The organism is Pseudomonas sp. PSB18 (genome assembly GCF_014596565.1).
In the GTDB taxonomy this organism is placed as follows: domain Bacteria; phylum Pseudomonadota; class Gammaproteobacteria; order Pseudomonadales; family Pseudomonadaceae; genus Aquipseudomonas.
In genome coordinates this window covers 565,803-781,944 of record NZ_NOIN01000002.1, presented here as the reverse complement: position 1 = coordinate 781,944, position 216,142 = coordinate 565,803, and the positions used below count along the sequence as shown (strand labels likewise).

The following is a 216,142-nucleotide window of genomic DNA, read 5'->3' as shown; positions in this document are numbered from 1 at the left end:
ATGCTGATAATCTGTTGACTAGCAGTCTGACTCCACAAGCACCCACACGAATTGCTTGATTCAGTTGTTAAAGAGCGGTGGGTTGAGACTTTCGTCTCAACCGAGGCGCGCATTCTACAGCGCCTTGTGTATCTGTCAAGCGGTTATTTTGGAAGTTTTCAAAGTTTCCTTTTCAACTTCAACCACTTGCGCTTTCGATCTCTCGTTAGCGGGAGGCGAATTCTACAGCGTTAGTCGCTGCTGTCAATACCTCTTTTTCACCGCTTTCGACCGAGAAGATCGAACCGTCAACCGGGCCGAATAACGCGCCCTACTGACTCCTTCCGGACTTCGATGAACTGAAGTCCCTGCGCTGCCTTTAAACGTCTAACTCATTGAAACTCAAGGAGTTTTCCGTTTCGACTGCGCCGGAAGTGGGGCGAATTATAGAGACTCAGAATCTGCCGTCAACCCTTAATTTCGCTTTTCTATCAATAAGTTGGAAGACACCCGACAAACAGCGTCTGCACCTTCAAAAAGCTTCTTCTATATAGAAGAAACTTCAAATGACCCCCGCCTTCCTAAACGCAGCCACAGCCGCTTCATCCAACCCCAGCACACGCTGCAGCACCTCTAGTGTGTGCTCCCCCAACAAAGGCGGCGCGCGATGGTATTCCACGGGCGTCTTGGACAAGCGAATCGGGCTGGCTACCTGCGGCACCTTACCGGCCAAAGCATGGGGCAGCTCCATCGCCAACCCGCGAGCCCGTACCTGTGGATCGGCAAACACCTGCTCCAGATCATTGATTGGCCCGCACGGCACGCCGGCCTGCTCCAACCGAGCAACCCATTCGGCAGTGGTCCTGAACACCGTCGCCTGACGAATCAATGGGATCAGTACCGCTCGGTTCGCCACCCGCTGCTTGTTCGTCACGAAACGAGGATCATCCGCCCACTGCGGTTGACCGGCGACTTCAGCAAACTTGCGGAACTGGCCGTCATTACCCACGGTGAGGATGAAGTCACCGTCAGCCGTAGGAAAATCCTGATAAGGCACGATATTGGGGTGAGCGTTGCCCAATCGTTTCGGCGCATTGCCTGTCGTCAGGTAGTTCATCGCCTGGTTGGCCAGGCAAGCCACTTGAACGTCCAGCAGCGCCATGTCGATATGCTGACCGTCGCCCGCCTGGTCGCGGTGAGCCAGCGCCGCCAGGATTGCCGCAGTCGAGTAGAGCCCCGTGAGGATATCCGTCAGCGCCACCCCGACCTTCACCGGCCCGGCCCCCTCATCGCCTTCAGGCCGACCGGTGAGACTCATCAAGCCCCCCAGCCCCTGAATCATGAAGTCATAACCGGCGCGCTTTGCATAAGGACCGGTTTGGCCAAACCCGGTGATCGAGCAATAGATCAACCGCGGATTGATCGCCTTCAGCGAGTCGTAGTCCAGGCCATATGCCGCAAGCCCACCGACCTTGAAGTTCTCGATCAGGATGTCGGACTTGGCCGCCAACTCTCGCACCAGGTTCTGCCCCTCGGGCCGGGTGAAGTCGATGGTGACCGATTGCTTGTTGCGATTGGCCGAGAGGTAATAAGCCGCCTCGGTCGTATTTTCGCCACGGCCGTCCTTCAGGAAGGGCGGCCCCCAGGCACGTGTGTCGTCGCCATTGCCCGGACGCTCGACCTTGATGACCTCCGCTCCCAGGTCCGCCAGGATCTGACCGGCCCATGGCCCGGCCAGGACTCTCGATAAATCCAGTACCCGCAGGTGCGAAAGCGCGCCCATGGCCGTCCTCCTATTAATAGAACGCCTGGATACCGGTTTGCGCGCGACCGAGGATCAGCGCATGAACATCATGGGTCCCCTCATAAGTGTTCACCACTTCCAGGTTCACCAGGTGACGGGCAATGCCGAACTCATCGGAAATGCCATTGCCACCCAGCATGTCCCGCGCCATACGAGCGATATCCAGGGATTTGCCGCAGGAGTTGCGCTTCATGATCGACGTGATTTCCACCGCCGCCGTGCCCTCATCTTTCATACGCCCCAGACGCAGGCATCCTTGCAGGGCGAGGGTGATTTCAGTCTGCATATCGGCCAGTTTCTTCTGGATCAACTGATTGGCCGCCAGGGGACGACCAAACTGCTGGCGATCCAATGTGTATTGACGAGCGGTATGCCAGCAGAATTCGGCGGCACCCAAGGCGCCCCAGGAAATGCCGTAGCGTGCCGAGTTCAGGCAGGTAAACGGACCTTTCAGGCCACGCACATCCGGGAAGATGTTTTCTTCTGGAACAAACACGTTGTCCATGACGATCTCGCCGGTAATGGAAGCCCGCAGCCCGACCTTGCCATGGATGGCCGGCGCGCTCAGGCCCTTCCAGCCTTTCTCCAGGACAAAACCACGGATATCGCCGGCGTCGTCCTTGCCCCAGACGACAAACACATCGGCAATCGGACTGTTGGTAATCCACATCTTGCTGCCCGTCAGGCTATAGCCGCCTTCGACTTTGCGCGCACGAGTAATCATCGCGCCTGGATCGGAGCCATGGTTCGGCTCGGTCAGACCGAAGCAACCGATCCACTCACCGGAGGCCAGCTTCGGCAGGTATTTCTGCTTCTGGGCCTCGGTGCCAAACTCGTTGATAGGCACCATGACCAGCGAAGACTGCACACTCATCATCGAGCGGTAACCGGAATCGACCCGCTCCACTTCACGAGCGATCAGGCCATAACTGACATAGTTCAAACCACTGCCGCCGTACTGCTCGGGAATGGTGGCGCCCAGTAATCCCACTTCCCCCATCTCACGGAAGATCGCCGGATCGGTTTTTTCATGACGGAACGCTTCCAGCACCCGTGGCGCCAGCTTTTGCTGGGCGAACTGCTCGGCAGTGTCGCGGATCATGCGTTCTTCTTCGGTGAGTTGCTGGTCCAGCAACAATGGATCGATCCAGTTGAAGCTCGCTTTACCGGCCATGAAAAAATCCTCGCCAATCAAAATTAAAAATCGTGGATTGATCCTAGGCGCGCTTTCCTACAAGGGCAAACGACGATTACGCATGAGCTTGTGCTAATTTCTCACTCCGTAAACGCCAAAAGCCCTGTTTACGCTACCGATCAGTGAGGTCTCCGTACATGCGTAGAAAGATCCCCAGCACCGCCGCACTGGTCAGCTTCGAAGCCGCCGCGCGTCATGAGAGCTTCACCAAGGCCGCGCAGGAGCTGTCTCTCACCCAGGGTGCAATCTGCCGACAGATCGCCAGCCTGGAGGACTTTCTCAGCGTGGAGTTGTTCCGACGCTCGCGGCGTGGCGTCAAACTGACCGAAGCCGGCCTGTCCTATAGCCGCCGTGTCGCCACCCAGTTGGATGCCGTCGAGCGCGATACGCTTTCGGTGATGGGCCACACCGGCGCGAACGTGATCGAGCTGGCCGTGGTTCCCACGTTTGGGACCCAATGGCTATTACCACGCCTGAAGGATTTCCAGCAGCAACATCCGGAAGTCACCGTCAACCTGACCAACCGCACACGCCCCTTTCTGTTTGCGGATACGGACTTCGACGCCGCTATCTATTTTGGCGATGCCGACTGGTCCGGTACCGAATCCCACAAGCTCATGGGCGAAAACCCCATGCCAGTCTGCAGCCCCGCGCTGCTGGGCGACCGCAACAATCTGACACCGCAAGCCATTGCCGAGCTGCCCCTGCTCCAGCAGACCACCCGCCCCTATGCCTGGCGTCAGTGGTTCAACGCGCAGGACCTCAACGTTGCGCGCGACCTGACAGGCCCGCGTTATGAACTATTCTCCATGCTTGCCCAAGCCGCCATGCACGACATGGGAATAGCCTTGATTCCGCCCTTCCTGATTCAGCGGGAACTGGCAGAAAAACGCTTGGTGATTGCCAACAGCAATGCGCTATCGAGCATCAAGGCCTATTACCTGATGATTCCGGAACGAAAGGTCGAATCCGCATCTCTGCGCGCTTTTCGCGATTGGTTAGTAGGCCAGGCTAAAGGCTATGTACCTGATTCATAAGGAAATCGCTCATAACCTATTCTGGTAGTAAGCTAATAAAAAGCGCTACAGATATAAGTTTTTGTCGCAATCAGTCAATCTGTTCACAAATCGGTACAGTAGTCTCAGAAGCGTTCAAATACGTGGCTTTGAGCCATATCGCCCGACTCATTACGGCTCATTCATCTGGCCGATGGGAAAATTTATCAATTTGGGCCTGAATCCTTGAAAGGCACGGCCTACAAGGGGTACGGACCGGGTATTGCGACATTCGGTCACAGGGTGACTTGTAGTTAATTTTTCGTCACCCGTCATAATCCCTTGAAGGGCTGTATTTTCGCCTGCAAAATGCCGCGCCCCGCCTGATTCGGCGGGATCGTGCTGATCCGCCGCCCCAGCCGCACCATCCGAAGTGCATGGGTTTACTCAATAAGATCACGCAGGAGATTTGACGTGCACATTGGTGTTCCTCTCGAAACCCAGACGGGTGAAACACGGGTTGCTGCTACCCCGGAAACCATCAAGAAGCTGATCGGCCAAGGTCATAAAGTCACTGTCCAAAGCGGCGCGGGTCTCAAGGCCAGCGTTATCGACAGTGCCTATGAAGCCGCAGGCGCGACCATTGGTAGCGCCAGCGAAGCGTTCGGGGCCGAACTGATCCTCAAGGTGGTTGCTCCCAGCGACAGCGAACTGGCGCTGATCAAGAGCGGCACCGTTCTGGTGGGCATGCTCAATCCGTTCAACAACGAAACCATCGCCAAGCTGGCTGAATGCGGCATTACCGCGTTCGCCCTCGAGGCAGCGCCACGTACCTCCCGCGCCCAGAGCCTGGATGTGCTGTCGTCCCAAGCCAACATCGCCGGCTACAAGGCCGTGCTGCTGGCCGCGCACTACTACCCTCGCTTCATGCCGATGCTGATGACGGCGGCGGGCACCGTGAAAGCGGCGCGCGTGCTGATCCTCGGCGCGGGTGTGGCCGGGTTGCAGGCGATTGCCACGGCTAAACGCCTGGGCGCGGTGATCGAGGCTTCGGACGTGCGTCCGGCGGTGAAGGAACAGATCGAATCCCTCGGCGCCAAGTTCGTCGACGTGCCTTATGAAACCGACGAAGAGCGCGAATGCGCCGTCGGTGTCGGCGGCTACGCTCGCCCCATGCCCGCAAGCTGGATGCAGCGCCAGGCCCAGGCGGTGCACGAACGCGCCAAGCAAGCAGACATCGTCATCACCACCGCGCTGATCCCCGGCCGCAAGGCACCGACCTTGCTGAGCGCCGAAACCGTGGCACAGATGAAACCCGGCTCGGTGGTCATTGACCTCGCGGCAGCCCAGGGTGGCAACTGCCCGCTGACCGTGGCCGATCAGGTCGTTGTCGAGAACGGCGTGACCATCGTCGGCCCAACCAACCTGGCCGGCGAAGTCGCAGCCGATGCTTCGGCACTGTACGCCCGTAACCTGCTGGACTTCCTGAAGCTGGTCTTCACCAAGGAAGGTCAGTTCGACGTGAACCTGGAAGACGACATCGTCGCCGCGTGCCTGATGTGCCGCGACGGCCAAGTCATCCGCAAAAACGCCTAAGCAGGGATTCAGACAATGGAAGAGCTTATCTCCCCCGGTATCTACAACCTGATCATCTTCGTGCTGGCGATTTATGTCGGTTACCACGTGGTCTGGAACGTAACGCCTGCACTGCACACCCCCTTGATGGCCGTGACCAACGCCATTTCGGCGATCGTGATCGTCGGCGCGATGCTCGCCGCCGCGCTGACCGTGACCCCGCTGGGCAAGACCATGGGCACCCTGGCCGTGGCCCTGGCCGCGGTCAACGTGTTCGGTGGTTTCCTGGTGACGCGCCGCATGCTTGAGATGTTCAAGAAAAAAGCCCCGAAAGCCGTAAAAGAAGAGGCGCCCAAGTAATGAGCATGAACCTGGTAACGACGCTGTACCTGATCGCGTCGATCTGTTTCATCCAGGCCCTCAAGGGCCTGTCGCACCCCACCACCTCTCGCCGTGGCAACCTGTTCGGCATGCTCGGCATGGCGCTGGCGATCGCCACGACCGTGGGCCTCATCTATAAGCTGGGGGCAGAGCTTGCAACCGCGGGCATCGGTTATGTCATCGTCGGCCTGCTGATCGGTGGCACCACCGGCTCGATCATGGCCAAGCGCGTCGAGATGACCAAGATGCCGGAGCTGGTGGCGTTCATGCACAGCATGATCGGCCTGGCGGCGGTATTCATTGCCATCGCGGCTGTCGTCGAGCCGCAATCCCTGGGCATCGTCAAGCAACTGGGCGACTCGATTCCGGCCGGTAACCGCCTGGAACTGTTCCTCGGCGCGGCCATCGGCGCAATCACCTTCTCCGGTTCGGTGATCGCCTTCGGCAAACTGTCCGGCAAGTACAAGTTCCGCCTGTTCCAAGGCGCGCCGGTGCAGTTCGGCGGCCAGCACAAGCTCAACCTGATCCTGGGCCTGGCTACCCTCGGACTGGGCGTGATGTTCATGGTGACGGGCAACCTCGGCGCGTTCGCCCTGATGCTGGCCCTGGCCTTCGTGCTGGGCGTGCTGATCATCATCCCCATCGGCGGTGCGGACATGCCGGTGGTGGTGTCGATGCTCAACAGCTATTCGGGCTGGGCGGCGGCCGGTATCGGTTTCTCGCTGAACAACTCGATGCTGATCATCGCCGGCTCCCTGGTGGGCTCCAGCGGTGCGATCCTCTCGTACATCATGTGCAAGGCCATGAACCGTTCGTTCTTCAACGTGCTGCTGGGCGGCTTCGGCAACAGCGCCGATGCGGCAGGCCCGGCTGGTTCGAAGGAAGCGCGTCCGGTGAAGTCGGGCTCCGCGGATGACGCAACGTTCCTGCTGACCAACGCCGACACCGTGATCATCGTGCCGGGCTATGGCCTTGCAGTAGCGCGGGCACAACACGCGCTGAAAGAGCTGACCGAGAAGCTGACTCACCATGGTGTGACCGTGAAATACGCGATCCACCCGGTGGCCGGTCGCATGCCCGGACACATGAACGTGTTGCTGGCCGAGGCTGAAGTGCCTTACGACCAGGTGTTCGAGATGGAGGACATCAACTCCGAGTTCGGCCAGGCCGACGTAGTCCTGGTGCTCGGCGCCAACGACGTGGTCAACCCGGCGGCGAAGAACGATCCGAAATCGCCGATTGCCGGCATGCCGATCCTCGAAGCCTTCAAGGCCAAGACCATCATCGTCAACAAACGCTCGATGGCCAGCGGCTATGCCGGCCTGGACAACGAGCTGTTCTATCTGGACAAGACCATGATGGTGTTCGGTGACGCCAAGAAAGTCATCGAGGACATGGTCAAAGCGGTGGAATAACGTTCTCTGCTTCACTAAAACGCCCCGACATGTCGGGGCGTTTTGATTTGTATCAAGGCCAGATGTTACCGATCCGGTAATGATGTTTTGCCTGAAACCCCCGTAATAGACGCCTTAAATGCGACTTTTGTCGCGGGTCGGGTACGGCGCGAATTCACTAGACTGCGCATCCATGCTCCCAGCCCGAGAAAACACTCCATGTACCATGACCGCATTCGCCTGCCTTCGTTATTGAACAAAGTGATGAGCGCTGCCGACGCAGCCTTGTTGATCGAGGACGGCATGACCGTCGGCATGAGCGGCTTCACCCGCGCCGGTGAAGCGAAAGCGGTCCCCCACGCCCTGGCCGAGCGCGCCAAGGTCAGCCCGCTGAAAATCAGCCTGATGACCGGCGCAAGCCTGGGTAACGACCTCGACAAGGAGCTCACTCAAGCCGGTGTACTGGCGCGGCGCATGCCGTTTCAGGTCGACAGCACCCTGCGCAAGGCGATCAACGCAGGCGAGGTGATGTTCATCGACCAGCATCTTTCGGAAACCGTCGAGCAGTTGCGCAACGCCCAGCTCAAGCTGCCCGATATTGCCGTGATCGAAGCCGTCGCCATCACTGAGCAAGGCCACATCGTCCCGACCACATCGGTGGGTAACTCCGCCAGTTTCGCCATCTTCGCCCGGCAAGTGATCGTTGAAATCAACCTGGCCCACAACCCGGACTTGGAAGGGTTGCACGACATCTATATCCCAACCTATCGCCCAACTCGCACACCGATTCCCTTGATGAAGGTCGACGACCGTATCGGCAGTACTGCCATCCCGATCCCACCGGAGAAAATCGCCGCCATTGTCATCACCAACCAGGGCGACTCGCCGTCGACCGTCACACCACCGGACAGCGACACCCAGGCCATTGCCGATCACTTGATCGATTTCTTCAAGCGCGAAGTCGCGGCCGGGCGTATGACCAACAAGCTCGGCCCGCTGCAGGCCGGTATCGGCAACATTGCCAACGCCGTGATGTGCGGGTTGATCGATTCGCCCTTCGAAGAGCTGACCATGTACTCCGAAGTCCTGCAGGACTCCACGTTCGACCTGATCGACGCCGGCAAACTGAGCTTCGCCTCAGGCAGCTCCATTACGCTGTCGAGCCGGCGCAATGCCGATGTGTCCGCCAACCTGGAGATGTACAAGGACAAACTGGTCCTGCGACCACAGGAGATCTCCAACCACCCTGAAATCGTCCGCCGCCTGGGCATCATCGGCATCAATACCGCCCTGGAGTTCGACCTGTATGGCAACGTCAACTCTACCCATGTCTGCGGCACGCGGATGATGAACGGCATCGGCGGCTCGGGAGACTTCGCCCGCAACGCGCACCTGGCGATTTTCGTGACCAAGTCGATCGCCAAGGCAGGCGCTATCTCCAGCGTCGTGCCCATGGTCAGCCACGTGGACCACACCGAGCATGATGTCGACATCCTGGTCACCGAGATCGGCTTGGCCGACCTGCGAGGCCTGGCACCGCGGGAACGGGCGCGGGTGATCATCGACCATTGCGTGCATCCGACCTATCGCCAGGCCTTGAATGAGTATTTCGAAGCGGCGTGTGCCTTGGGTGGGCATACGCCTCACATCCTGCGCGACGCACTGAGCTGGCACCTGAACCTGGAAGAAACCGGGCGCATGATCGCTGTTTGATACAGCTTGATCGGCGCTGCAGCACACATACAGTTTTCGTCGGTCAACGGCCCATAGCGATTACCGACAAAAACTGTACTGCTGTACCGGTGTTTTTCTAGCCATTTTTATCCTCCAACACCCTGACTCGCTCAAAAACGCACCACCATAGTGCAGACAGGTACAGTTGCCTCAATATGGACCAGTACACCACCCTTTAACAGTTAACTGGTCGCGCACAATACTAGTGAACTGTATCTACAGAGTCTGGCCAAACGAGAGGATCATGGGCACCAGTTAAAGTTAAACCACTACCTAATCCCGCCATAAGCGGAAGGATGTCAACCATGGAACGTACACTCAGTTCCGAGCTGTTTTTCGAAGACAACGCTGCAAAAAACCAGGCTTCCCTGCCTCTTCGCGTTATCGCTAACCTGATGTTGTGGCAGCGCCGCATCGCCAGCCGCCATCAACTGGCTCGTCTGGATGCTCGCCTGCTGGCAGACGCCGGTATCAGCGAAGCACAACGCTACGAAGAGCTGAGCAAGCCGTTCTGGCGCTAATTCAGCGTCGCTGGCCCTGACCCACCGGGTCCACCGCCAGCACCGAATTGAATAAAACAAGACCCGTCGTGGGAAACCGCGACGGGTCTTGTTGTTTCAGGGCCCTGAAATCAGCGCCCAGCCACGAACAAGTACAGTTTTATAGAGATTAATTTAAACAGGTACAGTTTTGCTTTGGGCACTTCGAGAGTGGGCGCTCTATATCAGAGCTGTCCTGCGCCGCGATCTGACTTACTATCCAGGCGAACGTGGCGAAGCGAGTCGAACAGGCGTCTCCTCTTCCCGCTACAAAATCGGCATTCATCACTCAAGGAGTCTCATCATGATCCGTCTTCGTCTGCTCAGCGCTGCAGCCCTGCTGGCCGTAGCCGCCCATGCCAATGCCAGCAGCTTCATCGTCACCACCGACTCCATCGTCGGGGCGCTCAAGGCCACGTCCGATGCAACCTCCGATGCGACCTCGTCACTGCGAGACAATAAAATCGTCCAGGCGGCCCGTGACGATGCCGCCAGCTTCGTGGCCAGCGAAGGCGCTATCCGTGGTGTGAAACTGGAAAGTGCCCTGGATTTCATCCGCCAGCAGGCACCGCAATTGAATGCTACCGATACCCAGTTGGCCCAGGCGATCCTGGTGATCTGATCCAACATGAAACATCGGGCGGCCGAAGGTATCCCGATGTTTCAGCGCTGGCTCTGGCCCGGCGGTTTGCGCTAGCCTTCAGGTTCGCCATCAACCGTCGAGTGCCATGCGTTTTACCTCAGATCTGTCTGTTGTTTTGTTCCTGGTCGCTTCCTGCTGGTCCGTTTCGGCTCATGCCTTCGATGTATCCACCCAACAGGTGGTGGTCAGCGGCTATGCCACGAGCATGGTGACCTCTGCGCCCTTCGACCATAAACTGATCGCCGCCGCTCGCGACGACGCAGCGGCATTCGTTGCCAGTGATGGACAGTTGCGAGGCGCCCGATTGGAGTCGGCCTTGGCTTATCTACGCCAGACCCAGCCAAAACTTCATGTCGGCGACCTTGAACTGGCACAGGCAATTCTCGTCCAATAGTTATCCCTACTTTCCGGAGTCGTTCCATGCGTAGCCCGCTGATTGCTGCCGCCCTAGGCCTGCTGGTATTGGCCGATGTGGCCCAGGCCCATACCCTGGTAGCCACCAGTAACATCATCGTTCGCGCCTCGCAGCGCACGATCGATTTCACCTCCGATACCACCACTTCCATCCGTGATTCGAAGATCGTCCGCGAAGCCCATGACGATGCAGCCAGCTTCGTCGCCAGCAACGGTGAAATCCGTGGTGCTCACCTCGAGGCCGCCTTCGACACCTTGCGTACCCGCGTGCCGGAAGCCCGCGATGCCAGTGACCAGGTCCTCGCCGAAGCCATCCTCGCACTGTGAGGCGGCTCGCCGCCTGGCTGGCGGCCGGGGCCCTGCTGCTCATGGGCGGTACCGCCCAGGCCGGCCTGCGACTGCATCTCAACGGCGAAGGCCTGAGCCCCGCCCAGCAGCAGGCCAGCCAGGCGCTGCTCGATGAAGCCATGGCGGCCTTGCCGCCACGCTTCATCGAGCAATTGGACCGTCGTATCGATGTCGGCTGGACCGACCAGATGCCGACCAACGCGTATGGCCAAGCCTCGCTGGTGTCGCAGCTCGACCTCAATAGCAACCTGCTCGACAGCCTCACGGACGGCAGCGCCGCTACGCAAAAGACTCACCGCCCCCACGGCACCGTGCGCCGGGAAATGCTCGCCACCGTCCTGCATGAACTGACTCACATCTATGACCGTGCGCGTTTATGGCCGGATGCCGAGCGTGCGTTGATCCAGCGCTGCACGCGACGCCACAACAGCGCCGGGCTGATCGGCCTTCCGGATGAGTGCCGGGGCCAGAACGACCGCCGCTTCACCCTCAGTGATGACCCTCGCCTGCTGGACCTCGCTGGCTGGCCGCAGTACGTCGGCCGTCGCGGTGAACGGGAGCAGCACAACCGCCAGGTCGCCCGCAGCCCGGACCTCTACGAGACCAGCAGCCCCAAGGAGTTCGTCGCGGTCAACATGGAGTACTTTCTCCTCGACCCGAGCTACGCCTGCCGACGACCTGCGCTGTACCGCTATTACCAAGAGCACTTTGGTTGGGCCCCGCCCGCCAAGGACACCTGCGCCAAGTCGTTCGCCTTCCTCAATGCCGGCAACGACTTCGCCAGAACACCCCTGGGCAAGGTCGATCCAGAACGGGTCTATGCCATCGACTACCTGTTGGCCGAAGCCAACCAGAACTGGGTCAGCCGCTGGGGCCACAGCATGCTGCGGTTGGTGATCTGCGCCCCCGGCCGCCCACGTGGGCCGGATTGCCGGCTGGACCTGGATCAACACCTGGTGCTCTCGTACCGCGCCTTCGTCGGTGATGTGCAGTTGTCCAGTTGGGATGGCCTGGTGGGCAAATACCCGTCGCGGCTGTTCGTGTTGCCACTGGCTCAGGTGATCGATGAATACACCAAGACCGAACTGCGCAGCCTGGCCTCCGTGCCGCTGAACCTGTCACGGACCGAGATCGAGGAGACGGTTGAACACGCCGCCGAAATGCACTGGAGCTACGACGGCAGCTATTACTTCCTGTCCAATAACTGCGCGGTAGAGAGCCTGAAGCTGCTGCGCAGCGGCAGCAATAACGAGCAACTCAAGGGCCTGGACAGCATCATGCCCAACGGTTTGCTGGAAGTGCTCAAGGGGCGGGGCCTGGCGGACACCAGCGTGTTGGACGACCCCAAGGAAGCCCTGCGCCTGGGCTACCGCTTCGACTCCTTTCGCGATCGGTATCAGGCGATGTTCAATGTGCTGAAGAAGTATCTGCCGATCAAACAACAGTCGGTGGAAGACTGGCTGGCCCTGGACGCCGCCGAGCGCCGCGTCTGGTTTGAACAGGCTGATCTGCGCACCAGCGCGGCGTTGTTGTTGCTGGAACAGGCCAGTTATCGCCGGCAATTGCTACTGGCCCAGGATGAAGTCAAACAACGCTACCTCGGTGCCCGTGAACTGCAGAACGGCGGCATGGAAAGGGCCAACGCGACGCTGCAACAGATCCTCGCCAACAGCGGCTTCCTGAGCCGCCCCGCCGAGTTGCTGGGCAGCAGCGGCTACGGGCTGCCACAGCCCAGCGAGTGGCAGCGATTGGAATCGGAAAGCAGCCTGCGCCAGAAACAGCTTCAAACACTGACGGGCGATCTGGACAAGGAAGTCCGGGCTCTGCTGGAACCAAGCCGCGCCGCCGAAATCGCCGCGAGCGAGGCCAACGTCAAGGAGCTTGGTGAACATCTGCGCAAGCTGCACAAGGCGAGCGGTGGGTTGGAGTTGCCCTAGTGGCCCGGGCATAAAAAAAGGGTTCAGAACCTGGTTCTGAACCCTTTTTTTTGCAGCAATGAATCAGCTCACGCGCGCCTTACGCACACCATCAGCCAGGGCCGCGCACAAGCTCAGCACGCCGTCGACAGCCTGCTCCGATGTCTCGGCGCTGGCGATATGGTCGATCAACGCCGAGCCGACCACCACGCCATCGGCCAACCGAGCAATGGCAGCGGCCTGCTCCGGTGTGCGGATGCCGAAACCGATGCTGATCGGTAGATCGGTATGGCGACGCAGACGCGCCACGGCTTCTTCCACATGCTCCAGCGTCGCGGCACCGGCGCCGGTGACGCCCGCCACCGACACGTAGTACACAAAGCCCGAACTGCCATTGAGCACGGTCGGCAACCGCACATCATCGGTGGTCGGCGTGGTCAGGCGGATGAAATCCAGGCCCGCGGCCTGGGCCGGATCGCACAGTTCGCCGTTGTGCTCGGGCGGCATGTCCACCACGATCAGGCCATCAACGCCGGAATCCAGCGCCTCGCCAATAAAGCGTTGCACGCCATAACGATGGATCGGGTTGAAGTAACCCATCAGCACCAGGGGCGTCTCGCTGTTGTCCTTACGGAACTCACGAACCATCTGCAGGGTTTTTGCCAGGTTCTGTTGAGCGCCCAGCGCGCGGATATTCGCCAACTGGATCGCCGGGCCGTCGGCCATCGGATCGGTGAACGGCATGCCCAGCTCGATCACATCGGCACCGGCCGCCGGCAGGCCCTTGAGGATTGCCAGAGAGGTGTCGTAGTTCGGGTCGCCGGCGGTAACAAAGGTCACCAGGGCGGCGCGGTTCTGTTGCTTGAGTTCGGCAAAGCGGGTTTGCAGGCGGCTCATCAGTGTTTCTCCTGCTGGGACTGTTCCATGTGGTGCATCACGGTTTGCATGTCTTTGTCGCCACGGCCGGAGAGGTTGACCACCATCAGGTGGTCCTTGGGCAGGTTTGGTGCGCGCTTGAACACTTCAGCCAGGGCATGGGAGCTTTCCAGCGCAGGGATGATGCCTTCCAGGCGGCAGCACTTGTGGAAGGCGTCCAAGGCTTCGGCATCGGTGATCGAGGTGTACTGGACGCGACCAATGTCATGCAACCAGGCGTGTTCCGGGCCGATACCCGGATAGTCGAGACCTGCGGAAATCGAATGGGCATCAATGATCTGGCCGTCATCGTCCTGCAACAGGAAAGTGCGGTTGCCGTGCAATACACCGGGGACGCCACCGTTCAGGCTCGCCGCGTGCTTGCCGGTTTCGATGCCATAGCCTGCCGCTTCGACGCCGATGATGTCGACGCTCTTGTCGTCCAGGAACGGGTGGAACAGGCCCATCGCGTTGGAACCACCACCGATGCATGCCACCAGACTGTCCGGCAGGCGGCCTTCCTGCGCTTGCAGTTGATCGCGGGTTTCTTTACCGATCACCGCCTGGAAATCACGAACCATAGCCGGATACGGGTGCGGGCCGGCCACGGTGCCGATCAGGTAGAACGTGCTGTCGACGTTGGTGACCCAGTCGCGCAGGGCTTCGTTCATGGCGTCCTTCAGGGTCCCGGTACCGGCAACCACCGGGATCACTTCGGCACCGAGCAATTTCATGCGGAACACGTTGGCCTGTTGGCGCTCGATGTCGGTGGTGCCCATGTAGATCACGCAATCCAGGCCGAAACGTGCAGCTACGGTGGCGGTGGCCACGCCATGCATGCCGGCGCCCGTCTCGGCGATGATGCGTTTTTTGCCCATGCGCCGCGCCAGCAGGATCTGGCCGATGCAGTTGTTGATCTTGTGCGCGCCGGTGTGGTTCAGCTCTTCGCGCTTGAGATAGATCTTCGCGCCGCCGCAGTATTCGGTCAGGCGCTCAGCGAAATAGAGCGGACTCGGACGACCGACGTAGTCCCGCTGGAAGTAGGCCAGTTCCTCGATGAACGCAGGATCTTCCTTCGCCACTTCGTATTCGCGGGCCAGATCAAGGATCAACGGCATGAGGGTTTCGGCCACATAGCGGCCGCCAAACGCACCGAACAGGCCGTTGGCGTCGGGGCCGCTGCGCAGGTTGAAAGGGGTCGTAGGCTGGGTCATGGGAGAACGCTCCAGGCAAATGCGAAAGAAGACAATGAGGTCACTCTACCCCTGACATCCCGCTCTGAAAACCGATAAGATCGCCGCAACCTGTCAGGAAAACTCACAGATACCATGAGCCACGATCTGCCTCCGCTTAACGCCTTGCGCGCCTTCGAAGCCACCGCCCGCTTGAACAGCGTAAGCCAGGCGGCCGAACAGCTACACGTGACTCACGGCGCCGTCAGCCGACAGTTGAAGGCGCTGGAGGAGCATCTGGGCGTCAGCCTGTTCAGCAAGGACGGACGCGGCCTGAAACTCACAGATGCGGGCCTGCGTCTGCGCGATGCCAGCACCGAGGCTTTCGAGCGATTACGCACCGTCTGCGCCGAACTCACCCAAAGCACGGCGAATGCTCCGTTTGTGCTGGGCTGCTCGGGCAGTCTGCTGGCGCGCTGGTTCATTCCTCGCCTGGGCCGACTCAATGCCGATCTGCCGGACTTGCGCTTGCACCTCTCCGCCGGCGAAGGCGATCTGGACCCCAGACGTCCAGGGCTGGACGCTTTGCTGGTCTTTGCCGAGCCTCCCTGGCCGGCAGACATGCAAGTGTATGAGTTGGCCAGCGAGCGGATCGGCCCGGTCTTGAGCCCGCGTTACGCCGGCTTCATCGATCTGAACAGCGCCCCGGTCGATGCGCTGCTGGGTGAGGCGTTGCTGCATACCACGTCGCGCCCTCAAGCCTGGCCGACCTGGGCACGACAGAACAACCTCGATCCCCAGGCATTGAAGTTCGGCCAGGGTTTCGAGCATCTGTATTATTTGCTGGAGGCCGCTGTGGCAGGGCTGGGCGTGGCCATCGCTCCCGAACCGTTGGTAGCCGAGGATGTGCGCGCCGGACGCCTCGTCGCGCCATGGGGCTTCGATGAAACCCCGGCGCGACTGGCGTTATGGCTACCCAAGCGCGCCGCGGACGGCCGCGCCCGGCAGTTGGCTCAATGGCTCAGGCATGAGCTGAGCCAACCGGCTTAATCACCGCGCTTGCACAGCAGATAAGCCGCCAACAGACCGAGGGCGCCGACCGCGACACCGGCGGTGGTCCACGGGTGCTCTTGAGCGTAATCGCGTGTGGCGAGCCCGGTTTCGCGGGTTTTCACCTTGACCTCTTCATACGCATCGCTGAGCAGATGACGGGAATGCTTCAACGCATTTTCGGCGTTTGCCTTGAGCGATTTGAGGGTCTTGCGCGACTCGTCCGAAGCGTCGTCCTTCAGGCTTTCCAACGACTTGAGCAGATTCTCGATTTCCGCTTCCATGCTTTGCAACGAGGCTTTGCGTAACGAATTGCTGGCCATGGTGGCTCTCTCCTGCAGTGGTTGAGTGCGTGTGAAAGTTGGGACTCCCACCGTTTCTGAAAGTGCAGTAAATCTGAACTTCAGCGCGTGAACGGCACCACACGTAAGGCGAAAAATCGCTGCTAGGCTCTTGATAGCCAAGCGATGGTAACCAAGCGCTAGAGATAACCCAGGAGAACGTCATGACTGATCATCACACGTACAAAAAGGTCGAGCTGGTCGGCTCGTCTCCCACCAGCATCGAAGATGCCATCAACAATGCCCTGGCCGAAGCCAGCAAAAGCCTCAAGCACCTGGAATGGTTCGAAGTCACGGAAACCCGCGGGCATATCGAAAACGGTCGGGCCGCACACTTTCAGGTAACCCTGAAGGTCGGGTTCCGGATCGCAAATAGCTGAGGCGCTCGGAACTTGCACGCTGGCGGAGTGCCATAGGAATGGCGATGCGCTATCCGGCGAGCGCATCCTTCCTGTTTAATACCAGCCTGATTGATCCGACCAAGGAGTGCGAGCGATGAAAAAGTTGATGGTTGCTGTGGGTTTGCTGAGCCTTGCGGGTTCCGTGTTTGCCGCCGGTAAGCCCTGCGAGGAGCTGAAAAGCGAAATCGCAGCGAAGCTCGATGCCAAGAAGGTTTCAGGTTATTCGCTGGAAATCGTCGATAAAGGTGCGGCGGGTGATGCGAAAGTCGTCGGTACTTGTGAGGGCGGTACGAAGGAAATCGTCTACAAACGCTGATGCTGCTCGAATGTCAAAGCCGACGCATGCGTCGGCTTTTTCATGGGCACGATTCAGCCCTTCATGACCTGCGCCAACAATTCATATGAACGCAAGCGGTCGGCATGCTCATACAGGTCGCTGGTGAAAATCAGCTCATCGGCCTGGGTCTGCTCGATCAGCACCTCGAGGCGGGCGCGGATCTTCTGCGGACCACCCACCATCGCCAGGCCAAGGAAATCGCCCACCGCTTCCTTCTCATGGGGCAACCAGAGACCGTTCATGGTTTCGACGGGCGGACGCTGCACCAGGCTCTGGCCGCGCATCAGCGCAAGGATCCGCTGATACACCGAAGTCGCCAGATAATCGGCCTGCTCATCGGTATCCGCCGCCACCAACGGCACGCCGAGCATCACGTAGGGTTTGTCGAGTACCGCCGACGGTTTGAAATGGTTGCGGTAGATGCGAATCGCCTCATGCATATAGCGCGGTGCGAAATGGGAGGCAAAGGCGTAGGGCAACCCGCGCTCACCGGCCAGTTGCGCACTGAACAGGCTGGAGCCCAGCAACCACACCGGCACGTTGGTCCCGGTGCCGGGCATGGCGATGATGCGTTGATCGGGCGTGCGCGGGCCGAGATAGCGCATCAGCTCGGCCACATCCTCTGGGAAATCATCCGCACTACCGGAGCGCTCACGACGCAAGGCCCGGGCAGTCATCTGATCGGAGCCGGGCGCACGACCCAGTCCCAGATCGATCCGACCAGGGTAGAGGCTTTCCAGAGTGCCGAACTGTTCGGCGATGATCAAAGGCGCATGGTTGGGCAACATCACCCCGCCGGAGCCGACACGAATGGTCGAAGTACCACCCGCCAGATAACTCAGCAACACCGCCGTCGCGGAGCTGGCGATGCCATCCATGTTGTGGTGTTCGGCCACCCAGAAACGGGTATAGCCGAATTTTTCCACGTGCTGCGCCAGATCCAGCGAGTTACGCAAGGAGCGGGCGGCATTGCCATCCTCGCGAACAGGCACGAGGTCGAGGGTTGAGAATTTCACTTCGGACAGCTGTTTCATGGGCCGGCGTCTCCAACGGGGCTTTTCCTACGGGCAAAAGCCTGCCGTTTTCTGTAGGTGTGTTCCCTGCAATGTGGGCATATACCCGAGTTTCAATAGCTGCAACGAATTTTCCTACTAAATTAGTCGACTAATCGATGAAGTGAACTTTGTCAGGCGGTCTATCCTCACAAGCCTGGCAGTCAAAAAACACCCGGCGCAACCCGCGCGCCGGATCTTGAGGAGGCAGACATGGCTATCATTAAGAAAGCATCGGCTCATTGGGAAGGTGACCTGAAAACCGGCATCGGCTCCATCTCCACGGAAACCGGCGTGCTGCGTGAAGCACCCTATGGTTTCAAGGCCCGTTTCGAGGGCGGCCGCGGCACCAACCCCGAAGAGCTGATCGGCGCAGCCCATGCTGGCTGTTTCTCCATGGCGTTTTCGATGATCCTGGGGGATGCCGGGTTCAAGGCCGACAGCATCGATACCAATGCCGAAGTGACCCTCGACCAGGTCGACGGCGGCTTTGCCATCACGGCAGTGAAGCTGATTCTCAAGGCGAAGATTCCCGGCGCCAGCCAGCAGCAGTTTGAAGAGCTGAGCAACAAGGCCAAGGAAGGTTGCCCGGTTTCCAAGGTGTTGAACGCCAAGATCACTCTGGATGCCACGCTGGTGAACTGACGCCCGCATCAGGATCGCAGCCGCTGAAGGCTGCGATCTTTCCCTGTTACCCGTTGAGCAATGTGTGGTCGAATGCAGTAGGCAGTTTCAACGTACAAGCGGTACGTGCTGCAGCGAGGAGTTCGAGCATGAAACGGTTTGCCCTGGTCATCATCGGTTGCGCCTTGACCACGTCAGCCCTGGCGGCGCCAAAATCCTGTGAAGAACTGAAAGCGGAAATCGAGGCGAAGATCCAGGCGAACAAGGTATCGTCCTACACCCTGGAAATTGTCATGGAGAACGAAGTCCGCGATCAGAACATGGTGGTCGGCACCTGCGAAGGCGGTACGAAGAAAATCATCTACCAGAAGAACGACAATTAAGGAACGCAGTTGACCTGCCGCTCCTCGGCGACAATTTCACGCTTGGCATTATAGAGCCGGGCGCTTGGGGTAAACGCCATGTTGCGGGCTTCCAGACGATAACGCTGGCCGGCCTCGAAATGATCGTAGCGCACGATCATGTAGCACAACCGCTCCTGCGGTTCGGCCTGCATGCCCAACCCACCCCCACTCATGACCTCGAAGTCGAAGCGCACTTTCAGCTCATGGCTGCCCGGCGAAACCTGGAAGAACCGCCCATCCCGCAGACGTTGCCCATCCAGGCCCTCGGCCATGAGCATTTTGCCGCCCGGCATGGGGGTCGCAAAATCGACCCAGGCCATGTTCGGATCGACCGGGGGCAGCGGACTTGATGCACACCCGCTCACCGAGACAACGGCCAGTAACAGGATATGAAAGCGCATGATGGATTTCCTGAAGTCGGGCATTGAGCATAGCGCCGATCAACTCTGCTGGCAGCCCGCCGGCGTACCTTGGCCCACCACTTTGCGCTGCTGGTCATAGAGCTTGGCCCATGGCCGGAAACCGATGCTGCCGGCCTGCAACTGGTAACGCTGGCCTGCGTTGAAGTCCTTGAATTTCACATTCAACCGACAATCCCGCCACAGCGGCTCGGCATCCGGGCCAATATTCCCGGGCTCGACGGCAAATTGATAACGCACGGTCAACTCATGGGCGCCGGGCTGCACTTCGAAATAACGTTTGTCCACGGACGTCTTGTCATCGACTTCCAGCGCTTGCAGCGCCGTGTCCTGATGATTGCCAAGATCGATCCACGCTTGCGAAGGATCAGGGTCGGGCAAGCTGGCACAACCGGTCAGCAGCAACAGGCCACTCGTCAGCATCAACATGCGCATAGCGAAGCTCCGGGCAGGCGGGATAGTCTTGTGCGCAGACTTTTCCCAAGGTGATTCCAATTGATCAGGCCGCGTTCCAGCCATCGGTTACTCGACCGTGTTTTCAGGCTTTTGTTTCCGGGCCTCCTGCTTTTGTTACTCAACGGTTGTTCCAATGTCGGTTACTACGGCCAGCTCGTCAGCGGACAGCTGCGGCTGTTGCAGGCCCGGGAGCCCGTCGACCAGGTGATTGCCGACCCCACTCGCGACGCCCGGTTGCGGGAGCATCTGGCCAAGGCGCGTGAGGCGCGAACCTTCGCCAGCGCTCACCTGCATCTGCCGGACAACAAAAGTTACCGCCTGTATGCGGACATTGGCCGGCCTTACGTAGTCTGGAATGTCTTCGCCACGCCGGAATTTTCCCTGGCCCCACAAAACCACTGCTTCCCCATCGCCGGTTGCGTGGCGTATCGCGGCTTCTACAGCCAGAGTGCCGCCCGTGGCGAAGCGGCCTTGCAACGTTTGCGTGGCATGGATGTGGCGATTGGTGGGGTGGAGGCTTATTCGACGCTGGGCTGGTTCAACGACCCGATCCTGAGTTCGATGATGCACTGGGGCGACGAACGCCTGGCGACGCTGATCTTTCATGAGCTGGCGCACCAGCGGTTCTACATACAGGACGACACCGAGTTCAACGAGTCCTTCGCCACCTTCGTCGAGCAGGAAGGCACCCGGCAGTGGCGCGCCAGTCGCGGGCTGGCGCCGGACAACGGCCAGCAGGCACGTCAGCGCGATCAGTTCATCCAGTTGATCCTCGACACCCGTGAACGACTGGAAAAGCTCTATACCCAGCCCCTGCCAACCGAACAGATGCGCCAGCAAAAAGCGCAGGCATTCGAACGGCTGCGCGCCGAATATGCGCAGCTACGTGACAGCCAGTGGGCCGGCGACAAACGTTACGACGCCTGGGTCTATGCGCCGCTGAACAATGCACGGTTGCTGCCGTTCGGGCTCTACGACCAGTGGGTGCCGGCATTCGCGACGTTGTTCCGACAGGCGTCGGGCGACTGGGTGGCGTTTTATGCCGCAGTGGAGAAGTTGGGCAAGCTGCCGGTGAATGAGCGTAAGGCGGCGTTGAAGGCGTTAGCCGGATCATAGATATCCAGTGATTGAGCCGGCCTCATCGCGGGCAAGCCTTGCTCCCACAGAATCCATCCGGCATGAGAGAACTGTAGGTTCTGTGGGAGCAAGGCTTGCCCGCGACGACCATCGAACTACCCTCGCATAAATGCCTGATGCAGCTCATCCACCGTCTGGAAGTGGTACGCCGGACTCTCGGCCATGAGCTCCTCACGGCTGCCAAACCCATACCCTACCGCCGCTGCATCCAGGCCATTGCTGCGAGCGCCGATCAGGTCATGTTTACGGTCACCGATCATCAGCGTATTCGCCGGGTCGAGGCCTTCTTCAGCCAGCAGGTGGGCGATCAATTCGACTTTGTCAGTGCGGGTGCCGTCCAGCTCGCTGCCGTAGATCACCTTGAAGTGCCGCGCAAAATCGAAGTGGCGGGCGATTTCCCGGGCGAAGACCCAAGGCTTGGAGGTGGCGATATACAACTGCCGGCCCTGGCCGCCCAGGGTTTCCAGCAGCGGCATTACCCCTTCGAAAACGCGGTTTTCGTACAGGCCGGTGACTTTGAAGCGCTCGCGGTAGAAATTCACCGCCTCCCAGGCCTTCGCTTCGTCGAAGCCATAGAACTGCATGAAGGCCTGCAGCAGCGGCGGGCCGATGAAATGTTCGAGGCGGGTGAGGTCGGGCTCGTCGATACCCAGTTGGCTCAAGGCGAACTGGATCGAACGGGTGATGCCTTCACGTGGGTCGGTGAGGGTACCGTCGAGGTCGAACAGTACGGTTTGGTAGTGCATGAAAGCTCCCGGGGTGAATGAATCAGTAGCAAGAGGTTCATCTGTGGCGAGGGGATTCAACAGATGTTTCAGGGCTGGTCATAACCTTCGGCCAGATGCAAATCCTTGAGCTTCACGTAGTTCGCCGCGCTGTAGGTGAAGAAGGCGCGCTCCTTGTCTGTCAGCGGCCGGGCTTGCTTCACCGGGCTCCCCACGTACAGGAAACCACTCTCCAGGCGTTTACCCGGCGGGACGAGGCTGCCGGCACCAATGATCACCTCATCCTCGACCACCGCGCCATCCATGACGATGCTGCCCATGCCGATCAGCACCCGGCTGCCCACGGCACAGCCATGGAGCATGACCTTGTGGGCGATGGTCACGTCGTCGCCGATCAACAGTGGAAAGCCCTCGGGATTGAAAGGACCGGCGTGGGTGATGTGCAGCACGCAGCCGTCCTGGACACTGGTACGGGCGCCGATGCGGATGCGGTGCATATCGCCGCGAATGACCGTCAGTGGCCAGACGGAGCTGTCTTCGCCAATTTCAACGTCGCCGATCACCACCGCGGTGCTGTCGACGAAAGCGCCCCGGGCAAGCCGTGGGGTGTGATTCTGGTACGTGCGAAGGGTCACGATAGGCTCTCTCTTTTCTACTGATAGTCGCTGCTAGCTGCGGTGAAGGTCGATTGTAATTAAGATGGGCCGATGTTTCTTCCAGCCAAGGTGCCAACCGTGAGCGTGAACAACCCTCTTTTACAGCCCTATGACCTGCCGCCATTCTCGGCGATCCGTGCCGAGCACGTGCAACCGGCCATCGAGCAGATCCTGGCTGACAACCGCGCCGCCATCGCGCAGATCCTCAAGACCCAGGGCCAACAGCCAAGCTGGGCCGGCCTGGTGCTGGCGATGGACGAGCTCAACGATCGCCTGGGCGCCGCCTGGAGCCCGGTGAGCCACTTGAACGCGGTGCGCAACAGCCCTGAATTGCGTGAAGCCTATGAAGCCTGCCTGCCAGCCCTGAGCGCCTACTCCACCGAGTTGGGCCAGAACCGTGAGTTGTTCCAGGCCTTCGAAGCCCTGGCGAGCAGCCCTGAGGCCGCCGGTTTCGACGTGGCGCAAAAAACCATCCTGGAACATTCCCTGCGGGATTTCCGTCTGTCGGGTATCGACCTGCCGCCGGAGCAGCAGAAACGCTACGCCGAGGTGCAGAGCAAGTTGTCCGAGCTGGGCAGTCGGTTCTCCAACCAACTGCTGGACGCCACCCAGGCCTGGACCAAGCACGTCACCGACGAGGCCGCTCTCGCCGGCCTGACCGATTCGGCCAAGGCGCAAATGGCCGCGGCCGCCCAGGCCAAAGAGCTGGACGGCTGGCTGATCAACCTGGAATTCCCCAGCTACTACGCGGTGATGACCTACGCCGAAGACCGTGCCCTGCGTGAAGAAGTCTACGCGGCCTACTGCACCCGCGCCTCGGACCAGGGCCCGAATGCCGGTCAGAACGATAACGGCCCGGTGATGGAACAGATCCTCGACCTGCGCCAGGAACTGGCCCAATTGCTGGGTTTCGCCAATTTCGCCGAGTTGAGCCTGGCGACCAAGATGGCCGAGTCCAGCGATCAGGTCCTCAGCTTCCTGCGTGACCTGGCCAAGCGCAGCAAACCGTTCGCGGCCCAGGATCTGGAACAACTGAAAGCCTTCGCCGCCGAACAAGGCTGCCCCGACCTGCAAAGCTGGGACAGCGGTTTCTACGGTGAAAAACTGCGCCAGCAGCGCTACAGCGTCGCCCAGGAAGCCCTGCGCGCCTACTTCCCGATCGACAAGGTACTGAGCGGTCTGTTCGCCATCGTGCAACGCCTTTACGGCATCGAGATCGCCGAGCTGAAAGGTTTCGACGCCTGGCACCCGGACGTGCGCCTGTTCGAGATCAAGGAAAACGGCCAGCACGTCGGGCGGTTCTTCTTCGATCTCTATGCCCGCGCCAACAAGCGTGGTGGCGCCTGGATGGACGGTGCCCGGGACCGTCGTCGCACGATCGATGGCGTGCTGCAAAGCCCGGTCGCCAACCTGGTGTGCAACTTCACCCCGGCCGACAGTGGCAAACCGGCCCTCCTGACCCACGACGAAGTCACCACACTGTTCCACGAGTTCGGCCATGGCCTGCACCACTTGCTGACCCGCGTCGAGCACGCCGGCGTATCCGGCATCAACGGCGTGGCCTGGGATGCCGTGGAGCTGCCGAGCCAGTTCATGGAAAACTGGTGCTGGGAGCCTGAAGGCCTGGCGCTGATCTCCGGCCACTACGAAACCGGCGAACCACTGCCCCAGGATTTGCTGGAGAAGATGCTCGCGGCGAAAAACTTCCAGTCCGGCCTGATGATGGTCCGCCAGCTGGAATTCTCGCTGTTCGACTTCGAGCTGCACGCCACCCATGGCGACGGTCGCAGCGTGCTGCAAGTGCTCGAAGGCGTGCGTGACGAGGTGTCGGTGATGCGCCCACCGGCCTACAACCGTTTCCCCAACAGCTTTGCCCACATTTTCGCCGGTGGGTATGCGGCGGGCTACTACAGCTACAAGTGGGCGGAAGTGCTGTCGGCCGATGCGTTCTCGAAGTTCGAAGAAGACGGCGTGCTCAACGCCGACACCGGTCGCGCTTTCCGCGAAGCGATCCTGGCCCGTGGCGGTTCCCAGGAACCGATGGTGCTGTTCGTCGACTTCCGTGGCCGTGAGCCGTCGATTGACGCACTCTTGCGCCATAGCGGCCTGAGTGAGGACGCGGCAGCATGAGCGAGGGGCCTGTGATCACGAAAAAACGCTTTATCGCCGGGGCGGTCTGCCCGGCGTGCAGCGAGCCGGACAAATTGATGATGTGGAACGAAGACGGCGTACCGCATCGCGAGTGCGTCGCCTGCTGTTATTCCGACACGCTCAATGAACAAGGCCTGTCGGTGCCCAAGGAACTGGGCACCCGGGTCAATACGTCGGCGCTTAAAGCGCCGGACGCCAAGGTCCAGGCGGTGCAGTTCTTTCCCAACCCCAAGTTGAAGAAAAAAACCGACTGACATGTCCGGCATCACCTTCCGGGCCGCCCGGCCCGGGAGCGATACATATATACCGCCAGGCTTCATACCTTCCTGCCCAGACTGGTCACCCAGCCCAGACAGACAGGAAGGCCCTCCATGCCCCACGACGATAATCCGCTGCTGCAGGCGTATGACCTGCCGCCTTTTTCGCAGATTCAAGCCGAACATTTCTTACCCGCCCTCGACCGACTGCTTGCCGAAAGCAGCGCTCAGGTGGCCCACATCATCCAGACCCAGACGCCCTTTCCCACCTGGGACGACCTCGTGTTGGCCATGGATGAAATCCACACACGATTGGAAGGCTTCGGTTACCTGCTGCACCTTCTGACCACGACCCGGAAAGGGGACGCCTGGGCGCAGGCCTCCCTGGATTGCAGTGAACGGTTGTATGACTTCCAGGCTTCGTTGAAACAACACCCCACGCTGTTCGAGCTCTATCGGCGCTTGGCGGACAGCCAGATCGCCAGGCATTTCGCACCGACTCGTACACGGGTCCTGAATAAAATCCTGCGCCAATTTCACCAGAACATGCCGGCCGGCCTGAGCCTGCTGAAGTTGCGCATCAACGAGGTCCAGGGGTTATTCCTGGAAAACCTGCAAATGGCCAACCAGGCCTGGCGCAAAGCGATTGACGATGAAGCCCAACTGAGCGGCCTGCCGTCGCGGTTCAAGCAACAGATCGCCCGCCTGGCGCGGGAAGCCGGACGCACGGGATGGCTGCTGACGCTTAACGATGAATCGTTTGGCATCGTCACTCGCTACGCCGACAACCGTGCCCTACGTCAGCAAATGTACGAGGCCTATAGCACCCGCGCATCGGATCAAGGCCCCCAGGCGGGTCAGTTCGACAACGCCGACATACTCAGGCAATTACTCGATGACCGTCATCAGTACGCCACCTCCCTGGGCTATTCGAATTTTGCCCAGTTGGCGATCGAGCCGGAGCAAGCCGCCTCTACCGAAGAAGTCATGACGTTCCTGCGGGCACAGCTCGAACGACAGCAGCACCATTTCAAGCGGGACGCCGACCAGCTCAAGGCCTTTGCCGCGCAGCAAGGTCTCAGCGACCTGCAGCCCTGGGACTACCCCTACCTGGTGAATCAACTTCGCCAGCAAGCGGCAGGCGTTTCCAAGGAAGCGCTGAGTGTCTGGTTTGCATTGGAACCCACGTTTGCCCAGCTATTGCGGATGGCGACGGAGTTGTTCGGCGTCGACTTCGTCGAACGACGGGATGCGGCGACCTGGCACCCGGACGTGCGGTTGTTCGAAGTCAGCGAATGGGGCGCGGTCATTGGCTACATTTATTTCGATCCGTTTTCGGATGCGAACCGAGACAGTTTTCCCAATACCACCACCTTGCGAAACCGCCATATCACTGCTGAGGGCCGCCCCCGGCATCCCATTGCCACGCTGCATGGCTGGCTGCCGCGCAGCGAGGGTCCAGACCCGGTCCTGCTCGATCATCTGCAGCTACGAATCCTTTTCCATGAGTTCGGCCATTGTCTGCAGCATGTCCTGACCCGCGCCGACTATCGCGATCTGTCGGGCATCAATAGCCTGCCTCGCGATGCCGCCGAGTTCGCCGGGATACTGTTAGAGCAGTGGTGCTTCTCCAGGCAATGCCTGGTGCGGATCTCAAAGCACTACCAAACCGGAGAAAAGATGCCTGACGAGGTTGCCACTCAACTGTTGACCTTCGCCCATACCCAGACCAGTTGGGAAACCGCAGAGCTGTTGCGCAGCGCATTGTTCGACATGGAGTTACACCGCACTCATGGCGACGGGCGGACCGTCCAGCAGGTATTCGACCAAGCCAGCGCACAGGTGGGGCATCTGCCTGTGTCGCCGAACGAGCGCTGGCCCAATGGCCTGGACTACCTGGTGACCGGCTATGGGGCGACGCTCTACGCCTACGTCTGGTCGAAGGAGTTGGCCTTGACCGTGTTCCAGCGATTCAAACGCGACGGGGTGTTCAACCCGGCAACCGGTCGTGCGCTGCGTGAAACCGTTTTTGCGCCGGGCGACTCGCGACCGCTGTCCGTCTCCATCGCCGCCTTCTCAGGCACATCATCGATCAGCGCTCGGGAAGGGTGATCTGCGGCTCAAGGTGATGGGCAGTCGTGGTCGAATTGACCCAGCTCTTCAAGGAGCAAAGGGCAAACACGCTGGTGCTGCATTCGCCGTTCGCCAATGCAACACGGAGTTTTTCCACATCGGCCTGCATCATGTAACGAACCCCATCCTTGAAGTGATGGCTGTCACCGAAGCCGCCTTCGGTCATTTCGTTCAGCGCGTCCTCTTTGCTCCAGCCCTGCACGACCACCCTGTACATCGCCGCCACCAGCCCGGTGCGGTCCGAGCCGTGCTTACAGTGCATGAGCACGGGCCCCTTGGCTTCGGCGGCCTGGACGGCACGCAAGGCTCGGAGGATGTCGCTGTCATCGACATGGTTGGTGCGATACGGCAACTGCACCTGCTCAATGCCGGGATTGGAGAGCCAGCGTGCATCCGACTCCGGCAGGAAGGTGATGACCGTGCCGATCCTGAGCTTCGTCAGCAGCGGCAAGGCTCCACCATCCGGCAAGGAGCTGCGGTAAAGGGTGGGTGACATCTGGTAAAGGTTGTAATCCTTTTCCACAGGCTGGGCCCATTCAGCGGGCCTCGTCTGTACGACATCGGCGGCCTGGACGGAAGATCCAGCCAGCCCCATCAGCAAGGCCAGGCAACACAGTGAACAAGAGCGGAGCTTGAGCATGCACGGATGACCGTAAACAAGAGAGTTCGAAGTGGAGCAGTTTCGGCTCGGCCCGGTTAAAAACCCGTAACAAGGACGTCAAAGTGTTGTGAATTGTCATCGCAAATGTGCAAGCGCCCTCCAGGCGCCGAGTGGCACTGGTCCAATTCGAATGCAAGAGATACTGTATGTGCATACAGCATTGGAGTATTTCTCATGTCGGCCTCTCTTCCGCCTCGCGGTCGTGGCACCGCTGCCAACCCGCACAACCGCTTCGCCCCGAGCCGCTCGGTGCTCGAAGATGATGGTTGGTATCAGGAAGTACCACTGACCCAAGGCACCGAAGTGCGCTTCGAAACGGCGAAGACCATCATCACCCGCAATACCTCGCCGGATATCCCTTTCGATCGCTCGATCAACCCCTACCGGGGTTGTGAACATGGCTGTATCTACTGCTATGCCCGGCCAAGCCATGCGTATTGGGACATGTCGCCAGGGCTGGATTTCGAAACCCGATTGATTGCCAAGAGCAACGCCGCCGATGTGCTGGAGGAGCAGCTGTCCAAGCGCGGCTATCAATGCGCGCCAATCAACCTGGGCTCCAATACCGATCCTTACCAGCCCATCGAACGCGAACAGCGCATCACCCGCAGGATCCTGGAAGTGCTGCTGCGCTATCGCCACCCGGTGACCATCGTGACCAAGGGCTCGCTGATTCTGCGGGACCTGGACCTGCTCACCGAGCTCGCCCGGCAACGACTGGTGGCGGTGATGATCAGCCTCACCACCCTGGACGATGAGCTCAAGCGTATTCTCGAACCCCGCGCGGCGGCGCCCAAGGCGCGGCTGCGAGCGATCAGGGTGATGCGCGAAGCGGGCATTCCCGTGGGGGTGTTGTGCGCGCCGATGATTCCGATGATCAACGACAGCGAAATCGAAAGCCTGCTGAACGAAGCCCATGCCGCCGGCGCCCAAAGTGCCTCCTACATCATGTTGCGTCTGCCGCTGGAGGTCGCGCCGCTGTTCGAAGAATGGTTGCAGGCCCACTATCCGCAGCGCGCCGCCCATGTGTTGAGCCTAGTCCGCCAGAGCCGTGGTGGCGAGCTGTACGACAGCCAGTTCGGCAAACGCATGCGCGGCGAAGGCCCCTTTGCCGATCTGCTGGCCCAGCGCTTTGCCAAGGCGATCAAGCGCTTGGGGCTCGACCGGCGCCAAGGCTACAATCTCGACTGCGAGGCCTTTTGTCCGCCGGGCCGACAGATGTCATTGATTTGATTAAAGTTGCCCCAGCAGCACAGGCTGGACAGGATGGCACCTGCACTTTAGGTCATGCCTGTAATCATTGTCCTAGAGCCTCCGATTCAGTTTGAGTTAAGTTTCGACCGCTACCTTGTTCATCGAGTGACTGACGGGTCGAACCCTTTGACCTGGACGTTTTTTAACCAGCCACTGGCGTTATGAGGATGAATCATGAGTGACAAGGATAAACAGCCGTTGGCTGCGTCGGCTTCAGCCCAACCCGAGGCGGAAACCGCCGATGCAGCGCTGCAGCATATTGTTGACGGCTTTTTGCATTTCCATCACGAAGTCTTCCCGCAGCAGGAAGAACTCTTCAAGAAACTCGCCACCGCCCAATCGCCCCGGGCGATGTTTATCACCTGCGCCGATTCGCGCATCGTGCCCGAGCTGATTACCCATAGCTCTCCAGGCGATCTGTTCGTGACCCGCAACGTCGGCAACGTTGTTCCGCCTTATGGACAAATGAACGGCGGCGTCTCCACCGCCATCGAATACGCCGTACTGGCCCTAGGGGTGCAGCACATCATTGTGTGCGGTCATTCCGATTGCGGCGCCATGCGCGCGGTGCTCAACCCCGAGACCCTGGAAAGAATGCCCACGGTCAAAGCCTGGCTGCGCCACGCCGAAGTAGCCAAGACCATGGTTCACGACAACTGCCCGTGCGGCGACGAAAAACAGACCATGCCCATCCTCACCGAAGAAAACGTGATCGCGCAGTTGCAGCATTTGCGAACGCACCCTTCGGTGGCCTCGCGCATGGCCAGCGGTCAGTTGTTCATCCATGGCTGGGTGTACAACATCGAGACCAGCGAGATCAAAGCCTTCGATGCGGACCAGGGGCGTTTCCTGCCGCTCGATGGCAGCCATCCGATCCCGGTCGCGACGCCCAAAGCGCGCTTCTAATCGCTCCTAAATAAATCCTAGCGTGGTCAAGTCCTGTCTGCTCTTCGAGCGGCCGGGCCTTGCCATGCCTGAAGAATCTTCGGGAGAGTCGCCATGCGTGCTGCTCAATTAAAAGCTGTTCTGCCACGGGAGCTGCTGGCTTCGGTGGTTGTGTTTCTGGTGGCGCTGCCCTTGTGCATGGGCATTGCCATTGCGTCCGGCCTGCCGCCCGCCAAGGGCCTGATCACCGGTATCGTCGGTGGTCTGATCGTGGGCTTTTTCGCCGGTTCGAAGTTGCAAGTCAGCGGGCCGGCCGCCGGGTTGGCGGTACTGGTTTTCGAACTGGTGCGCCAACATGGCGTCGGCATGCTCGGGCCGATCCTGTTGCTGGCCGGGTTCCTGCAATTGCTGGCCGGGCGTTTTCGCCTGGGCTGCTGGTTCCGGGTCACCGCGCCGGCCGTGGTCTACGGCATGCTGGCGGGTATCGGTGTGCTGATCGTGCTGTCCCAGGTCCATGTAATGCTCGACGCGGCGCCCAAGCCGTCAGGGCTGGATAACCTGGCGGCGTTCCCCGGCGCAGTCGCCCAGGCGTTGCCGTCGTTCGGCTGGCAGGCCGGCCTGCTGGGCCTGTCGACGATTGCGGTGATGTGGCTGTGGGAAAAGTTTCGCCCCCATGGCCTGCGCTTCATACCCGGCGCCTTGCTCGGCGTGGGCCTGGCCACCGTGGCCAGCCTCTTGCTGGCCTTGCAGGTCAAGCGAGTCGAAGTGCCGGACAACCTCGCCGAAGCCATCGATTGGCTGCGCCCGGCGGACCTGCTGAACCTGGCTGATCCGATGTTGCTGGTCGCCGCCTTGACGGTCGCGTTCATCGCCAGCGCCGAAACCCTGCTGTCGGCAGCCGCCGTGGATCGGATGCACAGCGGCGAGCGTGCGGATTTCGACCGGGAACTGTCCGCCCAAGGTATCGGCAACATGCTCTGCGGCCTGCTCGGAGCCTTGCCGATGACCGGGGTGATCGTGCGCAGCTCGGCCAACGTCCAGGCCGGCGCCACCACGCGGATGTCGACGATTTTCCATGGCCTGTGGTTGCTGCTCTTTGTCCTGCTGCTGTCCAGCGTGCTGCAAAGCATTCCGGTGGCGAGCCTGGCGGGTGTGCTGGTCTACACCGGCTTCAAACTGGTGGACCTCAAGGCGTTTCGTGGCCTGGGCCGTTATGGCCGGATGCCGATGTTCACCTATGCCGCGACGGCGTTGGCGATCATCTTCACCGACCTGTTGACCGGCGTGCTGATCGGTTTCGGCCTGACCTTGGCGAAGCTGGCCTGGAAAGCCTCGCGACTGAAAATCAGCCTGGTGGATCTTCCCCAGGAAGGTGAGATGGAACTGCGCCTGGTCGGTGCGGCGACCTTCCTCAAGGTGCCGGCGCTGACCCAGGTGCTGGGCACCCTCCCCGAGGGCGTGACGGTGCATGTGCCGCTCAACAACCTGAGCTACATCGACCACTCGTGCCTGGAGTTGTTGGAAGAATGGAGCCGGGCGAACGCCAGCAAGGGATCGAAGCTACTGATCGAATCCCGCGGGCTCAAGCGCCGGTTGGAAGGACGGTTGCGCACGACGACAGGGGTGGGCGCTGCGGCATCCTGACCCTTGATGAACGAATGTGGGAGCGAGCCTGCTCGTGATCGCGGTGCATCAGACAACATTTTCGTTAGCTGATACACCGCGATCGCGAGCAGGCTCGCTCCCACAGGGTTTTTGTTGGTACTTAGGGACCGGGTGTACCCACGTACACCTGTCAGCTATGACAGTAGACGCATCCGTTGAGCGAGATTTAGTTTGTAGAGGAGGTATTTTCCCGGTCTCTCCATGGAGCATTCCATGAACTACGCACTGGTATACGAGTTCAACGACTCTAATGAAGATGGTGTTCCAGAAGCCATCATCTCTCGCTATAACAATGGGTATAAGCCTGGGCTCAAACCCGATCTCGTCGTCACGGTCTATGCCAATTCCATCACCGGCCTCTATGAAACCGCCGAAGGTGTGGACGATGTCGAGGGCGATGACGACATCGATGAAGATGACGCGTCCTACTACACCCTTGCCGCCGACCTGGCCAGCGCCATGGTCACGTTGAGTAGCATGGACGAGAGGCGGCTGTACAAGTGCATCATGGTTTCGTTTGGCAGCAATAGCCAAAACGCTGCACTGCCTGACGTCGATATTGGCCTCTACAAGAAAGATTCCGACATGACCGCCCCCGATCTAGTCGTGACGGTGACCGGCTACAACAAAGGGCTTTATCGAGAGGTCGTCAACGCCACTGACGCCGACAGCGATGGCGATACGGATCTGGACGATCACTTGATTTATCGGAAGATCGCGAATTCCTTTGCCTCGATGAAAGACTTCAAGGCCTGACAGCGAAGGGCATCCTTATGAACGAATGTGGGAGCGAGCCTGCTCGCGATAGCGGTGCATCAGACAACATTTTAGTCAGCTGATAGACCGCTATCGCGAGCAGGCTCGCTCCCACAGGGGTTGGTGAGAATCAGCTCTGGATCAAGCCGCCGGCTGATCCAGCTCCAACCCCACGCCCAGGCGCCGCGACATGCACGGCCAGCGCTTCCAGGCGGCGCCGGTGTGAGGGCTGCTGAGTTTCTCGCGGTAGGTTTCTACCGACTCCAAGGCGAACGTCTCATCGTTGAGCATCTCATCAAAGGCGTGATGCACCACTTCGTCGAGCTGGTTGGCAAAGGCTTCGCCGATCAACTGGTGGGCAATCAGATTGGCGACCGTCATGTCCAAGGGGATCAATGGCTGGCCGAAATGCTTGATGTACAGGTCGTTGACCTCTTCGACGAATCGATGCGCCAGGTAGGCCTCGTCCAACAGGCTGTCGAGCCCGACATGGCCGGCCATGATCGTTGGCGGCTGGAGGAAATACTGCTCGGCGATTTTCAGCACCGGTTTGATTTGCGGCTCGATGCCCGCCTCCTTGGCGACCTCGTTGGCCGCATCCAGCAGGTCAGGTACTTCATCGATGTAGGCGGCGACAAACCGCGCCAGGACGTCGTTGGCGTTCGCCTCTGGCAATTGGATAGCCCGGTGCAGGTGCGGTAACTGGCCTTCCAACTGACGGGCCAATTGGCCGGTCTCGGCTTCGTGTTGTTGGGCTTTTTGGATCTGCTCGCGCAATGCGGCGGTGTTCATGACAACTCCAGGAAAACAAAGGCAATGAAATAGGGAAGACATAACTTAGCTGGCGAATAAACACGCCTAAGACCTATTTGTCATAACTGCCTCTTCCTTGATGCGTCGCTGTTATATCGGTTTGCCATCATCTGGTTTCGCATCCTTCTCCATTCGCGGCCTCCAGCGCAAGTCCCGTCTGTTTCAAACGATTTACGCCATCGCGTTGCGAGGTTGCAGTCGCTGTCTATACTCGGTTCTGAATGGAGTTAGCTGATGAACCCGATGTACGGCAGCAAGGCATGGCGGTTCGAGTTCGTAGTCTGATGTAGCCGCTCTCCTTGCCGCAGGCTTTATGCCTACGGGATAACAAGAACGATAAGGGGAACCCGCAATGACGCGACATCCACATGTTTGGATGGGCCTCCTGTTGTGTTCGATTTTCAGCCAGGCACAAGCGGCCTGGACTGTGAATATGGCGCCTGGAGCGACACAGATCAGCAATGCAGTATTCGACCTGCACATGACCATCTTCTGGATCTGTGTAGTGATCGGCCTCATCGTCTTCGGTGCCATGTTCTGGTCGATGATGATGCACCGCCGCTCGACCGGCCAGAACGCGGCCCACTTCCACGAGAACACCCGCGTCGAGATCCTCTGGACCATCGTGCCCTTCCTGATCCTGGTGGCCATGGCGATTCCCGCCACCGCGACCCTGATCAAGATGTACGACTCCAGCGAGTCGGACATCGATATCCAGATCACCGGCTACCAATGGAAGTGGCACTACAAATACCTGGGCCAGGACGTCGAGTTCTTCAGCAACCTGGCGACACCCGCCGAACAGATCCATAACCAGAGCGCCAAGGGCGAACATTACCTGCTGGAAGTCGACAAGCCGCTGGTGCTGCCGGTCGACGCCAAGGTGCGCTTTCTGGTGACCTCCGCCGACGTGATCCACTCCTGGTGGGTGCCGGCCTTCGCGGTCAAGCGCGACGCTATTCCCGGCTTCGTCAACGAAGCCTGGACCCGGGTCGACAAGCCCGGCCTGTATCGCGGCCAATGTGCCGAGCTGTGCGGCAAGGACCACGGTTTCATGCCGATCGTGGTCGAGGTCAAGAGCAAGCCCGACTATGAAAAATGGCTGGGCGAACGCAAGGCCGAAGCCGCGCAGCTCAAAGAGCTGACCAGCAAGGAATGGACCCTCGAAGAACTCAAGGAACGTGGTGACAAGATCTACCACACCACCTGCGTGGCCTGCCACCAGGCCGAAGGCCAGGGCCTGCCGCCGATGTTCCCGGCACTCAAGGGCTCGAAGATTGCCACCGGGCCGAAGGCCGATCACCTGAGCCTGGTCTTCCACGGCAAACCGGGGACCGCCATGGCCGCGTTCGGCAAGCAATTGTCGGAAGTCGATATCGCCGCCGTCGTGACCTATGAACGTAACGCCTGGGGCAACAACAAGGGCGACATGGTTACGCCGAAAGAAGTGCTGGAACTCAAACAGGCGGAAAGCAAATGAGCCGGCCTGACGTGTGTTCCCGCAACCGGTCGGGGCTCATCGCCCCGCGCCGTCCAGCCCATTCGTTCGAAGGAGAAAGGACATGAGTGCTGTGATCGATGACCACGGTCATGCCGGCGCCGACCACGCCCATGGCCCCGCCAAGGGCCTGATGCGCTGGGTACTGACCACCAACCACAAGGATATCGGTACGCTGTACCTGTGGTTCGCCTTCTCCATGTTCCTGCTGGGCGGCTCGTTCGCCATGGTGATCCGCGCCGAACTGTTCCAGCCCGGCCTGCAGATCGTGGAACCGGCGTTCTTCAACCAGATGACCACCATGCATGGCCTGGTGATGGTCTTCGGCGCGGTGATGCCGGCCTTCGTCGGCCTCGCCAACTGGATGATCCCGTTGATGATCGGCGCGCCGGACATGGCCCTGCCGCGCATGAACAACTTCAGCTTCTGGCTGTTGCCGGCGGCGTTTCTGCTGCTGGTGTCGACATTGTTCACCGCGGGCGGCGGGCCGAACTTCGGCTGGACCTTCTACGCCCCGCTGTCCACCACCTATGCGCCGGAAAGCGTGACGTTCTTCATCTTCGCCATCCACCTGATGGGGATCAGTTCGATCATGGGCGCGATCAACGTGATCGCCACCATCCTCAACCTGCGCGCCCCCGGCATGACGCTGATGAAAATGCCGCTGTTCGTCTGGACCTGGCTGATCACCGCGTTCCTGCTGATCGCGGTGATGCCGGTGCTGGCCGGTTGCGTGACGATGATGCTGATGGACATCCACTTCGGCACCAGCTTCTTCAGCGCCGCCGGCGGCGGTGATCCGGTGCTGTTCCAGCATGTGTTCTGGTTCTTCGGGCACCCCGAGGTGTACATCATGATCCTGCCGGCCTTCGGTGCCGTCAGCTCGATCATCCCGGCGTTCTCGCGCAAGCCGCTGTTCGGCTACACCTCGATGGTCTACGCCACGGCGGCCATTGCGTTCCTGTCGTTCATCGTCTGGGCGCACCACATGTTCGTGGTGGGCATTCCGCTGGTGGGCGAGCTGTTCTTCATGTACGCCACCCTGCTGATCGCCGTGCCCACCGGGGTGAAGGTGTTCAACTGGGCCAGCACCATGTGGCAGGGCTCGCTGACCTTCGAGACGCCGATGCTGTTTGCCGTGGCGTTCGTGATCCTGTTCTCCATCGGTGGTTTCTCCGGGCTGATGCTGGCCATCGCCCCGGCGGACTTCCAGTACCAGGACACCTACTTCGTGGTCGCGCACTTCCACTACGTGCTGGTACCCGGCGCGATCTTCGGGATCTTCGCCTCGGCCTACTACTGGCTGCCGAAATGGACCGGCCACATGTACGACGAAACCCTCGGCAAGCTGCACTTCTGGCTGTCGTTCATCGGGATGAACATGGCGTTCTTCCCCATGCACTTCGTCGGCCTGGCGGGCATGCCCCGGCGGATTCCGGACTACAACCTGCAATTCGCCGACTTCAACATGGTTTCGTCCATCGGCGCGTTCATGTTCGGCACCACGCAGATCTTCTTCCTGTTCATCGTGATCAAGACCATCCGCGGCGGCCCACCAGCACCGGCCAAGCCGTGGGATGGCGCCGAAGGGCTGGAGTGGAGCGTGCCGTCACCGGCGCCGTATCACACCTTTACTACGCCGCCGGAAGTGAAATGAACACGGTTGCCCTTGTGGGAGCGAGCCTGCTCGCGATAGACGCGACTCGGTGTGCCAGATGCACCGCTATCGCGAGCAGGCTCGCTCCCACAGGGGTTCGTGGGGAGGTTGAGAGCCATGGCTGACTCGATTTCGCTGAAGAAACTGGTCACCCGCCTGATGATCGTGGTGGTGGCGATGTTCGTCTTCGGCTTTGCCCTGGTGCCGATCTACGACGTGATGTGCAAGGCGTTCGGCATCAATGGCAAGACCGCCGGGCAGTACGAGGGCGAGCAGGTGGCCGATGCGTCGCGGCAGGTGCGCGTGCAGTTCCTGTCGACCAATGCGGTGGACATGCCCTGGGACTTCTACCCCAAGGGCGATCAACTGGTGGTACAGCCGGGCGCGGTGAACGAGATGATCTTCGTGGCCCACAACCCCACCGACCGCCCCATGAGCGCCCAAGCCGTTCCAAGCATCGCGCCAAGCACCGCGGCGGCGTATTTCCACAAGACCGAGTGTTTTTGTTTTACCCAGCAAGTGCTGCAACCCGGTGAACGGATCGAAATGCCCATGCGCTTCATCGTCGACCGGGACATGCCCAAGGATGTGAAGCACCTGACGCTGTCCTACACGCTGTTCGATATCACCGCTCGTCATCCACCGGTGGCTCAAAACACTGAACGATAGCGTGCCCGATAAGGAGAACAATAAATGGCAACTCACGAACACTATTACGTTCCGGCCCAGAGCAAATGGCCGATCATCGCCACGGTCGGGATGTTCGTCACGGTGTATGGCCTGGCGACCTGGTTCAACGACCTGAAGGCCGCCCGACCGGAATCCCACGGCCCGCTGATCTTCTTCGTCGGCGGCCTGTTGGTGGCCTACATGCTGTTCGGCTGGTTCGGCGCGGTGGTCAAGGAAAGCCGCGCCGGGCTGTACAGCCCGCAGCTCGATCGCTCGTTTCGCTGGGGCATGAGCTGGTTCATCTTTTCCGAGGTGATGTTCTTCATCGCTTTCTTCGGTGCGCTGTTCTACGTGCGCCATGTGTCGGGACCGGCCCTGGGCGGCGAAGGCACCAAGGGCGTGGCCCATATGCTCTGGCCGAACTTCCAGTTCACCTGGCCCTTGCTGAACAACCCCGACCCGAAACTCTTCCCGGCGCCCAAGGAAGTCATCAGCCCCTGGGGCCTGCCGCTGCTCAATACCGTGTTGCTGGTCAGCTCCAGCGTCACGGTCACCATCGCCCACCATGCCTTGAAAAAAGGCCACCGTGGCGCGCTGAAGCTCTGGCTGGCGATCACCGTGCTACTGGGTTGCGCGTTCCTGGGCTTCCAGGCCGAAGAATACATGCACGCCTACAAGGAACTGGGCCTGACCCTGGGCTCCGGGGTCTACGGCGCGACGTTCTTCATGCTCACCGGTTTCCACGGCGCCCACGTCACCATCGGCACGATCATTTTGTTCGTCATGCTGATGCGGATCATGCGCGGGCACTTCGACAACGAGCATCAGTTCGGTTTCGAGGCGGCGAGCTGGTACTGGCACTTCGTCGATGTCGTGTGGATCGGGTTGTTCATCTTTGTCTACGTGCTCTAGCGCTCTTTACCAAGGCGCGTGAGACACCAACTGGCCGCTGAAGAAACCCCAGGCGATCAAGCCGACGGTGACAGCGGCCAGGCTGACCCGAATCGCCAGGGCGATCATCAGGCGATTGGAATCGCTTTCGTCCTTGACCAGAAAAAACAGGCCGCTGAACAGGCTGACAACCGTGGCGATCAGCATCAGGACGATGGCTGCTTTTAGCATCAGGGACACTCCGGGGGGACGCGATGCACGTGAGTATAGCTTTCCCGTTCGATGACTTTCGGGCGGCGCCATGAAAGGCTTCCGGCCGGGCCTCGTGCCGTCACTGGTGGTGGCCATCCTGGTGCCGGTCATGGTGTGCCTGGGCTTCTGGCAATTGAGCCGGGGCGAACAGAAGCGCGTGCTCATGGCGAACTACGCCGAGCGTCGCGTGGCGCCGCCGATGGACAGCGCCGAGCTTGCGCACACCAGCGATCCGGCCTTTCGAGCGGTCACGCTGCAGGGCCAGTTCGACGCCGAGCACAGCATCCTGCTGGATAACCGCCAGCACGACGGCAAGGTCGGCGTCGAGTTGCTGCAACCCTTTCTCGACCACCGCACCGGACTGTGGCTGCTGGTCAATCGCGGCTGGCTGCCCTGGCCTGACCGCCGCACCCCGCCGGTCTTCGACACCCCCGAACAGCCCCTGAGCCTGGAAGCCTGGGTCTACGTCGCGCCCGGCACCACGTTCCAGCTCCACGCCGACCCCAGCGGTGCACCATGGCCGCGCCTGGTCACCGCCATCGAGCCGGCCAAGCTCTGGGCCGAGCTGGATCGCAACGGTTTCGCCTACGAATTGCGTCAACAAAGCGGCCCCGGCGCCTACCGGACCGATTGGCCGGTGGTGAGCATGGGGCCGGAAAAACACCTCGGTTATGCCGTGCAGTGGTTCGCCATGGCGGCGGCACTGTTCGGCCTTTTTCTTTATCTCGGATGGCATAACGCAGGGAGACACCATGGGAACCGCCATGAATCCAACCAACACGTCTGAGGCACCCTCGACGCCTAGCCGTCGCAAGGGACGCCTGCAACTGCTGCTGATCGTATTCGGCGTCATCGGCCCGATGATCCTGGCCACCGGCATGTACAAATTCCAGTTCTGGGTCCCGGACAGCCGCAGCTATCACGGCGAACTGATCGGCACCGGCCAGACCCGCGCCGAGATCGGCGTACAGGCCGATGAACAGCGCTGGCAGATCCTCGTCACGGCGCCGAAGGAGTGCTCGGTGGACTGCCGGCAACTGGTGTACCTGGCCCGGCAGGTGCAGATCGGCCTCGGTCGCGACGCTTCCCGCGCCAGCCATGCCCTGGCCATCGCCCAACCGCTGGACGCCGAATACGACGCCCAGTTGCAGCGCGAATACCCGCAACTGCAACGCTACCCGCTGGACCTGCCGGTCTATCAGAAAGACGTCCAGAACACCGACGGCGCCCAGCTGTGGATCATCGATCCCCACAGCAACCTGGTGCTGCGCTACGACGCGCGGGTCAAGGGCAAGGACCTGCTCAACGACCTGCGGCACCTGCTGAAACTGTCGAACATCGGATGAGGGCATCGACATGGCCAAACCAGGATTTCGCCTTGCGCTGTTTGCCACCCTGCTGGCACTGATCGTCGTATTGCTGGGCGCCTACACCCGCCTGACCCACGCCGGCCTCGGCTGCCCGGACTGGCCCGGTTGCTACGGATTCATCAGCGTGCCCAAGAGCGAAGCCCAACTGGCCCATGCCGAACTGCACTTTCCCGATACCCCGGTGGAAGCCCACAAGGGCTGGAACGAGATGGTCCATCGCTACTTCGCCGGGACCCTGGGCTTGATGATCGTAGCGTTGGCGGCACGGTCCTGGATGAACCGCCACCGCCCGGGCCAGCCCTTGAAGTTGCCGTTGTTCCTGCTGGCGGTGGTCTTCGCGCAAGCGGCATTCGGCATGTGGACCGTAACCCTGAAGTTATGGCCGCAAGTGGTGACCGGACATTTGCTGGGCGGCTTCGCGACGTTGAGCCTGCTGTTCCTGCTCACCTTGCGATTGTCCGGGGTGCTGCCGGCGCTGACCGTGCCCAAACGCCTGCAACACTGGGCCACGGCCGGGCTGCTGTTGGTGATCGGACAGATCGCCCTCGGTGGCTGGGTCAGCTCCAACTACGCCGCGGTGGCCTGCATCGACTTCCCCACCTGCCACGGCCAATGGCTGCCAGCGGCGGATTTCGCCAACGGCTTCCACCTGACCCAACACATCGGCCCGAACTACCTGGGCGGCCAGCTAGACAGCGACGCCCGCACCGCCATTCACCTGACCCACCGAATCGGCGCATTGCTGGTGACGGTGGTGCTGCTGGGCCTGGCCTGGCAATTGAAAACGGTGGGCATGACCCGCCTCGCCGGCCTGGTGCTGGTCGCGCTGGCGGCGCAGATCACCCTGGGCATCAGTAACGTGTTGTTCCACCTGCCGCTGCCGGTGGCCGTCGCCCACAACGCCGGGGGCGCGGCGCTGCTGCTGACCCTGGTGCTGGTCAATTATCACGCCCGCACCAGCCTGGTCCGGGTCAAGCATCAAGTCCCGCTGCGCTGGCGGTTCAACCCGCATAAACACGGCACCAGCCCCATCACAATAAAAGGAGAGATGCCATGGCAACCCTGACCGGTGCACGCCGCAGCCAGGCGATCTGGCGCGACTATCTGGAGCTGACCAAGCCGAAAGTGGTGGTGCTGATGCTGATCACCTCACTGGTCGGCATGTTCCTCGCCACCCGCGCCGGCGTGCCGTGGACGGTGCTGGTGTTCGGCAACCTGGGGATCGCCCTGTGTGCCGGCGGCGCAGCGGCGGTCAACCACGTGGTGGACCGACGCATCGACGCCGTGATGGCCCGCACCCACAAACGCCCCTTGGCCGAAGGCCGGGTTTCGCCGGCCGCCGCACTGACCTTCGCCCTGGCCCTGGCGGTGATCGGCCAGGCCCTGCTGCTGGCCTTCACCAACCCGCTGACGGCCTGGCTGACCTTGGCCTCCTTACTGGGTTATGCAGTGGTCTACACCGGTTTCCTCAAGCGCGCGACGCCGCAGAACATCGTCATCGGCGGCCTGGCCGGTGCCGCACCGCCGCTGCTGGGTTGGGTCGCCGCCACCGGCCACGTCAGCGCCGAACCGCTGTTGCTGGTGCTGATCATCTTCGCCTGGACCCCGCCGCACTTCTGGGCCCTGGCGATCCATCGCAAGGAGGAATACGCCAAGGCCGACATCCCGATGCTGCCGGTGACCCACGGTGAGCACTACACCAAAATCCACATCCTGCTCTACACCCTGGTGCTGCTGGCGGTGAGCCTGATGCCGTTCGTGATCCAGATGAGCGGGCTGCTCTACCTGGTGTGTGCGCTGGTGCTCGGCGCGCGGTTCCTGCAATGGGCCGTGGTGTTGTACCGTGGCAGTCGGCCGCACGCGGCGATCAACACGTTCAAGTACTCTATCTACTACTTGTTCCTGCTGTTCATCGCCCTGCTTGTAGATCATTACTTACTGTTGAGCCTATGACCCGAACCCAGAAAACCGTCTTCGCCCTCGTGGCCGTGATCGCGCTGATCCTCGGCCTCACCGTCAACAAAGTGCTGTCCGGCAAGGGTGAAGGCGACCCGACGGCGCTGATCGACGCCGGCATCATCCTGCTGCCCCAGGCCCGCCCCCTGCCGGACGTGAAAATGACCGACCAGGACGGCCAGCCCGTGGCCGTGGACGGCTTGAAAGGCAAATGGAGCCTGCTGTTCTTCGGCTACACCTTCTGCCCGGACATCTGCCCGACCACCCTCGCCCAACTGCGCCAGATCAAGAGCGAGTTGCCGAAAGAGGCTGTGGATAAGTTGCAGATCGTACTGGTCAGCGTCGACCCGAACCGCGACACGCCCAAGCAGCTCAAGCAATACCTGGGCTACTTCGACCCACAGTTCATAGGCCTCACCGCCGCATCCATCGAAGACCTGCAAAAACTGGCGAATGCAGTGAGCATCCCGTTCATCCCGGCGGACACCAGCAAACCCAACTACACCGTCGACCACAGCGGCAACCTCGCCGTCATCGGCCCGGACGGCAGCCAACGTGGGTTCATCCGCGCGCCGTTGAATAATCAGAAACTGGTGGCGCAGTTGCCGGAGATGCTCAAGCGCAAATAGCACTGCGATGGGGCAACACCGTTCAGTTAAGCCATGCCAATTCAGTGTGGCTGCTGATTCATTGTGGCTACTGATTCATTGTGGCGAGGGAGCTTGCTCCCGCTGGGCTGCGCAGCAGCCCCCAAAAGGCTAACTGCAATCAACATTGGCTGGGGGAGGACAGGATCTTCCTGCCCCACCCCCTGTGGGAGCGAGCCTGCTCGCGATGAAATCAACCCAATCCCAAAGCCAAACAATCCCCCCGCATCACCAAAAAGCCACCCTCCTACAGCCCCCACCTACACCCCACCAGCAAGCCACGCATCCTTGCGCCTTTGCCTACAACTACGCCAGAATCCGCCCGCTTGTGCGCCTTGTTCCGGGGTTCTATTGTTTTCCTGCCACTGCCCATCAGTGGTCGGGTTTAGTAGCCCGGTTCACATCTTCGGTTGCACAAGCGTCTCATCAGCAGGCATTTGCCTGTTCTTGATGGTGGCTGTGCGCATGGCGCCTTCGGGCGCGCCGGGTTTGGTGTGATCACCGGTCTACTAACTTGCGCACAGCCGCCTCCATCCGTTTAGTAGCGAAATGGTGCGGCCCATTACAGGATCACACCAATGTTCAAAATAACGCCGAACCCACCAGAAGCAGACTCCACCTCCCCCTCCGCCGCCGGCATCAACGCCAAAAAGCTCGACGAAGCTGCCACGCGTGCGCTGGATTTTTATCTGAAACCGAAACCAACGAAGGCGGAAGAGGAACCCAAACCGGGGCAGATATTTACGGTTGTGAAAGACCTTGATGATGAATGCTTGCTTGCCAATCTCACGGAGACGCTGGCTTCGGCTGATGCCATGGTCAGTGACCTCGCCTTCGAGCTGGAAGGGTCACGGCGTCATGTTGCGCTGGGGATTCAGCAGTTGATTGAGTTGAGTTCGTTGTTGGCGAATCGGGTGTTGGATAATGTGGAGCCCGGGCAATAAGTAAGCGTTTCACAACGAAAAACCCGGCGTTCTGCGCCGGGTTTTCTTTTTGCCTTCGCCCTCCTCAAGTGACCGAAAACGGTCAATAGCACTCATCTCATTAGCAGATTTCAAGCCACTGAGATGAACGTCTAAGAACCAGAGCCGATTCCGCTGTTGGAGGTCGCGGAGGTCCGCCACCAGGCAAAAACAGCTTATGGATTGCCGTTGATGAATTTCAGTGGCACGTCGTCAAGTAAGATATAGATCTGCCCCTAGACGAGCGAAACGCAATGCTGATTGAAAGAAGCATAATCTTTAGGATGGATCATGCCGTGATGTCAAATGCTCAAGAGCAAATTCATAGAGAAAGCTTGCACTTACATAGGCAGCATAGTCATGGTAATCGTCAGCTTTTTTAGAATCGCCAAAATCACAGACAGCTTTCATGGAAAAACAACGCGGCTTCGGAGCAGAAGCGAATTCACATGCGGTGAACACTGAGTAGCTTTCCATCTCGATACCTATCAGGTTTTTGTGCCTCTCTCTAGCTTGCTCCATCATTTCAAGTGCTTGAAGTACTGAACCTCCGCTACCCATGGGACCAACTATTACCTCAGGATGATCCTTAGGTTTAGAATAATGAAAACCTTTCCAGATATTTTCTAATAGTAGTTTATTATCTCCCTGCAAGCTAATATTAGTTCGCAAAGTATCATCCAAGCGTCGCTGATAAAGAGCTGGCAAAAATTTTAACTCGCCATCTTTCTTGTCCAGCGTCCATTTTCCGCTTCCGAGATCAAAGCACGGATCGGCGACAAGTACGTCACCCATCTTCGATTTAGTATGAACTCCCGCACATATCCCCGCGATACCCAGATACTTTGGACGAAAAGTATGGATTAACTTAGCGGCAAATACTGCCGCAATTGGCATCCCCATCTCGGGTGATGCAACGACAACTACATCCAGGCTTGTCTTACCTCGTTTAAACTGCGTTTTATAGTAGCGTGCATCGTCATGAGCCACCTTTATTGGAACCCAATCGACCGGCAAATTTTTTATACTTGCCAGCTCCTCCTCAAGCGCAACGTATATACATAAGTCCGTATGGTAATTATTACCATCTGCAGTATACGGCGGCTTATTGTTATCATTAAGATATTCAACGGCATCTTTTATCGTCGACTGCCAACCCATCTGCTCATATGAAAAATCGACGAAACGCCAAAGAGGAAAATTGAAATCTTCTGCCGCGGCGTCAACCCCCTCGCGGTAAGCACTCATACCAATTACGTAGGTCGGCTTGATTGCTTTAAGATTGTTCTTAATGAAATCCAGCAACTCCAAACCGAGCCCAGTGGCAGCTGTCGATACCGAATCTGGAGGAATATTTATATCCAATATAACTAGCTGATACTTGTTTTTCTGCAACTTTCTTTTCGCCGCACTTAAATCGTGAGCATAATCAATATCAGAATAAACCATACCATCAGCGCTATTTACGGCCTCACTGATCAGCCTACGCTTTTCCTGCTCATCCTCAACGATCAAGACCTTCAAACTAATTCCCTCTGATATATTTCAATAAAACTTTTCAACTTGCTTTGCCATTCTAGGCTAGCCTGCCCAAAGTAAACACTTCCCAAAAATATTTCTGGAAACTCTTCAATACAAACCTCTGAAATTTCTCCAAAGGACATTTCCTCTACACCGTCACCAAACTCTGTTAGCTGAGTAACAACAATGGCCTTGACCGTTAGATTTTTAAGTGAAAATTTTCTAAGCAAATCGTAACCACCCAATGGACGCAATCTGCCTTCACGCTTATTTGGTTGCCGATCAAAAGTGGGGAGAGCCATGTCTAAAATAACGATATCAGGCGTATCGCTCTCGCAAGCCCTTAGTCCGCTATTAAAGCTCCCATAGTTATTCAAGTCAGAATGAGGCAATATAGACCTGAGGAAGGCCTGTATTTTTTCTAACTTAAGAAGGTCATCTTCGATAATATATATTTTCATATAAAATCAATATCCTCAATTGTCAATACGACTCTAAAGCTACGCCCATTCGTTTCAAGCTCTAGATGATGAGGCTTCTTAATTTCAAACTCCATGATGCGCCAAATTTTAGATAATCCAGAACCACCTTCAGTACTGGCTTTCGTTAGGCCCGCTCCGGCCCTGTACCTTTCAAGCGACTCAAAAATATTGGACTGCAACTGGGCAATATCAACTGAACACCCAATAGGATTCTCCAAAGTAATCAAGAGAGAATTATCTTTAAATCCAAATAATAACACTACACCCTTGAGATCGCGGGTCACTCCACCATGTATAATAATATTCTGTAAAAGTATAAACAGCGTCTCAACCAGGCCTGATAACAACCGTCCGTGGATCTTACGATTTATGGAGTAATCAACTGATGGAATGAGCTTGTCATTCGTGTAACAGTTAGCAATTTGTTTAAGCGCAACTACAACCACCATCTCCATATCGATTTCTTCTGGATGTGAGGTTTGAGGTCGATTAAACCATCCCGCCATATCTTCCAAAGTTCTCTGAATACGAAGCCTAGCTTCAACTACTTCCTTCTCGACTATGGCAAAGGCAATATTATTAAGCGCAGGCTTCAAGCCATCAAGAACTAGATCAAAAGCTTGGTAAATCTGCTTGCCCAGCGAGTTTGCCAGGTGATCTTTTATCATCTCGGTTGAGTTTTCCGTAAGGAGCCATGCTATCGAAAAAAACTCACTCATAAAGTCATCATAATCGGATATTGTACTCATCCGGACCATGGCTTCAGAACGCATCTCATCCGATAGAGAAAAACTAAATAGTCCTGACGGTGATACATCCGAGCAAATACGAAAGTAATCTGTCAAATATAGCTCTATGAGGGATTCAATCTTCTTGGTGAACCTACCAAATGCAGCTCGCATATTGTCAACTGCATCACCATGGCAGGCGATTTTTTGTTGAAGCAACTCCGCCAACACATACCCACTTTCATTCTTTGTACACAAAACATTAATAAGCGCTGTACGTATATGTCCTTCAAAGACGCCGTGCCTAACAGCTGTGGATAGATGAGTATCGAGACCATAGGCTGGATGAGTAGCAAACGCGCTCAAAAACTGGTAAATCATAGTATCGAATAACGACTCTGCTTCCGAAGCAGGTAACTTTATGTTCTTAAAGCCGGAATTGACGTCCTTTAGTATTTTCTCCAAGGCCTTTGCTAATTTTTCAGCTTGGGTGTTAAGCGAAGGTGAGTCCCTTAGAATGATATATCTATGAAACGTCTCCTTGAACGAAGGAGCAAGGAAATTTTTAAGACCATCCTCATCTACATAAACCTTACTCGATTGAAATTGATGCCAAACACTCGCTATATTTTCATTTCTGGTAATATCCTTAATTTCAGATGCATATGCAGCCTTACAATCTGGATCGATGACAGCCAGCCACTGACATATAGCGATTCGTTCCGCTTCAATTTCCTCTACAGAATCGTACGCGCTGCTATCATCCAGAATCCTTGATACACAAACATATCTTAGAAAGTATATAAGCATTACCAACTCATATCTTGACTGCACTTTAATAAGCTCAGAGGGCTTTTCTACACCTGCGACATAGAGTACATTCTCATGAATATCAGAAAGTTTTCTTTCCCACTTTGAATGAACATGACGTGCTGTTAAATGTATGAGTATTGCGGTGGTAATATCTGACCTGAGTTTTTTTATAGCTAAAGCAGCATTGGATAGCTTTGCCAATGGATATAAATCGACAACATTAGGATTGCACAAGCAGTGTTCCACTGCCAGCTTGACCGCCACTTCTATCTTTCCCTGAGCAAACACGGAGTCGAATAAGTATGATCTCACCCTATCTTTAGGAAAAGAAATAGGAGATGCTAATGCTAGTGCATAATACTTTTCCGCATCATTATATCTCTCTAACTTATACGCCAAATGCCCAGCATATGTATTAACCCGATAGTCCGGCAAATTTAGAGCTAGTATCCCTCGAGTACCTTCCTCAAAACCAAGCTCCATATAGTAAAATAATTTCACTGTATTGAACTCAAGCTGATCCGCTGTGAGATCTGCAACGAAGCCACGCGCAAACCTTCTATCCTTTAGCGAGCTCCAGCTTTTCGGATTAGCCAACGAACCGCAGATTAAAGACAGATTTGATTTCAGCGTTTTTTTATCAACCGCTGGTATATGCCCAGCATTCTCAAGAAAATTCGATATATTTATCGACAATGATAAGGATGGAGAAATCATCGCCAGCTTACCAAGTCTATTTTTTATTTTAATTTGCTCGCTTGCATAGGTTACAGTTTTGGCCATCAAGCTAATAGCTTCACTAATTATGCTTTTGCTGCCCTCATTTCCATGGTCATTACCATACGCTTTATCATAAGCTAAGACCTCAAGCATCTCCGCACTTTTAACATTCTTGATTCCGTACTGACCTAATGCATATCTCTCGTAAATGTTTAGCTCATTAGCATTAATAGGAGCTGGTTGTTTGGTAACCAAATGAACAATATTTTGAATTGAAGGATCAGGTATCCACGATGATAGCCTAACAATTTCATTCAGAGCGCGTTCGGTACCTTCATCTCGCGCAAAGTACAACTTAAGCATCGCAATGTGAGCTAATAGCCTATCGATCAAAGTTTGAGTTTCCTCGACTGACTGCACTATAGCTGTGTTCTCAATCCTATCTAGGTTCGCTGGCGTCAAATGATAAGTAAAATAATATGAAATATCGCCAGGAAATGCCTCTAGCTCACTTTCCACTTCCGCAAAAGTTACATTTTCTTCGCTGCGTAGACTTGTGTGATATGCGACTAATGCACCATGAATACTGAAAAACTCAGTACTCACTATCTCCTCCAAAAAATCCTTCTGTTCCTTCAACCCATAAGTTAGTTGCAGTACGCTAATTTTATTTTTCAACAACCAAATTGAAACACCATAAATCTTCTCGATTTGCACGAGCAAATCCAGCGCCTCTTGAAACTTCCCACTTAAAAATGCCTCATCAAATTCATTCTTAATTAGTAAAAAACCACTAAGTTTTTCTTTAAAAACCGATAACACGGCAGCTGTCCAGATCAGCTCCTCCTGCGACTCCAGCCTATAAATAGCCGGCACACCCTTCCTCATATCGGAGAGAGACTCCGGGAATTGGGTCGGCGCTATTAATTTTAAATAGAGAGGTGTTATTCGAATCTCATCAACAATTTTAGAAAACTGCAGGCTATCTGTGAGGGTCCTAGCGTTTCCTAAGCCAAGCCGCAAAGAAGGCGCTGAGTTCCTTCCTGCTTTAGAATAACTATGAATAGCTCTTACAAACTCTTTCGCGGACGTGATAACGAGCTTCTGACGTTTAGAGCTCATTCATGTACTCTCTTAATTCCATTTAGCTACTCTCCAAAGCTGAACAAGAAATAGAAGCTCATTGCCATTCGCATCAACATTCACGATATTGAAATGCCACCAGACTGTCCAGTCCAAGAGCCCATGAGCTTTCATACCTTGGCATCATTCGATTGGAATACGCCAATCCGAACTACGTTGATGTGGAAACCTAGCGGGCCCAACATATTGATTTTAAACAGTTAATTCTTCGCCTTGAAAACTGTCCACTGTAATAGTCCAAGAGTTCGAATCCCATCGCCTCCGCCATCTTTAGTACGACAAAGCCCCGATGGAGGTATCGGCGTGCAGGACGCTGGTGTAGGCCAGGAGTGTGACACCCGCGGCCTTGGCGGCATCGATCACGGCGCGGTGTTGGGCGGCGCGGTTACCCAGTTCGTTGGAGGAGATCAACAGCAGTTTATCGACACCTTTGAGCGCGGCGGTCAATGTAGCCGGTTGGTTGTAGTCGGCTGTGCGCACAACCACACCCTGTGCGGCGAGGTCCTGGACTTTGCCGGGGTCTCTGACCAGGGCGATGACTTGCTCGGCTGGCACGCGTTCAAGCAGGGACTGGATAACGAGACGGCCCAGTTGGCCGGAGGCTCCGGTGATGGCGATCGTGACAAATACCTTGATGGGGAAAGGACGAAAAGCCATCCTAGAGACCAAAGTAACTTTTTGTAAGTACGTACATAAAGGTAAGTATCGTGGACACACCCACCGGAAATTCCGAGCCGTTTACCGCCGCTGTTTGACGCGGCGATGTACTGAGCGCCGACAGCCCTTCTCGTGAAGTCCTTAAGCACATGACCAGCCGCTGGGGTGTGCTGGTGCTGGTCATCCTTCTGGGCGGAATGCACCGCTTCAGCGAGCTGCGCCGCAAGATTGGCGGGGTCAGTGAGAAGATGCTGTCGCAGACGTTGCAGGGGCTTGAATCGGACGGGTTGGTCAACCGCAAATCGCTGCCGGTGGTGCCGCCGCATGTGGAGTACAGCTTGACGCCGTTGGGGCGGGAGGCGGCGGAGCATCTTGAGGTGATGGTGAATTGGATTGAGGAGAAGATTCCGGAGATTATGGCGGTGCGGTGCGGCGGGGTCGGTTGGAGGGTGAGGTTGGGGACTAATCGGGCCCGCTCAGTAGAGAAGAGGCTAAAAAAACAAAAGCCCGCGTAAGCGGGCTTTTGTTTAGGAATTCGACCCTGATGAAGCACAACCTACGTCAGGGGAGCAGCAGCAGAAACCGTGAAGAGATTGTTGTGAACCACCAACACAGAGCCTGCGCGCACACGGATCGTACTGGAGGAACGTGCTTGCTGCAAAGGAAAACTAACAGGAAAGCAGCAATAGTGCGTCAGACAGACGTATTGACTGTATTGGGTCTGCTTCGCAGCCCAGCGGGGATGAATCCCCTCGCCACAAGGTAGTGGACTGACATGGGCGGCGTGGCGTTTTTTATGAGTGCTTCGCACTCAAGCGGGAGCAAGCTCCCTCGCCACGGGGCCATCTGCCTGCCCTTCAATCAACCTGCTCAAACCGCCGCCGCTTCATGAACAATCCCATCCCAATCGCCACGGCAAAAACCGCCCACAACCCCAGATCAAACCCCAACAAGCGGCTCTGGCCTGCCACAACGGAACCAACCGCACCCGTCGCCACCAACGCCACTCCCAGCCACTTGCGCAGCAGATACGGCTTGAGAAACCGATCGAGCAGAAAGGACACCACCAAGGCAATGACCACCTGAGTAATTACGGACATATAGGTCTCCAGTCAGGTCTTGATGATTAACGTCGAGAGGGTGCGTTGCGGGCCGATACCGCCGTTGACCTGTGCCTCGATGCTGACCAGTACGTCACCCGCATGGTAGGTGGGTAGGATTTCATTTGGATAGAACTCTGTAGCGACAAGGTGGCTGCTACGCTCAAACAGCGGCTAAAAGCAGTGCCGTTTCCTGGACTCCCACCGCCATCGCGCTTGGAACTCTCCCGCCATGAAACCACTGTATTTGGCCTTATCGCTTACCTGCCTCTCACACCCGGCCCTGGCTGAAACCCTCACCTTCGCAACATGGAACCTGGAATGGCAGCGGTCGGCTCCGCTCAGTCAGCGTCAGTTCGAGGAGTGCTCCCAAATCAAGGCCGCTGATCGCGAGCGACTTGAAGAAACACACCCCTACCGGTGGGAATGCAAATCGCCGGCGCAGATAGCGGACATGAAAGCCGTGGCGGCACAGCTGAATGCTGATGTGATTGCCGTGCAGGAAGTCGAGAGTCCTGAGGCGCTTCAGCAGATCTGGCCGCAGGATCAGTACGATTTCTATGTGAACATGCAGAGCCCTTGGATACAGCGCACGGGGTTTGTTGTCCGCAAATCCAGCAGGCTTGAGGTCGGGAGGCTCGGCGATGTTCGCCCGCTTGGAGAGGCCTTCAAGAGTCATGCTCGCCATGGCGCGGAGTTACCCGTGACGATCAAGGGCATGACCCTCAAGCTTTTATCCGTACACCTCAAAAGTGGCTGTTTTGACCAGGCATTGAACAGCGGCTATGCGACCGAGCGCGATAAAGCCAACGGGGTCGTCACCTGCGACGTGCTTAGAAGGCAAGCACCAGCCCTGGAAACCTGGCTCGATAAGGCAATCCAGTCTGGCGCTTCCGCAATGATTATCGGCGATTTCAATCGTCGATTTGACGCGGAGGTTGAACACGAAACAGCGCCAGAAGTGAGTCTTTTTGCTGAGCTTTCAGATGGCGAGCCGTCTGCTGCCAGATTGTTTCGCCCAACCGAAGGTTATGAGGCCCTTCCCGAATGCCGGGGCGGAGGCTCCAAATGGTTCATTGACCACGCATTGATGACTCGCGAGTTAAGAAAGCGCTATGTGGCCGGTTCGTTATCGGAGTTTCCTGTGCCGATGAAGGGCTCTGACCATTGCCCGCTTGTTTTCAGGATGAGGTTTTAAGCAGTTGATTGATTGGTCCATCACCTGTGGGGGCGAATCTGCTCGCGATAGTGCTCTGTCAGTGAACGGAGATGTCGGCTGACAGGGCCCCATCGCGAGCAGGCTCGCTCCCACAGGGGGAATGGGGTCTGATCTCTGATTGAGCGGCGCTTTTTGGGGCGCTTCGTAATAAAAAAACCGGCGTCCTGCGCCTGATGCCGATCAGTTAAGCCATAAACCTGTGGGAGCAAAGCTTGCTCGCGATTGCGGTAAGTAGTCAGCAACGATGTTGACTGATCTGTCGCTATCGCGAGCAAGCTTTGCTCCCACAGGGTTTGTGCCGTTTGATCCTTAACTGACTGGCATTAGCATCCTGCGCCGGGTTTTTTAGTCAGTACGCGATCATCATTTGGAACTGGCCTGCGCCGCTTCAACGATCAGATCCGCAACTTTCTCCGGGTTGGACGTCATCACCACGTGGGAGGCGCCTGGGACGGTGACGGTCTTTTTCGAGCCCGCACGGTCGGCCATGAACTTCAGGGCAGCCTCGGGGATGTTCTTGTCCGCCGAGCCGTAGATGAACCAGGACGGCAGTTTTTTCCAGGCCGGGTCGCCAGAGGCTTCCTTCAAGGCCGCCTCGCTGATGGGCCGTTGGGTGGCGGCCATCAGTGCGGACTCGGCGGCGGGAACGTCGGCGGCGAACTGTTGGCCGAATTTGTCCTGCTGGATGTAGAGGTCTTTATTGCCGTCGTCCAGTGGCACCGGTGCGGCCAGGGTCGGCCCGAGGGTGCCGCCCGGGTAACGGCCCGACAGTTCGATGGCGGTTTCACCTTTGTCCGGGGCGAAGGCCGCGACGTAGACCAGCGCTTTGACCCGCGGGTTGTCATGCACGGCGTTGGTGATCACCGCTCCACCGTAGGAGTGGCCTACCAGGATCACCGGGCCAGCGGTATGCTCGACGATGTCGGCGACATAGTCGGCGTCTTGCTTCACGCCGCGCAGCGGGTTGGCGGCTGCCACCACCGGGTAGCCCTGGCTCAGCAACCGGGTGGCGACGCCATTCCAGCTGGACGATTCGGCGAAGGCGCCATGCACCAGCACGACGGTGGGCTTGGCGGCGTCGGGTTGCGCGGCGGCTGTGCTCTGAAGGGAAGTCAGCGCCATTGCTGCGGTGATGGTGGCGGCCAAGAGCGATTTGATATTGAGCATGATCATTCCTTTTCATTTATGGGTAGGCGGTGCTCATGTGCGGCCCTGGGCGGCACATGAGCGGGGCAATCGGTTTACTGACCCAGGAAGTTCAACAGGTCCTGATTCAGGCGATCCTTGTGGGTGTCGGTCAGGCCGTGGGGCGCACCCGGGTAGACGATCAGCTCGGCGTTGCGTACCAGCCTGGCGGCGGCATGGGCGGAGGCGTCAATCGGGACGATCTGGTCGTCGTCGCCATGCACGATCAGGGTCGGCACGTCGAACTTGGCCAGGTCGGCGCGGAAGTCCGTCGCCGAGAACGCCGCGATGCAGTCGTAGGTGTTCTTGTGGCCCGCTTGCATGCCCTGCACCCAGAACGAATCGATCAGCCCCTGAGAGACCTTCGCCCCGTCGCGGTTGAAGCCGAAGAACGGGCCCGAGGCGATGTCGCGATACAGCTGCGAGCGGTTGTCCAGCGAGGCCTGGCGCAGGCCGTCGAACACTTCGATCGGCAGGCCGCCCGGGTAGTCTGCGGTCTTGAGCATCATTGGTGGCACGGCGCTGATCAATGCGGCCTTCTTCACCCGAGCGGTACCGTGGCGACCGATGTAGCGGGTGATTTCGCCGCCACCGGTGGAGAAGCCCACCAGGGTGACGTCTTTGAGATCCAGGGCGTTGATCACAGCGGCCAGGTCATCGGCGTAGTGATCCATGTCGTTGCCTTCCCACGGCTGGCTGGAGCGGCCATGGCCGCGGCGGTCGTGGGCGATCACCCGGTAGCCTTGGTCAGCCAGGAACAGCATCTGTGATTCCCAGCTATCCGAATTCAGCGGCCAGCCATGGCTGAAGGTGACGACTTGTCCATCCTTCGGGCCCCAGTCCTTGTAGTAGAGCTGTACGCCGTCCTGGGTGGTGATATAGCTGCCGTTCTGGGTAGGGGTGCTGGTGCTCATTTTTTGCTTCCTTGTTTTAGGCAGTCGGGATGACGGCCTCTGAAATGTATTGGAGAAATATGTCGTGTCTGAGAAGGCCAGCTTTGCTGGCTGCGAGCTCAGGAGATCACCGCCGCCCGGCGTATCGATGCCTGCCTGGCTTGGCTGCGTTTGTTGGCGATGGCCAGCTTGCCGACCAGGCGGATCGCCACGGCGGCGCAGGTGATGCCGAAGGGCAGCACGTACCAGTCACTCATCGGGATGCGCTTGAAGTTGGAGAGGGCGAATACGGCGGCGATGACCCACATGCCAGTGACATGCAAGGTCTTCCAAGCCTTGGGCCCCAGCAGCCGGGCAGGCGCTTTGAATGAGGTCAGCGCCATCAGCACGATGAAGGTGTAGGCGGTCCCGCCCGGGATGTTGTTTGCCACGGTGCGGGCCGGCCAGAACTCGGTGTTGAGCTGCCCGTAGGCGTAGATCAGCACGGCGTGCACCAGGTGCGAGAAGGCAAAGGCAAGGCCGATGAAACGCCGTTCCCGAACCAGTGCCTTGGCGAGCGGCGAAGGCACCAGTACGGCGAAAGCCGATGCGGTGAATGCGATCAGGAACAATGCGAAGGAGGAACGGGCGGTGGCGCGGATGGCGCTGCGCAGTCCCTCGACCAGGTCGGGTTGGACAGCGACCGCCGTGATGCTCATCGCCACCACCAGCGCACCGATCAGGCCGAACAGCTGCCAGCCCTGGGGGCGGTAGGATGGGTTATTCATGGCAAGATCTCCTGTCGTAAGGTTCGCCATTCAGGGAGGCCGATGGCGATTCGATGGGGAGAATTCTTGCAAGGGGATGTATACCGCCTATGTTCGACAACCGGCGGTTATACGTTCTTTTGAGTACGCGAATACGCTAGATACAATGGCTTACAAATGCACGTCTATGCATCCCGCCGGTAGCGGCTGCACTTCCTGTGCAGCCAGCATGGTCTACCGATTGAGGCCGAAGTCGAGGGTCACGCAAAGACCGCCGCCGTCGCGGTTGCGCACGCTCAGTGACCCACCAATTGCGGCAGTCAACTGCTGGGCGATGGCCAGGCCCAGGCCGGTGCCGCCGGTGCTGCGGTTGCGTGAGCTTTCCACTCGATAGAACGGCTTGACCACCTCGGCCAGGACCTCCTCGGGAATGCCCGGGCCTCGGTCGAGCACACTGATCGAAACGCCCGTGCTCGCGTCGCCGCTGATCTCCACTTCGGCGGTGCCGGCGTACTTCAGCGCGTTATCCACCAGATTCACCAGGATCCGACGCAGCGCATGGGGCCGTGTCTCGATGACCGCACCGTTATTGCCGCGCAGGCTGACCTCCCGGCCGGTGTCCTGGTAGTCGCATACCAGGCTGTCGAGAAAGGAGTCCAGGCTGATGCGGCAACTGGCCTCGGTCGCCCCATGGACGCTGCGGGCATAGGCGACACCTTCACGCACCAGGTGCTCGATTTCGTTCAGGTCGTTGCCCAGTTTGTCTTTCTCCAGCGAGTCGTCCATGAACTCGGCGCGCAGCTTCATCCGCGTGATGGGCGTCTGCAAGTCATGGGAAATGGCCGCCAGCAGTTGCATGCGTTCTTTCAGGTAAGCGGCGATTCGCGCCTGCATGCTGTTGAAGGCCCGGGCAGCGTAGGCCACTTCACGTGGGCCGCTTTCATCCAGCTGCACGGGGTGCGCGTTCGGGTCGAGGTTCTCCACGGCTTCGGCCAGGCGACTGAGTGGGCGTATCGCGATCCGCACGGCCAGCCAGGTGCAGCCGATCAGCAACACCAACTGACCCAACAGCACAAAGGGCAACCAGGGCGACAACGGCTTGACCGAGGGGCGCACGTCGATGGTGACCGGGCTGCCGTCAGCCAGTCGCACCTGGGCCTGGAAATGCTGCTGCGGCCCCGGGATCTGGACAAAGGTCAGGTCATAGTTGCTGCCCAGCGAGACCTGAAGTGATTGCGCCGCCGTCGCCGCGAGATCGTTCGAGGCCAGCGGAATGCCAGGGTCATGTTCGCGCAGCAGGTAGTCGTAGTTGCGCCGCTGCAGACGCTTGGTCCACGCCAGGCGCTCGTCGGCAGGCAAACGGTCGAGGATGGCGATGGAAGTCGCCGTGTCGTGTTCGAAGTTGCCCAGCATGGCGGTCTTGGTGCTTTGGTAGCGTTCGTAGTACTGGGCTGCGAACGTCAGGGACTGGGCAAGTATCAGACCGACCAGGAACACCAGCCACAATCGCGAGGCCAGCGTGCGGGGCCATTGCAACGCGAGCTTCATGCCTGCTCCTCGAGCATCTCGACGGCGAAGGTAAAGACGTAGCCTTCATTGCGCACCGTCTTCAAGTAGAGCGGTTCCCGTGCATCATCCAGCAAGCGCTGACGCACGCGGCTGACCAGCAGGTCGATGGAGCGGTCGAAGATGTCCGCGTCACGGCCCTGGGTCAGGTTGAGCAACTGGTCGCGACTCAACACCCGCTGGGGATGATCGAGGAACACCCGCAGCAACCTGTATTCGGCGCCGCTCAGCGAGACGAGGGTGTCGTCTTCATCGAGCAGATGGCGAGCGGTGGTGTCGAGGCGCCACCGGCCGAACTTGAGCAAGCGGCCGCTTTCGGTGACGACGAAGTTGGGCGGCAGCATGCGGGTACGCCGCAGCACGGCATTGATACGCGCGAGCAGTTCCCGGGCGGCGAAGGGTTTGGCCAGGTAGTCGTCAGCCCCCATTTCCAGGCCAATGATGCGGTCGGTCTCGTCGCTGCGAGCCGTCAGCATCAGCACAGGGGTCGCCTTATGCTTGCCCGCGCGCAGTTCGCGGCACAGCAGCAGCCCGTCATCCCCCGGCATCATGATGTCGAGCACGATCAGGTCCACCTGGTTGGTTTCGAGAAAGGCCCGCATCTGCCGACCATCTGCGACCACGGTGGTGCGCAGACCATTCTTCTTCAGGTAGTTGCCGACCAGCTCCCTGATCTCGCGATCATCATCCACGATCAATACGTGATCGACATGTTCCATGCCCTGCTCTCCGAAATGCGCGCATCGAGTGCGCAGTGTGGCGATGCCCGGTGCCGGTTGGCAGGGCAGCGCGGTTCTGCTTTTCCAGCCCGAGATTAAGCCAGAGCCCAACCAAAACAGCAGCGATTGTATCGCTCTGTATCGCAACCCACCTCAGATACGTAACGCATCCAACCGAGGTGTTTCTCGACACAGCCGAGATACCTCAGCGGCCTTTAATGAGCTCCATCGAGACAACATGAATCGCCTCGATGAAACCATCGAACTCATTGAAGGAAAACGACCATGAAACTGAAAACCATCGCTACCGCCTGCCTGATCACTGCCCTGAGCGCCGCCGCATTACCCGCCTTGGCCCAGGACAAAGCCGCCAGCGAGACCTACACCTACGGCACCCACCTGGACATCAAGCGAGTGGTCTCGCTGACTGAGGACGGCGGCCAGACCTGCGGCTTGGTGAATGCGCAGATCAACTACCTCGATTCGATGGGTGAGCAGCGGTCCCTGACGTACCTCAAGCAGGCAGACACCTGCAACAACGAAGGGAGCTGAGCTTCACGGCCCTCATTAAAGCCGTAATCATCGTGCAAACAGGAGTCACTATGAAGAAGCTCAAGACCTACCTGACCGCTTTTGCCCTCGCATTGGGCGGCATGGCTGCCCACGCCAATGCCGCCGGTGAGCACAACCGAGGCAACAGCGGCCTCTGCTACCAGCTCACACCGCTGAAGAAAACGCCCTCGCCGCGGGCGGTTGGCCTTTGAAGGCGTTGTGGGGTGTATCAGGAATGGCGGTCCAGTTTCTTGAGAAACACCGTCATTTCCTTTTCGGCCTGTTTGTCGCCATGGGCGCGGGCGGCTTCCAGGCCTTGTTCCCAGGCACGACGCGCGGCCGCTAAGTCGCCCTGGCCCTGGTGAGCCTTGCCCAACAGTTTCCAGGCAGCCGAATATTTGGGGTCGAGCTCGACGCAGCGTTGCAGGTGCTCGGCGGCGCGGGGGAATTCGTTGAGGTCAAGATAGCCCTTGCCCAGGCCGAAGCGCAGCAGTGGGTTATCCACACCCTTGGCGAGCATTTTTTCCAGGGATTCGAGCATGGGGGCTTCCTTGTTGGTTGGGTCAGGATCGTTCCCACGCTCTGCGTGGGAATGCAGCCAGGGACGCTTTGCGTCCCCTCAAGCGCCGAACGCGGAGCGTCCGTTGAGGCATTCCCACGCGGAGCGTGGGAACGATCGGCACATCCAGGGTCAGAAGAAGCTCAACCCCACATGGAACAGCTTCTCGACATCGCGAATGTGCTTCTTGTCCACCAGGAACAGGATCACATGGTCGCCCGTCTGGATCATGGTGTCGTCATGGGCGATCAGCACTTCTTCGTCGCGGATGATCGCGCCGATGGTGGTGCCCGGCGGCAAGCCGATGTCGCGGATGGCTCGGCCGATCACTTTGCTGGACTTGGCATCGCCGTGGGCAATGGCCTCGATGGCTTCGGCCGCGCCACGGCGCAGGGAGTGCACGCTGACGATGTCGCCGCGGCGCACGTGGGCCAGCAAGGTGCCGATGGTTGCCAGTTGCGGGCTGATGGCGATGTCGATGTCACCGCCCTGAATCAGGTCGACGTAGGCCGGGTTGTTGATGATGGTCATCACTTTCCGCGCCCCCAGGCGCTTGGCCAGTAGCGACGACATGATGTTGGCTTCGTCGTCGTTGGTCAGGGCCAGGAAGATGTCGGCGTCGGCGATGTTCTCTTCCAGCAGCAGGTCGCGGTCCGAAGCACTGCCCTGCAGCACCACAGTGCTGTCGAGGGTGTCCGAGAGGTAGCGGCAGCGGGCCGGGTTCATCTCGATGATCTTCACCTGGTAGCGGCTTTCGATGGCTTCGGCCAGGCGTTCGCCGATCTGCCCGCCACCGGCGATGACGATGCGCTTGTAGTTCTCGTCGAGACGGCGCATCTCGCTCATCACCGCACGAATATTCGCCTTGGCGGCGATGAAGAACACCTCGTCGTCCGCCTCGATCACCGTATCGCCCTGGGGCAGGATCGGTCGGTCACGGCGGAAGATCGCCGCGACCCGCATCTCCACGTTCGGCATGTGCTCGCGTAGCTGACGCAGTTGCTGCCCCACCAACGGCCCGCCGTAGTAAGCCTTGACCGCCACCAGTTGCGCCTTGCCTTCGGCAAAGTCGATCACCTGCAAGGCGCCCGGATGCTCGATCAGGCGCTTGATGTAGTTGGTCACCACCTGCTCGGGGCTGATCAGCACGTCCACCGGAATCGCTTCGTTATCGAACAGGTCGGCGCGGGTCAGGTAGGCCGCTTCCCGCACCCGGGCGATCTTGGTCGGGGTGTGGAACAGGGTGTGGGCGACCTGGCAGGCGACCATGTTGGTTTCGTCGCTGTTGGTGACCGCCACCAGCATGTCGGCATCGTCGGCGCCGGCTTGGCGCAGCACGGTCGGCAGGGAACCGCGTCCTTGCACGGTACGGATGTCGAGACGGTCACCGAGGTCGCGCAGGCGTTCGCCGTCAGTGTCGACCACGGTGATGTCGTTGGCCTCGCTGGCCAGATGCTCCGCCAGCGAACCGCCGACCTGTCCTGCGCCGAGGATGATGATTTTCATCCGTTCACTCCTATCGAATCGGTCTTAACCGCGTGCGGCGGCGATCTTGATCAGCTTGGCGTAGTAGAACCCGTCGTGCCCGCCCTCCTGGGCCAGCAACTGGCGCCCGTGGGGCTGTTTCAGGCCGGCCTGGGTGGCGATGTCCAGTTCCCGGGCACCGGGGGTGCGGGCGAGGAAGGCTTCGATCACCTCAGTGTTCTCGGTCGGCAAGGTCGAACAGGTGGCATAGAGCAGGATGCCGCCGACGTCGAGGGTCTGCCACAGGGCGTCGAGCAGCTCGCCTTGGAGCAGTGCCAAGGCAGCGATGTCGTCCGGTTGGCGGGTGAGCTTGATGTCCGGGTGACGACGGATCACGCCAGTGGCCGAGCACGGCGCGTCCAGCAGGATGCGCTGGAACGGCTTGCCGTCCCACCAGGCCGCGGTGTCGCGACCGTCGGCGGCGATCAGCTCGGCGTCCAGGCCCAGGCGCTCGAGGTTTTCCTGCACCCGCACCAGGCGCTTGGCTTCCAGGTCCACCGCCACTACGCTGGCCAGCTTCGGCTCGGCTTCGAGAATGTGGCAGGTCTTGCCCCCCGGCGCGCAGCAGGCGTCCAGCACCCGCTGCCCGGGCGCCAGCTCCAGCAGGTCGGCGGCCAGTTGCGCGGCTTCGTCCTGGACGCTGATCCAGCCGTCGGCGAAGCCCGGCAGGGCGCGCACATCGCCTGGGGTTTCCAGCAGGATGCCGTCGCGACTGTACACGCATGGCCGGGCCGGAATGCCGGCCTCGCCCAACAAGGTCAGGTAGGCATCGCGGCTATGGTGGCGACGGTTGACCCGCAGGATCATCGGCGGATGGGCATTGTTGGCCGCGCAGATGGCTTCCCATTGCTCGGGCCAGAACGCCTTCAAGGCTTTCTGCAACCAGCGCGGATGAGCAGTGCGTACCACCGGGTCATGCTCCAGTTCGGCCAGCAGGCTTTCGCTTTCCCGTTGGGCGCGGCGCAACACGGCATTGAGCAAGGCCTTGGCCCAGGGTTTCTTCAGTTTGTCGGCGCAGCCCACGGTTTCGCCGATGGCGGCGTGGGCGGGCACACGGGTGTAGAGCAATTGGTAAAGTCCCACCAACAGCAGCGCTTCGACGTCGGCGTCGGCGGCCTTGAATGGTTTCTGCAACAGCTTGGCCGCAAGCGCCGACAGCCGAGGCTGCCAGCGAGCAGTGCCGAACGCCAGGTCCTGGGTGAAACCGCGATCACGGTCCTCGACCTTGTCCAACTGGGTCGGCAAGGAACTGTTGAGCGACGCTTTGCCGCTGAGCACGGCGGCAAGCGCCTTGGCGGCGGCCAGACGCGGGTTCATGAAGCCTCCACCGCTTGGCCGAGGACGCTGCCGACGGCAAATTTCTCCCGCCGACTGTTGTACAGATCGCTGAAGTTCAACGCCTTGCCGCCGGGCAGTTGCAGACGGGTCAGGCACAGTGCCTGCTCGCCACAGGCCACGACGAGGCCGTCCTTGCTGGCTTCGAGGATCTGCCCCGGAGCGCCCTTCCCTTCGGCGCACTGGGCGGCCAGTACCTTCACCGCTTCGCCGTTCAAGGTGCTGTGGCAGATCGGCCACGGGTTAAAGGCGCGGACCAGCCGCTCCAGCTCGACCGCCGGACGGCTCCAGTCGATGCGGGCCTCGTCCTTGTTCAATTTGTGCGCGTAGGTGGCGAGGCTGTCATCCTGCACTTCGCCTTCCAGGGTACCGGCGGCCAGGCCGGCAATGGCCTCGACCACGGCCGGCGGGCCGATCAGTGCGAGGCGGTCGTGCAAGCTGCCACCGGTGTCTTCGGCGCTGATGGGGGTGGCGACCTTGAGCAGCATCGGCCCGGTGTCCAGGCCCGCCTCCATGCGCATCACGGTCACGCCGCTCTCGGCATCGCCCGCTTCCACGGCGCGCTGGATCGGCGCCGCACCGCGCCAGCGCGGCAGCAGCGAGGCGTGACTGTTGATGCAGCCCAGGCGCGGGATGTCCAGCACCACTTGGGGCAGGATCAGGCCATAGGCAACCACCACCATCAGGTCCGGCTTCAGCGCGGCCAGTTCGGCCTGGGCTTGCCCATCACGCAGGGTCGGCGGCTGCAACACCTGCAAACCGTTTTCCAGGGCCAGTTGCTTGACCGGGCTGGGCATCAGTTTCTGCCCGCGGCCGGCCGGCCGGTCCGGCTGGGTGTAGACCGCGATGATTTCATGGGGGCTGGCCAGCAGGGCCTTGAGGTGTTCGGCGGCAAACTCGGGAGTGCCGGCAAAGACGATGCGCAGTGGCTCAGTCATGGAAGCTCTCAATCAACAGCAGTCGCATAAAGAAAAAAGGCTTGCCGCGGCAAGCCTTTGAAGGGGGCATCAAGCATTCTGGCGATGGATCTTTTCCAGTTTCTTCTTGATCCGGTCACGCTTGAGGGTCGACAGGTAATCCACGAACAACTTGCCGTTGAGGTGGTCACACTCATGCTGGATGCACACCGCCAGCAACCCTTCGGCGACCAGTTCGTATGGCTGGCCGTCACGGTCCAAAGCCTTGATTCTGACTTTCTGTGGACGGTCGACGTTCTCGTAGAAGCCCGGTACCGAGAGGCAACCTTCCTGGTATTGGTCCATCTCGTCGGTGAGGGTTTCGAACTCGGGGTTGATGAACACCCGTGGCTCGCTGCGGTCTTCGGAGAGGTCCATGACGACGATACGCTTGTGCACGTTGACCTGGGTCGCGGCGAGGCCGATGCCTGGCGCTTCATACATTGTTTCAAACATGTCATCGACCAACTGACGCACTTCGTCGTCCACTACGGCCACCGGTTTGGCAATCGTGCGCAGGCGCGGGTCCGGAAATTCGAGAATGTTCAAAATGGCCATAAGCTTGATAAATGCACGTGTGAGGTAAAGTCGGGTGGCTGGCCTGGCGTGTATTGGGATGCAGGCTACCGTTGTAAAACGTTGCTCTTGATACGGAGCGAGCCACGGGGGCTCTGGCGTTTTACGCGAACGCACATGATAAAGGGATTCACCGCATGAGGAAATCACTACTCGCCCTGCTGCTCCTGGCCTCGGCCGGTATCGCGCACGGGCAAGTGCAACTTCGGGAAGGTTTCCCGCAGCAATACACCGTGGTCGCTGGCGACACGCTGTGGGACATTTCTGGCAAATACCTGCGCGAACCGTGGAAATGGCCCGAACTCTGGCAGGCCAACCCGCAGATCGAGAACCCGAACCTGATTTACCCCGGCGATACCCTGTCACTGGTCTACGTCAATGGCCAGCCACGGCTGACCCTCAATCGCGGCGCCTCCCGGGGCACCATCAAGCTGTCGCCGCGGATCCGCAGCTCGCCGGTGGCCGAGGCCATCCCGAGCATCCCATTGCAAGCCATCAACAGCTTCCTGCTGAGCAACCGCATCGTCGACACGGCGGCGAACTTCAACAAGGCGCCCTACGTCGTCGCCGGCAATGCCGAACGGGTGCTCAGCGGCGCCGGGGACCAGATCTTCGCTCGCGGCGCATTCGACACCGACCAATCGGCCTATGGCATCTTCCGCCAGGGCAAGGTCTACACCGACCCGCAGACCAAGGAACTGCTGGGCATCAACGCCGACGACATCGGCAGCGCCGAGGTCGTGGCCGCCGAAGGCGACGTCACCACCCTCACCCTGCAACGCACCACCCAGGAAGTACGCCTGGGTGATCGGCTGTTCAGCGGCGAAGAACGCTCGATCAACTCGACATTCATGCCCAGCGCGCCGAAAACGGACATCAACGGGCTGATCCTCGACGTGCCACGGGGCGTGACCCAGATCGGCGCGCTGGACGTGGTCACCCTGAACAAGGGCCGGCGCGACGGGCTGGCCGAGGGCAATGTGCTGGCGGTGATGAAGACCGGTGAAACCGTACGCGACCGCGTCACCGGGGAACCGGTGAAGATCCCCGACGAACGGGCCGGCCTGCTGATGGTGTTCCGCACCTACGACAAGCTCAGCTACGGCCTGGTGCTGTATGCCTCGCGCTCACTGGCGGTGCTCGACAAGGTGCGCAATCCATAACGGGTCTCACAACTTACCAACAGAGTTATCCACAGCTTGTTCCCGTTCGAACGGGGCCTATGACGATCAAGGATTGATCACATGACATTGCCTGAATGCCCTCCGGTTTCCCCCGCGGAACTGGAGGCCCGCCTGCGCCTGCACCGCTTGCCGGAGCTGGGGCCCAAACGTTTCATGACCCTGATGGAAGCCTTCGGCTCGGCCTCCAAGGCCCTCAGTGCGCCGGCCAGCGCATGGCGGGCGCTGGGGTTGCCCGTGGCGAGTGCCGAGGCCCGGCGCAACCCGGATGTGCGCGACGGCGCCGCCCACGCATTGGCCTGGCTGGAGGGTTCGGGCCAGCATTTGCTGATGTGGGACCAACCTGACTACCCGGCGCTGCTGGCGCAGATCAGCGATGCGCCACCCCTGCTGTTCGCCGCTGGCGACCCCGCCATCCTGGAAAAACCGCAGCTGGCGATGGTGGGCAGTCGCCGGGCCTCGCGTCCGGGGATGGACACGGCCGCAGCGTTTTCCCGCAGCCTGGCCAGCGCCGGTTTTGTCATCACCAGCGGCTTGGCCCTGGGCATCGACACAGCGGCTCATCAGGCGGCACTGGATGTCGGCGGGCAAACCGTCGGGGTGCTGGGTACCGGCCTGGAAAATTTTTATCCACAGCGCAATCGTCGCTTGGCGGACGCGATGATTGCCCAAGGCAGCGCGGTGCTCTCGGAGTTTCCGTTGGACGCACCGCCCCACGCCAGCCACTTTCCGCGCCGCAACCGGATCATCAGCGGTTTGTCCCTCGGTGTCCTGGTGGTCGAAGCCAGTGTCGCCAGCGGTTCGCTGATCACGGCGCGCCTGGCGGCGGAACAGGGACGCGAGGTGTACGCCATTCCGGGATCGATCCATCATCCGGGTGCCCGGGGTTGTCATCAATTGATCCGCGACGGTGCGGCACTGGTGGAAACCGTGGAGCACATCCTCGAAGCCTTGCGTGGCTGGCAACGGCTGCCGCTGCCCTTGGAACCAGCACCTGTCACCCATCCGCTGTTGCGCCTGCTCCATGCCGCGCCGCTCACCAGCGAGGCGTTGGCCGAGGCCAGTGGCTGGGGGTTGTCCAAAGTGCTGGCGGCGCTGACCGAACTGGAAATGGAGGGGCGCGCCACGTCTGACAATGGCCGCTGGTTTGCGCGCACGCGCTAGGTTTTATGGGGAAGATCGGTAAACTGCGCACAGCCTTATCTTGTGTTGCGGAGAATCTTTCATGGTCAACAGTTGGCGTGTGCAACAAGCCGCGCGAGAAATTCGCGCCGGGGCGGTGATTGCCTATCCAACCGAAGCGGTCTGGGGCCTGGGTTGCGATCCATGGAACGAAGAGGCGGTGGAGCGCCTGCTGGCGATCAAATCGCGGTTGCCCGACAAGGGGCTGATCCTGGTGGCGGACAACATCCATCAGTTCGATTTCCTGTTTGAAGACTTCCCCGACACCTGGATGGACCGCATGGCCAGCACCTGGCCGGGGCCCAACACCTGGCTGGTGCCGCACCAGAACCTGCTGCCGGAATGGATCACCGGGGTGCACGACACGGTGGCGCTGCGGGTCAGCGATCACCCCACCGTGCGGGACCTGTGCTCGCTGGTCGGGCCGCTGGTGTCCACCTCGGCCAACCCCCAAGGCCGCCCGGCAGCGCGCACGCGGATTCGCGTCGAGCAGTACTTCCGCGGGCAGATCGACCTGGTACTCGGCGGCAACCTGGGCGGGCGCAAGAACCCCAGCGTGATTCGCGACCTGGCCACCGGAAAAGTGGTTCGACCGGACTGAGCCCGGTCGCAACCTCCGGTTTCCATACCTATCCAATGTGGGAGCGAGCCTGCTCGCGATAGCGTCGGGTCAGACGAATGAGTGTTGTCTGATACACCGCCATCGCGAGCAGGCTCGCTCCCACAAGAGTTTTGTGTTGAACACAGAACTTATGCACACCACCGTTCAAAGGTGGGAGCGAGCCTGCTCGCGATAGCGTCGGGTCAGACGAACGGGTGTTGTCTGATATACCGCCATCGCGAGCAGGCTCGCTCCCACATTTGAATTGTGGTGCTCGTAAATGCTGTGCTCCCACAGGGTTTAGCGCAGGCTCAAGGCAGCAGAATGGTCGAGCCCGTCGTGCGCCGCGCCGACAATTCGGTCTGGGCCTTGGCCGCGTCCGCCAACGGATAGCGCTGATTGATATCCACCGTGAGCTTGCCGCTGCTGATCATCCCGAACAGTTCGTCGGCCATGCGCTGGAGATTTTCGGCGTTGTTGGCGTAAGTCGCCAGGGTCGGGCGGGTCACGTACAGCGAGCCTTTCGCTGACAGAATTCCCAGGTTCACGCCGTCCACCGCACCCGAGGCATTGCCGAAGCTCACCAGCAGGCCGCGGGGCGCGACACAATCGAGGGAGGTCAACCAGGTGTCCTTGCCGACCCCGTCGTACACCACCGGCACTTTTTTACCGTCCGTCAACTCCAGCACCCGTTGTGCGACGTTTTCCTTGCTGTAATCGATGGTTTCCCAGGCGCCATGGGCTTTGGCGACGGCCGCTTTCTCCGCCGAGCTCACGGTACCGATCAGCTTCACGCCCAGGGCCTTGGCCCATTGGCAGGCCAGGGAGCCCACGCCACCGGCAGCGGCATGGAACAGAATGGTTTCGCCACCCTTGAGCTCATAGGTCTGGCGCAGCAGATACTGCACCGTCAGGCCCTTGAGCATGACGCCGGCAGCCTGTTCGAAACTGATGGATTCAGGCAGGTGCACCAGGTTGGCCTCGGGCAACACATGCACATCGCTATAAGCCCCCAGCGGACCGCTGCCATAGGCCACCCGATCGCCCACCTTGAAGCGGGTAACGCCTGAGCCGACCGCCTCGACCACGCCCGCCCCCTCGGCGCCCAGGCCCGAGGGCAGGGCCGGCGGTGGATAAAGACCACTGCGGTAATAGGTGTCTATGAAATTCAGGCCGATGGCCCGGTTGCTCACGCGCACCTGCTGCGGGCCTGGTTCGGCAGGTTGATAGTCCACGTACTCAAGCACTTCGGGGCCGCCGTGGGAACTGAACTGGATACGTTTGGCCATCTTCATTCTCTCCTTGTCGCAGGACTTTTTACCAAGCCTGACATCGGACTCCTAAGCTTGACCTGCGTCAACTGTGGCGTGAGCAAGTGCGGTGGTATCCTGTGCGCCCATTGGCCACCGGCCCGCCGTACGCCGCGTAGCCCAGTCCTGATCAAAGGGGGTGTCATGACCACTCGCACCGAGGCCGTGAAAGCCTATCTGCTCGACCTGCAAGACCGCATCTGCGCTGCACTGGAAGCCGAAGACGGCGGTACTCGCTTCGTCGAAGACGCCTGGACCCGGCCTGCCGGCGGTGGCGGTCGCACCCGGGTGCTGGAGAACGGTACGGTCATTGAAAAGGGCGGCGTCAACTTTTCCCACGTCTTCGGCAGCGGTCTCCCACCGTCGGCCAGTGCCCATCGGCCGGAACTGGCCGGGCGCGGTTTCGAAGCCCTGGGCGTGTCGCTGGTGATCCACCCGCACAACCCCCACGTTCCGACCTCCCACGCCAACGTGCGCTTTTTCATCGCGGAAAAGGAAGGCGAAGAACCGGTCTGGTGGTTCGGCGGCGGCTTCGACCTGACGCCGTACTACGGCGTCGCGGAAGACTGCGTGCATTGGCACCGCATAGCCGAGCAGGCCTGTGCCCCGTTCGGCCCGGAGGTGTATTCGCGCTACAAGGCCTGGTGCGACAGCTATTTCCACCTCAAGCATCGAAACGAGCCCCGGGGTATCGGCGGCCTGTTTTTCGATGACCTGAACGAGTGGGGATTCGACACCTGCTTCGCCTTCGTCCGTGCGATCGGCGATGCCTACATCGAGGCCTACCTGCCCATCGTGCGCCGGCGCAAACATGAGCCGTTCACCGCGAAGCAACGGGAATTCCAGGAGTTCCGCCGTGGACGCTACGTGGAATTCAACCTGGTCTACGACCGCGGCACCCTGTTCGGGCTGCAATCGGGTGGACGGACCGAGTCGATCCTGATGTCCTTGCCGCCACAGGTGCGCTGGGGCTACGACTGGAAAGCCGAGCCGGGCAGCGAAGAAGCGCGCCTGACCGAGTATTTCCTGCAGGATCGCGATTGGCTGGCGAAGGCCTGACTCTATGACCATGGACCGCTACGTTGTAATGGGTAACCCCATCGGCCACAGCAAGTCGCCGTTGATCCATCGCCTGTTTGCCGAACAGACCGGGCAAACACTGGACTACAGCACCCTGCTGGCCCCTCTGGATGATTTTGCCGGTTGCGCACGGGAATTTTTCCGCGAGGGACGTGGGGCGAATGTCACCGTGCCGTTCAAGGAAGACGCTTTCCGACTGGCTGACAGCCTGACCGAACGGGCGCAGCGGGCCGGGGCGGTCAATACCTTGAGCAAGTTGGCCGATGGCCGCCTGTTGGGTGACAACACCGACGGTGCCGGGCTGGTGCGGGACCTGACCGTCAATGCCGGCTTCAGCCTCAAAGGCAAACGCATCCTGGTGCTGGGGGCCGGAGGCGCGGTGCGCGGCGCCCTGGAACCGCTGCTGGCGGAGGCACCGGCCTCGGTGATCATCGCCAACCGCACGGTGGAAAAAGCCGAGTTGCTGGCCGAGTTGTTCGCCGACCTGGGCCCGGTCTCGGCCAGCGGTTTCGATTGGCTGCGCGAGCCGGTGGACCTGATCATCAACGCCACGTCCGCGAGCCTGTCAGGGGATGTACCGCCGATTGCAGGCAGCCTGATCGAGCCCGGCAAGACCGTTTGCTACGACATGATGTATGGCAAGGAGCCGACTTCGTTCTGCCGCTGGGCCAGCGAACAGGGCGCCGCGGTGGCGATGGACGGCCTGGGCATGCTGGCGGAACAGGCGGGCGAAGCGTTCTACCTGTGGCGCGGCGTGCGGCCGGACACCGCGCCGGTGCTGGCCGAGTTGCGTCGCCAGCTGGCGCTGTAAACCACTGTGGGAGCAAAGCTTGCTCGCGAGACAGGCGCCTCGGTTTCCAACAGACCGGGTCGCTTTCATCGCGAGCAAGCTTTGCTCCCACAGCGCTGACCGTATCAATCCTCGAAGTGAATCGGGCACTTCTCCGGCCCTTCCAGCTTCTTCAACTCCTCCACCACATGGGGCCTGGCCCTGCGCAAGGTCAGGCTGCGCCCTTGGGCACCCAGGCGGCGGGCTTCCTGGTGCAGCATTTCCACCCCGGAATAGTCGATGAAGTTGATCTGCTGGGCATCGATCACCACCTGTTGCCTCTGCAAGCGTTGCAAGCGCACCTGCAGATAATGACTGGCTCCGAAGAAGATCGAACCGCCCACCCGCAGCACATCCGCCTCGCCTTCATGGGAATGTTGCACCCGCGGCTGTGACGTGCGCTTGAGGTAGAAAAACAGCGACGCCAGCACACCGGCGTAGATGGCCGTCTGCAGCTCCAGCAGCAACGTGGCCAGGCAAGTCAGGCTCATCACCACGAATTCGGCCCGGCTCACCCGGTACAACGCCCGGATGCCGCGATGATCCACCAGCCCCCAGGCAATCAAAAGAATACTGCCGGCCATTGCCGGAATCGGAATGTGCGAGATCAGTTTCGCACCGGCGACCGCAAACAAGGCCACCCACAATGCCGAGAACACCCCGGCCAGGGGGGAACAGGCCCCCGCGTCATAACTGAGGCCGGAACGGGTAAAGGACCCGGCTGACAGGGAGCCGGAGAAAAACCCGCCCACGATGTTGGAAAGCCCCTGCGCCCTGACTTCCTGATTGGCGTCGAGCAATTGCCCGGAGCGCACCGATAACGAACGGGCAATGGACAGACTGGTGACCAGCCCGAGCATGCCCACCGCGACGGCACCGGGGAGCAGGCGCAGTATCAGATCCAGGTCCAGTGGCAGCGCAGTGAACGGCGGCAGGCGCCCGGCAAAGGCGCTGACCAGCGCCACATGCCCGAACATGGCTGGCCACAACCAGACCACCAGGCTACTGATGACCAACGTTATCAACAGGCTCGGCCAGCGCGGCAGCAGCCGCTTGAGGAACACACCCAGGACCAGCGTCCCCAAGCCTAATAGCAACGAAGGCTTATCCACAGCGCCGAGGTGACTGAGCAACATCAGCACGCCTTTCAAGGCCGTGGCCTCGTTCGGCAGATCCAGACCCATCAGGTTCGGCAACTGCCCCAGTGCGATCACCACCGCCGCGCCCAAGGTGAAACCGAGCACCACCGAGTGCGAGACGAAGTTCACCAAGGCGCCGAAACGTAACAGGCCCAACAACCATTGGAAGATGCCCGCCAGTACCGTCAGCAACAGGATCAGGGTGATGTAGTCCTGGCTTGCGGGCACGGCCAGGGGACTGACGCTGGCGTACAGGACAATAGAGATCGCCGCCGTAGGACCGCAGATCAAATGCCATGACGAACCCCACAGGCAGGCGATCAGCACCGGCACGATCGCGGCGTACAAGCCGTACTCAGGGGGTAACCCGGCAATCAGGGCGTAGGCGATGGACTGCGGTAACGCCAGGATCGCGCCGCTCAAACCCACGATCAGGTCACGGCCGACACTGGCCCGGGTCTGCCGGGGCAGCCAGCTCAGGAAAGGGAACAGTGAATGGCGAGTGGGGATTGCCATGGGGCCTCAAGGATGGGGGGTGGCGCAAGAGTATCAGGTTGACCCTGTGGCGAGGGAGCTTGCTCCCTCGCCACAAGAGCCGTTCGCCAGGAGCCGAACCTTTACAGCTTGGCCTTCACCGCCGCCAACGCCTCCTGCCCATCCGCCGTCTTCACGCCATCCAGCCACTTGTCCAACACCGCCGGGTTGGCCTTGATCCAGGCCTTGGCCGCTTCGGCATTGCTGACCTTCTTGTTCACCACCTCGGCCATGATGCTGTTTTCCATTTCCTGGGTGAAGCTCAGGTTGGTCAATAGCTTGCCCACGTTCGGGCAGGCCTGTGCATAACCTTTGCGGGTCAGGGTATAAACGCTGCCCGTATCGCCGAAGTACTTCTCGCCGCCCTTGAGGTAGTGCATTTTCAGCTGCACGTTCATCGGGTGCGGCGTCCAGCCGAGGAAGGTCACGAACTTCTGTTTCTTCACGGCCCGGGACACTTCCGCCAGCATCGCCTGCTCGCTGGACTCCACCAGTTTCCAGTCGCCCATGCCGAAATCGTTGGTCTTGATGATTTCTTTCAGGGAGAGGTTCGCCGGGGCGCCGGAACCGATGCCGTAAATTTTCTTCTCGAACTTGTCGGCGAATTTGTTCAGATCGGCAAAGTTATGCACACCGGCGTCCCAGACGTAGTCCGGAACGGCCAGGGTGAATTCGGTGCCATCCAGGTTCTTGGCCAATTGCGTGACATCCCCGTTCGCCACGAATTTGTCATAGAACCCCTGCTGCGCCGGCATCCAGTTGCCCAGGAACACATCGACCTGGCCATCCTTGAGGCCACCAAACGTGATCGGCACCGCGAGGGTGTCGACCTTGGGCTTGTAGCCCATGCCTTCCAACAGGAAACCAGTGATGGCATTGGTCGCCGCGATATCGCTCCAACCCGGGTCAGCCATCTTCACCGTCTCGCAGCTCTGCTCGGCCCACGCCGAAGCACTGCTCAACGCCAACAGCCCAGCGGCCAGTACTGTGGATAACTTTTGCATGTGCTTCCCCTTACGTTCGTTATTGGTTTTGGCAGGGTTGTGGATAACGGGCCTTGCGCTCCAGATCGTCGAGGTCGATGTGGTTGCGCATGTATTGCTGACTGGCATCCACCAGCGGCTGGTGATCCCAGCTCTTGAGTTTGCCCAGGGTCAGCGCCTGGGCGACGAAACGACGGCGCCGCTGGCTGGCGAGCACCTGTCGATGAATGGTCGGGATGTCCCACTTGGCCCTGGCTTCGGCGAGAAAATCGGCGAACAGGGCTTGATGTTCAGGTGACTGGCTGAGATCTTCCAGTTCCTTGGGGTCGTTACGGACATCGAACAACAGGCACGGATCATCTTCGCTGTAGATGAATTTCCACTGGCCACGGCGGATCATCATCAACGGGCTGATGGTGCCCTCGGCCATGTATTCACCAAAGACCTCGTCGTGCCCGCCCTGCCCTTGCAAGTGCGGCACCAGCGAACGGCCGTCCAACGGCAAACCAGGCTCCAGCGTACCGCCGGCCAGTTCCACCAGAGTGGGCAACAAGTCGGCGGTGGACACCGCCGCGCTGACCCGGCCACTGGCGAATTGACCCGGGGCACTGACCAGCAGCGGCACCCGCGCGGACATCTCGAACCAATGCATTTTGTACCAGAGCCCTTTTTCGCCGAGCATATCGCCATGATCGCCGGAGAACACGATGATCGTGTCCTCGATCAAGCCGGTGTCCTCAAGGGTTTGCAGCAGCTTGCCCACATTGCTGTCGATGTAGCTGCAAGCACCGAAATAGGCACGGCGCGCATCGCGAATCTTATCCACAGGCAGCGGCTTGTCCCACAGATCATAGACCTTCAGCAGTCGCTGGGAGTGGGGGTCGAGCTCGGTTTGCGCCGGGGTTTGCGGCAGCGGAATGTCGTTGTCGTCATACAGATCCCAGAAAGCCTTGGGAATCGTGTACGGGTCGTGTGGGTGAGTCATCGACACGGTCAGGCAGAACGGTTGGTCGCCATCCTCCCGGATGTGGTCGAACAGGTACTGCTGCGCCTTGAACACCACTTCTTCGTCGAAATCCAACTGGTTGGTACGCACGCACGGCCCGGCCTGCAGCACCGAAGACATGTTGTGGTACCAGCTCGGCCGCACGTCCGGCTCATCCCAGTTCACTGCCCAGCCGTAGTCGGCCGGGTAGATGTCACTGGTCAGGCGTTCTTCGTAGCCATGCAGCTGGTCCGGCCCGCAAAAGTGCATCTTGCCGGACAGCGCCGTGCGGTAGCCGAGGCGCCGCAGGTAATGGGCATACGTCGGGACGTCGGCCGGAAAATCCGCGGCGTTGTCATAAGCGCCGATCTTGCTGGGCAACTGGCCGCTCACCAGGGTAAAGCGCGACGGTGCGCACAGCGGACTGTTGCAATACGCGGCGTCGAACACCACGCCTTGGTCGGCCAGGCGCGACAGATTCGGCAGCTTGATCGGCGAAGGACCGTAGATCGGCAACATTGGCGCGGCCATCTGATCGGCCATGATGAAAAGAATGTTCTTGCGCTTCATGTAATCGCGGCATTCCATAGTGAGCGGTTATGCGAAATTGCTGCGATTGAGCATGTCCCCCCAAGCTATTGGGGTAAAGCCCATGCAGGATAATGACTAGGATAAGCACAGCTTATGTATGACGCCTTGGGTGACCTGTCCCTGGATCTGTTTCGGGCCTTTGAAGCAGCGGCCAGGCAACGAAGCTTTACGGCCGCGGCGATTGAGCTGGGTACCACACAGCCGGCCATCAGCCAGCAGATCAAACGCCTGGAGGAACAACTCGGCACGCGGTTGTTCGATCGCATTTACCGTGGCATCGAATTGACCGAGGCCGGGGCGACGCTGTTCGAACAGGTGCAGGCCGGTTTGCAGAACATCGATGCAGGATTGAGCGCGATCACCGCTCAACATCAGCATGAGGTGTTGCAGGTCGCCACCGACTTCGCCTTCGCCGCCTACTGGCTGATGCCGCGGCTGCATCGTTTTCACGCTGCCAACCCGCAGGTGGACGTCAGCCTGGTGACCAGCGAGCGTAACCACAACATGTTGCGCACCGATATCGACGTTGCCGTGCTGTTCGGCGACGGTCGCTTCAAACAGGGCGAAAGTCGCTGGCTGTTCAGCGAAGAAGTCTTCCCGGTGTGCAGCCCGTTGCTGCTCAAGGAACGTCCCCTGCCCCTGCCCGCCCAGGCCTTGTTGGAGTTTCCACTGCTGCATCTGCGCGGCGGCAACAGCAGTCACTGGTTCGACTGGAATGGCGTGTTCCGCGAGCTGGGCATCACCTCGCCGCCAGCGCCGGGGCAACTGCGTTTCGACAATTACACCTTGCTGATCCAGGCGGCGATCGGCGGCCAAGGTGTTGCCATCGGCTGGCGCCACCTTGTGGATAACTTGTTGGCTCAGGGCCTGCTATGTCGCCCCATCGCCGAGACGGTGCTGTCGCGCCTGGGGTATTACGTGGTCCTGCCCCAGCGTAAACGGCGTGGAGCCTTGATCCGACAGTTTGTGGACTGGCTGATGGAAGAACAGGCCAACAGCGGCGAGTCGCTCACGGGGTTGCCGTTGCCATCCATTGCTGTTTGAGACTTGCAGGTGAAGGCACTTCCATAGCCAAAGAAAAACTACTGTGGCGAGGGGATTTAGCGAAACGTCGCACCGCCCCGCTGGGGCGCGAAGCGGCCCTGTTTTTTTTTGGGGCTGCTTCGCAGCCCAGCGGGGATAAATCCCCTCGCCACAAACAGCAATCCTCACCACAGGTTTTACACGGTCGTCAGGTAGCGGCTACAAAGCTGACATGCTGGCCCACATGCAGATTCAAGCGCAGCTCATCGGCAATGCCGACGGCCACCCGGTTGAGCCGCTCCAGGGATTCGGCCATGCCCGGTTCCAGGCTGGTGCTGACCTGGGTGAAATGCTCGATGCTCAACCCGGCAACAGCATAAGGCGAGTTGACGAGGGTCCATTGCAATGGGCTGTTGCGCAGGGCATCGAGGATTTCCTCGGCGGCATGACGCTGCAAGTCATCCTCACCTTCGTCTTCGTCGAGCACGGCGAAATCCCCCACAAGAAACAACCGGGGAATGTTCACCGCCTGCATGCCGGCAACCAGCGCATCCACCGCCAGGACCTGCTCCACGGGACCTGGAATCAGCGTGCGTTCCACATGCTCGCTGTTCATCGGTAATCCCGGTGCGTTCAGCAGGCAGATCACCGCATCGGCGCCGGCCACGCTTTGCTTGACCCGTTCAGGGTCATAAAGATCGCCGGTCTTGGTCCGCAGGCCCGGACGTGGCGCCAGGGCCGTGAGATCATCGAGAACGGCAATGACTTCATGCTGGCGCCGCAGCATTTCAGCCATCAACGCACTGCCGAGGCTGCTCATGGCACCATAGAGCACCACTTTGATCACCGGGGTTTCGGCGTTTTTCATGGCTGTTTTTCCCTTTTTTACCGCGTATAAGCCTCTGACCTGCGGGAAACGGCGAGGGTTCGCAAGGAGTGACAATGCAACGGATCAAGGGCTACCACGCCCATGTTTACTTCGATGCCAGCACCATCGACCAGGCGCGGGCACTGTGTGAGGAAGCCTCGCGTCTGTTCCCGCTGAAAATGGGCCGCGTCCACGAGCGCCCGGTCGGGCCCCATCCGGACTGGAGCTGCCAGCTGTCATTCGATCCGCAGTACATCGGGGTGGTGCTGCCGTGGCTGGCGCTCTATCGCAAAGGGCTGGTGATCTTTCTGCATCCGAACACCGGCGATGAGCTGGCAGACCATACCGACCATGCGATCTGGATGGGGGCGATGCGGCCGTTGGATCTTTCGGTGTTCTGAAATGTACTGAGGCAGGACGACCTGTGGGAGCAAAGCTTGCTCGCGACAGGGTTCACCCGGCATCCAGGACGACCGCGTCAGCTTCATCGCGGGCAAGCCTTGCTCCCACAGCCTTGCTCCACTGCCTTGTTCCTACAGCCTTGCTCCCCACAGACCCCGACCAGCGGAAAAACCATAGCCTGCAGCGAAAGCTGGCTGAAAGCTTGCGCGATTAGGATCGCCTCACTACCGGCAAAAGACCGGTGGCCAGAAACGGATTTCCGCGACCCGTTTGGCCTTTTTAACAACAACAATGGTGATTCTGATGTCCGCTGCTACCCGTCCTGCTGCACCCACTCCATCCGTCCGCCTCGTGTCTCACGTTCTGCGCTGACCTGTCCGGTCGCCTTAACCTCGCCGCGCCACGCCTGGAGTATTTCCCATGCTGACTTTCCTTGGCTTCGCCATGGTCATCACGTTCATGTTCCTGATCATGACCAAGCGCCTGTCCGCGCTGATCGCCCTGATCATCATCCCGATCCTGTTCGCCCTGTTCGGTGGTTTTGCGCCGAAGATCGGCCCGATGATGCTCGAAGGCATCACCAAGCTCGCCCCGACCGGGGTGATGCTGATGTTCGCGATTCTCTATTTTGCCCTGATGATCGACTCCGGCCTGTTCGACCCGGCCGTGCGCAAGATCCTCAAGCTGGTCAAGGGTGACCCGCTGAAAGTTTCGGTCGGTACCGCCGTTCTGGCGCTCGTCGTTTCCCTCGATGGTGACGGCGCGACCACTTACATGATCTGCGTGGCCGCGATGCTGCCGCTCTACAGCCGCATCGGCATGAGCCCTCGGATCATGGCCGGCCTGATCATCCTCGCCGGTGGCGTGATGAACATGACCCCCTGGGGCGGCCCGACGGCCCGTGCGGCCAGTGCGTTGCACGTGGATCCGTCCGACATTTTCGTACCGATGATTCCTGCGATGGCATTCGGTGTGGTGGCGATCCTGGCGATTGCCTACATGTACGGCAAACGCGAGCGTGCGCGCCTGGGTGAATTGCAGCTGGCCCACGATGAAATCGACCACAGCGAGATCAGCGTCTCCCAGTTCCCGGACGCTCGCCGTCCGAAGCTGATCTGGTTCAACGGCGCGTTGACCCTGGCCCTGATGTGCACCCTGATCGCCGGCCTGTTGCCGCTGCCGGTGCTGTTCATGGTGGCCTTCAGTATCGCGATGATCGTCAACTACCCATGCCTGCAACAGCAGAAAGACCGCGTTGCGGCGCACGCCGGCAGCGTACTGGCGGTGGTCGGGCTGATTTTCGCGGCGGGTATCTTCACCGGCATCCTGTCCGGTACCGGCATGGTCGACGCCATGTCCAAGAGCCTGCTGGCGGTGATCCCGGACTTCCTCGGCCCGTACCTGGCGGTGATTACCGCGCTGGCGAGCATGCCGTTCACGTTCTTCATGTCTAACGACGCATTTTATTACGGGGTGTTACCGGTTCTCGCCGAAGCTGCCAGCCATTACGGCATCACGGCGGTGGAAATGGCCCGTGCCTCGATCGTCGGCCAGCCCGTCCACCTGTTGAGCCCGCTGGTTCCGTCCACTTACCTGTTGGTGGCCCTGGCCGGGATCGAGTTCGGCGATCACCAGCGTTTCACCCTGAAGTGGGCAGTGCTGGTTTGCCTGTGCATAATGTTCGCCGCCTTGCTGATGGGGATCTTTCCGCTGTTCAGCACTCTATAAAAGCAATACCCGCGGCGCCGCGCTCCTGTTATTCCGAAGCGCGGCGCGGCCTAACACTCGTTCAAAGGAACTCACATGGAATGGCTGACCAACCCGGAAATCTGGGTTGCCTTCTTTACCCTGACCGCCCTGGAAATCGTCCTGGGCATCGATAACATCATCATGATCTCGATCCTGGTCAGCCGCATGCCCAAGCACATGCAGGCGCGTACCCGGATCTTCGGTCTGGCCCTGGCCATGATCACGCGGATCCTGTTGCTGCTGTCCATCACCTGGGTCATGCGCCTGACTGCCGATTTGTTCGAAGTGTTCGGCCAGGGCATCTCCGGTCGCGACCTGATCCTGTTCTTCGGTGGCCTGTTCCTGCTGTGGAAAAGCTCCCAGGAGATGTACCACGCACTGGAAGGCGACGACGAAAGCGACGATCAACCGTCGGGCAAGGGTGGCAACTTCCTCTACACCATCATCCAGATCGCGATCATCGACATCGTGTTCTCCCTGGACTCGGTCATCACCGCTGTCGGCATGGTCTCCCATGTGCCGGTGATGGTGGCGGCGATCATCGTGGCCGTGCTGGTGATGATGCTGGCCTCGGGCACCATCAGTGAGTTCATCGACAAGCATCCATCGCTGAAGATGCTCGCGCTATCGTTCCTGCTGGTGGTCGGTACCGTGCTGATCGCCGAGTCGTTCGACGTCCATGTACCTAAAGGCTATGTCTACTTCGCCATGGCCTTCTCCCTGGCCGTGGAGGCGATCAACATCAAGATGCGCACCGCGATTGCACGCAAGCGCAAGCAGCAGGATCCGGTGAAACTGCGCAAGGACGTTCCGGGTCAGTAACGGGATGGCGCAATGAACGAAGGGGCTCTTGGAGCCCCTTTTTCATGCCCGCAGGAAAGTGCCCTGGACACCGGACCTGTGGGAGCGAGCCTGCTCGCGATAGCGTCCTCTCAGTTACAACAGTGTCGATTGACCCACCGCTATCGCGAGCAAGCTCGCTCCCACAGGGGATCATTGTGGCCTTCGCCCGTTTTTATGACAGTTTTGTTTCAATCAATTCTTTAGCTGTGCAATGCTGGCGCTCGAACCGTTCGCCAACTACAGCTTAAGTACAAAGAAGAACGATGTGGCATCGTCAACTTGTCTCTTTGAGACGCTAACAGGGGGCCTCTCATGCTGACCCTGCTGAATCTACTCTCCGCCGTGGCCCTGCTGATCTGGGGTACGCATATCGTCCGTACCGGCATCCTGCGGGTCTATGGCTCCAACCTGCGCCACGTCATCGGCCAGAACATGTCTCGGCGCTGGCTGGCATTTGTCGCCGGCATCATGGTCACCGCCATGGTCCAGAGCAGCAACGCTACGGCCATGCTGGTCACCTCGTTTGTCGGCCAGGGCCTGATGGCGCTGACCCCTGCCCTGGCGACCATGCTGGGTGCCGACGTTGGTACGGCATTGATGGCCCGGGTGCTGACCCTCGACCTGTCGTGGTTGTCGCCGTTGCTGATTTTCCTCGGGGTGATCTTTTTCCTGTCGCGCAAACAGACCCGCGTCGGGCAAATGGGCCGCGTCTCCATCGGCCTGGGCCTGATCATCCTCGCGCTGCAATTGATCGTCGAAGCCGCCGCGCCCATCACCCAGGCCCAAGGCGTGAAGGTGATCTTTGCCTCGCTGACCGGCGACATCCTGCTCGATGCGTTGGTGGGTGCGCTGTTCGCCATGATTTCCTATTCGAGCCTGGCCGCCGTGCTACTGACCGCCACACTGGCCGGCGCGGCCGTGATCAGCCTGCCGGTGGCCATCGGCCTGGTGATCGGCGCCAACATCGGCAGCGGCGTGCTGGCGTTCCTCAGCACCAGCATGCAGAACGCTGCCGGACGGCAGGTCGCGCTGGGCAGCCTGCTGTACAAGCTGATTGGATTGCTGCTGATCATTCCAGCGCTCGACCCTCTGGTCGGGTGGTTGGACAGCCTGGATTTCAGTCCTCAGGAAACCGTCATCGGCTTTCACCTGCTCTACAACTCCGTGCGCTGCCTGGTGCTGCTGCCCAGCGTCGCGCCGATGGCCAGGTTATGCGCCTGGCTGCTGCCCGAGCGCGCGGAAACCAATGGCACCGCCAAGCCCCGGCACCTGGATCCCACGGCCCTCGCCACGCCGAGCCTGGCCCTGGCGAATGCGGCCCGGGAGACGTTGCGCATCGGCGACCTGATCGAAAACATGCTCGAAGCCATGCTCGACGTGCTGCGCGGCCAGCAGACGGCACTCACCCAGGAGGTGCGGCGCGTGAGCGATGATGTCGAGGTGCTGTGCAGTGCCATCAAGTTGTATATGGCCCAGATGCCCCGCGAAGACCTCAGTGAACAGGACAGTCGCCGATGGGCGGAGATCATCGAGCTGGCGATCAACCTGAAGCTCGGCAGCGACCTCATCGAGCGCATGCTGCGCAAGGTCCAGCAGCAGAAAACCTCGCAACGCCTGTCCTTTTCCGAGGTGGGCCTGGAAGAGTTGGCGGGGTTGCATAGCCACTTGATCGCCAACCTGCGGCTGGGCTTGTCGGTGTTTCTCAGTGGCGATCGGGAAAGCGCCCGCCAGTTGCTGCGTGAGAAACGTCGCTTTCGTGCCCAGGAAAGACGAATGGCCCATGCCCACGTCAGCCGCTTGCAACGCAAGATCGTACAAAGCCTGGAGACCAGTTCCCTGCACCTGGACCTGATCGCTGACATGCGGCGCCTCAATTCGCTGTTCTGCGGCAGCGCCTACGTGGTGCTGGAAACGGCCGAGATCGGTGCCCTGGCGGCAGATGAAATGTCCGACATTACCCACTCGCCTTGAACATCTGGCGCATTGTTCAGTCAGTAGGGTTGGACTGTCAGTCGCCGGGAAGCCGTTTATGCGTGGTCTGTTATTCGCTCTTTTCTTGTTCGGTTCGCTGCCTGCGGTGGCCCTCGACCGGTTCCAGGTCGAAGGCTACACGCTGCCCAATGGCATGCAGCTGCTGCTCAAGCCCGGCAGCGAACGCGGCCACGTCGCCATCCGGCTGGTGGTGGGTGTAGGCCTGGATGACTTCAGTTGCGCCGACAAGGAACTGCCGCACCTGCTCGAGCATGCGCTGTTCAGCGGGGTCGATGAAGGTGGCGAAGGCGCCTTGGAAGAGCGGATGCAAGCGCTGGGTGGCGAGTGGAACGCGTTCACCAGCAATGCCGACACCACATTTGTCATCGAGGCCCCGGCGAGCAATCAGCGCAAGATCCTCGACCTGCTGCTGGCGGTGCTGACCCGTACCCGCATCGACGAAAAGGCCCTGGAGGCAGCGAAACGGGTGGTCGAACGCGAGGACGGCGGCCACTACACCCACCTGCAACGCTGGCTCGACCGCCAGGACCTGGGACACAAGACCAGCAACCAGCTGGCGGTGGAGTTGGGCCTGCGCTGCGCGGAACGGGCCGAGGTCGAGCACCACACCCTCGCCCGGCTCGAACAGGTTCGCAAAGCCTGGTATGCGCCGAACAACATGACGCTGATCGTGGTCGGCGACCTCGATCGCTTGCTGCCGGCCTACCTGGAGCGAACCTACGGCAAACTCAAACCGGTCGAGCCCAGTGTCCATGAAGCATTACCGCAGATCCGCTACAGCGCCGTCACCAAGCGCAACCTGATCCGCAGCCTGGTGGGCGATGGCGCCAAGCTGCACTGGTTGTTCCCGGAGCCGGTGCTGGAACAGCAACACGACGAAACCTTCGACCTGCTGAAGAATTATCTGGACTGGGCCCTTTACCGCCAGCTGCGCCTGGCCCGCAGCCTGTCCTATGGCCCGTGGGTGGAGCGTGAAGTGTTCGGTGGCGTCGGCTTTCTCAGCCTGAACGCGGACCTGGCCCGCGAAGACCTGCCGCAAGCGGAACAGGCACTCGAAGAATTGCGCAGGACATTGCTCAAGGACGGGCTGGACCCCGACAGCTTCATGCGCATCAAACGGGCAGCCATTGCCCACCAGACCTGGGCAGTTCAAGGTAACAGTGCGCTGGCCGATTATTACTGGGGCGCCCTGGGCGACTATGAAGACGGCCGCTTCGCCAACCCGGCCGTGCGTTTGCAGGCGGTAAGCCTGGAACAGGCCAACCAGGCCCTGCGCGAACTGCTCAAGGACCCGGGCTACCTGCGCATCGAGAAGCCGTTGCTCGGTGACGATGAGCTGGTGTGGGGGGTGAGCGGCTTGCTGGGGTTGTTGCTGTTAGGGTTGGTGGCGTGGCGGTTGCGTCGCAAGACCTGACCCTCATGCACTGAGTTCTTGTGGCGAGGGGATTTATCCCCGCTGGGCTGCGAAGCGGCCCCAAATCAGACAACTCGATCCGTCAGACACACCGAGACGTCAGGTTTAAGGGCCGCTTCGCAGCCCAGCGGGGATAAATCCCCTCGCCACAAAAGCCTGCTCGTCACAACGATGCCTGGACGCTACTCTGTCAGGGATATTTCCTACGACTTACTGTGAAACCGCCTAATGCAGACCCTGACTCATTACATCCAGCGCATTCTTGAATTGATGAAGCGCTACCCAGGGGTCATTGCGCTCGGCGGTTTCATCTCCGGCGCCGGCAGTTTCATACTGGTGGACCGCCAGCAAAGCCTGGCAACCTGGATCGCCATCCTGATGCTGGTGAGCTGGCTCTGGCTGATGCTGGAAAACAGCCTGACCCGGCTGTTCGCGCGAATTTTCAAGCGGGAAATACCGCAGCCGTTGTTGCGTTACGCCACGCAGATGATTCACCAGGAAAGCCTGTTCTTTGTCCTGCCGTTCTTCCTGATCACCACCACCTGGAACAGCAGCCAGCTGATTTTCACCGGCTTGCTGGGGGCGTCAGGGCTGATTTCAATCACCGATCCGCTGTATTACAAATGGCTGGCGCCCCGACGCTGGGCGTTCCTGGCGTTGCACACGCTGACACTGTTCGCCGCCCTGCTCACCGCGCTGCCGATCATCATGCACCTGACCACCGACCAGAGCTTCAAGCTCGCGCTGGGCATCTCCATGCTGTTGTCGTTCCCGAGCCTGGCCTCGATCTTTCCGATTCGCACCGTGCGCAACGCCCTGGCGATTCTGTGCATCACCCTGGGGATTGGCGCCGCCGGATGGGTGCTGCGCTCCTGGGTACCGCCGGCCACGCTGTGGATGACCGAAGTGGCGATCAGCACGCAATTGGAAGACCGCACACCCGGCGACAGCCTCAAGGAAGTCAGCGCCGCGCAGATCCGCGGCAACGGCCTGTATGCCTATACCGCCATCAATGCGCCGCGGGGGTTGGATGAGCGGATCTATCACGTCTGGCAGTTCAACGGCAAAGAAGTGGACCGCATCGCCCTGGACATTCATGGCGGACGCAAGGAAGGCTATCGCGCCTGGACCCACAAGCAGAATTTCCCGGACAACCCGACAGGCAAATGGCAGGTACGGGTGCTGACGGAGAATGGGCAGATGATCGGGGTGCTGCGGTTCAACGTAACGGACTGAGACAGGGCAAGCCCGCTCCCACAAAATCTGTCTTCAGCCGAAGAACCAGTAGCAGACCCCGATGGCCCCCAGCACGCCGGCCAGCTCCGCCAGCAGCGCACAGCCCACCGCATGCCGCGCCCGCTGGATGCCCACGGCACCGAAGTACACCGCCAGCACATAGAACGTGGTCTCGGTGCTGCCCTGGATGGTTGCCGCCACCAGGGACGGGAAGCTGTCCACGCCGGACGTCTTCATGGTTTCGATCAGCATCGCCCGGGCGGCGCTGCCGGAGAACGGCTTGACCATGGCGGTCGGCAAGGCGTCGACGAAACGCGTGTCCCAGCCGGCCCACTGCACCAGGTGCCTGAGACCGTCCAGACCGAAATCCAGCGCTCCCGAAGCCCGTAGTACACCGACCGCGCACAGCATCGCCACCAGGTACGGCAACAGGCTCTTGGCAACGTCGAACCCCTCCTTGGCTCCCTCGACGAACGCTTCGTACACCTTGACCTTGCGCAGGGCGCCTACCACCAGGAACAGGATGATCAGGCCGAACAGTGTCAGGTTGCCGAGGATCGAGGACAGGCCCGCCAGAGCCGTGGCCGAGAGCGTCGCCAGCAATGCCATGAACCCGCCCAGCGCCAGCGCACCCGGGATCAGGTAAGCCAGCACCACCGGATCCCACAGGCGCAGGCGCTGCATGAAGGCCACCGACAGCAGCCCCACCAGGGTCGAGCAACTGGTGGCGAGCAGGATTGGCAGGAATACCAGGGTCGGGTCCGGCGCGCCTTGCTGGGCGCGGTACATGAAGATTGTCACCGGCAGCAGCGTCAGCGACGAGGCATTGAGCACCAGGAACAGGATCTGCGCATTGCTGGCGATGGTCGGACTGGGGTTCAGGTCCTGCAGGGCACGCATGGCCTTCAGGCCGATGGGGGTGGCGGCGTTGTCCAGGCCCAGGCCGTTGGCGGCGAAGTTGAGCGTGATCAGGCCAATGGCCGGATGACCCGGTGGCACCTCCGGCATCAGCCGCAGGAACAGCGGGCCGAGGGCCTTGGCCAGCCAGTCGACGATGCCGGCCTTTTCGGCAATCCGCAGGAATCCCAGCCACAGGGTCAAGGTGCCGAACAGCAGGACCATCACCTCCACCGACAGCTTGGCCATGGCGAAAATGCTTTCCACCATCGCCGCGAAGATGCCGGCGTTGCCACCCACCAGCCACTGCATCAGCGCCGAGACGGCCGCCACGATAAAGAAGCCAAGCCACAGGCCATTGAGCATCGGTTAAATCCCCCGGAAGATGCCGCGAATGATAGCGGGGCCGGCAGAAACGACAAACCCCGGATTTCTCCGGGGTTCAGACAGGGTACATAGAGCATTCCCTGTGGGAGCAAAGCTTGCTCGCGATCAGCGAAAGGTCTGCTGGCTCGATGTGGCTGACAGACTGCTATCGCGAGCAAGCTTTGCTCCCACAGGTATTTTTGCTCTCACAAACATTTCAGTTCCAGGCGGATCAGCGACTGGAAGGCTCACCGGCCGGCAGCGGCTCCTTGCTGCGCCAGTGCGGCAGGGAATTCCAGTAGCGCTGGCCCTTGGCGTCATCGTACATGCCTTCCCAGCGCGAGATTACCAGCACGGCCAGGGCGTTTCCGATCACGTTCAATGCGGTACGGGCCATGTCCATGACACGGTCGACACCGGCGATGAAGGCCAGACCTTCCAGCGGGATACCGACGCTGCCCAGGGTCGCCAGCAGGACCACGAAGGACACGCCCGGCACGCCGGCGATCCCCTTGGAGGTGACCATCAGCGTCAGCACCAGTAGCAATTGCTGGCTGATGGACAGATCGATGCCGTACAGCTGGGCGATGAAAATCGCCGCGATGCTCTGGTACAGCGTCGAACCATCGAGGTTGAACGAATAACCGGTCGGCACCACGAAGCTGCAGATGGCTTTCGGGGCTCCGTAGGCTTCCATCTTCTCGATCACACGCGGCAACACGGTCTCGGAGCTGGCGGTGGAGTAGGCCAGCACCAGTTCGTCCTTGAAGATGCGCATCAGCTTGAGCACCGAGAAACCGAACAGACGGGCGATCAGGCCCAGGACCACGAAAGCGAAGAAAGCGATGGCGACGTAAACCAGGATCACCAGTTTCGCCAGCGGCAGCAGAGAGGCGAAACCGAAGTTCGCCACAGTCACTGCGATCAGCGCGAACACGCCGATCGGGGCGTACTGCATGATCATATGGGTGACCTTGAACATGCTTTCGGACACGCCCTGGAACATCTTCACCAGCGGCTCGCGCAGGTCCGATTGCAGGCTGGAAAGACCCAGGCCGAACAGTACGGAGAAGAAAATGATCGGCAGCATCTCGCCACGAGTCAGCGCGGCGAAGATGTTCGACGGGATCAGATTGAGAATGGTCTGGACGAAGGCATGCTCATGCTGCACTTCGGCGGCCGTGGCCTGGTACTTGGAAATGTCCACCGTGCCCAGGGTGCTCATGTCGATGCCGGTGCCCGGATGGAAGAAGTTCGCTAGCAGCAGTCCGACGACAATGGCGATGGTGGTGACGATTTCAAAGTAGAGGATCGTCTTGAGGCCGATACGCCCGAGCTTCTTCGCGTCACCGACCCCGGCAATGCCGACGATCAGCGAGGAAATCACGATCGGGATCACGATCATCTTGATCAGACGGATAAAGATATCGCCCGCCGGTTGCAGCACGTTGCTGATCCACCAGGCCTTCTCGGCACTGAAATGGTTGAGCAGCGCGCCCAGTGCAATCCCGAGCACGAGACCGATGAGGATCTGCCAGGCGAGGCTTAATTTTGCCTTCTTCATATCGTTACCCTTACTTCGTTTGGACTCGGACAGAAGCGCAAATCGAACCGCCCCATGGCGATACGAGTCGTGCTCCTGCCCCCGTATAAGGTCACCCCGAGCGCGCACTGGCGGCTTACTGGCGGGCGAAAAAAGGCGCAACTATTGCGATGCGAGGTGGGCACGTCTAATGCCGTAAACGCCTACCCTATGCCGAATCGGCATGAGATTTTCAAAACGAAACTCGCATCCCAAGTGGACCGAATGCGCCATTTCATCAGGCATAAATGCCGTAACCGGCGGTTTCAGCGTAGCCGGGCTTTATTTCACTTGTCGGAAAAACCGATGAAACGGCTACCCGCTGACGAGCCGAGGGCAACGGCAAGCGCTGGAAAGCTCTCCGATATACGGTCAGACGTCAGGGAAAGGAGAGATGTGACGGGACAAAATGCCGCACAGTGTGGGCGGGTGTGAAGTTCGAATAACCAGCCGCTCTGGAACGGGCTTCTTACTGGTTAAGCTCTACGCAGGTTCGCCAAGCCGTTACGTTTGCACGAACCTGCGTCGCAGCTTTTTCCTGACCCGGCCCTTTCGCAGGCACCCCTTGTGCCCGTAGGTCACTCCGACCCTGAATGGTCAGAACGTCCCGGCCCCCTGGTCATGCATCGGCCCTCCTCGGGCTGTGCAGGGGAAAAGCGAGGCTGCTTTTCCCGTTATCCAGAACTTAGTACCAGTTGGGATCTTTCTTGAGTTGTTCCATTAACAGTTCTTGCATACCTTCATCGGGATTGCCGAGGAAGCGGTAGTTGGCATGACGGCTTGGCGACTTGTCGGCGGGCAACCCGGCGGGTACCTCCACCAGTAAGGCGTAGGCCTTGTCCTTGTCGAAACTGAAAGCCACGAACAAGCGCTCGTTGCGGCACGTCGCCTGGGTTTCACAGAGTGGACCCACCAGATATTTGTCGCCGTCTTCCTCGACAGCGTTCATCTGTTCCGAATCGCCTGACAGATTCATGACCCATTCCGGCAGGCGCTCTTCTTTCTTGACGACGTGCTGCCAGGTTTCACGGTACTGCGCGTCAGCCTCAAGCAATTGATTGACCCGCATTTGTCCGTCATTGGCAGCCATTGCCATGGCACTGCCGCCCATTAGCAGGGCGGCGGCCAGTCCTTTCAATGCAGCGTTCATGGTCAGCCTCGGCCGCGACGACCAAAGAAGAACGAGGCGATGAACATCACCAGGAACACGACAAAGAGAATCTTGGCGATGCCCGTGGCGGTGCCGGCGATACCACCGAAGCCCAGGACCGCAGCGATGATGGCAATGATCAGGAAGGTAATTGCCCAGCTCAACATGGTGATTCTCCTTACGCTTTTCTATTTAGTTAGGGACTGCTTGGAATGGTTCCGGACGCGTCGGACGCACGGTCATCGAGTTAAAACACCCAGCGCTCCTGACGGGGCATGTCGGTGATCGGCTGAGCCTGATCGACATCCATCATCCGCATCGAGGAGGACGCTTCCGAGACGCTGCTGACGGCGCTGAAGTGGGTTTGAGGAGCTCGATGAATCGACACCGGCGCTGGCTCGGGCTGCTGGCTGTAGTGCCAGAGGAGCAGTTGCTGGCCCACGACGAGGGTCACCAGCAATGCCAGAACAGCCCACAACCCCTGCTGGATGTGCAGGGAGGTAATGGGTAATCGGGCGGCACGTTGCAAATTCATCCTGGAATTCCTCCCCACCCCGGGTGGTGATCTGGTTGAGGCGCTCTAACGCCACGATGACCAGACTATTGCAGGCGGCATGCCAGAATTTTATCGAGAAAAACCCTTTAATAATCATACGGTTACATCTGATCCGTAAAATTGCAAAAGCGCATCCTGCACGATGGCCCTGGACGGAGTCGTGCGTATTGCACGAATGAAGGGGAGAAAGGCGATCGGATTCTTTTTGAATTGCCGACCGTAAATAGCGGTCGGAATGGGCAGGCCTGGTCACTCATCGCGGACGAACCCGAAAAAACATACACAAATCAGGTCTTTAGAACGCCACAGCTCACGGCGACCCTTTCTATAGGTAATATTCGCTCAGAATCGACCATGCAACTTGCCCGATTTTTCTGACACTAACCAACATCATTCATTAAAGGAGCGTAGGAAAAATGGAATCAGCCACTGAGCATCAAGGCCGCATTCTGCTGGTAGACGATGAGTCCGCCATCCTGCGTACGTTCCGCTATTGCCTGGAAGACGAAGGCTATACCGTCGCCACCGCCAACAGCGCCGCCCAGGCCGACACCTTGTTGCAGCGCCAGGTATTCGACCTGTGTTTTCTCGATCTTCGCCTGGGCGAAGACAACGGCCTCGATGTGCTGGCCCAGATGCGCATCCAGGCGCCGTGGATGCGCGTGGTGATCGTCACCGCTCATTCGGCAGTCGACACTGCAGTGGATGCTATCCAGGCCGGTGCGGCCGACTATCTGGTCAAGCCATGCAGCCCGGATCAGTTGCGCCTGGCGACCGCCAAGCAACTGGAAGTCCGCCAGCTGTCGGCAAGGCTGGAGGCACTGGAAGGCGAGATACGTAAACCCAAGGACGGCCTTGACTCCCACAGCCCGGCAATGAAGGTGGTGCTGGAGACTGCCCGCCAGGTGGCCAGCACCGACGCCAATATCCTGATTCTTGGTGAGTCCGGTACCGGTAAGGGAGAACTGGCCCGGGCGATCCACGGCTGGAGCAAACGCGCGAAAAAATCCTGTGTCATCATCAATTGTCCCTCGCTGACAACCGAGCTGATGGAAAGTGAATTGTTCGGTCACAGCCGTGGTGCGTTCACCGGTGCCAGCGAGAGCACGCTGGGGCGGGTCAACCAGGCGGACGGCGGAACGCTGTTTCTCGACGAAATCGGCGATTTTCCCCTCACACTGCAACCGAAATTGTTGCGTTTCATTCAGGACAAGGAGTACGAACGGGTCGGCGACCCGGTCACTCGCCGTGCGGACGTGCGAATCCTCGCGGCGACCAACCTGAACCTTGAAGACATGGTCCGTGACGGACGTTTTCGGGAGGACCTGCTGTACCGGTTGAATGTCATCACGCTGCATTTGCCGCCGCTGCGCGAGCGCGCCGAAGACATCCTGACCCTGGCGGACCGCTTCCTGGCCCGCTTCGTCAAGGAGTATGCCCGTCCGGCGCGAGGATTCAGCGATGAGGCCCGTGAAGCGCTGCTAGGCTACCGCTGGCCGGGCAACATCCGGGAACTGCGTAACGTGGTGGAGCGTGCCAGCATCATCTGTCCCCAGGAAAAAGTTGAGATCAGTCATTTGGGCATGGCCGAGCAACCGGTGAACAACGCACCGCGCATCGGCGCCGCGCTGAGCCTCGACGAACTGGAAAAGGCCCACATCGGTGCGGTGCTGGCCACGGCCGATACGCTGGACCAGGCGGCCAAGACCCTGGGCATCGATGCTTCCACGCTGTATCGCAAACGCAAGCAATACAACCTATGAGCGGTACCCTATGAAACTGGCGATGAAGCTGCGCACTCGACTGTTTCTCAGTATCTCGGCCTTGATAACGGTGGCTTTGCTGGGATTGCTGCTTGGCTTGGTCAGCGTGATGCAAATGGCCAATACCCAGGAACAATCGGTGCGTGACAACTTCATCCTGTTGGACCTGGGCCTCAAACTGCGCCAGACCCTGGGCGACCAGTTGATGATCATGCTCGATGACAAGCCCGACCTGGCTGCGCTCGAAGCGTCCAAGCAGCAATATTTCGGTCTGTTGGAAGAGGGCATCACGCACGAGCAGGGCCTGGAGGAGCCGATGACGAACTTCACCCAGGCCAAAGCCGACTACCTTGGGTTTCTCGAGGCCTTTGCGGCCACTCGCCAGCAGCCGCCGCAGCTCACGGGCATCCAGGACCTCACTGAGAAATTCAACGTGTTGCGTAACGGGCTGATCGAAGGGTATCGGCACGCCTTGAACAACATCAGCGACACCCAGACCCGCGCCCGTGACCGAGCGTTGCTGATTTCCAGCCTGCTGGGGTTGGTGGGGGTGGCGGTGCTGGTCATCGGTTTCATCACGGCCCATGGCATCGCCCGGCGTTTCGGGACACCGATCGAAGCACTGGTTTCGGCGGCGGACGACATCGGCCAGGGCAACTTCGAAGTGACGTTGCCGGTTTCCTCTTCCCCTGAACTGAACCTGCTGACACGTCGCTTCGGAATCATGGCCCAGGCCCTGCGTGAGCATCAGGCCACCAATGTCGATGAGCTGCTGGCCGGCCAGCAGCGCTTGCAAGCGGTGCTCGACAGCATCGACGATGGCTTGCTGATGATCGACCGCCAGGGCCGGCTGGAGCACCTGAACCCGGTCGCCCAACGACAATTGGGCTGGGACGAGGAACGCCTGGGGCAGGGATTGGGCGAGGCGCTTGGACGCCCGGATCTGGACAAGGAATTGCACCTGGTGCTGCGCGGCGGAACGCTGGAGCGGGCACCGGACGACCTGAGCATCGAGGTGGATGGCGAATCCCGCTTGTTGACCTACAGTCTCACGCCCGTCAGCCATACCCAGGGGCATATTCTCGGGGCGGTGATGGTGCTGCACGACGTCACCGAACAACGCGCCTTCGAACGGGTACGCAGTGAGTTCGTGTTACGGGCTTCCCACGAGCTGCGAACGCCGGTGACCGGCATGCACATGGCGTTCGGGCTGTTGCGCGAGCGCGTCCATTTTCCTGAAGAGTCCCGCGAGGCTGACCTGCTCGACACCGTCAATGAAGAAATGCAGCGGCTGATGCAGCTCATCAATGACCTGCTGAACTTCTCGCGCTACCAGAACGGCCTGCAAAAGCTGACCCTGGCCCCTTGCTCCATCGAAGACTTGCTGGAAGCGGCCCGCCTGCGATTTGCCGCCCAGGCCCAAGCCAAGGGCATCGAGTTGCTCGTGGCAATCCAGGGCCCGCTGCCGCGCCTGCATGCCGACGCGGCGCAGCTGGAGCGGGTGCTGGATAACCTGATCGACAACGCCATGCGGCACACCGGCGACAACGGCCAGATCCGCCTGCAGGGCCGGCGCCATGGCGAACGGGTGATCATCAGCGTCGAAGACAACGGCGAAGGCATTGCCTATGGTCAACAGGGGCGGATCTTCGAACCGTTTGTCCAGGTCGGACGCAAGAAAGGTGGCGCAGGCCTCGGGCTGGCGCTGTGCAAGGAGATCGTTCAGCTCCATGGTGGGCGCATGGGTGTCTACTCAAGGCCAGGGCAGGGCACCCAGTTCTACATGGCGCTGACGGTTTGAGGCCGTATTGTCTAAGCCTCGTCGTCCAGGCGCCGCCCAAGTCGTCGTCGACCGCGGGTAATCAGTTCAATGAACTGCACGGCACTGAGGGCGTGGGCAAACAGCCAACCCTGGCCAAACGTTACGCCTTCGCTACGCAGGTATGACGCCTGAGCCTCGTGCTCGATCCCTTCTGCAATCACCTTGAGTTGCAACGCGTGGGCCATGCGAATGATGTGCGGGGCCACGCCGCTGCTGGCGGCATCGTGGCCGAGGGCATCGATAAAGGCCTTGTCGATTTTCAAGCAGTCCACCGGCAGGGTCTGCAGGTAAGCCAGGCTGCAATAACCGGTGCCGAAGTCGTCGATCAGCACCTGATGACCCACATCGCGTAACGATTGTAGGTTATCCCTGGCAACCAATACATCGATCAGCCCGCGCTCCGTCACTTCAAAGGCAATCTGCCGCGCCGACACCCGATGCCGCGCCAGCAAGCGGGCGATCACTTCGCCGATGCGCGGCACCATCACATCGCATGCCGCCAGGTTCACCGAAATATAGAGCTGCGGATTGGCTCGCAAGAGCTGACCCAGCTGGTCAAACAGCCGCTGCAAGACGAAGTCGGTGATCTGGCGGATCTGCCCGGTATCTTCCGCCATCGGAATGAACAGCTCCGGGCTGGTCAAGGAGCCGTCCGGTCGCCGCCAGCGCAACAAGGCTTCAGCACCGACACAATTACGGCTGCGCAAGTCGAAAATCGGCTGATACAGCACCTGGAACTCACCTCGCCGGATGGCCCCATGCAGCTCGACATCCATGGATTGACGCTGGCGCGCCAGCAGAAACACCAGGAAACCGATCCCCAGGCCCAATATCAGGCTGGTGGGCAGCATCCACCAAGCGTTCGCCGGAATATGAAAGCCGTTGCGCTGGGCAATCAGCACCAGTTGATATTCCGGACTGTCGGTCTTCATGCGATAGATCAGCCGGGTCGCTGTCACCTGCAGGGCATTGCGGTTTTTCGGCGGCCAAGGCTCGGTGGGGGGCCAATATTGATCGCTCCCCAGCACGGGAACGGCACGCTCGCCATGGTCCAGGACCACCAGCAGGCTGCTGCCGGGCGGCAGATCAACCACGTCGGTCAGATGCCCTCTGGAGGTGGCGACCCGAAAGTTACCACGCCCCAACATCAGTGCAGCTCGGTTTTCATCGGGCTCAGTGGTGGTGTTTAGCCAATAACTGTAGGTCGGGCCCCGTAAGTCGGGCGCATGGGCAAGGGACAATCCACTCTGGCGTGGACGACTGGAGCAAGTACCGCGACTGTCGATATACACCGCCTCGTAGACGAAGCGGTAGTTGAAGCTGACCTGTTGCAAGGTCGCGATCATCTCGTCGTCGCACCCGCGCAGCGGTTGGTTTTGCAGGTCATCGAGGCTTTCGCGCAACTGCCCGAAAAGCTGTTCCAGCCTTTGCAGGAAACGTTCACCCTGGGCATTCATCAAGTCGCTTTCGCGCTGCTGGGTCTGCTGCATGACAACGAACAGGCTCCCCGCCAGCAGGAGCAGCGTACTCAGGGCAGCCGCTACCGTCGCCAGGAAGAGAGGGCGATGGAGCCAGCTTTGCAGGGTTTCTCGGGCAGCCTTCATCAATTGATAATCCGAAAGTTACCAATGAGTTATAGCCGCTGATTTGGATTTAGCCTTTATCGTCGGACAGGCGTCATTATTTTGTCTGGTTAAGTACCTGCAGGATCGCCGCACTTTGCGCGTCCGGCGTACCGTCGAACCGGGTCGGTCGATAACGCATCTGGAAGGCAGCCAGCACATGGCGGGTCGCCACGTCCCATTCGCCGGTGCGGGGCGTCGGGTAGCCGAGGCCGGCCAACTCGGTCTGGAACCAGGTGGCACTCGGCAGTTGCGTCAGGAAGAACGCCTGCTGGCGCGCCACGGCCTGTTCGTCCGGCCAGACGCCCAGGCCTGCCTCTGCCAGGCGCTTCCAAGGGAACAACGGCCCCGGATCAAGCTTGCGCAGGGGGGCGATGTCACTGTGGCCGATGATGTTGACCGGGTTGATCGCGTTGCGCCGGGTGATGTCCTTGAGCAACGTGATCAAGGATTGGACCTGGGCTTCGCTATAGGGGTACCAGAGACGCCCAGTGGGGCTGTCGACGTAGCCCGGATTGACGATCTCGATGCCGATGGAGCTGGAGTTGAGCCAGGTCCGCCCCTGCCATTCGCTTTCCCCGGCATGCCAGGCGCGCCGGCTTTCATCTACCAGCTTATAGATGGTCGCGTCCTTGTCGTCGCCAATCAGGTAATGGGCGCTGACCTCGCCATGGGTCAGCAGCGCGAGGGACCGCTCCAGGGAAGCCGAGGTGTAATGCACCACGACGAACTGGATACGGCTGTCATGGTTCACCGACGGGTGGCTGGTATCAAGCCGAGGACCGCTGGCACAACCGGCCAGGGTCAGTAAAAAGACAATGATCGAGACAATTTTCATGGCGCACATGCGTCTACGGATGACGAATAATGCAACAGTGTAACGTATCGCTGTGCAAGGATCCGGCTTGCCTTCCGATATTAAACAAAATGGAACAATTGACCTCAGCCCAGCTCCACTCGGTTACGCCCGGCAGATTTCGCCCGATATAGCGCCTGATCGGCTCTTTTGAGCACTAGATCGCTGTGTTCGCCCGCTTTGAATGCAGTCATGCCCACGGACACGGTAATCGTCACCGGCTCGCCCTTGAAGTGAAATGGACAAGCTTCGATGGCTGCCCGCAGGCCCTCAGCCAGTTTGGCACCCGACGCCAGGGGCGTATCGGGCACCAGCAGGACAAACTCCTCGCCACCAAAGCGAGCGATGAAGTCGCTGCCCCGTAGACGTTTGCGCAACACGGTGGCGATGATTTTCAACACCCGATCACCGGCCAGGTGACCGTAGTTGTCGTTGATCCGCTTGAAGTGATCGAGGTCGAGCATCGCCAGCAGCAAGCTGTTGCCGTGTCGCTGCCACTGGGTGACCTCGTGTTCAAGCCGCTCGGTCCAGGCAGCGCGGTTGGGCAACCCGGTGAGCGGGTCAATCAGTGCCTTTTGTCGCTGCTCCTCAAGGTTCTCACGCACGACCTGGGCTTCCTGCTCCATCACCGCGACGCGCTCGGCCAGGCTCTTGAGGCGGCTGGAAACCTCCTGCTCGCGCTGGTCACGCTGCTTCTGGTGCTGGTCCATCGTACCGAGCAGGCCTTCCAGATGGTTCTCCAGGACCTGCTTGAGTCCTTCCAGATCGTCGGCTTCCTGCATGCTGCTTTGCAGACCATCGACTTGCTCGCGGATCTGGGTGTCCATTTCCCTGGAGGCCGAGAGATTGTCTGCGTGGCCTTCACTGGCCGCGCGCAAGCTGCTCTGGAACGACTCCAACCGATCATTGAGACGTTGCAGATACGCTTCGAACTCAAGCTGGCCACTGTCGGTGATGGCCAGCATGAGCGTCGCGAAATCGTCGAGAATCGGCAGTAGTTCGTACCAATTCAAACCATTTCTAAGGCGTTCACCCATGGCCTCGGCTTGAGGGCGATGACGCTCGGGCAAGGTCAGGTCACCCAGCAGGCCCAGCAGGGTGTCTTCGATGTGCTTTGCCACCGAACTGTAGGAAGGTTCCGGAGAGTCGGGCAGGGCGTAATGGGCCTCATCCGGATCGACGGACAGTGGCTCGACGGTAGTCGAAGGCTCATCAGCTTTTGTATCAGGGGACCGAGCTTCCTCCGGCACGGGAGATGGCGCCTCGGGCACCAGCTCGTCGGGATTCTCCAGCGCGGCGGCAATCGCAGGCTCCGCGGCAGTCGGTACTGGACCGGTGGCTTGCTCCGGTTCGAGGGCCGGCGGGGCAATGTCGGTGGCAGGCTTCGGAACGGGGTCGACCATCGGCGGAATGAAGGCAACCGGTTCAGGGGCTTCATCGATGGGCCGGGCCTGCTCCACCGTCGGCATGACGAGGGCGGAAAGGGACGTCGGCACTGGCGGTGGCGCTTCGGTCGGTGGCACCAGAGCAACGTTGTCCGGAACGGGGGCCTGTGACTGAGGGGCCGTCTCTTCGTGACCATGACCACCAAACAGCCGTTGCAGCAGGCCGGGACGACTCGCTTCGGCAGGCATCTCCAATGCACTCAGCGCCTTGCCTTGCAAGCCGCTCAACTCGCTGAGCAACAGGGGAACTTCACGGGCCTGGTCGACTCGCGCCTCCAGGTGCTTGGCAAACTTTTTCAGCGACCGACGCACTTCTTTCGGCAGCGGCAGGGTCTGTAGCTGAGCGACCAACGCCGTCAATGCGGTGCTCATTTGTTCGGCCCGGGTCTCGCGGCGCTGCTCGGAATCCAGCACGGCTTTTTCCAGGCGTGGCAAAAGTGCGGCGAGGGCGGCGTCCATGTCATCGGTGCGCACCACCTCGCGCATCTCTTTCATGCATTGATCAACGGCCCGGTCCGTGCCCTCGGCGGCCAGGGTACTGCGCACCAGGCCACGACGCAGCAAGTCGAGCCGGGCATCCCAGCGGCGCTCGAGCTTTTCCTGCTGTTCAATGCTCTTGAGGTACTTCTCTCTCCAGCGTTCGGCGTCGTCGCTCATTCATCGGGTCCACAAGGGGCAGCACTCAGCGCAGGAAATGCGTCAGCCGTGAGCGAACCCGGTAGACGAATTTCGACTGCAACCGGCAGGTGATCGGAAATGGGCTGGGCCAGGACCTCGACACGCTCAAGGGTCAGGGTCGGACTCAGCAGAATATGGTCCAGGCAGCGCTGGGGGCGCCAGCTGGGGAATGTCGCTTCGAGTTGCGGCGCGAGCAGGCCGAGGTCGCGCAGGGGCGACGTCTGCAACAGGTCGTTGGCATGGGTGTTCATGTCGCCCATCAACACCTGGTGTTTATACCCACCGATCAACTCACGGATATAGGCCAGTTGCATCGTTCGGGTACGCGCCCCGAGGGCCAGGTGCATCATGACCACGACCAAGGCCTCCGGCCCTTCGCCGAAGCGCACCAGGATCGCTCCGCGCCCCTTCGGACCCGGCAGCGGGTGGTCTTCGATCGCCCAGGGCCGCAGGCGACTCAACACACCATTGCTGTGCTGGGCGAGACGGCCGAGGTTGCGATTGAGTTGCTGATACCAGTAGGGAAACGCACCCAGTTGGGCCAGGTGCTCCACCTGGTTGACGTAGCCTGACCTCAGGCTCCCGCCATCGGCCTCCTGCAAGGCCACCAGGTCGAAATCCTTCAGTAGGTCGCCGATTTTCTGCAGGTTACCGGCACGCCCGGTGTGGGGCAGCAGATGTTGCCAACCCCGGGTCAGGTAATGTCGGTAGCGTTCGGTGCTGATGCCCACCTGGATGTTGAAGCTGAGCAGCCGCAAACGACTGTCGGCGGGCAGGCCCGTGGACGCGACATGATGCTCGTTGACCCGCGGCTCATGCAGGCCAACGATGCGTTCGGAGCTCCAGCGAGCCATGACGAGGGCGGCGCTTAGTTGGCAACAGCCTTGGTCGTCGCTCGCTCTTTGGCGATCAGCTTGTCGGCCAATTGCAAGGCTTGGTCTGCGCCGCCGGCAGAGCCGATGTCAAAGCGGTATTTGCCGTTGACGATCATGGTCGGCACGCCGGTGATCTCGTACTTCTTCGCCAGCTCCTTGGCTTTGACGATTTGGCCCTTCACGGCGAAGGAGTCGAAGGTTGCCAGGAATTTCTCCTTGTCTACGCCCTGGGTTGCCAGGAAGTCTGCCATGTCATTTTTGTCGGTCAGCTTCTTATGTTCTTTCTGGATGGCGTTGAATACCGCCGCGTGAACCTTGTGCTCGACACCCATGGCCTCGAGGGTCAGGAACATCTGGCCGTGGGCATCCCATGGGCCGCCGAACATGGCAGGGATGCGGACGAAGTTCACGTCCGAAGGCAGCTTATCAACCCATGGATTGATCACCGGCTCGAAAGCGTAGCAATGCGGGCAGCCATACCAGAACAGCTCCACCACTTCGATCTTGCCGGGTGCGGCTACCGGAACCGGGTTGCTCAATTCGACGTAAGGGGCCTTCGACTCCTCGGCGTTGGCTTGAGCGCCGATGCCGAACAGGCTGGCGGCGACGAGCGCGGCGCTGATGATCAGATTACGCATGCTTTACTCCTGGACAAATAGGGGACCTCGCGAGGTGTGTCTTCAGACAGACCATGACGGGTTCAAGTTCTTAGTGTAACGGCAGCGGCCACAAAAAAGGGCGGCCAAAGCCACCCTTTTGATGCTTGCATCGACAGATTAATCGAGCGTTAACGTTACAAGCGGTGTACACCCCTCGCAACGTCGCTCAAAGACCTTAGTGCAGGCCCTGGATGTAGCTGGAGACGGCGGCGATGTCTTCGTCGCTCAACTTGCGAGCGATGGTGCGCATGGTCATGGCGTCGCCGTCGTTGGCACGACCGCCTTCTTCCTTGCGGAAATCGGTCAGTTGCTTGGCCACGTACTGGGCATGCTGGCCGCCCAAGTGCGGGAAGCCGGCAGCGGCGTTGCCGGCACCGTTCGGCGAATGGCAACCGGTGCAGGCCGGCAGGCCTTTGTCCAGGTCACCGCCACGGAACAGCTTCTCACCGCGTGCCACGAGTTTCTCGTCGGCGGCGCCGACGCTGCCTTTCTGGCTAGCGAAATAGGCCGCGATGTCCGATAGGTCCTGATCGCTCAGGTTGGTCAGCAGGCCAGTCATTTCCAGAACGGTGCGCTTGCCCGACTTGATGTCGTGCAATTGCTTGGTCAGGTAGCGTTCGCCCTGCCCCGCCAGTTTCGGAAAGTTTGGCGCTGCGCTGTTGCCATCCGGCCCATGGCAGGCCCCGCATACGGCGGCTTTCGCCTGGCCGGCGGCGGCATCGCCAGCGGCGTGGGCTACGCCGGATATCCCCAAGGTCAACAGCAGACTCACGATCAGTTTGTTCATCAGCTAATCCAACTACGGCTAAGGGTTAAAGAGTTATGGACCGGGTTCACTCGCTCATCCACTGGATGATGGCTTGGTAATCCTCGGCACTGCAGTCCATGCACAAACCACGCGGCGGCATCGCCTTGAAACCCTGGGTCACGTGTTGCACCAGCGTCCCCATACCTTTCGCCAACCTCGGCGTCCAAGCTTCCTGATCGCCCTTGCGGGGCGCCGTTGGGAGTTGGCCGGAATGACAGGCACCACAAACACGGTTGTACACAGCTTCCGGATCCTGTGTAGCCTGAGCGCTGTAAAGCGGTATCAGGACACCGGCAGCTAGCAGCCATTTCGTCATAAAACGACCTTTTCAGGGTTGAGAGCAAGCTGCGTTCTGATGCGCAATTTAGGTCGATCGCTCTCGTGAGCCTCATCCTTCGCTGGGACAAAGCGCACACAAAATCTGCGGCATTATATACTGGCGTCACTGAAACGGAAACGACACAGCTTGCCGCGTCCATTCCCGACGCCGCCCACATCGGAAATCCCATGCAACTGAAGAACCCCATCCTTGGCCTGTGCCAACAGTCCACCTTCATGCTCAGCGCCGCCAAAGTCGATCAATGCCCCGACGACGAAGGCTACGAAGTGGCGTTTGCCGGGCGTTCCAACGCCGGCAAATCCAGCGCACTGAACACCTTGACCCATGCAAGCCTGGCACGCACCTCGAAAACCCCGGGTCGCACGCAGCTGTTGAACTTCTTCAAGCTAGACGATGAACGCCGTTTGGTCGACCTGCCCGGCTACGGTTACGCCAAGGTGCCGATTCCGCTCAAGCAACACTGGCAGCGTCACCTGGAAGCCTACCTGGGCAGCCGCGAGAGTTTGAAGGGTTTGATTCTGATGATGGACATCCGCCATCCGATGACCGACTTCGACACGCTGATGCTCGACTGGGCGGTCGCCAGCGGCATGCCCATGCACATCCTGCTGACCAAAGCGGACAAGCTCACCTACGGTGCGGCCAAGAACACGCTGCTCAAAGTGCAGTCGGAGATTCGCAAAGGCTGGGGCGATGCAATCACCATCCAGCTGTTCTCGGCACCCAAGCGCATGGGCCTGGAAGAAGCCTATACCGTGCTGGCCGATTGGATGGAGCTCGCGGACAAGGGCAGCGAAGAGGCCGAATAAGCCGAATCGCAGGCAAAAAAAACCCCGGACTTCGTATGGGGAGGGGGAAGTTCGGGGTCCAAGTTCCGGACCGCTAGGGCGGGGTCCAGATATCTGCCAACACTTAACACAACATAGGAGCATTGAAGGGCTTCACCAGCCATTCAGAATCTCTGAGTGGCATTTCATGGGTTTAGTTCAGATTATTTTTTGAAATGCCCTTAGGAAATTTCTTACCCGCCCCTCGCAGGCAATGACATTCAATTGTGGCGAGGGGATTTATCCCCGCTGGGCTGCAAAGCAGCCCCCCAGAAGTTCGTCACGCCTCAGTGCGCTTCATCCCAGTTGTTGCCCACGCCCACTTCCACCAGCAGCGGCACGTCCAGCGTGGCGGCGGCACTCATGTGCTGGCGAATGTCCTTGCTGACCTGTTCGACCAGGTCTTCCCGTACTTCCAGCACCAGTTCGTCGTGCACCTGCAGGATGACCCGGGCATCCAGCCCTGAAGTCGACAACCAGCGATCCACGGCCACCATCGCTTTCTTGATGATGTCGGCCGCAGTGCCTTGCATCGGTGCGTTGATGGCCGTGCGCTCCGCCCCCTTGCGCAGTGCCGGGTTCTTCGCATTGATGTCCGGCAGGTACAACCGGCGGCCGAAAATGGTTTCGACAAAACCCTGTTCGGCGGCCTGGGCACGGGTGCGCTCCATGTACTCCAGCACACCCGGGTAGCGGGCGAAGTAGCGGTCGATGTAGGCCTGGGACTGCTTGCGATCGACCCCGATCTGCTTGGCGAGACCGAAGGCGCTCATACCGTAGATCAAGCCGAAGTTGATCGCCTTGGCGCTACGGCGCTGATCATGGCTGACGGCCTCCAGCTCGACGCCGAATACCTCGGCGGCAGTGGCCCGGTGCACGTCCAGGTCATTGCGGAACGCGTGGAGCAGACCTTCATCCTTGGCCAGGTGCGCCATGATCCTCAATTCGATCTGCGAATAGTCCGCCGCCAGCAGTTTGTAGCCTTTCGGTGCCACAAACGCCTGTCGGATCCGCCGACCTTCGGCGGTACGGATCGGAATGTTCTGCAGGTTCGGATCGATGGACGACAGTCGTCCGGTCGCGGCAACGGCTTGTTGATAATTGGTGTGGACGCGGCCGGTGCGGCTATTGATCTGCTCCGGCAGGCGATCGGTGTAGGTACTCTTGAGCTTGCTCAGCGAGCGGTACTGCATCAGCACCTTGGGCAGCGGGTAATCCTGCTCGGCCAGTTCGGCGAGCACCGCTTCGGCCGTGGATGCCTGGCCCTTGGCGGTTTTGCTGAGCACCGGCAAGCCGAGCTTTTCGTACAGGATCACACCCAATTGCTTCGGCGAGCCGAGGTTGAATTCCTCGCCAGCGATGGCAAACGCCTCACGCTCCAAGGCCACCAGCTTCTCACCCAGTTCGACGCTCTGCACGCCCAGCAGGTTGGCATCTACCAGCGCACCCTGACGCTCGATACGCGCCAGCACCGGCATCAGCGGCATTTCGATCTCGTTGAGCACTTTGCCCAGGCTTGGGATCGCCGCGAGTTTTTCCTGCAGGGCCTGGTGCAGACGGAAGGCCACGTCGGCATCTTCGGCGGCGTACGGGCCGGCCAGTTCCAGGGAGATCTGGTCGAAAGTCAGCTGTTTGACTCCTTTGCCGGCGATAGCCTGGAAATCGGTCTTGCTCTGCCCCAGGTATTTGAGTGCCAGGCTGTCCATGTCGTGACGGGTCGCGGTGGAGTCCAGCACGTAGGATTCGAGCATGGTGTCGAAGGCAATGCCCTGGACCAGGATGCCGTTGTTCTGATCACCACCGATGGCGCAGTTGGCCAGGATGTTGGTTTCGAACTTGGCGTGCTGGCCGACCTTGGGCTTGTCGGGGTTTTCCAGCAGGGGCTTGAGGGCCTTGAGCACCGTGTCGCGATCAAGCTGCTCCGGCACGCCCATGTAGGAGTGGGTCAGCGGAATGTAGGCCGCTTCATGGGCCGCCACGGCAAACGACAACCCGACCAATTGCGCATGCTGGGGATCGTCACCGTTGGTTTCCGTGACGAATGCAAACAGTGGCGCTTGCTCAAGCTTGGCCAGCCAGGCGTCGAAGCGCGCCTGATCGAGAATGACTTCGTACTTCGCTTCGTCACCGCCGGGTTGTTCGTCGGCCACTTCGACGATCTCCTGGCCGGCACGCTTGGCGTCCCGCTGGTTTTCTTCGAACCAGCTCTTGAACTCCAGGAGGGTGTACAGCTCGGCAAGTTTTTCGTGGTCCGGTGAGCCCATTTGCAGATCGTCGAGACCGACATCCAGCGGCACGTCAGTCTTGATGGTCGCCAGCTCGTAGGAAAGAAACGCCATTTCCTTGTGTTCTTCGAGCTTGGCGGGCAGGGCCTTGGCGCCGCGAATCGGCAGCGTGGGAACGATGTCCAGTTGCGCATACAGCTCGGTCAGGCCGCCGTTGACCCCTACCAGCAAGCCGGAGGCAGTCTTTGGCCCGATCCCCGGAACGCCCGGGATGTTGTCGGAAGAATCGCCCATCAATGCCAGATAATCGATGATCTGCTCCGGAGCGACACCAAATTTCTCCTTTACGCCAGCCACGTCCAGCGAGCTACCGGTCATGGTATTGACCAAGGTAATGTGCCCGTCGACCAACTGCGCCATGTCCTTGTCACCGGTGGAGATCACCACCGGGCGGTCGGCCGCGGCGCTGCTGCGGGCCAGGGTGCCGATCACGTCGTCGGCTTCGACGTTGTCCACGCACAGCAGCGGGAAGCCCAAGGCCTTGACGCTGGCATGCAGCGGCTCGATCTGCACGCGCATGTCGTCGGGCATGCTCGGACGGTTGGCCTTGTACTCGGCGTACAGGGCATCGCGAAACGTCCCACCCTTGGCGTCGAACACCACGGCAAACGGGCTGTCCGGGTACTGCTTGCGCAGGCTCTTGAGCATGTTCAGCACGCCCTTGACCGCACCGGTCGGCAGGCCTTTGGACGTGGTCAGCGGTGGCAGCGCGTGAAACGCGCGGTACAGATAAGAAGAACCGTCCACCAGGACGAGGGGGGCTTGGCTCATGAGCAGGATCAACCTTTTCGGCGGGTCCGGGGCTAGAATAGCGGGACCGTTGACGACAAAGGGACAAGGTTATCATGCGTACACTAAATCGCCTGTTACTGGCTGGCTTGTTTGCGATCACTCCGCTTACTGTCATGGCGGCGGACGACGCACCTTCGGCGGACCCGGACGTCACCATTCGCACGGAAGGCGATAAAACCATCCAGGAGTACCGGCAAAACGGTTTCCTGTATGCGATCAAGGTCACGCCCAAGCATGGCAAGCCTTATTTCCTGGTGCGCGCCGACGGCACTGATGCAAACTTCATCCGTTCGGACCAACCGGATATGCTGATCCCGTCATGGAAGATCTTTGAGTGGAAATAGTTTCCTAATTTCAACCGGCGCCCGCTGAAGGGCGCCCGTACTGGCAGTTCTAACCATGTCTGTGTTCACCCCCCTGGCTCGGCCCGAGCTGGAAACCTTTCTTGCCCCTTACGGGCTCGGCCGCCTGCTTGATTTCCAGGGGATCGCCGCTGGCAGCGAAAACACCAATTTCTTTATCAGCCTGGAGCAGGGCGAATTCGTCCTGACCCTGGTGGAACGCGGCCCGGTTCAGGAAATGCCGTTTTTCATCGAGCTGCTGGATGTACTGCATGAGGCCGACCTGCCGGTGCCTTATGCGTTGCGCACCACCGACGGCGTTGCGCTCAGGGAACTGGCCGGCAAACCTGCGCTGCTGCAACCGCGCCTGGCCGGCAAGCATATCAAGCAGGCCAATGCGCAGCATTGCGCTCAGGTCGGCGAGTTGTTGGCGCATCTGCACCTGGCCACCCGGGACAACATGATCAAGCGCAAGACCGATCGTGGCCTGGACTGGATGCAAGAGGAGGGCGCAAAGCTGCTGTCACACCTCGAGACCGAGCCTCGTCGGCTGCTGCAAACGGCGCTGGACGAAATCTCGCTGCAGAAGACCGGCATCCTGGCGCTGCCCCGCGCCAACATCCATGCCGACCTGTTCCGTGATAACGCCATGTTCGAAGGCACGCACCTGACTGGCTTGATCGACTTCTACAACGCCTGCTCCGGGCCGATGCTGTATGACGTCGCCATTGCCCTGAACGACTGGTGTTCGGATGACGACGGTGTGCTCGATGGCCCGAGGGCGCGGGCGTTGCTGGGCGCTTATGCGGCCCTGCGACCCTTCACTGCCACCGAAGCCGAGCTATGGCCGACCCTGCTGCGGGTGGCGTGCGTGCGGTTCTGGCTGTCGCGCTTGATCGCGGCCGAATCCTTTGCCGGGCAGGATGTGTTGATTCACGATCCGATGGAATTTCAACAGCGGTTGGCCCAGCGGCAGGACGTTCATACACCGCTGCCTTTTGCCCTGTAAAAGCATCGCGGGCAAGCCTTGCTCCCACAGGTCTGTGTTTACTCTGTGGGAGCAAGGCTTGCCCGCGATCGGTATCGTCGCCAATCAAGCGTTACAACGACTCCAGGCACCCCGCCAAATCATTCCCCAGCTTTTCCAACAACTGCTCATACCCCTGCGCCGTCGCCGGGGTGTAGCCGCCCAGCGCATCCAGCTCCGCCAGCTTGACCGGCAGCCCGGTCACCAGGGTTTCGGCCAGGCGCGGGCGCAGGGGCGGTTCGCTGAACACGCACGTCTTGCCCACCGCCTGCAAACGCGTGCGCATCGCCGCCACATGCTGGGCACCAGGCTGGACCTCGGCGGCCACGGCGAACACCCCGGCGTGCTTGAGGCCGTAGGTGTCTTCGAAATAGTCGAACGCTTCGTGGAACACGAAGTAGGGCTTGCCGGCAATCCCGGCCAGACGAGACTTGAGGCGCGTATCCAAGGCATCGAGCCGCTGGTTGAAACCCTTGAGGTTGCTTTGATAACGCTCGGCATTGGCCGGGTCGGCAGCGCTCAGGTCAGCGGCCATTCTGGCGGCGATCACCCGCGCATTGATCGGTGAAAGCCACAAATGAGCATCGATCGTGCCAGGACGATGGTCATGATCATGCTCATCGCCATCCTCGTCGGTATGGGATTGGCTGTCCTCGGTAAAATGCCGCAACTTGAGCCCCGGCAGATCCTGTACCGCGACGGAAGGCAACGTGCGACCGTTCAACACCCTCGGCAGGAAACCTTCCATGTCCGGGCCGATCCAGTACAGCAGGTCCACCGACTGCACCTTGCGTACGTCGGATGGGCGCAAGGCGTAGTGGTGAGGTGAAGCCCCAGGCGGCAGCAGCACCTCGGGAACGGCCACGCCGTCCTGCACCGCAGCGGCAATCAACTGCAACGGCTTGATGCTGGTGAGGACCTTGACCTCGGCCCGGGCCGGACCGATCAGCAGAAAAGTTGCGACAAAAGCGACAAAGAGCGAAAAAAATCGGGACACGATGACCACTCGAAGAGGCGAGAACGGGTAACATAATAACGTCTCTCACTGAACTCGTCGCTGCCCATGCCTATTACACCCCTCGCCAGTCGTCCCCACGATCACTCTCACTGCGTGCACAGCGCGCTGTCCGAGGCCGATGCCATCTGTGCGCGGCAGGGGCTGCGCCTGACCGCCTTGCGGCGGCGCGTGCTGGAACTGGTCTGGCAAAGCCACAAGCCGTTGGGTGCCTACGACATCCTGGCGGTGCTCAGCGAACAGGATGGCCGCCGCGCCGCGCCGCCGACGGTCTATCGGGCGCTGGACTTCCTGCTGGAAAACGGCTTGGTGCATCGCATTTCCTCCCTGAACGCCTTCGTTGGCTGCAATCATCCCGAACATGCCCATCAAGGCCAGTTCCTGATTTGCCGTGAATGCCACGCCGCTATCGAGCTGGAGCAGAAATCCATCAGCGATGCCATCGTCGCCAGCGCCAAAGAGGTCGGCTTCGTGGTCGACAGCCAGACCGTCGAAGTGGTCGGTCTCTGCTCCGGTTGTCAGGGGGCCTGATGAGCAATGCCTTGATCCGCCTCGAGCAGGTGGCCGTGACGTTCGCCGGGCAGAACGTGCTGGACAACATCCACCTGAGCGTCGAGCCGGGGCAGATCGTCACCCTGATCGGCCCCAACGGCGCCGGCAAGACCACCCTGGTGCGCGCCGTGCTGGGTTTGCTCAAGCCGGACAGCGGCAGCGTCTGGCGCAAACCGAAGCTGCGGGTCGGCTACATGCCACAAAAACTCCATGTCGACCCGACGCTGCCCCTGTCGGTCCTGCGTTTCCTGCGCCTGGTGCCCGGCGTGGATCGTGGGCGGGCCCTGGCGGCACTCAACGAAGTCGGCGCCGAACACGTGATCGACAGTCCGGTGCAAAGTATCTCCGGCGGTGAAATGCAGCGCGTGCTGCTGGCCCGTGCCTTGCTGCGCGAGCCTGAGCTGCTGGTGCTCGACGAGCCGGTACAAGGGGTCGACGTGGCGGGACAGGCCGAGCTGTACAGCCTGATCACCCGCCTGCGCGACCGTCACGGCTGCGGCGTGCTGATGGTTTCCCATGATCTTCACCTGGTCATGAGCACCACCGACCAGGTGGTCTGCCTCAATCGGCATGTCTGCTGTTCCGGGCATCCCGAGCAGGTCAGCGGCGACCCGGCGTTCGTCGAGCTGTTCGGCAAGAACGCCCCCAGCCTGGCGATCTATCACCACCACCATGACCACGCCCACGACCTGCACGGTTCGGTGGTCATCGGTGCACCTGTTACCCCCCATGTTCATGGAGATGGCTGCAAGCATGGCTGATTTTCTGATGTACGCCCTGCTTGCAGGCCTGGCCCTCGCGCTGGTGGCCGGCCCCCTGGGTTCGTTCGTGGTCTGGCGGCGCATGGCCTATTTCGGCGATACCTTGTCCCACGCGGCATTGCTCGGTGTGGCGCTGGGGTTCTTGCTGGACGTCAGCCCGACGGTGGCGGTGACCGTCGGCTGCCTATTGCTGGCGGTAGTACTGGTGACCTTGCAACAGCGCCAGCCGCTGGCGTCCGACACACTGCTGGGTATCCTGGCGCCCAGTACCCTGTCCCTTGGGCTGGTGGTCCTGAGCTTCATGCGTGAAGTGCGGATCGACTTGATGGCTTACCTGTTCGGAGACCTGCTGGCCATCAGTCCGACGGACCTGGCCTGGATCCTGGGTGGCAGCGCCGCCGTGCTGCTGTTGCTGGTAGCGCTCTGGCGACCCTTGCTGGCCGTCACCGTCCATGAAGAACTGGCCCGGGTCGAAGGCCTGCCCGTGACGGGGCTGCGACTGGCGCTGATGCTGCTGATTGCCGTGGTGATTGCGGTGGCGATGAAAATCGTCGGTGTGTTGCTGATTACGTCATTGCTGATCATTCCGGCGGCCGCGGCACAACGTCACGCCCGCTCGCCGGAGCAGATGGCCCTGGGCGCGAGCCTGCTGGGCATGCTTGCGGTGTGTGGCGGGCTGGCCTTGTCGTGGTTCAAGGACACCCCGGCCGGCCCGTCGATCGTGGTCAGCGCCGCGGCATTGTTTCTGCTGAGTTTTGTCCTGCCCCGTCGAGGGGTGTAGACTTGCTCGCTTTTTGCGCAAATAGAGAGTCGCAGGAATGAAGCCGTTCGCCTCCCGTTATCTGCTCCTTGTCGCATTTTCCTTGCTGCTGGGGGCTTGCACGAGTTCGCCGCCCGTGACCGAAGCGCCCGATACCCGGGGCCCGGCCATTGCGCAGCTGGAACAAAGCCTGGCCAGCAATGAGCTGGCCACCGCTGAAGATCAATTGGCCGCACTGCAGGCCCAGACGCCGAATGATCCGGCGCTGGAGCCTTATCAGCGGCAACTGGCCGAGGCGTATCTGCGCCGCAGCCAGATCGATCTGCAAAAAGGCGATGTAAACGCCGCCGCCACCGCCCTGAGCCGTGCCCGCGCCCTGATGCCCAAGGCCCCGGCACTGACCGGTGAAGTCAACGGCGCGATAGCCCAGGCCCGTAAGGTCGAGCTGGATAAAGCCGAGGCGGCCCTCCAGGCTGCCGAAACCAAACCAGTCGCCAAGCTGATCGATCCGAGCGCCGAGAGCACTACGATTCAGCTCAATATCAACGATATCCAGCAAATGCGTCGGCAACTGGATGCCATTGCCGCTGATGTGGTGAATTTTCAGTGTGATGTCACCGTCCAGGCGCCGCGTACCGACGATTATCCGTGGCTGGCGAACCTGCTGACCAAGCGGGTTAAAAAGCTGGATCAAGGGTTTGATCTGAAGCTTCGCAAACAGATCCTGCGCAGCGTGCCGGCACAGCTGGTGCTGACTCCGCGTAGAGCTTAAGAGCATCGCGAGCAGGCTCGCTCCCACAGGGTTTGGTGTCGGATACAACATTCGTATTCACAACAAAGCCCATGTGGGAGCGAGCCTGCTCGCGATAGCGTCCTTACAGGCAGACGAGCATCAAGCCGGAATCCCCTTGGCCTTGGGCTCCCGCGCCCAAACCCGATGCTGGGCAATCGCCGCAAAGAAATCCGCGAACTTGCCGGCATCCGCATCCGGAATCAGCCCCGCGTCCGCGTCCAGTTTCAACAGCGTCAGTAATTGCCGGGCTTCACCATGGAGGGCGATAGCCTTCAGGTGTTTGTAGGCTTCCAGCAGGTAATGCAACGCAACGCCATCGCCGCTCAGGGCCTGGATCGACTGCGCGCCGCCCGGTACGAACACCGCGTCAAACGCAATGGATGGCAACCCCTCCATGGACGCATCCACCGCCAGCGTCTGCCCAGCGGCGGTCACGACCGGCGCGGAGGTCGGCCCGAGGACTTTTGCGTGGGCACCTTCGGCCTTCAGCGCCTGCTTGAGCGCATCGATGATCGCCCCATCGACGCCGTTCGCCACCAGCACCGCGACTTTGCGTGTCTTGATATCTCCGGACAGCAAGTTCGCCTGGCTCAAGGCCGGGGAGGTCTCCAACGAAGGCGTCGGGACATCCACGGTGCCCGCAGCGGGCGCCGGCAACCCCAGGTTTTTCGCCACCCGCGCCGCCAGTTCCAGATCGATGTTGGCAAGGATCTCGTTAACCTGCCGCGCCCTGATGTACTCGCGCTCGACCTTGCCCAATTCGAAACTGTAGGCCGCGATGATGTGCTCCTGCTCATGGGCACTCATGCTCTTGTAGAACAGCCGCGCTTGGGAAAAATGGTCACCGAACGAGTCACTGCGCTGGCGGATCTTGTAAGCGTCGATACGCTCTGGATAGCTTTCAAAGCCACCGTCTTGCGGACCGGGCGGGGTTTCCTTCGGCCAACCACCATCGATTGAGTTCGGCTCGTAGGAAGTCCGCCCCTTATCGATGGTGGTGCGGTGCATGGCGTCACGCTGGCCGTTGTGCACCGGGGTGATCGCACGGTTGATCGGTAGCTCATGAAAATTCGGTCCACCGAGTCGGCTGATTTGCGTATCGGTGTAGGAAAAGAGCCGGCCTTGCAGCAAAGGGTCGTTGGAAAAGTCAATGCCCGGCACGATATGCCCGGGGCAGAAGGCGACTTGCTCGACTTCGGCGAAGAAATTGTCCGGGTTGCGGTTCAGCACCATCTTGCCCAGTGGCGTGATGGGCACGAGTTCTTCAGGGATGATCTTGGTCGGGTCGAGCAGGTCGAAGTCGAATTTGTGCTCGTCTTCCTCGGCGACGACCTGCACACCGAACTCCCATTCCGGGTAATCCCCCATCTCGATCGCTTCCCACAGATCGCGCCGGTGGTAGTCCGTATCTTTACCGGCCAGCTTCTGGGCTTCGTCCCACACCAATGAACACGTGCCGACCTTGGGTCGCCAATGGAATTTGACGAAACTGCTGCGGCCTTCAGCGTTGATCATGCGGAAGGTATGGACACCAAAGCCTTGCATGCTTCGCAGGCTTTTTGGAATGGCCCGGTCGGACATCGCCCAGATCACCATATGAGCCGACTCCGGCACCAGCGAGACAAAATCCCAGAAGGTGTCGTGAGCCGAGCCGCCGGTAGGAATCTCGTTATGAGGTTCGGGTTTTACCGCGTGAACGAAGTCAGGAAACTTCACCGCATCCTGTATGAAAAAGACCGGCATGTTGTTGCCAACCAAGTCGAAGTTGCCTTCGTCGGTGAAGAACTTCACCGCAAAACCCCGCACGTCACGCACCGTGTCACCCGAACCCCGCGGCCCCTGCACGGTGGAAAAACGCACGAACACCGGCGTCTTTTTGCTCGGGTCCTGTAGGAAACCGGCCTTGGTCAGTGCCGAATGCGCTTCATAGCTCTGAAAGTAACCATGGGCCCCGGTACCGCGGGCGTGAACGATGCGCTCAGGAATGCGCTCATGGTCAAAATGCGTGATCTTTTCACGCATGATGAAATCTTCCAGCAGCGAAGGCCCACGGGCGCCGGCGCGGAGGGTGTTCTGGTTGTCGGCGATCTTCACTCCCTGATTGGTGCGCAAGGCCTGCTCGGTGGCATCGGAGCGAAACGGCTCCAGGCTCTCAAGCTTGGCATTGGTGTTGCCGCGATCCAGGGTGTCGGTCCCGGCCAGTTGGCTCTTGGTGGTTGAAGGCTGCTTGGTATTCATCAGACATAAACTCCTCGTTTCGATCCCTTTCCACAGAGGGCTTGCGGACAAGCGCCGGGCAGTAGCGCCCAGGCATTCGGGAGTGGCTTATGTAGTGACTGATGACGGTTCGAGCCGTTCCCTCGAAACACGTCGGGATTTTCCCGACCAGCGCCCACCCAACGGTGATGAACATCATCGTTGGGTGGGCAGAGCTCCAGCGGTCAGATGCCATCGCGCAGGATCTCGATTCTCCACCTCTGGCGCGTATCCACGCCTTGATAGCGGTCGACCCATTCCGGGCTGATCTGGGGCGATGGGCCCAGGTGGTTGGGCATCACATCATGGATGGACGGTGCCCGCGGATAGCTGGCCCAAGGAATGTTCAGCGGGTTGAACACGTTCTTGGGCGTGTCCTGGAAGTGCATGGAGTCATCCGGAATGGCTTTCAGTCGGCTGTTGTCGGCATAAAGGCGCCAGTCGCGGTTGTACAGCGAATGGATCCGGTCCGCTTGCCACTCCCACTGCTGCCGGTTATCCAAGGCGCAGCTATCGGTGATCAGCGCTCCATCCGTTTCGCGCACGCTCAGGCAGCGGTTCGACGCCCGGTTGACGTACCGATTCTCCGAATCCAGGCCCCACAGTTGATTGGCGTTCGAGGCCGCACAGGATTCAAGGGAAACGCCCGAGTTGGCATTTTCAGCCATGCACTTGCCGACGCCGTCGGCGGAGCGAATCAGCACGGTCATCTCGCGTGTCAGGAACGGACTGTTCAAGTCCAGCGTGTATTGCTCGGCGGCATCGTAGACATCGGTGACATGCAGGGATTTGACCTGGGTCCGGTCCCACCACCACTCACGACGATTCAAGTCATAGCCGCCTCCAATGCTCACGGTTGCGGCACCGGTGTAGTTGCCGGGCAACTCCCACAAGGTATAAGACTCAAGCGACGCCGAGCGCATCATCGGGGTCATTCGCGCCTCGGTTAAAATAGGCATGCCGGCCGTGAGCCTGTCGACCAATACAGCCTTCAGCTTGGGATCTATGGGTGCGTTCCACGTCAACTTCGAACCGTTCTGCGCTGCGATCAACGAGTAGTCCTGAAACGCGTAACTCATGGTCTTGGAATGTGAATAACTCAGGCCGAAATTCACATTGAACGGCGATTTGGCGGCATAGGTAATGTTTTCGGCTTTCGTTCCGCCAAACTCGCTGCCCAATGTTCCGCCAATGGAAAATCCATTGGTTTTCGTCTCGCTGTAATTGAAATCCGTCCTCGAATCGCTGGCAGGCGCCGAATTGACCAACACCGGAACAACCTGTTCAGCAGTCAGTTGGTGAGTGAACCGGTATGCATGCGGCAGATAGGCACCCCAGAGATTTTCCCCACTGCCACCCGGTCCGAATCCACCGATGGTGATGCCGTTCTTTGTGGACCGCGTTGTCGTGGGCGACGTCTTGATGGAAACGAACTTCTTGTCCTGGCTTCGCTCTGCACTCCGGATGACATCGATATTCACCACGGACGTCATTTCCTGGTTCGGGCTCTGAAGATTGATGTTGTAGGTCAGTTTCGGCAGGCCAATGAACTCGCCTTCCTCCCGGGGGTACCCGGCCTGTGCCTGCAGTTCCGTGACCAGCAACCCCACCGCATCCAGGACGGCTTCATCCTGGTAACCTTCCAGGCGATAGACATTGATCTCCGAATTGCTCACCCGATGAAACAAGACATAATCAAACGCGCTGGAAATTCCGAATATGCTACTTACTGTTTCCGTCAGTTCCGTCGTCTGGTAGCCCATCTTCAACAACACCGGCTTCCCCGAACGGAAAATCGCCGTTACTTTCTCGATGGCTGCTTCATCATCCTTTACTGCGGCGATGTCCAAATAGGCCAGAGAAGAAAACTTGTCGTCGGCGAGTCGCTTCCTGAACTCTTCCTCGGGCATTGCCGCGACTGACAGCGCTTGGTATTGGGGTAGAGCCACCTGCGCATCGGGAAGTTCACCGAAGATCATTAAAGTGTCCGAGGTCGTCGAACTTGCAGCTACTGCGTTCGCCATTACGCTCAACGCAAACAGCCCTGCAAAAATAGCGTTATGCTTTTTCACATCCAATTCCTTTTAAATATTTCCCCGCCGTTGCGTGACGGGCTTTACTTCGCTGTAGTGAGCGACGACCGGTAACTTACCAGAGACTTACCCATGGCCAACCGAAAGGACTTATTCGAAATGAAACCGAGTATGTGGATATATTTAAAAGTTAACTTTGAATGTTCTTGAGCAGGACGGATGAACAGTCCTTTGCCTGTCAGGCCTGGCGACCGCTGCATGGCGTCCAGGCCCCGACAGTGGCGCCGATGGGTGACCAACGACTGACAGCCAGGCTTGCCGGCCTTCGATCGCGTTATTGCCAAATGGCAGCTAGATTGCGAAATAAATGCTAATGACCTCTATACAGACAGGCTAAAATGCGCCCCCGGCTAACCGCTGCCCTTTTCCAACGCGCCCCACAAGGTTCGCTACGTGATCGAGTTTCAAAACGTCCATAAAACCTACCGCGTCGCCGGTAAGGATATCCCCGCTCTGCACCCGACCAGTCTGACGATCGAGAACGGTCAGGTCTTCGGCCTGATCGGCCACTCCGGTGCAGGAAAAAGTACCCTGCTGCGTCTGATCAATCGCCTGGAAGACGCCAGCGGCGGCAAGATCATCGTCGACGGTGAAGAAATCACCGCCCTGGACGCCAACGGTCTGCGACGCTTCCGTCAACAGGTCGGGATGATTTTCCAGCACTTCAACCTGCTGGCCTCCAAGACCGTGGCCGACAACGTGGCCCTGCCACTGACCTTGGCGGGCGAGCTGTCCCGTAGCGACATTGACCGGCGAGTGACCGAGTTGCTGGCCCGCGTAGGCTTGTCCGACCATGCCAGGAAGTACCCGGCGCAGCTGTCCGGCGGCCAGAAGCAACGCGTCGGCATCGCCCGCGCCCTGGCGACCAAGCCCAAGATCCTGCTGTGCGACGAGGCCACCAGTGCACTGGACCCGCAGACCACCGCATCGGTGTTGCAACTGCTGGCCGAAATCAACCGCGAGCTGAAGCTGACCATCGTGCTGATCACCCATGAAATGGACGTCATCCGCCGGGTCTGCGATGAAGTGGCGGTGATGGACGCCGGCGTCATCGTCGAGCAAGGTCCGGTGGCCGATGTGTTCCTGCATCCCAAGCACCCGACCACCAAGCGTTTCGTCCAGGAGGACGAGCAGATCGACGAAAGCGAACAACGCGACGACTTCGCCCACGTGCCCGGGCGCATCGTGCGTCTGACGTTCCAGGGCGACGCGACCTACGCGCCATTGCTCGGCACCGTCGCCCGGGAAACCGGTGTGGACTACAGCATCCTGGCCGGTCGCATCGACCGCATCAAAGACACCCCCTACGGGCAACTGACCCTCGCCATCACCGGCGGTGACATGGAGGCGGCGTTCGCCCGCTTCACCGCGGCCGATGTCCACATGGAGGTGCTGCGCTAATGGAACTGTTGACGAATTTCTTTGCAAATATCGACTGGCTGGAAATCTGGCTGGCGACCGGCGATACCTTCCTGATGCTGTTCGGTTCGCTGTTGTTCACCGTGCTGCTCGGCCTGCCGCTGGGCGTGCTGCTGTTCCTGTGCAGCCCACGCCAGTTGCTCGAAGCCCGGGGCGTTTATGCGCTGCTGTCGCTGATCGTCAATATCCTGCGCTCGCTGCCGTTCATCATTCTGTTGATCGTGATGATTCCGTTCACGGTATTGATTACCGGCACCTCGTTGGGCGTGGCCGGCGCAATTCCACCACTGGTGGTCGGCGCCACACCGTTCTTCGCCCGCCTGGTGGAAACCGCCCTGCGCGAAGTCGACCGCGGCATCATCGAAGCGACCCAGGCCATGGGCGCAACCACCCGACAGATCATCGTCAACGCCTTGCTGCCGGAAGCCCGTCCGGGCATCTTTGCAGCGATTACGGTGACGGCGATTACGCTGGTGTCCTACACGGCCATGGCCGGTGTGGTGGGCGCCGGTGGCTTGGGCGACCTGGCGATCCGGTTCGGTTACCAGCGTTTCCAGACCGATGTCATGGTGGTCACGGTGGTACTGCTGCTGGTGCTGGTCCAGGTCCTGCAAACCGTGGGCGACAAGCTGGTTGTGCATTTCTCTAGAAAATAAGGCCTCGAGCCCATAAACCATGAGCCAGCCATTCGCTGGCAGGCGCCGAGAGCGGGCGCCCCACAAGGAGTTAGCTGAATGAAGAAGTTACTGGTTGCCTTCGCTGCCGCCGCAGCATTTTCCGCCCACGCCGACACCCTGACCGTTGCGGCAACGCCGGTGCCCCACGCGGAAATCCTCGAATTCGTCAAACCGGCACTGGCCAAAGAAGGCGTCGACCTGAAGGTCAAGGTCTTCACCGACTACATCCAGCCGAACGTACAGGTCGCCGAGAAGCGCCTGGACGCCAACTTCTTCCAGCACCAGCCGTACCTGGATGAGTTCAACAAGGCCAAGGGCACGCACCTGGTAAGCGTGACGGGTGTGCACCTGGAACCCCTGGGTGCGTATTCCAATAAGTACAAGAAGCTCGAAGAACTGCCAGGCGGCGCCAACGTGGTGATCCCGAACGACGCCACCAACGGCGGCCGTGCGCTGTTGCTGTTGGCGAAGGCCGGGGTGATCAAGCTGAAGGATCCGGCCAACATCCTGTCGACTACCAAGGACATCAGCGATAACCCGAAAGACCTGAAATTCCGCGAACTGGAAGCTGCGACCATTCCCCGCGTGCTGACTCAGGTCGACCTGGCGCTGATCAATACCAACTACGCGCTGGAAGCCAAGCTGGATCCGTCCAAGGATGCGCTGGTGATCGAAGGCAACGACTCGCCTTACGTGAACATCCTGGTGGCGCGTGAGGATGACAAGGACAGTGAGGCGATGAAGAAGCTGGCGGCTGCGTTGCATAGCCCGGAAGTGAAGGCGTTCATTCTGGAGAAGTACAAAGGCGCGGTATTGCCGGCGTTCTGATCTGATCGGTGATGAAAAAAACGGGGCTGCGTGGGAATGCAGGCCCGTTTTTTTTGCACTCATGATAAATTCCACGCCACGACCTCTAATGAATAGAGGGCATTCAGGGAGAGAAGTAAGTGATCAAGTCTTTGTTGGTTGGGGCACTGCTGGCAATGGCATCCGCATCGGCATCCGCGATGAGTTGCGATAACCCTAGAAACGCCTATGACAGAACCTATTGCGCGTCGCTGAAAATGGTTCAGTCGGATCAGGAAATCAACGATCAATACAAGAAGACGATGAGTGCTCTGAATCCGGATCAAAAGAAAAAGGTGAAAGCCGCCCAGATCCAGTGGATCAAAATTCGTGATAACGCCTGCTCCAACGATGGCCTGCTCTACCTGGACTGTGCCAATGAGAAGACCGAAGCGCGTATCGTCATACTCAAGGCTGTCGAGCGCGAGTGCCGTGCTGCCGGTTGCGACGACGCCAAGCTGTCGCAAGTCGAGTAACCCGTAAACCACGAGCACATCGGGCTTGCAGTCGTACCCAAAGAAAAACCCGACGTAAAGCGTCGGGTTTTTCTTTGGCGGTTCACCTGCTATCACGGCTCAACGCTACACAGCGCCACGCTCGACCATGGCACGCCATGCCTGGACGCTGGAGCGCTCCTGCATCCTGGCGTGCCATGCTCGAAGCGCCACGCACTCTTCAGGCACCGGGAGCTGCACCAGCGAGGCGAAGATCATGCCGCCCAGTACCGCAATATCGGCCATCGAAAACTTGTCGCCCGCCACGAAGGGCTGGTCTTTGAGAAGGTTGTCGAAATAACGCATGCCCCGGATCGCCTTGTCACGCATCCGGCCGCCCCATTCAGCATTCTGGTATAGCTCGACCTCTGGGCCGAGGCCCGGCGTGGCATGGTGGAAGTACGTGCTGACGGCATCGAGAAACTCGATTTCGGCACGCTTGGTCATCATATGAATGATGCCTTTTTCAACAGGCGTTTCGCCCGTCAACGTCGGATGGCCGTCCAGGCTATCCAGGTATTGGGTAATCGCCGTGCACTCTGCGATCCGCGTCCCATCGCTCAGTTCCAGCACGGGCAGTGTCCCGGAGTAATTGATGGCCAGGAACTCGGGTTTCTTGTGCTCGCCCGTCCAGAGATTGACCGACACGAACTCGACGTTTGGCAGCAAGCCCTTTTCCGCCAGTGCGATGCGCACTCGGGCGGGATAAGGGCCATTGAACCAATCGTAGATTTTCAGCTTGGAAGTCGTTGGCGATGCGTCACTGCGTTGCTGTGGAAAAGTCATGATTTATTCCCTGCCTGTCAGTTGGTAGGCAAAGACTGAACCGAACTTTCTACGTCGTCAATCCCCTACCTGACAATTGGCAGGTAAGCGGATCTGCGCGTAGAATCCCTCGCAACTAACGAACTTGAGTCTCGATGCGAGGTGGCAACGTGAACGAAAATGCTCGAGAAGCCATATTGGCGGCGGCCAAATCCGCCGCCCAGCTGCACGGTTACAGCGGTATCAATTTCCGCAGCATTGCCGAAGAAGTCGGCATCAAGAATGCGAGCATCTACTACCACTTCCCCAGCAAGGCCGGCCTGGGCGCTGCGGTCGCTGAACGCTACTGGCAGGATGTGCAGCGGGCGCTTGAAGAGATCCGCGCCACCAATGCCGATCCGAATCGGTGCCTGCAGCTCTACCCCTCCATTTTTCGCACGTCTCTTCAGAACGGTAACAGGCTCTGCCTGTCCAGCTTCATGGCAGCCGAATCCGAGGACCTGCCCGAAGAAGTGATGCGAGAGGTCAAGGCGTTTGCAGACGTTAACGTGAAGTGGCTGGCCCAGGTACTGGCCGATCTCGGGACAGGCGACACGCCAACCAGCGAGCGTCGAGCTCTTGCCATCTACACAGCCATAGCGGGCGCTCAGTTGATTGCGCGGACCCGGGGGGATATCGGCCTGTTCGACGACCTGATATCGAGCTATCAGGAGGCGGGGCTGATTCCAACCTGATTGCCGTCGCAAAAACGCTGCAGGATCAGGGCAACATTTTGCCGACCACCGAGAATGCCGAGGTTTTTGCCATGCCTAGAGTGCGTTCGAGGGCAGGGTAATGCTTCAAGGGCCCTACACTGGGCGTAATTCGGTTGTTTGCGTTGCTGGCAAGGTGCCACAATCGTTTTTTTAAGTTGCGTCACGATCAGGTGGATCATATGGGTTGCCTAGGATCTCGGGATGACCAGGGGTTGTTCATCGCCGAGCAGGTGCGAACTGACCGGTTACAGCAACTTTTTCGCCAATCGGTTTCCGCGGTTTTTGGCAGTTACCTCGCGGCCATCATGCTGTGTTGGCTGTGCTGGGATCGCTTTGAACACAGCGTTATCTTCTGGTGGCTGGCCATCCTGACCGGGTCGACGCTGTTGCGCGTCTCGTTGTTCATTGCCTATGTCCGCAGCGACGAAAGCAAACGCACACCTCAACACTGGGAACGCAAATACTGGATCACGCTCGTGCTGTCTGCCAGCATCTGGGGAGGAGGCGCTTTGGCGGTCATGCCGGCAGATGATCTCTTGGCGCAGGCATTGGTCATGCTCTTTACGGTCGGCATGTCCGTCAGCGCGGTGTCCTGCTACTCCGCCTACCGCGATATGACGCTCGTCTCCATTGGCCTGGTTCTGTTGCCATGCACCGCCTGGCTGCTGTTTCAACCCTTTCCGATCCAAGTCGGCATGGCGCTTTCGATTGTGGTGTTCGCGGCATTTGCCGCCCGCGCTACACACAAAATGTCCCAGGCACTGGAAACCGCTTTTCGATTGACCCGTGAGATGGAGCAGGCGAACAGCATTTCAACCCGCGCCGCCCAAACCGATGAACTGACCGGCCTGAAAAGCCGACGGGCTTTCTTCGAGCATGCCCAACGGCTCTACAACGACTGTAAAACCAACCGGCTGGGGTTATGTGCGGTGATGCTGGACATGGACCATTTCAAGCAGATCAACGACACCTACGGCCATCAGGTCGGGGATCAGGTGTTGCGCCAGATGGGTGTGGTCATCAGCTCGTCCTTTCGTGCGACAGACATTCACGGTCGACTGGGCGGAGAAGAGTTCGCGATTTTGCTTCCGGACACTTCCATCGAGGTCGCCATCAAGATTGCAGAGGAACTGATCCAGACCATTGGCGGGTTGATGATCGACCCCGTCCACGGGATAACGGCCAGCCTCGGCGTCGCGTCGACGGAGTCTGGGCATAAGGATCTGCATAGCTTGATGAATAACGCGGATAAGGCGCTGTATCGGGCGAAGGCGCTGGGGCGCAATCAGGTGGCGGTGGCGCAGTAGGGGTGGATTTGCCCGGCGCAGGAACCGAAAGACATCCCCGATCCCATGGCGAGGGAGCTTGCTCCCGCTCGGCGGCGTGGAAGTAGCACCTTCGTCACATGAATCAAACCAAGCGGGGCCGCATATGAATGCAGCCCCGTTTTTGTAGGCTCGGAATGTCGATGCCCCTGCTAAACGATGCTATCCACCACACCCCCATCGACACGCAGCGCCGCCCCCGTGGTCGCCGAGGCCTGCTCCGAGCTGGCATAGATGATCATGTTGGCGACTTCCTCGACCCGTGCCGCGCGCTGGATGATCGAGGTGCTACGGTGCTCGTTGACGAAATCCGCCGCCACCTTTTCCAGGCTTTCGCCGGTGCGTTCGACATCGGCCTGGAGCATTTGGGCAACACCTTCGGACAGCGTCGGCCCAGGCAGCACCGAGTTCACCGTAACGCCCGTGCCGGCAAGGCGCTTGGCCAGGCCGCGGGCAATGGAGAGTTGGGCGGTCTTGGTGAAACCGTAGTGGATCATGTCGGCAGGAATATTCACGCCAGACTCCGACGAGACAAACACAATCCGCCCCCAACCACGCTCGACCATGCCCTGCGCATAAGCCCTGGACACACGCACGCCGGACATCACATTGGTTTCGAAGAAGCGTTGCCATTCGCTGTCTGGCGTGTCGAAGAAATCTTCCAGCTTGAAGATGCCCAGGTTGTTGATGACCACATCAAAACGCGGGTACTTGGCGACCAAGGCCTGGCAGCCTGATGCGTTGCTGAGGTCGCCCACAAAACCTTCGGCTTTGGAAGCAAGAGCGCCCAAGCGCTGCAATGCGTCCTGCACACTGCTCTCGCTGCGTCCGTTGAGGACCACATTGGCCCCGGCTGCGAGGAAGCCTTTGGCGGTGGCAAAACCGATGCCGCTGGTGGAACCGGTGACTAGGACGTGACGGCCGGTGAAGTCGATTTTCATGGGAGGGACTCCTTGAGTTAATGGACCAGGGGCTGTGCGATATTTGGCGAGGCGATATTTACGAATTCTTCGTACAACGATTGAAGATAGCGACAATCCAGCAAAGTGATGCAAACCCGACATGCGGTATCGGGTTCGCTTTATTGATTGCGCGAATATTTACCTGCTATCGCGCCTCAACGTTATCCAGCACCCGATTCGCCAGCAACGAACCCAGCTCGATCAGTTGCTGAATACCGAGCGCCACATGACGGCGTGAACCTTCCAGTTCGAAGGCGAGGTCGTTGACCATGGCGTCAGCCGAGGCCAGGGTTTCGGTGAGGTTGGCGAGCAGGGATTCGTTGTCGATGTCTTTTACGATTGTGAATATCTGGCCCGGCTGGGGATCGTCGGGTTTCGTCTCTTTGGGTGAGAGATAGAAATCCAGGGCGCGCTCTGCGGCTTCTTCGAGCTTTTTGGTCCTGGATTTTGTGCGCGGGGAGGCTTGCTCCGTTTCCGGAGGGTTTGGAGTTACTTTGAACATAAGCTGGAATCCTCAGTGAGGCCGCGACCTCTTCCCTACTAAAAGAAGGGTGGCGGCTGTACGCAGGTTAGTAGACCGGGGATTCCAGCATTGCCGGCGCGCCGAAGCGCCCTGCGCACAGCCACCATCAAGAACAGGGATGGAAATACCTGCCTGAATGGAGCTCATGCATCTTGCGGGAAACCACGGGCTACTAAACCCGACCACTGATGAGCAGTGGCAGGAAGACGATAGAACCCGGGGGCAAGGCGCACAAGCGGGCGGATTCTGGCGTAGTTGTAGGCAAAGGCGCAAGGATGAGTGGGTGGGTGGAAGATTAACGACGAAGAAATAAACAAAGCGGCTGGGAGGACTGGAATTCGGCGTTGTAGCGCTGTTTTTGCTGAGCATCCATCGCGAGCAGGCTCGCTCCCACATGGGTTTTCAAGCGCTCACAGATTTTTGTGTTCGCTATAGATCGCCTGTGGGAGCTGCCTGTCCCCGCCCGATAGAGAAGCGCTCGCCAGGGAACTTGCGGCGCTGCTTATCAGGCCTGCGCGGTAAATCGCTGCGCAGCACGCCGTTCAAGCATCGCGGCTTCCGTCTCTTCGGTCGCCAGTTCGCCTTTGTATGCCAGTTGGTTGAAAAACAGCCCGTCCGAAAACTCCTGGGGCGGCACCGAGCCGGGGCGCTTGAGCAGCGGTGCCAGGTCGATGGTGTTCGCGAAGTTTTCCTTGGTCAGGTTGTAGCGGCCCAGGTAGCTGCCAGACCAGGGCGAGTCGGCATCCACCATGTCGATGGAAGCATCGCGGAAGGCGCTGGCTGCGGCTTTCAAGTCCGTGGATTCATTGAGCAGATCGGTGAGGCGCTGGGTCTCCGAAGTGCTGAGCTGACCGGCGGTGTTGAGCACTTTCAGCTTGCCATCGGCCTCGACGGTGAAGCCGTATTTCTTGCTGGCCAAATCCGGGTGGGTCGCCGACAGCTGTGACTGGAATGCCTCGAAGGAGGTTTTCAAGGTGTTTTTCGCGCTCTCGGTGATCGCGACATAGCGAGGAAAATCCGGCGATTGGGAGCGACCGACCCAGGTGGTAATGGCCACCAGCGGTTGCTCCACGGTCTGAGTTTCTTCACTGGGATGGTAGATGGCCGCTGGGCCAGCGCTTGCCAGTTCCTTCACGGAGCCCGTTGGAGGTTGGGTGACCAACTTCTGATCGGAGCGGGTGAGGTGGATATTGGCGGGTGCGATAGAGGCAGCGCTAAGGGAGAGTTCCATTTCATCGGTCCATGATTGGCGGATACATCGGGTTATCGACAGCCAGGGACCGAGCTTTAGGATGAGAGATGGCGTGGGGTGAGGTCAGTTAGTTATGTGGCGGCTGTCAGGGCGCTATCGCGAGCAAGCTCGGCTCCCACATAGGTACTCCCACATAGGGGACTTGGGTGCTCACAGATCCTGCATTCACCACAAATCCCCCGCTCATATGAAGCAACAGATCTTCAGTACCACCGCGCCTCGCCTGGCGGGCGTTTCTTGAAGCGTTTCATGCTCCACATGTATTGGCTCGGGTACGCCCGCACGTAACGCTCCACCACCTGGCTCATGGCGGCGCAGGCGGTTTCGGTGTCGGTGCTGTACATGGCCTCTGGCGCGGCTTCGAGGATGACTTTGTAGCCGGAGCCATCCGGCAGGCGCAGGGCGTGGAGGAAGACGCCGACGGCCTTGCCGCCGGCGAGCATGTTGGGGACGAACTTGCTGGTCAGGGCCTGGGTCGCGAAGAAGGGCACGAAGATGCCGGCGGATTCGGCCGGTTCCGGGTCGGCGGGGATGCCCACCTGGCCGCCCTTGCGCACTTCCTTGATGACGCTGAGGATGCCTTCCTTGGTGGACGCCGCGACCTTGTTGCCCAGTTGCACCCGCTGCTTTTGCAGCAGTTCGTCCACCGCCTTGAGCTTCGGCGGGCGGTAGAAAATGATCGGTTTGCACTGGCTGCAATAGAAGTGGTTGAGCACTTCCCAGTTGCCCAGGTGGCTGGTGATGCCCACCACGCCTTTGCCGGACGCCAGGGCTTCCTTCAATACTTCCAGGCCCTCGACTTCACGCACCAGTTCGATGGAGCGCTGCGCCGGCCAGATCCAGGCGCAGGCGCTTTCGGTCAGGGATTTGCCGATGTCCTTCAGGCTCTGGCCCACCAGGCGTTCGCGCTCGGCCGGGTCCATCTCGGGAAAGCACTTGGCGAGGTTGATCCGCACCACGTCGCGGGAGCGGTTGGGCAGTTTCCACATCAGCCAGCCGATGGCCGACCCCACCGCCTGCACTGCCCGCCAGGGCAGCAGCGCAAACAACCGCAGAGCGCCGACCAGCAAGGCGCCTTTCAACTTATCCACAGGTCACTCCTGAATTCATGGGCCGTATCGCGAGCCGGCTATTCTAACCGCCGTTTGCCAGCTCGGCGTAGCGGTCGCAATCCTGGGTGTGGTCCATGACCATGCCCGAGGCCTGCATGAAGGCGTAGCAAATGGTCGGGCCGACGAAGGTGAAGCCGGCCTTTTTCAGGCCTTTGCTCATCTGCACGGCTTCGGGGGTAATGGCCGGTACTTCGGTGCGGTCCTTGAAATGGTTGACGATGGGTCTGTCGCCGACGAACGACCAGAGGAACGCCACCGGGTCTTCCAGGGCCAGCCAGGCCTGGGCATTGCGGCGCGCAGCCTTGAGCTTGAGGCGGTTGCGGATGATGCCGGGGTCCTGCATCAGGTCCTCGATTTCGGCATCGCTCATCTGCGCCACCCGCTGTACGTCGAAGTTGTACAGCACCTCGCGGTAATGGGCGCGTTTGCGCAACACGGTGATCCAGGACAGCCCGGCCTGGAACCCTTCGAGCAAAAGCAACTCGAACAAACCCTGCGCATCGCGCAGCGGCGTCCCCCACTCCTGATCGTGATAGGCCATGTACAACGGATCTTCGGAACACCAAAAGCAGCGTGGCATAAGGCTCCAGGGGGCGTGCGCACGAACGAATCGGGTATACTCCCGCTCTTTAAATCGCAGCCCAAGAAACAGGTGAATTTCGTGAGCCAGCCTACGCCAGCCGTGCGTACCTTCCAAGACTTGATCCTCGCCCTCCAGCAATACTGGGCCGAGCAAGGTTGCGTGGTACTTCAGCCCTACGATATGGAAGTAGGCGCCGGCACTTTCCACACTGCCACGTTTCTGCGTGCCATCGGCCCGGAAACCTGGAACGCCGCCTACGTGCAGCCCAGCCGCCGCCCGACTGACGGCCGCTACGGCGAAAACCCGAACCGTCTGCAGCACTACTACCAGTTCCAGGTGGTCCTGAAGCCGAACCCGGAAAACTTCCAGGAACTGTACCTGGGCTCCCTCAAGCGCGTGGGCCTCGACCCGCTGGTGCATGACATCCGCTTCGTCGAAGACAACTGGGAATCGCCAACCCTGGGTGCCTGGGGCCTGGGCTGGGAAGTCTGGCTCAACGGCATGGAAGTGACTCAGTTCACTTACTTCCAGCAAGCGGGCGGCATCGAGTGCTACCCGGTCACCGGCGAGATCACCTACGGCCTCGAACGCCTAGCCATGTACCTGCAAGGCGTGGATTCGGTCTACGACCTGGTGTGGGCCGACGGCCCGTTCGGCAAAGTGACTTATGGCGACGTGTTCCACCAGAACGAAGTGGAACAGTCGACCTACAACTTCGAACACGCCAACGTCGACAAGCTGTTCGAACTGTTCGACTTCTATGAAAGCGAAGCCAAGCGCCTGATCGAGCTGGACCAGCCGCTGCCGTTGCCGAGCTATGAAATGGTGTTGAAGGCGTCCCATACCTTCAACCTGCTGGACGCACGCCGGGCGATTTCCGTGACGGCGCGCCAGCAGTACATCCTGCGTGTGCGCACCCTGGCGCGTTCCGTCGCGCAAGCCTACCTGATGGCCCGTGCCAAGCTGGGCTTCCCGATGGCGACCCCGGACCTGCGTGATGAAGTGTTGGCTAAGCTGGAGGCTGCACAATGAGTGCTCAAGATTTTCTGGTTGAACTGGGCACCGAAGAATTGCCACCCAAAGCCCTGAATACCCTGGCCGATGCGTTCCTGGCCGGGATCGAAAAAGGCCTGCAGACCGCCGGCCTGAACTTCGAAACCAAGCACGTCTACGCCGCGCCGCGCCGCCTGGCCGTGTTGATCACCGGCCTGGCGACCCAGCAGCCGGACCGCAGCATCAACCTCGACGGCCCGCCACGCCAGGCCGCGTTCGACGTCGATGGCAATCCGACCCAGGCCGCCCTGGGCTTTGCCAAGAAGTGTGGCGTGGACCTGAGCGAAATCGACCAGAGCGGCCCGAAGCTGCGCTATAGCCAGAGCATCAAGGGCAAGCCGACCGCCAGCCTGCTGCCGACCATCGTCGAAGACTCCCTCAATGACTTGCCGATTCCCAAGCGCATGCGCTGGGCCGCGCGCAAGGAAGAGTTCGTCCGTCCGACCCAATGGCTGGTCATGCTGCTCGGCGACCAGGTCATCGACTGCACGATCCTGGCCCAGAAGGCCGGTCGCGATTCCCGCGGTCACCGCTTCCATCATCCGGAAAGCGTGCGCATCACCTCGCCAGCCAACTACCTGGCCGACCTGCGTGCCGCCTACGTGCTGGCCGACGCCAACGAGCGCCGCGAGCTGATCAGCAAGCGCACCGAAGAGCTGGCCACCCGTCAGGAAGGCACCGCCATCGTGCCGCCAAGCCTGCTGGACGAAGTGACCGCGCTGGTGGAATGGCCGGTGCCGCTGGTGTGCTCGTTCGAGGAACGTTTCCTTGAAGTGCCGCAGGAAGCGCTGATCACCACCATGCAGGACAACCAGAAGTATTTCTGCCTGTTGGACGCCGAAGGCAAGTTGCTGCCGCGCTTCATCACGGTTGCCAACATCGAAAGCAAGGACCCGCAGCAGATCATCGCCGGTAACGAAAAAGTCGTTCGCCCGCGCCTGACCGATGCCGAGTTCTTCTTCAAGCAAGACAAGAAGCAAGCGCTGGAAAGCTTCAACGAACGCCTGAAAAACGTGGTGTTCCAGGAAAAACTCGGCAGCGTCTACGACAAGGCCGAGCGCGTTTCGAAACTGGCGGCCTTCATTGCCCCACGCATCGGCGGCGACGCCCAGCGCGCGGCCCGTGCCGGCATCCTGTCCAAGTGCGACCTGTCCACCGAGATGGTCGGTGAGTTCCCGGAGATGCAAGGTATCGCCGGTTACTACTACGCCCTCAACGACGGTGAGCCGCAGGACGTCGCCCTGGCGCTGAACGAGCAGTACATGCCCCGTGGTGCGGGTGCCGAATTGCCGACCACCCTGACCGGTGCAGCCGTAGCAATCGCCGACAAGCTCGACACCCTGGTCGGCATCTTCGGCATCGGCATGCTGCCCACCGGCAGCAAGGACCCCTATGCCCTGCGTCGCGCGGCACTGGGTGTGTTGCGGATCCTGATCGACAAGCAACTGGACCTGGACCTGAACGATGCGGTGGCCTTCGCCGTCAACGCGTTCGGCAGCAAGGTCAAGGCCGCCGGCCTGGCCGATGCGGTGCTGGAATTCATCTTCGACCGCCTGCGTGCGCGTTATGAGGATGAAGGCGTCGACGTCGCGACCTACCTGTCGGTGCGTGCCCTGAAGCCGGGTTCGGCCCTGGACTTCGACCAGCGCGTGCAAGCCGTTCAGGCGTTCCGCAAACTGCCGGAAGCGGCAGCCTTGGCGGCGGTGAACAAGCGTGTGTCGAACCTGTTGAGCAAGGCCGAGGGCAATATCGCGGCCACCGTCGAAGCCAAGTACTTCGATAACGCCAATGAGTTCTCCCTGTATTCGGCGATCCAGCAGGCAGATCAGGCCGTCCAGCCGATGGCCGCGGCACGTCAGTACAGCGAAACCCTGGCACGCCTGGCCGCACTGCGCGAACCAGTGGATGCGTTCTTCGAAGCGGTGATGGTCAATGCCGAAGACGCCAGCGTACGGGCCAACCGTTATGCACTGCTGGCGCGCTTGCGTGGCCTGTTCCTCGGCGTCGCCGACATTTCGCTGCTGGGGTAAACCTTGAAACTGCTGATTCTCGATCGGGACGGGGTGATCAATTACGACTCCGACGCTTACATCAAATCGGTGGAGGAGTGGTTGCCGCTCCCCGGCTCGATCAAAGCCATTGCGCAGTTGAGCAAGGCCGGCTGGACGGTGGCGGTTGCCACCAACCAGTCGGGTATTGCTCGCGGTTACTATGACCTCGCGGTCCTCGACGCCATGCATGAGCGCTTGCGCGCCCTGGTGGCCGAGCAGGGCGGCGAAGTCGGGCTGATCGTCTATTGCCCCCATGGGCCGGATGAAGGTTGCGATTGCCGCAAACCCAAGCCGGGCATGTTGAAGGCCATTGCCGAGCATTATGCTGTGCCGCTGGCGGGCGTCTGGTTCGTCGGCGACAGCCTCGGTGACCTGGAGGCGGCCAAGGCCGTCGATTGTCAGCCAGTTTTGGTAAAGACCGGGAAAGGCGAGAAGACTCTGGGCAAGACCCTACCGGTAGGCACCCTGATTTTTGACGACCTGGCGGCGATTGCCGCTGAACTTATCCACAATTAGAGCTCCCAAGACATCCTGATCAAGGATTGTTCGGGAAGCGCTTGAACAGGCGGGCATTGCCCGCAACGGTAAATGCCGCTATGTCGATATTGCAGGCCATCAGATCTTTTCTCTTTTACCTGCTGTTGGGCACCAGTTCCTTGTTGTGGTGCTCCCTGAGTTTCTTTGTCGCGCCTTTCCTGCCGTTCAAGGCGCGCTACCGCTTCATCAACGTGTACTGGTGCCGTTGCGCACTGTGGTTGAGCAAAGTGTTCCTGGGCATCCGCTACGAAGTGAAGGGTGCCGAAAACGTGCCTGAGCGGCCCTGCGTGATCCAGTCCAACCACCAGAGCACCTGGGAGACGTTCTTCCTGTCGGCCTATTTCGAGCCGTTGAGCCAGGTGCTCAAGCGTGAATTGTTGTTCGTGCCATTCTTCGGCTGGGCCATGGCGATGCTGCGCCCGATCGCCATTGATCGCGACAATCCCAAGGCTGCGCTCAAGCAAGTGGCGAAGAAGGGCGATGAGCTGCTCAAGGACAACGTCTGGGTGCTGATCTTCCCGGAAGGTACCCGTGTGCCGTATGGCACGGTCGGCAAGTTTTCCCGCAGCGGTTCGGCATTGGCCGTGAATGCCGATCTACCTGTATTGCCGATTGCACACAATGCCGGCAAATTCTGGCCCAAGGCTGGCTGGATCAGGACGCCAGGGATCATCACCGTGGTCATCGGCGAACCAATGTATGCCCAAGGCAGCGGACCCCGCGCCATTGCCGACCTCAACGACCGGGTCCAGGCCTGGAACGAACAGACCCAGCGGGACATGGGCTCGCTTCCTCCGTCCCCCACCAAACCGACGGCAACGGATCAACTCGCTGTCTGAGATCTGTGGATAAGCTGTGTACCGTTTATTCGACAAACACAGCTTTTATCTTGTAACTAGTTGTTTTTAATACATATTTCTTAAAAACATAAAACCAGTCTTGAGGTGCATAAGTTTTTTATAGCACCTGAGCGGTTCGTTGCTCGGAACCGTTTCTATAGAAGGTTGCGATCTTTCGCTTCGTCCCCCAGCAAGGGAAACCGCAAGCTGAACGTCGTACCTTCACCGACCACGCTGTGACATTCAATCTGCCCGCCATGGCGGTCCACCACGGCTTTGACCATCGACAACCCCAAGCCAATCCCATCCACGCCATGGGCCGACGAGAACCGCCGGTACTGACTGAACAGATCGGGAAGCTCCTCGACACCGATGCCTTTGCCCTGGTCGCTGATTTCGCAGATCAACCAGCCCTCCGCGCAACGAACCGCCAACGAAATCCAGCTGTCGGGCGCGCTGTACTTGATGGCGTTTTCCAGCAGGTTGAACAGCGCACGGGTCAGTAGGGATTGATCCGAGCTCACCATCGCGTCTTCATCATCCACGGCATGAATCAGTTGGATACGCTTGGCCTGGGCTATGGGTAAAGCCTGGTCCAGCACATCCAGAATCAGCATGGCGAACAGGGTCGGCTGGAATTGGTACGCCTCGGATTCCGCCTTGGCCAATTGCACGAAGCCATCGGTCAGATCCAGGGCTCGGCGAACCTGACGCTCGATCTGATCGAACAGCAGAGTACTTCCTCCCGTCTGATGCCGCTGCACGTCGAGCAATGCCAGGATCGCCGAGTGGGGCGCACGCAAGTCATGGGAGAGAAAACGCAACATCACGCTGCGCTGCTCTTCGGCTTCTCGTTCGGCGCTCAGGTCGATAAGGCTCAGCAACCAGCCAATGGGCGTATCGCCGTCCACCGGCATGAGCGGGGCACGTTCGAGGCGCAGGCTGCGTTCGCGAGTGTCGCGAAACTCCACCAAGGGCAGTGTGGATAACCGGTGATGGGGTTCACGCTCCAGCGCCGGGTACCCGAGCTGCACAAGCTGTTCCAACACATCGCCGCCTGCCAGGACATGGCCGAAAAGATCCCGGGCCTTGCGGTTACCGAGCAATATCCGGCCTTGCGGATCGCTGATCATGGTCGCGACGGGCAGGTATTCCAGGCCATCCGCAATGAAGCGGCGGGTGTCGCGGGTCCGGCCCATGGCTTGTTCCAGGGCCATGATCTGGCCCTGCAGGCGGTCACTGCCGGTGTAGGGGGTACGTCGGCGCTCCGGAAACACCTTTGGCTCCGCGTCCAGGCGCGCCAGCTCCCAGCCGAAATAGGCCAGCACCACGCTCAGGCGTCGCCAGTTCCAGATCAGGTAGCCGAACAGCATGCCTATCACACTCGCCAGCGGCGACCACCACCAGCCTTCCAACGCGAGCACAGCGCTGATCGACAACGCCAGCGCCATGCCACCGACCATGGTCCATAGGGCCAGGTGAGGGCGCAGCAACAACAATCCCAGCACGCAGGCCACCAGGCACACTGACAAGACGGCGCTCGATCCATGACGGGCCGATTGGGCACTGAACGACAACAGCGCCGTCACCGGCAACAGCAGCAGACTTATCCACAACCACTCCCGCACCAACTGTCGAAACAATCGCTGGGCCTGGGTGGGTTCACGGCTTTCACTGCGACGCGGATGACTCATGGATGACCTGACTGAACATAGAGAGAAGTGGCTTCATGGTTGATGCAAAGCCCAAGACTATAGCGGACTCGATGGGTGGCGCGCGGCTGCCTTTCCCTCTGCGCCGTGAGCCGGTATTGTCGCAGCCTGCGACAGGGGAACGGCAATAAAGATGGCAGATTGCGTACCCCCCTGATGATGTCCGTTACCTTCGAGATCAAGGAATCGCGCCCATGCGTGTCGCCATACTGGATGACGAACCGGCCGAATTGCGCCGGGTGGAACAGACACTCCAACAGATCCCCGGCAGGGGCGAGCAGACCTGGACCCTGCACAGTTTCGAACGCGGTGAGGACTTGTTGCGGCAACTGCGTCGGGAGACCTTCGACCTGCTGATCCTCGACTGGCAGCTGCCCGATATCAGCGGCCTTTCACTGCTGCGCTGGACCCGCGAGCACATGGACGCGCCTCCGGCCGCCATCATGCTCACCAGCCGGGACGGTGAACACGACATCGTCCAGGCGCTCAATGCCGGGGCCGACGATTACGTGAGCAAACCTTTCCGGCCCAACGAGCTCAAGGCCAGGGTCACTGCGGTGTTGCGGCGCCATAACCTGCAACGCGCTCCGACCAGCGACGTGCTGGTGTTCAACGACCTGGCCTTCGACGACGCCGAGCTGACCGTAACCCGAGCCGGTAACCCGATCAGCCTGACCGAACGGGAATACCGCCTGGCCCGTTGCCTGTTCGCTAACCTGGGCCGCCCATTGTCCCGGGAATATTTCTACGAACGATTCTGGACCCACGAAGAAATGACGTCGTCCCGTCCGCTCGACACCCATATCTATCGTCTACGCAACAAGCTTGGCCTGACGGCAGACCGAGGTTGGCAGTTATTGACGATTTACGGGTATGGGTATCGGTTGGAGAGTGTGACGGCGGGAAGCGAGGCGTCGGTGGCGAGCTAGGCTGATCGTTTGATCGTTCCCACGCTCTGCGTGGGAATGCAGCCAGAGACGCTCGGCGTCTCAAAGAGCCGAACGCAGAGCGTCCGTTGAGGCGTTCCCACGCAGAGCGTGGGAACGATCCAATCAGCCGTGCGCCTGTACCAGGCTTCCTGCTTTTGCAATCCGACGGCGCTGCACCAACAGTCCGGACACCACCACCAGCAGGCTCAACAGCCCAGTCGCGAGGATCTCCACACGGTGGGCCTCCTGGAACAGCATGATGGTCAGGGCCGCGACGATAAAAATGATCACCGCGTAGGTCAGGCCTGGGAACAACCACATGCTGAAAGCGATTTTTTCCCCACAGGCCATGCGTTGCTTGCGCATGCGCAGTTGCGAGAACGCGATCACCAGATACACCAGCAGTGCGATAGCGCCGGAGCTGGCCAACAGAAATTCGAACACCGCCGCCGGTGCCACGTAGTTGGCGAACACCGCCAGGAACGCGGCAGCAGTCGAGAGCATCACTGCCCAGTAAGGTGTGCCGCTCTTGTTGGTGCGCTGGGAAACGGCCGGCGCATCGCCGCGCTTGCCCAACGAAAACATCATGCGCGACGCCGTGTACAGTGCCGAGTTCAGGCAACTGGTCACCGCAACCAGCACCACGATATCGACGATCAGCTTGGCATTCGGAATGCCCATGCGCTCCAGCACGGTCTGGTAGGAGCCTACGCTGGCGAGCAGCGGGTCATTCCATGGGACCAGGGAGACGACCATGAAAATCGACACGAGATAGAACAAGCCGATCCGCCAGATGACCGAGTTGGTGGCCTTGGAAATCTGCTGCCCCGGGTTCTTCGATTCGGCTGCGGCAATGGTCACGATCTCGGTGCCCATGAACGAAAACATGGTGGTCAGAATCGCCCCCAACACCGCACCCATGCCGTTTGGCAGGAAGCCCTGAGTATCAAACAAGTGCGAAACACCGCTGACTTGGCTGGTGGGTAAGAGGCCGAAGATCGCCAATGTGCCCAGGACAACGAAGCCGATGATCGCTATGACCTTGACCAGGGCAAACCAGAACTCGAACTCTCCGTAGTTCTTCACACTGAACAGGTTGGTGATCGTCAGCAGCAAGGTGATGACCAGGGTGAACACCCAGATGGCCACATTCGGAAACCAGGCATGCAGGATGGTCGCAGCGGCGTTGGCCTCCAGGGGAATTACCAGCACCCAGAACCACCAGTAGAGCCAACCGATGGTGAAGCCGGCCCAATGACCAATCGCTCGATCAGCGTAAGTCGAAAACGAACCGGTGTCCGGCGAAGCCACCGCCATTTCCCCCAGCATCCGCATCACCAACACCACCAATGCACCGGCAGCGGCGTAGGCCAACAGCACAGCCGGACCGGCCGCAGCGATAGCGTGACCGGAGCCTACGAAAAGCCCGGCACCAATCACGCCGGCGATGGAGAGCATCGTCACATGACGGGGTTTGAGCCCTTGCTCCAGATTGTTGGAAGTTTGCGTACCACTCATTGAGACTACCCTTGGTCTTGAATTTATTCGTACCGCCTCGTACCACCGCCTCTTTGTAAATTTAAAGAAACGAGGTGTTGTTTATTTAACACGCAAGTTTTACGCCAGAAAACCTGGGGCCTCCGGGTTCCGGGGCTCTCAGCCAATATTCAAGTCATTGAGAATGAAGAGTTTGTTCCGAAGTGTTACCGGGTTACCCGATTTATGACCACCCGGTCCATCAGGAGAATCATTGTTTTCAAGCGTAAAAAAAAGCCAACGCATGAGCGTTGGCTTTTTTGTAGCGGCACTGCCGAAGGATCAGAAATCCAGGTTAGACACTGCCAGGGCGTTGCTCTCGATGAAGTCACGACGAGGCTCGACCGCATCACCCATCAAGGTGTTGAAGATCTGGTCCGCGCCAATGGCGTCTTCGATGGTCACTTTCAGCATCCGGCGCGAGCCTGGGTCCATGGTGGTTTCCCACAGCTGATCCGGGTTCATCTCACCCAGCCCTTTGTATCGCTGGATGGTGTGGCGCTTGGTGCTTTCAGCCATCAGCCATTCAAGGGCTTCCTTGAACTCGGTGACGGCTTTCTTGCGCTCGCCACGCTGGATGTAGGCGCCTTCGTCCAGCAGCGTGCTCAGTTGCGCGCCGAGGGATACGACAGTCTTGTAGTCATTGCTGCTGAAGAAGTCGCGGTTGAAGGTGACGTAGTTCGACAGGCCGTGGGAGATCAGCTCGACCTCCGGCAACCAGACGTTACGCTCGCGGTCTTCACGCAGGCTGGCCTTGTAGACCAGGCCGGACTTCTCGACGGTGCGCAGGCGGACTTCGTACTGGGCCAGCCAATCCTGCATGGCAGCATGATCGGACAGTTGCTCCATGCTGACGGCCGGCAGGTAGATGAAGTGCTCGGTCAGTTCCTGTGGGTACAGGCGCGACAGGCGCTTGAGGGTCTTCATCACCAGGCGGAAGTCATTGACCAGGCGCTCGAGAGCCTCACCGGAAATCCCCGGGGCGTCTTCGTTCAGGTGCAGGCTCGCATCTTCCAGGGCCGACTGCGTCATGTACTCTTCCATGGCGTCGTCGTCCTTGATGTACTGCTCCTGCTTGCCTTTCTTGACCTTGTACAGCGGCGGCTGGGCGATGTAGATGTAGCCGCGCTCGATCAGCTCCGGCAACTGACGGAAGAAGAACGTCAGCAGCAGGGTACGGATGTGCGATCCGTCGACGTCGGCGTCGGTCATGATGATGATGTTGTGATAGCGCAGCTTGTCGATGTTGTACTCTTCGCGGCCGATGCCACAGCCCAGCGCGGTGATGAGCGTGCCGACTTCCTGCGAGGAGATCATCTTGTCGAAGCGCGCCTTCTCGACGTTCAGGATCTTGCCCTTGAGAGGCAGGATGGCCTGGGTCCGGCGGTTGCGTCCCTGCTTGGCGGAGCCGCCAGCAGAGTCACCTTCCACGAGGTACAGTTCGGACAGGGCAGGGTCTTTTTCCTGGCAGTCAGCCAGCTTGCCCGGCAGGCCGGCGATGTCCAGCGCGCCTTTGCGGCGGGTCATCTCACGGGCCTTGCGTGCCGCTTCACGGGCACGCGCGGCGTCGATCATCTTGCCGACCACCAGCTTGGCTTCGTTCGGGTTTTCCAACAGGAAGTCGGAGAAGTACTTGCCCATTTCCTGCTCGACCGCGGTCTTCACTTCGGAAGACACCAGCTTGTCCTTGGTTTGGGAGCTGAACTTCGGATCCGGCACTTTCACCGAAATGATCGCCGTCAGGCCTTCGCGTGCATCGTCACCGGTGGTGGCGACTTTATGCTTCTTCGCCAGGCCTTCCTGTTCGATGTAGTTGTTCAGGTTACGCGTCAACGCCGAACGGAAACCCACCAGGTGGGTACCGCCATCGCGCTGCGGGATGTTGTTGGTGAAGCACAACAGATTCTCGTTGAAGCTGTCGTTCCACTGCAGGGCGATTTCCACGCCGATGCCGTCTTCACGCTGGACGTTGAAGTGGAACACCTGGTTGACCGCGGTCTTGTTGGTGTTCAGGTATTCAACGAATGCACGCAGGCCACCTTCATACTTGAACAGCTCTTCCTTGCCGCTGCGCTCGTCCTTGAGGACGATGCCGACACCGGAGTTGAGGAAGGACAGCTCACGAATCCGCTTGGCCAGGATGTCCCAGCTGAAGTGGATGTTCTTGAAGGTTTCGCTGGAAGCCTTGAAGTGGATCTGGGTGCCGGTGGTTTCGCTATCGCCAACGATGGCCATCGGCGCCTGGGGCACGCCATGGACATAAGTCTGCTCCCAGATCTTGCCACTGCGGCGCACGGTGAGCACCAGCTCCTCGGACAGCGCGTTCACCACAGAGACACCTACGCCGTGCAGCCCGCCGGAAACCTTGTAGGAGTTGTCATCGAACTTACCGCCGGCGTGCAGCACGGTCATGATGACCTCGGCTGCCGAAACGCCTTCTTCCTTGTGCACGTCTACCGGGATGCCTCGACCGTTGTCACGAACGGTGATGGACTCATCCGGGTGGATGATGATGCTGATGTCGTCGCAATAGCCCGCGAGGGCTTCGTCGATGGAGTTATCGACCACCTCGAACACCATGTGGTGCAGACCGCTGCCATCGTCGGTGTCACCAATGTACATACCGGGACGTTTGCGTACGGCATCCAGGCCTTTCAGCACTTTAATGCTCGTTGAGTCGTACGTATTTTCTTCGCTCAATGCCTTCACTCCCGATGGTCGTGGGTCTGGGTGATACGGCCCTGTTCCACGTGGAACAGAGCGACTGGCGTTTCCGTCTGCCAGCCTTCCCTCAATAATTCGTGATCTACACAGGTGATGAAAACCTGGCAGCGTAAGTCTTCCAGCAAACGGCAAAGCGCTCGGCGGTGGGCCTCGTCCAGCTCGGACGGCAAGTCATCCACCAGATAAATACACTGACCGCGACGGGCCTGGCTGACCAGGTGCCCCTGGGCAATACGCAAGGCACACACCACCAACTTCTGCTGCCCCCGGGACAAAATGTCCGCGGCGTTATGAGCGCCCAATCTGAGGCGCAAGTCAGCGCGTTGAGGTCCAGCCTGGGTGTGGCCCATCTGCTGATCCCGTTGCAGCGAGCCCGCCAGTACGGCGCTCAGTTCCCGGTCCTTGTCCCAGCCTCGGTAATAGCTGAGCGTCAGGCCCTCGAGCTCAACCAGTTCGCTCAAGGTCTGTTCGAAGACCGGTTTCAAGGCTTTGATGTAAGCGCGGCGGTATTCATCGATTTCAGCGCTGGCCTGACACAGTTCCCTGTCCCAAACCGCTTGCGAAACGGCGTCAAGTGTACCATGTCGCAGCCAAGAGTTTCTCTGGCGCAGCGCCTTCTGCAAGCGCTGCCAGGTAGCCATGAACCGCGGCTCCACGTGAAACACGCCCCAGTCCAGGAATTGCCGGCGAATCTTCGGAGCCCCTTCCAGCAAACGGAAACTGTCCGGGTTGATCAACTGCAACGGCAGGATCTCCGCCAGTTGCGCGGCGCTGCGAGCATTCTGACCGTCGATGCGAATCTGGAATTCGCCTTGCCGGTCCCGTGAAATGCCCAACGCGCTGTGACCACCTTCCGCCAGCTCCACCTGCCCGAACACCGTACAGGCCAGTTGGTCGTACTGGATGACCGGTAAAAGGCGGGTGCTGCGAAACGAACGGGCAAGCCCCAGCAGGTGTACGGCTTCCAATACACTGGTTTTGCCGCTGCCGTTGGCGCCGTAAAGAATATTGATTCGGGGGGAGGGGGAGAAGGTCACCGGGTGCAGATTGCGCACCGCGGTGACCGAGACGCGACTTAAGGACATCTAGCTTCTGCTGATTTACAGACGCATCGGCATGACAACGTAGGCCGAATCGTCGTTATCGGATTCCTGCACCAACGCACTGCTGTTGGAATCCGACAGGATCAGGCGTACTTGCTCGGTGGTCATCACGCCCAGCACGTCGAGCAGGTAGCTGACGTTGAAGCCGATCTCCAGGGAGCCGCCGTTGTAATCAACGCCCACTTCTTCTTCCGCTTCTTCCTGTTCGGGGTTGTTCGCCTGGATCTTCAACTGACCGCTGGCCAGTTGCAGACGGATGCCGCGGTACTTCTCGTTGGACAGAATCGCGGTACGGCTGAAGGCCTCGCGCAGCGCCTGACGATCACCCAGCACCAGTTTGTCGCCACCTTTAGGCAACACACGCTCGTAGTCAGGGAACTTGCCGTCTACCAGCTTCGAGGTGAAGGTGAATTCCCCAGTGGTAGCGCGGATGTGGTGTTGGCCCAATACGATACTGACGTTGCCGTCCGGCTCGGTCAGCAGGCGTGCCAATTCCAGGATACCTTTGCGGGGCACGATCACCTGGTGGCGATCCGGCTGACCGATATCTGCCTGCATCGAGCACATCGCCAGGCGGTGACCGTCAGTGGCAACGGCGCGGATAACACCGGCGGACACTTCCAGCAGCATGCCATTGAGGTAGTAACGCACGTCCTGCTGGGCCATGGCGAAGCTGGTGCGCTCGATCAAGCGGCGCAGCCTGCTTTGCTCGAGGCTGCAGGTCAGCGATCCCGGGCCTTCTTCCACGGTCGGGAAGTCGTTGGCAGGCAGGGTCGACAGAGTGAAACGGCTGCGCCCGGCCTTGACCACGAGCTTCTGCTCATCGACCTTGATATCGATCAGCGCATCGTTGGGCAGGCTCTTGCAGATGTCCATCAGCTTGCGCGCAGGCACGGTGATGGAACCCGGATCTGCAGGCTCTTCAAGCTGCACACGACCGACCAGCTCGACTTCCAGGTCGGTACCGGTCAGCGACAGTTGCTGGCCTTCGACAACCAGCAGCACGTTGGAAAGTACCGGCAAGGTCTGGCGGCGTTCGACGACGCCTGCGACCAGTTGCAGGGGTTTCAACAGGGCTTCGCGTTGAATGGTGAAATGCATGGTCTAGTCCCTTGCCTTAATAAGCTGCGCTGGTGGTCATCAAGTGGTCAGTGTACGCAGCAGGTTCTTGTAGTCCTCGCGGATGTCCGCGTCGGATTCCTTAAGTTCGTTGATCTTGCGGCAGGCGTGCAACACCGTGGTGTGGTCGCGTCCGCCAAACACATCGCCGATTTCCGGCAGACTGTGGTTGGTCAGCTCCTTGGACAAGGCCATGGCCACCTGGCGCGGCCGGGCCACCGAACGCGAACGGCGTTTGGAGAGCAGGTCGGATATCTTGATTTTGTAGTATTCAGCAACAGTTCGCTGAATGTTATCCACAGAAACAAGCTTGTCCTGAAGCGCCAGGAGATCCTTCAAGGACTCACGAATCAGCTCGATGGTGATGTCGCGCCCCATGAAGTGGGAATGCGCGATCACCCGCTTGAGCGCGCCTTCGAGCTCACGCACGTTCGAACGGATGCGCTGAGCGATGAAGAACGCGGCATCGTGAGGCAACTCGACCTTGGCCTGATCGGCCTTTTTCATCAGGATCGCCACCCGGGTTTCAAGCTCCGGCGGCTCGACGGCTACCGTCAGGCCCCAGCCGAAACGCGATTTCAGGCGCTCTTCCAGGCCTTCGATTTCCTTCGGATAACGGTCACTGGTGAGAATGACCTGCTGTCCGCCTTCAAGCAACGCGTTGAAGGTGTGGAAAAACTCTTCCTGGGAGCGTTCCTTGCGGGCAAAGAACTGAATATCGTCGATCAGCAGCGCATCCACCGAACGGTAGAAACGCTTGAATTCATTGATGGCGTTCAGTTGCAGCGCCTTGACCATATCGGCCACGAAACGCTCGGAATGCAGGTACACGACCTTGGCATTCGGGTTCTTCTTTAATAAGTGGTTACCCACAGCGTGCATCAAGTGGGTTTTACCCAGGCCCACACCGCCATATAGGAACAGCGGGTTGTAGCCATGCTTGGGGTTGTCCGCCACCTGCCAGGCTGCCGCCCGGGCCAGTTGGTTGGACTTGCCTTCGACGAAGTTCTCGAAGGTAAAGGTGCGGTTCAGGTAGCTGGTGTGCTTGAGCGCACCTTCGACCTGCACGGTGCGCTGCTCGGCGCGTACCGGTGCCTGTTGGGTACTGGCGCCCGCCATGGGGTCGAAGCTGTCCCGGGAAGGCTCTTCGCTGGCTTCGGGCACCTTGTGTGAATTTCTTTTGCTCGGCGCGGGAGCCGGGACGACCGGGCTTGCCGGCGCCTGGGCAGCCTGGGCCTGGGAGGCCGCGGCAGCCAGCGGTGCATTCGGAGCCGCGCGCGGGGCCGAGCTGCGCTTGCTGCCTATTAACAAGGACAGCGCAGGCGCCATGCCATTGCCATGCTCGTCGAGCAGTTCCATGACCCGACCCAGGTACTTTTCGTTGACCCAGTCGAGGACGAAACGGTTCGGTGCGTAGACGCGCAACTCGTCGCCTTCGGCTTCGACCTGTAGTGGACGGATCCAAGTGTTGAATTGTTGGGCAGGCAGCTCATCGCGCAAAAGCTCCACGCACTGCTGCCAAAGTTCCACTGACACGGACATCCCCTAAGTTGAAAGCCGGTGAGGCAAAAACAAGCGGCCATTGTAGCGAGCAGACGTCCACTTATCCACACGCAGGTTCATCCTCACCCACGATTTATCAATGCGTTAACTCCTAAAAAGACGACAGGCGGTCAGCGGATAAGCTCTGTGGATAACCAGGCCTGAGGCCGTTGTACAAGTGGGGGCAAAACCCGGTGGATAAGCGCCCTGTGGATAACTGGCCTTTCCACACACAGCTTATCCGCCCCCGCAGCACAGCCTGGGCACTGCTTTCCCCTGTAGTTGTCATTCTCTGTACATGGCGATCTATAAGGGCTCAATGAGGTTATCCACAGACAGATGGCTGCCTAGTCTTTATAAGCTTCACAGAAAAGCTTTAAATAATTCCCTTCTTTATTTCTATATCTGGCGCAGCGTGATCAATGGCCACAGGCCTGAACATCTATTTAAAGGAAACGTTGGTTGGAAATTGACCTATGGGCTTGCTTTCTCTAGAATCCCCGGTCTCTTAAAACGGGGGCCATTCCGGCCCGTTGTGGACGAACCAGGTAACACGACATGAAACGTACTTTCCAACCAAGCACTATCAAACGCGCTCGTACCCACGGTTTCCGTGCTCGCATGGCTACCAAGAACGGTCGTGCCGTCCTGTCGCGTCGTCGCGCCAAAGGTCGTGCGCGTCTGGCAGTTTGATAATCCGGCACTGGAGGTGAGTCAGGACTTCAGTCGGGAAAAGCGTCTGCTTACACCCCGGCATTTCAAGGCAGTCTTTGACTCCCCTACCGGCAAGGTTCCGGGGAAAAATCTCCTGCTCCTTGCGCGCAGCAACGATCTCGATCACCCCCGCCTAGGGCTGGTTATCGGGAAAAAGAGCGTCAAGCTCTCCGTGCAGCGCAATCGCCTCAAACGTCTGATGCGCGAATCGTTCCGCTTGAACCAGGATTCACTGGTCGGATGGGACATTGTTATCGTCGCGCGCAAAGGTTTGGGGGACGTAGAAAACCCTGAACTGATTCAGCATTTCGGCAAACTCTGGAAACGTCTGGCCCGCAACAAGCCAGCATCCCCAGTCAACACCGAAACTGCAGGGGTAGACAGTCCCGATGCGTAAACTGGCACTCGTTCCGATCCAGTTTTACCGCTATGCCATTAGTCCCCTGATGGCCAGTCACTGTCGTTTCTACCCCAGCTGCTCCTGCTACGCGTATGAAGCCATAGAAAATCATGGCCTTCTGCGCGGTGGCTGGCTGACCTTTCGTCGTTTAGGTCGCTGTCATCCGTGGAATCCCGGCGGTTATGACCCGGTTCCGCCTATCCCTACCTCCCGTTCTTCTTCGATGGCCGAGTAATCATGGATATCAAACGCACGATCCTGATCGTCGCCCTGGCAATCGTGTCTTACGTCATGGTTCTTAAATGGAACCAGGACTATGGCCAGGCTGCCCTGCCGACTCAGAATGTTGCAGCCAGCAATACCGCACCGAGCCTGCCGGATACTGCTTCCGGCAACAACGCTGCCAGCAGTGATGACATTCCACGCGCGGCAAGCGATACCAGTGCTCCTGCCGAAGCCCCTGTGGCTGCAAGCAAGGATCTGATCCAGATCAAGACCGACGTGCTCCAGCTGGCAATCGATCCACAGGGTGGTGATATCGCCCAACTGACGCTGCCGCTTTATCCGCGTCGCCAGGATCATCCGGACATTCCGTTCCAGCTGTTCGATAACGGTAACGAACGGACCTATCTGGCCCAGAGCGGCCTGATCGGCACCAATGGCCCGGATGCCAGTCCGGCCGGTCGCCCGGTCTACGCCTCGGAGAAGAAGAGTTATCAACTGGCTGACGGTCAGGACCAGTTGGTCGTGGACCTGAAGTTCAGCAAGGATGGCGTCAACTACATCAAGCGTTTCACGCTGAAACGTGGCCTGTATGACGTGGTCGTGTCCTATCTGATCGACAACCAGAGCGCCCAACCCTGGTCCGGTGCGATGTTCGCGCAGTTGAAACGTGATGCCAGCGCCGATCCTTCCTCCAGCACCGCCACCGGCACCGCGACTTACCTGGGCGCAGCCCTGTGGACAAGTTCCGAGCCGTACAAGAAAGTGTCCATGAAAGACATGGACAAGGCACAGCTCAAGGAAACCGTTCAAGGTGGCTGGGTTGCCTGGCTGCAGCACTATTTTGTAACCGCCTGGATCCCGCAGAAGGGCGAAAGCAACATCGTCCAGACCCGCAAGGACAGCAAAGGCAACTACATCATTGGCTACACCGGTCCTGCATTGACCGCTGCGCCGGGTGCCAAGGCTGAAACCAGCGCTACGTTGTATGCCGGTCCAAAAAGCCAGGCCGTACTGAAACAATTGTCCCCAGGTCTGGAATTGACCGTGGACTATGGTTTCCTGTGGTTCATTGCCCAGCCGATCTTCTGGCTGCTGCAACATATCCACAGCATCGTCGGTAACTGGGGCTGGTCGATCATTTTCCTGACCATGCTGATCAAGGGGTTGTTCTTCCCATTGTCGGCCGCCAGCTACAAGTCCATGGCTCGCATGCGCGCCGTGGCCCCGAAACTGGCCGCTCTGAAAGAGCAACATGGCGATGACCGGCAGAAAATGTCCCAGGCCATGATGGAGCTGTACAAGAAAGAGAAAATCAACCCGCTGGGTGGTTGCTTGCCGATTCTCGTACAGATGCCTGTGTTCCTGTCGCTGTACTGGGTTCTGCTGGAAAGCGTGGAGATGCGCCAGGCGCCGTTCATGCTGTGGATTACCGACCTGTCGATCAAGGATCCGTTCTTCATCCTGCCGATCATCATGGGCGCCACCATGTTCATCCAGCAGCAGCTGAACCCGACGCCTCCGGACCCTATGCAAGCGAAGGTCATGAAGATGATGCCGATCATCTTCACCTTCTTCTTCCTGTGGTTCCCGGCCGGTCTGGTGCTGTACTGGGTTGTGAACAACGTGTTGTCCATTACTCAACAGTGGTACATCACGCGTAAGATCGAATCGGCTACGAAGAAAGCCGAGGCGTAACTTGCACTGTGGATAACCACACAAAACGCCCCCTAGTGGGGCGTTTTGCTATCTGTCACTTTTGTCTGGATACCGGTTTATGAGCACACCTCGTGAAACCATCGCCGCCGTTGCTACTGCCCAAGGTCGCGGCGGTGTCGGCATCGTCCGCATTTCAGGACCACTGGCCAGTATCGCGGCCAAGGCCATCAGCGGTCGTGAGCTCAAGCCACGGTTTGCTCATTACGGCCCATTCTTCAGTGATGATCAGCAGGTGCTCGACGAAGGCCTCGCTCTATATTTCCCGGGGCCGAATTCATTCACCGGTGAAGACGTGCTGGAATTACAGGGCCACGGCGGCCCTATCGTGCTGGACATGCTGCTCAAGCGTTGCCTTGAACTGGGTTGTCGCCTGGCCCGCCCGGGCGAATTCAGTGAACGGGCCTTCCTCAACGACAAACTCGACCTGGCCCAAGCCGAAGCGATTGCCGACCTCATCGAAGCCAGTTCGGCGCAGGCTGCCCGCAATGCCCTGCGTTCCTTGCAAGGCGCGTTCTCCCAGCGGGTGCATGGCCTGACCGAACAACTGATCGGCCTGCGCATCTACGTCGAGGCCGCTATCGACTTTCCCGAAGAAGAAATCGACTTCCTCGCCGATGGCCATGTACTGGGCCTGCTCGACAAAGTGCGTGATGAGTTATCCACAGTAATGCGGGAAGCAGGACAAGGGGCTTTGTTGCGCGACGGTATGACCGTAGTGATCGCCGGACGGCCGAACGCAGGAAAATCCAGCCTCCTCAATGCTCTTGCAGGCCGTGAGGCCGCGATTGTCACAGAGATCGCCGGCACGACCCGGGACATCTTGCGTGAACATATCCACATCGACGGCATGCCGTTGCACGTTGTGGATACCGCCGGGTTGCGCGACACCGATGACCAGGTGGAAAAGATCGGCGTCGAGCGAGCGCTGAAGGCCATTGGCGAGGCCGATCGCGTGTTGCTGGTGGTCGATGCGACGGCACCTGAAGCGGATGATCCTTTCGCGTTGTGGCCTGAGTTCCTCGAAGTGCGCCCGGATCCGGCGAAAGTCACGTTGATCCGTAACAAAGCCGACCTGACCGGCGAAGCGATCGCCCTCGAGGTCAGCGCCGACGGCCATGTGACCATCAGCCTGAGCGCGAAAGCCGCGGGAGAGGGCCTCGAACTGCTGCGTGAACACCTCAAGGCCTGCATGGGCTACGAGCAAACCTCTGAAAGCAGCTTCAGCGCCCGGCGGCGTCACCTCGAAGCCTTGCGTCATGCCAGCGCCGCGCTGGAACACGGTCGCGCACAGCTGACGCTGGCGGGCGCTGGCGAATTACTAGCCGAAGATTTGCGCCAAGCCCAGCAATACCTGGGAGAAATCACCGGCGCCTTCAGCTCCGATGACTTGCTGGGGCGGATTTTCTCCAGCTTCTGCATCGGTAAGTAAGTCCTTCCCTCAAAACGGGCTGCACCTCGCGTTCCCTGCCTGCAGCCCGGCTTCCCTTTTTTCCCTTCTCTCGATTGCCTTCATGGCGGCTCGTCCGCGGGCGAATCCGTGTTCAGCTGTGGATTAAGCCCTGTGGGTAACTGACGTTGAGTTCAGTTGATAAACCCCCTTGAAAAGTGAAGATAACCCGGTCTGTGGATAACCATTCACTTAATCCACAGGCTTACACCGGTTATCCAAGCCCCTCAGCGCCAGATGACCACAGGGTTCAAGATCTCTGTACATATTGAAAATAAAGGCCTTCAGAACGTTATCCACAGAATGGCAGGGCAGTAAGAATAAACATAAAAACAAAGGTTTTATAAATTTCTTTCTTTTTTATTTTTTTAACCGCGAGTTCTCCACAGCTGGTTAAATTTTGTGCAAAGGGTTCTTTAGGAAAGGGGAAGTCCCTATACTTGCCGACCTGGTCCAGAAAACGTTCGGTCCAGACTCATAACCTATTTCCGAATTACCTGAATTAAGCAGGCACGAGGTGCGTGGTGGATTTCCCTTCCCGTTTTGAAGTGATCGTCATCGGCGGCGGTCATGCCGGTACCGAGGCAGCACTTGCATCAGCACGCATGGGTGTAAAGACCCTGCTGTTGACGCATAACGTGGAAACCCTCGGCGCCATGAGCTGCAACCCAGCCATCGGTGGTATCGGCAAAAGCCATCTGGTCAAGGAAATCGACGCCCTTGGCGGTGCGATGGCGATGGCTACCGATAAGGGTGGTATCCAGTTTCGCGTATTGAACAGCCGTAAAGGCCCAGCGGTACGGGCCACCCGTGCCCAGGCCGACCGGGTCCTGTACAAGGCGGCTGTGCGCGAAATCCTCGAGAACCAGCCGAACCTGTGGATATTTCAACAAGCGGCCGATGACCTGATCGTCGAACAGGACCAGGTCCGCGGTGTCGTCACCCAGATGGGCCTGCGTTTCTTCTCCGACTCCGTGGTGTTGACCACCGGGACCTTCCTCGGTGGACTTATCCACATCGGCATGCAGAACTATTCCGGCGGCCGCGCGGGCGATCCGCCGTCAATCGCCTTGGCTCAACGTCTGCGTGAACTGCCGCTGCGTGTAGGTCGCCTGAAAACCGGTACGCCGCCGCGAATTGACGGTCGGTCTGTGGATTTCTCGGTCATGACCGAACAACCGGGTGATACGCCAATCCCGGTGATGTCGTTCATGGGCTCGAAAGAACAGCATCCGCAACAGGTGAGCTGCTGGATTACCCACACCAATGCCCGCACCCACGAGATCATTGCCGCCAACCTGGATCGCTCGCCGATGTATTCAGGAGTGATCGAAGGCGTCGGCCCACGTTATTGCCCGTCGATCGAAGACAAGATCCATCGCTTTGCCGACAAGGAAAGCCACCAGGTCTTCATCGAACCGGAAGGCCTGACCACCCACGAGCTTTACCCCAACGGGATCTCGACGTCCCTGCCGTTCGACGTGCAACTGCAGATCGTGCAGTCGATCCGCGGCATGGAAAACGCGCACATCGTTCGTCCGGGCTACGCCATCGAATACGACTACTTCGATCCCCGTGACCTGAAGTACAGCCTGGAAACCAAGGTCATCGGCGGCCTGTTCTTTGCCGGGCAGATCAACGGCACCACCGGCTACGAAGAAGCCGGAGCCCAGGGTTTGCTGGCCGGGACCAACGCGGCGTTGCGTGCCCAGGGCAAGGACAGCTGGTGCCCGCGTCGCGACGAAGCGTACATCGGTGTGTTGGTGGACGATCTGATCACCCTGGGCACCCAGGAACCGTATCGGATGTTTACCTCCCGCGCGGAATATCGCCTGATCCTGCGTGAAGACAACGCCGATCTGCGCCTGACCGAGAAAGGCCGCGAGCTGGGACTGGTTGATGACGCGCGTTGGGCCGCGTTCTGCAAGAAACGCGAAGGTATCGAACTGGAAGAACAACGGCTGAAAAGCACCTGGGTTCGTCCCGGTACCGAGCAGGGCGATGCCATCGCGGCGAAGTTCGGCACGCCGCTGACACACGAATACAACCTGCTCAACCTCTTGAGTCGGCCGGAAATCGATTACGCCGGGCTGGTGGAAGTGACGGGCCAGGGCGCGGACGATCCACAGGTCGCCGAACAAGTCGAGATCAAGACCAAGTACGCCGGGTACATCGACCGCCAGCAGGATGAAATCGCTCGTCTGCGCGCCAGCGAGGACACCAAGCTGCCTGTGGATATCGATTACACGGTCATTTCCGGCCTGTCGAAGGAAATCCAGAGCAAGCTCGGCACAACCCGGCCGGAAACCCTGGGCCAGGCGTCGCGCATCCCTGGCGTGACCCCGGCGGCGATTTCCCTGTTGATGATTCATTTGAAAAAACGCGGCGCGGGCCGTCAGTTGGAGCAAAGCGCTTGAGTTCGATGGTCACCTCGCAACACGCCGAAGAGTTATCCACAGGCGCCCGCCAACTCGGGGTCAGCCTGAGCGAAGCCCAGCATGAGCAACTGCTGGGTTACCTGGCGTTATTGATCAAATGGAACAAGGCCTACAACCTGACTGCCGTGCGCGATCCGGACGAAATGGTCTCGAGGCATCTGCTCGACAGTCTCAGCGTGATGTCTTTCATCGAAAACGGTCGCTGGCTCGATGTGGGCAGCGGCGGTGGCATGCCCGGCATCCCGCTGGCGATCCTGTTTCCGGACTCGCAAGTGACCTGCCTGGACAGCAACGGCAAGAAAACCCGCTTCCTGACTCAGGTCAAACTCGAGCTCAAACTGGACAACCTGCAAGTTATCCACAGCCGGGTCGAAGCGTTCCAACCTGCACAGCCATTCAACGGGATCATCTCCCGGGCATTCAGCAGCATGGAGAATTTCAGCAATTGGACTCGCCACCTGGGCGATGTCGAAACACGCTGGCTGGCAATGAAGGGCGTCCATCCGGCCGATGAGCTGGTAGCATTGCCGTCGGATTTCCACCTCGATAGCGAACACGCCCTGGCCGTACCCGGTTGCCAAGGCCAACGCCATCTGCTGATACTGCGCCGCACGGCATGATTGGGAACACAAGCAAGAATGGCTAAGGTATTCGCGATAGCGAACCAGAAGGGTGGTGTGGGCAAGACCACCACCTGCATCAACCTCGCAGCATCCCTGGTCGCGACCAAGCGCCGGGTGCTGTTGATCGACCTTGATCCACAGGGCAACGCCACCATGGGCAGCGGTGTGGATAAACATGGCCTGGAAAACTCCATCTACGACGTCCTGATCGGTGAATGCGATCTGGGCCAGGCCATGCATTTCTCCGAACACGGCGGTTATCAACTGCTGCCGGCCAACCGTGACCTGACGGCAGCCGAAGTGGTGCTGCTGGAAATGCAGATGAAGGAAAGCCGTCTGCGCAGCGCATTGGCGCCGATCCGGGAGAACTACGATTACATCCTGATCGACTGTCCGCCGTCGCTGTCGATGCTGACCCTCAACGCCCTGGTGGCCGCCGATGGGGTCATTATCCCCATGCAGTGCGAGTACTTCGCCCTGGAAGGGTTGAGCGACCTTGTGGATAACATCAAGCGCATCTCCGAACTGCTGAATCCGGACCTGAAAGTCGAAGGCCTGTTGCGGACCATGTACGACCCGCGTTTGAGCCTGATGAACGACGTATCGGTCCAGCTCAAGGAGCATTTCGGCGAGCAGCTCTACGACACGGTCATTCCACGTAACGTCCGGTTGGCTGAAGCACCGAGCTACGGCATGCCGGCCCTGGCCTACGACAAACAATCCCGTGGTGCGCTGGCTTACCTGGCCCTGGCGGGCGAAATGGTTCGCCGTCAGCGCCGCAACCCACGCACCGCTGCCGCCCAGCCAACTTAAGGAAACCCCATGGCCGTCAAGAAACGTGGTCTCGGACGTGGACTGGACGCGCTGCTCAGCGGTCCCACGGTCAGCGCGCTGGAAGAGCAGGCCGTACAGGCCGACCAGCGAGAGCTGCAACACCTGCCGCTGGACCTGATCCAGCGCGGCAAGTACCAGCCGCGCCGGGACATGGACCCGCAGGCGCTGGAAGAACTGGCCCAGTCGATCAAGGCCCAGGGCGTGATGCAGCCGATCGTGGTTCGTTCGATCGGCAGTGGGCGCTTCGAGATCATTGCCGGCGAACGCCGCTGGCGCGCCAGTCAGCAGGCCGGCCAGGAAACCATTCCGGCGATGGTGCGCGACGTATCGGATGAAACCGCCATCGCCATGGCGCTGATCGAGAACATCCAGCGCGAAGACCTCAACCCGATCGAGGAAGCGGTCGCCCTACAGCGTCTGCAACAGGAATTCCAGCTGACTCAGCAACAGGTTGCCGAAGCGGTGGGCAAGTCCCGCGTCACCGTGGCCAACCTGTTGCGCTTGATTGCATTGCCCGAAGTCATCAAGACCATGCTGTCCCATGGCGACCTGGAAATGGGTCATGCCCGGGCCTTGCTCGGATTGCCGGAAAATCAACAGGTTGAAGGGGCGCGACATGTTGTCGCACGAGGCCTGACCGTGCGCCAAACCGAGGCACTGGTTCGCCAGTGGCTGAGCGGTAAACCAGCCCCTGTCGAAGCGCCCAAAGCGGACCCGGATATCGCCCGCCTGGAACAGCGCCTGGCCGAGCGGCTGGGCTCTAGGGTGCAGATTCGCCATGGCAAGAAGGGCAAGGGACAATTGGTGATCGGCTACAACTCCCTCGATGAGCTGCAGGGCGTCCTTGCGCACATCCGCTGAAACAATTGCTCTTGTAGCGCGCAGTCGGAAATCACTACCCGGCAGTTGAATAGGGGCAGAACCGCCCCTATACTCTGCGCGCATTTTGTCGGCACAAATTATGCCAAGTTATTGATTTCAGGCAGCCGACCATTGGAGAGCAAAAGCGATGGAAACCCGCACGCCAAACCGCCTGCCATTCCATCGTCTGGCTGTTTTCCCGGTGTTGATGACCCAGCTGGTCGTTGTACTGATCGCCTCGTTGGCGCTCTGGCAATGGAAAGGAGTCGTCGCCGGATACTCGGGCCTTTGCGGAGGTCTGATAGCCTTGCTTCCCAATATTTACTTCGCTCACAGGGCATTTCGGTTTTCCGGCGCCCGAGCAGCCCAAGCCATCGTCCGGTCTTTTTATGCCGGCGAGGCGGGGAAACTGATTTTGACGGCAGTGCTGTTTGCACTGACGTTCGCAGGTGTGAAGCCGTTGGCACCACTGGCTGTATTCGGTGTCTTCCTGTTGACCCAAATGGTCAGCTGGTTCGCTCCCCTGCTAATGAGAACAAGACTTTCGAGACCTTAGGGCGTTTGAGGCAACCATGGCAGAGACAACCGCTTCGGGCTATATCCAGCACCACTTGCAGAACCTGACCTTCGGTCAGCTACCCAACGGCGGCTGGGGCTTTGCCCACTCCGCAGCAGAAGCCAAGGAAATGGGTTTCTGGGCTTTCCACGTCGATACCCTCGGCTGGTCGGTCGCGCTGGGTCTGATCTTCGTTTTCCTTTTCCGCATGGCGGCCAAGAAGGCGACTTCGGGCCAGCCGGGTGCCTTGCAGAACTTCGTTGAAGTCCTGGTCGAGTTCGTCGACGGCAGCGTGAAGGACAGCTTCCATGGTCGTAGCCCGGTGATCGCACCGCTGGCGCTGACCATTTTCGTCTGGGTGTTCCTGATGAACGCCGTCGACCTGGTACCGGTCGACTGGATTCCTCAACTGGCCATCCTGATCTCCGGTGACCACCACATCCCGTTCCGCGCCGTGTCGACCACCGACCCGAACGCGACCCTGGGCATGGCGTTCTCGGTTTTCGCACTGATCATTTTCTATAGCATCAAGGTCAAGGGCATCGGCGGCTTCATCGGCGAACTGACCCTGCACCCGTTCGGCAGCAAGAACATCCTCGTTCAGGCCCTGCTGATCCCGGTGAACTTCCTGCTGGAATTCGTGACCCTGATCGCCAAGCCTATCTCTCTGGCTCTGCGTCTGTTCGGCAACATGTATGCCGGCGAGCTGGTGTTCATCCTGATCGCTGTGATGTTCGGCAGCGGCCTGCTCTGGCTCAGTGGCCTGGGCGTCGTACTGCAGTGGGCGTGGGCTGTATTCCACATCCTGATCATTACCCTGCAGGCGTTCATCTTCATGATGCTGACCATCGTCTACCTGTCGATGGCGCACGAAGAAAACCATTAAGGCCAGTCTCGACTAGTCTGATGTCCTTCCCGGTCAAACGGGAAGGGGCCCGAACAGGCCATGACGAAACGATTTGTTTTACCGCTTTAAATTAAAAAAACCTAAACCATACGACGTAAAAGTCGGGAGGAAAGATGGAAACTGTAGTTGGTCTAACCGCTATCGCTGTTGCACTGTTGATCGGCCTGGGCGCACTGGGTACCGCAATTGGTTTCGGCCTGTTGGGCGGCAAGTTCCTGGAAGGCGCTGCGCGTCAGCCAGAAATGGTTCCAATGCTGCAAGTCAAGATGTTCATCGTTGCCGGTCTGCTCGACGCCGTAACCATGATCGGTGTTGGTATCGCTCTGTTCTTCACCTTTGCGAACCCGTTCGTTGGTCAGATCGCTGGCTAATTACTCGGATCTCTCGAGTAGTTTGGTGTGATGGACAACGTAACTGCGAGGTGTTGGCGTGAACATTAATGCGACCCTGATTGGCCAGTCCGTTGCGTTCCTGATTTTTGTACTGTTCTGCATGAAGTTCGTATGGCCTCCGGTCATCGCGGCACTGCACGAACGTCAAAAGAAGATCGCTGATGGTCTGGACGCTGCCAGCCGAGCAGCTCGCGACCTGGAGTTGGCCCATGAGAAAGTGGGTCAGCAACTGCGCGAAGCGAAAGCTCAGGCAGCTGAAATCATCGAGCAAGCCAAGAAACGCGGTACCCAGATTGTCGACGAAGCCCGTGAACAGGCTCGTGTCGAAGCTGACCGTGTGAAGGCTCAGGCTCAAGCCGAGATCGAACAGGAACTGAACAGTGTCAAAGACGCGCTGCGTGCCCAAGTGGGTAGCCTGGCCGTTGGCGGTGCTTCGAAGATCCTGGGTGCCACAATCGATCAAAACGCGCACGCAGAGCTGGTTAACCAACTGGCTGCTGAAATCTAAGCGAGGGCGATCATGGCAGAACTGACCACGTTGGCCCGACCTTACGCTAAGGCGGCCTTCGAGCACGCTCAGGCCCACCAGCAACTGGCCAATTGGTCAGCCATGCTCGGCCTGGCAGCAGCGGTGTCGCAAGACGACACCATGCAGCGCGTGCTCAAGGCCCCGCGACTGACGAGCGCAGAAAAGGCCGCCACGTTCATTGACGTGTGCGGCGACAAGTTCGATGCCAAGGCACAGAATTTCATTCACGTCGTTGCTGAAAACGACCGTCTCCCGCTTCTGCCGGAGATCGCCGCCCTGTTCGACCTGTACAAGGCCGAGCAGGAGAAATCGGTAGACGTGGAAGTCACCAGTGCTTTTGCATTGAACCAAGAACAGCAAGACAAACTCGCCAAGGTTCTCAGTGCACGACTCAACCGGGAAGTGCGCCTGCAAGTCGAGGAAGACAAGTCCCTTATAGGGGGCGTTGTAATCCGCGCCGGCGACCTGGTTATCGATGGCTCGATTCGCGGCAAAATCGCGAAACTTGCCGAAGCATTGAAATCTTGAGTTTGAAGGGGCAGCAGAGCAATGCAGCAACTCAATCCTTCCGAAATAAGTGAAATTATCAAGGGCCGCATCGAAAAGCTCGATGTGACCTCCCAAGCCCGTAACGAAGGCACTGTCGTCAGCGTATCTGACGGCATCGTGCGGATTCACGGTCTGGCCGACGTCATGTACGGCGAGATGATCGAGTTTCCGGGCGGCGTCTACGGTATGGCCCTCAACCTGGAGCAAGACTCCGTAGGTGCTGTTGTACTGGGCGCCTACACGACTCTGGCTGAAGGCATGAGCGCCAAGTGCACCGGCCGCATCCTCGAAGTTCCGGTAGGTAAGGAACTGCTGGGTCGCGTAGTCGACGCACTGGGTAACCCTGTTGACGGCAAAGGTCCGCTGAACAACACCGAGACCGACGCGGTCGAGAAAGTTGCTCCAGGCGTGATCTGGCGTAAGTCGGTAGACCAGCCTGTACAGACTGGCTACAAGGCTGTCGATGCCATGATCCCTGTCGGCCGTGGCCAGCGTGAGCTGATCATCGGTGACCGTCAGATCGGTAAGACCGCTCTGGCGATCGACGCGATCATCAACCAGAAAAACAGCGGCATCTTCTGCGTATACGTGGCAATCGGTCAGAAGCAATCGACCATCGCCAACGTGGTTCGCAAACTGGAAGAGAACGGTGCACTGGCTAACACCATCATCGTTGCTGCCAGTGCCTCCGAATCGGCCGCACTGCAGTTCCTGGCACCGTACTCCGGTTGCACCATGGGCGAATACTTCCGCGACCGCGGTGAAGACGCGCTGATCGTTTATGACGATCTGTCCAAGCAAGCAGTGGCTTACCGCCAGATTTCCCTGCTGCTGCGCCGTCCACCAGGCCGTGAAGCCTACCCAGGCGACGTGTTCTATCTCCACTCCCGTCTGCTGGAGCGCGCATCCCGCGTTTCGGAAGAGTACGTCGAGAAGTTCACCAACGGCGCCGTGACTGGCAAGACCGGTTCCCTGACTGCTCTGCCGATCATCGAAACCCAGGCTGGCGACGTTTCCGCGTTCGTTCCGACCAACGTGATCTCCATCACCGACGGTCAGATCTTCCTGGAATCGGCCATGTTCAACTCGGGCATCCGTCCTGCTGTGAACGCCGGTGTTTCGGTATCCCGTGTAGGTGGTGCCGCTCAGACCAAGATCATCAAGAAGCTGTCCGGTGGTATCCGTACCGCTCTGGCTCAGTACCGTGAACTGGCGGCATTCGCCCAGTTCGCATCTGACCTGGACGAAGCGACCCGTAAGCAACTTGAGCATGGTCAGCGCGTTACCGAGCTGATGAAGCAGAAGCAATACGCACCGATGTCGATCGCTGACATGGCGCTGTCGCTGTATGCCGCTGAGCGTGGGTTCCTGACTGACATTGAAATCGCCAAGATCGGCAGCTTCGAACAAGCGCTGATTGCTTTCTTCAACCGCGATCACGCCGATTTGATGGCCAAGATCAACGTGAAGGGTGACTTCAATGACGAAATCGACGCTGGCCTCAAAGCCGGTATCGAGAAGTTCAAGGCCACCCAAACCTGGTAAGCCGCAGCGGGAGCCGCAAGGCTCCCGCTTGCTAACCTGATAGGTGTTACATGGCAGGCGCAAAAGAGATTCGCAGTAAGATTGCGAGCATCAAAAGCACGCAAAAGATTACCAGCGCCATGGAAAAAGTGGCGGTCAGCAAAATGCGCAAGGCACAAATGCGCATGGCTGCTAGCCGTCCTTATGCGGAGCGCATCCGCCAGGTGATTGGTCATCTGGCCAACGCCAACCCGGAATATCGCCACCCGTTCATGATCGACCGCGCCATCAAGCGCGTCGGTTACGTTGTGGTGAGCAGTGACCGTGGTCTGTGCGGTGGCTTGAACACCAACCTGTTCAAGGCCCTGGTCAAGGACATGGCGGTAAACCGCGAACAAGGCGTCGAGATCGATCTGTGCGTGGTAGGTAGCAAGGGTGCGGCTTTCTTCCGCAACTTCGGCGGTAACGTCGTCGCCGCTATCAGCCACCTGGGTGAAGAACCGTCGATCAATGACCTGATCGGCAGTGTCAAGGTGATGCTGGATGCTTACCTGGAAGGCCGGATCGACCGCCTGTCCGTGGTATCCAACAAGTTCATCAACACCATGACGCAACAGCCGACCGTGGAGCAGTTGATTCCATTGGTTGCGACCCCGGAACAGGAACTCAAGCACCACTGGGACTACCTCTACGAACCGGATGCCAAGGAGCTGCTCGACGGCTTGATGGTCCGCTACGTGGAGTCGCAGGTGTACCAGGCGGTGGTCGAGAACAACGCAGCTGAACAAGCCGCGCGGATGATCGCGATGAAGAACGCTACCGACAACGCCGGTGATTTGATCAGCGATTTGCAGCTGATCTACAACAAGGCGCGTCAGGCTGCGATCACCCAAGAGATCTCGGAAATCGTCGGCGGCGCTGCCGCGGTTTAACGGTTCAAATATTCAGAGGATCCAGCTATGAGTAGCGGACGTATCGTTCAAATCATCGGCGCCGTTATCGACGTGGAATTCCCACGCGACAACGTACCGAGCATCTACGACGCCTTGAAGGTTCAAGGCGCCGAAACCACCCTCGAAGTTCAGCAGCAGCTGGGCGACGGCGTGGTTCGTACCATTGCGATGGGCTCCACCGAAGGCTTGAAGCGCGGTCTGGACGTCAACAACACTGGCGCAGCCATCTCCGTACCGGTCGGTAAAGCGACCCTGGGCCGGATCATGGACGTACTGGGCAACCCGATCGACGAAGCTGGTCCGATTGACACCGAAGAGCGCTGGGGCATTCACCGTCCTGCGCCAACCTTCGCTGAACAAGCGGGTGGCAACGAACTGCTGGAAACAGGCATCAAGGTTATCGACCTGGTTTGCCCGTTCGCCAAGGGCGGTAAAGTCGGTCTGTTCGGTGGTGCCGGTGTAGGCAAGACCGTAAACATGATGGAACTGATCCGTAACATCGCCATCGAGCACAGCGGTTATTCCGTGTTCGCCGGTGTGGGTGAGCGTACTCGTGAGGGTAACGACTTCTACCACGAGATGAAGGATTCCAACGTTCTGGACAAAGTGGCACTGGTCTACGGCCAGATGAACGAGCCGCCGGGAAACCGTCTGCGCGTAGCCCTGACCGGCCTGACCATGGCCGAGAAGTTCCGTGACGAAGGTAACGACGTTCTGCTGTTCGTCGACAACATCTACCGTTACACCCTGGCCGGTACCGAAGTATCCGCACTGCTGGGCCGTATGCCTTCGGCAGTAGGTTACCAGCCGACCCTGGCTGAAGAGATGGGCGTGCTGCAAGAGCGCATCACTTCGACCAAGCAAGGTTCGATCACCTCGATCCAGGCGGTATACGTACCAGCGGACGACTTGACCGACCCGTCGCCAGCGACCACCTTCGCCCACTTGGACGCCACCGTCGTTCTGTCCCGTGACATCGCTTCCCTGGGTATCTACCCAGCGGTTGACCCACTGGACTCGACTTCTCGCCAGCTGGACCCGAACGTGATCGGCAACGACCACTACGAAACCGCTCGCGGCGTTCAGTACGTGCTGCAGCGTTACAAAGAACTGAAGGACATCATCGCGATCCTGGGTATGGACGAGCTGTCGGAAGCCGACAAGCAGTTGGTAAACCGTGCTCGTAAGATCCAGCGTTTCTTGTCGCAGCCGTTCTTCGTGGCTGAAGTCTTCACCGGTGCCTCGGGTAAATACGTTTCCCTGAAAGACACCATTGCTGGCTTCAAAGGCATCCTCAACGGTGACTACGACCACCTGCCAGAACAAGCGTTCTACATGGTCGGCGGCATCGAAGAAGCGATCGAGAAAGCCAAGAAACTGTAATCCCGGCGCCCGGAAACGGGCGCTAATTTAGGTTGAGGCAATCAGATGGCTATGACAGTCCATTGCGATATCGTCAGTGCGGAAGGGGAAATTTTCTCCGGTCTGGTCGAGTTTGTGGTTGCGCATGGTGAACTGGGGGATCTTGGTATCGCTCTGGGGCACGCACCGCTGATCACCAGCTTGAAGCCAGGTCCGATTAGTCTGACCAAGCAGGGCGGGGAAAAAGAGGTGTTCTACATCTCTGGTGGTTTCCTCGAGGTTCAGCCGAGCATGGTCAAGGTCCTTGCCGACACCGTGCAACGTGCTGCCGACCTGGACGAAGCCTCCGCTCAGGAAGCCGTCAAGGCTGCCGAGAAGGCCCTGCACGAAAAAGGCGCAGACTTCGACTACGGTTCTGCTGCTGCACGTCTGGCCGAGGCCGCAGCCCAGCTGCGCACCGTCCAGCAGATCCGCAAGAAGTTCGGCGGCTAAGCCGTCTGCTTTCTGTGCGATTGATTAAAAAGGGTAGCCTCGGCTACCCTTTTTTCTTTTTGCGACTCTCATCATCCGGTCGTAGTCATTGACCACCCAGGATTGGTACCCGTCATGTCTCTTGAAATCGTTATCCTCGCGGCCGGCCAAGGCACTCGCATGCGTTCGGCGCTGCCCAAGGTACTGCATCCGATCGCTGGCAACTCCATGCTCGGTCATGTTATCCACAGCGCTCGCCAACTCGATCCACAGCGCATTCACGTGGTGATCGGTCATGGTGCCGATGCCGTGCGTGAACGGCTGGCCGCCGATGACCTGAATTTTGTCCTGCAGGATAAACAACTCGGGACAGGCCACGCGGTGGCCCAGGCAGTGCCGTTCATTACCGCTGACACGGTGCTGGTTCTTTATGGTGATGTGCCGCTGATCGAAGTGGACACGTTGCAGCGCCTGCTCAAGCATGTTGGCCCGCAACAACTGGGCCTGTTGACCGTCGAGCTGGATGACCCTACCGGCTACGGACGCATCGTGCGCGACGCCGACGGCCAGGTCACCGCCATCGTCGAGCAGAAGGATGCCAACGAAGCCCAACGCGCCATCACCGAGGGCAACACCGGGATCCTGGCGCTGCCGGCCGGGCGTCTGGGCGACTGGATGAGTCGCCTGTCGAACAACAATGCCCAAGGCGAGTACTACCTGACTGATGTGATTGCCATGGCGGTGGCTGACGGTCTGGTGGTTGCCACCGAACAGCCCCTGGACGCGATGGAAGTGCAGGGTGCCAATGATCGTCGGCAACTGGCCGAGCTGGAACGCCACTATCAGCTGCGTGCCGCCCGCCGCCTGATGGCCCAAGGCGTAACCCTGCGTGACCCGGCCCGCTTCGATGTTCGAGGTGACGTCAGCGTAGGCCGCGACGTAGTCATCGACATCAACGTCATCCTCGAGGGCAAGGTGGTCATCGAGGACGACGTGGTCATCGGTCCGAACTGCGTGATCAAGGACAGCACCCTGCGCAAAGGCGTGGTGATCAAGGCCAACAGTCACCTGGACGGTGCGGTGATGGGTGAAGGCAGCGATGCCGGCCCGTTTGCCCGTTTGCGTCCTGGCTCCGTGCTAGAGGCCCACGCCCATGTGGGTAACTTCGTCGAGTTGAAGAACGCCCACCTGGGTGAGGGTGCCAAGGCCGGTCACCTGACCTATCTGGGTGACGCTGAAGTCGGCGCCCGCACCAATATCGGTGCCGGCACCATCACCTGTAACTATGACGGCGCGAACAAGTGGAAGACGGTGTTGGGGGAGGACGTATTCATCGGTTCCAACAACTCCCTGGTGGCGCCTGTGGATATCTCCAGTGGTGCAACCACGGCAGCTGGGTCAACCATTACCCAGAATGTGGATAACCGACAGCTGGCGGTGGGTCGTGCACGCCAGAAGAATATCGACGGCTGGAAGCGTCCGGAAAAAATCAAGAAGCCGTAAAGTTATCCACAGTCCACTCTGTGGGAGCGAGCCCTGCTCGCGATAGCGTTGTGTCAGTCGATGACTACTTGGCTGATATACCGCCATCGCGAGCAGGCTCGCTCCCACAGGACCTCATTCATTCTGAATTTTTCTCCCTCTGCCTTGACGATCGCCGCGCAATAGGTTTTGATTGCTTACGTTATCTTTCGAATCGAAACTTAAGCCGCCATGTCAAAGCGCAACACCCCCCAACGCCGCCACAACATCCTTGCCTTGCTCCAAGAGCAGGGTGAAGTCAGTGTGGACGAGTTGGCCAAGCGCTTCGAAACCTCGGAAGTTACGATTCGCAAGGATCTTGCCGCCTTGGAGACGAATGGCCTGCTATTGCGTCGTTACGGTGGTGCGGTCCCGATGCCGCAGGAGTTGGTGGCTGATAACGCGCAAACCGTTTCCAAGTACAAGCAAGCCATTGCCCGGGCTGCGGTGAAGCGGATTCGCGAGCATGCACGAATCATCATCGACAGCGGCAGCACCACCGCCGCCATGATCCCTGAACTCGGCCTGCAACCGGGGTTGGTGGTCATGACCAACTCGTTGCATGTCGCCAGTGCCTTGAACGAACTGGAGCACGAGCCGGTGTTGTTGATGACCGGCGGCACCTGGGACCCCCATTCCGAATCCTTCCAGGGTCAGGTGGCCGAACAAGTCCTCCGTTCCTACGACTTCGACCAGCTGTTCATCGGTGCCGACGGCATCGACCTGGTTCGTGGTACCACCACCTTCAACGAGTTGCTGGGGCTGAGCCGTGTCATGGCTGAGGTGGCCCGCGAAGTCATCGTGATGGTGGAGGCCGACAAGATCGGTCGCAAGATCCCCAACCTGGAACTGCCGTGGAGCAGCGTCCATACCCTCATTACCGATGATCGCCTGCCCGTAGAGGCCCGTGATCAGATTCAGGCGCGTGGCATCCAGGTGATCTGCGCGTCTGTCAGCCAGGAGAAATAATATGTGTGGAATTGTCGGCGCCGTTGCTGAACGCAACATCACAGCCATCCTGCTCGAAGGCCTCAAGCGCCTGGAATACCGTGGCTATGACAGCGCGGGTGTGGCAGTGCTCACCCACGATGGGCAACTTGAGCGCATGCGTCGGCCGGGCAAGGTCAGTGAGCTGGAGCAGGCCCTGGAAAGCGAGCCGCTGGTCGGTCGCCTGGGCATCGCCCACACCCGTTGGGCCACCCATGGTGCGCCGTGCGAGCGTAATGCCCACCCGCATTTCTCCGGCGACCTGGCGGTGGTGCACAACGGCATCATCGAGAACCACGAAGCGTTGCGTGAACAACTCAAGGCCCTGGGCTACGTGTTCACCTCGGACACCGACACTGAAGTCATCGCGCACCTGATCAATCACAAGCTCAAGGACCTGATGGACCTGACCGTGGCCCTCAAGGCCACCGTCAAGGAGCTTCATGGCGCCTATGGCCTGGCAGTCATCAGTGCTAAGCAGCCGGACCGCCTGGTGGCGGCCCGCAGTGGCAGCCCGCTGGTGATCGGCCTGGGCCTGGGGGAAAACTTCCTGGCGTCGGACCAGTTGGCACTGCGTCAGGTCACCGACCGTTTCATGTATCTGGAGGAAGGCGATATCGCTGAAATCCGTCGGGACAGCGTGCAGATCTGGGATCTCGATGGCCAAGCGGTGGAGCGCGAGACCGTGCAGTACCGCGACGGTGCCGAGGCCGCCGACAAGGGCGAATTCCGCCACTTCATGCTCAAGGAAATCCACGAGCAACCGGCTGTTGTGCAACGTACTCTGGAAGGGCGCATGAGCCAGAGCCAGGTATTGGTCCAGGCTTTCGGCCCACAGGCCGCCGAATTGTTCGCCAAGGTCCGCAATGTGCAGATCGTCGCCTGCGGCACCAGCTATCACGCCGGCATGGTCGCCCGTTACTGGCTGGAGGAATTGGCCGGCATTCCGTGCCAGGTGGAAGTTGCCAGTGAGTTCCGTTACCGCAAGGTGGTGGTGCAACCGGACACGCTGTTCGTCACCATCTCCCAGTCCGGTGAAACCGCCGATACCCTGGCGGCGCTACGCAATGCCAAGGCCTTGGGTTTCCTTGCCAGCCTGGCGATCTGCAACGTCGGCATCAGCTCGCTGGTGCGCGAATCCGACCTGACCCTGCTGACCCAGGCCGGCCGCGAAATCGGCGTGGCGTCGACCAAGGCCTTCACCACCCAGTTGGTCGGCCTGTTGTTGTTGACCCTGTCGTTGGGTCAGGTACGCGGGACCTTGGCCGAGGGCGTAGAGGCGAAACTGGTGGAAGAGCTGCGTCGCCTGCCGGCCCGTCTGGGTGAAGCCCTGGCGATGGACAGCACCGTGGAAAAAATCGCCGAACTGTTCGCCGAGAAGAACCACACCCTGTTCCTGGGCCGTGGTGCGCAATTCCCGGTGGCGATGGAAGGAGCCTTGAAGCTCAAGGAAATCTCCTACATCCACGCCGAAGCCTACCCGGCCGGTGAGCTCAAGCACGGCCCGCTGGCCCTGGTGGACAACGACATGCCGGTGGTCACCGTGGCGCCGAACAACGAGCTGTTGGAAAAGCTCAAGTCCAACCTCCAGGAAGTGCGCGCCCGTGGCGGCCAGTTGATCGTCTTCGCTGACGAAAAGGCCGGCATGACCAATGGTGAAGGGAATCACGTGGTGCACATGCCGCACATCCACGACAGCCTGGCGCCGATCCTCTATACCATCCCGCTGCAGCTGCTGTCGTACTACGTGGCCGTGCTCAAGGGGACGGATGTCGACCAGCCGCGGAATCTGGCGAAGTCTGTGACGGTGGAGTGAGGGCGCGTCTGCCGAGCGGGTTCTGGAACATCACCTTCAGATCTTGAAGGTGTTCACCATCTGCTGCAGGCGGATCGACTGCTTCTCCAGTTCATTGCACGCCTGCAAAGTGGATTGCAGATTGCCGACGGTTTTCTGGTTCAGGTCATTGATGTGGCTGATGTCGCGATCCAGATTGTCCACCACCGAGGTTTGTTCTTCGGTGGCGGTGGCCATGGATAGGTTGATTTCGTCGATCTCGCCAATGCCCTGCAGCACCTGAGTGAGTCGTTCACCGGCAAGCCTGGCGGTACTGACGTTGGTATCGCTGTGGCGCTGGCTTTCCAGCATGGCGTTGACGGCGTTGCCGGCACCGGCTTGCAACTCCTCGATCATATTGTGAATTTCCTGCGCCGATTGTTGAGTGCGGTGGGCGAGGGTGCGCACCTCGTCCGAAACCACCGCAAAGCCACGTCCTGCATCCCCGGCACGGGCGGCTTCGATAGCGGCATTCAGGGCCAGCAGGTTGGTCTGGTCGGAAATGCCCTTAATCACGTCGAGGATCCGGCCGATTTTCAAGGTTTTTTCATTCAGGCTTTCGATGTCCTGACGGGTATTGATCACTTGTGATGAGAGCTGTGCCATGGCGCTGATGCTGCGCTCCACCACCTGCTGGCCTTCCTGGGTCTGGTTCTTGGTATCCGAGGCGCGGTTTGACGCATGGGCGGCGCTACGGGCGATCTCCTGGGCGGCGGCGCCCAGCTCGTTGATGGCTGTAGCGATGTTGTGGGTCAACGCCGCTTGGGTGTCGGAGCTTTTCAGCGACGAGTGCGATGCCTGGCTGACCTGCGCGGCCAATTGGGTGAGTTGGGTACTGGAGGTCAGCACTTCGCGTATCGAGTGCTGAATGCGTTCGACGAAGCGGTTGAACCCGCCGGCCATCACGCCAAATTCGTCCTGGGACAGGCTCTGCAGGCGTTGGGTCAGATCGCCTTCGCCCTCGGCAATCGATTGCATGGCCAAGCCCATACAGCGTAAAGGCCGCATCAGGGTGTTGATCAGCAGACCAAGCAAGGCGATGGTGATCAGCACCGCAATCAGCGTGGCGATCAGGGCCGAGGTACGAAACTCATGGAGCGCGGCGTAGGCTTTGTCCTTGTCCACCGACAGCCCAATGGACCAGTGCAATGACGGTAAACCGTTGATCGGTGTAAATGTGACGATCCGGGTACTGCCGTTTTCCCGCACTTCATTCAGATTGTCGTTGATACCCGGAGCGCCTTCGGGGAACGCTTGGGCCAGAGTCTTGGTGACCAAGGCGCTGTCGGGATGGACCAGGATCTTGCCGTCGTCACTGACCAGGAAGGCATAGCCGATGCCGTTGAGATCGACGGAGTTGACGATGCTGGCGAGCTTTTCCAGGCTCAGGCTCGCGCCGAATACGCCGGCTGCCTTGCCGTTGATCTTGATCGGCACCGCCTCGGTCATGATCAGATAATCGATGCCCGCTCCGATGTAGGGTTCGGTCAGCACCGGGTTGAGAGAGGCGGCCGCCTCTTTGTACCACTGGCGTTGACGAACGTCGTAACCATCGGGCATCACCCGCTCGGGGTAAATAAAGAAACGACTGTCTTGGAGCCCGACATAGCTGGCAATAAAAGTCTTGGTGATGATGTCTTGAGAGAGCATTTTGCTGATGGTGGTCGGAGTGGGGTCGGCAGCAATGGTTTCGGCCGCCCCTTCGATCAACAGGAGCCGGCCAGCCAACCAATTGTCGAGGTTGGCACCGAGTAACTTGCCCGTGGTTTGCAAGCTGTTGTGCAGCGCTTCGCGGGTACTGGCTTGTTGTCGATGGTCATTGAACAATGAGAACGACAGGAATACTGCCACCGAGATGACACAGGCACCGAGAAGGATCTTGTGGCCGAATTTCATACTGATGCCCATGAAGCACGCTCGTCAGGTCTTGTTTTTATGAGTCCCCGCCAGGGTTGGGCGAAGATTTGACGAGTGGGCGGGTTTTGTCGAACTAGAAAAGATGATGGGCAATCGTAGGAATTTTTATGGCATCGAGTGACGTGGATGCGCGCTTGCCGAGCGCCCAGATTCCGGGCTGAGCATCACTCCAGAAAACACCGGTCAAACAGGTAGACGCTGCCCGGCTTGAGGTTTTCCACCGTGCGCTGCGGGCGGCCGCCGTCGCCGCTTTTCTTGCGGCCGGTTTCCTGCAGATAGCCCGCTTCGGTCATCTTCAACAGGCGCTGGCGCATGCTGGTCTTGAGCACCGGACGCTCGAGTACCAGGGAAAAAATTCCCACGGCTTCCGGCGCGCTGAATTCGGGGCCCAGGAACATCAGCGGCAGGCTGCTGTAGAGCGCTTTGGACAACAGCCGTTCCTGCACGGCAGCCACCAGGCTGTTGTGGTCGAAAGGGAGTTTTATCGTGGCGTCAGCGACGTCCTTGAGCGTAAAGAACCCCTGGTGTTCGGCGAGCGGGGGCGTGTCGCTGACAATGGCCAGGTAGAACGTCGACGATGACCAGCAACGTGGATCGCGGAACGCGTCGCCGACGGTGCCGACCTGTTCGATCCAGGCCAGCGGCATGCCCACTTTGTTCGAGTTGCGCAGGCGCTCCACGGCGTCGTTGAGCGTGAGATCTTCGACCCCTCCATTCACCACGATCCCAGGCAGCGCCCAATGGCCGGCGAACGGCTCGGCTTCCCGGCGGTTCAGGAGGATTTCAAGGGCCTGGGCTTCCCGGTTGAAGCGCAGCACACACAGGTCGATGGTGTGCAGATAATCGCGCGCAGCGGCTGTGCGGTTCGGCATGTCAGTTTCCGTGGGTAGCGTAAAGGTCGTAGTTTACCGGGTCCATGCCGGGTGCCATCCAGTGGTTGGGCAACAGTTCGCCTAATGCCAGTCGCTCGCGAACCAGCGTACTGCGCACAGGGATCCTTTCTTCCACACAGAGGATGGAAAAGCGCTCCAGTAATTCCTCGCCGCGATAGAAGGTCGGTAGCTGATCCGCGACGTCCTGACCCACCACTAACGCTATTCGTTTGCCGTCCAAGGCCAGGCTGTCGGCAAGGTGAGCAAGCAGGGTGTAGCTATAGATGGCGCCTTCGACGCCACGCGCGACGACCTGCTCGACCCGGCTTACGTGCACTGGCGCGCAGCACTGCGGCTGAACGTGCTCGACGATCGACTCCAGCCATTTCAGGCGAACTTCATAGTCAACCATCCGCTTGCCGTAGGGATGCCGGAAGCTTGGGGTGACCAGCACGCGCCTGGCCTGGCATGACGCCTGGATCATCACCTGGGCGTGACCGGCATGAGGGGGATTGAAGGCGCCGCCATACAGGGCCAGTTCGAACATGGTTTATCCTCTTTGGGTACACGACATGTACCGTATCATCAAAATCGTGTTCGACGAAATAGTCTGATTACGTTTGCCTACCAGTTGGCATTTACAAAGCTTCAGTGGAAATTCTTTTTCACGGTGACTTGTCATTAAAGTACACGTTATGTACTCTCGTTGCCGTGAACAGGAGAAACCAGTATGAATAGCCTGAACCGTAAGACGGCTTCCTTCGATGTCGATGCGCAAAAGAGCTTTACACCGCTTTGCCCTGATGAGCTGCCAGTGCCTGGTGGTGAGCAGATTGGCGATGAACTGAATTTCATCGCTTCCCTGGCCAGCCTGCGCGTCGGTAGTAAGGATGCCCACTCGCCTCAGGCGCCATGGGTGGTCGCCGATCATTCACAGATGCTCACACCGACCGGGCTCGAGCACGCCGACGTCACTTGGGTGAGTCACTGTGTCCCCGGCACCGAAGGTTTCACCTTGCTGGACGAATTGCCGACCCCCTACGACTACGACTATTTCGTCTGGAAGGGCGTCGAGCCGGATTTTCACCCGTATGGCGCCTGTTACCACGACCTGCACGGCAAGCTGTCCACCGGGGTGATCGAATATCTGAAGGGGCTGGGTGTGGAGCAAGTCCTTGTCGGCGGGCTGGCGCTGGATTTCTGCGTCAAGACCACCGCCCTGCAACTGGCTGCCGCCGGCTTCAACGTGATCGTTCACCTTCCGGCCTGCCGGGCCATCAGTGAGGAGGGCGCCACGCAAACCCTTCAGGATCTGCAGCAAGCGGGGATCCGGTTGGCCAGGACCCGCGAAGAAACCATCCGTCTGGCAAGCGAGTAAGGAGCAAACATGGACAGCGCATTCGACTCAAACAGTGGCGTCATCCAGAGCCTGCTGGATACCGACTACTACACCTTCACTATGATGCAGGCGGTCTTGCACCAGCACCCGAACGTGGAGGTGGAGTATCAGTTCATCGTGCGTTCCAAAGAGCGGCTCGGTCACCTGATCCCGGACATTCGTGTGGAACTGGAAAAGCTTGCCGGATTGCAGTTGCGCGAGGGCGAGCAAAGGTTTCTGTTCAACAAGCGTTTCCGCGAGTACCTGACACCGGACTTCGAACAGTTCCTCGGTCTGTTTCGCTTCAATCTGCGCTACATCCATGTATCGGAGGTCGACGGCCAACTGCATATCCGCGTCCGCGGTCCGATGTTGCACTGCATCATGTTCGAGCAGCCGGTACTGGCGATGGTCAGCGAGCTGCGCAACCGCGAGAAGTACCCCGAAGTCGAACTGGCCGACGTTACCCGCAAGCTGTACCAGAAGTTCGAATGGCTGGAGAAAAACGCCAGTCGTGAAGAACTCGCCGAGTTCCGTGTTTCCGACTTTTCCACCCGCCGTCGGCTGTCCTTCCGGGCGCAACGTGAGGTGGTGAATATCATGCGCAGTGATTTCCCTGGCGTGTTTGTCGGCACCAGTAACGCTCACTTGGCGTATGAGTTCGATCTCCCGCTGATCGGCACGATGGCTCACCAGTGGCTGATGGTCCACCAGCAACTCGGGCGCCTGCGCGAAAGTCAGAACGCGGCCTTGGAGAACTGGGTGCGCGAGTACCGTGGTCGGCTCGGTATCGCGCTGACGGACTGCATCAGCACCGACTTTTTCCTCAAGGATTTCGACCTGTACTTCGCCAAGTTGTATGACGGGCTGCGCCAGGATTCAGGTGACCCTATTGTCTGGGCTGACAAGGTGCTGGGGCGTTACCACGAATTGGGTGTCGACCCGCGGACCAAGGACCTGATGTTCTCCGATGGCCTCAATTTCGAAAAATGCTTGCCGATCCTGCGACATGTTCGCGGCAAGGCCAAGTTCGGTTTCGGCATGGGTACCAGTCTGGCCTGCGATGTGGAAGGGGTCGAACCGCTGAGCATTGTCATGAAACTGGTGCGCGTCCATGGCGAGCCGGTGGTGAAGTTCTCCGATGACCCGATCAAGAACGTCTGTGAAGATGTTTCGTTCCTTCGCTATGCCGCCCAAGTGTTCAACGTTGCCCTGATCAATCCACAACTGGGAGCCTGATATGACTTCACTTCAGCAAGAGCGCATTGCCCGGGAACTGGGCATCGATCGCCAACTCAAACAGGGCGGTGAGCACATCGAGATTGCCCGTCGCGTTGGGTTTATCAAGCAGGTTTTGCGTGAGTCGGGTTGCATGTCCCTGGTACTCGGTATCAGCGGCGGCGTCGACTCGCTCACAGCCGGGCGTCTATGCCAGTTGGCGGTGGAACAATTGAGAGGCGAGGACTACGAGGCGCGTTTTATCGCCGTGCGATTGCCTTACAAGACCCAGGCAGATGAGCAGGACGCTCAAGCATCCCTGGACTTCATTCGGCCGGACTTGATCACCACGAGCAACATTGCCGCGTGTGTGGACGGCCTGATGGCCGCTATCGCGATCGACGGCTTGCAGCCTTCGGCCGAGCTCACCGACTTTGCCAAAGGCAATGTCAAGGCCCGGGCACGGATGCTGGCACAATATGCCATTGCCAATATGAGCGACGGGCTGGTGGTCGGTACCGACCATGGCGCGGAGGCGGTGATGGGGTTTTTCACTAAATTCGGCGACGGTGCATGCGACTTGGCGCCGCTGTCCGGGCTGACGAAGACTCAGGTGCGCTGGTTGGCCGACGCCATGGGGGCTCCCGCATATCTGGTGCGCAAGGCACCGACCGCCGATCTGGAAGACCTGGCACCCGGTCGGTTGGATGAGGCGGCGTATGGCTGCAGTTACGAGGAAATCGATGCGTACCTGATGGGCGAACAGGTGTCTGCTCAGGCGCAACAGATCATCGAACGCGCCTACCTCAAGACCGCCCACAAACGAGCCCTGCCGCGGGTCCCGGCATTTTGAACGAACAACCCCTGAATGGAGTGGATGAATGACCCGGACAACCAGCATCAAAGATCGTGTGCGCATCAAGAATGTCGAAGTCCTCTCGGATAACTGGTATGTGCTGCGCAAGACCACCTATGACTACCTCGGTCGCAACGGCCAGTGGCAGGAGTCGACGCGCGAGACCTACGACCGTGGCAACGGAGCCACGATCCTGCTGTACAGCAAGGCCAAGCAGACCGTGGTGCTGACCCGGCAATTCCGCTTCCCGGCCTTCGTCAATGGGCACGATGACCTGCTGATCGAAACCTGCGCCGGCCTGCTGGACAACGACGATCCGTACACTTGCATCCGCAAGGAAACTCAGGAGGAAACCGGCTACGTCATCCAGGACGTGCGCAAGGTCTTCGAAGCCTTCATGAGCCCGGGTTCGGTAACGGAACGGCTGCACTTTTTCGTCGGCGAGTATTTCGACGAAGACAAGCAGCATGAAGGCGGTGGGCTGGAAGCGGAGGGCGAGGAGATCGAGGTGCTGGAGATGCCGCTCGATCAGGCCTTGGACATGATCGAGACGGGAGACATTTGCGACGGCAAGACCATCATGCTGTTGCAGTACGCCAAGTTACATCGGTTATTGGATTAGCTCAGGGTCGGACCTCGGTGATCATGAGTCAGCAGTTGGCTCTCCAGGCTGCCTGTTGACTGACTTCCCCGCTGCCGAATCTTTCACGGTAGGCAGACGGTGGCAAACCGACGGCATTCCTGAACGCCGCTCGAAAACTTTCCACTGACCGATACCCGCAGGCCTGGGCGATGCCGGCGGTGCTTTGGTCAGTGGTTTCCAGCAGCTCCCTGGCCCGGTTCAGTCGTTCCTGTTGCAACCAGGCCTTGGGCGACAGGCCTGTGGTTTCGATGAATCGCCGCAGGAAGGTGCGTTCACTCATGGCGACGCGGGCAGCCATGTCGGCAATACCCAGGGGTTGATCGAGGTTTTCGCGAATCCATTGCATGACACGGGTCAACTCGTTGCGCGGCGATTTGCAGACTGGCGCGACGATGAATTGTGACTGACCGCCAGTCCTTTGCGGCGCCATGACCAGGCGACGGGCCACCGAATTGGCAATGTGCGTGCCGAAATCCCGTGCGATCAAGTGCAAGCAGGCGTCGATACCAGCCGCACTGCCAGCCGAGGTAATCACTTGCCCCGCATCGACATACAGCACATTCGGATCGACCTTGATGAGGGGAAACCGCTCGGCCAGTTCACGGGAAAACTGCCAATGCGTGGTGACCGTCTCGCCATCAAGCAGCCCCGTGGCGGCAAGTACGAATACACCCGAGCAGATCGACAGCAAACGTGCTCCCCGGGCATGGGCGCGTCTGAGGGCTTGCAGCAACGCTTCTGGAGGCGGTTCCTGACGGTTGCGCCAACCGGGAACGATGATGGTGCGCGCCGTTTCAAGGACTTCCAGCCCGGCATCGACGGAGATTTGAAGACCGCCCAACGCATGCATCGGCCCCGGGTCGACGGCGACGATCCGAGGGGTGTACCAAGGGATGTCCAATTCTGGGCGAGGCAGGCCGAATATCTCTAGGGCGATACCAAACTCGAATACGCAAAGGCCCTCATAGACGAGGATTGCCACGGTTCCAGGATGAGCATGCATTTGGCGTAAATTCACCGCTAATTGTCGATTGCTGCACTGTAGCGGACTGGCCCATCCCCCTACAATCGCTGGCAGACAATCAGGAAAATCAAGACGGCTGCGCCCTACAACGGTGCAGTTGCATCACCGGCACAGGCCCACATACACCGGTACACGATTGTCGCCTTCCAGGTTTATTTCTGCTCTTCACCTTCGTCGATAGATCGAGTCGGTGAGGTGCGCGTGAGCCAACCATTGATTCATATAAGGGAGCTTGTTGAAGGTCGAGACGCTGATGTTGGATTAGATGAACAGCGAATTAACGGACGTCGTGAAGGAATGGACTATGTTGCTGATCCAGATATTGTTCGTCATGTTGTCAGCAAAACTTCTGGGTGCGGTATTCAACCGTTTGGGACAGCCCCAAGTCGTGGGGGAAATGGTTGCCGGCTTCCTGTTGGGCCCGGTGATCCTGGGGCAGTTGGTTCCGGCCTTCCATCAACAGTTATTTGATAGTAACGCCATCACTCAGCTCAAGGTATTAAGCGAGCTGGGTATCTTGTTGTTCATGTTTGTCATAGGCGCCGAGTTCCGGTTTCCGCTGAAGCAGAGCAAGACCGGCGTCAAGGCCCTCTTCATCGGCGCTTTCAGTATCGTCATTCCTTTCTCGCTCGGTGCCGCAATCGCTCCCTGGCTGTTCGAGCATTTCGCAATGCCTGGCACCTCTCGGCTGGGCTTCATCCTGTTCATAGGCACCGTATTTTCGGTCACGGCGTTTCCCGTACTGGCGCGGATTCTCAAGGAACGCGGCATGCTCACGACCCAAGTCGGGGCAATTGCCCTGTTGGCTGCGGCCATGAGCGATGTTGTGGCCTGGATGCTGATCGCCGCCGTGGCGATGGTGAACGGTCACGACAGCAACTGGATCGCCCTAGTGGTTCGCGGAGCCTGCCTGGTGTTGTTGGTGGCGTTTACTTTCCTGATCCTCAGACCCCTGTTGGCCCGCTGGCTAGCCGCAGAAGGGCGACTCGCCCAACCGATGGTACTGGTGTTGCTGCTGGCTGGAGTACTGATCTACGGCAGCGTGACCCATGCGCTGCAAGTACATGCGGTGTTTGGCGCCTTCCTTTTCGGACTGTGCCTGCCCCGAGAGCAGCGCTTGCTGGACATGATCATCGAACGCTTGGAACACGTGTCGCTGATCATTCTGATGCCGTGTTTTTTCACTCTGGCCGGGTTGAGCACCACTTCATCGGCGTTTACCGGCCTGGGCATCTGGGTACTGGTGGTGATTCTGCTGGTCGCGGTGTTCGCCAAGGTCGCTGGCAGCGCGCTGGGAGCCCGGCTGGTGGGCTGTTCCTGGCCGACCTCATTGACCGTCGGCGCGTTAATGAATACCCGCGGACTGATGGAACTGGTGGTTCTGAAAATCGGCCTGGACATGGGAATCATCGGCGCTGAATTGTTCACGGCCCTGGTGATTATGACCATCGTCACGACGTTGATGACCGGGCCACTGATGAGCTTGCAGAACAGGAAGTTTTCCCCCCGTGGGCACTTGGTGAGCCTTGAGCATGCAGTGCCCAATGGGTTTGTAGCACCGACCGATAACAATGGAATGGAGCGATAAATGAGCGAACAAACATCTAGCTTGGTCATTGATGTAATGGAGCAGCAACTCTCCAAGCACTTCCAGGCTATTTTGCAAGATGAAAACCGTATGAAGCAGATTCGTAATGAATTTCGCCGCGATGGGTATTTCAACTTCAAAAACTTTTCGTTTCTACCGAAGCGAATCCTGGAGAATGTTCATACCGAAGTGCATGCATTGTTGGATGAATATTCCGTACGCCGTGATGTCACTGTTCCATCGACCGGTAATACTTATCGCAAGATGTATAACGTTAATCAGCCGGAAATCGCCGAAGGTGGGACTTTTATTCCGGCGCTTTACAAGTCCGAGTCGCTGCGCAATTTCCTTGGCAACATCGCAGGCGACGATCTGGCGTCCTGCTGGGAGCAGGAGCAATACCTGATCACCAAACTGAGCCATCCAGGCGACACCCACGGCTGGCACTGGGGTGACTACCCCTACACCATGATCTGGATCATCGAGGCCCCTGAGGACCCCGCGATCGGCGGCGTACTGCAATGCGTACCGCACAGCGAGTGGGACAAGGAGAACCCACAGATCTGGCAATACATCCTGAACAATCCGATCAAGTCCTATCACCACCTCAAGGGTGACGTGTATTTCCTGAAGTCCGATACCACCTTGCACCACGTGGTGCCGATCCAACAGGAAACCACCCGCATCATTCTCAACACCTGCTGGGCCAGTGCCCACGACCGGCGAACCGATGTCGCCCATGAAAGTATCGAAGTGATCTGGGACACCAAAGCCAGGACCACCGAAGAGGCCTGACCGGCGCGGGGCCGGACGGACGGGTGTCCGTCCGGTTTCTTATGTGAATCAACATTGCCCCCAGGGCTCAAGGAAGCAAGCCATGTCCATTACTCAAGAAACTTTCCAATCCGAAACCGCCTACGTCGTACGCAACGAGGGTGTCGACCTGGAACTCAAGCTGTTCATGGATGAGCAGATCGACTACATCCTCAAGCACCGCGCTACCGAACACCCGTTCCTCAATGCCTATGCCCAGCATGGCTTGCCGCCAGAGCAAAGCAAGGTGCTGTACCTGGAGACGCTGCATTACTTCAAGTACCTGCCGTTCTACGTGTGCGGGATTTCCACCATCACCCGCGACGAAGCGGTGTTGCGTACCATCGCGTTCAACGCCCGTGATGAATTGGGTGAAACCCAATCCCACTCGGACCTGTACCGCAAGTTCCTGCTCGACAAGGGCATCAGCGAAGAACAGATCGACGCCTACAAATGCCTGCCTAGCACTCAAGCCTTGAATGACGGCATCTGCGCGCTTTACAGCAAGCCGCCCTTGCAGAAAGCCCTGGGGGGCCTGTTCGCTGATGAGGCGATGTCTGCGTCGATGGTTTCCAAGTACAACGACGGTCTGATCAAGGAAGGCGTGAGCGAACGCGGACGCTTCTTCTGGACGCTGCACATGGAAGTCGAAGTCGGTCACTCCAACGCCGTATTCAACGTCATGGAAAAACACCTGCAAACGCCACAAGAACGTCGTCTGTTCGCCGAGGGTATTGAACAGTACCTGCACCTGATGGAAGTGTACTGGGATGGTATCGAGCGCAAACTCAACGCTGAGGGACGCCAATGAGCGTAAAAAACGAATCCGGACAAGGCGTGGCCTTCGGGCTCGGTGCCACGTTGCTATGGGGGTCCTACCCGCTCTGGTACAAACCGCTGGTGGGCCTGGATGCCTACCATCTGCTGTCCTGGCGGGTGGTGTTTGCCGAGTTGTTTCTCGTCGCGCTGGTGTTGCTGACCGCGCGGGTGGGAACCCTACGGACCACGCTCAAGACTGTTCGTCCAGTCAATGTACTCACCGTGTCCGCAGTGCTGGGGCTGTGGTGGCTGATGTACATCTACGGGATCATGACCGGGCGGGTGCTGGAAGTGGCCTTCGGTTATTTCCTTAGCCCGATCATGAGCATGGTGGTGTCTCGGGTCATCTTCAAGGAGCGTCTGACGACGCTACAGACCTGGGCCATCTTTCTCGCCGTGACGGGCGTGACGCTGATGGCTTTCGAGCTGCTGAACCTGCATTCCTTTCCGTGGATCGCACTGGTCATCGGTTTCTGCTATTCCTTCTACGGGCTCTTCAAGAAGAAGGTTCCAGGCGACCCGGTGGTTATCCAGACCCTGGAAATTGCTGTGCTGCTGCCGTTTGCTGCGCTGTTCCTGCTGCTGGCGCAATCACAGGGGGTGGGTCACCAGTTCATGCAGTCGGGCACCCGTGACTTGTTGCTCGTTGCGACGGGGCTGATCACTGTGCTGCCGTTGTGGTGGTACAGTCTGGCTGCCAAGCAATTGTCGATGATCACGCTGGGCTTCTTGCAGTTTGTTCCGCCAATCTGCAACTTCTTGTTGGCGGCGTTCGTTTATGGTGAACCGGTCTCGTCGTTGAAGCTGGCGGCGTTTTCATTTATCTGGCTGGCGCTTGCGTTGTTTACGTTGAATTCGATCCGGGTCCAGCGTGCAGCGGCAGCTGCCAGGTTATCCGTGCAAATGCGCACGGCGTAATAGACCGCCCGCGCCGTCTCCAGGCAGCGCGGGCTTTTTGGATAAGGAATCGAAATGAAGAAAGTCGCCGTAGTGGGTTGCACCGGTGCAGTGGGTTTGACCATGCTGCAATTGCTTGAAAACACCGATTACGAGGTGGTCTGCATGGCCTCCGAGCGCTCGGCTGGCAAGCGCTTGAAGGCGGGTAACACCGAGCACCTGATCGAACCCTTTTCGGTCGAAGGCTGTGCTTCGTGCGATATCGTGTTTTTGTGTGTTTCCGGGTCCTTCGCCCTGGAGTATGGGGAGCGTCTGGCTGAGAACTCCTATGTCATCGATAACTCTTCGGCTTTCCGTTATCACCAGGATATTCCACTGCTTGTACCGCCGATCAATGGTCAGCGTTACAAGGGTGAAAAACTGATCGCCAACCCCAACTGCTCCTCAGCCATTGCGTTGATGGTGCTGGGGCCATTGCATGACGCCTTCGGGCTGGAAAGTGCGATCATCTCTACCTACCAGGCGGCCAGTGGCGCCGGGCAGCCTGCAATGCTGGAACTGCGGGAAAAGGCCAAGGCCTTCAGTGACTATGGCGACCAGGATGGAAGTGAAAACTTCGCTCATAACCTGGCATTCAACGTGATTCCCCAGGTCGATTCGTTTGAAGAGAATGGCTATACCCGCGAGGAAATGAAAGTGGTCTGGGAGTTGCGCAAGGTCTTGGGCGAGCCGGAGTTGGCCATCAGCACCACGGCTGTTCGGGTTCCCACCTTGCGTTCTCACGCCGAGAGCCTGAGTCTGCGCTTCAAGAAACCGATCAAGTCGCTGGAGCAGGTGCGTGAGCTGTTGCGTGCCGCGCCAGGTGTCGAAGTGGTGGACGAACCTGCGCAGAGCGTATATCCGATGCCCATGACGTCGACCTATAAGCACGCGGTGGAGGTTGGGCGGATTCGCTACAACCTGATCTACGGTGAACACGGGCTTGATCTGTTCATCAGCGGTGACCAGCTGCTACGTGGCGCCGCGCTGAATGCATTCGAGATCATGCAACTGGTCAATGATTGACCCCGTCTGGGGCTGAATAAAAACGCGCAGGGCTGTTCAACAGCTGCGCGTTTTTTATTTAACTGGATTGGAGCTCCTGGTCTGCCTGCATATCATCCAGGTATTCAGGTTGGTCCGTCTGGTCCGGCAGTTCGGTCACGACGCTGAAATCGCTGATCTCGATCGCGCCCACGCCATGACCGAGCAGATGGAAGGAAAATGCCTTTCGCTGTTGCGGGTTATCAAAACTGATATTCATCACCAGCGGTTGCTCGGGTGTCACTGCTACCTCAGTGGGCAGGTCCATCGGCACATCCCGCTCGAATTCCTTGGCCTTGAGAGAAATGTAAGCGGCATGATCGGCCTCCAGGGCGCGGATGGTCAGGCTGACGCGGGTCTGCGAACCCTTGGGCATTTCCAGGTATTGGGCGCCGATCAGGTTGTCGGTCCAGTCGTTAGTGACTTGGGCCGGCAGCGCGATCTTGTCCGCGCTGCCAAATTGATAGTGCTGGTTGAACGGCGTCGGTGAGAGGGTCTGACCCAGGGCCGTGGCGCGGGCGTCGATCAAACGGGCACGCTGGCCGCTGTACTGCCCGGTGTACGTGGCGCGATTGGCGATGAAACCTTCGCTGGCGTAGTCACGGCAATGTTGCTGGAAATCGCACTCGGTAAACGTGCCCTTGCCGTCGTGATAGCGCAACTTGCCGTTGGTGAATGACATGATTTCCCGACCTGTCGCGTAGTCCCGGAACATCGAGCGGCCGGACAACGAGCTGGGCACCACAAAGCCGAAGTAATCGAGGATCGAGGCGCTCAGGTCGACATGGCCGTAGACGCCGGTCTTGATCCTGGGCAATGGCTCGGGGGCCAGGGTCAGGTTGAAGCCCCAGGACGAGGCCAGGCGCACGTCGTCGATGCCATGGGATTCGTCTGAGGTGACGACCACCAGGGTATTTTCCAGGATGCCCTGGCGTTCCAGGCCGTCGAGGAAGCTGTGCAGCGCGTCGTCCAGGTAACCGACGGCGGCCTGCTTGGCAGTGTCATAGCGTTGCAGATAGTCATCCGGCGCTGAGTACGGCTGGTGGGTGCCCACGGTCAGCAGGGTGAGCATCCAGGGCTTGTCCGCCTGTTGCAGCTGCCCGACGTAGTCCAGCGCGCCCTCGAAGAATGTCTTGTCATCCACACCCCAGGGGAATTCCAGGTAGGCCGGTCGGGTGAACCATTCCATACCCAGGGTCGTGTCGAAGCCGATGTGGGGCATGATCCGGTCCTTGGCCATGAACCGCAGGCCCGCACCCTGCAGGAAATGCGTGGCAAAGCCATGCTGGCGCAACTGGGCCGGCAGGCAGGCCTGGTTGCGCTGGGTCTGGTTGAGCATTTCGACGCCCTTGGGCGTGCCGTCGTCCAGCTTGTCGTAGTCGCCACATAGCATGGCGTACAGGCCGCGGATGGTCTGGTGGCTGTGCAGGACATAATCGGGTGTGTTCATGCCTCGCTCGGCCCAGGCACTGAGGCGCGGCATGGGATTTTCCTGATAGCCGGATTTCAGGGCCTGGCGGTTGGCATTGATATAGGCACCGGGGATGCCTTCCAGGGTGATGACCAACACGTTGCGCGCCTGGCCTGGCGCGGGCAGTAGTTTATTTCCATCGAGGTCCAGCCGGGTAAGGCCTTCCATCGGCGGGACCTGGACGCCTGCATCGCCGTCAACCCAGTGCTGGATCCGGTCCTGCCCGGCGGCGACCGTCGCCGTGGCGAGTTGATGGGGTAGATTGAACACATTCCACTGGTCCGCCTCGGTGGGACGCCAGGACTGTACGGTACCGTGGACCAGCAGGAGCAGCGCCGGCAATGCCCACGCGTGGGATGGCAGGGACGGTGCGCGGCGTGAGCGGCCTGGCCACTGGACCATCAGCCAGAGCCCCAGCGCTGTCAGTTGCAGCGTGGCCAACCAGGGATGGGCGAAGCCGCCGCTGCTGGAGTTTTCGACGAATTGCGGATCGGTCAGGTAATGCAGGTCCGTAGGATTGGGCATGCGTCCGACCGCGCTGATCAACTCGATGTTGGCCAATGTCAGCAGGGTCCAGGCCAGCAGCACAGGCAAGGTCAGCCAGAGGGGGCGGCAGTAAAGCAGCGTGAGTAACAATCCGCCAATGCCCAGGTCGGACAGGTAGCCCAACGGATCGGACCAACCCAGTGCGAGACGCAGGGCGAGGGGAACGATCAGGACCAGGCCGGCCAAGGTGATCAAAGGGGCGAGGGGACGGGTCAATCCACGGAATAAAACGTTCACGAAAATGGCCTTGTACTGAGTCTGCAACGGCACAAACCCTTGTGGGAGCGAGCCTGCTCGCGATAGCTATCGGTCAGTGATATGGATGGCGACTGATTCACCGCTATCGCGAGCAGGCTCGCTCCCACAGGGTTCTGTGCTGTTTATTAGTCATAAAACGGTAATGATGGGCGCGATGGTAACAAGACTGATCAGTTGCAACCGGGGCGCCACGCTACGGTTCGTTTGCTCAGGCCCTACAATGGCCGTGCGGCGCTGCTTTGCGGCGTTTGGAAAACTTGTATCAGGATTTCTCATCGGGGGATGGATGGACAGGTTTCAGGAGATGCAGGTGTTTATTGCCGTTGCCCAGGAGTCGGGTTTTTCGGCGGCGTCGCGGCGCTTGGGGCTGTCGGCGGCCAGCGTGACCCGCGCGGTGGCGGCGCTGGAGCAACGCATCGGCACGCCTTTGCTGGTTCGCACTACCCGCAGCGTGTACCTGAGCGAAGCCGGCCAGCGCTTTCTGGACGACTGTCGCCGGATCCTGGGTGATTTGCAGGAAGCCGAGGATTCGGCGGCCGGCAGCCATGCCCAGCCCAGGGGGCAACTGACGATCACCGCGCCGGTGCTGTTCGGTCAGTTGTTCGTCACGCCCCTGCTGGTGGAGTACCTGCAACAGTATCCGGAAGTCAGCATCAACGCGCTGCTGCTGGACCGTAACGTCAGCATGGTCGAAGAGGGCATGGACGTAGCCGTGCGCATCGGCGAGCTGCCCGACAGTAACCAGCACGCCGTCCGCGTCGGCGAAGTGCGGCGGGTCGTCTGTGGCTCTCCCACGTTCTTCGCTCAGCATGGTCGACCCCAGCATCCTCAAGCGCTGGAGCGGCTGCCGGTAGTGGCCTCTTCGGCCATCGGCCAAGTCAGAAGCTGGACCTTCCTCGACGCCGGGCAAGCGTTGGCGGTCCGGCCGGTACCTCGGTTGGTGGTCACCGCTAATCAGGCCGCCATCACGGCCGCCTGCCAGGGCCTGGGAATGACCCGTGTGTTGTCTTATCAAGTGGCGGGAGAGATCGCCAGCGGAGAGCTGGAAATCGTCCTGGCCGATTTCGAACTGCCGCCGCTGCCGATTCATGTGCTGTATCAGGGAGGGCGCAATGCGCCGGCGCGGGTTCGTAGTTTTGTTGATTTCACGGTCAGCGCCCTGCGTAGACACCCGGCCTTGGGACGTTGATGCATTGTTTCGCTGAAGGAAATAATGGATTGCGTTTACGGGTGATTCTCTAGTTTTTAACTGAGGGGGAAGATGACGCCATCGATGCCGTTCTGCTGACGGCGTCATTTCCAGCGGAGTCGACCATGAACCCCATCAAGCTTTATCACTTCCCGCTTTCCGGACATGCCCACCGTGTTCAACTGATGCTTTCGCTGCTCGAGCTGCCGGTCGAGGTGATTTTCGTCGATCTGGCCAAGGGCGCGCACAAACAGGCGGACTTCCTGGCCCTGAACCCATTTGGTCAGGTACCGGTGATTGACGATGACGGCGTGGTACTGGCCGACTCCAACGCCATCCTGGTGTACCTGGCGCAGAAATATGGCAAGGGTCGCTGGCTTCCGAGCGACCCGGTGGGTGCCGCCCGGGTACAGCGCTGGTTGTCGGTGGCGGCTGGCGCGATCCATACGGGGCCGGCCACAGCGCGACTGATCACGGTGTTCGGTGCGCCTTATAACGCCGAGGATGTGATCGCCCGGTCTCACGGTCTGTTGAAAATCATCGATCAACATTTGAGCAGCAGCACTTGGCTGGCGGGTGATACACCCACCATCGCCGATGTCGCCGGCTACACCTATATCGCCCATGTGCCGGAGGGCAACGTGTCGCTGGACGACTACGCCCATGTCCGCGGTTGGCTGGCGCGGATCGAGGCCCTGCCCGGGTTCGTGGGCATGCCGCGGACGGCTGCCGGTTTGCAGAAACACGTCTGAGCGTAGCTGTAGCGCGTGGGAGGGGCCGTTCGGCATACGGCGGCCCTGACCTGGTTGTGGCACATGAAAACTTCGGCGCAATGTCTTGGCCCTATGCCCGTCCAGCGCAAGACACGGTAATCTGCCGGGTTTTAGCGGGTGATGAAGGTTCATGACTTTTCTTTTCCGGACATCGCTGGCACTCGTTGCGCTGCTTTTGCAGGGCTGCGAGCAACCCCCCGCCGCGCCTCTCGATCAACAACTCTATATCTGGCAACGCCAGTGGACGCCGGCCCACGCGTCGGCGCTGCGCCAGAGCCATCAGGACTTCTCGAGCTTGCGGGTGTTGGCCTTGCAGGCGTTTCCCCGTGCAGGCTGGAGCCGTGCGCGGATCGATCCAGCCTTGCTCAAGGCCGATGGCCGGCCGCTGATCGCGGTGATCCGCCTGGACGGCCAGCTCGGAACGCTGGATCGGGACGAGGTCATTGCGCAGATCCAGCAAGTGTTGAGTGACTGGCAAACCCAGGGCCTGACCCCGGTGGGCGTGGAGATCGACCATGACGCCGGTAATGCACGGTTGCCGGCCTATGGGACTTTCCTGAGCCAGTTACGCCAAACCCTGCCCTCCGCATTGCGGTTGAGTATCACGGCCTTGCCGGCCTGGCTCGACAGCCCCGCGCTGCCCGGGCTGCTGGAAACCGTGGACAGCAGCGTGCTACAGGTCCATGCGGTGAGCGACCCACGGCAGGGGTTGTTCGATCCGAAACAGGCCCGGCATTGGGCCGAGCGCTGGAGCAAGGTCACCCGGCGGCCGTTCTACCTGGCTCTGCCGGCTTATGGCGTGGCGCTGTTGACCCAGGAGAGCGGCGCGCCGGTGGTTGAAAGCGAAGTGCCCATCGACAGGGGAGGCGAGCGGCTGGAACTGCTGGCAGAACCGCAACAAGTGGCCGGGCTGGCCGCGGATCTGCGCGCCGAACCGCCGGCCCACCTGGCTGGCTTGATCTGGTTTCGCTTGCCGCTGACGGGCGACCGCCGTGTCTGGAGCCTGACCACCCTCGGCGCGGTGGCTCGTGGAGACAAACTCGACAGCCGCCTGACCCTGGCGATAGAGGAAAAGGACGGTTTGTACGATATCCGGTTGGTCAATCGGGGCAATCTCGACAGCCCCTGGCCCCAGCGGGTGACGCTTGCCGTCGGGGCATGTGATGGGGTCGATGCCTTGGCGGGTTATACGTTGCAACAAACCCCCGGACTGCTTACCTTCACCCGCATTCAGGAAGGTCGCCTCGCTGCTGGTGCCCATCGGGCCATGGGTTGGGCGCGCTGTACAAAAATTGAACAAGGAGCTTTCAATGTCTACCCGTAAATGGCCTCGTCGTTTGCTCTGCCCGGTGTTTTGTATAAGCCTCGGTTTGCCGTTGGGCCAGGCGCTGGCCTGTGGTCCGGAGTTCCCGATGCGCTTGCTGGATAACCGCGGCCAATCCTTGGCCGAATTACCCGAAGGCAGCTTTCGCTTCGAGATCAAGCGTCTTGGCCATGCCATTGCTGGACTCAAGCCGGCCAGCGAGGCGACGCGCAACCCGGATTACAACTACGACGACATGTCTGCTTACGTGGCCCAGCGCAGCGAGGCCGAACGGATTGGCCTGACCCCGCCGCAGCAAGCGCTGGTGGAGCGGTTGCGGGCGTTGACTGATATCGACGAGGTCGCGGCGCAAGCGGCGAACCTGCCGGCCGAGCTACAGTTGTACGCCATCGGCGCGGCCGCCTTTGGTGCCGGTGAAAACCAGAAGGCTGCCCAGGCGTTTCAGGCGTTGCTGGCATTGCCGGCGGACCAGCGCCCGTTGCGCAGTACCTGGGCGGCTTATTCCCTGGGGCGGGCTTTGTTTGCCGTGAGTACCGAGGCGGGCAATGAAGATCCGGCGGCATCGCGGGATCAGGCCCGAGCGGCGTTTCGCCAGGTCCGTGACCTGAGCGTTGCCGGTTTCAGTGATCCACTGGAGCTGGCTATCGCCAGTCTCGGCGAAGAAGCCAGGGTGGCCTATACCGCTGACGACTGGGACAGTGCTATCAAGCTCTATGCGACCCAGTCGCTGCACGGTTCCGAGGTCGGTTACAGCTCGTTGCTGTACCTGGCGGCGGACCTTAATGGCCAGCCGGATGATCGCCTGAGCGAGTTGCTCAAGACCGATGCCGTGCAACGATTGCTGACGAGTTACTTGCTCAGCCATATCAGTTGGTGGGATGGGGAGGAGCCATCCGGTGAGAAGAGACTGGTCAAGCTGCTGCAAGCCAGCAGTCAGGGCAACCTGAATGATGCCGATCGGCTGGCGGCGGTAAGCTACCAGCATGGCGATTACGTCAGCGCCAAAGCCTTTGTGGACAAAGCTGGCGACAGTGGATTGGCCTGGTGGCTGCGGGCCAAACTGGCCGTGCGTGACGGTGACAAGACGGCGGCGGCTGCGGCCTATGCCAAGGCGGCCCAGGCGTTTCCGAAGGATGAGTCCTGGGGCAGTCGGCGCACGCCGGATTGGGATTACGAGACGGTTCAGCCCAAGTGCCGGGTCGAAGGCGAGAGCGCGATCCTGGCCCTGCAACGGGGCGATTACCTGCAAGCCTTCGATCAGCTTTACCGTGGCCAGGGCAACTATTGGTACGACGCCGCTGCAGTCGCCGAGCGGGTACTGACCGTCGAGGAATTGAAACAGTACGTCGACGCCCAGGTTCCGGCGCCACCCCCATTGAGCCAGCAGGATCGCGACAACTACGTGCAACTGCCGGTCGCCGCGCAACTGCGTAACCTGCTGGGTCGCCGCTTGTTGCGGGAAGGACGCTATGACGAGGCGCCGGCTTACTTCGATAACCCCGATCTGCAGAACAAGGCACGTGCCTATGGGCAGTTGCGTCAGGAAGCCGAGACCAAGTGGTGGCCTACCCGGCGCGCCGAGGCGTATTTCTATGCGTCCAGGATGGCACGCGATTGGGGCATGGAGATACTCGGCTACGAGATGGCGCCGGACTACGCCGTCATGGGGGGCGGTTACAGCCTGGAGCCGGTTGAGTTGAAGGTCGGGCCGTTGGTGGCGGAAGGGGAGGTGCAGCGCCAGCAGGCCAGCGCCGCGCAACCGAACGAGCGCTATCACTATCGTTTCGTCGCCACCGCCCTGGCGAGCAAGGCGGCGGACAATGTGCCCCATACCAGCCAGGCATTTGCGGCGGTGTTGTGCAGGGCAGTGGGGTACAACTCGAGCCTGGAAGAACAAAGCGCGTTGTATCAGCGTTACGTGAAAGAAGGTCCTTATGTGACTTGGGCGGGGGATTTCGGTCATCAGTGCCAGGAGCCGGATTTCCGTGCGGCTGATAAGCGCTACGTCACCCAGGCCCTCGACCCGATGCGTTCCGTCCTGCGTCCCTACAAGCGCTGGTTGCAGATCGGTGGCGTGGTACTGGTGGTCGTAGGCGCGCTGGCGTTGATCAGTCGACGTCGCAAGGCGCAGAGGTCGGCTGGCTGACTTCGATCCAGTTCACCGGATTTGCCGTCCGACATGAAGAATTAAAAACACAAATTTCACAGCTATCGTTATAAGGTAACGCCATATAACGAAAAGGCTGTGGAGTCTGTCCACATGCCCGGTTTTGATCGCCAAATGCTGGGGTGGTATGCAAGTCGATCTTGATGTCGAGGGGGCACAGGTGGCCGAACGGCCACGCTTTCAGCAGGCACAGTCCCAGGGGCGGCGCCTGAAGCGGATCGCTTTTGCGTTGGCCGTCCTGGCGGGCGTGGGGTTGGTGGCGGGGTTCTTTGTCGGACTGTTTTCGCCGCAATCCATGTGGCCGGCCTTGCTGGCGAGTCAAAGTGCGGCATTGCTGGTGTTGGTGGCGGGTCTGCAATCCGCCTGGTGGGTGACGCAATGGCGCAGCAGGGCGTTGCTGCCGACGGCGGTTATCCCGGCTGTCGAGCGCGAACCGGTTGATCAATCCGGCTGGTATGAGCGACTGCTGGAACGCATCAGCGCGCGGTGGATCGGTCTGCTGAAACAGATCGGTGCGCCAACGTTGTGGCTGGCCAGTTGGGCAGGGTTGGCGCTGCTGAGTCTGGAGCAAGCCTGGAATCTGGCGTTGCCGGCGACCACGCTTGGCGCATCGGCCAGCGTGGGGGCAGTGCTGTCCTTGTTGATAGCGTTCGGTTTATTGGTGTTTGAACGTCAACTGGCTCAGCAACCTACCCTTGAATGGCCGGAAGCGCTGCCGCTGGCGCAACTGACCCGCCTGGCGATTATCGTGCTGGTGCTCGGCGCGCTGTGCCTGTTGTTCGCGAGTGAATCGTCCCTCTGGCCGGTGCGCCTGGCGGTGCTGATGGGGTTGTTGCCGGGGCTGGCGGCGACGGAGCTGTTGCTGCGAGCCCTGCTGTCATTGTTCAGCCCACGCCGGGATTCCCTGGAACCGACCTTGCTGGGCCGCAGTGTCATTGCCGACCTGCTGCGCTGGCCGCCGCAACCTTTGCTGGCCCTGCAGCACGAGCTGCACAACCGTTTCGGTATCGATCTGCGTCAGATCTGGGCGTTCAGCTACATGCGCCGTGCCTTTTTCCCAGTGCTGGCGCTGGTGTCGCTGGTGGGTTGGCTGCTCACGGGCGTGCATGAAGTACCGCTGCAAGGGCGCGGCATCTATGAGCGTTTTGGCAAGCCAGTGGAAGTGTTCGGCCCTGGTTTGCAGTTCGGCTTGCCCTGGCCGTTGGGGCGGGTGCTGAGCGTCGAAAACGGCATCGTCCATGAACTGGCCACCAGCGCGGGCGAAAGTCGGGCGAGTACTGAGGCCGAATCGGCGGAAGGTCCGGCGCCGGCGATTGCCAACCGTTTGTGGGACGCCAGCCATGTGAACGATAAATCCCAAGTGATTGCCAGCCGTCGTGCCGATCAGCAGAGTTTCCAGATCGTCAACATGGATGTGCGTTTTGTCTATCGCATTGGCCTGACCGATGCGGCGGCCCTGGCCGCTACCTACAACAGCGCCGACATCCCCACACTGATTCGCAGCACCGCCAGCCGCGTGCTGGTGCATGAGTTCGCCTCGCGCACGCTGGACGGTTTGTTGGGCGCAGATCGTGTCAGCCTGGCCGATGAAATCGGTCGGGCTGTGCAAACCGATTTGCAGGCGCTCGACAGTGGCGTGGAAATCCTGGCGACCGTGGTCGAAGCGATCCATCCGCCAGCGGGGGCGGCCAATGCCTACCACGGCGTACAAGCAGCGCAAATCGGTGCCCAGGCCTTGATTGCACGAGAGCGCGGTGCGGCGGCGGAGCAGACCAACCAGGCACAACTGCAAGCCAGTATTGCCCACGACCAGGCCCAGGCCACCGCCCGGGAAATCAACGCGACCGCCCAGGCTTCCGACTTGCGCTTCAGCGCCGAACGCAAGGCCTATGCCACGGCCGGCCACGCCTTTGTGCTGGAACAGTACCTCAGCCAACTGAGCCGGGGTCTTGGCAGTGCCAAGTTGCTGATTCTCGATCACCGTCTGGGCGGCAGCGGCAACGCGCCGACCATTGACCTGCGCACTTTCACGCTTCCGGCAGATCCCGCATCGCCGCGTAACCTTGTCCAGCCAGGAGCTGCCCATTGAGCCAGTCTTCTTCCCACGATCATCACGATCACACCCATCATGATCACGGCCATGCCGGCCATCATCATGGGCATCACCACCATCATCACGGTGATCCGCAGGAAGCCGGGCCATTTCCCTGGCGGCGCATGGGTTGGGCGGCGCTGCTGGTAGCCTTTGCCGTCGCGGCCGCGAGCCTGGTCCAGGTGCGCTCGGGGGAGGCGACCGTCATCACCCGCTTCGGCAATCCGGCACGAGTGCTGCTGCAGCCCGGCCTGGGTTGGCGCTGGCCGGCACCGTTCGAGGCGGCGATTCCGGTGGACTTGCGGCTACGCACAACGTCCAGCGGTCTGCAGGACGTTGGTACCCGTGATGGGTTGCGCATCATTGTTCAAGCCTATGTGGCGTGGCAGGTGCAGGGTGACCCAGACAACGTTCAGCGCTTCATGCGCGCCGTGCAGAACCAACCGGATGAGGCCGCCCGGCAGATTCGCACGTTCGTTGGGTCGGCTCTAGAAACCACGGCTGCCAGTTTTGACCTGGCGAATCTGGTCAATACCGACGCCAGCCAGGTTCGCATCGGCGATTTCGAAGCGCAGTTGCGCCAGCAGATCGAACAGCAATTGCTCGCCACCTATGGCGTGCGGGTCCTGCAAGTGGGCATCGAGCGTCTGACCTTGCCTTCGGTAACGTTGACCGCGACGGTGGATCGCATGCGTGCCGAGCGGGAAACCATCGCCACCGAACGCACCGCTATCGGTAAACGCGAAGCGGCGCAAATTCGCTCAGCCGCCGAGCGCGATGCGCGGATCGTGCAGGCGGATGCCACGGTGAAGGCCGCCGATATCGAGGCTCAGTCCCGGGTCGAGGCTGCTGAAATTTATGGCAAGGCCTACGCCGGTTCGCCCCAGCTCTACAACCTGCTGCGTTCACTGGACACCTTGGGCACCATTGTCAGCCCTGGCACTAAACTGATCCTGCGCACCGATGCGGCACCTTTCCGAGTGTTGGTTGACGGTCCGCCGTCAGTGGAACTCAAAGGTGGAACACAACCATGAGTGTGGTTCCACGTGGAACAAATGACTTATCCAGCCCCTGGATTCAGGCTGGACGCGTGGCGTTTCTGGCTCTGTACGCAGTCACAATCCTGGCTGCGTTGGCTTGGGTCTTTTCCAACGTTCGACAGATCGACCCTCAAAACCGCGCCGTGGTGCTGCACTTTGGCGCGCTGGATCGCATTCAGAATGCCGGCCTGCTGTTGGCGTGGCCACGTCCGGTGGAACAAGTAATCCTGCTCCCGGCAGCGGATCGGGTTCTGGAGCGGCGCGTGGAAAACCTGCTGCGCTCGGATGCGGCTTTGCAGGCTGATCGGGTCGCCAGTTTTGCCTCGCCGGTCAGTGATGCCCTGGCCGGATCTGGCTATTTATTGACCGGTGACGCCGGAGTGGTGCAACTGGATGTGCGGGTGTTCTACAAAGTTACCGAGCCCTATGCGTTCGTTTTGCAGGGTGAGCATGTACTGCCAGCGCTGGATCGCCTGGTCACCCGCAGCGCCGTTACCCTTGCAGCGGCTCGGGACTTGGACACGATTCTGGTCGCCCGTCCCGAACTGATCGGCAGTGACAACCAGGCCGCCGAACGCCGCGAGCGCCTGCGCGGTGATCTCGTACAAGGCATCAACCGACGGCTGGCCGATCTTGTCGCTACGGGGCAGGGGCTGGGGATCGAAGTGGTACGGGTCGATGTCCAGTCAAGCCTGCCGGGACCGGCGGTGAGCGCATTCAATGCGGTGCTGACGGCCAGTCAGCAGGCCGACAAAGCCGTTGCCAATGCTCGCACCGAAGCCGAGAAACTGACCCAGACCGCTCGCCAGGATTCCGACCGCGCCCTGCAAGTGGCGCATGCCCAGGCAAGCGAACGGCTCGCCAAGGCCTCGGCCGACACCGCTACGGTGCTCAGCCTGGCGAAGAGCAAAGACGCCGATCCGCAAATGCTGCTTCGCCTATACCGCGAACGTATGCCCGGCATTCTCCGTCAGGCGGGGTCTGTGACCACCGTCGACCCGAAAGACGATTCCCGCCTGATTATTCAGGGAGCTGAGCAATGAGCGCGCAAACCGCCGCAGTACCGATGTTGTCCAGCGCCGAACAACGCACCGCCGCCCGACAGTTGACCCTGGCGATGCTTGCCCTCGGTCTGCTCGCGCTGGGTCTGGTATGGCGCGCCTGGTCACCGGAGCAGACCGGGGTCAGCCAGTTGCTGTTGGGGGTCGCTTCGCTGTTGGTCGCAGTGCCGGTGATGCGTTCGGCGTGGTACAGCCTGCGGTATCCGAGTTTGCATGGCATCACCGACCAGTTGATCGCCCTGGCGATGCTGGGGGCCTGGGCCACCGGGGATCTGCTGACGGCTGCACTGCTGCCGATCATCATGATTTTCGGCCATGTGCTGGAGGAGCGCAGTGTTATCGGTTCCCAGGAAGCCATCCACGCCTTGGGCCAACTGACGCGCAGCCTGGGGCGCAAGGTGTTGGCCGATGGTTCGATCATTGAAGTCGATAACGCCACGCTACGGCCTGGGGATACGGTAGAGGTGCGTGCCGGTGATCGGGTGCCGGCCGATGGCCGGGTATTGTCCGGCCAGGCCAGCCTCGACACTGCGCCTATTACCGGTGAGTCGGTGCCGCTGGAAGCGGTGACGGGCACCGAGGTGTTTGGGGGGGCGATCAATCTCGATGGATTGCTGCGTCTGGAAGTGACCCGCACAGGCCAGGAGTCGACACTGGGCAAGGTCATTGCCCTGATGCAAAACGCCGAACGTTCGAAGCCGCCCATCACCCGGTTGCTGGAGCGTTACGCCGGTAGCTATCTGGTGTTGGTGTTGTTGCTGGCGGCGGTGACCTGGTTCATTACCAACGATGCCCAGGCGATGCTGGCGGTGCTGGTGGCGGCCTGTCCTTGCGCGCTGGTGTTATCGGCGCCGGCGACCGCCATCGCGGGGATCGCGGTGGCGGCACGCCATGGCATCCTGATCCGTAGTTCGGCGTTCCTGGAGGAACTGGCGGACCTGACGTCACTGGTTGTCGATAAGACCGGAACCCTGACTTACGGCACTTTGCGCCTGCAATCCATCGAAAGCGCGGAGCGCGATCAGCCGTCCCTGTTGCCATTGGCCGCGAGCCTCGGTTCGGCCAGCAGCCATCCGGTCAGCCGGGCGTTGGCAGGGCTGGTGGAGTCGGAAAAATATCTGCAATTGACGGACATTCATGAGCGGCAGGGCCTGGGTGTGGTGGCGATGACCAGCCAGGGTGAAGCCGCCCTTGGTCGACCTGAGTTGTTCGTTCAGCTGGGCATCGATACGTCAACGGTACCTGATCATGACGGCCCGATTGCCGGCCTGGCCCTGGATGGACGGTTCCTCGCCTGGTTGCTGCTGGCCGATAGCGTCAAGCCGGAAGCACAGATCGCCATGGCTGAGCTGCGGACGCTGGGCCTGGGGCGGCAGCTGTTGCTGACCGGTGACCGCCAAAGTGTGGCTAGCACGCTCGCCCGGGAAGTCGGCATCGCCGATGTACAGGCCCAGGCGTTGCCGGAGGACAAGCTCAAGCGGGTCATGACGGAAATCGACAATGGTTTCCGCCCCATGGTCGTCGGCGACGGCATCAATGACTCGCTGGCGCTCAAGGCCGGGGTGGTGGGTGTGGCCATGGGGGCAGGTGGTGCGGACATTGCCCTGGCGTCCGCGGACATCGTCCTGATCGGCAGCGACCTGAGGCGCCTCGGTACCTGCGTGCGGCTCAGCCGCCAATGCCGGCATACGCTTCAGGTCAACGTGATCATCGGTCTGGGCTGGACGCTGGCGATTGTCGCCTTTGCTGCGTTCGGCTGGCTTGGCGCGGCGGGGGCCATGATTGCAGCGCTGTTGCATAACCTGAGCACGTTGCTGGTATTGGGCAATGCCGGAAGACTGCTACGCTTTCAGGAACCGTTGCTGAAAGTCCAGGACGAGGGGTAGAACTTGTGCGTCGGACTTGCAGTCCATGGTGGAAGAGGGTGAAACAGTTGGGAGTACCGGCTCAGGGAGCGAATACGGACGACGATAGAAAAAGGCTATAAATTCGATAGCCTGCTATTTTTCTACAATGGTCTACCCTCATTTCAGACGTCTGAAACAAGGGGGATATTTCATGCTCGCGCAACTTCCACCGGCCTTACAGAATCTCCAACTGTCGCTTCGGCTGCGACTCTGGGACGGCCATGAATTCACGCTGGGTGCCGATCCCAGCGTCACGATCGTGGTCAAGGACCCACAGATGGTCGCGCAACTCACCCATCCCAGCCTGGACGCGCTGGGGGCGGCGTTTGTCGAAGGCAAGCTCGAACTCGAAGGCTCGATCAGCGAAGTGATCCGGGTCTGCGATGAATGGAGCCAGGCCCTGGTGGACGAAGAGGGCGATAGCCTGCCGGTACGTTCAGTCCACGACAAGGAAACCGACGCCAAGGCGATTTCCTATCACTACGACCTTTCCAACGCGTTTTATCAACTGTGGCTCGACAGCGACATGGCCTACTCCTGCGCCTATTTCGAGACGGGCAGCGAAACCATCGAGCAGGCCCAACAAGCCAAGTTCCGTCACCTGTGCCGGAAACTGCGTCTCCAGCCCGGTGAATACCTGTTGGATGTCGGTTGCGGATGGGGTGGATTGGCGCGTTATGCGGCACGGGAGTTCGGCGTCAGGGTGTTCGGCATTACCTTGAGCAAAGCGCAACTCGCCCTGGCCCGGGAGCGGGTCAAAGCGGAGGGCCTCGAGGGTCAAGTGGAGTTGCAGTTGCTGGATTACCGGGACCTTCCGCAGGACGGTCGCTTCGACAAGGTGGTCAGCGTCGGCATGTTCGAGCACGTGGGCCACGCCAATCTGGAGCAGTACTGCAAGACGCTGTTTGGCGCGGTCCGCGAGGGTGGGCTGGTGATGAACCATGGCATCACGGCCAAACACACCGATGGCCGTCCGGTCGGCCGTGGTGCGGGGGACTTCATCGAGAAGTACGTGTTCCCCAATGGCGAGCTGCCGCACCTGTCGATGATTTCAGCCCAGATCAGCGAGGCCGGGTTGGAGATTGTCGATGTGGAGAGTTTGCGCCTGCACTACGCGCGAACCCTGGATCACTGGAGCGAGCGGCTCGAAGACAATCTGGAAGCCGCGTCGAAAGAGGTGCCGGAACAGGCGCTGCGAATCTGGCGCTTGTACCTGGCCGGCTGCGCCTATGCGTTCGCCAAGGGGTGGATCAATCTGCATCAGATCCTGGCAGTGAAGGCTTACGCCGATGGCAGCCATGATTTGCCCTGGACCCGCGACGATATCTACACACCTTAAAGAATCGGCGAAATAAGCCGGGCGACCCGCATGCCGACCTTCTGCAGGCGGTGGGTTTCCCGGCTTTCCTCTTTGGCGATTTCGTGGGCTTGAGCGAAGTCTTTTTCAAGCATCTGTTCCACCTCGGTGGCGAACGGAATATCCACCGTCAGCAACATCACTTCGAAATTCAACCGGAACGAACGGTTGTCCAGGTTAGCGCTGCCGATGGCGCTGATTTCCCGATCGATCAGCACCACTTTCTGATGCAGGAACCCCGGCTCGTAGCGGAAGACGCGCACACCGGCGCGTACCGCTTCGAACGCGTACAGGCTGGAGGCGGCATAGACGATCTTATGATCCGGTCGTGAGGGCAGGAGGATGCGCACGTCCACCCCGCGCAGCACCGCCAGGCGCAATGCAGCGAATACCGACTCGTCAGGAATGAAGTAGGGCGTGGTGATCCAGACCCGTTCGCTGGCCGCATGGATAGCCTCGACGAAAAAAAGCGAACAGGTTTCCTGGGCATCGGCCGGCCCGCTGGCCAGCAACTGGCAGAGCACGCCGTCATCGGGGTAGGTGTCCGGCAGGATCAAGGGGGGCAATGAACGGGCAGCCCAGAACCAGTCTTCGGCAAATGACTCCTGCATGCTCGCCACCACGGGGCCGCGTACTTCGACATGGGTGTCGCGCCACGGCGACAATGGCGGCATTTCCCCCATGTATTCGTCGCCCACGTTGTGCCCGCCGACGAACCCCAGCACACCGTCCACCGTGACGATTTTGCGGTGGTTGCGAAAGTTGACCTGGAAACGATTGAGCCAGCCGCTGCGGGTGGCGAACGCCTTGACGTGGACACCCCCATCGCGCAATGCCTGGACATAGCGGTGGGGCAGGGAATGGCTGCCTATCCGGTCATACAACAGATATACCGCTACACCTTCGGCGGCTTTCTTCAAAAGCAGCGACTGCAGGCGTTGGCCAAGTCGGTCGTCATGGATGATGAAGAACTGGATCAGCACCGCTTCCCGGGCGCTTTCGATGGCCTGGAAAATGGCCTCGAAGGTGGCGTGACCGTTGACGAGCAAGCGCACTTCGTTGTTCGCCAGGCACGGTGTGCGACCCAGTTTGGGCATGGCGCGTAGCGAGTCATAGGCCTGGGAGGCGCGGGCGGTCAGGGCCTCTTCGACCCACGGACGCCAGTTCAACTCGGACACGGCCTTGCGCATTTCTTCATTGGCTTGCCGGCGTGCCTTGATGTAGCCATCGAAGGTGCTGCGACCGAACACCAGGTAAGGGATCAACGTCAGGTAGGGAATAAACACCAGTGACAGGGCCCAGGCGATCGAGCCTTGGGCGGTGCGTACCGTCAGTACTGCATGCACCGCGGCGATGGAACCCAGGGTATGAAGCAACGCGATCAGGTAACCGAAAATATGCGGTCCGAAATAATCCATGGGGCAGCCTTGCTCCTGAAGTTTCAATGCCTAACAGACCATGTTCCATGACGAAAGTCGCTATTTAATTCACTGCTGCCGAGCCTGAACCGAAGCCCGTGGGCGGCGTCTAACGGCCACTTGTCCTCTGGAGTTCTTGCAATGAATGTTCGTCTGCTGGGTTTGGCCTTGACGGTTGGCTTGTCAGTACCTGTGGCGGCTCAGGCACAGATGCTTCAGCCAGGTTTGTGGGAACTGACTTCAAGCAATATGAAAGTCGATAACCAGAACCTGCCAGACCTGCAACTTATCCTCGGTCAGTTGCAAAACCAGATCACCCCGGAGCAGCGGGCGATGCTGGAAAAGCAGGGCATTACCATGGGCGGGAAGGGGATCCGGGTATGCCTGACGCCGGCTCAGGTCCAGACCAATGACATCCCGCTGCAAGATCCGCAGTCGGGATGCAAACAGCAGATCACCGAGCGCACTGGCAATCAGTGGAAGTTTCGCTTCAGTTGCCCGAAAGCCCAGGGCAATGGTATCGCGACCTTCCAGAGCGATCGGGAATTTACCACCAAGGTCAACGGTACCTTCAATGCCACCGGCATCCAGCAAAATGGCAGCCTCGATACCCGGGCCGTGTGGTTGGGGCAGGATTGCGGAACGGTCAAGCCGAGGGCTTGACCGTTGTGCAGATGAAACTGAAGGTTACGGTTTGGACAGCGCGTCGTAGAGCGTGTTGAGGTTGTATTCGAACAGACCGGTGAAGGTACTGGCCGGTCCGCTGGCGGCGAGGGCATCGGAGTACAGTGTGCCGCCGATGTGCGCGCCGCTTTCGTCAGCGATCTGCTTGAGCAGGCGTGCGTCCTTGATGTTTTCCATGAACACCGCTTTGACGTGCGCCTGACGAATCTGGGTAATCAGCGCTGCGACTTCGGCGGCTGATGGTTCGCGTTCGGTGGACAGTCCCTGGGGTGCCATGAAGTCGATGCCATAGGCTTGGCCCAGATAACCGAACGCATCGTGAGACGTCACGATCTTGCGGTTGCCAGGCGGCAGGGAGCCGAGCTTGGCCTTGGCATCGGCGAGCAGCGCGTAGATCTTCTTCAGGTACGCCTGGCTGTTGCGCTCATAGTCGGCTTTGTTGGCTGGGTCGGCGGCTTCCAGTGCCTTGGTGATGTTGTGCACGTACAGTTCGGCATTCGCCAGGTTGTGCCAGGCGTGAGGGTCGGGGATGGTCTCACCGTCTTCATCCAGCGAACGCGGAATCACGCCGCGACTGGCACTGACGACCGGAGCGTGGGTTTCCGTGCTGGTGACCAGGCGATCCAACCACGGCTCGAAGCCTAATCCATTCTTGATAATCAATTTTGCACCGAGCAGTGCCTTGGCATCGTCCGGTGTTGGTTCATACGTGTGCGCGTCGGCATCCGGCCCGACCATGTTGGTGATCCGGATATGCTCGCCACCGACCTGTCGAGTCATGTCGGCGAGAATGCTGAAGCTGGTGACCACCTGAAGTTTTTCGGCGGCGGACAGGGACATCGACAGCATCAAACTGAACAGCACGAGCAGAACGCGCATCGGGAAATACCTCATGGGGATGTGAGCAGGGGCGGGCGGTGCAGCAGACCGTGCACCGGACCGACTATCACAGACAGCAGATAAAACATCCCCGCAACCAGTACGATGGCCGGGCCGCTGGGCAGCGAGAAATAGAAGGACAGCAACAGGCCGAACCAGACCGAGAGGCAACCGAGCAGCGCACCGATGGCCATCAGGGCCGGCAAGCGACGACTCCAGAACCGCGAGGCAGCGGCCGGCAACATCATCAGGCCGACCACCATGAGCGCGCCAATGGCCTGGAAGCCGATCACCAGGTTCAGCACCACCAGGGTCAGGAACACACCATGGGCCAACGGGCCGAGACGGCTGACGGTTTGCAGGAACAGCGGGTCCAGAGTGTCGAGCAACAAAGGGCGGTAAATCAGCGCCATCGCAATCAGGCTGGCCGCCGACACCCAAAGCATGCCCGTCAGTGTCGGCCCGTCCACCGCCAATGCCGAACCGAACAACAGGTGCAGCAGATCCAGGCGTTTACCCGCCACGCCGAGGATCAACACGCCGGCCGCCAGGGAGATGGGATAGATCGCCGCAAGGCTCGCATCCTCGCGCAGGCCGGTTTGGCGGGTGACCCAAGCGGCGAGTCCGGCCATGCCGAGGCCCGCGCCGAGACCGCCCAATGTCAAGGCCGGCAGGCTCAGTCCAGCGAACCAGAAGCCCAGTGCCGCCCCCGGTAGAATGCCGTGGGCCACGGCGTCGCCGATCAGGCTCATGCGTCGCAGGATCAGAAACACCCCTAACGGCGCTGTGCTGCAGGCCAACACCAGGCCGCCAAGCAACGCCCGGCGCATGAAGACGAACTCTTGAAAGGGCTGCCAGAGGTGGGTGGCCGTGAGCATCAAGCCACCTTCATATGAGGTTGCTGAGTGATCACTTCAACGCTGCGACCCAACGTGCAGCCTGTGGGGCTGACCAATAGGGTGTGGGGAATATGCTGGCGTACAGCAGCAAGGTCATGACACACCACCACGAGGGTGCGGCCCTCGGCATGCCAGCCGTGAATGTGTTTCCACAACAGCGCCTGACCCTCTTCATCGAGCGCCGCATGAGGTTCATCAAGTAAGAGCAAGGGCGCTTCAGCCAGACTCAGGCGAGCGAGCAGGGCACGCTGTAACTCCCCTCCAGACAAGGCCATGAGTGGACGATTTTCCAGGCCCGTCAGCGCCCAGTTCTCCAGCACCGTTCCGAGTCGCTGGCTTCGCTGGGCCGGGGTCTGTCGATTGCCCCAGGCCCCTGCGGCCACCAGCTCTTGCAAGCTGATGGGAAATTGTCGATCCAGATGTTGCTGTTGCGGCAGGAACGAGACGCCGCCCCGATGTGGAACCGCCAGCGTGATCTTTCCGCAGAGGGGCTTCTGCAGCCCTGCGAGGACTTTCAGCAGGCTGCTTTTGCCCGAGCCGTTGGCGCCGATGATCGCCGTCAGGCTACCAGCGGGGCGTTCCAGATACAGCTCAGGTGTAAGAGGCCGTCCCGGCGGACCCCAGCGCAATGCCTGGCAGTTGATCATGCTGCCTCCCGGGTCCAGCGGCTTTGCGCCACGGCGTCATGGGCATGCAGACTTTCCGCGTGAACGACACGCACATTGAGTGCCATGACGTCGGGAGACTGCCTCAAGGCCAGGCTCAATCGTCGAGCGGCGTCCTCACAAAACATCAGGTTCTGGCCGTTGGCAAGGGCGAATGCTTATTCATCGGCGCGCTTGACTGCGGTTTGTACCGCGGTGCCCAAGGCTGCTTCGGCTTGGTTGATGAACGCCGACAGCGGCAAATGGTGGGTATCCGCGCTCAACCGAACGCTCAGGGATGCGATGCTGCGTTGACTGTGGGGAGTGGCCACGATGCCTTTTGAGGAACCCAGCCAGGCCAGAATCTCTCCGTGCTCCAGGGATCTATTCGCGAAATCATCGACGAACTGCTGTTGGATCAGTTGCCTGGCCAGGGCCGCCGAACACGGGCAGGTGGATGAATAGGGAATTTGGATGTTCAGTTCCACGTGGAACATCGCATGTTTCAGGTGAGCTTCGATACTCACCGGGTAGCGCTTCCAGCCTGATAACGGGCTGACGAGTGCGGGGCGTTTGAGCATCAGTTCAGTGTGAATGGTCAGGGAAGCAGCGTGGGACAGGCCCTCATGGCTGTCCAGGAATTGCGACAAGATACGCTGCAACAGCGGAGGAGAAAGTGCCGACTTTTCGAGCAGCTCCAATGCCAGGTACAGACGGGACATATGAATACCGCGAGCTTCCCCATCGTCGAGGCTGACACCAAGGTCGGCGGTGGCGCTCAGTTGTTGCCCATCTATCAACACAGGCAAGGCCACGCCACACATGCCCACCCAATCGAGAGGCAAGGCTTGGCGCGAAGCTTGGGCAGCAATGTCCGGAAGCGTAAACGCGTTCATGGTCAAGATCCGTCATGGGGTCGAAGTTGATGTTATAGTGTAACAATAAATTCGACCAGATCTTTTTCATGAACAGGGTTTCATGCTGCCCCTCTCACCGTTCCACGTGAAACATCAGCCTGACTCTTGGCAACCATTCACGCGCCCGCAAATAAACTTACCAGCGCTACCGCCCGAACTGGAGAAGCGATTTAGCGTGGTCCAACCGACGCGTCGGCTATAGCCGACCCAGGCTTCACCATCGGAGGCCAAGCCCGTGAAGAACGTCAACTGACCATAACGGCTGGTCGTTTGCGCCCAATGCCGGCTGCCCTTCACCTCAAAACCGCGCAGATAAACCGTGCTTCCGGCCGTCATAACGCTGTAGGCATTCCCTTGCTCATCGGAACAGGCCAATAAGTTCGCGCTGCGTGTGCAATTTGCCAGTAACGAGACCTGGGCAGACGCCTCCACGGCGCCAGACAACAGCAGGCCCGCGAATACGAATTTCAAAAGAATGCGCATCAATATCTCTCAAAGAGTTGAAATCTCGGGCTAGCGAATATTTATCGTTATACTATAACATAAAATAAGCCGCGCTGACCGAGGCGACAGCCTGACAACACGCGCCGCATCACACACCTTCAACACCGGCCGCCCGATGAGGATATACCTGATGCCCAATCGTCTTCCTGTAACTGTGCTCTCCGGGTTTCTTGGTGCCGGTAAGAGCACGCTGCTCAATTACGTCCTACGAAACCGTGACAACCTACGTGTCGCGGTGATCGTTAACGATATGAGCGAGATCAATATCGATGGCAGCGAAGTCCAGCGCGATGTCAGCCTGAATCGAGCCGAGGAAAAGCTGGTGGAGATGAGCAACGGTTGCATCTGCTGCACCCTGCGTGAGGATCTGCTGGAAGAGGTCGGGCAACTCGCCAGGGAGGGGCGCTTCGATTACCTGTTGATCGAGTCCACTGGCATTTCCGAACCTTTGCCGGTGGCTGAAACTTTCACATTCTGCGATGAAGAGGGCCGGAGCCTGGCCGATGTCGCTCGACTCGATACCATGGTGACGGTGGTCGACGGCGTGAACTTCCTGCCGGACTTCCAGGCCGCCGAGAACCTGGCATCCCGAGGTGAAACACTGGGCGAGGAAGATGAGCGTTCGATCACGGATCTGCTGATTGAACAGATCGAGTTTGCCGACGTGATTCTGATCAGCAAGATCGACCTGATCAGCCGCCACGAACGGGAAGAGTTGGTGGCCATCCTCAAGCGTCTCAACGCTCACGCGAAAATTATGCCCATGGTCATGGGGCAGGTGCCCCTGGGGGAAATCCTCGACACCGGTCGCTTTGACTTCGAGCGTGCGGCCCAAGCGCCCGGCTGGCTGCAGGAATTGCGTGGAGAGCATCCACCGGAAACCGAGGAATATGGCATTGCTTCGACAGTCTATCGGGCGCGCGGGCCTTTCCATCCCCAGCGCTTCTTCGACCTGATCCAGCGCCCCTGGATCAACGGCAAGCTGCTGCGCTCCAAAGGCTTCTTCTGGCTGGCCAGCAAACCCGAAGAGGCGGGTAGTTGGTCCCAGGCAGGCGGGCTGATGCGGCATGGTTTTGCCGGGCGCTGGTGGCGGTTCGTACCCAAGAACCAATGGCCCCAGGACGCGGAAAGCACCGCAGCGATCATGAAAAACTGGCTGCCTGGCACTGGGGATTGCCGCCAGGAATTGGTTTTCATCGGGCAGAACATCGACTTCGATCAGCTCGCTGAAGCGCTGGACGGATGTCTCCTCACGGATGCGGAAATGGCCCTGGGTATGGAGGGTTGGCGCTTGCTGCCAGACCCATTCGGCTCCTGGCATGACGAGGTTGCGGCCTGATGCTGGCGCCTACGCTGAAGCAGCGACGCCAGGTTCGGCAGGTTCAGGGCGATACCCCGCGGACCCTGACGCAGATCCTGGAGGACGACACCAACCTGGCGGTCTGGCAGCGTCAGCTTCCGGCGCATATCAGTGATTTTGCGGCGTTGGTGCTTTCGATGGATCAACCGCTGGCTGAGTCCCTGGTACTCGATATGCCTGAAGAGGACACTCAACCTGAGCTGAAGGGGCTTGCCACCGGTTTCAGCGACCTGCACGGCTACGAAGGCTTCGTTGCCGATGTCGCCTGGCTGGTCAGCGCGTTTGCCTGCCTGCTGGGCGCCAAGCGGGTCGGCCTGCGCCTGCGGACGTTGGACAAGGCCATGTGCCCACGCTTTCACGTCGATCATGTGCCGGTGCGGCTGATCACAACGTATGCCGGAGCTGGCAGCGAATGGCTCGAGGAGGGAGCCATGGATCGCCGGCGGCTGGCTCAACCTGACGCCGAGCCCCGTGATCGGCAAGTGATCCAGCAGCTGTGCGGTGGCGAAGTGGCGTTGCTAAAAGGTGAAAAGTGGCTGGGCAATGAAGGCTTCGGCCTGATTCATCGCTCGCCGGAGCCGGCCCCGGGAGAACGCCGCTTGATCCTCACGCTGGACTGGCTGGCCTAAGGCTTGAGCCAGGTACCCTGGCTTTTCCCTTCACAAAACGGCTTGAGATAAGCGGTATCGGTGGCGACGCCGTAATAGTGAATATCCTGGCGGTAAGGCATATTGGCGACTTGGGCGTTGCTGCAGATGCCAAAGGCGCCGCCGGGACACTGGTCGACGTATTGCACCTCGACTTTCTGTCCGGCAAGGTTCGGTTGGCAGAAGCCGTCAGCGAACAGTTTGGGCGGGATATTGCGGTTCTGCTGGCAGACTTTCACATCGAGCCGCTCCGCTTGACTGTGAACCACGCAAGCCTGGGCCAGTGCCTGGTTCGACATCAGCGCCAACAAACACCAAGCGATTATCCGCATCGTCTACCTCCATCAAAAGTCGCCGATTATGTTGCAGAACATCCCCACCCATGTCATTGCCGGTTCCTTGGGCGCCGGCAAGACCAGCCTGATCAGGCATCTGCTGGCCCAGCGCCCGGCCGATGAGCGCTGGGCAGTGCTGATCAATGAGTTCGGCCAGATCGGCCTGGATGCCGCATTGCTGACTCAGGCGGCCGATGGTATCGCACTGGGGGAGGTGGCCGGGGGCTGCTTGTGCTGCGTCAACGGCGCGCCGTTTCAGATCGGCCTCGGCCGTCTGCTGCGCAAGGCACGACCGGACCGGCTGTTTATCGAGCCCTCCGGCCTGGGCCATCCTGCGCAACTGCTGCTGCAGCTCCAACAGCCGCCGTGGCTCGGCGTGCTGGCGGTCCAGCCCTGCGTGATGGTCCTGGATGCCCAGGCGCTGGCCCAAGGCAAACCTTTGCCCGAGGCGCAGCAGCAAGCGCTGGCCGATGCCGGGCTGCTGGTGCTGAACAAGTCCGAAGGCCTCAGTGAAACCGACCGCGCCCGCATCGCCGCCCAGCTACCGCCCCTTGCGCAGCACTGGACGCAACAGGCCGCATTGCCCCTCGGCAGGCTGCCGGGGTGGGGTGTGCGGGGGAGTGGGGCTGTGGATAACTCGAACCTGCCCAGGGATGTGGGTCAGATGCCGGCGATCTGGAGTGATCCAACGTTGCCGATCTGCCTGTATCAGGAGCGAGAAGAGGGTTGGAGCATCGGTTGGCGTTGGCATCCAAGTCAACGTTTCGACACTGCGGCCGTGACGGGATGGCTGCGAGGCGGGAACTGGAAACGGGCGAAGCTGGTTATCCACAGTCACGACGGCTGGGTGTCAGCCAATGCATTGGATGGGGGGGTGCTGACTTGGCAAGCCAGCGAATGGCGCCAGGATTCACGGCTCGAACTGATTTTCGGCCAGCCGCAAGACGTTGAAGCGTTGCAAGCCGGCCTGGCGAACTGTCGGCGCTTCTGAGTCAGAGCTGTTTCAAGGCTTCCACTTGTTGTGTTCCTGGCGCCACTGGCTCAACTCGATGACCTCGGCCCGAGGTCTGGTCTGGATCGGCTCAATCGGTGCTTCGGGTGTTTCTTCGAAAGGCATCGGATACGGCGCGAGTTCGATCTGCGCGCTGTGGGCACCAAACTGGGTAATGGTGCCGGCATGACGGGACTCGCCGGTGACGGTGAATTCGAAATTGTAGACACGGGCCAGCCTGCGCCGCCCGCTGCCATCCTTCACGAAGCCGATCTTCTTCAGCGCTACGTTGCCGTCCAACAGCTCGATCTTGAGGTTGGTGCAATGCTGCACGACCCTCGCCAGGGCCCGTTCGCGCAAGCCATGATTGTGCCACAACCAGGCGCCGCCGGTGGCCAGCAGCATCAGCACGAAAATGTTTCCAAGAGTCAGCATGAACGAAGTGCTCCCACAAGTTGCTATCAGCTTAACTGTGTCGCCGGTCTGTCGTACAGGCTGCGTTTAGTCGCATACTGCGCGGCTTGAATTTCAATCGTTTTACGGAAAACCTCCCGCCATGAAACGGACGCCTCATCTGCTTGCCATCCAGTCCCACGTGGTATTCGGTCACGCGGGCAACAGCGCTGCGGTATTTCCCATGCAGCGTGTCGGCGTGAATGTCTGGCCGCTCAATACCGTGCAGTTCTCCAATCACACCCAGTACGGCCAATGGGCCGGCGAAGTGCTTGCGCCGCAGCAGATACCGGCATTGGTCGAGGGCATCGCCGCGATTGGTGAGTTGGGCAATTGCGACGGGGTGCTGTCCGGTTATCTGGGCAGTGCCGCTCAGGGGCGGGCGATTCTGGCGGGTGTGGCTCGGATCAAGGCCGCTAACCCCAAGGCGCTGTACCTGTGCGATCCGGTCATGGGACACCCGGAGAAGGGTTGTATCGTGGCGCCCGAGGTCAGTGAGTTCCTGTTGGATGAAGCGGCGGCCGTGGCTGACCTCATGTGCCCGAATCAACTGGAGCTGGACAGCTTCTCGGGGCGCAAGGCGCAGTCGCTGTTCGACTGCCTCGCCATGGCGCGCGCACTCATGGCTCGTGGGCCGAGGGCTGTCCTGGTCAAGCACCTGGCCTACCCCGGCAAGCCCGAGGACCGTTTCGAGATGCTGCTGGTGACCGCCGATGGCAGTTGGCACCTGAGCCGTCCTCTACTGGCTTTTCCTCGCCAGCCGGTGGGCGTGGGTGACCTGACGTCGGGGCTGTTCCTCGCGCGGATCCTGTTGGGAGACACCCTGGTGGCAGCCTTCGAGTTCACCGCTGCGGCAGTGCATGAAGTGTTGCTGGAAACCCAGGCTTGCGCCAGCTATGAGCTGGAGCTGGTCCGCGCCCAGGACCGGATCGCCCATCCGCGGGTCCGGTTCGAGGCGGTGCCGATCAGCCTTTGATCAATGCTGGCTCCTTCGCGAGCAGGCTCGCTCCCACCGTTGACCGAGTAGGTTCAGATACCGTGGGAGCGAGCCTGCTCGCGAAGGGCGCAACTCGGTCCCACAGGCTAATGGTTAAGGCCCGTCCGCCTTGATCTCCTGGTAACGCTTCTCCAGCTCCTGACGGATCTGCCGACGTTGCTGTGCTTGCTCGTAGCGACGTTTTTCTTCGCTGTTCTGCGGTTGCAAGGGCGGGACTGCCGCGGGTTTACGCTGGTCATCCACCGCCACCATGGTGAAGAAGCAGCTGTTGGTGTGGCGCACCGAGCGTTCGCGAATGTTTTCGGTCACGACCTTGATGCCCACTTCCATCGATGTGTTGCCGGTGTAGTTCACCGACGCCAGGAAGGTCACCAATTCGCCGACATGAATCGGCTCGCGAAAGATCACCTGGTCCACTGACAAGGTCACCACGTAACGTCCCGCATAACGGCTGGCACAGGCATAGGCGACTTCGTCGAGGTATTTGAGCAAGGTGCCGCCATGGACATTGCCAGAGAAGTTGGCCATATCGGGGGTCATCAACACCGTCATCGACAGTTGGGCGTTTCCGGGTTCCATAACGTACTCACGGTTCAAGGCAGCAATTCAGGGAGTGCACCTCTGCGGGCGCTGGTCGCTGGCCCATAGGCCATCAGGTTTATCAAAACCATCGATATCGGGACGTTGCGCCTGTGGTTGCCGTCACGCGCCGATGGATCTGTTTCCATATATTGCACCGTCTTTTTGTCGGAAGTCGCGGTGTTAACCTGCAAAAGCCCGCCGCAAGGGCATTTCCTACAAAGGAAGCGGACTTATCCAGCCTGTCGATGAGTCATTTTGATCAGGAGCCCGACCCGATGCATGCCATCAATTTCATTCAAGACCTGGCAATCATCATGATGGCGGCGGGGTTGGTGACCGTGCTCTTCCATCGCTTCAAGCAACCGGTGGTGCTGGGCTACATCGTTGCCGGTTTCCTCATCGGCCCCCATACGCCGCCGTTCGGTTTCATCCATGACGAAGACACCATCAAGACCCTCGCCGAGCTGGGTGTGATCTTCCTCATGTTCTGCCTGGGCCTGGAGTTCAGCCTGCGCAAGCTGTTCAAAGTCGGCGCCACGGCGTTTATCGCGGCCTTCCTCGAAATCGTGCTGATGATCTGGATCGGTTATGAAATCGGTCGCTGGTTCGACTGGAATACCATGGACTCACTGTTCCTGGGCGCGATCCTGGCCATTTCCTCGACCACGATCATCGTCAAGGCGCTCAACGACTTGAAGATGAAGAACGAACGCTTCGCGCAGCTGATTTTCGGCGTACTCATCGTCGAAGACATCCTGGGCATCGGCATCATCGCCTTGTTATCGAGCATCGCTGTCAGCGGGACGGTGAGTTCCGGCGAAGTATTCTCCACCGTCGGCAAGCTGTCTTTGTTCATGATCGTTGCGCTGGTCGTCGGCATCCTGCTGGTGCCGAGACTGCTGGCCTACGTGGCGAAATTCGACAGTAACGAGATGCTGCTGATCACCGTGCTGGGCCTGTGTTTCGGCTTCTGCCTGCTGGTGGTGAAGCTGGAATACAGCATGGTGCTCGGGGCGTTCCTGATCGGGGCGATCTTGGCCGAGTCCCGGCAGTTGCTGAAAATCGAGCGGCTGGTAGAGCCGGTGCGTGATCTGTTCAGTGCGATCTTTTTCGTGGCCATAGGCCTGATGCTCGACCCGACCATCTTGCTGCAATACGCCTGGCCGATTGCGGTGATCACGGCGGCCGTGGTGCTGGGCAAGATGTTGTCCTGCGGCCTTGGCGCCTTTATCGCCGGCAACGATGGACGTACCTCACTGCGGGTCGGGATGGGGCTTTCACAGATTGGCGAGTTCTCCTTCATCATCGCCTCGTTGGGGATGACGCTGCAGGTCACCAGTGACTTCCTCTACCCGGTGGCGGTTGCCGTCTCGGTGCTGACCACGTTGCTGACACCGTACCTGATCCGTGCCGCCGATCCGTTGTCCCTCAAGCTGGCGACGGTGATGCCGCGACGGCTGACACGGGTGCTGGGCATGTACGGTGAATGGCTGCGCAGCATCCAGCCTCGCGGCGAAGGGGCGCTGGTTGCTTCGATGATCAGGCGGATCCTGTTGCAGGTGGGCATCAACCTGGCACTGGTCATCGCGATTTTCGTGTCGGGCGGGTATTTCGCCGAGCGGATGTCGCTCTACCTGCAAGACTGGATCAGCGACCCGAGCTGGCAGAAAGCGTTGATTTGGGGCGGGGCGCTGTTGTTGTCGCTGCCCTTCCTGATCGCGGCCTATCGCAAGCTCAAGGCGCTGTCGATGCTGTTGGCGGAGATGGGTGTGAAGGCCGAGATGGCCGGTCGTCATACCCAGCGGGTGCGGCGGGTGATCGCCGAAGTGATCCCCATCCTCTCGCTGCTGGTGATTTTCCTGCTGTTGGCAGCCTTGTCGGCCAGTATCCTGCCGACCAACAAGCTGCTGGTGTTGATTGCCGTGGTGGCGACTGCCGTGGCGGCATTGCTCTGGCGCTGGTTTGTCCGCCTGCATACAAGGATGCAGGTGGCCTTGATGGAAACCCTGGACAACCACAAGGAGTCGTCCGGGTCTTGATCGCTGATCAGCTTTCCAGCCAGACGTCCCGCGCCCAGTGCCAGACGGACTCCCAGGTTTCTTCGGCAATCAGTTCTTCTTCGGCTTGCCAGAGCACCACGGTTCCGTCTTCCTCGACGCAATAATAATCGTCGCCGTCCTGGCAGATCGGAATCAGGCTGCGGTCGACACCTGCATCCCAGGCAGTGGCGGCCACTTCCGGCAGGTAGGTATGGGAGTTGGGGTCTGTAACGGTGACTGGCTCCAGGCTGCCATAGATGACATCACTGACGGTCAGCAAAAACTCCCTGAAGACGAATGGGATATCGATGAACAGCTGCTCTTCGATCTCTACCAGCAAGTCTTCGTCGGGCAATTCCAGTGGAACCGGTACCGGTTCGTTGGCTTCACGCAATTGTTCGATGATTTCTTCCACGTCCGGGTGTCCTCTTTCTCGATGGCGCGGTTTTACATGAGGCGGTTTATACAGTAGCGCGCCATAGATGCAACCGCGAAATAGAAAACCCCGGCTTGAGCCGGGGTTCTCTTATTTCAACAGGCGAAACGAGCAAAGGTTCAACTGTTCTGGCGAATACCTGCCACCAGCCAAGGCTGGTTTTCGCCTTGGGCACGTTCCATGTTCCAGCTTTCGCTGAATGCTTCGCCCTGATCGAAGCGAGAGTCCTTCGACACACCGCTAAAGGTCAGGGTGGCGATGGTCTTGTCGGCGCGATCATCGACACCGTCCAGTTGCACCTGAAGATTGTCGATGTAGGTGGACTGGTAGCCATCACCCAGGTCGGCACGCTCGCGCTTGAGGAACTCCAGCAGTTGCGGGGTGACGAACTCGGCGATCTTGTCCATTTCGTTCGCGTCCCAATGTTGCTGCAGGGAGTGGAAGTGGGTGCGCGCGGCCTCGACGAAGTTCCGTTCGTTGAACCAGGCAGGAGCGTTGATGACCGGGCGGGCGGCCACGGGTGCCGAACCGCCGAAGATCGAGCCACCGGCAGGCTGCTGGTTGAACGTTTCACGCTGCATCGGCGCATGACCGGCCGGAGCGTACTGCTCCTGCTGCTTGCGACGACGGGCGGCAATGAAGCGGAACACCAGGAAGGCGATGACCGCCAGGATCAGGATGTCGAAGATCTGCATGCCCTGGAAGCCGCCGCCCATGAACATGGAGGCCAGCAGGCCACCGGCGGCGATGCCGGCCAGGGGGCCGAGCCAGCGCGAAGCACCGCCGGCCTTGGTGGCTGCGCCCGCGGCACCGGCCGCGCCCGCGGTGGCGGCAGTTGGACCGGCTGCGGAGGACGGTGCCATCTGGCTGGTCTGGTGAGTCGGGGCCGCGCCCGCACTTTTACCACCGCCAAAGCGCTTGGCGGCATTGGCGTCGATGGCCATCGTCAGGCCGATGCACAACGCCATGGCGATGCTCAGAAAACGTTTCATATAAAGGCATTCCCATTTGTGAGTAGCACGCGCGCCATGTTGCACAGGTGAACTGTTGCTGGCTAGCGGCAGAGTGTTTCGGGCTTTTGCGTGACAGCTTAGGTTCAGCTTCAGAAGCGCAAGAGGGCCTGTTCGCTTTGGGCTGTAGGAAAGATGGACAAGTTCTATCGGAAAGCAGCCAGATGCCGAAAGGTCACTGTGGGAACGAGCCTGCTCGCGATAGCGGTGAATCAGACAACCTTGGGGTTGACTGACACTATGCCATCGCGAGCAGGCTCGCTCCCACATGAAGTGTCGAGAAACCTTCTAGATTGCCTCGAGCTTGGCGTACCCCAGCATCAGCCATTTACTGCCTTCGCTGAAGTTCACCTGCACCCGGGCCTGGGCGCCGGCGCCTTCGAAATTGAGGATCACGCCATCGCCGAACACCGAGTGCCGCACGGCCTGGCCGAGGCTGAAGCCGGTCTCCGGGATGTCGCTGCCGCCGAACAGGCTGCTGGTGCCGTGCTGTTGGCTGCCACCGAACGGACGGCTGACACTGTTGGACAGGCGCACTTCCTGAATCAGACCTTTCGGCACTTCACGCACGAAGCGCGACACCTTGTTGTAGGTCTCACTGCCATACAAGCGTCGGGTCTCGGCGTAGGTCAGCACCAGGTTTTGCATCGCCCGGGTAATGCCGACATAGGCCAGGCGGCGTTCCTCTTCCAAGCGTCCCGGCTCTTCCAGACTCATTTTGTGAGGGAACAGGCCTTCTTCCATGCCCACCAGGAACACATAGGGGAATTCCAGGCCCTTGGCGCTGTGCAGGGTCATCAACTGGATGCTGTCTTCATGCTCCTCGGCCTGGGTGTCGCCGGCCTCCAGGGAGGCGTGGCCGAGGAAGGCCGCCAGGGGCGACAGGTCCGCGTCTTCTTCGGTGTTCTCGAAGTTACGGGCGGCGCTGACCAGTTCCTCGAGGTTTTCTACCCGGGCCTGGCCTTTCTCGCCTTTTTCCGCTTCGTGATAAGCAATCAGGCCGGACTGCTCGATGACGGTCTGGGTCATCAAGTGCAGTGGCATTTCTGCACATTTGGCGGCCAGGTCCTCGATGAGGTCCATAAAGGCCTTCAGTGCGCCGGCGGCACGACCGGTCACGCCTTTGTTGTCGACCAGCAGGCGCATGGATTCCCACATGGACACATGGCTGTGGCGTGCATGATCGCGGATCGCTTCGACGGTCTTCTCGCCAATGCCCCGCGTCGGTACGTTGATCACTCGCTCCAGGGCTGCGTCGTTGCCGCGGCCTTCGAGCAGGCGCAGGTACGCCATGGCGTTCTTGATTTCGGCGCGTTCGAAAAAGCGCTGGCCGCCGTAGATGCGGTAAGGGATCCGCTCGCGCAACAACGCTTCTTCCAATACCCGCGACTGGGCGTTGGAGCGATACAGGATGGCGATGTCACTGCGGGCCAGGCCGGTTTTCAGCGCGCTCTCAATGGTTTCCACCACATAGCGGGCTTCATCGTGTTCGTTGAAGGCGGCATAGAGGTTGATGGCTTCGCCTTCGCCGCCGTCGGTCCACAACTCCTTGCCCAGACGCCCGGTGTTGTTGGCGATCAGGGCGTTGGCAGCCTTGAGGATACCCGCCGTGGAACGGTAATTCTGTTCCAGGCGGATAACTTCAGCGTCAGGAAAATCCGCCGAGTACTGATGAATGTTCTCGATTTTGGCGCCGCGCCAGCCGTAGATCGACTGATCGTCGTCACCCACCACCATCAGGCTGTCGCCGCCTTTGGCCAGCAGGCGCAACCAGGCGTATTGCACGGCGTTGGTGTCCTGGAACTCGTCCACCAACACATGTCGGAAGCGCTTCTGATAGTGCGCCAGCAGCCCTGGATGATCACGCCAAAGGTCGAGTGCCCGCAGCAGCAGTTCGGAAAAGTCGATGACCCCGGCGCGCTGGCACGCGGCCTCGTAGGCTTCGTAGATGCTGCGCATGGTCGCCAGGAACAGGTCGCCACTGGCCTGGATGTGCTGTGGGCGCAGGCCTTCGTCTTTCTGGCCGTTGATGAACCATTGGGCCTGGCGGGCTGGCCAGCGCTGCTCGTCCAGCCCCAGCTCGCGGATCACCCGCTTGACCAGTCGTTGCTGGTCGTCGCTGTCCAGGATCTGGAAGGTCTGGCTCAGGCCGGCTTCCTGCCAATGGGCCCGCAACAGGCGGTGCGCCAGGCCGTGGAACGTACCGACCCACATGCCGGCCGGGTTGATGCCCATCAGCTGTTCGATGCGGTGGCGCATCTCGGCAGCGGCCTTGTTGGTGAAGGTCACCGACAGGATCGAATGGGGCGAGGCGTTCTCGACCTGGATCAACCAGGCGATACGGTGCACCAGCACCCGGGTTTTACCGGAACCGGCACCGGCCAGGACCAACTGTCGACCCACGGAGGCCGCTACGGCCTGGCGTTGGGCATCGTTGAGGGAGTTCAGCAGAAGAGAGAGATCATCGCGCATCGGCGCATTCTAGGGTGCGGCGGCACCCCGGGCAAACCAAGCTTTACCTCAGCCGATAAAAGACCGATTGGGATGACCGGTCAGTCACGGGTGCAAGCGGCGGCAAAACACGCTTGAAGGGGCTGTCGTCCAATGAAATAGCGACATTTTTAGACATTTTTGTGAGCGGGAGCAGTGTGGGATGGCCTCTGGCTTGTGTATGCTCGGTGCTCGTTTCGGGTTCTCCGTGCCCCTAAGAACAAGAACAGTGCCTATGACCCTCAATTCCGATCTGGCGGGCCCCTCTGTGGAACCGCGGGTCATCTGCAAGCAGTACGCCACGGAGATGGCTGTAGAGCGTACACGGTTGCTGTACCAGGGCTCGCTGCTGCCCACGTTATTCATGCTGGTCAACGGCCTGGTCTGCGCCGCCCTGTTGTGGGGGCCGTCGCACTATTTCCTGGTCAGTGTATGGCTGATCTGGCTGTTGTCGCTGGTGGCCCTACGGGTGATACAGGTCGCGGCCTTCGATTCGGCGATTCCCAGCCGTCAGGCGCACCCGATCTGGTTGCGTATGTTCCTGCTCGGGTCGGCGATGACTGGCCTGACGCTGGCCGGGGCCGGCATCGCGCTGGTTCCGGCCGACAGCTTCCAGCAACAGGCCTGGGTGTTCGGCCTGATCGGCGCAGCCACCCTGTCGGCCAGTGTCGCCTATGCCGTGAGCCTTCCGGCATTTCTATCCTTCACCTTGCCCTGCCTGTTGCCAGCCATCGGTTACCTCTTCTGGGGCGGTGACGAACAGCAGCGCGGATGGGGCTGGCTCGGTCTGGTGGTGCTGGTGTCTCTGAGCGTGGTGGCCTGGCAGGTCAATCGATTGATGCAGCGGGGCATGCTGCGTCGGTTCCAGAATCAGGCGCTGATCGAGCATCTGCAACAGACGCAAATCCGCGGCGCCCAGCTTAACGAGGCCCTGGCCCGGGAGGTCGAGCAACGTCGTCTCGCCGAGGAACAACTGCGTGCGGCCCAGGTGGGCCTCGAGGTGCGGGTCGCCCAGCGCAGCCTCGAACTGCAGGTAGCCAGTCAGGCCTTGAGCAAGAGCGAGGCGCGTCTGGCTCTGGCCCTCAAGGCCAGTGAGCTGGGCCTGTGGGACTGGAACCTGCAGACCGATGAGGTCCATCACACCCAGCTCAAGGAACTGCTGGGCCTGGAGCCGGAATACATCACGGCGATGCTCAGCCACCTCACGCCACGCCTGCACCCCCAAGACCTGCCGGCGCTCAAGCGAGCCCTGGTCGAACACCTCAAGGGCCGTAGCGAGGATTATCAGATCGAATACCGCATCCGTCACGGTGATGGCCATTGGGTCTGGATTGAAGACCGTGGCCGGGCCGTGGAGCGCAGCGTCAGCGGTCGGGTGCTGCGCATGGTCGGCACCCGAAGAAACATCAGCGTCAGTAAAGAGCTGGAACAACAGCGGCAACTGGCGGCCACGGTGTTCGAGGCCGCCAGCGAAGGCATCGTGATCTTCGACCCCCACTATGCGCTGCTCGCCGCCAACCAGGCGTTCACCCGGATTACCGGTTTCAATGTCGAGGACATGCTGGGGCGTAACGTCGTCGACCTGCCGTGCAGCCGCGATGCGCGCCGTCACTATCCGGTGATTCGCCAGGCACTCAAGCTGCAGGGCACCTGGCAGGGTGAACTGGTGGAAGCGCGGGCCAATGGCGAGTTGTATCCCCAGTGGCTGCAACTGAGCATTGTCCGGGATTCCCGGGGAAGCGTCAGTCATATCGTTGGCTTTTTCGCCGATCTGTCGGCCAGGCGCGAATCCGAAGAGCGGATGCGCTATCTCACCCATTACGACGAGTTGACCGGACTGGCGAATCGCTCGTTGTTCCGCGAGCGCCTGCAGGAAGCGCAGCAGCGGGTGCGCCAAGGCGGGCGTCGCAGCCTGGCCTTGCTGCACATCGATCTGGACCGCTTCAAGCTGCTCAACGACAGCCTCGGCCACGACATCGCCGACCAGTTGTTGCAGAAGATGGCCCGGCGCCTGATCAATGCGCTGCCGGAAGCCAATACCATCGCCCGGTTGTCCGGCGATGAGTTCGCGGTGCTGTTCGATGCCTATGGCAATCTCTCAAGCCTGGCGCGCATGGCAACGCGCTTGTCCGCCAAGTTGCGCTTGCCACAGACCATCGAAGGACACGAGCTGGTGGTCAGCGCCTCCATCGGGATCAGTCTGCTGCCCGACAACGCGCGGGATGTTGCCACCCTGGTCAGTCAGGCGAACATGGCCATGCAACATGCCAAGCACTTGGGTGGCAACAACTTCCAGTTCTACACCGACAGCCTCCAGGCCAGTACGCTGGAGCGCCTGCAACTGGAGAATCAATTGCGCAAGGCTCTTGAAGAGCAGCAGTTGAAGGTCTTCTACCAGCCCAAGTTGTGCCTGGCGAGCGGTCGTCTGAAGGCGGCGGAAGCACTGGTACGCTGGGACCATCCGGCCATGGGCAGGGTGCCGCCGGGGCATTTCATCGGCCTCGCCGAGGAGACCGGATTGATCGGACCCATTGGCGAGTTCGTATTGCGCCAGGCCTGTTGGCAGGCATGTGAATGGCAGCGCCAGGGGCTTGCACCGATCCGGGTGTCCGTGAATCTGTCTGTGCATCAGTTGCGCCAGGGCAAGGTCGTCAGCCTCGTGCGCCAAGTGCTGGAAGAAACCGGCCTGGCTCCCGAATACCTGGAGTTGGAGTTGACCGAGAGCCAGTTGCTCGACAGCGTTGAACACATCATCGCCACCTTCCAACAGTTGCGCGACCTTGGGGTCAAGCTGGCGATCGACGACTTTGGCACCGGCTATTCGTCCCTGAGTTACCTCAAGCGTATCCCGGTGGATTACGTGAAGATCGACCAGGCGTTCATCCGTGGGCTGGAGGAGGGTGGCGAGGACGCGGCCATCACCCGGGCGATCATCGCCATGGCTCACGGTCTATCGCTCAAGGTGGTGGCCGAAGGTGTCGAGCGGCCGGGACAGCTCGAATTCCTGAAGGCCGAGCGTTGCGACGAAGTCCAGGGCTACCTCATCAGCCGTCCTGTCGAGGCCGAGGGCCTGGCTGCCTTGCTGCGGGCCAATGAAGACGGTTTATAGCGCCTGACTGCTACATGGCGTGCATGCGGCATGAAATCGGGATATCGAGTTACGTATTGGGCGGGCAAAAAGGCAATTCCTGTAGTATAACTACAAACTTGCTACATCCCGGCCACTGCCAATAACAAGAGTCCATCCCCTTGAACCTGTTGCAACACATCGCCCAGTCACGCCACCTGCTGCGCAAATCGGAACTGAAAGTCGCCGATCACGTACTGCTTGATCCTGCGGCCGTGATGCACAGTTCCATGGCCGATCTTGCCCACAGTGTCGGCATCAGCGAACCGACCATCGTGCGCTTCTGTCGCGCCATCGGTTGCTCCGGTTTCCAGGACCTGAAACTCAAGCTGGCGCAGAGCCTGGCGGCCGGTGCGAGTTTCGGCCAGTTTGCGATCCATGAAGACGATTCGGTCGCCGACTACAGCCTGAAGATCTTCGACACCACCCTGCACACGCTCATGGAGGTTCGCGAGAAGCTCGACCCGGTGGCACTGCAGAAAGCGGTCACGGCCATGTCCCAGGCCCAGCGTGTCGAGTTCTACGGCTTTGGCGCGTCGGGCGCGGTGGCGGCGGATGCGCAGCACAAGTTCTTTCGGCTGTTGCTCACGGCGGCCGCCTATTCCGATCCGCACATGCAGGCCATGTCGGCGGTCACCCTGAAGCCCACCGATGTGGCGATCTGCATTTCCCAGTCGGGGCGCTCCAAGGATCTGTTGATCACCGCCAACCTGGTTCGCGAGAGCGGCGCCTCGCTGATTACCCTGTGTCCGAGCCAGACGCCATTGGCCGAACTCTCGACGGTAAACCTGGCCATCGACGTGCACGAAGACACCGAGATCTACACGCCGCTGACCTCGCGCATCGCTCACCTGGTGGTGATCGATGTGCTGGCGATGGGCGTTGCCATGGCCCGCGGGCCAAGCCTGGTCAACCACCTCAAGAGCGTCAAGCGCAGCCTTCGCAGCCTGCGGCTGTCGCCCAAGTCAGTGAAGGCGTTGGATGATTAGAAGCTGCAAGAGGCCACTCATAGCAACATTCATCGTTCTGTAACCCGCGCGCCGCCAAATCGTCATCCCGTATTGTCATCGTGAAACTCCCGTATACGTCTTGGGAGTCTCGACATGACCCAGTCCTACGAAGAACGCAGCGCCGTCAAAACCCGCCGTCAACAGGAAGACCAGCGCCGCATGGCGTTTCGTCGCGCGATCGAAGACCGTTATGAGCAGCGCCAGCTCCTGGCGGAAATCAGCGAATATCCCGACGTCACAGAATTCAATTACTGGCAGGCAACGCCGGCGGCTTCCCGTCGAAACGCTCAACCAGGCCAATGATCTGAGCGCGCTCGCCACGCACAAATGCCAGGAAGGCGTGGGCCACCGGTGACAGTCGTTTCGCCCTGGCTTGTACCAGGCACCAACTGCGGTACAGCGGCAGTTCCTCGACCGGCAACTCGATGAGCGCGCCGGACGACAGCTCCCGACTCACGGCGTGGCGCGTCAACAACGCCACGCCCAGGCCCGCCACCACGCATTCGCGTTGGGCTTCCGCTGACGCCACCTCCAGCGTCTGGGTGAAATGCACCCGTTTCTCCTTGAAGTATTCCTCGCAGGCCAGTCGCGTGCCTGATCCCGGCTCGCGCAGCAGCAACGTATAGGGCTCCAGATCCTGCAAGCGCAGCGGGCCCATGTGACACAACGGATGATCCGGCGGCGCCACGGCCACGATCGGATTGTTGAGGAACGGCAGGAACTCCAGCCCCATGTCCTGAGGCACCATGGACATGATCACCAGGTCGTCCCGGTTGTCCGAGAGGCGACGGATGACTTGCCCGCGATTGACCACCGTAAGGCTCAAGTTGACCTCCGGGTGCTGGCGCTTGAACGCGGCAAACAGGTGCGGCACGAAATATTTGGCGCTGGACTCCACCGCCAGCTTCAGCTGACCTTGCAGCGAACCCTGCATGTCCGAGAGTTGCATGTCGAGGTTTTCCAGGCGTCCGAAGATGTCCCGGCTGGCGCGTTGCAGGGCTTCGGCGGCTTCGGTCATGTAGAGCTTTTTGCCAACGTACTCAAACAGCGGTTGCCCAATCAGCTCTTCCAGGGATCGAATCTGTAGGCTGACGGCCGGCTGAGTGAGAGACATTTCATCGGCTGCGCGGCTGTAGGACCTCAGGTCGCACACCTCGTTGAAAATCTGCAATTGACGCAATGTCATACGCATCAATGACTTACGCATTTTCTAGCCACTCTGGTTCACCACGGGTAGATCAACTATAAGTCTTCCCTTATGCCTGACCCAATAAATATTCATTTTTGTTAATCAACGGCCGGGACTAGTGTGGTGCTGCGACCGATTGTTACATCTGGTCACGCGTCGGCCTGAACCTCAGGCCGTGGTATCACCGGCTCAAGGGAACCTCCAATTGATAAAAAAGATCCTGATCGCCAACCGTGGTGAGATTGCCGTCCGCATCGTGCGCGCTTGCGCCGAGATGGGCATTCGCTCGGTCGCGGTCTATTCCGACGCTGATCGCCATGCCCTGCATGTCAAGCGCGCGGACGAGGCCCACAGCATCGGCGCTGACCCGCTGGCCGGCTACCTCAACCCGCGCAAACTGGTGAACCTCGCCGTGGAGACCGGCTGCGATGCCCTGCATCCCGGTTATGGTTTCCTCTCGGAAAATGCCGAATTGGCGGACATCTGCGCCGAACGCGGAATCAAATTCATTGGTCCTGCGGCGGAAGTCATTCGCCGCATGGGCGACAAGACCGAAGCGCGCCGCAGCATGATCAAGGCCGGTGTGCCGGTTACGCCGGGCACCGAAGGCAACGTGTCAGGGATCGAAGAGGCCTTGGCCGAGGGTGACCGGATCGGTTACCCGGTGATGCTCAAGGCCACGTCCGGCGGCGGCGGTCGGGGTATTCGACGCTGCAACAGCCGGGAAGAGCTGGAACAGGCTTTCCCTAGGGTCATTTCCGAAGCCACCAAGGCATTCGGTTCGGCGGAAGTGTTCCTGGAAAAATGCATCGTCAACCCCAAGCACATCGAGGCGCAGATCCTGGGTGACAGTTTCGGCAACGTGGTGCATCTGTTCGAACGGGATTGCTCGATCCAGCGCCGCAACCAGAAGCTGATCGAAATCGCCCCCAGCCCGCAACTGACGCCCGAGCAGCGCGCCTACATCGGCGACCTGTCGGTGCGCGCCGCCAAGGCCGTGGGCTACGAGAATGCCGGCACCGTGGAGTTCCTGCTCGCCGAGGGCGAGGTGTACTTCATGGAAATGAACACCCGGGTGCAGGTGGAACACACCATCACCGAGGAAATCACCGGTATCGACATCGTTCGCGAACAGATCCGCATTGCGTCCGGGCTGCCGCTGTCGGTCAAGCAGGAAGATATCCAGCACCGTGGCTTTGCCTTGCAGTTCCGGATCAACGCCGAGGACCCGAAGAACAACTTCCTGCCCAGCTTCGGCAAGATCACCCGCTACTACGCCCCTGGCGGCCCCGGCGTGCGCACCGATACGGCGATCTATACCGGCTACACCATTCCACCGTTCTACGACTCGATGTGCCTGAAACTGGTGGTCTGGGCGTTGACCTGGGAAGAAGCCATGGACCGAGGCCTGCGCGCCCTGGATGACATGCGCTTGCAGGGGGTCAAGACCACTGCCGCGTACTACCAGGAAATCCTGCGCAACCCGGAATTCCGGAGCGGCCAGTTCAACACCAGCTTCGTCGAAAGCCACCCTGAACTGACCAACTATTCGATCAAGCGCAAACCCGAAGAGCTGGCCCTGGCCATCGCCGCCGCCATTGCCGCCCACGCAGGCCTGTAAGGAATCATGACCATGTCCAAGAAGATCCACGTTACCGACACAATCCTGCGCGACGCCCACCAATCGCTGCTCGCCACCCGCATGCGCACCGAAGACATGCTGCCCATCTGCGACAAGCTCGACAAAGTCGGCTATTGGTCGCTGGAAGTCTGGGGCGGCGCGACGTTCGACGCCTGCGTGCGTTTCCTGAAAGAAGACCCGTGGGAGCGCCTGCGCCAACTGCGCGCCGCGCTGCCCAATACCCGTCTGCAAATGTTGCTGCGCGGCCAGAACCTGTTGGGCTATCGCCATTACAGCGATGACGTGGTCAAGGCGTTCGTGGCCAAGGCCGCGGTCAACGGCATCGATGTGTTCCGTATCTTCGATGCGATGAACGATGTGCGTAACTTGCGCGTCGCCATCGAGGCGGTGAAGGCTGCCGGCAAACATGCCCAGGGCACCATCGCCTACACCACCAGTCCGGTGCACACCATCGACGCTTTCGTGGCCCAGGCCAAACAGATGGAAGCCATGGGTTGCGACTCGGTGGCGATCAAGGACATGGCCGGTTTGCTGACCCCGTACGCCACTGGTGAATTGGTGAAAGCCTTGAAGGCCGAGCAATCGTTGCCGGTGTTCATCCACTCCCATGACACCGCCGGCCTGGCCGCGATGTGCCAGCTCAAGGCTGTCGAGAACGGCGCCGACCATATCGACACCGCCATCTCCAGCTTTGCCTGGGGCACCAGTCACCCTGGCACCGAATCGATGGTCGCGGCCCTCAAGGGCAGCGAGTTCGATACCGGCCTGGACCTGGAATTGCTGCAAGAAATCGGCCTGTACTTCTATGCAGTACGCAAGAAGTATCACCAGTTCGAAAGCCAGTTCACCGCAGTGGATACCCGTGTCCAGGTCAACCAGGTACCCGGCGGGATGATTTCCAACCTGGCCAACCAGCTGAAAGAGCAGGGCGCGCTGAACCGCATGAACGAAGTGCTGGCGGAAATCCCGCGAGTACGCGAAGACCTCGGCTTCCCGCCATTGGTTACGCCGACCTCGCAGATCGTCGGTACCCAGGCCTTCTTCAACGTGCTGGCCGGCGAGCGCTACAAGACCATCACCAACGAAGTGAAGCTCTACCTGCAAGGCGGATACGGCAAGGCGCCGGGCGAGGTGAACGAGAAGCTGCGTCGCCAGGCTATCGGTAGCGAGGACGTGATCGACGTGCGTCCGGCCGATCTGCTCAAGCCGGAAATGACCAAGCTGCGCGGCGAAATCGGTGCACTGGCCAAGTCCGAAGAAGACGTGCTGACCTATGCCATGTTCCCGGATATCGGGCGCAAATTCCTTGAAGAGCGTGAAGCCGGCACCCTGACTCCGGAAGTGCTGTTGCCGATCCCTGAGGCGGGCAGCGTGAGTTCGGCGGGCGGCGAAGGCGTACCGACCGAGTTCGTCATCGACGTTCACGGCGAAACCTACCGCGTCGACATCACTGGCGTCGGCGTCAAGGCCGAAGGCAAGCGTCACTTCTACCTGTCCATCGATGGCATGCCGGAAGAAGTGGTATTCGAACCGCTCAATGAATTCGTCAGCGGCGGCAGCAGCAAGCGCAAGCAAGCCTCTGCACCTGGCCACGTCAGCACCACCATGCCAGGCAACATCGTCGATGTGCTGGTCAAGGAAGGCGACGTGGTGAAGGCCGGCCAAGCCGTGCTGATCACCGAGGCCATGAAAATGGAGACCGAAGTACAGGCGGCCATCGCCGGCAAGGTCACCGCCATTCATGTGGCCAAGGGCGACCGGGTCAATCCGGGCGAGATCCTGATCGAGATCGAAGGCTGAGCTAACAGCCTCGATACATCGCTTTAACCTCGGGGGGGCATGTGCTCCCCTTTTTTTTTGTGCAAATGCCTGCCCCACACACCGAACCCCTGTGGGAGCGAGCCTGCTCGCGATAGCGTCAGGTCAGCCAGTATCGATGGCGGCTGTTACACCGCTATCGCGAGCAGGCTCGCTCCCACAGGGTGTGCTCCCTTATCGGTCAGAACATCATCCGCCAGTGGCCCATCAACGCCTGGCTACGGTTGTCGTTGCCCGTTTCCCCGCTATAGCCCAGCCCCAGCGTATGCCAGGGTGACACCGCCAGGTCCAGTCCCGCTTCGAGGAGCAGGCTGTCGCGGTCCAGCTCGGTGCCTTCCACCCGATAGGTACTGCCGCCGCTTACCAGGCCCTGGCGAGAACGGCCGGTGACGTCGCCGTAGAGGTGTTTCCAGCCGACATTCAGACGAGGCGTCCACTGCATGCCGCGATCCAGGGCAAAAGGTCGGGCGAGGCGCAGGCCGAGGTTACTGCTGTAAGCGTCCTGGGTCTGGCTGTGGACCTTCAACGCCGCGTCCCCGCCTTTTTCCTGATAGCGGTCACGTTGATAACGTTGATAGCCCAGGTGGGCATAGGGTTCGACCTCGACATGAGCGAGGTCGAAGCGGTAGCCCATCTGCCCAAAGACTTGCTGCGTATTGGCGTCGTAACGACCCTTGAGGCGATCACTGAAACCATTGAAGGTCACATGACGTTTGGTACTGCCGTCATGGTCGCCATAAACGGCGCCCAGCCGCAGCGCCAGCGGGCCGTCCTGGCGCAGGGCGTATGCCCCCAGGTACCAACTGTCGAGTCCGCCGTCGAAGCGGTGGCCGTCCAGCCGTGTCTGGGTCTTGCTGCCGATGATGCCCAGGCGCCATTCAGGGCTGACCGCCCAATCGGTCCCCAGCATGAGCCCCGTTGTCGAATGTTTGAGGGCATCGCTTCCCCATTGCCTACCGACAACCCCGCTGTTGCCGATGGCCTGGACCCAGACCTGGCCGTCGACGTGCGCATCTTCGGGATGTCTTCGGCCCATGGCCGAGAGCATCCCGGTGCTGATCGGAGCACTGCTGCTCAGGGTGGCGTTGGCGAGGTTCGCGGTGTCATAACCCGTGAGCTGGTCGATAGCGTCGGCAGCTGTGAATATGTTGGTGCCCAGCAAGGCGTTGATGGCGGCGTTGGGTTTTGCGGCGGGTTGGGCGGCTGGCGCCGGAGCGGTAGGTGTTTGCGCAACGGCCACAGTTCTCGCTGGCTCGGCAGGCCTGGGTGGTGGGGCTATGGTAGGCGCTTGCACATCGGGCGACGCAACCGATTCAACCGGCTGTGGCTCTTCGATGTGGACTGCGAATTCGCGCCCGTTTTTGGAAGCTGCTAGCGACTCAACCGGAACATCGTTGCGTGCATAGGTCAGATTGACCTGCGTCTCCAGGTAGTGGGGCGTCGCTATCATGAATGCCAGGTCGCTGGTGACCTGTCCGAATTCGCCTTCGACCTTGGATGCGTTGATAACGGTATGATCGCGTGTGCCGACATACTCGCCCGGTGCGGAACTGATTGTCAGCGCCGCGTTGTTCAGGGTCGCGATGCCCCCGACCGTGATCGTGGCGCTGTTTCCACGGGCATCGACGCCATAGACAAGCTCTGCGCCTTGCGACAGCTTGAAGTCCTTTGCAATGGAAGGCGCGCCCATTGCCGGACCGACCTCCAACAGCCCCGCCACGTCGAGACTCTCCACCGCTCCGCTACCGCTGAATCTTCCAGTTTCTGCCACAACGACAGCCCCAGCGATGCCCGAGTTTGTCATGTGGGCGCTGGGTGCTATGAATACGCTTCTGGCGACAGTGCCCTGATTGTCGAAGCCGCCCAGAACGTGCACTTCGCCACCGAGATGCCCAGTGTTGATCAGCTTGGCTTTCGGCTCAATCAGGCTTCGGCCATCGAAGCCCAGGACGTTTGACCATTCCCCTCGCTTGACATGCAGGTCCTGGAAATTGCGTACCTCATCCAGCTTGCCGCCTGACACGGTGTCCAACTGCAGGGCGTTGATTCCGCCTCCGCCGTCGACAAGGCCCATGAGCTTGCCACGTCCGCTCACCGTCACCAGATCGTCGTCGCTGCCCGTTTCCAGCGCGAGCCCCTTGGGGCCGTTGAGGGTCTTGGTGACCTTGGTGTGTTTTGTCTGCGGTGCGCTGGCGAACGTCTTGAGGCGGGCTTGCATCTGGGCGGTCGTTTCCGGGGGCGAGGCCGGACCGTCATCGACCATTGGTTGAGCCATTGAAACGTCGGCGCAACCGAGCACCAGGGCAATCGCCAAGGCGAGGTATTGGGGTGGGAATACGTGTTGGATTGGCATTGAATGCGGCCTCTCGTAAGGGAGTCCGCACTTTAAAAATTCATCCTTGGAGCGCGATGCCAGCCATCGCTGCGCCTGCGGCGAGAGATCACGACGAAAGCCGTAGGCCGGTTGCACGCGAAACAGCGCCTCGTCGCGTCAGCGTTCACGGTACGTGGCGTTGCCCTACATCACTCTCGGAACGGTCCGTTTGACAGCGATAGGGCTGTCAACTGCGCTTGAGGTACGCCTTCCCATAATGCCGCTCCATCCGCGCCTGGATCAGCTCCAGTGCGATGGACATCAGCCAATAGATGATCGCCGCCGTGGTGAGCATTTCGATGTAGCGATAGCTGGAGCGACCATAGGACTGCGCCAGGAACATCACCTCCCAGACGCCCATTACCGAGATCAGGGAGGAGTCCTTGAGCATGGAGATGAACTGGTTGGTGGTCGGCGGGATGATGGTGCGCATGGCCTGGGGCAGGGTGACGCGCCAGAAGATCACGGTTTCGCTCAAGCCCAGCGCCAGCGAGGCTTCGCGTTGGCCGTGGGGGACGCCGAGGATGCCGGCGCGGAAAATTTCGCTCAGGTAGGCGCCGTAGTTCAGCGACAGGGCAATGATCCCGGCGGTGACGGCGCCTGGGACCACGCCCAGTTGCGGCAGGCCCAGGTAGATCAGCAGGATCTGGATCAGCAGTGGCGTGCCACGGAAGAACGACGCATAGAAACTGGCAATGCCGAACGCCACCGCACTGCTGGACAGTCGTGCCAGGGCTGTGATGAAGCCCAGCAATGACGACGCGACGATCGAACACAGGCACAGGAACAGCGTCAGCACCGCGCCTTGCAGAAAGCCGTTGGGGGCCAGGTGCAGGCCGATCAGGTTCGGCAACTTGTCCAGGATGATCGAGAACTTCAGGTCGAAGCCCAGGAAAAAACTCGCGAACAGCACCAGCATGGCCGCCCAGGTCAGGTACAGCCGTGTGCGAAAACCGAAGATTTTCTTCAGGCGCGACTCAGCCACCGCTTGCGGTGGCTGAGAAGGGGGCGGGAAAGAGGTCATTGAGTGATGTCGGCGCCGATCCATTTCTGCGAGAGTTTGCTCAAGGTGCCGTCCTGTTTCAACTGGGCGAAGACTTCACGCACCTTGCTGTCCCACTGGGCATCGCCCTTTTCGATGGCCACCGAATTCGGTTCGGAGTACAGCGGCTCGCCGGCCAGTTTGAAGCGCTTGTCTTCGGTCAGGCGTGGCTGTGCAGTCACCAAGTTGGTCAGCACCGCGTCCAGGCGTACCCCGGCGCCCAGGCCCAGGTCCTGGAAGGCCACGTTGTCGGTGTCGTACGGGGCGATCTGCACATTCTCGAACGGATAGCTCAGTTGGGTATCCTCGGCGCCTTCGATCACCAGGTTCTTGTTCAGGTAGCTCTCGTAACTGGAGGCACTGGTGAGGCCGACTTTCTTGTCGCTCAGGTCCTTGGCGCCGTGGATACGGTCGTCCTTGGCGTTGACCACGATCACCGCCGGCGAGGCGTAATACTGCACCGGGAAATCGAACACTTCGGCGCGGGCCTTGCTCGGTGTCATGGAGCAGATGCAGATGTCGTAGCGCCCGCTCCAGTGTCCGGCGGCGATCACGTCCCAGGACGGCGTTTCCAGGCGCAGCTTTACGCCCAGCTTCTGCGCCACGGCTTTGGCCACGTCGACGTCAAACCCGTCGAGCTGGTTCTGATCGTTGAGAAACGAGAAGGGCGGGTAGCTTTCCATCAATACGCCGACCAGTTCTTTTTTCTGCTCGATACGGT

Annotated in this window: 199 protein-coding genes and 4 pseudogenes (1 of these 203 running past the window's edge); 119 read left to right on the top strand and 84 right to left on the bottom strand. The window is 59.9% G+C overall.

All coding sequences use genetic code 11. The annotated features are described in order from the left end of the window. Nucleotides 1-541: 541 nt before the first annotated feature. Both CGA22_RS07650 and CGA22_RS07645 read right to left on the bottom strand, forming a co-directional pair. Complete coding sequence (locus tag CGA22_RS07650; protein WP_041021849.1) at nt 542-1,762, bottom strand: CaiB/BaiF CoA transferase family protein; 1,221 nt, start codon at nt 1,760-1,762, stop codon at nt 542-544. Nucleotides 1,763-1,775: 13 nt separating this feature from the next. Next, nucleotides 1,776-2,957 (bottom strand): acyl-CoA dehydrogenase, encoded by a 1,182-nt coding sequence (locus tag CGA22_RS07645; protein WP_014335919.1) that lies wholly within the window; start codon nt 2,955-2,957, stop codon nt 1,776-1,778. A 158-nt stretch (nt 2,958-3,115) separates the two neighbouring features. Here CGA22_RS07645 and CGA22_RS07640 point away from each other — a divergent pair, with 158 nt between their 5' ends. From CGA22_RS07640 to CGA22_RS07595, 10 genes are all read left to right on the top strand, one after another. Further along, nucleotides 3,116-4,015, top strand: a complete 900-nt coding sequence (locus tag CGA22_RS07640) for a LysR family transcriptional regulator (protein WP_041021848.1) — start codon at nt 3,116-3,118, stop codon at nt 4,013-4,015. Nucleotides 4,016-4,447: 432 nt separating this feature from the next. After that, the gene (locus tag CGA22_RS07635) at nt 4,448-5,569 is read left to right on the top strand and encodes a Re/Si-specific NAD(P)(+) transhydrogenase subunit alpha (protein WP_041021847.1); all 1,122 of its coding nucleotides are present in this window, start codon (nt 4,448-4,450) and stop codon (nt 5,567-5,569) included. Nucleotides 5,570-5,584: 15 nt separating this feature from the next. Next, entirely contained in the window at nt 5,585-5,908 is a 324-nt protein-coding gene (locus tag CGA22_RS07630) for an NAD(P) transhydrogenase subunit alpha (RefSeq protein WP_003187010.1), read from the top strand. Further along, nucleotides 5,908-7,344 (top strand): NAD(P)(+) transhydrogenase (Re/Si-specific) subunit beta, encoded by a 1,437-nt coding sequence (locus CGA22_RS07625; protein WP_041021846.1) that lies wholly within the window; start codon nt 5,908-5,910, stop codon nt 7,342-7,344. The genes CGA22_RS07630 and CGA22_RS07625 overlap by 1 nt, the downstream gene beginning before the upstream one ends. Nucleotides 7,345-7,542: 198 nt before the next feature. Further along, nucleotides 7,543-9,036 carry an acetyl-CoA hydrolase/transferase family protein gene (locus tag CGA22_RS07620; RefSeq protein ID WP_041021845.1) on the top strand — a complete coding sequence of 498 codons (1,494 nt, stop codon included), beginning with the start codon at nt 7,543-7,545 and terminating at the stop codon, nt 9,034-9,036. 326 nt (nt 9,037-9,362) lie between these two features. Continuing rightward, nucleotides 9,363-9,578, top strand: coding sequence for a DUF1127 domain-containing protein (locus CGA22_RS07615; protein WP_024778486.1), 216 nt, complete (start codon nt 9,363-9,365; stop codon nt 9,576-9,578). Nucleotides 9,579-9,900: 322 nt separating this feature from the next. Beyond that, a complete protein-coding gene (locus CGA22_RS07610) occupies nt 9,901-10,218 on the top strand; it encodes a DUF2388 domain-containing protein (RefSeq protein WP_041021844.1) in 318 nt (105 codons plus the stop codon). A 106-nt stretch (nt 10,219-10,324) separates the two neighbouring features. Continuing rightward, complete coding sequence (locus CGA22_RS07605; RefSeq protein WP_041021843.1) at nt 10,325-10,633, top strand: DUF2388 domain-containing protein; 309 nt, start codon at nt 10,325-10,327, stop codon at nt 10,631-10,633. 26 nt (nt 10,634-10,659) lie between these two features. Next, a complete protein-coding gene (locus CGA22_RS07600) occupies nt 10,660-10,980 on the top strand; it encodes a DUF2388 domain-containing protein (protein WP_003187020.1) in 321 nt (106 codons plus the stop codon). Beyond that, nucleotides 10,977-12,938, top strand: coding sequence for a DUF4105 domain-containing protein (locus CGA22_RS07595; protein ID WP_188258529.1), 1,962 nt, complete (start codon nt 10,977-10,979; stop codon nt 12,936-12,938). The genes CGA22_RS07600 and CGA22_RS07595 overlap by 4 nt, the downstream gene beginning before the upstream one ends. Before the next feature lie 63 nt (nt 12,939-13,001). Here the strand turns inward: CGA22_RS07595 and trpA are convergent, their stop codons facing one another. Next, nucleotides 13,002-13,814 (bottom strand): tryptophan synthase subunit alpha, encoded by an 813-nt coding sequence (trpA, locus tag CGA22_RS07590; protein ID WP_041024239.1) that lies wholly within the window; start codon nt 13,812-13,814, stop codon nt 13,002-13,004. After that, a complete protein-coding gene (gene trpB / locus CGA22_RS07585) occupies nt 13,814-15,046 on the bottom strand; it encodes a tryptophan synthase subunit beta (RefSeq protein WP_041024238.1) in 1,233 nt (410 codons plus the stop codon). The genes trpA and trpB overlap by 1 nt, the downstream gene beginning before the upstream one ends. Before the next feature lie 114 nt (nt 15,047-15,160). On the opposite strand from trpB, the gene CGA22_RS07580 reads away from it, so the two are divergent. After that, nucleotides 15,161-16,054: a LysR family transcriptional regulator gene (locus tag CGA22_RS07580; protein WP_041024237.1), complete on the top strand. Its 894-nt coding sequence runs from the start codon at nt 15,161-15,163 to the stop codon at nt 16,052-16,054. Here the strand turns inward: CGA22_RS07580 and CGA22_RS07575 are convergent. Continuing rightward, complete coding sequence (locus tag CGA22_RS07575) at nt 16,051-16,377, bottom strand: YqjD family protein (protein WP_024778479.1); 327 nt, start codon at nt 16,375-16,377, stop codon at nt 16,051-16,053. The genes CGA22_RS07580 and CGA22_RS07575 overlap by 4 nt on opposite strands. Before the next feature lie 182 nt (nt 16,378-16,559). Here CGA22_RS07575 and CGA22_RS07570 point away from each other — a divergent pair, with 182 nt between their 5' ends. Next, complete coding sequence (locus tag CGA22_RS07570) at nt 16,560-16,775, top strand: dodecin (protein ID WP_041024236.1); 216 nt, start codon at nt 16,560-16,562, stop codon at nt 16,773-16,775. A gap of 115 nt (nt 16,776-16,890) precedes the next feature. Continuing rightward, a complete protein-coding gene (locus tag CGA22_RS07565; RefSeq protein ID WP_041024235.1) occupies nt 16,891-17,112 on the top strand; it encodes a DUF1161 domain-containing protein in 222 nt (73 codons plus the stop codon). A 53-nt stretch (nt 17,113-17,165) separates the two neighbouring features. On the opposite strand, the gene CGA22_RS07560 is transcribed toward CGA22_RS07565, so the two are convergent. Then, nucleotides 17,166-18,167: an LLM class flavin-dependent oxidoreductase gene (locus CGA22_RS07560; RefSeq protein WP_041024234.1), complete on the bottom strand. Its 1,002-nt coding sequence runs from the start codon at nt 18,165-18,167 to the stop codon at nt 17,166-17,168. Nucleotides 18,168-18,398: 231 nt separating this feature from the next. On the opposite strand from CGA22_RS07560, the gene CGA22_RS07555 reads away from it, so the two are divergent. Together CGA22_RS07555 and CGA22_RS07550 are read left to right on the top strand one after the other, a co-directional pair. Then, entirely contained in the window at nt 18,399-18,830 is a 432-nt protein-coding gene (locus CGA22_RS07555) for an OsmC family protein (protein WP_041024233.1), read from the top strand. A gap of 128 nt (nt 18,831-18,958) precedes the next feature. After that, nucleotides 18,959-19,192: a DUF1161 domain-containing protein gene (locus tag CGA22_RS07550; RefSeq protein WP_041024232.1), complete on the top strand. Its 234-nt coding sequence runs from the start codon at nt 18,959-18,961 to the stop codon at nt 19,190-19,192. Here CGA22_RS07550 and CGA22_RS07545 read toward each other — a convergent pair. Both CGA22_RS07545 and CGA22_RS07540 read right to left on the bottom strand, forming a co-directional pair. Further along, nucleotides 19,189-19,614 carry a lipoprotein gene (locus CGA22_RS07545; RefSeq protein ID WP_041024231.1) on the bottom strand — a complete coding sequence of 142 codons (426 nt, stop codon included), beginning with the start codon at nt 19,612-19,614 and terminating at the stop codon, nt 19,189-19,191. The two genes, CGA22_RS07550 and CGA22_RS07545, sit on opposite strands and share 4 nt — an antisense overlap. 39 nt (nt 19,615-19,653) lie before the next feature. Continuing rightward, entirely contained in the window at nt 19,654-20,067 is a 414-nt protein-coding gene (locus CGA22_RS07540) for a hypothetical protein (protein WP_175385346.1), read from the bottom strand. 60 nt (nt 20,068-20,127) lie between these two features. On the opposite strand from CGA22_RS07540, the gene CGA22_RS07535 reads away from it, so the two are divergent. Beyond that, entirely contained in the window at nt 20,128-21,204 is a 1,077-nt protein-coding gene (locus CGA22_RS07535) for an aminopeptidase (protein ID WP_041022245.1), read from the top strand. Nucleotides 21,205-21,320: 116 nt separating this feature from the next. Here CGA22_RS07535 and CGA22_RS07530 read toward each other — a convergent pair whose 3' ends face one another. Both CGA22_RS07530 and CGA22_RS07525 read right to left on the bottom strand, forming a co-directional pair. After that, nucleotides 21,321-21,971, bottom strand: a complete 651-nt coding sequence (locus tag CGA22_RS07530) for an HAD family hydrolase (protein WP_041022244.1) — start codon at nt 21,969-21,971, stop codon at nt 21,321-21,323. A gap of 68 nt (nt 21,972-22,039) precedes the next feature. Then, nucleotides 22,040-22,585, bottom strand: coding sequence for a gamma carbonic anhydrase family protein (locus CGA22_RS07525; protein WP_041022243.1), 546 nt, complete (start codon nt 22,583-22,585; stop codon nt 22,040-22,042). Between the two features lie 99 nt (nt 22,586-22,684). Here CGA22_RS07525 and prlC point away from each other — a divergent pair, with 99 nt between their 5' ends. The 3 genes from prlC (at nt 22,685) to CGA22_RS07510 (ending at nt 27,126) form a co-directional block, all read left to right on the top strand. After that, nucleotides 22,685-24,736, top strand: coding sequence for an oligopeptidase A (prlC, locus tag CGA22_RS07520; RefSeq protein WP_041022247.1), 2,052 nt, complete (start codon nt 22,685-22,687; stop codon nt 24,734-24,736). Next, a complete protein-coding gene (locus CGA22_RS07515; protein ID WP_041022242.1) occupies nt 24,733-25,011 on the top strand; it encodes a YheV family putative zinc ribbon protein in 279 nt (92 codons plus the stop codon). Before prlC ends, CGA22_RS07515 begins: the two co-directional genes overlap by 4 nt. Nucleotides 25,012-25,128: 117 nt before the next feature. Next, a complete protein-coding gene (locus tag CGA22_RS07510) occupies nt 25,129-27,126 on the top strand; it encodes a M3 family metallopeptidase (protein WP_041020155.1) in 1,998 nt (665 codons plus the stop codon). Here the strand turns inward: CGA22_RS07510 and CGA22_RS07505 are convergent. After that, nucleotides 27,107-27,787, bottom strand: a complete 681-nt coding sequence (locus CGA22_RS07505) for a tyrosine-protein phosphatase (protein WP_041020154.1) — start codon at nt 27,785-27,787, stop codon at nt 27,107-27,109. The genes CGA22_RS07510 and CGA22_RS07505 overlap by 20 nt on opposite strands. Before the next feature lie 195 nt (nt 27,788-27,982). Between CGA22_RS07505 and CGA22_RS07500 the strand changes: the two genes are divergently transcribed. From CGA22_RS07500 to CGA22_RS07485, 4 genes are all read left to right on the top strand, one after another. Beyond that, on the top strand, nt 27,983-29,041 hold the full coding sequence (locus CGA22_RS07500; protein ID WP_041020153.1) for a PA0069 family radical SAM protein: 1,059 nt from the start codon (nt 27,983-27,985) through the stop codon (nt 29,039-29,041). 195 nt (nt 29,042-29,236) lie between these two features. Continuing rightward, on the top strand, nt 29,237-29,968 hold the full coding sequence (locus CGA22_RS07495; protein ID WP_041020152.1) for a carbonic anhydrase: 732 nt from the start codon (nt 29,237-29,239) through the stop codon (nt 29,966-29,968). Nucleotides 29,969-30,061: 93 nt separating this feature from the next. After that, nucleotides 30,062-31,591, top strand: coding sequence for a SulP family inorganic anion transporter (locus CGA22_RS07490; protein WP_041020151.1), 1,530 nt, complete (start codon nt 30,062-30,064; stop codon nt 31,589-31,591). A 234-nt stretch (nt 31,592-31,825) separates the two neighbouring features. Then, nucleotides 31,826-32,368: a hypothetical protein gene (locus CGA22_RS07485; protein WP_041020150.1), complete on the top strand. Its 543-nt coding sequence runs from the start codon at nt 31,826-31,828 to the stop codon at nt 32,366-32,368. A 141-nt stretch (nt 32,369-32,509) separates the two neighbouring features. On the opposite strand, the gene CGA22_RS07480 is transcribed toward CGA22_RS07485, so the two are convergent. Beyond that, a complete protein-coding gene (locus CGA22_RS07480) occupies nt 32,510-33,160 on the bottom strand; it encodes a hypothetical protein (protein ID WP_041020149.1) in 651 nt (216 codons plus the stop codon). 373 nt (nt 33,161-33,533) lie between these two features. Between CGA22_RS07480 and coxB the strand changes: the two genes are divergently transcribed. The 4 genes from coxB (at nt 33,534) to CGA22_RS07460 (ending at nt 37,917) form a co-directional block, all read left to right on the top strand. Further along, nucleotides 33,534-34,661: a cytochrome c oxidase subunit II gene (gene coxB, locus CGA22_RS07475; protein ID WP_041020148.1), complete on the top strand. Its 1,128-nt coding sequence runs from the start codon at nt 33,534-33,536 to the stop codon at nt 34,659-34,661. 82 nt (nt 34,662-34,743) lie between these two features. After that, nucleotides 34,744-36,336, top strand: coding sequence for a cytochrome c oxidase subunit I (ctaD, locus tag CGA22_RS07470; RefSeq protein WP_024778458.1), 1,593 nt, complete (start codon nt 34,744-34,746; stop codon nt 36,334-36,336). A gap of 117 nt (nt 36,337-36,453) precedes the next feature. Continuing rightward, complete coding sequence (locus CGA22_RS07465; protein WP_041020147.1) at nt 36,454-37,005, top strand: cytochrome c oxidase assembly protein; 552 nt, start codon at nt 36,454-36,456, stop codon at nt 37,003-37,005. 24 nt (nt 37,006-37,029) lie between these two features. Further along, the gene (locus CGA22_RS07460; protein ID WP_041020146.1) at nt 37,030-37,917 is read left to right on the top strand and encodes a cytochrome c oxidase subunit 3; all 888 of its coding nucleotides are present in this window, start codon (nt 37,030-37,032) and stop codon (nt 37,915-37,917) included. A 6-nt stretch (nt 37,918-37,923) separates the two neighbouring features. Here the strand turns inward: CGA22_RS07460 and CGA22_RS07455 are convergent, their stop codons facing one another. After that, entirely contained in the window at nt 37,924-38,127 is a 204-nt protein-coding gene (locus CGA22_RS07455; protein WP_024778455.1) for a twin transmembrane helix small protein, read from the bottom strand. A 70-nt stretch (nt 38,128-38,197) separates the two neighbouring features. Here CGA22_RS07455 and CGA22_RS07450 point away from each other — a divergent pair, with 70 nt between their 5' ends. The 6 genes from CGA22_RS07450 (at nt 38,198) to CGA22_RS07425 (ending at nt 43,065) form a co-directional block, all read left to right on the top strand. Continuing rightward, entirely contained in the window at nt 38,198-38,935 is a 738-nt protein-coding gene (locus tag CGA22_RS07450) for an SURF1 family protein (protein ID WP_041020145.1), read from the top strand. Beyond that, the gene (locus CGA22_RS07445; protein WP_041020144.1) at nt 38,901-39,494 is read left to right on the top strand and encodes a hypothetical protein; all 594 of its coding nucleotides are present in this window, start codon (nt 38,901-38,903) and stop codon (nt 39,492-39,494) included. Before CGA22_RS07450 ends, CGA22_RS07445 begins: the two co-directional genes overlap by 35 nt. Before the next feature lie 10 nt (nt 39,495-39,504). Beyond that, nucleotides 39,505-40,584: a COX15/CtaA family protein gene (locus tag CGA22_RS07440; protein WP_188258528.1), complete on the top strand. Its 1,080-nt coding sequence runs from the start codon at nt 39,505-39,507 to the stop codon at nt 40,582-40,584. Then, nucleotides 40,572-41,471, top strand: coding sequence for a heme o synthase (gene cyoE / locus CGA22_RS07435; RefSeq protein ID WP_139641563.1), 900 nt, complete (start codon nt 40,572-40,574; stop codon nt 41,469-41,471). The genes CGA22_RS07440 and cyoE overlap by 13 nt, the downstream gene beginning before the upstream one ends. Beyond that, entirely contained in the window at nt 41,468-42,103 is a 636-nt protein-coding gene (locus CGA22_RS07430; RefSeq protein ID WP_041022352.1) for an SCO family protein, read from the top strand. The genes cyoE and CGA22_RS07430 overlap by 4 nt, the downstream gene beginning before the upstream one ends. 596 nt (nt 42,104-42,699) lie before the next feature. Beyond that, on the top strand, nt 42,700-43,065 hold the full coding sequence (locus tag CGA22_RS07425) for a DUF6124 family protein (RefSeq protein ID WP_041022351.1): 366 nt from the start codon (nt 42,700-42,702) through the stop codon (nt 43,063-43,065). 297 nt (nt 43,066-43,362) lie between these two features. Here the strand turns inward: CGA22_RS07425 and CGA22_RS07420 are convergent, their stop codons facing one another. From CGA22_RS07420 to CGA22_RS07405, 4 genes and pseudogenes are all read right to left on the bottom strand, one after another. After that, nucleotides 43,363-44,607, bottom strand: a complete 1,245-nt coding sequence (locus CGA22_RS07420; protein ID WP_188258527.1) for a response regulator — start codon at nt 44,605-44,607, stop codon at nt 43,363-43,365. Continuing rightward, nucleotides 44,604-45,065 carry a hypothetical protein gene (locus tag CGA22_RS07415; RefSeq protein WP_041021884.1) on the bottom strand — a complete coding sequence of 154 codons (462 nt, stop codon included), beginning with the start codon at nt 45,063-45,065 and terminating at the stop codon, nt 44,604-44,606. Before CGA22_RS07415 ends, CGA22_RS07420 begins: the two co-directional genes overlap by 4 nt. Continuing rightward, nucleotides 45,062-48,469: a hypothetical protein gene (locus CGA22_RS07410; RefSeq protein ID WP_188258526.1), complete on the bottom strand. Its 3,408-nt coding sequence runs from the start codon at nt 48,467-48,469 to the stop codon at nt 45,062-45,064. The genes CGA22_RS07415 and CGA22_RS07410 overlap by 4 nt, the downstream gene beginning before the upstream one ends. Before the next feature lie 312 nt (nt 48,470-48,781). After that, nucleotides 48,782-49,147, bottom strand: a pseudogene (locus CGA22_RS07405) (NAD(P)H-binding protein); the annotation flags it as partial. A gap of 110 nt (nt 49,148-49,257) precedes the next feature. Here CGA22_RS07405 and CGA22_RS07400 point away from each other — a divergent pair. Next, complete coding sequence (locus CGA22_RS07400; protein ID WP_223194711.1) at nt 49,258-49,662, top strand: winged helix-turn-helix transcriptional regulator; 405 nt, start codon at nt 49,258-49,260, stop codon at nt 49,660-49,662. 342 nt (nt 49,663-50,004) lie between these two features. On the opposite strand, the gene CGA22_RS07395 is transcribed toward CGA22_RS07400, so the two are convergent. Further along, a complete protein-coding gene (locus CGA22_RS07395) occupies nt 50,005-50,247 on the bottom strand; it encodes a hypothetical protein (protein WP_041023920.1) in 243 nt (80 codons plus the stop codon). 232 nt (nt 50,248-50,479) lie between these two features. On the opposite strand from CGA22_RS07395, the gene CGA22_RS07390 reads away from it, so the two are divergent. Then, complete coding sequence (locus CGA22_RS07390; RefSeq protein WP_041023919.1) at nt 50,480-51,445, top strand: endonuclease/exonuclease/phosphatase family protein; 966 nt, start codon at nt 50,480-50,482, stop codon at nt 51,443-51,445. 384 nt (nt 51,446-51,829) lie between these two features. On the opposite strand, the gene CGA22_RS07385 is transcribed toward CGA22_RS07390, so the two are convergent. From CGA22_RS07385 to CGA22_RS07365, 5 genes are all read right to left on the bottom strand, one after another. Continuing rightward, on the bottom strand, nt 51,830-52,639 hold the full coding sequence (locus CGA22_RS07385; RefSeq protein ID WP_041023918.1) for an alpha/beta fold hydrolase: 810 nt from the start codon (nt 52,637-52,639) through the stop codon (nt 51,830-51,832). A gap of 68 nt (nt 52,640-52,707) precedes the next feature. Beyond that, on the bottom strand, nt 52,708-53,565 hold the full coding sequence (locus CGA22_RS07380; RefSeq protein WP_041023917.1) for an alpha/beta fold hydrolase: 858 nt from the start codon (nt 53,563-53,565) through the stop codon (nt 52,708-52,710). Nucleotides 53,566-53,663: 98 nt separating this feature from the next. After that, nucleotides 53,664-54,311, bottom strand: coding sequence for a ferric reductase-like transmembrane domain-containing protein (locus tag CGA22_RS07375; protein ID WP_041023916.1), 648 nt, complete (start codon nt 54,309-54,311; stop codon nt 53,664-53,666). Between the two features lie 213 nt (nt 54,312-54,524). Next, nucleotides 54,525-55,838, bottom strand: coding sequence for an ATP-binding protein (locus CGA22_RS07370; protein WP_041023915.1), 1,314 nt, complete (start codon nt 55,836-55,838; stop codon nt 54,525-54,527). Continuing rightward, nucleotides 55,835-56,575: a response regulator gene (locus CGA22_RS07365; RefSeq protein ID WP_041023914.1), complete on the bottom strand. Its 741-nt coding sequence runs from the start codon at nt 56,573-56,575 to the stop codon at nt 55,835-55,837. Before CGA22_RS07365 ends, CGA22_RS07370 begins: the two co-directional genes overlap by 4 nt. A gap of 285 nt (nt 56,576-56,860) precedes the next feature. On the opposite strand from CGA22_RS07365, the gene CGA22_RS07360 reads away from it, so the two are divergent. Together CGA22_RS07360 and CGA22_RS07355 are read left to right on the top strand one after the other, a co-directional pair. Then, entirely contained in the window at nt 56,861-57,127 is a 267-nt protein-coding gene (locus CGA22_RS07360) for a DUF2790 domain-containing protein (RefSeq protein ID WP_041023913.1), read from the top strand. Nucleotides 57,128-57,177: 50 nt separating this feature from the next. Next, the gene (locus CGA22_RS07355; RefSeq protein ID WP_154673559.1) at nt 57,178-57,339 is read left to right on the top strand and encodes a hypothetical protein; all 162 of its coding nucleotides are present in this window, start codon (nt 57,178-57,180) and stop codon (nt 57,337-57,339) included. 17 nt (nt 57,340-57,356) lie between these two features. On the opposite strand, the gene CGA22_RS07350 is transcribed toward CGA22_RS07355, so the two are convergent. The 5 genes from CGA22_RS07350 to def all read right to left on the bottom strand — a co-directional run bounded on the left by CGA22_RS07350 (nt 57,357) and on the right by def (nt 62,059). Continuing rightward, on the bottom strand, nt 57,357-57,668 hold the full coding sequence (locus tag CGA22_RS07350; RefSeq protein ID WP_041023912.1) for a tetratricopeptide repeat protein: 312 nt from the start codon (nt 57,666-57,668) through the stop codon (nt 57,357-57,359). A 150-nt stretch (nt 57,669-57,818) separates the two neighbouring features. Beyond that, nucleotides 57,819-59,192 (bottom strand): Trk system potassium transporter TrkA, encoded by a 1,374-nt coding sequence (trkA, locus tag CGA22_RS07345; protein WP_041023911.1) that lies wholly within the window; start codon nt 59,190-59,192, stop codon nt 57,819-57,821. A 24-nt stretch (nt 59,193-59,216) separates the two neighbouring features. Further along, nucleotides 59,217-60,527, bottom strand: a complete 1,311-nt coding sequence (gene rsmB, locus CGA22_RS07340; protein ID WP_041023910.1) for a 16S rRNA (cytosine(967)-C(5))-methyltransferase RsmB — start codon at nt 60,525-60,527, stop codon at nt 59,217-59,219. After that, a complete protein-coding gene (gene fmt, locus CGA22_RS07335) occupies nt 60,524-61,483 on the bottom strand; it encodes a methionyl-tRNA formyltransferase (RefSeq protein WP_041023909.1) in 960 nt (319 codons plus the stop codon). Before fmt ends, rsmB begins: the two co-directional genes overlap by 4 nt. 69 nt (nt 61,484-61,552) lie before the next feature. Next, entirely contained in the window at nt 61,553-62,059 is a 507-nt protein-coding gene (gene def, locus CGA22_RS07330) for a peptide deformylase (protein WP_041023908.1), read from the bottom strand. Nucleotides 62,060-62,214: 155 nt separating this feature from the next. Here def and CGA22_RS07325 point away from each other — a divergent pair, with 155 nt between their 5' ends. The 3 genes from CGA22_RS07325 to CGA22_RS07315 all read left to right on the top strand — a co-directional run bounded on the left by CGA22_RS07325 (nt 62,215) and on the right by CGA22_RS07315 (nt 65,041). Continuing rightward, complete coding sequence (locus tag CGA22_RS07325) at nt 62,215-63,240, top strand: LysM peptidoglycan-binding domain-containing protein (RefSeq protein WP_041023907.1); 1,026 nt, start codon at nt 62,215-62,217, stop codon at nt 63,238-63,240. An 81-nt stretch (nt 63,241-63,321) separates the two neighbouring features. Then, the gene (dprA, locus tag CGA22_RS07320) at nt 63,322-64,422 is read left to right on the top strand and encodes a DNA-processing protein DprA (protein WP_041023906.1); all 1,101 of its coding nucleotides are present in this window, start codon (nt 63,322-63,324) and stop codon (nt 64,420-64,422) included. A 61-nt stretch (nt 64,423-64,483) separates the two neighbouring features. Further along, nucleotides 64,484-65,041 (top strand): L-threonylcarbamoyladenylate synthase, encoded by a 558-nt coding sequence (locus tag CGA22_RS07315; RefSeq protein WP_003196294.1) that lies wholly within the window; start codon nt 64,484-64,486, stop codon nt 65,039-65,041. A gap of 311 nt (nt 65,042-65,352) precedes the next feature. On the opposite strand, the gene CGA22_RS07310 is transcribed toward CGA22_RS07315, so the two are convergent. Beyond that, nucleotides 65,353-66,330 (bottom strand): NADPH:quinone reductase, encoded by a 978-nt coding sequence (locus CGA22_RS07310; RefSeq protein ID WP_041023176.1) that lies wholly within the window; start codon nt 66,328-66,330, stop codon nt 65,353-65,355. A 165-nt stretch (nt 66,331-66,495) separates the two neighbouring features. Between CGA22_RS07310 and hemF the strand changes: the two genes are divergently transcribed. Both hemF and aroE read left to right on the top strand, forming a co-directional pair. After that, nucleotides 66,496-67,410 carry an oxygen-dependent coproporphyrinogen oxidase gene (gene hemF, locus CGA22_RS07305; RefSeq protein ID WP_041023174.1) on the top strand — a complete coding sequence of 305 codons (915 nt, stop codon included), beginning with the start codon at nt 66,496-66,498 and terminating at the stop codon, nt 67,408-67,410. A 10-nt stretch (nt 67,411-67,420) separates the two neighbouring features. Continuing rightward, the gene (aroE, locus tag CGA22_RS07300) at nt 67,421-68,242 is read left to right on the top strand and encodes a shikimate dehydrogenase (RefSeq protein ID WP_041023175.1); all 822 of its coding nucleotides are present in this window, start codon (nt 67,421-67,423) and stop codon (nt 68,240-68,242) included. A 104-nt stretch (nt 68,243-68,346) separates the two neighbouring features. On the opposite strand, the gene CGA22_RS07295 is transcribed toward aroE, so the two are convergent. The 3 genes from CGA22_RS07295 to betC all read right to left on the bottom strand — a co-directional run bounded on the left by CGA22_RS07295 (nt 68,347) and on the right by betC (nt 72,471). Beyond that, entirely contained in the window at nt 68,347-69,915 is a 1,569-nt protein-coding gene (locus tag CGA22_RS07295; protein ID WP_041023173.1) for a SulP family inorganic anion transporter, read from the bottom strand. 101 nt (nt 69,916-70,016) lie between these two features. After that, nucleotides 70,017-70,937 carry a choline ABC transporter substrate-binding protein gene (choX, locus tag CGA22_RS07290; RefSeq protein ID WP_041023172.1) on the bottom strand — a complete coding sequence of 307 codons (921 nt, stop codon included), beginning with the start codon at nt 70,935-70,937 and terminating at the stop codon, nt 70,017-70,019. A 19-nt stretch (nt 70,938-70,956) separates the two neighbouring features. Then, entirely contained in the window at nt 70,957-72,471 is a 1,515-nt protein-coding gene (betC, locus tag CGA22_RS07285; protein WP_041023171.1) for a choline-sulfatase, read from the bottom strand. Between the two features lie 114 nt (nt 72,472-72,585). Here betC and CGA22_RS07280 point away from each other — a divergent pair, with 114 nt between their 5' ends. After that, a complete protein-coding gene (locus tag CGA22_RS07280; RefSeq protein WP_041023170.1) occupies nt 72,586-73,536 on the top strand; it encodes a choline sulfate utilization transcriptional regulator in 951 nt (316 codons plus the stop codon). A gap of 187 nt (nt 73,537-73,723) precedes the next feature. Here CGA22_RS07280 and CGA22_RS07275 read toward each other — a convergent pair whose 3' ends face one another. Then, nucleotides 73,724-74,383 (bottom strand): NAD(P)-dependent oxidoreductase, encoded by a 660-nt coding sequence (locus CGA22_RS07275; RefSeq protein ID WP_041023169.1) that lies wholly within the window; start codon nt 74,381-74,383, stop codon nt 73,724-73,726. A 74-nt stretch (nt 74,384-74,457) separates the two neighbouring features. Here CGA22_RS07275 and CGA22_RS07270 point away from each other — a divergent pair, with 74 nt between their 5' ends. The 6 genes from CGA22_RS07270 to CGA22_RS07245 all read left to right on the top strand — a co-directional run bounded on the left by CGA22_RS07270 (nt 74,458) and on the right by CGA22_RS07245 (nt 82,019). Next, nucleotides 74,458-74,784: a DOPA 4,5-dioxygenase family protein gene (locus tag CGA22_RS07270; RefSeq protein WP_024778428.1), complete on the top strand. Its 327-nt coding sequence runs from the start codon at nt 74,458-74,460 to the stop codon at nt 74,782-74,784. Nucleotides 74,785-75,205: 421 nt separating this feature from the next. Beyond that, complete coding sequence (locus tag CGA22_RS07265) at nt 75,206-76,513, top strand: CitMHS family transporter (protein ID WP_041023168.1); 1,308 nt, start codon at nt 75,206-75,208, stop codon at nt 76,511-76,513. 75 nt (nt 76,514-76,588) lie between these two features. Next, on the top strand, nt 76,589-77,356 hold the full coding sequence (locus CGA22_RS07260; RefSeq protein WP_024778426.1) for a TerC family protein: 768 nt from the start codon (nt 76,589-76,591) through the stop codon (nt 77,354-77,356). Nucleotides 77,357-77,689: 333 nt separating this feature from the next. Continuing rightward, nucleotides 77,690-79,348 (top strand): Na/Pi cotransporter family protein, encoded by a 1,659-nt coding sequence (locus CGA22_RS07255; RefSeq protein WP_041023167.1) that lies wholly within the window; start codon nt 77,690-77,692, stop codon nt 79,346-79,348. 58 nt (nt 79,349-79,406) lie between these two features. After that, nucleotides 79,407-80,783, top strand: coding sequence for a M16 family metallopeptidase (locus tag CGA22_RS07250; RefSeq protein ID WP_041023166.1), 1,377 nt, complete (start codon nt 79,407-79,409; stop codon nt 80,781-80,783). A 228-nt stretch (nt 80,784-81,011) separates the two neighbouring features. Beyond that, complete coding sequence (locus CGA22_RS07245; RefSeq protein WP_041020755.1) at nt 81,012-82,019, top strand: DUF5924 family protein; 1,008 nt, start codon at nt 81,012-81,014, stop codon at nt 82,017-82,019. A 33-nt stretch (nt 82,020-82,052) separates the two neighbouring features. Here the strand turns inward: CGA22_RS07245 and CGA22_RS07240 are convergent, their stop codons facing one another. The 5 genes from CGA22_RS07240 to CGA22_RS07220 form a co-directional block, all read right to left on the bottom strand. Beyond that, nucleotides 82,053-83,282 (bottom strand): nucleoside recognition domain-containing protein, encoded by a 1,230-nt coding sequence (locus CGA22_RS07240; protein WP_041020754.1) that lies wholly within the window; start codon nt 83,280-83,282, stop codon nt 82,053-82,055. A gap of 232 nt (nt 83,283-83,514) precedes the next feature. Next, a complete protein-coding gene (gene gltP, locus CGA22_RS07235) occupies nt 83,515-84,846 on the bottom strand; it encodes a glutamate/aspartate:proton symporter GltP (protein ID WP_041020753.1) in 1,332 nt (443 codons plus the stop codon). Nucleotides 84,847-85,549: 703 nt separating this feature from the next. Then, nucleotides 85,550-86,014: an inhibitor of vertebrate lysozyme family protein gene (locus CGA22_RS07230; RefSeq protein WP_041020752.1), complete on the bottom strand. Its 465-nt coding sequence runs from the start codon at nt 86,012-86,014 to the stop codon at nt 85,550-85,552. 2 nt (nt 86,015-86,016) lie between these two features. Next, the gene (locus tag CGA22_RS07225) at nt 86,017-86,181 is read right to left on the bottom strand and encodes a DUF1328 domain-containing protein (RefSeq protein WP_003177151.1); all 165 of its coding nucleotides are present in this window, start codon (nt 86,179-86,181) and stop codon (nt 86,017-86,019) included. 80 nt (nt 86,182-86,261) lie between these two features. After that, a complete protein-coding gene (locus tag CGA22_RS07220; RefSeq protein WP_041020751.1) occupies nt 86,262-86,549 on the bottom strand; it encodes a hypothetical protein in 288 nt (95 codons plus the stop codon). A gap of 437 nt (nt 86,550-86,986) precedes the next feature. On the opposite strand from CGA22_RS07220, the gene algB reads away from it, so the two are divergent. After that, nucleotides 86,987-88,333, top strand: coding sequence for a sigma-54-dependent response regulator transcription factor AlgB (algB, locus tag CGA22_RS07215; RefSeq protein WP_041020750.1), 1,347 nt, complete (start codon nt 86,987-86,989; stop codon nt 88,331-88,333). A gap of 10 nt (nt 88,334-88,343) precedes the next feature. Further along, the gene (locus CGA22_RS07210; protein WP_041020749.1) at nt 88,344-90,134 is read left to right on the top strand and encodes an ATP-binding protein; all 1,791 of its coding nucleotides are present in this window, start codon (nt 88,344-88,346) and stop codon (nt 90,132-90,134) included. A gap of 11 nt (nt 90,135-90,145) precedes the next feature. Here the strand turns inward: CGA22_RS07210 and CGA22_RS07205 are convergent, their stop codons facing one another. The 7 genes from CGA22_RS07205 to CGA22_RS07175 form a co-directional block, all read right to left on the bottom strand. Beyond that, nucleotides 90,146-91,759: an EAL domain-containing protein gene (locus CGA22_RS07205; RefSeq protein ID WP_041020748.1), complete on the bottom strand. Its 1,614-nt coding sequence runs from the start codon at nt 91,757-91,759 to the stop codon at nt 90,146-90,148. A gap of 76 nt (nt 91,760-91,835) precedes the next feature. Then, the gene (locus tag CGA22_RS07200; RefSeq protein WP_041020747.1) at nt 91,836-92,615 is read right to left on the bottom strand and encodes an N-acetylmuramoyl-L-alanine amidase; all 780 of its coding nucleotides are present in this window, start codon (nt 92,613-92,615) and stop codon (nt 91,836-91,838) included. A gap of 104 nt (nt 92,616-92,719) precedes the next feature. Then, nucleotides 92,720-94,735 carry a GGDEF domain-containing protein gene (locus CGA22_RS07195; protein WP_041020746.1) on the bottom strand — a complete coding sequence of 672 codons (2,016 nt, stop codon included), beginning with the start codon at nt 94,733-94,735 and terminating at the stop codon, nt 92,720-92,722. Further along, complete coding sequence (locus tag CGA22_RS07190; protein ID WP_041020745.1) at nt 94,732-95,610, bottom strand: endonuclease/exonuclease/phosphatase family protein; 879 nt, start codon at nt 95,608-95,610, stop codon at nt 94,732-94,734. Before CGA22_RS07190 ends, CGA22_RS07195 begins: the two co-directional genes overlap by 4 nt. 14 nt (nt 95,611-95,624) lie before the next feature. Then, nucleotides 95,625-96,269, bottom strand: a complete 645-nt coding sequence (locus CGA22_RS07185; protein WP_041020744.1) for a thiol:disulfide interchange protein DsbA/DsbL — start codon at nt 96,267-96,269, stop codon at nt 95,625-95,627. A gap of 196 nt (nt 96,270-96,465) precedes the next feature. Then, nucleotides 96,466-97,077, bottom strand: a complete 612-nt coding sequence (locus CGA22_RS07180; protein WP_041020743.1) for a c-type cytochrome — start codon at nt 97,075-97,077, stop codon at nt 96,466-96,468. A gap of 46 nt (nt 97,078-97,123) precedes the next feature. Then, nucleotides 97,124-97,414 carry a c-type cytochrome gene (locus CGA22_RS07175; RefSeq protein WP_041020742.1) on the bottom strand — a complete coding sequence of 97 codons (291 nt, stop codon included), beginning with the start codon at nt 97,412-97,414 and terminating at the stop codon, nt 97,124-97,126. Between the two features lie 191 nt (nt 97,415-97,605). Here CGA22_RS07175 and yihA point away from each other — a divergent pair, with 191 nt between their 5' ends. Next, entirely contained in the window at nt 97,606-98,247 is a 642-nt protein-coding gene (gene yihA, locus CGA22_RS07170; protein WP_041020741.1) for a ribosome biogenesis GTP-binding protein YihA/YsxC, read from the top strand. A 305-nt stretch (nt 98,248-98,552) separates the two neighbouring features. On the opposite strand, the gene polA is transcribed toward yihA, so the two are convergent. Continuing rightward, nucleotides 98,553-101,321: a DNA polymerase I gene (gene polA / locus CGA22_RS07165; protein ID WP_041024688.1), complete on the bottom strand. Its 2,769-nt coding sequence runs from the start codon at nt 101,319-101,321 to the stop codon at nt 98,553-98,555. Between the two features lie 74 nt (nt 101,322-101,395). Here polA and CGA22_RS07160 point away from each other — a divergent pair, with 74 nt between their 5' ends. Both CGA22_RS07160 and CGA22_RS07155 read left to right on the top strand, forming a co-directional pair. Next, nucleotides 101,396-101,686 carry a DUF2782 domain-containing protein gene (locus tag CGA22_RS07160; RefSeq protein WP_041024687.1) on the top strand — a complete coding sequence of 97 codons (291 nt, stop codon included), beginning with the start codon at nt 101,396-101,398 and terminating at the stop codon, nt 101,684-101,686. Between the two features lie 55 nt (nt 101,687-101,741). Continuing rightward, on the top strand, nt 101,742-102,692 hold the full coding sequence (locus CGA22_RS07155; protein ID WP_041024686.1) for a homoserine kinase: 951 nt from the start codon (nt 101,742-101,744) through the stop codon (nt 102,690-102,692). 91 nt (nt 102,693-102,783) lie between these two features. Here CGA22_RS07155 and CGA22_RS07150 read toward each other — a convergent pair whose 3' ends face one another. Further along, nucleotides 102,784-103,707, bottom strand: a complete 924-nt coding sequence (locus CGA22_RS07150) for a zinc ABC transporter substrate-binding protein (protein WP_041024691.1) — start codon at nt 103,705-103,707, stop codon at nt 102,784-102,786. Between the two features lie 66 nt (nt 103,708-103,773). On the opposite strand from CGA22_RS07150, the gene zur reads away from it, so the two are divergent. Genes zur through CGA22_RS07130 form a run of 4 tightly spaced genes read left to right on the top strand, consistent with a single transcriptional unit; the run spans nt 103,774 to nt 106,570 of the window. Continuing rightward, nucleotides 103,774-104,256 carry a zinc uptake transcriptional repressor Zur gene (zur, locus tag CGA22_RS07145; protein ID WP_024778404.1) on the top strand — a complete coding sequence of 161 codons (483 nt, stop codon included), beginning with the start codon at nt 103,774-103,776 and terminating at the stop codon, nt 104,254-104,256. Continuing rightward, a complete protein-coding gene (znuC, locus tag CGA22_RS07140) occupies nt 104,256-105,038 on the top strand; it encodes a zinc ABC transporter ATP-binding protein ZnuC (RefSeq protein WP_041024685.1) in 783 nt (260 codons plus the stop codon). Before zur ends, znuC begins: the two co-directional genes overlap by 1 nt. Then, nucleotides 105,031-105,819 carry a zinc ABC transporter permease subunit ZnuB gene (gene znuB, locus CGA22_RS07135; RefSeq protein ID WP_041024684.1) on the top strand — a complete coding sequence of 263 codons (789 nt, stop codon included), beginning with the start codon at nt 105,031-105,033 and terminating at the stop codon, nt 105,817-105,819. Before znuC ends, znuB begins: the two co-directional genes overlap by 8 nt. 37 nt (nt 105,820-105,856) lie before the next feature. Next, nucleotides 105,857-106,570 (top strand): PA5502 family lipoprotein, encoded by a 714-nt coding sequence (locus CGA22_RS07130; RefSeq protein ID WP_041024683.1) that lies wholly within the window; start codon nt 105,857-105,859, stop codon nt 106,568-106,570. Between the two features lie 120 nt (nt 106,571-106,690). Here the strand turns inward: CGA22_RS07130 and katE are convergent, their stop codons facing one another. Together katE and CGA22_RS27280 are read right to left on the bottom strand one after the other, a co-directional pair. Next, nucleotides 106,691-108,829, bottom strand: a complete 2,139-nt coding sequence (gene katE / locus CGA22_RS07125; RefSeq protein WP_041024682.1) for a catalase HPII — start codon at nt 108,827-108,829, stop codon at nt 106,691-106,693. Between the two features lie 203 nt (nt 108,830-109,032). Next, nucleotides 109,033-110,919: a ricin-type beta-trefoil lectin domain protein gene (locus CGA22_RS27280; protein WP_084213828.1), complete on the bottom strand. Its 1,887-nt coding sequence runs from the start codon at nt 110,917-110,919 to the stop codon at nt 109,033-109,035. Nucleotides 110,920-111,333: 414 nt separating this feature from the next. Between CGA22_RS27280 and CGA22_RS07115 the strand changes: the two genes are divergently transcribed. From CGA22_RS07115 to CGA22_RS07100, 4 genes are all read left to right on the top strand, one after another. Then, nucleotides 111,334-112,341, top strand: a complete 1,008-nt coding sequence (locus tag CGA22_RS07115) for a methionine ABC transporter ATP-binding protein (RefSeq protein ID WP_041024680.1) — start codon at nt 111,334-111,336, stop codon at nt 112,339-112,341. Further along, nucleotides 112,341-113,015, top strand: a complete 675-nt coding sequence (locus tag CGA22_RS07110; protein WP_041024679.1) for a methionine ABC transporter permease — start codon at nt 112,341-112,343, stop codon at nt 113,013-113,015. Before CGA22_RS07115 ends, CGA22_RS07110 begins: the two co-directional genes overlap by 1 nt. Before the next feature lie 78 nt (nt 113,016-113,093). Continuing rightward, a complete protein-coding gene (locus CGA22_RS07105) occupies nt 113,094-113,864 on the top strand; it encodes a MetQ/NlpA family ABC transporter substrate-binding protein (protein WP_041024678.1) in 771 nt (256 codons plus the stop codon). 119 nt (nt 113,865-113,983) lie between these two features. After that, nucleotides 113,984-114,358, top strand: a complete 375-nt coding sequence (locus CGA22_RS07100; protein WP_081993370.1) for a lysozyme inhibitor LprI family protein — start codon at nt 113,984-113,986, stop codon at nt 114,356-114,358. A 105-nt stretch (nt 114,359-114,463) separates the two neighbouring features. Here CGA22_RS07100 and CGA22_RS07095 read toward each other — a convergent pair whose 3' ends face one another. Then, nucleotides 114,464-115,162 (bottom strand): glutathione S-transferase, encoded by a 699-nt coding sequence (locus tag CGA22_RS07095; RefSeq protein WP_041024677.1) that lies wholly within the window; start codon nt 115,160-115,162, stop codon nt 114,464-114,466. 149 nt (nt 115,163-115,311) lie between these two features. Here CGA22_RS07095 and CGA22_RS07090 point away from each other — a divergent pair, with 149 nt between their 5' ends. Next, entirely contained in the window at nt 115,312-115,875 is a 564-nt protein-coding gene (locus CGA22_RS07090) for a TetR/AcrR family transcriptional regulator (protein ID WP_041024689.1), read from the top strand. Between the two features lie 200 nt (nt 115,876-116,075). Beyond that, nucleotides 116,076-117,203, top strand: a complete 1,128-nt coding sequence (locus CGA22_RS07085; protein ID WP_041024676.1) for a sensor domain-containing diguanylate cyclase — start codon at nt 116,076-116,078, stop codon at nt 117,201-117,203. A gap of 170 nt (nt 117,204-117,373) precedes the next feature. Here the strand turns inward: CGA22_RS07085 and CGA22_RS07080 are convergent, their stop codons facing one another. From CGA22_RS07080 to CGA22_RS07060, 5 genes are all read right to left on the bottom strand, one after another. Beyond that, nucleotides 117,374-118,162, bottom strand: coding sequence for an SDR family NAD(P)-dependent oxidoreductase (locus tag CGA22_RS07080; protein ID WP_041024675.1), 789 nt, complete (start codon nt 118,160-118,162; stop codon nt 117,374-117,376). A 166-nt stretch (nt 118,163-118,328) separates the two neighbouring features. Continuing rightward, complete coding sequence (locus CGA22_RS07075; RefSeq protein ID WP_041024674.1) at nt 118,329-118,685, bottom strand: DUF6124 family protein; 357 nt, start codon at nt 118,683-118,685, stop codon at nt 118,329-118,331. A gap of 526 nt (nt 118,686-119,211) precedes the next feature. Next, entirely contained in the window at nt 119,212-119,937 is a 726-nt protein-coding gene (locus CGA22_RS07070; protein WP_041023036.1) for a hypothetical protein, read from the bottom strand. Between the two features lie 224 nt (nt 119,938-120,161). Continuing rightward, nucleotides 120,162-121,049 carry a lysophospholipid acyltransferase gene (locus tag CGA22_RS07065; protein WP_041023035.1) on the bottom strand — a complete coding sequence of 296 codons (888 nt, stop codon included), beginning with the start codon at nt 121,047-121,049 and terminating at the stop codon, nt 120,162-120,164. A 43-nt stretch (nt 121,050-121,092) separates the two neighbouring features. After that, nucleotides 121,093-121,650, bottom strand: coding sequence for a DNA-3-methyladenine glycosylase I (locus tag CGA22_RS07060; protein ID WP_041023034.1), 558 nt, complete (start codon nt 121,648-121,650; stop codon nt 121,093-121,095). 81 nt (nt 121,651-121,731) lie between these two features. Here CGA22_RS07060 and glyQ point away from each other — a divergent pair, with 81 nt between their 5' ends. From glyQ to CGA22_RS07040, 4 genes are all read left to right on the top strand, one after another. Next, a complete protein-coding gene (gene glyQ, locus CGA22_RS07055) occupies nt 121,732-122,685 on the top strand; it encodes a glycine--tRNA ligase subunit alpha (protein ID WP_024777767.1) in 954 nt (317 codons plus the stop codon). Then, nucleotides 122,682-124,736 carry a glycine--tRNA ligase subunit beta gene (gene glyS, locus CGA22_RS07050; RefSeq protein ID WP_041023033.1) on the top strand — a complete coding sequence of 685 codons (2,055 nt, stop codon included), beginning with the start codon at nt 122,682-122,684 and terminating at the stop codon, nt 124,734-124,736. The genes glyQ and glyS overlap by 4 nt, the downstream gene beginning before the upstream one ends. 3 nt (nt 124,737-124,739) lie before the next feature. Next, nucleotides 124,740-125,273, top strand: coding sequence for a D-glycero-beta-D-manno-heptose 1,7-bisphosphate 7-phosphatase (gene gmhB, locus CGA22_RS07045; RefSeq protein WP_041023032.1), 534 nt, complete (start codon nt 124,740-124,742; stop codon nt 125,271-125,273). 80 nt (nt 125,274-125,353) lie between these two features. Beyond that, nucleotides 125,354-126,133 carry a lysophospholipid acyltransferase family protein gene (locus CGA22_RS07040; protein ID WP_041023031.1) on the top strand — a complete coding sequence of 260 codons (780 nt, stop codon included), beginning with the start codon at nt 125,354-125,356 and terminating at the stop codon, nt 126,131-126,133. 155 nt (nt 126,134-126,288) lie between these two features. Here the strand turns inward: CGA22_RS07040 and CGA22_RS27400 are convergent, their stop codons facing one another. After that, on the bottom strand, nt 126,289-126,660 hold the full coding sequence (locus tag CGA22_RS27400; RefSeq protein ID WP_411157115.1) for a sensor histidine kinase: 372 nt from the start codon (nt 126,658-126,660) through the stop codon (nt 126,289-126,291). Nucleotides 126,661-127,695: 1,035 nt separating this feature from the next. Next, nucleotides 127,696-127,827: pseudogene (locus tag CGA22_RS27395) on the bottom strand (hypothetical protein); the annotation flags it as partial. Between the two features lie 212 nt (nt 127,828-128,039). On the opposite strand from CGA22_RS27395, the gene CGA22_RS07030 reads away from it, so the two are divergent. Then, nucleotides 128,040-128,774, top strand: coding sequence for a response regulator transcription factor (locus CGA22_RS07030; protein WP_041023029.1), 735 nt, complete (start codon nt 128,040-128,042; stop codon nt 128,772-128,774). A gap of 123 nt (nt 128,775-128,897) precedes the next feature. Here the strand turns inward: CGA22_RS07030 and gabP are convergent, their stop codons facing one another. The 5 genes from gabP to dnaA form a co-directional block, all read right to left on the bottom strand. Next, nucleotides 128,898-130,292: a GABA permease gene (gabP, locus tag CGA22_RS07025; RefSeq protein WP_041023028.1), complete on the bottom strand. Its 1,395-nt coding sequence runs from the start codon at nt 130,290-130,292 to the stop codon at nt 128,898-128,900. A 300-nt stretch (nt 130,293-130,592) separates the two neighbouring features. After that, nucleotides 130,593-133,010, bottom strand: a complete 2,418-nt coding sequence (gyrB, locus tag CGA22_RS07020) for a DNA topoisomerase (ATP-hydrolyzing) subunit B (protein WP_188258525.1) — start codon at nt 133,008-133,010, stop codon at nt 130,593-130,595. A gap of 5 nt (nt 133,011-133,015) precedes the next feature. After that, nucleotides 133,016-134,119: a DNA replication/repair protein RecF gene (gene recF / locus CGA22_RS07015; RefSeq protein WP_030139022.1), complete on the bottom strand. Its 1,104-nt coding sequence runs from the start codon at nt 134,117-134,119 to the stop codon at nt 133,016-133,018. 15 nt (nt 134,120-134,134) lie between these two features. Then, on the bottom strand, nt 134,135-135,238 hold the full coding sequence (gene dnaN / locus CGA22_RS07010; RefSeq protein ID WP_041023027.1) for a DNA polymerase III subunit beta: 1,104 nt from the start codon (nt 135,236-135,238) through the stop codon (nt 134,135-134,137). Nucleotides 135,239-135,277: 39 nt separating this feature from the next. Continuing rightward, complete coding sequence (gene dnaA, locus CGA22_RS07005) at nt 135,278-136,792, bottom strand: chromosomal replication initiator protein DnaA (protein WP_041023040.1); 1,515 nt, start codon at nt 136,790-136,792, stop codon at nt 135,278-135,280. Nucleotides 136,793-137,356: 564 nt separating this feature from the next. Here dnaA and rpmH point away from each other — a divergent pair. The 21 genes from rpmH to glmS all read left to right on the top strand — a co-directional run bounded on the left by rpmH (nt 137,357) and on the right by glmS (nt 157,623). Further along, on the top strand, nt 137,357-137,491 hold the full coding sequence (rpmH, locus tag CGA22_RS07000; protein ID WP_003213577.1) for a 50S ribosomal protein L34: 135 nt from the start codon (nt 137,357-137,359) through the stop codon (nt 137,489-137,491). A gap of 16 nt (nt 137,492-137,507) precedes the next feature. Continuing rightward, a complete protein-coding gene (gene rnpA / locus CGA22_RS06995) occupies nt 137,508-137,909 on the top strand; it encodes a ribonuclease P protein component (RefSeq protein ID WP_041023039.1) in 402 nt (133 codons plus the stop codon). Continuing rightward, nucleotides 137,902-138,147: a membrane protein insertion efficiency factor YidD gene (yidD, locus tag CGA22_RS06990; protein ID WP_010465488.1), complete on the top strand. Its 246-nt coding sequence runs from the start codon at nt 137,902-137,904 to the stop codon at nt 138,145-138,147. Before rnpA ends, yidD begins: the two co-directional genes overlap by 8 nt. A gap of 2 nt (nt 138,148-138,149) precedes the next feature. Then, nucleotides 138,150-139,832 carry a membrane protein insertase YidC gene (gene yidC, locus CGA22_RS06985; protein ID WP_041023026.1) on the top strand — a complete coding sequence of 561 codons (1,683 nt, stop codon included), beginning with the start codon at nt 138,150-138,152 and terminating at the stop codon, nt 139,830-139,832. Between the two features lie 79 nt (nt 139,833-139,911). After that, nucleotides 139,912-141,282: a tRNA uridine-5-carboxymethylaminomethyl(34) synthesis GTPase MnmE gene (mnmE, locus tag CGA22_RS06980; RefSeq protein WP_041023025.1), complete on the top strand. Its 1,371-nt coding sequence runs from the start codon at nt 139,912-139,914 to the stop codon at nt 141,280-141,282. A 542-nt stretch (nt 141,283-141,824) separates the two neighbouring features. Continuing rightward, a complete protein-coding gene (mnmG, locus tag CGA22_RS06975) occupies nt 141,825-143,717 on the top strand; it encodes a tRNA uridine-5-carboxymethylaminomethyl(34) synthesis enzyme MnmG (protein ID WP_041023024.1) in 1,893 nt (630 codons plus the stop codon). Nucleotides 143,718-143,722: 5 nt separating this feature from the next. Then, nucleotides 143,723-144,358, top strand: coding sequence for a 16S rRNA (guanine(527)-N(7))-methyltransferase RsmG (gene rsmG, locus CGA22_RS06970; RefSeq protein ID WP_177329260.1), 636 nt, complete (start codon nt 143,723-143,725; stop codon nt 144,356-144,358). 18 nt (nt 144,359-144,376) lie between these two features. After that, a complete protein-coding gene (locus CGA22_RS06965; protein WP_041023022.1) occupies nt 144,377-145,174 on the top strand; it encodes a ParA family protein in 798 nt (265 codons plus the stop codon). Between the two features lie 9 nt (nt 145,175-145,183). Further along, nucleotides 145,184-146,056, top strand: a complete 873-nt coding sequence (locus CGA22_RS06960) for a ParB/RepB/Spo0J family partition protein (RefSeq protein WP_041023021.1) — start codon at nt 145,184-145,186, stop codon at nt 146,054-146,056. Nucleotides 146,057-146,204: 148 nt separating this feature from the next. Further along, nucleotides 146,205-146,612, top strand: coding sequence for a F0F1 ATP synthase subunit I (locus CGA22_RS06955; RefSeq protein WP_041023020.1), 408 nt, complete (start codon nt 146,205-146,207; stop codon nt 146,610-146,612). Nucleotides 146,613-146,628: 16 nt separating this feature from the next. Further along, entirely contained in the window at nt 146,629-147,498 is an 870-nt protein-coding gene (gene atpB, locus CGA22_RS06950; RefSeq protein ID WP_024777786.1) for a F0F1 ATP synthase subunit A, read from the top strand. Nucleotides 147,499-147,632: 134 nt separating this feature from the next. Continuing rightward, nucleotides 147,633-147,890, top strand: coding sequence for a F0F1 ATP synthase subunit C (atpE, locus tag CGA22_RS06945; RefSeq protein WP_003097235.1), 258 nt, complete (start codon nt 147,633-147,635; stop codon nt 147,888-147,890). 58 nt (nt 147,891-147,948) lie between these two features. Further along, complete coding sequence (locus tag CGA22_RS06940; RefSeq protein WP_030139033.1) at nt 147,949-148,419, top strand: F0F1 ATP synthase subunit B; 471 nt, start codon at nt 147,949-147,951, stop codon at nt 148,417-148,419. 12 nt (nt 148,420-148,431) lie between these two features. Next, a complete protein-coding gene (locus CGA22_RS06935) occupies nt 148,432-148,968 on the top strand; it encodes a F0F1 ATP synthase subunit delta (RefSeq protein ID WP_003187192.1) in 537 nt (178 codons plus the stop codon). Between the two features lie 21 nt (nt 148,969-148,989). Continuing rightward, the gene (atpA, locus tag CGA22_RS06930) at nt 148,990-150,534 is read left to right on the top strand and encodes a F0F1 ATP synthase subunit alpha (RefSeq protein ID WP_024777788.1); all 1,545 of its coding nucleotides are present in this window, start codon (nt 148,990-148,992) and stop codon (nt 150,532-150,534) included. Between the two features lie 50 nt (nt 150,535-150,584). After that, nucleotides 150,585-151,445, top strand: a complete 861-nt coding sequence (gene atpG, locus CGA22_RS06925) for a F0F1 ATP synthase subunit gamma (RefSeq protein WP_003187188.1) — start codon at nt 150,585-150,587, stop codon at nt 151,443-151,445. Nucleotides 151,446-151,472: 27 nt separating this feature from the next. Continuing rightward, entirely contained in the window at nt 151,473-152,849 is a 1,377-nt protein-coding gene (atpD, locus tag CGA22_RS06920; RefSeq protein WP_024777789.1) for a F0F1 ATP synthase subunit beta, read from the top strand. Between the two features lie 45 nt (nt 152,850-152,894). Beyond that, on the top strand, nt 152,895-153,320 hold the full coding sequence (locus CGA22_RS06915; protein WP_041023018.1) for a F0F1 ATP synthase subunit epsilon: 426 nt from the start codon (nt 152,895-152,897) through the stop codon (nt 153,318-153,320). A gap of 114 nt (nt 153,321-153,434) precedes the next feature. After that, the gene (gene glmU, locus CGA22_RS06910; RefSeq protein ID WP_041023017.1) at nt 153,435-154,802 is read left to right on the top strand and encodes a bifunctional UDP-N-acetylglucosamine diphosphorylase/glucosamine-1-phosphate N-acetyltransferase GlmU; all 1,368 of its coding nucleotides are present in this window, start codon (nt 153,435-153,437) and stop codon (nt 154,800-154,802) included. Nucleotides 154,803-155,012: 210 nt separating this feature from the next. Further along, on the top strand, nt 155,013-155,789 hold the full coding sequence (locus CGA22_RS06905) for a DeoR/GlpR family DNA-binding transcription regulator (protein ID WP_024777792.1): 777 nt from the start codon (nt 155,013-155,015) through the stop codon (nt 155,787-155,789). Between the two features lies 1 nt (nt 155,790). After that, a complete protein-coding gene (gene glmS, locus CGA22_RS06900; protein WP_041023016.1) occupies nt 155,791-157,623 on the top strand; it encodes a glutamine--fructose-6-phosphate transaminase (isomerizing) in 1,833 nt (610 codons plus the stop codon). Nucleotides 157,624-157,659: 36 nt separating this feature from the next. On the opposite strand, the gene CGA22_RS27390 is transcribed toward glmS, so the two are convergent. From CGA22_RS27390 to CGA22_RS06885, 4 genes and pseudogenes are all read right to left on the bottom strand, one after another. Continuing rightward, nucleotides 157,660-158,544: a methyl-accepting chemotaxis protein gene (locus CGA22_RS27390; RefSeq protein ID WP_411157114.1), complete on the bottom strand. Its 885-nt coding sequence runs from the start codon at nt 158,542-158,544 to the stop codon at nt 157,660-157,662. Further along, nucleotides 158,518-159,537: pseudogene (locus CGA22_RS27385) on the bottom strand (cache domain-containing protein); the annotation flags it as partial. The gene CGA22_RS27390 and the pseudogene CGA22_RS27385, both read right to left, overlap by 27 nt. A 185-nt stretch (nt 159,538-159,722) precedes the next feature. Beyond that, nucleotides 159,723-160,430, bottom strand: coding sequence for an NUDIX hydrolase (locus tag CGA22_RS06890; protein WP_041021487.1), 708 nt, complete (start codon nt 160,428-160,430; stop codon nt 159,723-159,725). Nucleotide 160,431: 1 nt separating this feature from the next. After that, the gene (locus CGA22_RS06885; protein ID WP_041021486.1) at nt 160,432-160,977 is read right to left on the bottom strand and encodes an adenylyltransferase/cytidyltransferase family protein; all 546 of its coding nucleotides are present in this window, start codon (nt 160,975-160,977) and stop codon (nt 160,432-160,434) included. 183 nt (nt 160,978-161,160) lie between these two features. On the opposite strand from CGA22_RS06885, the gene CGA22_RS06880 reads away from it, so the two are divergent. The 4 genes from CGA22_RS06880 to nudK are packed head-to-tail and all read left to right on the top strand — an operon-like array spanning nt 161,161 to nt 164,504. Continuing rightward, complete coding sequence (locus CGA22_RS06880; protein WP_041021485.1) at nt 161,161-161,808, top strand: nicotinamidase; 648 nt, start codon at nt 161,161-161,163, stop codon at nt 161,806-161,808. 9 nt (nt 161,809-161,817) lie between these two features. Then, nucleotides 161,818-163,047: a nicotinate phosphoribosyltransferase gene (gene pncB / locus CGA22_RS06875; RefSeq protein ID WP_041021484.1), complete on the top strand. Its 1,230-nt coding sequence runs from the start codon at nt 161,818-161,820 to the stop codon at nt 163,045-163,047. 1 nt (nt 163,048) lies between these two features. Next, nucleotides 163,049-163,879, top strand: coding sequence for an ammonia-dependent NAD(+) synthetase (gene nadE / locus CGA22_RS06870; protein WP_041021483.1), 831 nt, complete (start codon nt 163,049-163,051; stop codon nt 163,877-163,879). 28 nt (nt 163,880-163,907) lie between these two features. Then, nucleotides 163,908-164,504, top strand: a complete 597-nt coding sequence (nudK, locus tag CGA22_RS06865; protein ID WP_041021482.1) for a GDP-mannose pyrophosphatase NudK — start codon at nt 163,908-163,910, stop codon at nt 164,502-164,504. Nucleotides 164,505-164,532: 28 nt separating this feature from the next. On the opposite strand, the gene ftrA is transcribed toward nudK, so the two are convergent. Next, nucleotides 164,533-165,528, bottom strand: coding sequence for a transcriptional regulator FtrA (ftrA, locus tag CGA22_RS06860; RefSeq protein WP_041021481.1), 996 nt, complete (start codon nt 165,526-165,528; stop codon nt 164,533-164,535). 325 nt (nt 165,529-165,853) lie between these two features. On the opposite strand from ftrA, the gene CGA22_RS06855 reads away from it, so the two are divergent. From CGA22_RS06855 to CGA22_RS06835, 5 genes are all read left to right on the top strand, one after another. Beyond that, entirely contained in the window at nt 165,854-167,137 is a 1,284-nt protein-coding gene (locus CGA22_RS06855) for a cation:proton antiporter (protein ID WP_052435094.1), read from the top strand. Beyond that, nucleotides 167,138-167,932 (top strand): hypothetical protein, encoded by a 795-nt coding sequence (locus tag CGA22_RS06850; RefSeq protein ID WP_041021480.1) that lies wholly within the window; start codon nt 167,138-167,140, stop codon nt 167,930-167,932. It abuts the gene before it with no gap. An 82-nt stretch (nt 167,933-168,014) separates the two neighbouring features. Beyond that, the gene (locus CGA22_RS06845; protein ID WP_052435093.1) at nt 168,015-168,761 is read left to right on the top strand and encodes an iron-containing redox enzyme family protein; all 747 of its coding nucleotides are present in this window, start codon (nt 168,015-168,017) and stop codon (nt 168,759-168,761) included. Then, nucleotides 168,758-169,687: an EamA family transporter RarD gene (gene rarD, locus CGA22_RS06840; protein ID WP_041021479.1), complete on the top strand. Its 930-nt coding sequence runs from the start codon at nt 168,758-168,760 to the stop codon at nt 169,685-169,687. The genes CGA22_RS06845 and rarD overlap by 4 nt, the downstream gene beginning before the upstream one ends. Before the next feature lie 54 nt (nt 169,688-169,741). Next, nucleotides 169,742-170,731 (top strand): aspartate-semialdehyde dehydrogenase, encoded by a 990-nt coding sequence (locus CGA22_RS06835; RefSeq protein ID WP_041021478.1) that lies wholly within the window; start codon nt 169,742-169,744, stop codon nt 170,729-170,731. A gap of 58 nt (nt 170,732-170,789) precedes the next feature. Here CGA22_RS06835 and CGA22_RS06830 read toward each other — a convergent pair whose 3' ends face one another. After that, complete coding sequence (locus CGA22_RS06830; RefSeq protein ID WP_041021489.1) at nt 170,790-173,003, bottom strand: LTA synthase family protein; 2,214 nt, start codon at nt 173,001-173,003, stop codon at nt 170,790-170,792. Between the two features lie 307 nt (nt 173,004-173,310). Between CGA22_RS06830 and CGA22_RS06825 the strand changes: the two genes are divergently transcribed. The 9 genes from CGA22_RS06825 (at nt 173,311) to cfaB (ending at nt 185,916) form a co-directional block, all read left to right on the top strand. Beyond that, nucleotides 173,311-174,213 (top strand): LysR family transcriptional regulator, encoded by a 903-nt coding sequence (locus tag CGA22_RS06825; RefSeq protein ID WP_188258523.1) that lies wholly within the window; start codon nt 173,311-173,313, stop codon nt 174,211-174,213. Between the two features lie 125 nt (nt 174,214-174,338). After that, complete coding sequence (locus tag CGA22_RS06820; protein ID WP_041024007.1) at nt 174,339-174,965, top strand: glutathione S-transferase family protein; 627 nt, start codon at nt 174,339-174,341, stop codon at nt 174,963-174,965. Nucleotides 174,966-175,116: 151 nt separating this feature from the next. Continuing rightward, nucleotides 175,117-176,310: a DUF3142 domain-containing protein gene (locus tag CGA22_RS06815; RefSeq protein WP_041024006.1), complete on the top strand. Its 1,194-nt coding sequence runs from the start codon at nt 175,117-175,119 to the stop codon at nt 176,308-176,310. Continuing rightward, nucleotides 176,297-178,456 (top strand): hypothetical protein, encoded by a 2,160-nt coding sequence (locus CGA22_RS06810; protein WP_041024005.1) that lies wholly within the window; start codon nt 176,297-176,299, stop codon nt 178,454-178,456. Before CGA22_RS06815 ends, CGA22_RS06810 begins: the two co-directional genes overlap by 14 nt. 148 nt (nt 178,457-178,604) lie before the next feature. Continuing rightward, nucleotides 178,605-180,566 (top strand): protease modulator HflK, encoded by a 1,962-nt coding sequence (locus CGA22_RS06805; RefSeq protein WP_041024004.1) that lies wholly within the window; start codon nt 178,605-178,607, stop codon nt 180,564-180,566. After that, on the top strand, nt 180,563-181,603 hold the full coding sequence (gene hflC / locus CGA22_RS06800; RefSeq protein ID WP_041024003.1) for a protease modulator HflC: 1,041 nt from the start codon (nt 180,563-180,565) through the stop codon (nt 181,601-181,603). The genes CGA22_RS06805 and hflC overlap by 4 nt, the downstream gene beginning before the upstream one ends. Further along, nucleotides 181,600-182,652 carry a protease modulator HflK gene (gene hflK, locus CGA22_RS06795; protein WP_041024002.1) on the top strand — a complete coding sequence of 351 codons (1,053 nt, stop codon included), beginning with the start codon at nt 181,600-181,602 and terminating at the stop codon, nt 182,650-182,652. The genes hflC and hflK overlap by 4 nt, the downstream gene beginning before the upstream one ends. Further along, the gene (locus tag CGA22_RS06790; protein ID WP_041024001.1) at nt 182,649-184,556 is read left to right on the top strand and encodes a heavy metal translocating P-type ATPase; all 1,908 of its coding nucleotides are present in this window, start codon (nt 182,649-182,651) and stop codon (nt 184,554-184,556) included. The genes hflK and CGA22_RS06790 overlap by 4 nt, the downstream gene beginning before the upstream one ends. A 172-nt stretch (nt 184,557-184,728) precedes the next feature. Continuing rightward, the gene (cfaB, locus tag CGA22_RS06785; RefSeq protein ID WP_041024000.1) at nt 184,729-185,916 is read left to right on the top strand and encodes a C17 cyclopropane fatty acid synthase CfaB; all 1,188 of its coding nucleotides are present in this window, start codon (nt 184,729-184,731) and stop codon (nt 185,914-185,916) included. On the opposite strand, the gene cls is transcribed toward cfaB, so the two are convergent. After that, nucleotides 185,913-187,352: a cardiolipin synthase gene (gene cls, locus CGA22_RS06780; protein WP_041023999.1), complete on the bottom strand. Its 1,440-nt coding sequence runs from the start codon at nt 187,350-187,352 to the stop codon at nt 185,913-185,915. The genes cfaB and cls overlap by 4 nt on opposite strands. 141 nt (nt 187,353-187,493) lie before the next feature. Here cls and CGA22_RS06775 point away from each other — a divergent pair, with 141 nt between their 5' ends. After that, on the top strand, nt 187,494-188,015 hold the full coding sequence (locus CGA22_RS06775) for a DUF3617 domain-containing protein (RefSeq protein WP_041023998.1): 522 nt from the start codon (nt 187,494-187,496) through the stop codon (nt 188,013-188,015). A 24-nt stretch (nt 188,016-188,039) separates the two neighbouring features. On the opposite strand, the gene CGA22_RS06770 is transcribed toward CGA22_RS06775, so the two are convergent. From CGA22_RS06770 to CGA22_RS06750, 5 genes and pseudogenes are all read right to left on the bottom strand, one after another. Then, on the bottom strand, nt 188,040-188,915 hold the full coding sequence (locus CGA22_RS06770) for a metal ABC transporter substrate-binding protein (RefSeq protein WP_041023997.1): 876 nt from the start codon (nt 188,913-188,915) through the stop codon (nt 188,040-188,042). An 11-nt stretch (nt 188,916-188,926) separates the two neighbouring features. Beyond that, the gene (locus tag CGA22_RS06765) at nt 188,927-189,793 is read right to left on the bottom strand and encodes a metal ABC transporter permease (protein WP_041023996.1); all 867 of its coding nucleotides are present in this window, start codon (nt 189,791-189,793) and stop codon (nt 188,927-188,929) included. Further along, complete coding sequence (locus CGA22_RS06760; RefSeq protein ID WP_041023995.1) at nt 189,793-190,461, bottom strand: metal ABC transporter ATP-binding protein; 669 nt, start codon at nt 190,459-190,461, stop codon at nt 189,793-189,795. Before CGA22_RS06760 ends, CGA22_RS06765 begins: the two co-directional genes overlap by 1 nt. Continuing rightward, nucleotides 190,458-191,354 (bottom strand): annotated as a pseudogene (gene folE2 / locus CGA22_RS06755) (GTP cyclohydrolase FolE2). The gene CGA22_RS06760 and the pseudogene folE2 overlap by 4 nt, the downstream one beginning before the upstream one ends. Before the next feature lie 114 nt (nt 191,355-191,468). Next, nucleotides 191,469-191,858, bottom strand: a complete 390-nt coding sequence (locus CGA22_RS06750; RefSeq protein WP_041023994.1) for a hypothetical protein — start codon at nt 191,856-191,858, stop codon at nt 191,469-191,471. A 151-nt stretch (nt 191,859-192,009) separates the two neighbouring features. Here CGA22_RS06750 and zigA point away from each other — a divergent pair, with 151 nt between their 5' ends. Then, nucleotides 192,010-193,218: a zinc metallochaperone GTPase ZigA gene (zigA, locus tag CGA22_RS06745; protein ID WP_041023993.1), complete on the top strand. Its 1,209-nt coding sequence runs from the start codon at nt 192,010-192,012 to the stop codon at nt 193,216-193,218. Next, nucleotides 193,218-193,868: a DUF1826 domain-containing protein gene (locus tag CGA22_RS06740; RefSeq protein WP_041023992.1), complete on the top strand. Its 651-nt coding sequence runs from the start codon at nt 193,218-193,220 to the stop codon at nt 193,866-193,868. The genes zigA and CGA22_RS06740 overlap by 1 nt, the downstream gene beginning before the upstream one ends. Here CGA22_RS06740 and CGA22_RS06735 read toward each other — a convergent pair. After that, nucleotides 193,865-194,218, bottom strand: coding sequence for a hypothetical protein (locus tag CGA22_RS06735; protein ID WP_041023991.1), 354 nt, complete (start codon nt 194,216-194,218; stop codon nt 193,865-193,867). The two genes, CGA22_RS06740 and CGA22_RS06735, sit on opposite strands and share 4 nt — an antisense overlap. A gap of 28 nt (nt 194,219-194,246) precedes the next feature. On the opposite strand from CGA22_RS06735, the gene CGA22_RS06730 reads away from it, so the two are divergent. Continuing rightward, complete coding sequence (locus CGA22_RS06730; RefSeq protein ID WP_041023990.1) at nt 194,247-195,212, top strand: CobW family GTP-binding protein; 966 nt, start codon at nt 194,247-194,249, stop codon at nt 195,210-195,212. A gap of 12 nt (nt 195,213-195,224) precedes the next feature. Here CGA22_RS06730 and CGA22_RS06725 read toward each other — a convergent pair whose 3' ends face one another. Continuing rightward, nucleotides 195,225-195,647, bottom strand: coding sequence for a DUF3301 domain-containing protein (locus tag CGA22_RS06725; protein WP_041023989.1), 423 nt, complete (start codon nt 195,645-195,647; stop codon nt 195,225-195,227). Nucleotides 195,648-195,768: 121 nt separating this feature from the next. Between CGA22_RS06725 and pdxY the strand changes: the two genes are divergently transcribed. Next, nucleotides 195,769-196,641, top strand: coding sequence for a pyridoxal kinase PdxY (gene pdxY, locus CGA22_RS06720; protein WP_041023988.1), 873 nt, complete (start codon nt 195,769-195,771; stop codon nt 196,639-196,641). Nucleotides 196,642-196,755: 114 nt separating this feature from the next. Here the strand turns inward: pdxY and CGA22_RS06715 are convergent, their stop codons facing one another. Then, on the bottom strand, nt 196,756-197,241 hold the full coding sequence (locus CGA22_RS06715; RefSeq protein ID WP_041023987.1) for an acyl-CoA thioesterase: 486 nt from the start codon (nt 197,239-197,241) through the stop codon (nt 196,756-196,758). 278 nt (nt 197,242-197,519) lie between these two features. Between CGA22_RS06715 and CGA22_RS06710 the strand changes: the two genes are divergently transcribed. After that, on the top strand, nt 197,520-199,283 hold the full coding sequence (locus tag CGA22_RS06710; protein ID WP_188258522.1) for a cation:proton antiporter: 1,764 nt from the start codon (nt 197,520-197,522) through the stop codon (nt 199,281-199,283). Nucleotides 199,284-199,290: 7 nt separating this feature from the next. Here the strand turns inward: CGA22_RS06710 and CGA22_RS06705 are convergent, their stop codons facing one another. The 3 genes from CGA22_RS06705 to uvrD form a co-directional block, all read right to left on the bottom strand. Next, the gene (locus CGA22_RS06705) at nt 199,291-199,698 is read right to left on the bottom strand and encodes an SMI1/KNR4 family protein (protein WP_041023443.1); all 408 of its coding nucleotides are present in this window, start codon (nt 199,696-199,698) and stop codon (nt 199,291-199,293) included. A 140-nt stretch (nt 199,699-199,838) separates the two neighbouring features. Continuing rightward, entirely contained in the window at nt 199,839-200,711 is an 873-nt protein-coding gene (locus CGA22_RS06700) for a Tim44 domain-containing protein (RefSeq protein ID WP_041023442.1), read from the bottom strand. A gap of 306 nt (nt 200,712-201,017) precedes the next feature. Next, nucleotides 201,018-203,201, bottom strand: coding sequence for a DNA helicase II (gene uvrD, locus CGA22_RS06695; protein ID WP_041023441.1), 2,184 nt, complete (start codon nt 203,199-203,201; stop codon nt 201,018-201,020). Nucleotides 203,202-203,454: 253 nt separating this feature from the next. On the opposite strand from uvrD, the gene CGA22_RS06690 reads away from it, so the two are divergent. The 3 genes from CGA22_RS06690 (at nt 203,455) to CGA22_RS06680 (ending at nt 207,659) form a co-directional block, all read left to right on the top strand. Next, nucleotides 203,455-206,328: a putative bifunctional diguanylate cyclase/phosphodiesterase gene (locus CGA22_RS06690; RefSeq protein ID WP_188258521.1), complete on the top strand. Its 2,874-nt coding sequence runs from the start codon at nt 203,455-203,457 to the stop codon at nt 206,326-206,328. 140 nt (nt 206,329-206,468) lie between these two features. After that, nucleotides 206,469-207,335 carry a transcriptional regulator HexR gene (gene hexR / locus CGA22_RS06685; protein WP_003187110.1) on the top strand — a complete coding sequence of 289 codons (867 nt, stop codon included), beginning with the start codon at nt 206,469-206,471 and terminating at the stop codon, nt 207,333-207,335. A 114-nt stretch (nt 207,336-207,449) separates the two neighbouring features. Next, a complete protein-coding gene (locus CGA22_RS06680) occupies nt 207,450-207,659 on the top strand; it encodes a PA3496 family putative envelope integrity protein (protein WP_024777835.1) in 210 nt (69 codons plus the stop codon). On the opposite strand, the gene CGA22_RS06675 is transcribed toward CGA22_RS06680, so the two are convergent. Beyond that, nucleotides 207,601-208,563: a LysR family transcriptional regulator gene (locus CGA22_RS06675; RefSeq protein WP_041023440.1), complete on the bottom strand. Its 963-nt coding sequence runs from the start codon at nt 208,561-208,563 to the stop codon at nt 207,601-207,603. The genes CGA22_RS06680 and CGA22_RS06675 overlap by 59 nt on opposite strands. Before the next feature lie 187 nt (nt 208,564-208,750). Between CGA22_RS06675 and CGA22_RS06670 the strand changes: the two genes are divergently transcribed. Together CGA22_RS06670 and oadA are read left to right on the top strand one after the other, a co-directional pair. Then, complete coding sequence (locus CGA22_RS06670) at nt 208,751-210,166, top strand: acetyl-CoA carboxylase biotin carboxylase subunit (RefSeq protein WP_024777837.1); 1,416 nt, start codon at nt 208,751-208,753, stop codon at nt 210,164-210,166. 12 nt (nt 210,167-210,178) lie between these two features. Beyond that, nucleotides 210,179-211,987 carry a sodium-extruding oxaloacetate decarboxylase subunit alpha gene (gene oadA / locus CGA22_RS06665; RefSeq protein WP_041023439.1) on the top strand — a complete coding sequence of 603 codons (1,809 nt, stop codon included), beginning with the start codon at nt 210,179-210,181 and terminating at the stop codon, nt 211,985-211,987. Nucleotides 211,988-212,186: 199 nt separating this feature from the next. Here the strand turns inward: oadA and CGA22_RS06660 are convergent, their stop codons facing one another. The 3 genes from CGA22_RS06660 to CGA22_RS06650 form a co-directional block, all read right to left on the bottom strand. After that, entirely contained in the window at nt 212,187-214,358 is a 2,172-nt protein-coding gene (locus CGA22_RS06660) for an autotransporter domain-containing protein (RefSeq protein WP_041024536.1), read from the bottom strand. A gap of 208 nt (nt 214,359-214,566) precedes the next feature. Further along, entirely contained in the window at nt 214,567-215,403 is an 837-nt protein-coding gene (locus tag CGA22_RS06655; RefSeq protein WP_041024535.1) for an amino acid ABC transporter permease, read from the bottom strand. After that, a protein-coding gene (locus tag CGA22_RS06650) for an ABC transporter substrate-binding protein (RefSeq protein WP_041024534.1) crosses the window boundary here: on the bottom strand, nt 215,400-216,142 show its 3' portion. It continues 79 nt past the right edge of the window; only the last 743 of its 822 coding nucleotides appear in the window; its start codon lies off the right edge, out of view; it ends in the stop codon at nt 215,400-215,402. Before CGA22_RS06650 ends, CGA22_RS06655 begins: the two co-directional genes overlap by 4 nt.

Coding starts and splice junctions, on each gene's coding strand:
- dnaN (WP_041023027.1), bottom strand. CDS start 135,238: ATGCATTTCACCATTCAACGCGAAGCCCTGTTGAAACCCCTGCAACTG.
- yidC (WP_041023026.1), top strand. CDS start 138,150: ATGGATATCAAACGCACGATCCTGATCGTCGCCCTGGCAATCGTGTCT.
- CGA22_RS06675 (WP_041023440.1), bottom strand. CDS start 208,563: ATGCGTAAGTCATTGATGCGTATGACATTGCGTCAATTGCAGATTTTC.
- katE (WP_041024682.1), bottom strand. CDS start 108,829: ATGAATACCAAGCAGCCTTCAACCACCAAGAGCCAACTGGCCGGGACC.
- gltP (WP_041020753.1), bottom strand. CDS start 84,846: ATGAAGAAGGCAAAATTAAGCCTCGCCTGGCAGATCCTCATCGGTCTC.
- trpA (WP_041024239.1), bottom strand. CDS start 13,814: ATGAGCCGCCTGCAAACCCGCTTTGCCGAACTCAAGCAACAGAACCGC.
- CGA22_RS07640 (WP_041021848.1), top strand. CDS start 3,116: ATGCGTAGAAAGATCCCCAGCACCGCCGCACTGGTCAGCTTCGAAGCC.
- CGA22_RS06710 (WP_188258522.1), top strand. CDS start 197,520: ATGCATGCCATCAATTTCATTCAAGACCTGGCAATCATCATGATGGCG.
- trkA (WP_041023911.1), bottom strand. CDS start 59,192: ATGAAAATCATCATCCTCGGCGCAGGACAGGTCGGCGGTTCGCTGGCG.
- CGA22_RS07075 (WP_041024674.1), bottom strand. CDS start 118,685: ATGTTCAAAGTAACTCCAAACCCTCCGGAAACGGAGCAAGCCTCCCCG.
- CGA22_RS07530 (WP_041022244.1), bottom strand. CDS start 21,971: ATGCACTACCAAACCGTACTGTTCGACCTCGACGGTACCCTCACCGAC.
- CGA22_RS07130 (WP_041024683.1), top strand. CDS start 105,857: ATGAAGCCGTTCGCCTCCCGTTATCTGCTCCTTGTCGCATTTTCCTTG.
- CGA22_RS07375 (WP_041023916.1), bottom strand. CDS start 54,311: ATGAATAACCCATCCTACCGCCCCCAGGGCTGGCAGCTGTTCGGCCTG.
- CGA22_RS07085 (WP_041024676.1), top strand. CDS start 116,076: ATGGGTTGCCTAGGATCTCGGGATGACCAGGGGTTGTTCATCGCCGAG.
- rpmH (WP_003213577.1), top strand. CDS start 137,357: ATGAAACGTACTTTCCAACCAAGCACTATCAAACGCGCTCGTACCCAC.
- def (WP_041023908.1), bottom strand. CDS start 62,059: ATGGCCATTTTGAACATTCTCGAATTTCCGGACCCGCGCCTGCGCACG.
- CGA22_RS06775 (WP_041023998.1), top strand. CDS start 187,494: ATGAATGTTCGTCTGCTGGGTTTGGCCTTGACGGTTGGCTTGTCAGTA.
- hemF (WP_041023174.1), top strand. CDS start 66,496: ATGACCACTCGCACCGAGGCCGTGAAAGCCTATCTGCTCGACCTGCAA.
- zur (WP_024778404.1), top strand. CDS start 103,774: ATGCCTATTACACCCCTCGCCAGTCGTCCCCACGATCACTCTCACTGC.
- rsmB (WP_041023910.1), bottom strand. CDS start 60,527: ATGAACCCGCGTCTGGCCGCCGCCAAGGCGCTTGCCGCCGTGCTCAGC.
- CGA22_RS07380 (WP_041023917.1), bottom strand. CDS start 53,565: ATGAGCACCAGCACCCCTACCCAGAACGGCAGCTATATCACCACCCAG.
- CGA22_RS06770 (WP_041023997.1), bottom strand. CDS start 188,915: ATGCGCGTTCTGCTCGTGCTGTTCAGTTTGATGCTGTCGATGTCCCTG.
- CGA22_RS07175 (WP_041020742.1), bottom strand. CDS start 97,414: ATGACGAAATGGCTGCTAGCTGCCGGTGTCCTGATACCGCTTTACAGC.
- CGA22_RS06660 (WP_041024536.1), bottom strand. CDS start 214,358: ATGCCAATCCAACACGTATTCCCACCCCAATACCTCGCCTTGGCGATT.
- polA (WP_041024688.1), bottom strand. CDS start 101,321: ATGAGCCAAGCCCCCCTCGTCCTGGTGGACGGTTCTTCTTATCTGTAC.
- algB (WP_041020750.1), top strand. CDS start 86,987: ATGGAATCAGCCACTGAGCATCAAGGCCGCATTCTGCTGGTAGACGAT.
- CGA22_RS06890 (WP_041021487.1), bottom strand. CDS start 160,430: ATGCCGAACCGCACAGCCGCTGCGCGCGATTATCTGCACACCATCGAC.
- CGA22_RS06835 (WP_041021478.1), top strand. CDS start 169,742: ATGAAGAAAGTCGCCGTAGTGGGTTGCACCGGTGCAGTGGGTTTGACC.
- CGA22_RS06735 (WP_041023991.1), bottom strand. CDS start 194,218: ATGCGGATAATCGCTTGGTGTTTGTTGGCGCTGATGTCGAACCAGGCA.
- CGA22_RS07240 (WP_041020754.1), bottom strand. CDS start 83,282: ATGCTCAATGGCCTGTGGCTTGGCTTCTTTATCGTGGCGGCCGTCTCG.
- CGA22_RS07030 (WP_041023029.1), top strand. CDS start 128,040: ATGCGTGTCGCCATACTGGATGACGAACCGGCCGAATTGCGCCGGGTG.
- coxB (WP_041020148.1), top strand. CDS start 33,534: ATGACGCGACATCCACATGTTTGGATGGGCCTCCTGTTGTGTTCGATT.
- CGA22_RS06690 (WP_188258521.1), top strand. CDS start 203,455: ATGACCCTCAATTCCGATCTGGCGGGCCCCTCTGTGGAACCGCGGGTC.
- recF (WP_030139022.1), bottom strand. CDS start 134,119: ATGTCCTTAAGTCGCGTCTCGGTCACCGCGGTGCGCAATCTGCACCCG.
- CGA22_RS07245 (WP_041020755.1), top strand. CDS start 81,012: ATGCAGACCCTGACTCATTACATCCAGCGCATTCTTGAATTGATGAAG.
- CGA22_RS07095 (WP_041024677.1), bottom strand. CDS start 115,162: ATGACTTTTCCACAGCAACGCAGTGACGCATCGCCAACGACTTCCAAG.
- CGA22_RS06845 (WP_052435093.1), top strand. CDS start 168,015: ATGTCCATTACTCAAGAAACTTTCCAATCCGAAACCGCCTACGTCGTA.
- nadE (WP_041021483.1), top strand. CDS start 163,049: ATGACTTCACTTCAGCAAGAGCGCATTGCCCGGGAACTGGGCATCGAT.
- CGA22_RS06955 (WP_041023020.1), top strand. CDS start 146,205: ATGGAAACCCGCACGCCAAACCGCCTGCCATTCCATCGTCTGGCTGTT.
- CGA22_RS07615 (WP_024778486.1), top strand. CDS start 9,363: ATGGAACGTACACTCAGTTCCGAGCTGTTTTTCGAAGACAACGCTGCA.
- CGA22_RS07185 (WP_041020744.1), bottom strand. CDS start 96,269: ATGCGTAATCTGATCATCAGCGCCGCGCTCGTCGCCGCCAGCCTGTTC.
- znuB (WP_041024684.1), top strand. CDS start 105,031: ATGGCTGATTTTCTGATGTACGCCCTGCTTGCAGGCCTGGCCCTCGCG.
- CGA22_RS07500 (WP_041020153.1), top strand. CDS start 27,983: ATGTCGGCCTCTCTTCCGCCTCGCGGTCGTGGCACCGCTGCCAACCCG.
- atpD (WP_024777789.1), top strand. CDS start 151,473: ATGAGTAGCGGACGTATCGTTCAAATCATCGGCGCCGTTATCGACGTG.
- fmt (WP_041023909.1), bottom strand. CDS start 61,483: ATGACTGAGCCACTGCGCATCGTCTTTGCCGGCACTCCCGAGTTTGCC.
- CGA22_RS06655 (WP_041024535.1), bottom strand. CDS start 215,403: ATGACCTCTTTCCCGCCCCCTTCTCAGCCACCGCAAGCGGTGGCTGAG.
- CGA22_RS06820 (WP_041024007.1), top strand. CDS start 174,339: ATGAACCCCATCAAGCTTTATCACTTCCCGCTTTCCGGACATGCCCAC.
- CGA22_RS07650 (WP_041021849.1), bottom strand. CDS start 1,762: ATGGGCGCGCTTTCGCACCTGCGGGTACTGGATTTATCGAGAGTCCTG.
- CGA22_RS07280 (WP_041023170.1), top strand. CDS start 72,586: ATGTATGACGCCTTGGGTGACCTGTCCCTGGATCTGTTTCGGGCCTTT.
- CGA22_RS07430 (WP_041022352.1), top strand. CDS start 41,468: ATGACCCGAACCCAGAAAACCGTCTTCGCCCTCGTGGCCGTGATCGCG.
- hflK (WP_041024002.1), top strand. CDS start 181,600: ATGAGTGTGGTTCCACGTGGAACAAATGACTTATCCAGCCCCTGGATT.
- znuC (WP_041024685.1), top strand. CDS start 104,256: ATGAGCAATGCCTTGATCCGCCTCGAGCAGGTGGCCGTGACGTTCGCC.
- CGA22_RS07625 (WP_041021846.1), top strand. CDS start 5,908: ATGAGCATGAACCTGGTAACGACGCTGTACCTGATCGCGTCGATCTGT.
- CGA22_RS07580 (WP_041024237.1), top strand. CDS start 15,161: ATGAGCCACGATCTGCCTCCGCTTAACGCCTTGCGCGCCTTCGAAGCC.
- CGA22_RS06700 (WP_041023442.1), bottom strand. CDS start 200,711: ATGAAACGTTTTCTGAGCATCGCCATGGCGTTGTGCATCGGCCTGACG.
- CGA22_RS07210 (WP_041020749.1), top strand. CDS start 88,344: ATGAAACTGGCGATGAAGCTGCGCACTCGACTGTTTCTCAGTATCTCG.
- rsmG (WP_177329260.1), top strand. CDS start 143,723: ATGGTCACCTCGCAACACGCCGAAGAGTTATCCACAGGCGCCCGCCAA.
- rarD (WP_041021479.1), top strand. CDS start 168,758: ATGAGCGTAAAAAACGAATCCGGACAAGGCGTGGCCTTCGGGCTCGGT.
- CGA22_RS07160 (WP_041024687.1), top strand. CDS start 101,396: ATGCGTACACTAAATCGCCTGTTACTGGCTGGCTTGTTTGCGATCACT.
- CGA22_RS07630 (WP_003187010.1), top strand. CDS start 5,585: ATGGAAGAGCTTATCTCCCCCGGTATCTACAACCTGATCATCTTCGTG.
- CGA22_RS06880 (WP_041021485.1), top strand. CDS start 161,161: ATGAATAGCCTGAACCGTAAGACGGCTTCCTTCGATGTCGATGCGCAA.
- CGA22_RS07265 (WP_041023168.1), top strand. CDS start 75,206: ATGCTGACTTTCCTTGGCTTCGCCATGGTCATCACGTTCATGTTCCTG.
- CGA22_RS07105 (WP_041024678.1), top strand. CDS start 113,094: ATGAAGAAGTTACTGGTTGCCTTCGCTGCCGCCGCAGCATTTTCCGCC.
- CGA22_RS07505 (WP_041020154.1), bottom strand. CDS start 27,787: ATGCTCAAGCTCCGCTCTTGTTCACTGTGTTGCCTGGCCTTGCTGATG.
- atpG (WP_003187188.1), top strand. CDS start 150,585: ATGGCAGGCGCAAAAGAGATTCGCAGTAAGATTGCGAGCATCAAAAGC.
- CGA22_RS07250 (WP_041023166.1), top strand. CDS start 79,407: ATGCGTGGTCTGTTATTCGCTCTTTTCTTGTTCGGTTCGCTGCCTGCG.
- glmU (WP_041023017.1), top strand. CDS start 153,435: ATGTCTCTTGAAATCGTTATCCTCGCGGCCGGCCAAGGCACTCGCATG.
- CGA22_RS07225 (WP_003177151.1), bottom strand. CDS start 86,181: ATGTTGAGCTGGGCAATTACCTTCCTGATCATTGCCATCATCGCTGCG.
- pdxY (WP_041023988.1), top strand. CDS start 195,769: ATGAAACGGACGCCTCATCTGCTTGCCATCCAGTCCCACGTGGTATTC.
- CGA22_RS07495 (WP_041020152.1), top strand. CDS start 29,237: ATGAGTGACAAGGATAAACAGCCGTTGGCTGCGTCGGCTTCAGCCCAA.
- CGA22_RS07310 (WP_041023176.1), bottom strand. CDS start 66,330: ATGGCCAAACGTATCCAGTTCAGTTCCCACGGCGGCCCCGAAGTGCTT.
- CGA22_RS06730 (WP_041023990.1), top strand. CDS start 194,247: ATGTTGCAGAACATCCCCACCCATGTCATTGCCGGTTCCTTGGGCGCC.
- CGA22_RS07350 (WP_041023912.1), bottom strand. CDS start 57,668: ATGCTCGAATCCCTGGAAAAAATGCTCGCCAAGGGTGTGGATAACCCA.
- CGA22_RS06965 (WP_041023022.1), top strand. CDS start 144,377: ATGGCTAAGGTATTCGCGATAGCGAACCAGAAGGGTGGTGTGGGCAAG.
- CGA22_RS07485 (WP_041020150.1), top strand. CDS start 31,826: ATGAACTACGCACTGGTATACGAGTTCAACGACTCTAATGAAGATGGT.
- CGA22_RS06825 (WP_188258523.1), top strand. CDS start 173,311: ATGGACAGGTTTCAGGAGATGCAGGTGTTTATTGCCGTTGCCCAGGAG.
- CGA22_RS07410 (WP_188258526.1), bottom strand. CDS start 48,469: ATGAGCTCTAAACGTCAGAAGCTCGTTATCACGTCCGCGAAAGAGTTT.
- CGA22_RS07565 (WP_041024235.1), top strand. CDS start 16,891: ATGAAAAAGTTGATGGTTGCTGTGGGTTTGCTGAGCCTTGCGGGTTCC.
- CGA22_RS06740 (WP_041023992.1), top strand. CDS start 193,218: ATGCTGGCGCCTACGCTGAAGCAGCGACGCCAGGTTCGGCAGGTTCAG.
- CGA22_RS07315 (WP_003196294.1), top strand. CDS start 64,484: ATGGTCAACAGTTGGCGTGTGCAACAAGCCGCGCGAGAAATTCGCGCC.
- CGA22_RS06905 (WP_024777792.1), top strand. CDS start 155,013: ATGTCAAAGCGCAACACCCCCCAACGCCGCCACAACATCCTTGCCTTG.
- CGA22_RS07610 (WP_041021844.1), top strand. CDS start 9,901: ATGATCCGTCTTCGTCTGCTCAGCGCTGCAGCCCTGCTGGCCGTAGCC.
- CGA22_RS06715 (WP_041023987.1), bottom strand. CDS start 197,241: ATGGAACCCGGAAACGCCCAACTGTCGATGACGGTGTTGATGACCCCC.
- CGA22_RS07570 (WP_041024236.1), top strand. CDS start 16,560: ATGACTGATCATCACACGTACAAAAAGGTCGAGCTGGTCGGCTCGTCT.
- atpA (WP_024777788.1), top strand. CDS start 148,990: ATGCAGCAACTCAATCCTTCCGAAATAAGTGAAATTATCAAGGGCCGC.
- CGA22_RS06760 (WP_041023995.1), bottom strand. CDS start 190,461: ATGATCAACTGCCAGGCATTGCGCTGGGGTCCGCCGGGACGGCCTCTT.
- CGA22_RS07370 (WP_041023915.1), bottom strand. CDS start 55,838: ATGAAGCTCGCGTTGCAATGGCCCCGCACGCTGGCCTCGCGATTGTGG.
- CGA22_RS06850 (WP_041021480.1), top strand. CDS start 167,138: ATGAGCGAACAAACATCTAGCTTGGTCATTGATGTAATGGAGCAGCAA.
- CGA22_RS07040 (WP_041023031.1), top strand. CDS start 125,354: ATGTCGATATTGCAGGCCATCAGATCTTTTCTCTTTTACCTGCTGTTG.
- CGA22_RS07275 (WP_041023169.1), bottom strand. CDS start 74,383: ATGAAAAACGCCGAAACCCCGGTGATCAAAGTGGTGCTCTATGGTGCC.
- gabP (WP_041023028.1), bottom strand. CDS start 130,292: ATGAGTGGTACGCAAACTTCCAACAATCTGGAGCAAGGGCTCAAACCC.
- CGA22_RS07070 (WP_041023036.1), bottom strand. CDS start 119,937: ATGGAACTCTCCCTTAGCGCTGCCTCTATCGCACCCGCCAATATCCAC.
- CGA22_RS07255 (WP_041023167.1), top strand. CDS start 77,690: ATGCTGACCCTGCTGAATCTACTCTCCGCCGTGGCCCTGCTGATCTGG.
- oadA (WP_041023439.1), top strand. CDS start 210,179: ATGTCCAAGAAGATCCACGTTACCGACACAATCCTGCGCGACGCCCAC.
- CGA22_RS07545 (WP_041024231.1), bottom strand. CDS start 19,614: ATGCGCTTTCATATCCTGTTACTGGCCGTTGTCTCGGTGAGCGGGTGT.
- CGA22_RS06885 (WP_041021486.1), bottom strand. CDS start 160,977: ATGTTCGAACTGGCCCTGTATGGCGGCGCCTTCAATCCCCCTCATGCC.
- dprA (WP_041023906.1), top strand. CDS start 63,322: ATGACATTGCCTGAATGCCCTCCGGTTTCCCCCGCGGAACTGGAGGCC.
- CGA22_RS07385 (WP_041023918.1), bottom strand. CDS start 52,639: ATGATCATGCTCAATATCAAATCGCTCTTGGCCGCCACCATCACCGCA.
- CGA22_RS06855 (WP_052435094.1), top strand. CDS start 165,854: ATGTTGCTGATCCAGATATTGTTCGTCATGTTGTCAGCAAAACTTCTG.
- CGA22_RS07450 (WP_041020145.1), top strand. CDS start 38,198: ATGAAAGGCTTCCGGCCGGGCCTCGTGCCGTCACTGGTGGTGGCCATC.
- CGA22_RS06765 (WP_041023996.1), bottom strand. CDS start 189,793: ATGCTCACGGCCACCCACCTCTGGCAGCCCTTTCAAGAGTTCGTCTTC.
- trpB (WP_041024238.1), bottom strand. CDS start 15,046: ATGACCCAGCCTACGACCCCTTTCAACCTGCGCAGCGGCCCCGACGCC.
- CGA22_RS07560 (WP_041024234.1), bottom strand. CDS start 18,167: ATGAAACAGCTGTCCGAAGTGAAATTCTCAACCCTCGACCTCGTGCCT.
- CGA22_RS07550 (WP_041024232.1), top strand. CDS start 18,959: ATGAAACGGTTTGCCCTGGTCATCATCGGTTGCGCCTTGACCACGTCA.
- CGA22_RS07230 (WP_041020752.1), bottom strand. CDS start 86,014: ATGAACGCTGCATTGAAAGGACTGGCCGCCGCCCTGCTAATGGGCGGC.
- CGA22_RS06750 (WP_041023994.1), bottom strand. CDS start 191,858: ATGCGCATTCTTTTGAAATTCGTATTCGCGGGCCTGCTGTTGTCTGGC.
- CGA22_RS07110 (WP_041024679.1), top strand. CDS start 112,341: ATGGAACTGTTGACGAATTTCTTTGCAAATATCGACTGGCTGGAAATC.
- CGA22_RS07455 (WP_024778455.1), bottom strand. CDS start 38,127: ATGCTAAAAGCAGCCATCGTCCTGATGCTGATCGCCACGGTTGTCAGC.
- betC (WP_041023171.1), bottom strand. CDS start 72,471: ATGAAGCGCAAGAACATTCTTTTCATCATGGCCGATCAGATGGCCGCG.
- CGA22_RS06805 (WP_041024004.1), top strand. CDS start 178,605: ATGCAAGTCGATCTTGATGTCGAGGGGGCACAGGTGGCCGAACGGCCA.
- CGA22_RS07190 (WP_041020745.1), bottom strand. CDS start 95,610: ATGGCTCGCTGGAGCTCCGAACGCATCGTTGGCCTGCATGAGCCGCGG.
- CGA22_RS07270 (WP_024778428.1), top strand. CDS start 74,458: ATGCAACGGATCAAGGGCTACCACGCCCATGTTTACTTCGATGCCAGC.
- CGA22_RS07460 (WP_041020146.1), top strand. CDS start 37,030: ATGGCAACTCACGAACACTATTACGTTCCGGCCCAGAGCAAATGGCCG.
- CGA22_RS07390 (WP_041023919.1), top strand. CDS start 50,480: ATGAAACCACTGTATTTGGCCTTATCGCTTACCTGCCTCTCACACCCG.
- ftrA (WP_041021481.1), bottom strand. CDS start 165,528: ATGCATGCTCATCCTGGAACCGTGGCAATCCTCGTCTATGAGGGCCTT.
- CGA22_RS07220 (WP_041020751.1), bottom strand. CDS start 86,549: ATGAATTTGCAACGTGCCGCCCGATTACCCATTACCTCCCTGCACATC.
- CGA22_RS27400 (WP_411157115.1), bottom strand. CDS start 126,660: ATGGTGAGCTCGGATCAATCCCTACTGACCCGTGCGCTGTTCAACCTG.
- yidD (WP_010465488.1), top strand. CDS start 137,902: ATGCGTAAACTGGCACTCGTTCCGATCCAGTTTTACCGCTATGCCATT.
- CGA22_RS06815 (WP_041024006.1), top strand. CDS start 175,117: ATGACTTTTCTTTTCCGGACATCGCTGGCACTCGTTGCGCTGCTTTTG.
- CGA22_RS07325 (WP_041023907.1), top strand. CDS start 62,215: ATGAGGAAATCACTACTCGCCCTGCTGCTCCTGGCCTCGGCCGGTATC.
- atpB (WP_024777786.1), top strand. CDS start 146,629: ATGGCAGAGACAACCGCTTCGGGCTATATCCAGCACCACTTGCAGAAC.
- cyoE (WP_139641563.1), top strand. CDS start 40,572: ATGGCAACCCTGACCGGTGCACGCCGCAGCCAGGCGATCTGGCGCGAC.
- CGA22_RS07490 (WP_041020151.1), top strand. CDS start 30,062: ATGCGTGCTGCTCAATTAAAAGCTGTTCTGCCACGGGAGCTGCTGGCT.
- mnmE (WP_041023025.1), top strand. CDS start 139,912: ATGAGCACACCTCGTGAAACCATCGCCGCCGTTGCTACTGCCCAAGGT.
- CGA22_RS07440 (WP_188258528.1), top strand. CDS start 39,505: ATGGCCAAACCAGGATTTCGCCTTGCGCTGTTTGCCACCCTGCTGGCA.
- CGA22_RS07645 (WP_014335919.1), bottom strand. CDS start 2,957: ATGGCCGGTAAAGCGAGCTTCAACTGGATCGATCCATTGTTGCTGGAC.
- cfaB (WP_041024000.1), top strand. CDS start 184,729: ATGCTCGCGCAACTTCCACCGGCCTTACAGAATCTCCAACTGTCGCTT.
- CGA22_RS07575 (WP_024778479.1), bottom strand. CDS start 16,377: ATGGCCAGCAATTCGTTACGCAAAGCCTCGTTGCAAAGCATGGAAGCG.
- CGA22_RS06960 (WP_041023021.1), top strand. CDS start 145,184: ATGGCCGTCAAGAAACGTGGTCTCGGACGTGGACTGGACGCGCTGCTC.
- CGA22_RS07260 (WP_024778426.1), top strand. CDS start 76,589: ATGGAATGGCTGACCAACCCGGAAATCTGGGTTGCCTTCTTTACCCTG.
- aroE (WP_041023175.1), top strand. CDS start 67,421: ATGGACCGCTACGTTGTAATGGGTAACCCCATCGGCCACAGCAAGTCG.
- CGA22_RS06680 (WP_024777835.1), top strand. CDS start 207,450: ATGACCCAGTCCTACGAAGAACGCAGCGCCGTCAAAACCCGCCGTCAA.
- CGA22_RS07365 (WP_041023914.1), bottom strand. CDS start 56,575: ATGGAACATGTCGATCACGTATTGATCGTGGATGATGATCGCGAGATC.
- CGA22_RS07480 (WP_041020149.1), bottom strand. CDS start 33,160: ATGAACACCGCCGCATTGCGCGAGCAGATCCAAAAAGCCCAACAACAC.
- CGA22_RS07600 (WP_003187020.1), top strand. CDS start 10,660: ATGCGTAGCCCGCTGATTGCTGCCGCCCTAGGCCTGCTGGTATTGGCC.
- yihA (WP_041020741.1), top strand. CDS start 97,606: ATGCAACTGAAGAACCCCATCCTTGGCCTGTGCCAACAGTCCACCTTC.
- CGA22_RS07555 (WP_041024233.1), top strand. CDS start 18,399: ATGGCTATCATTAAGAAAGCATCGGCTCATTGGGAAGGTGACCTGAAA.
- CGA22_RS07205 (WP_041020748.1), bottom strand. CDS start 91,759: ATGAAGGCTGCCCGAGAAACCCTGCAAAGCTGGCTCCATCGCCCTCTC.
- CGA22_RS07080 (WP_041024675.1), bottom strand. CDS start 118,162: ATGAAAATCGACTTCACCGGCCGTCACGTCCTAGTCACCGGTTCCACC.
- CGA22_RS07445 (WP_041020144.1), top strand. CDS start 38,901: ATGGGAACCGCCATGAATCCAACCAACACGTCTGAGGCACCCTCGACG.
- cls (WP_041023999.1), bottom strand. CDS start 187,352: ATGGATTATTTCGGACCGCATATTTTCGGTTACCTGATCGCGTTGCTT.
- CGA22_RS06725 (WP_041023989.1), bottom strand. CDS start 195,647: ATGCTGACTCTTGGAAACATTTTCGTGCTGATGCTGCTGGCCACCGGC.
- atpE (WP_003097235.1), top strand. CDS start 147,633: ATGGAAACTGTAGTTGGTCTAACCGCTATCGCTGTTGCACTGTTGATC.
- CGA22_RS07605 (WP_041021843.1), top strand. CDS start 10,325: ATGCGTTTTACCTCAGATCTGTCTGTTGTTTTGTTCCTGGTCGCTTCC.
- CGA22_RS06915 (WP_041023018.1), top strand. CDS start 152,895: ATGGCTATGACAGTCCATTGCGATATCGTCAGTGCGGAAGGGGAAATT.
- CGA22_RS07515 (WP_041022242.1), top strand. CDS start 24,733: ATGAGCGAGGGGCCTGTGATCACGAAAAAACGCTTTATCGCCGGGGCG.
- CGA22_RS07395 (WP_041023920.1), bottom strand. CDS start 50,247: ATGTCCGTAATTACTCAGGTGGTCATTGCCTTGGTGGTGTCCTTTCTG.
- CGA22_RS07155 (WP_041024686.1), top strand. CDS start 101,742: ATGTCTGTGTTCACCCCCCTGGCTCGGCCCGAGCTGGAAACCTTTCTT.
- choX (WP_041023172.1), bottom strand. CDS start 70,937: ATGCAAAAGTTATCCACAGTACTGGCCGCTGGGCTGTTGGCGTTGAGC.
- CGA22_RS07355 (WP_154673559.1), top strand. CDS start 57,178: ATGAAGAAGCTCAAGACCTACCTGACCGCTTTTGCCCTCGCATTGGGC.
- CGA22_RS07195 (WP_041020746.1), bottom strand. CDS start 94,735: ATGAGCGACGACGCCGAACGCTGGAGAGAGAAGTACCTCAAGAGCATT.
- CGA22_RS27390 (WP_411157114.1), bottom strand. CDS start 158,544: ATGGCCGGCGGGTTCAACCGCTTCGTCGAACGCATTCAGCACTCGATA.
- CGA22_RS07295 (WP_041023173.1), bottom strand. CDS start 69,915: ATGGCAATCCCCACTCGCCATTCACTGTTCCCTTTCCTGAGCTGGCTG.
- CGA22_RS07540 (WP_175385346.1), bottom strand. CDS start 20,067: ATGCGCATGTTGATGCTGACGAGTGGCCTGTTGCTGCTGACCGGTTGT.
- CGA22_RS07415 (WP_041021884.1), bottom strand. CDS start 45,065: ATGAAAATATATATTATCGAAGATGACCTTCTTAAGTTAGAAAAAATA.
- nudK (WP_041021482.1), top strand. CDS start 163,908: ATGACCCGGACAACCAGCATCAAAGATCGTGTGCGCATCAAGAATGTC.
- CGA22_RS07425 (WP_041022351.1), top strand. CDS start 42,700: ATGTTCAAAATAACGCCGAACCCACCAGAAGCAGACTCCACCTCCCCC.
- CGA22_RS07620 (WP_041021845.1), top strand. CDS start 7,543: ATGTACCATGACCGCATTCGCCTGCCTTCGTTATTGAACAAAGTGATG.
- CGA22_RS07465 (WP_041020147.1), top strand. CDS start 36,454: ATGGCTGACTCGATTTCGCTGAAGAAACTGGTCACCCGCCTGATGATC.
- CGA22_RS06790 (WP_041024001.1), top strand. CDS start 182,649: ATGAGCGCGCAAACCGCCGCAGTACCGATGTTGTCCAGCGCCGAACAA.
- CGA22_RS06810 (WP_041024005.1), top strand. CDS start 176,297: ATGTCTACCCGTAAATGGCCTCGTCGTTTGCTCTGCCCGGTGTTTTGT.
- pncB (WP_041021484.1), top strand. CDS start 161,818: ATGGACAGCGCATTCGACTCAAACAGTGGCGTCATCCAGAGCCTGCTG.
- CGA22_RS06935 (WP_003187192.1), top strand. CDS start 148,432: ATGGCAGAACTGACCACGTTGGCCCGACCTTACGCTAAGGCGGCCTTC.
- zigA (WP_041023993.1), top strand. CDS start 192,010: ATGCCCAATCGTCTTCCTGTAACTGTGCTCTCCGGGTTTCTTGGTGCC.
- ctaD (WP_024778458.1), top strand. CDS start 34,744: ATGAGTGCTGTGATCGATGACCACGGTCATGCCGGCGCCGACCACGCC.
- CGA22_RS07510 (WP_041020155.1), top strand. CDS start 25,129: ATGCCCCACGACGATAATCCGCTGCTGCAGGCGTATGACCTGCCGCCT.
- glyS (WP_041023033.1), top strand. CDS start 122,682: ATGAGTGCTCAAGATTTTCTGGTTGAACTGGGCACCGAAGAATTGCCA.
- uvrD (WP_041023441.1), bottom strand. CDS start 203,201: ATGCGCGATGATCTCTCTCTTCTGCTGAACTCCCTCAACGATGCCCAA.
- CGA22_RS07180 (WP_041020743.1), bottom strand. CDS start 97,077: ATGAACAAACTGATCGTGAGTCTGCTGTTGACCTTGGGGATATCCGGC.
- glmS (WP_041023016.1), top strand. CDS start 155,791: ATGTGTGGAATTGTCGGCGCCGTTGCTGAACGCAACATCACAGCCATC.
- CGA22_RS07200 (WP_041020747.1), bottom strand. CDS start 92,615: ATGAAAATTGTCTCGATCATTGTCTTTTTACTGACCCTGGCCGGTTGT.
- CGA22_RS07360 (WP_041023913.1), top strand. CDS start 56,861: ATGAAACTGAAAACCATCGCTACCGCCTGCCTGATCACTGCCCTGAGC.
- CGA22_RS07060 (WP_041023034.1), bottom strand. CDS start 121,650: ATGCCACGCTGCTTTTGGTGTTCCGAAGATCCGTTGTACATGGCCTAT.